Here is a 179,331-nt window from a genome sequence, read left to right as displayed (position 1 = left end):
AAGTCTGGCCCAATATGGTGGCGCAATGCGTACGCTATCGGGTGCCGGTGGTGCTGGCCAACGCCCGCTTGTCGGCGCGCTCGCTGCGACGCGGACAACGCTTCGGTGCCATCTTGCTGGAAGCTGCGGCCGCGATTGATTGTGTCGCGGCGCAGTCGGAAGCGGATGCCGATCGCCTGCGGCAATTCGGTGCACGAAAGGTGCACGTTACCGGCAGTCTCAAGTTTGACGTCGTGCCGCCGGCGCAGTTGGTGCAACGCGGTGTGCAATGGCGTGCCGGCATCGGCGAACGCCCGGTGCTGTTGTGTGCCAGCACCCGTGACGGCGAAGAAAAGCTGATTGTCGAAGCGTTGGCCGGTTTGCCGCAGCAGGACTGGCTGGTCGTGATTGTCCCGCGTCATCCGCAGCGGTTTGACGAGGTTGCCGCACTGATTGCGGCAAATGGGTTTGCCATGCAGCGGCGTTCCGTATTGGGTGATGCCGGGGTCGCAGCGGATACCCGGATTTTGCTGGGCGACACCATGGGTGAAATGTTTGCCTATTACGCCGCCTGCGATCTCGCTTTCATCGGCGGCAGCTTGTTGCCGCTGGGTGGACAAAATCTGATCGAGGCTTGTGCGGTAGGCAAGCCGGTCTTGTTTGGTCCGCACATGTTCAATTTCCAGATTGTCAGTGACGATGCGCTGGCGGCCGGCGCCGCCTTGCGTGTCAGCGATGCAGCATCAATGTTGACGACTGCAGCTGAGCTGCTTGGCAATCAGGCGGCGCTGCAAGGCATGGCGCACAAGGCGCAGGCATTTGCCTTGCAACATCAGGGCGCAACGGCGCGCACCATGGCATTGATTGCGCCTCTGTTGTCCTGAGTGGCAGGTCGGCGCACGGCTTCCCAGATGTATGCGTTCTTTGTCAGCCATTGTTCTGCCAATTCCCGGTTGTCATCATCATTGGGATGAAACCCTGGTTTGAAATAACGCAACAATGGCAAGGTGCAGCGCCAGAACATGCCATTTTTCCCCAATGCGAGGGTGCTCATCGACCACCATGTACGCAGCTTGAACAGGCTGCGGTCATGCCACAGGTTCAGCAGCGTCTGGGCGTTGCTTTCAACCACGAATAATAAAAACGCATACGCAAAACACAGGGCGCGTCTGGTGTAGCCACCGCCCAGTGTCTGGTACAGATCAAACGCCACCGCCTTGTGTTCGGTTTCTTCCGCCGCGTGCCAGCGCCACAGCATTTGCATTTTGGGTTCGGCATGGTCGAGCCAGTTGTCATAGCGCAACGTGCAGTCGGCGAATACTGCGGTGCAGTGTTCGTAGGCAGCGGTGAGGGCGATCATGGTGAGCGGGTGCATATTGTTGGCGCGCGCGGCATCGACGCGTTTTGTGGCCCAGTGCTGCCAGCGATTATCCAGCCCCTGCTTTTCCAGATGCACGTTGTACAGGCCGTGAATATGGCGATGCGTGGCTTCCTGCGCAATGAACTGCTGCACCGTGACTCTCAGCGAATTGTGTTCTGGGTTGTCGGGCAGCAACTCGAGGCCGGCGCGCACGGCATCAATGAAGGCTTGCTCGCCGACCGGAAAGCTCATCGACAAGGCATTGAAATACATGCTGCGGAAAGCATCGCCCCGATGCCAGTGACGCGGGAAGCCTTGCTTGAGGTCGATGCAGAGTTTGCGTGCGCACAAGTCGGATGGGGAAGTATTCATTTGCTGCTCACAGATTTGCCAGTAATATGAGCATTATTCATTTTCCATCCGCGTCCAACAACTCGCTTCAGGCTCAGGTTTTGACCATGCCCCCATCCAATCACAAAAATCGGCCGGACAGCGCAGCGAGCATGCGCAAGCAGCCCACGCAAGAGCGCGCACAGCGCACCATCGAGACCATTTTCGAGGCCACTGCTCAGATTATTGATGAAGCCGGTGAAACCGCGCTGACGACCAACAAGATCGCCCACAAGGCCGGTTTTTCAATCGGCACGCTGTATCAGTACTTCCCGACCAAGGAAGCGATCCTGATGGCGATGATCAATCGCAGCCGGCGCCAGGTGATGGACGATATGCACGAAATGCTGGCGCGGGCAGTGCGCGAGCAGAGCGATCCGCAACAAGTGATCCGTGAGCGTTTGCATGTGCTGGTGCAATCTTTTGGTTCCGGCGGCATGTTCAAGCGCTCGATGATTCGGATCGGATGGCGCATGGATCATCATGAAAACGTCATGCAAGCCCTGCGCGAGGGCGCCGAGCATATCGCCATGGCCCTGAGCCAGTTGAATTCGCCGCATATGCGCACGCCCGGTGCGGCAACCGTGTTTGTGCTGACGCGCGCGGTGATGGGGGTGATTCGCAGTGCGTCACTGGAAGAATCGCCCTTGCTGGGCACGCAGGAGCTCGAAGATGAGTTGTTTTTGCTGACGTGGGGTTTGTTGCGGGCTTGAGTGATGCCGGTCCGCTCACCAAGGGCGGGGCAGGGCTCGTCGCATTATCGTTGATAAATAGAAATATAATGCGTGTTTTGATTTTTGAGCCAGATTGATGTCATCCAGTATCAGCAGTACTTCCAGCCAGCCGTTGCCGGGTCATGCCGTCTACCGCCCCGACATTGACGGCATACGGGCGCTGGCGGTGCTTTCCGTGGTGGCATTTCACGCCTTTCCCGACCTGATCCGTGGCGGCTTCATCGGCGTCGACATTTTCTTTGTCATTTCCGGCTTCCTGATCAGCGGCATCTTGTTCAACGATCTGGCGCAGGGGCGCTTCAGCATTACCGATTTCTATATCCGTCGCGTCAAGCGCATTTTCCCGGCGCTGATTCTGGTGTTGCTTGCCTGTTTCGTGTTTGGCTGGTTCGCCCTGCTGGCCGATGAGTTCAAGCAATTGGGCAAGCACATGGCGGGCGGCGCCGGTTTCGTTTCCAATATCGTGTTGTGGAGCGAGGCCGGCTATTTCGATACCTCCGCCGAGACCAAACCCTTGCTGCATTTGTGGTCGTTGGGTGTGGAAGAACAGTTCTATTTCGTCTGGCCCCTGCTGTTGTGGCTGACCTGGAAATTGCGCATCAATCAGTTGTGGATGCTGGCAGCGATTGCATTGATCTCGTTCGTGATCAATGTGGCAACAGTGCATACGCATGGCGTTGCCGCATTCTATTTGCCGTTTTCGCGCTTCTGGGAATTGCTGTGCGGCGCATTGCTGGCCTATCTGACTTTCCATCAATCAAAACGCCTGCAACGATTTCGCCAGTCGCCGTTAGCCAATCTCGGTTCGATCATTGGACTGTTGCTGATCGTTGTCGCCATTTGCATCGTGACCAAAGAGGATGCCTTTCCCGGCTGGTGGGCCTTGTTGCCTGAGGTGGGTGCCATTCTCATGTTGGCCGCTGGTCCCACTGCCGTTTTCAACCGCAGGATATTGTCGAGCCGGGTGCTGGTCTGGTTCGGTTTGATCAGCTATCCGCTGTATTTGTGGCACTGGCCGTTGCTGGCGTTTGCCCGCGTCGTGGCGGGGCAGACCCCGCCGGCGGCAATCCGGATCGCCGCCGTGTTGATCAGTATCGTCTTGGCCTGGCTGACCTGGCGTCTGGTGGAGCGGCCGATACGCTTTGGCAGCAAGGGACGCCGCAGCGCGCTGGTGCTTTCGGTCGTCATGCTGTTCGTCGGCTATCTGGGTTACTACACGTATCAGCGCAATGGCATGGAGTTTCGCGACATGGGGCGGGTGGCCATGTTGTTCAATCCGGATGTCGCTCAGGTATCGGTGCTGAACAGCTTCGAATTGCCGCGCCCGTCATGTGCCGCGCTGACCGGTGTTGAGCATGAGCGGGATTGGTGCACGGCACCGGTTGCGCCGGTAATGGATCCGGCCTTGCTGTTGATCGGCGACAGTTTTTCGGGGGCTTATGCACCGATGTTCGCCAGGCTGCATCAGATGCACCCGGGTGCTGAGTATGCATTCCGACAGTTCGCCCGTGGTGCTTGTCCTTCCCTGCTGGAGTATGGCGCTCCTTACTGCCGCGAAATCAGCAGCAAGATCGCAGCCTATGTCGAACGGACGCCATCGATCAAGACAGTCGTGCTGGCAGCCAATTGGCCCGGTTACTACGTAGCGGACGGCGTCGCCATGGAGCAGGCACTGGTGCGTACCGTGGCGTTCTATCGCAAGCTCGGCAAGCGTGTTGTCGTCCTGCTGTCGCCACCCAATGGCGCCAATCCGAAAGCCTGCATCATGCGTGCGATCCGATTTTCAGATGCCGATTTTTGCAATCTTCCACTGGAGCGTGCCGACAAGTTTGATGACCACTACCGCGATCATTTGCTGCCGCAATTGCAGCGCCTCGGGGTTCCTGCATTCGATCCGTTTCCCTACCTGTGCGGCAAAGGCGGTTGCAAGGTGATTGATGGCCCGCGCATTTTGTATTTCGATGCCGGACATCTGAGCGTGTATGGCGCCGAGTTTGTGGCCGATCATGCTGACCGCGAGCTCAGCGATTTGCTGCTCGGAACGAAGTGAATTTGATCGTTGCGAATTGAAAGCAGCAGACACAAAAAAAGCGGACCACAATGTGGTCCGCTTTTTGATTGCAGAGACAGCACTTATTTCGTCGCTGGTTCTACGGTAGTTTCATTCAAGCCGCCACCCAATGAACGATACAGATCGATCGCATTATTGAGCCGCAATTGCCGTGCCTGAATCAGTGCCTGTTGCGCCGAGAACAGATCGCGCTGGGCATCGAGTTGATCAAGTGAACTGGAGATGCCGTTCTTGTAGCGCAGGTCGGTCAGGTTCAACCGCTCTTGTTGCGCCTTCAGAAATGCTTCCTGCGCTTCGATCTGCTCGTCCAGACTGCCACGTGCCACCAGTGCGTCCGCAACTTCACGGAACGCGGTCTGGATGGTTTTCTCGTAAGTCACGATGGCCATGTTCTTGCGCACTTCGGCCAGATCCAGATTGGCGCTGTTGCGACCGAAGTCGAAGATCGGCAGCGACAATTGCGGACCGAAAGACCAGGCGCCCGAACCGGATTCGAACAAGCCGGACAAGGTGCTGCTGGCAGTACCAAAGGTACCGGTCAGTGAGATGCGCGGGAAGAACGCTGCACGCGCCGCACCGATATTGGCATTGGAAGCCAGCAATTTCTGTTCGGCCGCACGGATGTCCGGACGACGGGTCAGCAGATCGGATGGCAAGCCGGCCGGAATATCAGTGACGATATTTTCTGCCGACAGATCTTGCGCCGGCGGCAGGTCGTTGATCTTCTTGCCGACCAGCAGCGTCAGTGCATTTTCAGCTTGCGCGCGCTGGCGGGCCAGCGTCGCTGCCGAAGTGCGGGCAGATTGAATCAGAGTTTCCGACAACCGCAGATCCAAGGCCGATGAGGCGCCGACATCAAAGCGTTTCTGCGCCAGACCAAGATTGGTTTGACGGCTTTCCACGGTTTGTTGTGCCAGCTTCAGTTGTTCAGCATACGAACGTTCGGCCAGATACGCCTGCGCCACTTGTGACACCAGACTGATCTGGGCCGACTGACGCGCTTCTTCCGTCGCCAGATAACTGGCCAGTGCCGCATCTTTCAGACTGCGGACACGACCGAAGAAATCCAGTTCAAACGCCGGAATCGACAGCCCGACCTGATAGGCATTGCTGACATACGGCGCGCCGGTAGCCGACTGGTTGGCCGGTATCCGGCTGCGCGACGCGCTGCCGGTTGCATTCAGATTCGGCAGCATGTCGGCACGCGTGATGTTGTACTGCGCGCGTGCTTCTTCGATATTCAGCGCTGCAGTACGCAAGTCACGATTGTTTTCCAATGCGGCAGAAATCAGACTTTGCAAACGCTGGTCCGGGAAGAACTGGCGCCAGCCCAGCGTGGCGGCATCCAGAGCTGCCTGGCCGCGGGCATCGGCCGGATAGCTGGATTCGACCGGCGCCTGCGGGCGCTCATAGGTCGGTGCCAGCGAACAACCGGACAACACACCCGCCACCAGCAAGGTTGCGCTCAACTGTTTCAAGCGCAGTGGTGAGAACTTAAACATTCTGATCCTCCACAACAATTTTTTGACCGGCAGCGTGCAACTTGCGTTGGCGCTCGCTGCCCTTGAACAACTTGCGCACCACGACGAAGAACACAGGCACCAGGAACACGGCCAGCACGGTTGCGGTAATCATCCCGCCCATGACGCCGGTACCGATCGCGCGTTGGCTGGCAGAGCCGGCGCCACTGGCGATGACCAGCGGCAACACACCCAGAATGAACGCCAGCGAGGTCATGATGATCGGCCGGAACCGCAAGTGCACCGCTTCCAGCGTCGCTTCAATCAAGCCCATGCCTTGTGCCTGCAAGTCTTTGGCAAACTCGATAATCAGAATCGCGTTTTTCGCTGACAAACCGACCACCGCAATCATCCCGACCTTGAAGTACACGTCGTTGGGCATGCCGCGCAAGGTCACACCGAGCAGCGCGCCGAGAATACCGAGCGGCACCACCAGCATCACTGACAGCGGAATCGAAGTGCTTTCATACAATGCCGCCAGCACCAGGAACACGGCGATCAGCGACAACGCATACAGGGCAGGTGCTTGCGAACCCGAGGTCTTTTCTTCCAGCGACTGGCCAGTCCATTCGAAACCGAAGCCAGGTGGCAGCTTGGCGACGAAACTTTCCATTTCGGCCATGGCTTCACCCGTACTGCGGCCCGGGGCTGCGCCACCGGCGAGTTTCATTGCCGGATAGCCGTTGTAGCGAATCAATTGCACCGGACCGGTATTCCACTTTGACGTCGTGAAGGCCGAGAACGGAACCATGGTGCCTTGCGTATTGCGCACATACAAACGGGCCAGATCTTCCGGTTGCAGACGGCGGTCGGCATCAGCCTGGACGATCACACGTTGCTGACGACCCTGATTCGGGAAGTCATTGACGTACGATGAGCCCAGCGCTGTCGACAACACGCTGTTGATGCCGGCAAATGTCAGGCCGAGTGCATTGGCCTTGTCGCGGTCGATATTGAGCACCAGTTGTGGCGCATCTTCCAGACCTTCCGGACGAACACCAGCCAGCACCTTGCTTTGTGCCGCCATGCCGAGGATCTGATTACGTGCCTGGACCAGCGCATCATGTCCGACACCGGCACGATCTTGCAGACGGAAGGTAAAGCCGGTGGCGTTACCCAGTTCCGGAATCGGCGGCGGATTCAGCGGGAAGACAATCGCATCCTTGATCTGCGAGAAGGCACCGAAGGCTTTACCGGCCACGGCATCTGCTGACTGATCCTTGCTGCGTTCTTTCCAGTCCTTCAGCGGCGTAAATACCAGACCGGCATTTTGACCGTTACCGGAGAAGCTGAAACCGGCAATCGACACCACGTGTTCCACGGCAGGATTGTTCAGGTAATAGTCTTCTACCTTCTTGATCACTTCCATGGTGCGGCTGGTGCTGGCACCGGCCGGCAACTGGATGTTGGTGATGATGTAACCCTGATCTTCGTTCGGCAAGAACGACGCTGGCAAGCGGACATACAACAAGCCGACGCAGGCCACGATCAATGCGTACACGATCATGTAGCGACCAGTCTTGGTCAGCATCTTGGCGATAAAGCCTTGATAGCCAGCGGCAGTCTTGTTGAAGCGACGGTTGAACCAACCGAAGAAACCGGTTTTTTCGTGATGATGCCCAGCTTCTACCGGCTTCAGAATGGTGGCGCACAGCGCTGGCGTCAGCGTGAAAGCCATCAATACCGAGAACACCATCGAGGCCACCATCGACAGCGAGAACTGACGATAGATCGCACCTACGGCACCGCCGAAGAACGCCATTGGAATAAACACCGCGATCAGCACCAGCGTGATACCGATCAGCGCGCCGGTGATCTGGCCCATCGCCTTGCGGGTAGCGTCACGTGGCGACAAACCTTCTTCGCTCATGATGCGTTCGACGTTTTCCACCACCACGATCGCATCATCGACCAGAATACCGATCGCCAGCACCATACCGAACATGGTCAGCACGTTGATCGAGAAACCGAACAGCAGCAAGGTGGCAAAGGTACCCATCAGCGCGACCGGAACCACAACGGTAGGGATCAGGGTATAGCGGATGTTTTGCAGGAACAGATACATCACCAGGAACACCAGCACGATCGCTTCGATCAGGGTCTTGACCACTTCTTCGATCGAGATCTTGACGAACTTGGAGGTATCGTAAGGGATGGTGTATTTGACGCCGGCCGGGAAGTACCTGGACAGTTCTTCCATCTTCTTGTGCACGGCGGTTGCTGTGCCGAGCGCATTTGCGGTTGGCGACAACTGCACACCGACGAACGAAGTCGGGCTGCCGTCGAGACGACCGGAAGTGGAGTACGACTGGCCGCCGACTTCAATCCGGGCGACGTCGCGCAGACGCACCGAGGAACCATCCTGATTGGCGCGCAGTACGATATTGCCGAACTGCTCGGTGCTGGTCAGCTGACCATTCACCACCACGGTAGCCGAAATCTGTTGCGTGCCCGGTGCTGGCAGATCGCCCAGCGTGCCACCGGCAACCAGCGCATTTTGGGCGCTGATGGCAGCGGTGACGTCCGCCGGAGTCAGATTCAGACCAACCAGTTTCAGCGGGTCGATCCAGATCCGCATGGCACGTTCGGTACCGAACAATTGCGCCTGGCCGACGCCGGGAACGCGCTTGATTTCATTGAGAACGTTACGCGACAGATAATCACCCAGCGCCACCGGATCCAGCTTGCCATCAGTTGAAGACAAGCCGATGAACATCAGGAAGTTGCTGCGTGATTTGGTGACCTGCACACCTTGTTGCGTCACCGCGGCCGGCAAACGTGCTTCCACCCGCTTGAGGCGGTTTTGCACATCGACGGCAGCGAGGTCGGCATTGGTTTCAGGCGAGAATGTAACAGTAATCTGAACCTGGCCGTTGGCCTGGCTTTGCGATTCGATGTATTGCAAACCATCGGCGCCGTTCATTTCCTGTTCGATCAGACTGGTGACGCTGTCGTCCAGCGTCTGTGCAGTCGCACCCGGATAAGTCGCCGTGACCACAATGGTCGGCGGCGCAATGCTTGGATATTGCGAAACGGGGAGGCTGATAATCGCCAGCGCCCCCGCCAGTATGATAAAGATTGCTAGCACCCACGCAAAAACGGGGCGATCAATAAAGAACTTTCCCATCTGACAGCCTCTTAGTTAGCTTTGTTGGCAGCGTCTTGCTTGGCATCCGCTTTTGGCGGAGTTGCTGCTGGCGCTTCCGTGCCGACTGGTCCCTTCCACTGGACCGGTTTGACAGGCGCACCTGGCTTGACCTTCTGCAGGCCTTCGACGATCACGCGGTCACCGCTCTTGAGGCCATCAGTGATGACCCAGCTGTTGCCTTGAGCAGCACCGGTCTTGACCGGGCGGATTGCAACTTTGTCGCCTTCGCCGACGACCATGACGGTGGAACCGTTGAGGTCACGGATGACTGCTTGTTGCGGCACGACGATGGCAGCATCGTTGATTGCCTGTTCCAGATGCGTGCGTACATACATGCCTGGCAACAAGGTGCGGTCCGGATTCGGGAACTCGGCGCGGATGCTGACGCTGCCAGTGGTTTCATCCACCGTGACATCCGAGAACAGCAGCTTGCCCGGTGTCGGGTAAGCGCGACCATCTTCGGTGACCAGCGTGATCTTGGCTTTGCCCTGACCGACACTCTTGAGCTGACCGCTGGACATGGCTTGCTGCAACTTCATCAGGTCCGCTGCCGATTGCGTCAGATTGACGTAGATCGGATCGAGTTGCTGAACGGTTGCCAGCGGCGTGGCGTCGCCCTGACCGACCAATGCACCTTCAGTGACCAACGCCCGTCCGATACGACCGGAAATCGGCGAGGTAACGGTGGCATAGCCGAGATTGAGGCTGGCAGTCTCACGCGCAGCTTTGGCAGAAGCCACATCGGCTTCCGCTTGCTTTTGTGTCGAGACGGCGTCGTCATACTCTTGCTTGCTGACGGCGTTGACTTCCACCAGCGGTTTGTAACGCTGTGCTTTCAGGGAGGCTTGCGTCAGATTGGCTTCAGCCTTGGCCAAAGCTGCCTGAGCGCTGTCGTAGGAGGCCTTGAACGGCGCCGGGTCTATGCGGAACAATACTTCCCCTGCCTTGACATCGCCGCCTTCGCGGAAGGTCCGCTTCAATACAATACCGGCCACGCGCGCACGCACTTGTGCAACGCGGGTCGCTTCGAGCCGGCCTGGCAATTCGCTGGTAACGGCGATGCGTTCAGGTGCGATGGTGACGATGGATACTTCGCTTGGGGGGGCTCCTGCTGCGCCTGCCTGGGCATTTGGTTTTTGACCGCAAGCGGCGAGGGCCGCCAGAACTGCAACGGTCAGGGTAAGGCGCGTGAAACGACTAACTGAGCTCATAAATATCTCGCACGGTAATTAAAGTTGATGCTGCAGAAGCAGCGGGTGATTCGCATTCAGTGAAGCGGACAAAGCAAGACGATAACGCAATTTTTGTTGCAGTGCAGAAGGTGGTACTGCTTAGGTTTTTTGAAGCGAAGACTTGAAACTGGTGCTATTATACATACATCCATGCATGTATGTATATGGAGTCGATATTCCAATAATTTAACTTACTTCTGGCGAAAATTCTGTTTTCAATATGTAATCCGCGACGCCGAGTGCTAACCAGACACAAATCCGGGGCGGGGCAATAGAAACGGCAGGTATATGGCAAGGTCAACCAAAGAAGAAGCTCTCGAAACCCGCGCACGCATTCTCGATGCTGCGGAGCGGGTGTTTCATGCACAAGGGGTGTCGCACACTTCACTCGCCGATGTCGCCAAAGCGGCAGATGTGACGCGTGGCGCCATTTATTGGCATTTCAAAAACAAGAGTGATTTGTTTGATGCCATGTGCGAGCGCGTGCGTTTGCCAATGGAAGCGATGATGGAGGAGTCGGCCGATGAACGCAATATCGACCCGCTTGGCCAGTTCATGCAGGTGGGTGTGTTTGTATTGAAGCGGGTGGCAACTGACCCGCAATGCCGCACCATCTTTGACATCATTTTCAATAAGTGCGAATTCGTCGATCACAACGATCCGATTCTGGTGCGTCAGCGTGAATGTCACATGCAAGGCATGATTTCCCTGCAGCAAACATTGGAAAACGCCATTGTCAGAGGGCAACTCCCGGCCACGCTCGATACCCGCATGGCATGTCTGCTGGTGCATGCAACCGTATCGGGCCTGATGAACGACTGGTTGTTTGCGCCCGACAGTTTCGATCTGGCGCAGGTCGCCGAGAAGATGTTGCAGGCCTGCATCCATTCGCTCAAAACGGCACCATCGCTACAAAAATAAATGCAGTATTTGCGCCAGCCGTGAAGGCTGACCGCAATCATGGCGCAAGCGAATCACAGCAAACCGCTGCGTCATGACGAGATTACGGCGTTGGCGGCACCAGCAGTTGATTGACCAGCGCCAGATCTTCTTCCTTCAGCGTCCCTGCTGCCGATTTCAGTTTCAATCCATTCATCAGCGTGTCATAGCGTGCCTTGGCCAGATCGCGGCGCGTCGAGAACAATTGTTGCTGCGCATTGAGTACATCGATGTTGATGCGCACCCCAACCTGATAGCCGAGGCGGTTCGATTCCAGTGACGACAAGCTGGAGATTTCCGCTGCTTCGTATGCCTTCACCTGCGACAAACCATTGCTCACGCCCAGATAGGCCTGGCGCGCATTGAGAATCGCCGTGCGCCGTGCACTCTCCAGATCGGAGCGCGCTTTGTCGGCCAGCGAGATGGATTCATTGACCTTGCTGTCGACGGCAAATCCCGAGAACAACGGAATATTCCATTGCACGCCAATCGAGTTGCTGGCCACAGAGTAGGTTTGCGTCGGACTTGCCGGGAAATTCTGATTATTGTAGTTGCGGCCCGCCACCAGATCCACCGTCGGATAGTGGCCGGCGCGGTTGCGCTTGATGTCGCGCTTGGCAATTTCCAGCGCAATCTGCTGCGCCACCACGCCGTAATTCTGTTGCTCGGCGCTGCTGACCCAGGTATCGATCTGCGCCGGTTGCGGCAAGCTCAGTTGTACATCCTTGCGCAATATCGAAAGTGCCGCCGGGGTCTGGCCGACAATTTGCTGCAATCTGTTTTGCGCCAGTTCGAGATCATTTTGCGCGGCGATTTCCTGTGCATTGGCCAGATCGTAACGCGCCTGCGCTTCATTGGTATCGGTAATGGTGGCCGTGCCGACTTCGAAATTGCGTTTGGCCGACGCCAGTTGCTCGGCAATCGCGACCTTGTTGGCGCGCACAAACGTCAGTACATCCTGCGTCGCCAGCACATCAAAATACGCCTGGCCGACGCGCAAGATCAAATCCTGCCGGGCCTGTTCAAACTGCACTTCGCTGCCGGCGACCTGCAGCTTGCTCTGTTGATAGGCTTCCCAGTTGGCGACCCGGAATAACGGCTGCGTCAGTTGCAGGCCATAAGTATGAGTCGAGTTGTTCATGCTGTCGCCGAGACGGCTGTAGGTACCGCCGACGTTGACTGACGGCAGCAAGCCGGCACGCCCCTGAATGCTTTTTTCTTCGCCTGCGGTCAGGGCATATCGTGCGCTGGCATAGACCGGGTCGTTTGCCAGCGCTTGCTGATACACCTGTATCAGATCGGCGGCATTGACCTGCGACGACAGGGCGCCGTACAGCGTACCTGCAATCAGCGTGACGAAAATGGCTTGACGCATAAAGCGGATTCTCCGGGAAGGGGACAACAGGGTGAGCAGTTCAGGCAAGCTGCGCCCGCATCGGCGCGGGTTTGGCTGGTCTGAAAAATGGCGGCGGCACAGCGCCGCCGTGGTTCAATAGGTCGGCATGCCGGGATCGACTTGCTGGGCCCAGGCATGCATGCCGCCAGTCAGATTGGTCACGTTGGAAAAGCCCTGGCGTTCGAGAAACGCGGCAACCTGCATGCTGCGCGCGCCGTGATGGCAGATACAGACCACCGGTTGCTCTTCGTCGAGTTCGGCGAAGCGGCCGGGGATCGTATTCATCGGCATCAGCTGTGCCGCTTCCAGCTTGCAGGTATCGTGTTCCCACGGCTCACGCACGTCCAGCAGCAAGGGCGACGGCCGTTCCGGGTCGGCAATCCAGGCTGCAAGTTCAGGGGCGGTGATGTGCTCCATGGGAATCCTTCTAGAATGTAAAGTGCGATGGTTCGGTGGCGGCGTGCAGCGGCGATGCCATCAGTTCGAATACCTTGACCGTGTCATAAACTTTATCGGCAGTGCGGGTGATCACCTGCAACGACATGACCGGCGCGGCGCCGATGATGGCCAGAATACGGCCGCCAATCTTGATTTGCGACAGGAACGAATCCGGCAGGAACGGCAGCGCGCCCGAGATCACGATGACGTCGTATTCCTGGTCGCCTTTCCAGCCCTGGGCGCCATTGCCGAGTACCACGTCAACATTGCTGATGCCGTAGGCCGACAGATTCTGTTCCGCCAGCGCCTTCAGTTCCGGATCGATTTCGACGGTCGTCACGTGACGCGCCTTGTGCGCCAGCAACGCCGCCATATAACCGGAGCCGGCGCCGATCTCGAGGACGTGTTCATGTTTCTTGACGGCAGCTTCCTGCAGGATGCGCGCTTCCACCTTCGGCGCCAGCATGTTTTCGCCACCGGGCAGCGGAATTTCGGTATCGAAGAATGCCAGGCCGCGGTGGGCGGCGGGCACGAACTCTTCGCGTCTGACCAGCGACAGCAGGTCCAGAACATCCTGGTCCAGCACATTCCAGGGACGGATTTGCTGTTCGATCATGTTGAAACGGGCTTGTTCGATATTCATGGCTTGGGCTCAATAACGACGGGAAAACAGCATTTTATCAAACGCAGCAGCTGCCAGGCGGGGCGAATCATGGCGCGTTGGCAATGCAGGCGTAACTTTTGCGCAAATGATGACATATTGTCAATCGTCATCATGTGGCATCCGGCTCATTTTGGTGGCCAAACCATTTTCGTTTGGCCCATGCAGCAAGATCATCCAGATAGGTATAGGCCACCGGCACCACGACCAGCGTCAGCAGCGAGGAGGTGATGATGCCGCCGATCACCGCTTGTCCCATCGGCGCGCGTTGTTCGGAACCTTCGGCGACGCCGAACGCCAGCGGCACCATCCCGAACACCATCGCCAGCGTCGTCATCAGGATCGGCCGCAAGCGCACATGTGCTGCTTCCAGCAGCGCCGCGCCGCGCTCCATGCCTTCCCTGCGGGCCTGATTGGCAAAGTCCACCAGCAGAATCGCATTCTTGGTCACCAGTCCCATCAGCATGATGAAGCCGATGATGGAAAACATGTTGAGCGTGGAGCGGAAAAACATCAGCGCCAGAAACACGCCGATCAGCGTCAGCGGCAGCGACGACATGATCGCAATCGGTTGCAGGAAGCTGGCGAACTGCGACGCCAGAATCATGTAGATGAAGACAATCGCCAGTCCCAGCGCGCCGAGGGCATAGCCGAAGGATTCATTCATGCTCTTGGTCGAACCGCCGATCTGATAACGATAGCCGGGCGGCCAGTTGATGCTGTCGAGCATGACCCGGATATCGGCATTGATCTGTCCCGCCGAGCGGCCGGCGGCGTTAGCTGACAGTTCGACTTCACGATTCAGGTCGCGGCGGTTGATCTGGTTGGCGCCGATGGTGGCCTTGATGTCCGCTACCTGGCGCAGCGGCACCATGCGTGGCGTACCGTCACTGTTGGTGATGGTGCTGGCCAGCATCAGGCGCGATAAATCTTCGGTGGTGTTGCGATCACTCGGCGCCAGCCGGACGTTGACATCATAGTTTTCATCATCCGGTGCGCGCCAGCTGCTGGCAGCTTCACCCGCCAGCAATGGCCGCAAGGCGCCGCCGATTTGCGCCACGCCAATACCCAAATCCGAACCGATGTCGCGCTTGGGCTCAATCGAAATGGTTGGTTTTTGCGCCTTGAGACTGGAATCCAGATCGACCACACCCAGAATCTTGCGCATTCTTGCCTGCACCTCGGCCGACAGGCGCGCCAGTTGATCCAGATCCGGTCCGAGCAGGCTGAAGCGCACTTGCTTGCTGTCGCCGCCGACGCCATCAAGCGAACCGACCTGCGTCACCGTAATGCCCGCCACCTGCTGCAATTTGGCCCGCAGTTGCGGTGCCAGTTCTGAAGTGCTCATCTTGCGCTGGTGGCGCGGTTTGAGGCGGATGAATACCGTTGCGTAATTCTTGCCTTGCGAATTGCCGGTATTGACGGTGCTGTAGGTATCCACGATTTCCGGGAATTGACGCAGGACGCCTTCCACCTGATGCACCTTGGTTTCCGTCAGTTCGAGCGAGGAGCCGACCGGGGTATAAAACGTCACGCCGGTTTCGGAGTAGTCGGCCTGCGGCACAAATTCAGAACCGATCAGGCCGCTGGCCGGCAATGCCAGCCCGCCGAAGAAGGTCAGCAGCGCAATGATCAGGGTCGCCACGCGGTGCTTCAGAGACCACTTCAACAGCACCTGATAACCATCCGACAGCCACTGCACCAGTTGTTCGAAATAATCCAGCACGCGGCCGATGCTGCGGGCGTACCAGCCGGTTTTCTTGCGCTGCTCGCCATGGATGTCCGGATCCGGCCAGATCGACGACAGCATCGGGTCCAGCGTGAACGAGACGAACATCGAAATCAATACCGCGGCGGTGACCGTAATGCCGAACTGATGGAAGAAGCGGCCGATGATGCCGCCCATGAAGCCGACCGGCAAGAACACCGCGACGATCGAGAAGGTCGTGGCCAGCACCGCCAGACCGATTTCTGCCGTGCCTTCCAGCGCCGCAACCTTGTGTGTCTTGAAGCGGCCGTTCACTTTCATACCGGCGTGCCGCACAATGTTTTCCCGCACCACGATGGCATCGTCGATCAGCAAGCCGACGCACAGCGACAGCGCCATCAGCGTAATCATGTTGATGGTGAAGCCGAAGATGTACATGAACAGGAAAGTGCCGATCAGCGCCACCGGCAAGGTCAGGCCGGTGATCACGGTCGAACGCCACGAATTGAGGAACAGGAACACGATCAGAATCGTCAGCGCCGCGCCTTCAATCAGCGTCTGGCGCACGTTTTCAACGCCGGTGCGGATTTGGCGCGAACCATCCTTGATCACTTGCAGACGCACACCCGGATACAGTTTTTGCAGGCTCGGCTCCATCTCCTTGATGGCTTGCCGCAAACCGTCCACCACATCAATCGTGTTCTGTCCTTGCGCTTTCAGAATGTCCAGTGCCAGCGTGCGCTGGCCGTTATACAGCGCCAGCGTTTCCTGTTCTTCCTGACCGTCCACCACGTTGGCGATCTGTCCCAGGGTTACCGGCTGGCCGCCGCGCCGCGCCACGATGATGCGTTTGAAGTCTTCCGGATTCTTGACGCGGCCCTGCACCTGCACCACTTTTTCGGTGTCGCTCATGCGAATGGCGCCGGTCGGCAATTCCTGATTTTCGTTCCTGATGGCGTTGATGACCTGATCAACACCGACTGCCAGGGCTTCCATCTCGCTCGGCTTGACGTAGATGTTGATCTCGCGCTTGACGCCGCCGACCAGGGTGACCGAACCCACGCCGCGCACATTTTCCAGGCGCTTCTTGATCACCTGATCGGCAATCGTGGTCAGCTCTCGCAATGAACGTGGCCGCGCATCCGGCGCATTGGTCACCGACAGGGAAAAGATCGGCATGTCGGCCGGATCGTAGCGCGTGATGCTGGGCTCCTTGACCTCCTTGCGGAACACCGATTTCACCAGCGCCACTTTTTCGCGCACGTCCTGCGCGCCTTGCGACGGATCGACCGTCAGGTTGAATTCCACGATCACCACCGACAAGCCTTCGTAGGAATGCGAAGTCAGGCTGTTGATGCCGTTGATGGTATTGACCGCTTCTTCAATCTTGCGCGTCACATCCGATTCAACGTTTTCGGGCGAAGCGCCGGGGTAACTGGTTTGCACCACCACCACCGGAAAGGTGATGTCGGGGAACTGGTCAACGCGCAGGCGCTGATACGAGAACAGGCCCAGCACTACGAAAGCCAGCATCATCATGGTGGCCAGGACCGGATTGCCGATACTGATACGGGTGAACCACATGGCTTACCCCTTGCTGGCTGGTTGTGCCGGCGGTGCTGCTGCCGGCGCACTTGTCGGCGCAGTAGCGGGAGATTTTGCCGCTGCGTTCACCGGTAATATGCGCACCGTGACGCCAGCGTTGAGCATACCCAGATTGGCTTTGACGATGCGCGCACCACTTTGCAAGCCGGCCACCACTTCCACCGCATTGCCATTCGCATTCATGCCACGCATGCCGGGTTGTATCTTGCGTCGTTGCAGCTTGCCGTTGTCGATGGCGTACACATAAGCACCATCGGCGTCGTTCTGGACCGCACTTTGGGGAACGCTGAGCACATCGCTTTTCCGTTGCAACGTCAGGCTGGCTTCGGCAAACATGCCGGCGCGCAGCAAGCCTTGCGGATTGGCGATGCGCACGTACACCATGATCGAGCGCGACCCGGACTGCGTGGCCGGGTTGATGCGCACCACTTGACCGTGCACGGCTTGCGGCAAACCTTCTGCATTGACTTCAACATCCTGACCCAGCTGCACTTTCAAAATGTCGGCGGTCGGTACCGGCGCTTCCAGTTCCATCTGGCGCAAATCAACCACTTCCAGCAACTTGTTGTCGGTAGAAATCTTTTCGCCGGGTTCAATCGTGCGGCTGCTGATCATGCCGTCAATCGGCGCTTTGATGACGGTATCGTTCAAGGCCTTTTGCGCCACATCGAGCGCGCCCTTGGCGCTGTCGACATTGGCTTTGGCGATGTCGAACTGGCTGGCGGCGTTGTCGAACGCATTGCGCGAGATGAAGCCCTTGTCCATCAGGACCTGATTGTTATTGCGCGTCTTGGTGGCGATGTCGAGCTGCCCCCGGGCGGCGACCAGGGCCCCCTTGGCCTGATCCAGCTTGGCCTGATATTCGCTGACATCCATCTTGATCAAGACCTGGCCGGCCTGCACGGTTTCACCGGCGCGCACCAGCACTGCGCGCACTTCACCATTGACCTTGGCCTTGACCGATACCTGATTCAACGCCCGCAGCGCGCCCGACATCGGCAGCACCTGACGCAATTCGCCCGGTTGCACTTCAATGATGTCGCTTGGCAGGAACTCCAATACCGACACCGGTGCAGTCACCACCGCCGGCGCGGCCGGCGCACGTCGTTTGGCTACCACGACCACCACGATGATGAGCAGCAACAGCAGTACCAGCGTGATGCGGGTGGAACGACGTTTCAGAAAAGGAGGCTTCATGGCGGTTGAGATAGTCTGCTCTTTATAAATTTTATTTGGATACCAGCAAGCCGTTCAGGCACAGGTCAATGAAGTTGCGTAAAAAATCCTGCGGCGAAATCAGGTCGATGCTGCAGGGCCCGAAGGACTCGCTCCACAGCATCAGCATCAATACCGGGGCGACGATCACTTTCTTCATCTGTTCCGGATTGATGCCGCGGAATTCTCCGCGCTGTATGCCGCGCTCCAGCATGCGCACGATCACGGCATCGCAACGGGTAATGACTTCTGCATGATAAAACTGCGCCAGTTCCGGGAAGTTACCGGATTCTGCCATCATCAATTTGGAAATACCGTTTAATTTTGTATCTGCCACCGCCGCCCACCAACCGAGGATCACATCGCGAAACAGATCGGCGCTGTTGCCCTGAAACTGATCTACCACGCCTTCGGCTTCTTCCAGCAGGGGCAACATATTGGTACGCACCACCGACTTGAACAGGCTTTCCTTGTTTTCGAAATACAAATACAGCGTGCCCTTGGAGACGCCGGCATGCCTGGCCACGTCTTCCAGCCGGGTAGCGGCAAAGCCGCGCTCGACAAACAAATCCAGCGCCGCCGCCAGCAATTCTTGCGGCCGCGCGTCTTTGCGGCGTTCCCATCGTGGTTCTTTGGCAGACTGTGACATGGGCGGGGCAGTACCGGAGCTGGCCGCAATCACTGGCAGGCCGCCGATAACGGGTTAATAACCGAGGAGTCAGCAATGTAAGTGGCAATTTGCAAGCCGTCAAGGATCAAAGAGAGGATGCACCGGCGTCTTGAGGCGTCTGATATCTCCGGTAGCTGGCGATGCAGGTAAAATGCGAGCCGTGCAGCAGGGCATTGATATGTCATGTTGCTTAACCGACATCACATATCCCCCATCTCATTTATGGATTGCCGCCCCCAATGCGGCGCATGCTGTACCGCGCCTTCGATTTCCAGTCCGATTCCGGGCATGCCGCACGGCAAGCCGGCGGGCGTGCCTTGTATACAGTTGATGGATGACTTGCGCTGCGCCATCTTTGGCCAGCCTGAGCGGCCGGCCTGTTGCTCGGGTTTGCAGGCGTCGGCGGAAATGTGCGGCAGTTCACGGCCGCAGGCGATTCAGTGGCTGGCGCAACTGGAATTGCTGACCGCGCCGCACTGACACCGCCGCAACTGACGGCGGGCGGCCGGTTTGGCGCCATATATTGCAAAAAGCTACATGGGAAACGCCGGCCCGGTAAAATACCGGCTTCGCTCGGCAATCACGTCGACTTTTGTTGAACCTCATCCCCTCCCCGGCATGGATACAATACTCGCTCTCAAAGCCCTGATCATGGGCATCGTCGAAGGTCTGACCGAATTCCTTCCGATTTCCTCGACCGGCCACCTGATTCTGGCCGGCAGCCTGCTCAATTTTGCCGGACCGGGTTTCTCCAAGGAAAAAGTCGATGTCTTTGAAATCGTGATCCAGGCCGGTGCCATTCTGGCGGTGTGCTGGGAATACCGGGTCCGCATCGCCGGCGTGCTCGGCGGTTTGTTTACCGACCGCAAGGCGCAGCGCCTGGTGATCAACCTGATCATCGCGTTCCTGCCGGCTGCCATTCTCGGCCTGTTGTTCAGCAAAAAGATCAAGGCCGTGCTGTTTGCACCGGTGCCGGTGGCCATCGCCTTCATCGTCGGCGGTCTGATCATTCTGTGGGTGGAACGTCGCAACAAAGGCCGCGTTGGTTTTACGCGCATCGATTCGGTAGATGACATGACCCCGCTGGACGCGCTCAAGGTTGGCTGCGCCCAGGCCTTTGCCCTGATTCCCGGCACCAGCCGTTCCGGCGCCACCATCATCGGCGGCATGATGTTCGGTCTGTCGCGCAAAGCAGCGACCGAGTTTTCCTTCTTTCTGGCGATTCCGACGCTGTTCGCGGCCACCATCTATTCGCTCTATAAAGAACGCGCATTGCTGACTGCCGCCGATGCGCCACTGTTCACCATCGGTACCGTCGCCGCCTTCGTTTCTGCGTTCCTGTGCGTGCGCTGGTTGCTGCGTTACATCAGCTCGCATGACTTCACCATCTTTGCCTGGTATCGCATCGTGTTCGGTCTGGTGATTCTGGCGACCGCCTATACCGGCACCGTGGCCTGGGTGGAATAAAACGGTCGCCACTGCAGCACGGCGGCAAGTGCTGCAGCAGTAATCGAAACGGTATCGAAGCAGGAATGACGTAGTAATGAAGTAGTTAAGCGGAGTGATCCATGGCAAATGTTTGCAGCGCCGGTCTCGATATCGGTTTCGCATCGCTCGATTATGTGCAGATCGGCATACTCGGCATCATTCAGGGCATCACCGAGTTGCTGCCGATTTCATCCACTGCGCATATGCGCATTGTGCCGGCGGTGCTGGGCTGGCATGATCCGGGTTCAGCGTTTTCCGCTGCGATGCAACTGGCGGCACTGGCCGCAGTGGTCAGTTACTTCTGGCGCGATGTCAGCGCCGTCACTACCGGCAGCATCGGTGCCTGGCAGCGACGTGACTTCCAGCATCCGATGTTCAGGCTGGCAGTAGCGATCGTGCTGGCGACGATACCGATCGGCATTGCCGGGCTGGCACTGTCGCATGTGCTCAACAGTTGCGGCTCGCCGTTGCGCAGTCTGTCGGTGATCGGTTATTCGTGCATCGCCATGGCGGTCTTGCTGGCGATTGCCGAGCTGGTGTGCAAGCACAAACGCACAGTGGGTGAAATGCGTTTGCGCGATGCCCTGATCGTCGGCATCGCTCAGGTGGGGGCGTTGATTCCGGGCGTATCGCGTTCCGGCTCCACGCTCACCGCGGCCTTGTTCCTGAATTTCAAGCGTGAAGAAGCAGCGCGCTTTTCCTTCTTGTTGGGTTTGCCGGCGATTGCCTTGGCCGGACTCAAGGAAATCTGGGTATTGCTGCACGCGCAGATTCCGGCGCATGCGTGGTCGTTGCTGCTGTTCGGCCTGGTGGTCGCCAGCGTATCGGCATTTTGTGCGATCTGGGGCTTGATGAAATTCCTGGAACGCTTCTCGACCTGGCCCTTCATTGTGTATCGGGCGCTGTTGGGTGTATTTCTTTTGGTTGCCGTCGGCAACGGATTCCTGCAATAAATGACAGTTACTGAACACAAGTCGCAAGACCAGCAAGCGCAGGCGCTGCACATTCTCGAAACGGTATTCGGCTATTCATCGTTTCGCGGGCAGCAGGCCGATATCGTGCATCACGTCGTACAGGGCGGCGACGCCCTGGTACTGATGCCGACTGGTGGCGGCAAGTCCCTGTGTTATCAGATTCCGGCACTGGTGCGCGACGGTCTCGGCGTGGTGGTGTCGCCGCTGATCGCGCTGATGCAGGATCAGGTCGACGCGCTGGCCGAAGTCGGCGTGCGCGCCGCCTTCCTCAATTCGACCCAGACCTTCGATGAATCGATGCAGATCGAGCGCCGTGTGCGCAGCGGCGATATCGATGTGTTGTATGTCGCGCCCGAACGCCTGATGACGCCGCGTTGCCTGGAACTGCTGCAAGCGGCGCGCATTTCGCTGTTCGCGATTGACGAGGCGCACTGCGTATCGCAATGGGGCCACGACTTCCGGCCTGAATACATCAAGCTGTCGGTGCTGCATGAACGCTTTCCCGATGTGCCGCGCATCGCGCTCACCGCCACCGCCGACCAGCAGACCCGCGAAGAAATCATTCATCGCCTGCAACTGGAGCAGGCGCGTCAATTCGTCTCCTCGTTCGACCGCCCCAACATCCGCTACCAGATCGTGGAAAAGGCCAACGGCCGCAAGCAATTGCTGGACTTCATCGAAAGCGAACACGCGGATGACGCTGGCATCGTGTATTGCCTGTCGCGCAAGAAGGTCGAAGAAATCGCCGACTTTCTCAATCAGAACGGCCTCAATGCCTTGCCGTATCACGCCGGCATGGAATACGCGAAACGCACGGCCAATCAGGCGCGCTTTCTGCGTGAAGAAAAAATCGTGATGGTGGCGACGATTGCATTCGGCATGGGGATCGATAAACCGGACGTGCGCTTCGTCGCCCATCTGGATTTGCCCAAGAGTATCGAAGGCTACTATCAGGAAACCGGCCGGGCCGGTCGCGACGGCGCCCCGGCCAATGCCTGGATGGCGTATGGCCTGCAAGACGTGGTGCAGCAGCGGCGCATGATTGCCGAATCGGAAGCCGACGATACCTTCAAGCGGGTGCTCGGCACCAAGCTCGATGCCATGCTCGGCCTGTGCGAAACCTTGCATTGCCGGCGCATGCGGTTGCTGGAATATTTCGGCGAACAAGCCAAGCCCTGCGGCAACTGCGATATCTGCATGACGCCGCCGGTGTCGTTCGACGCCACGGTCATGGTGCAAAAACTGTTGTCGGCGGTGTACCGGGTCGAGCAACGTTTTGCGCCGGGCCACGTGGTGGAAGTCTTGCGCGGCATCGATTCCGACAAGATCAAGCAATGGCGGCATGACCAGTTATCCGTATTCGGTATCGGCAGCGACCGCAGCGAAGCCGAATGGCGCGCCATCTTGCGCCAGACCATCGCACTCGGTTTGCTGACGGTTGATCATGAATCCTACAGCGCGCTGAAACTCACCGATGAAGCGCGGCCGGTATTGCGCGGCGAACAGAAAGTGCAGTTGCGGCAATACCAGAAACCGGTCAAGCAAAAACGCAGCTCATCCAGGAGCGGCTATGTGGAAACCGATTTGTCTGCCGCCGAACAGGTGTTGTTCGAAAAGCTGCGCTGGTGGCGCATGGAAACCGCGCGCAAACACAATGTGCCGGCCTACGTCATCTTCCACGACAGCACCATGCGCGAAATCGCCAAAGCCAACCCCGGCTCGCTCGACGACCTGCGCGGCGTGACCGGTGTCGGCGAAAAGAAACTGGAAACTTACGGTGCGGAAATCATTGCGCTGATGGCAGAATTGTCGGGCTGACAGTGCCTGTAGCGGACCGGGGCGCCTGAACTATATCAGTGCCCGGTCCCGCGTCGAACCTGAGATGCGCCTCAGGCTTGCTTGCTGAATACCAGATCCCACACGCCATGTCCCAGGCGCAGACCACGGTTTTCAAACTTGGTCACCGGCCGGTAATCGGGACGCGGCGCGTAACCCTCGGCAGTATTCTTGAGCGTCGGCTCGGCGCTCAACACTTCCAGCATTTGCTCGGCGTATTCCTGCCAGTCGGTAGCGCAATGCAGATAACCACCCGGTGCGATACGCGACGCCAGCAGACTGACCAGCGGTCCCTGAATCAGCCGGCGCTTGTTGTGCCGCGCCTTGTGCCACGGATCAGGGAAAAACACATGCGCGCCCGCCAGCGAATTCGGTGCAATCATGTGCGTCAGCACTTCCACGGCATCATGCTGGATGATGCGCTGGTTGGACAACTCCAGCTCACCGATCAGCTTGAGCAGACTGCCGACACCGGGCGTATGCACTTCCACGCCGATGAAATTCTTGTCCGGCATGCCCGCCGAAATTTTGGCGCTGGTCTCGCCCATGCCGAAACCGATTTCAAAAATGGTCGGCGCCGCACGGCCGAACGCCTGATCGAGATCCAGTGTTTCCTTGGCATAAGGAATCATGAACTTCGGCCCCAACTCTTCAATCGACCGCGCCTGCGCCCCCGACAAGCGACCGGCGCGCGTCACGAAACTGCGGATGCGATGCTCAGTCGGATCGTAAAAAAGCGGTTTGCCGGATTTGTTTTCTGACATGCAATGACTCGTGAAACGGTTGATTCGAAGGGCGCGCAATGAAATATGGGAATATTGACCAGATGCAGCCGCCGCCAAAGTGGAGCGGGTGAAGGGAATCGAACCCTCGTCGTAAGCTTGGGAAGCTTCTGCTCTGCCATTGAGCTACACCCGCGTTGGGTAGGGATTATACCGGGTTACGGGTGGTTATTTCTGACGTTGGAAATTGCTGGGGACATTACTGGTATGGTTGGAGTGAGATTTTTAACGTCAGCATTAACTAACTTAGCAGATGGGACAATCGAGATTGGATTTGAACCGCATAAGGGTAAAAAGTAAATTAGCCACATCTCAGTTTATGTTGAGTGAGATAAAAGACGAAGGAAATTTTGTCCATTCCCAATTCCAACAATTATCACCGAAGCCAATCCTAATTCAATAATTACCATAGTGACGACAATCTCCAAAAGAAGTCGCATATGGTGGTTCGACGCGTATTTAATTTTTTCATAGAGCGTCATGTTTTTGAAATTAGGATCCAAATTTTTCTTCCTTTTTTCAATATCGTTAAGAGCAGTCGCTAAAAATTCTGCGCTGTTCGCCCATGCTGCGGTTATGAAAATAGCGAGTAGGCCCCAGAATAAAAAATTCCCTACTGCATTGGAGAAGGAAATATGACTCCAATCTAATTTGCTCCCTGAGATGATGAGCATTGTTATGATCAAAATTTGAGGCGTCAAATTGCGTAAAAACTCCAAGTATTGCTTGCGCCCGTCAGTGAGAATATAGATTTTCATCGTTTCTTTCTTGTGAAATAGTAGTGCCACATATCATCGGAAAACCAAGAGAAAATTAACCATCCCTAAGAACAACGGAATAAGAGAAGGAAACTTTAGATTGTCCCAACCAATCGACTATCTCAAATGACCAGCACCAAAAAAATCGTTGGAATCGTATTGTCGAAGTCTAAATTAAACGTGAACTTGCTTCCCAATACAAAAGCGATTGCAAGTATGAAGGCTTGAGGAGTTAAATTCCTGATAAATTCGAGATAATACAGACGGTTAGCCTGTGAACTTATTGCACTGCGTTTGTTAGTATTTTTTTGATAGAAGTTTGCACTCTCCCATTCACTTTCACTTTACGTTTTCAGATTTCTGCTTGAGCTGGTGCACATAAATGGCGTCAGTCTCTGCTTTCGCATCAAGACGACCGCTCGGAAAAGCGTGCCACGTCCCGCTCCAGGTCTTCGTATTGAGCCGCACAAAATAACCGGCAAAGCTGATCAAGTTCCTGACGGAGTTCGATGTCGATCGTGGCTGTTTCTTGCACCATTTTTTCCTTGCCGAGGCCGAACATGCCTTTGTGGGGACGCATCCAAACGGCAGTGACCTGGAAACTGTTACCGAGATCGCTGCCGATCACCATGACCCACAACGCGCGTTCATCCTTTTCGTTCTGCAGCACCAGCGAGGGTAAAGGACCGTCCTGCGTCTCATCCCATGCACGCAATTGCTCCGCCCATGGGAAGGTATTGATGGCGTGCATGAAGCCGTCGAAATCGATCGCACCTTGCTGATCAAGTTGATCGTAGTCGTAGCCGGCTTTTTGTATGGCGTAGGTCAGCATGATGTCCGAAGGTAGTGGGTTGTATGGAATCAAATCGTTCTGTACCGGCAACATAACATATTCCCGGAGAGCGGCTTCTCGCTCATCCTTGCAAGCAAATTAGTTGAATGGAATGAGCTCTTACCGCTGCTGCCATACACATGTATCGCCTGAAACATGAAATCCGGCCGGACATTCAGGTGAGGGCAGCACGCCCACTTTGCCGTTACAGCCAAGCCGGTCGACGCCGGCCGGACAGTTGATAGGAGCTGCAGGTAAAGTGGGCAAAGTCCTGATTTGCGCTCGAGGCTCCCTTTCGGAGGTATTGCTGCCAGCCGGCCGGTCTGTCACTGGTGGTTTCCGTTCTGCGCGAGCGACAGGACGATCAGTTGTCTGTTGCGGCGCCGATTTGATAGAAGTCGGTGAAGGTGTTGCGGTGAGTGGCTCGGCAGTTTTTGCTGGTGTCCGGTACAGGGTCGCGGCAACGGCGAGAAGAAGCAGGCCGACGATGGCAGCCTGCCTTATTCGGCGCCTCCGCTTTGGTGGAGGTGAAAATGTGGATGAGCGGCCATGGTTCAGAGGGGAGCGGTATCTGAGAGTGCTCGTCTCATGTGCGGTCGGGGCCACAGGTTGTGAAATCGCCGGGCCTATCGTAATTACCTCACCGCGTTGAACTTGTGTGCTGCGCGGCACGAACTCTGGCAATGCCTGTACCGGCTCCGAGAGTGTCTTGGCGTCAGGTGATTTATCGGTTTCCCATGGCAAAGGACAGACAATCAATCCCTTTTTCTGCGCGAAAATTCGCATCCACGCTAACGGCCAACTGCCATGATTCGATATTGGCATTGACAACATCTCTGACAGTTTGTCGAGGTCGCAGATTCTGACGCGCTTGTCGCCATAGATTTTTGATTTGTGCGCGATATTTCCTTCAAATACGACGATGCCATTTGGATAGGCGACTTTTTCATCTTGACCGACAATCCGGCGCATGTGATCCCGTAGCACCTGATTTGCCGTAAGCGCCTGTCGATAACCGTTTGGTTGTGAGGTGGCGACGTTGTTCTTGTCGATGCGCGTCCAATCGCCGTTTTGCTGACCGGTTATTATCCCGCGATGGCCTTTGACTTCCAGCTGAAATGTTTTCCCTTCCATGCCGAGCAAGATATCGATCTGCGTAGAGTCCAGGCAGAAGTTCGTGAAAATTACGGCCGACATGCCACCTTCGTTCAGCCATTTGAGCAGGTATTCCAATACGACTTCTTCAGATGGCTCAAGATTCTTACTATCTCCCGAATACAATTCGATGGTGGGCATTTTGAATTTTTTCAAAATTGGTAGTTGATGAGATGTCGATAGCAAATACAAGTAAAGTTGGCATTTTAAAATATTGTGTTACTCGCTGCCACCTGTTTGGAATGCGTCTGGTGCCGGAGAAGTGTATTCGAAGGGATTTTCAGCGAGTGCCACGTTCTCGCTCCACTCAATTGTTGCGCCATTGTCCGACAAGAAATTCGGTTCTTCCTTGACTGATAACTCTGCCAGCACTCCCTCCAAAATTTGGTTTAAGATCCCATCAATAACAAAGACAGGATCAAACAACATGCCCATCCCCCAAACCATGCTTTCGGTAGTCGCCCGTGATGAGGTGCATTTACAGTTTGCGTTGAAAGACAATGTCGATCTTCCGCAATTCTTCAAGGTGCTTGGCAAGATCTGGGAAGCGGAAATCACCGGCATTGCCGATCCCACGCTCAATCAGCATCACCAGCTGACCGGCGGCAGCGCCAATGTTGTCCTGGGATTCAAGCCGGAGCTGTGGCGCCGGGTGTATCCCGCCGACGTGCCGGACAATCTGGCGTCTTTCGATGAAGATATCGTCGGTAGCAATGGCATGATCTCGCCGGCGACGCAGCAGGATTTCTGGATCTGGATTACGCAATCCAATGCGGCCACCCTGTACGACAGCATGAGCAAGACGGTGTTGTTGCTGCGGCCGTTTGCCGAGCTGGTCAGCGAACAGATTTGTTTTCCGTATCACAACAACGTGACCTTCGACGGTTTTGCCGATGGCGTTGCCAATCCGAATCCGTTTCGCGCCAACAGCGTGGCCATCATTGCTGATGGTGAAAAAGGCGCTGGCGGTTCTACCGTGCTGATCCAGAAATGGAAAATGGAAGTGGAAAAGCTGCGCGGCCTGTCAGTGCATGCGGCTGAAAACGTGTGGGGCCGGACCAAGGGCGGCAGCCATGAACTGTCGCCGTTGCCGGAGGACTCTCATGTCGGTCGCAACCAGTTCAGAAGGAATGGCGAAGAAATCGATATCGTGCGCAGGAATGCCAATTACGGCAGCGCGCAAGAAGCCGGCATCATGTTTGTCGGCTTTTGCAACGACATTACGGTGACAAAAGGGATGCTGGAACAGATGTACGGCGTCGGCGCCGATGGCGTCAAGAAAACTGATCGCTTGCTGGATTTCGCTACCGCACTTTCCTCGGCGATCTATTTTGTGCCGAGCCTCGATGCCTTGTCCAGGATGGGGATTTCACCGGAAGACCCTGAATAAACATACCTGCTGGCGCAGTGAATTGCGCCGTGCGCATTCGCCGATACCCCACCGCTACTTTTCACAAAGAGAAAAAATGAAACTCCCCATCTATCAGATTGATGCATTTACGAACGAAGCATTCAAAGGCAATTCTGCCGCAGTCGTGCCGCTCGACAGCTGGCTGCCGGATGCGGTGATGCAATCCATTGCGCTTGAAAACAATCTCTCTGAAACCGTATTTTTTGTCCCGGCGGCGGATGGTGCTGCAGATACGTTCGATATCCGCTGGTTTTCACCGATCAAGGAAATTGATTTTTGCGGCCATGCGACGCTCGCGAGTGCGTATGTGATATTCGGGAAAAACCCCGGCATCTCCGTCATCAAGTTTGTGGCCAAGGCGGTCGGCACGCTGTCTGCCGTCAAATTGCCGGATGGCTTGATAGAAATGAGTTTTCCCAAGCGCAGCCCGGAACCCTTGTCATCCATACCTGCAAGCCTGCTGGAAGGATTGTCGATCCCGCCGCAGGAAGCGCTCAAAAATCAACAGGCCTACTTCGCGGTGTATGACACCGAAGAAGAGGTAAGGGCGGTGGTGCCCGATCTGCGCAAGCTCGTTGCATTGGGTCCGCTGGATGTGGTCGTGACCGCGCCGGGCGTCCATCATGATTTCGTCTCGCGCTATTTCTGGCCGGCCAACGGTGGCGATGAAGATCCGGTGACTGGTTCGATTCATGCCGGGCTGGCACCATTCTGGGCTGGACGCCTCGGCAAGACTGATCTGCTGGCGTTGCAGGTATCACAGCGTACCGGATTGCTCAAATGCCGGGTCGAGGCGGATCGCGTGCATGTCGCCGGGGCGGCAGTGCAATATCTGGAGGGGACGATTGAGGTGCCGTCGGTCTGAGGCCGCAGCCGCAATCATGCATGCACCACCGCGTCGTCACAGACTTCCGGGTCTGACCGGCGCATCAATATAAGCCTGCAATGCTTCCATCAGAGGCGTTGCCAGTTCCACGTGGTCTGACGCTTTTCCCCGGCCCGGTATATGTATGCCTTTTTCATGCAGGCGCAGCAGTTGTGCCGCCAGTCGCGAGGCAAAATGGGTGTCGATAAAGCCGGGCTGGATGGCAAAAATGAATAATCCGACGCCCGGCGACTGCTCGCCTTCTGCAAAGGAGGGCGCATCGAGTGACCAGTTGGCGCCGGTGAGGCCGGCAGCGAGGGTTTCTATCATCAGCGCGATATTGGCGCCGCGTGCGCCGCCGAATGCCAGCAATGCGCCCCTGATCGCTTCACGCGCATTGGTGGTGGCTTGTCCTTCTGCATTGATGGCCCAGCCTGCGGGAATCTCTTGGTCTTGCTCGGCACAGGCTCTGATGTTGACGAATGCCGTGGCGCTGCTGGCCTGATCAATGACCAGCGGCGGCGTGCCTGCAGCCGGCGCGGCAAAGGCAAACGGGTTGGTACCGAACACCGCTTCCCTGCCGCTGCCGGAGGTCATCAGGGCCGGACCATTGGCGGCGACCAATGCAACCAGGCCGGCCTGTGCCAGACGTCGGGCGTAGTAACCCAGTTCGCCGGCGGTATAGCTGTTGTGCTGACTCAAGGCGGCGAGTCCGAACGCATTGGCGCGTTTGATCAGTTCCCCGGCTGCCAGATCGAAACCATGCTGGGCAATGCCGCCTTTGGCATCGACTTGCATCAGCGCCGGCGCTGGAAAGGAAATCTCCGGCACGGCTGCGCCATTGATGCGTCCCGCTGCATAGGCGGCCAGGTAATCAAGCAGGTGCGCGAAGCCGACCGCGCTGCGCCCGGCGCATTCTGCCGCCACGGTGGCCGTAGCCAACGCCTCTGCTGCTGCCGGATTGGCGCCGGCGGCGATGCATGCGCGGCGTGCCAGTGCTGTTGCGTTTTGAATATCGTAAATCATGGGTGGGGAACCTGAAATCAACGAGATCGGACGAGTGTAGCCAGAGGACCGCCGGAATGCAACGCCGGCCAGAGCGTCAAAACGCGGCGTCGGCGGCAACGGCCATCTAGTCTGATTGAGCGATGCCGGCCTGACGCTTTTTGGCAACCATCTGCACAGCTGTTTCAGAATGCAGCCAACAATAACCAGGAGAGCGTCAGCATGCCCGCATTATTGACCGCAAAACTTGCTGTACTGACGGCACCGCAATCCGGGTGCAAAGCATGAATGCAACGGTGGCTTTCGTGTTGACGCCGGATCACTGCATGATCCGCGACAGCGCTGCGCAATTTCTGGCGCAGGCCAGTTCATCTGCCGACGTCCGGCGTGCGATGGTCTCTGCCGACGGTATCGACCATGTGTTGTGGCAGCGTATTTCCGCAGAACTGGGCTGGTGCGCCACGTCTGTTCCGGAACAAAACGGCGGCCTGGGACTGGGAACCGTGGAGCTGGCTTTGCTGATGGAACAGATGGGCCGCCGGCTCATGTGCGCGCCGTTCTTGTCGACGGTGTGTCTGGCTGCCAGCGTACTGACAGCGGTGGTGCAATCCGATATCACCGCTCATTATCTGACGCAAATTGCCGCCGGTGATCTGACCGCCAGCTTGCCGCTGGGATCGGATAGCGCCGACTGGCTGACGCGTCCCGATTGCCTGACCGCCGTCGCCGATGGCAGTGATTACATTCTCCACGGCAGCGTTCGGCATGTTCCGGATGGCGCCTCGGCGCAATTGCTGTTGCTGCCGGTCCGGCTCAACGGCAATGCCTTGCCTGGTCTGTTCGCGGTGGCGCAAGGCGTGGCGGGCATGACAGCGCACGCGCACGTCACGCTCGACGCGACCCGGCGTCTGGCCGAAGTACGGCTGGATGGGGTACGCGTGCCCTCTGCGGCGCTGATCGCCGTCGGTGAAAAGGCGACCAAAGCCATCACTCATGCGACGACCCAGGCCATGATCTTGCTGGCGGCAGAGCAGTTGGGCGGCGCTCAGCAGTGTCTCGACATGACGGTGGACTATGTCAGTCAGCGCGTGCAATTCGGCCGCAGTATTGCTTCATTCCAGGCGGTCAAGCATCGTTGTGCCGACATGATGGTCAAGGTCGAGGCGGCGCGTTCCGCTGTCTATGGCGCGGCACACGCAATGACAAATGCCCGCCGCTTATCGGACGCACAGTTGTTGCTGGAAGCGGCATGTGCGAAGACCTTTGCGTCGGACGCCTTCTTTTTTTGCGCACAGGAAGCGATTCAGTTGCATGGCGGTGCCGGGTTTACCTGGGAATACGATCCGCACCTGTATTTCAAACGCGCACAGGCTGGCAGTCACTGGCTTGGTCATCCCGACCAGTTGCGCGAACGGGTCGCTGCGGTATTGCTGGATTGAGGATAAACATGGAAACGGATCTGGAGACAGGCAATGATCAATTCCACGCAGAAGTTGCAGACTGGATGCAGGCGCACTTGTGCGGCCGCTTTGAGCCACTGCGCTATCGCGGCGGCCCCGGCGACGAAGATGCCTTTCCGGCGCTGCGCAAGGAGTGGGAGCGCGAGCTGGCCCAAGGCGGCTGGACGGGTGTTGGCTGGCCGCAGGAATATGGCGGACGCGGATTGGATATTGCGCAACAAGTGATTTTTCATGAGGAGTATGCACGCGCCGGCGGCCCGGGACGCATGGGACATCTGGGTGAAACACTGCTGGGGCCAACCCTGATTGCACTCGGCACGCCGCAGCAACGGCAGCAATTCTTGCCGGGCATACTGGCGGGGACCGATTACTGGTGTCAGGGATATTCCGAGCCGGGCGCCGGATCGGATCTGGCCAATATCCACACCAAAGCCAGACGCGACGCCGGCGGCGGCGAGTGGATTATCGACGGCCAAAAAGTATGGACTTCGCTGGCGCACGAGTCGCAATGGATTTTCGTGATTGCGCGCTGCGATCCCGAATCGCAAGGGCATCGCGGTCTGGTGTTCCTGCTGGTGCCGATGCAGCAAGCCGGAGTCGAATGCCGGCCGATCCGGCAAATGACCGGCACTGCCGAATTCAATGAAGTCTTTTTCGACGGTGCACGCACTGCCGGCGGCAACATCCTCGGCAATCCCGGTGACGGCTGGCAGATTGCCATGACCCTGCTGGGCTTCGAGCGCGGCATATCGACGGTAGGGCAGCAGATGCATTTCGAACACCAGTTGCAAATGATCTGCAGCGTTGCCAGAAAGAACGGTGCAGCAGGCAATCCGTTGATTCGCAATCGGATTGCCCAGGCCTGGATGGGATTGAAAGTCATGTATCACAACAATATGCGCATGCTGTCCGGTCCGGTCAATGGCGAGTTGATGCGCGAAGCCATGATCACCAAGTATTACTGGTCGAACTGGCACCGCGATCTCGGCAAGCTGGCCGCAGATGTCTACGGCATGGAGGGCGACATCGTGGTCGATGACGACATCCGCACGCGTTTGCAACAACTGTTCTTGTTTAGCCGCTCCGACACCATCTATGCAGGCACCAATGAAATTCAACTCAATATCATTGCCGAGCGGGCATTGGGTATGCCACGGGAGAGGCGTGGCTGACAAGTTTCGAGAGCCGATGCAGGCGCATTCAGCCAGACCATTTATCCGGGGCAGATGAGGACCTGATAAAACATGGTGGACTGTATATACGTGAACGCGTATATATTTTAAGAGGCTATCAATATTTTTCTGTAAATTGCGTGTATTTCTTGGATGTTTTTCGCAATTTTTAAAGCCGCGGGGGCTAGTGCATATTTCGGGAATATGGCGGTGATACCCTTCACTTGAATACCAAGAATGAATGTCATTTCAGTGAGGGGGGTGGGTAAATGGTAAAAAAATCTCGACGGCTTTTTCTGATTTTTCTCTTGTCCCTGGCAGTCATGCCGGGGCACGCAGCGGAAGTCAAAAAGGTCGATGTACTGCTGATCGGTGGCGGCATCATGAGCGCCACACTGGGTGTCTGGCTCAGTGAACTCGAACCCGGCTGGTCGATGCAAATGGTCGAGCGGCTTGATGGTGTGGCACAAGAAAGTTCGAACGGCTGGAACAACGCCGGCACCGGACATTCGGCGCTGGCCGAGCTGAACTACACGCCGGAAGGCAAGGACGGCAAGATCGCGATTGCCAAGGCGATCGCGATCAATGAAGCATTTCAGATTTCCCGGCAGTTCTGGGCCTGGCAAGTCAGGAGCGGGGTCTTGAAGAATCCGCGCTCCTTCATCAACACCACGCCGCACATGAGTTTCGTCTGGGGCGAGGACAATATCCGGTTTCTGAAGAAGCGCTATGAAGCGCTGCAGGGCAGCCCCTTGTTTCGCGGTATGCAGTACTCGGAAGATCCGCAACAGATCAGGAAATGGGCGCCGCTCATGATGGAGGGGCGGGCCGCCACACAACAGATCGCCGCGACCTGGTCAGCGCTCGGTACCGATGTCAATTTTGGCGAGATTACCCGCCAGTTCACGGATCACCTGCAGGCGCAGCCGAATTTCTCCCTGAAGCTTTCCAGCGAAGTGCAAGATATCACGCGCAATGCCGACGGCAGCTGGCGTATCGGCTATCGGAATCTCAAGGATGGCACCACCACGCAAACGGATGCCCGCTTCGTGTTTATCGGCGCCGGCGGCGGCGCCTTGCGCCTGCTGCAAAAATCCGGCATCCCGGAAGCCAGAGAATATGCCGGCTTCCCGGTGGGAGGATCATTTCTCGTCACCCATAACACCGCCGTCGCCGAACGGCATTGGGCCAAGGCCTACGGCAAGGCCTCGGTCGGCGCGCCGCCGATGTCGGTGCCGCATCTCGATACCCGGGTTCTGGATGGCAAGCGGGTCATCTTGTTTGGGCCGTTTGCCACGTTCTCCACCAAATTTCTCAAGCAAGGTTCGTATTGGGATCTGCTCAAGAGCACGACCTCGCACAACCTCTGGCCGATGCTCAAAGTCGGGGTGGAACAGTATCCGCTGGTGGAATATCTGGCCGGTCAGCTCATGCTGTCCGATGATGATCGCTTCAAGGCCTTGCAGGAATATTTCCCGGAGGCCAAACGGGAAGACTGGCGGCTGTGGCAAGCCGGTCAGCGGGTGCAGATCATCAGGCGCGACAGTGAAAAGGGCGGGGTATTGAAACTGGGTACCGAGATCGTGACCGCCGGCGACGGCAGCATCGCCGGCTTGCTCGGCGCTTCGCCGGGCGCGTCGACGGCCGCTCCCATCATGCTGAATGTGCTGGAAAAGGTATTCAAGGACAAGCTGGCGACAGCGGCATGGCAAGACAAGATTCGTCAGATCGTGCCAAGTTATGGCATCAGGCTCAACGACGATGCGGAGCGGACCTATCAGCAGTGGGTATATACCAGCGAACTGCTGCAATTGCGGCCACCGCCGCTGATTGATCAGGCGCCGGCCTCCCGGACTGCGGCGGAGGCAAGTATGCAACCAGCCAAGAGCGAGCCGTCAGCCGATATGGCGCTGTGAAGCCATCCTTGCTTGCGTGCAATCGCCTTCTGAATCACGACACGGCTGGAGAGGTTATCTCCGGGGTGGGGATGAGTTCACAGGACCTCAATTTCAAAGGAATTTTGACTTTCTCGCCGGCACCTACTGCCTCCTTCCTTAGCGATGTGCACAGTGTTTGCCATTTTTGTTCTTCAGTTAACGAGTGCTGCGAACGAGTTCGTGTTACGCATCCACAGCAGGATCAGTTATGTCAGGCACTTCGTGAGTCCCTAGGAATTGGATATGATGGATTAAGCACAAACCATGAAAATCATAGTACAAATAAAAGCATCGATTCTTCCGACCATTAGGATAGTGCAATATGGTAACAATCCTGCATCGCCACTGTGAGTTGCCCGTTCCCCGAATTAAGACACTTCAGTTACGGTTGTAAGTTGCGGCGCAGTTCAGATGACCATTTGTGCAGGTATGGTGAAGAAGAGCTATACGAAAAGTTTGCCGGCCTCGTGCAGCTTGATGCAATCCCGAAGAATGGAAATGAACTGCTCGCTGGTGCGCGAGGGAACGGTGAATTTGGGATAGACCAAATTCACATTGAACTGGATCAAGACCGGGAGCGGTTTGACAATCAGGCCTGACCACAGCTCATTGGCAACAGAGAATTCGTCCACGATAGCGATACCCAGAGATCGCGTCGCGAGTGCGCAAGCCAATTCAGCACGCGGGACATCAATGGTGGGCGTCAGATCTATTCCATGTGCTTCTAGCGAGGAGCGAATAAGCCAACCGGTGGGAATGCTGGGGGACAGAAAAATGGTTTTGTGGGCTTGCAGGTCCTCGACAGAGATTGTCGTCTTTTTTGCCAACGGGTGATCTGCCGTCAATGCGCACACCATCCGTCCGGAGCCCAGCTTCTCGACGACCAAATTGGGATGGTTGAGGGGCAGCACCGTCACTGCCAGGTCAATTTTTTTGCTGAGCAATTCGTTGGGCAAGTCCTGGGTCAATGTCGTATGGAAGTGAATTCTGATCTTCGGGCTTTTTTTATGAAATAGTTCGATGATGCGCGGCATCAAGCTCAGGCCCAGACTGGGACTACAACTCACGCTGATTTCAGCCGGCGTGCGATTCGCGAGATTCTCGACAAAACGATCTACGCTCAGTGCAGCGTCGTACACATGCTTCACCTCTTCAAATAGAGATGCGGCGGCCGCCGTCGGCAGCAACTTCCCTCCCGTCCGCTCAAACAGTTTGATGCCAAGGCTGGTTTCGGTATGCGTCAATAACCGGCTGATCGCAGGCTGGGACACGTACAGCATGCGGGCTGCCCCGCTCACTGTTCCGGTCAGCATCACCGCGCGAAACACCTCCATCTGACGCAGCTTGAATTTCATCTTGTCTCCTCAATTGCATAGTAGATATGCGAATACTGTAGCGTAACAAGGTGCCAGGGTAAATACGGAAATGACTAGTGCCGATTTTTTCGAAGAAAAGGCTGCCAACCCCGCTGCTGGCGGGCTCCAGCATCCATAACCTTTGGTCATGGGTGCATTCATATCGGTATAAGTGCGCGGCTCGGGCGCTGCTAATATCCATTTCATCTAAAGCGCGCAACAAGCGTTCGAGTTGTACCGGATCGTTAAAACCCTATGGAGACATCTATGAGCAACACACACATCTTTCTTGTCGATAACGTACCCACCATCAATCGCGGTGGCGGTGTTCAGACAACCCCTCTGGCTACCCACTTCAGCGCTCCCGAGTCGCGCTTCACCACTGGCATGAGCATCTATCCCGTCGGCAAGGGCGCGCCGCTGCACATCCATAATTGCGACGAACAGGTCACATTGCTGGAAGGCGTAGGCGAGGTGGAGATCAACGGGGAGATCACCCCCTTGAAGCAGTACGACAGCACCTATATCGCCGGCGGCGTGACCCATGCCTTCCGCAACAAAGGCGATGTTCCGATGCGCATCCTCTGGATCTATGCCTCGTCACGCGTCACACGCACGTTCGACGGCAGCGAAGAAGAAGTGGAGCATCTGTCGGCCAAAGACATGATGGTGAAATCCTGAAGCGCAGGTTTCCATGTACGAGTTCTGTGCGAATGTGTCGACGCTGTTCCTCGATATCCCGCTTGAAAAAAAGTTGTCACTGGCGGCCTCATGCGGATTCAAGTCCATCGAGGTTCAGTATCCATACGAACTGAAAGCCAAGGATCTGTCTGCGCAGCTGGCGGCGAATGGCCAGTCCTTGGTGTTGATGAACGCACCGCTCGGGCCTCGGCCGTACACCCGTGGTTTGGCGGTGTCACCTGAGGATGCAGGGCAGTTCAAGGCTTCTGTGAACGCAGCCCTGACGTATGCAGCGCAGGTCGAGTGCAAGGCACTGCACGTCCTTTCGGGGACTTGCGACCCACGAACAGCGAGAGACCGCGCCGAAGCCCAGTGGGAAGAGAACTTCAGTTGGGCCGCAGCCCAGGCCGATGACGCTGGCGTGACCTTGCTGATCGAGGCATTGAATCCCGGTGACGTTCCAGGTTACTTCATTCGTTCCATTGACGATGCGCTCTGGCTAATTCGACGGGTCAATCATCCGCGACTAAAGCTGCTTTATGACACGTATCACTGCGAAATGTCGGGGACCGATTGCGCAGATAAGTTATCGGATTGCATCGAACACATCGGGCATGTCCAGATTGCCGATTGCCCTGGGCGCGCGGAGCCTGGAACCGGCCAAATCGCTTGGCGCCGGTTCTTCGATCAACTGCAACAGTCCGGATATGCAGGGAAGGTGGGCTGCGAATTTCGGAATCGGCAACCAGCGCCTGGTTGCTTCGACTGGATGCGCATTCTTAACGATTAAAGCGGGGTGGATGTCGCAATCTGGCGCATGCACCTCACATTCCTGAACAAAGGAGAATAACAAGTGACTTTTATCTTCAACACGGCAGAGAAACGCCAAATCGCATCACGCCCCGTGCGGGTAGGTTTGATCGGGGCCGGCAAGTTCGGCTCCATGTTTCTGTCGCAGGTGCCCACGACTGAAGGCATCAAAGTGTCCGTGATTGCCGACTTGTCGGCGGAACGCGCAAAAGACTCCTGCCGCAACGTAGGCTGGAACGAAGAGCAAATTGCAGAAGTCCGCTTCACCACAAATGCCATCGACCTGATCGATACAGACGATGTCGATGTGGTCGTGGAGGCGACCGGGCATCCATCGGCCGGTATTTATCACGCAAGGGCATCGATTGCAAAGCGCAAACATATCGTGATGGTCAACGTGGAAGCCGACGTGCTGGCCGGACCATTGCTGGCCAAAGAGGCACGAGCAGCTGGTGTCGTGTATTCCCTGGCGTATGGCGACCAGCCTGCGCTGGTGTGCGAAATGGTTGAGTGGGCCCGAAATTGCGGTTTCGAGGTGGTCGCGGCAGGCAAAGGAACACGATACCTGCCGTCGTTTCATGCATCAACTCCCGATGACGTCTGGAAGAACCGGGGAGTCAATCCCGAAGATGCAAAAAAAGGTGGCATGAACGCCCAGATGTTCAATTCTTTTATCGATGGCACGAAGGCGGCGATTGAAATGGCCGCAGTCGCGAATGCGACCGGATTGACGCCGGCGCCTGCAGGCCTGGCATTCCCCCCCGCTGCGGCAGATGCCTTGGTGGACGTGCTCAATGAGAAGACGTTGCATCACCGTGGCCAAGTCGAGGTGGTATCGAGCGTGGAACGGGATGGCAGCGTTATTCCGGGGAATCTGCGCTGGGGCGTGTATGTGGTGTTTTCCGCCCCCAACGAATACGCCATGCGTTGCTTCCGAGAATATGGCGTAAAAACAGACGAGACCGGAACACTTGCGGCCCTGTATCGGCCGTTCCACTTGATTGGCCTGGAGTTGAACGTGTCGATCTTCTCGGCCGCATTGCGCAATGAAGCCACGGGATCGTCCAAGGTTTTCGTCGCCGATGTTGTCGCCACGGCGAAACGTGATCTGGCAGCGGGCGAACGCCTGGACGGCGAAGGCGGATATCTGGTGTGGGGCAAGCTCATGCCGGCCAGCGACAGCTTGAAGATTGGCGCCCTGCCTATTGGCCTGGCGTCGCGCTGGAAACTGACACGACCGGTGCCGCTGGGGCAGGTGGTGACTTGGGCGGATGTCGAGATCGATGAAGACGACGAGGCGTATCAATATCGTCGCGCAATGGAAAGGGAGTTCGGGAGCGCACTGTAACAAGGTTGATGTCAGCCGTGAGGAAGGATCCTGATGGGTCTTCCCCACGAAGTTGGCACGTATAAATAAGATTAAGGAGATAACCGTGCATACACATTCTCGCCTGTTTATTAACGGCGACTGGGTCGGAGCAACAGGAAACCGCTATACCGACAATCATGACCCTGCAAGCGGCGACATATCGGGCCGCCTGATGCATGCAAGCAAAGCCGATCTTGCCGCTGCAGTGGCCGCGAGCCAGGCCGGTTTCAACGTCTGGCGTGCGACGTCCGCCTTCGAGCGCTGCAAAATCATTCGCAAGGCCGCAGCCCTGCTCCGCGAGCGCTCGGAAGCAATCGCGGCGCTGATGACCCGCGAACAAGGAAAGCCTCTGCGGGAAGCTGCCGTTGAGATCGCGCTTTCAGCCGATCTGCTCGACTGGTTCGCAGAAGAGGGCCGGCGCGCCTACGGCCGTGTCATTCCTTCGCGCAGTGTCCAGGTCAGCCAGTCGGTGATACGCGAGCCGGTTGGCCCCGTTGCCGCATTTACGCCATGGAATTTCCCGATATCGCAGGCTGTGCGAAAGATCGGGCCGGCGCTCGCGGCAGGATGTTCGATGGTGATCAAACCGCCGGAGGAAACGCCTGCCACGACCGCTGTGCTGGCGGAAGTATTCCATGACGCCGGTTTGCCAGAAGGCGTGCTCAACCTGGTGTGGGGCGATCCTTCGGAGATTTCAGAATACCTCATCTCCCATCCAGTCATCCGCAAGGTCTCATTCACCGGCTCGGTGCGTGTGGGTAAGCATATCGCCGCCCTCGCGGGTATTTACATGAAGCGCTGCACGATGGAACTGGGCGGCCACGCGCCGGCGATCGTCTGCGACGATGCTGACATCGATACGACCGTGCGCTTGCTGGCGTTCTCGAAATACCGCAATTGCGGACAGGTGTGCGTGTCTCCGACCCGCTTCCTGATCCAGTCGGGCGTCTACGAGATATTTCGCCAGAAATTCGTTGCCGAAGCAAGCCGTTTGCAGGTCGGCCCCGGTGATGCGCCGCAAACGACCATGGGACCGTTGATCAGTGCCAGACGCATGCATGCGGTGGATGAACTGATTGCAGACGCGGTTGAACATGGTGCATCACTCGATCTGGGCGGCAAGAGGATCGGTAACGCGGGCAATTTCCTTACACCAACGGTCCTGTCTGATGTGACGCCGGCCATGCGCATCATGAACGAAGAACCGTTTGGCCCGGTTGCGCTACTGGCCAGGTTCGACACGATTGACCAGGTTATTGAGGAAGGAAACAGGTTGCCTTACGGATTGGCCTCCTACGCGTTCACACGATCGTCGGCTTCTGCTGCGCGATTGGCTGCAGAACTGGAGGTTGGGATGCTTTCGATTAACCATCTTGGACTTGGCTTGCCGGAAACGCCGTTTGGCGGTGTGAAGGATAGCGGCTATGGCTCTGAAGGTGGTACGGAAGCAATCGAGAGCTATCTCGTCACCAAATTTATCTCGCACGCCAGCGTGTGAGCAACGTGATCCACCCAGGAGATACCACCATGATTTCTCAATCTCGCCGTGGCTTTGTCAAAGCCGCTATCGCCGCTCCTGTCGCCCTCTGCGCATCTATCCCGGGGGGCGTGCTTGCCGCACCGGTTTATAGCCTAAAGCTCGGCACGGACGCACCCGTCGGCCATCCCGTCAACAACGCAATGAATGCGGCGGCGGCGGCCATCAAGAAGGCCACCAATGGCCAGGTACAGTTGCAGGTATTTGCCAACAACCAGCTTGGCAGCTCGACCGATATGCTGGGGCAGGTACGCGCCGGCGGCATCCAGCTGCTGTCGATTCCCACGTCCATCTTGTCTGCGCTGGTGCCGGCAGCCGGCATCTGCGGCATCGGTTTTGCCTTCCATGACTATGACACGGTCTGGAAAGCCATGGATGGTGACCTGGGTGCCTATATTCGTTCACAGATCGCAAAGTCGAATCTCTACACGATTGATCGGATCATGGATAACGGCTTCCGCCAGATATCCACCAGCACCAGGCCCGTCAAGGAAGTGGCGGATATGAAGGGGCTCAAGATCCGCGTCCCGGTCAGTCCGCTGTGGACGTCACTTTTTTCGGCACTGCAGGCAGCGCCGACCAGCATCAACTTTTCGGAACTGTATTCGGCCCTGCAAACACGCATTGTCGACGGGCAGGAGAATGCGCTTCCCATCATCAATGCCGGCCGACTGTATGAAGTGCAGAAATACATCTCGGTCACGAATCACATGTGGGATGGCTACTGGATTGTGGGTAATGCGACGGCATTGAGTGCGCTGCCGGCTGATCTGCGCGCCACGGTCGAGCAACAACTGCGCAATGCGGCGGTGTCGCAGCGCACTGAAATCGCCAGCCTGAACAGCTCCCTGCAAGCGCAATTGCAGTCGAGCGGCATGGTCTTCAACAATGTGAATACGGGGCCATTCCGGGAAAGCCTGGTCAAAGCAGGGTTCTATGACACATGGAAGTCGAAGTTCGGCAAAGAGGCGTGGGGGACGTTGGAACGGTACTCGGGGACATTGAGCTGATCAAGGATATGCCAGCAAGGCGGTTGCTATGAGTCTGTGCGCGCATGGCCGCCGCATTTCCTATGCCCACGTTACTTTTCCATATCGAGGAATCTCATGGATCAAACCATTCCGGCCCCCTATCTTGGCCTGCCTTCTGTGGCAGTTCGCTTCGACGCTGCCATCGAAAAGCTGCTGTACGCCATCACCGGCGTGTTGCTCATCATTGAAATCGTGTTGCTGGCTACCGGCGTAGTCAGCCGCTATGTATTTGACAAGCCCATTGTCTGGTCTGATGAACTGTCGTCCATCATCTTCTTATGGCTGGCAATATTTGGCGCTTGCATCGCCTTGCGCCGCGGCGACCATATGCGTATGACCTCCATTACCGTGCGCGCCACGGGAACAACTGCGCAGGTCTTGAGTATCCTGGCCATTGTCTTGCCGATGCTGTGGCTCAGCTTTGTCATGCAGTCAGCCTATGCGTATGCCGATGCCCAGTCGTTCATGACCATTCCGGCTCTGGACATTTCCGGCGCATGGCGAGCTGCGGCCTTGCCGGTTGGCCTGGCGATCATGTGGTTCTTTGGTCTGATTGAGCTGCTGCGCCATAAGCACTTCGGCATGGTGTGCATGGTGGTTGCAGTGTCCGCCGCCATTGTTGTCAGCTTGAGCTTCAGCGGGCCGATATTCGAAGGCCTTGGTAAATGGAACCTGGCCATTTTCTTCGTCGGGTTTGTCTTTGCCGGCGTGTTGAGCGGAATCCCGATTGCTTTCTGTTTCGGCTTGGCCACTGTCGCCTATTTGCAACTCACTACCCCGGTGCCACTGCAAGTACTCATCGGGCGGCTCGATGAAGGCATGTCGCATCAGATCCTGCTGGCCATTCCGTTGTTCATTTTCCTGGGTTTCCTGATGGAAGCTACGGGAATGGCCAGACGCATTCTGGAATTTTTCGCATCGCTGGTGGGGCATCGCAAGGGCGGCCTGTCTTACGTTCTGATCGGCGCCATGTACACCGTTTCTGGAATTTCGGGATCAAAAAGCGCTGACATTGCTGCTATTGCCCCAGCGTTGGTACCCGAAATGCGCCGCCGGGGCGAAAAGGATGGCGAAGTTGCGGCGCTGCTGGCCGCAACCGGTGCGCAAACCGAGACAATTCCGCCTAGCCTGGCGTTGATTGCGATCAGTTCGGCCGCAGGCGTGTCAACCGCTGCGCTATTTACCGGCGGCATGTTGCCGGGTGCCGTGATGGGCCTGATACTGTGTGCCTATGTTTGGTGGCGCAAGAAGGGATCGGCAGTAGTGGTGCATCAGAAACCGGCGTCGCGGGACATCATGCGCAAGCTGGCGATTGCTTCGCCCGCGCTGATCTTGCCGTTCCTGATCAAATCGGCCGTGGTTGAGGGCGTTGCGACCGCAACGGAAGTGTCCACAGTCGGTATCTTTTACGCGATTCTGTTCAGCTTTACCGTGGGCGGGCGCGTGGCATGGCAGGATATCAAGAAGATGATCATTCGCACGTCTTCGCTGGCGGGTGCCATTTTGTTCATCGTCGGTACCGCGACGTCGATGGCCTGGGCGCTGACGCAATCCGGTTTCTCCGAGGATCTGGCAACGGCGTTTCGCAATTTGCCGGGCGGCGCCGCCACGTTCATGGCCGTCAGTATCTTGGTCTTTGTGGTGATTGGCAGCGTGCTAGAGGGAATTCCTGCGATTGCCTTACTGGCCCCGCTGTTGCTGCCAATTGCCAAAGGCTTGTCCATCAATGAAATTCACTATTCGATGGTAATCATCTTGTCGATGGGTATCGGCTATTTTGCGCCACCGTTTGGCATCGGCTACTACACCACCTGCGCCATCGCCGGGGTGGAACCCAACAGCGCGTTGCGCCCGATGATGGGGTTCATTGTGGTACTCGCCATTGGTGTGGCCATCATCGCCGCCGTGCCGTGGATTTCTACTGTATTTTTACACTAACCTGTTCAGCCCTTAGCCGTCTCAGGAAAAAATCACCATGAAAATGAAAAGCTATCAGATCACCCAGTTTGCCCAGCCGCTGGAAAAGCGCACCTATGCCATACCGGAGCCTCATGGCAGCGAAGTGTTGGTCAAGGTCGACGCGTGCGGAGTTTGCCACTCGGATTTGCATTTATGGTCGGGTTATTACGACCTCGGTGGCGGCAAGAAGATCTCCTTGATTGATCGCGGCGCTACGTTACCATTCACCATGGGGCATGAGGTGGCGGGGAAAATCGTGGCCGTCGGGCCGGACGCAGATCAGTCCAGCATCGGGCGCGCCGGCGTCGTCTTTCCTTGGATCGGCTGTGGAAAGTGCAGTTCATGCAAGCGCGGCGAGGAGTTGATGTGCGAGACCTCGCGCACCATTGGGACGCGCAAGGACGGGGGTTATAGTGATTACGTGCTGGTGCCGCATGAACGCTACGTGGTGAGTTATGGCAACCTCGATCCACGTTTGGCCGCAATTGCCGCCTGCTCTGGGCTGACCGCATATAGCGCAATCCAGAAACTTCCCGCATTGACCGGCGATGATCACGTGGTGGTGGTTGGCGCCGGCGGCGTGGGCTTGGCGGCAATCAGCTTGTTGGCGAACCTGACGAGTGCGAAGATCATCGCCGCCGATATTTCGGCGGCCAAGCGGAATGGCGCTATTCGCGCAGGTGCGGCTGCCGCCGTTAGCAATGAGAGTGACGCGCAGTTCATCGAAGACACCAAGCAAATCTGTGGCGGATCGCCGCGCGCCGTGATTGACTTTGTCGGCACGCAAGCCACTGGACAGACGGCATTAGCTCTGCTGGGACGAGGCGGGCACATGATCGTCGTCGGGCTGTTTGGCGGCGAGATCACAGTGTCGATTTCCATGCTGGCCATGCGTAATATCACTATACAGGGGTCCAATGTGGGCACGCTGGAAGAACTGCGTGAGCTGGTCGCCGTGCTGCAAGAAGGCAAGGTGATGCCGATTCCCATTGCGACCCGCGCCATGTCGGAGGTCAACGACGTGCTTGATGAACTGACACGAGGCCAGGTTGCAGGCCGTATCGTGTTGGCGCCCTGAACATAAGGTCCTCACTGACTATGATTTACGACTATTGCGTTATTGGCGGCGGTATCGTCGGCCTGGCGACGGCCATGAAGTTGCTCGAGTCGGAGCCGCAGGCTTCGTTGATCTTGCTGGAAAAGGAGGAGCAGCTCGGCAAGCATCAGACCGGGCATAACAGCGGGGTCATACATGCCGGCGTCTACTATACGCCCGGCAGCCTGAAGGCCGAACTGTGCCGGCGCGGCGCAAAGGAAACCAAGCTTTTTTGCGATACGCATGACGTCGCCTACGACAATTGTGGCAAGTTGATCGTCGCCACCAACCGGCAGGAAGAGGCGCGACTTGAAGCGTTGGCTGAGCGCTCGGCGCGCAACGGGATCTCAGTACAGTCCATCGGTGCCGACGAACTCAAGGAACTCGAGCCGAATGTCGTTGGAATAGGAGCCCTGCTCGTTCACGAGACCGGCATCGTGAGCTATACGGCAGTCTGCCATGCGATGGCCCGCGTCATCCGGGAGCGAGCTGGACAGATTGTGACCGGCGACCGTGTCGAGGCAATCCAGGAGTACCCGGATCACGTTGCCGTCGATACCGCTGGTGCTTCTTGGCGCGCCAAGAAGCTGGTGGTCTGCGGTGGCCTCCAATCCGACCGTCTTGCCCGCCTCGCGGGACTCAAGACATCGCACCAGATTGTGCCGTTCCGTGGCGAGTATTACCGGCTGCCCCAGGAAAAGCGCGATATCGTCAAACATCTGATCTATCCCGTGCCGGATCCGGCGTTGCCGTTTCTGGGCGTGCATCTGACGCGCATGATTGATGGTTCCGTGACCGTGGGGCCTAACGCGGTCCTGGGATTTGCGCGCGAAGGTTATCCGAAATTCTCTTTCAATGCGGCCGATGTGGCAGAGTTCGCCCGCTTCGGCGGCTTCTGGAAGATGTTGCGAGCCAACCTTCGCAGTGGTCTCAAGGAGACCAGCAATTCCCTGCGCAAGAGCGGTTACCTTCAAGAATGCAGAAAGTATTGTCCTTCGTTGCATCTCGATGACCTTATTCCAATGGAGGCCGGTATTCGTGCGCAGGCCGTGGCCGCCGACGGAACACTCATACACGACTTTCTCTTCTTGGAGACCTCTCGCACACTGCATGTCTGTAATGCGCCGTCGCCGGCTGCGACATCGGCAATTCCTATTGGAGAAATGATTGCGCGAAAGGTACAAATCGGTTGAGTTCGCTGCCACTGATAGCAGTTAGTGCTCGGCGGCATCCAAACTTTGAAGATGACGATGCGCCCTTGATGTGCTTCAAATCCAGCCTCCGCATTGAAGCGACCTCACGTTATCGAAAAGTATTTCTTGGAACGACCACTATTCATCTTTTCGGAGAATTGATCGCTCCAGAGCCTGAGGAAGGCTGCGATACGATTGAACGAATTTTCATGAATAAGCGTTCTCAACTCAAAAAGGAGTTGCTTTAGCATACGACGTTGTTCAAAAGATTCGATGGCTTCAGTCTTTTGACCAACCGAGGAGCTTGAGTATTGAATAATGCCTGGACAATGCAACATCGCCCACTACGATCTCCAGCTTACAATCAGAGGCAGAGTTGCATTCTAAGCATGAGGTATTCTCGCCGTAAGACAGTGCCGACTAGTCAATTGGAGCGAAAACGCGTACGTTCCTCAATTTTTGAGATCGCTTTCAGTGAACTGGCCCCATAGCTGTGGTCGTCGCAAAAAGTTCTAAGCAGTTGTAATTGATTGATGTCTCCCAACTCACCCAAGACTTGGATGGAAAAACGGACAATATCTTCTGTGCCTGGCCGCTCATACTCAAAATATGAAACCTGTTCATCACGCCGAATGAGCGCCTCACGACAAATTGCCGCGCATAAGTCCGGATACTTCTGAACTAGTGAGTCTTGATCTCGATTCGCAGAAAAAATACGTAAGGTCGTAAGGAGCAACGCGCCCGCGCTAGCTGTCGACGCATGTTTTAGAAGAACATGTCGTGCAGCATCAATCTGCGTAGATATCTGAGAGTAGGTCACATTGTAGTTGTGGCAAATTGCTTTGATCAGGGGAAACAAAAACGCCAATCAAGAGATTGGCGTTTTTTTGTGCAACATTGCATTGCGGTAGCCTAGTGGCGATCAGACTTCGTCGTCGGGATTACTTCGCCACAAACGGTTCAGTCAAAATCCCGGTCAGACTGCGCACGCCGTCGATGTAATTGCCGACGCGCATATTTTCATTGGCGCTGTGCTGATTGTTGTCGGCATTCACCAACGGCACGATCACGAATGGAATCTTGAGCGGGCCGACCATGGCGCCGGTTGGTACCGTGCCGCCCATCATCCGGATCTGCACCGGTTCTTTGCCATAGGTCTTGGTGAACGAACGCCGCAGCCAGTTGCCGATGGGTGACGACAGTTCGGTTCGCACCGCGAGGCTCGATGAAGAGCCCTGGCTCGCATCGAGCGACGCCAGTTTTGGATAGCGGGCGCGGTCGTCATCGGTCGGCTCGCCCTTGATCAGATGGAAGCCTTGTTTTTCGATATGCGTTTTCAGCAAGCCGAGCAAGACTTGCGGATCGGTTTCCGGCACGGTGCGCAGATCAAGTTCGGCAATCGCCACGCCCGGGACGATGGTGCGTGCCTTGGGGCCGACATCTGCTGCCTGCATGCCGCGTACATTGAGTGACGGATATTGCATCGCTTCCTGATAGTTCTGGCCGACCTTGTCTGCCTGCGCGATACCGAGACGTTTGCGCAGCGCCACTTCATCGTCCGGTACGGCGCGCATGACGCGACGTGATTCGTCATCGAGTTTCACCGCATCGTAATAACCGGCGACAGTGACGCGGCCATCGTCATCTTTCATCGATGCCAGCAGGCGCGCCATGGTTTGCGCCGGGTTGGCGGCGTAGTTGCCGTAGTGACCGCTGTGGCTGTCCTGACGCGGGCCAAATACTTTCAGCGTGGCCTGGGCGACGCCGCGATTGCCGAATACCAGCGTCGGCAAATTGCTGGCATGCATCGGGCCGTCGAGCACGATCAGCAGGTCGGATTTGAGCAGTGCCTGATTGGCGGCGATTACTTTGGACAGCGACGGCGATCCCTTTTCTTCTTCCGAATCGAGAATCACCTTGACGTTGGTGGTCGGCGTCGCGCCGCTGGCCTTGAGTGCATCAAAGGCCGCCAGCAACATCATGATCGGCGCCTTGTCGTCTGCTGCGGCACGACCGAATACGCGCCATTCGGGATTGGGGGCGGCAGTATAGAGTTGCTCCAGCGGCAGCGTTTCCCACTGACCGGCGGCGTTCTTTTGCTTGAGTGTCGGTTGCCACGGGCTGGCTTGCTGCCATTCAGCCGGATTCACTGCCTGGCCATCGAGATGGGCGTAAAACAGAACCGTGGTGCGGCCCGGCTGGTTGCCCGGCAGTTCGGCAAACAACATCGGCTTGCCATTATTGGCCAATTGCTGCGTGCGGAAACCGCGGCGCTGGAACGCCTGTTCAAACCATGCCGTGTTGCGCTGGATGTCGGCGGCGACGATGGAGTCGTTGGGAATGGTCAGTACTTCGGTCCATTCCTTGAACGTAGCCTTGGCGGCAGCGCTGGTTTGTGCGCTGGTCGGGGCATTGCTGCCGGCATCGGCGGCATGCAGCGCGCCGGAAAACAGCATGGCGACCGCAGCACAGGTAATTGACAGGGAATGGCGAGACAACATCTTCATTTTGATTTCCTCATGGCGACAAGTCGGCCCATGATACAGAAATCGGGACGCACTGACATGCGTATGTGGCGCCAGATTGCGGCGCTCGGAAAATGCTGCGGTGCAGCTCGGAAGTCGCGCGCGGCCTGGAACAAGGATCGGTTCCGATTCTTGATGGAAGCCGACATGACAGCCGGTGATTGTCGTCAGATGGCATTGCGTCAGCCGGCAAGGCCGGTGGCAAATACCGGTGTGCCGTCGGTCTAGATATCGCCCTGATCGATCTTGTTGAGAATCAGCTTGATCCGCCCCAGCGCTGTCAGGACTTCGCTGGTGTCGGTGTCGTAGTCATCCTGATCCAGCAGCAGATGCCATTTATCCATTGCCTTGGATAAATCGGCGAAGGCGTCGTTCAGGTCGCACAGCAGATGAAACGCATGTTCCGGCGCCGGCAACATGACGCCGCCGCGGCGCGAGGTTCGGATCGCATTGCTCAGCAATTCCCACCATACCAGGCCCATGCGGGTGTCGGCTTGTACACGATGCGGTTTCATGGCGTGCTCCAGAGAGTGGACCTGGCAGTCAGATTGTCAATACTGGCTGATGGACCGGATTGCCTTGATATTAGGCAATCTGCCGCTGGAGATCACGACAAAACCTTGTCGGTTTGCGCCAGGCCGCATCCGCGTGGCGTAAAGAAACCGGTTGTGCCCCGGCGCCTCAGACCGCGGGCGACTGGCCGCGAGTGGCGTATTCCGACTGGAACATGCACATGCGAATGGCGTTGCGATATTCGCCATTGACGAAGAACTCGCTCTTCAATTCACATTCCAGCGCAAAGCCGCATTTTTCATAGATGTGAATCGCCTTGAGATTGCCGACGTCGACATACAGGTAAAGCTTGTACAGATTGAGTACGCAAAATGCATATTCGATGGCCAGCCGCGTCGCCGATTCTGCATAGCCTTTGCCCTGCGCCTGCGGGGCGACGATGATCTGGAATTCTGCGCGGCGGTGAATGTGATTGATTTCGACCAGTTCCACCAGCCCGACCATCTCGCCGTGATCGTCTTCCAGAATGAAGCGTCGTTCGCTTTGGTCATGCACGTGGCGATCATAAATTTGTACCAGCTCGACATACGCTTCATACGGTTCTTCGAACCAGTAGCGCATGATGTGGCTGTTGTTGTCCAGTTTGTGCACGAAGCGCAGATCTTCGCGTTCGAGGGGGCGCAGCTTGACGCCGAATTTGGTAAGCGTGGTCATTTTTTTCCGTTTCAAGATGGCATGCCGTGATGCCGGCGGCGGACCGCAGTTGAACAGAGAGCCCGGTCAGCCGTGATGAGTTCCTGTGTTGCATTCTGCATGATTCGCGCATAACAAGCCATTCACGTTATGATTCATGTCTCGTTGCCGGCCGTTGCTTGCAACGCCGGCCCGGCCTCATCGCTTTGCTCCATTGACACGCATTCATGAAAACACAACGCAGTACCGACAACGCTGAAACGCTGGATCAGGTGGTCTATGACGCTATCTTCAATGGCGTCATGCATGGTCGTTTGCAGCCGGGCACGCGCTTGCAGGAAGCCAGCTTGTGCGAGCAGTTCGGTGTCAGTCGCACCGTCGTGCGTCAGGCCTTGCGCCGTTTGTCGGAAGTACAGATCGTGGATATCGTCGCCAACAAGGGCGCGGCAATTGCCACGCCCGGTCCCAAGGAGACACGAGACGTTTTCGCGGCCCGGCGCGCCATCGAAGGTGCGATCGTGCGCGAGGTGGCGCGGCGCATTGATCACGGTGACGTCGAGCGCCTCAAGCAGCGCTTGCGGGCCGAGCACGAGGCTTTGCACCAGCAGGATCATCCGCGCTGGGTGGCGCTGGCCGGCGGCTTTCATCTGGCATTGGCCGAGTTGTCCGGCAATCAGGTCTTGCAGCGCATGCTGACTGAACTGATGACGCGCTGCTCGCTGATCGTTGCGCTGTATGAGGCGCCCGGTGAAGCCAGTTGCGAACATGACGAACACGCGCGGCTGGTGGAGTTGCTGTCGCTGCGCGATGGCAATGGCGCGGCGGCGGAAATGGAGCGCCATTTGCTGGCGCTGGAAGCGCGGCTGCAATTGCCGGCGCAGTTGCCCGGGCAATAACCGGCGTCATCCCCGCGCTGCGCGGCAATCTGCTCGCCTGTTCCGGTACCTGTCCCATTCCTTCTTTCCATCGCTTTCCACCTTCAGATGGATTGCCGTCCGGTTGCGCACCAAAACCACGCAATGCGCATACGCCCGGTGCGATTGCCTCGGTTTGCACATTTTTGGAAAATGTATACAATCATGTTTTTGTAAAAATACATATATAAATCAATGTATTGTGAATAAACATGGGCTGGCATTCAAATTGCATGTATACAATACCGGGCGGGTGCCCGGGTATCCATGTGAGGAGCCTTGTTGCCATGAAACGTCGTGAATTTCTGTTAGCGTCGGGCGCTGCCGCCCTGTCATCTCTGTCCGCGCCGGTCATGGCGGCGACCAGTGCGGTACCGCGCCTGAAGATCGGTTTCATCTATTCCGGTCCGGTGGCCGATATTGGCTGGTCGTTCCAGCATGACCTTGGCCGTCGCATGCTGGAGCGCGAATTCGGCGCGCAGATCGAAACCGTATTTGTCGAGCGGGTGCCGGAAACGCCGGAAGCCGAGCGCGTGATGCGGCAATTGATCGACGACGGCTGCAAGATGATCTTTGCCACATCGTTCGGCTTCATGAATCCGGTGATCAAGGTCGCCGCAGAATATCCGGAGGTAATTTTTGAACACTGTTCCGGCTACAAGAGTGCACGCAATGTCGGTATTTATCAGACGCGGTTTTATGAGGGTGCCTACTTGCTTGGCACCATCGCCGGCCGCATGACCAAAACCAATACGCTGGGTTACATCGCGCCGATCCCGATCCCGGAAGTGATCCGCAATCTGAATGCCTTCGTGCTCGGTGCGCGCAGTGTCAATCCCAAGGTGAATGCCAAGGTCGTCTGGATCAATGCCTGGTATGACCCCGGTCTGGAGCGCGACGCCGCGCAGACGCTCGTGGCGCAGGGTGTCGATACGTTCTACCAGAACACCGATTCACCGGCGGCGGTACAGGTGGCGCAAAGCCGCAAGCTGTATGCCTTCGGTCAGGATTCCGACATGCGCCGCTTTGGTCCGGATGCGCATCTGACCGGCAATGTATTGAACTGGGGCGTGTACTACGTGCACAAGGTACGTCAGGTGCTGGAAGGGAAATGGAAATCGGAAGATACCAAGTGGGGCATGAAAGAGGGCATCGTCCAACTGGCGCCGCTCAATCCGGCGCTGCCGAAAGAGGTGGTGACGCAGGTCGAACAGCGGCGCCAGGACATCATCGCCGGCACGCTGCTACCGTTTTCCGGTCCGATCAGGAATCAAGCCGGTCAGTTGCAGGTGGCCGCCGGTAAAAGCGTGCCGGAATCGGAGCTGTGGACATTGAAATGGTATGTCGAAGGGATACAGGGCAAACAACCCTGAAACACGGATGAGTGAAGCATATGACTGAAATCGATTTTTCCGGACTGGGCAGTTATCAGCGTTACAAGCTGATGGCCAGCCTGATCGTGCCACGGCCGATTGCGCTGATCACCACCTTGGGCGAGGACGGCACCATCAATGCCGCTCCCTTCAGCATGTTCAACATGGTGGGGGAGGATCCGCCGATCGTGATGGTCAGTATCAACCGGTTGCAGGACGGCAGCTTGAAAGACACCGCTGCCAACATTCTGCGCAGCGGTGAATTCGTGGTGCATCTGACGGATGAAGCAATGTGCGAACAGATGCATGCCTGCGGTGATCGCCTGCCGTCCAGTGTCAGTGAACTGGCGCACAGCGGTTTGCACGCGGTGCCGTCGCAAAGCATCCGGCCGCCGCGTATCGCGGAAGCGCCGGTCGCATTTGAATGTGTGCTGCACGAGAAACTGGAAACCGCCAGTCGTTATATTTTCATCGGTCGCGTACAGTGGCTGGCGGCGCGCGACGGTCTGGTCGATACCGAGTTGTGGCGGGTACGCCTGCAAGACTATCATCCGGTCGGGCGTTTCGGCGCCAGTTTTTACGTCAAGACCGGCGAGCGGTTTTCACTGGAACAGGCGCAGGCCGGTTCCACCCCCATCGATGAACTGTGAGGAGCAATTGTGAGCGTAGCAATGACATTCAAGGCCAATGAAACCGATGCCATGCGGCTGGCGATTGACGCCTCTGCGCAGGCACTGGCGGCGGGCGACATGCCGTTTGGCGCAACGCTGGTATCGGCGCAGGGCGAGCTGCTGTTGGTGGCCGCCAACAACCAGAACAGCGCCGCCGATTGCACCGGTCATGCCGAGCTGGTGTTGGTGCGCGAGGCACAGAAAAAACTGGGACTGGCGGCACTGCAAGGGGCTACCGTATACGCCAGCGGCGAACCCTGTGCGATGTGCAGCGGGGCCATGTTCTGGGGCGGCATCAGGCGTGTGGTGTACGCCGCATCGCAGGCGCAGATCGCACAGGCATTGGGCGGGCCGTTATTGCCGAAAACCTGTGCCGAGGTATTGACCGGAGCGAGCCCGGCGATGCAGGTCGATGGTCCCCTGCTCGGTGATGAGGCATATGCCGTGTTAAGGAAATTCGCATCAGCTTGATGCTGTGGCGAACCATGCCGGTTGGATCAGATGCCGCTGCAACTAGCACCGTGACACGCTGTAACAGTGATGCCTAGACCTGATCCTTGTTGATCTGGTCCAGCAGTGAGCGAATGGTTTCCAGCACTGTCAAGACCGCAGTATTGTCGGCATCGAAATTGCCTTTTTCCAGTTCGATATGCCATTTATCCATCGCAATCGAAAGATCGGCGAAGGCATCATCGAGGTCGCACAGCAAATAAAACACATGTTCGGATGCGGGTAACATGACGTCCCCTTTCATTGATTTGCGGATGGCATGGCCGAGTCGTTCCCACCATGCAAAGCCCATGCGGATATCACTTCGGGTATTGATGGTTTTCATGATGGCGGCGTGAAAAATGGACAGGGCGACCGGCGGTCGATCTCGCATTTGTGCTGCGGGACGTTTTGATAGTAGGAAAATACCGAATGGCGTTCGCGACAAAAGCTTGTCCGTTTCAGACAAGCGTGTTGGTCGTTTCGGACAGGGTGTCGTGATGTGACGGACCAGTGGTGCAGGCCCGGCGGCCTTGCCGGTGGCCGGTGCTGCGGACGGACAGAATGTGCCGCGGCGCAAGATCACCGGATTTTGTAGAATAGGTGGCGCTTTTTGCCAGTGCTGCAGCCATTATGGGGAAATCATGATCCAGCCACGCCGTATGCCATATCCGTTCTTTTCATCGATAGTGCGCAGCTGTTACCGACATGGCGGAATTGGCCTGTTACTGTCGTTATCGCTGCTGACGGCGCGCGCACATGCCGATGAAAAAATTACCTTCCCCTCTGCCGATTTTTCCGACAAGTATCAAATGGCGCTCGGCAGCGGCAAGCCGCGTGAAATCTTCGGCTATCTGAGCATGCCGACGGTGGCGGTCGCCGGCAAGATACCGGTAATGGTGATTGCCCATGGCAGTGGCGGCGTCGAACCGAAGGAACGCAATTTCTGGGCGCCGTATTTCAATCAGCTCGGTTTCGCCACCTTCGTGGTGGACTCCTTCACGCCGCGCGGCGTGACCCGTACCGTTGATGATCAGACGCTCGTGAGCCGTGCCGCCAATACGGTGGATGCCTTCCATGCGCTGGCATTCCTGGCCGCAGATGCGCGTTTTGATGCGAACCGGATCGGCATCATCGGTTTCAGCCGTGGTGGCAACGCCGCCAATGAAACCGCCACGCTGACCTTCCGCGATAACGTATTGCCGCAACACAAGAATCTGCAATTCGCATTTCACATCCCCATGTATGTCGGCTGTCAGGATGGGCGCTACCGCAAGAACAACAGCTTCGACAAGACCGGTGCGCCGATGCTGTTTTTGCTGGGCGGCAGCGACAACTACACGCCGGCAGCACAATGTGTCGGGCTGATCACTGACATGCAGCAGGAATACCCGGGCGTGATTGACTATCGCGTCTACGATGGCGCCAATCACGGCTTTGACGGCGACTATGGCGTCAAATACGACGGCCTGGGAACCACTTCCCGCGATTGCGCCGTGCTGGAAATCGATCTCAAGACCTGGACGCGGCACATTACCGGCAGCGGCGAATTGTTGCCGGCGGCCAAGGTGGGCGAATTCTATAAGAAATGCGTGAGCCGGGGCGTGACGTTCGGCGCTGCAAATACCCGCTATCGGGAGATGGCGAAGCAGGATATCGAGGCGTTTCTGCGCAAGATCAACATGATCAATTGATGGTCTGTGACAGCAGGTGAACACGAGGATCACGCATGGAAATCGTCAAGACACATCACATCGATGCCAGCGAACCTGATGCAAACGGCTGGCACGATTATTACTATGAATATGACATCTATGCGTTTTCAGAGGGTGAGGTCAGCTATGTCGCACGACGTTATAGCGATGAACCGGAGCATGCGCATTTCCTGAAGATGCGCACCGGGCGGGCTTGGCGCCTGCCGCAACCGTCCGATTTCAACACGGCGATGTTTGCCGAAGCGACCGCCTGTCTGCGTCAGGAAGGCGCAAAGCAGATTCAGGTACTGGGCAAGCAAGGCTATTTCCCGGTATAGCAACAAGCGACCTTGACAGATGCCACGGCCAAAACAATATTCGGGGCGAAAGCGGTGCATACCGGCAATTTCATTTATCCTTTTGTCGATCAAAAAAGCCAAAGGGGAATCGATGAATAATGCTGCGCTTGATACGTTCTGGTTTCGGATCCGGATGTTTTATCCGGTGATCCTGATTACTAGAACTCATTTCATAAATACCGCGCGATGCGTACTTGCCCGAAGCGTCGCTGGCAAGGCGTGCGACGCGTCGCATAGCGGTGTTATGCGTAAGGAGTGCAACGCGGCCAGCGGCACTTCCGGCAAGTACCCGCAGGGAACGGTCTATTTGGGCGTATTGCTGCGTTGCGCCGCTTGCCAAGAGAATCCACTCTTGGCTGCGCGACGACGCCTTGCACTACATCCCAAATAGGCCGTTCGCACTCGCGGCTATTTATGAAATGAGTTCTACACTGATTCTGGGGATCTGGGCCGGTGGCTGGCTGGTCGCTTTTGAACCCGGTTTTTTGCAAGGTCATACAACGCAGCCGCTGTCGGATGTCTTTTCCAGTGTCAATGCCTTGTTTGCCGGTCTGGCATTTTGCGGTCTGATCGCGACCATTTATCTGCAATATCGGGATATGGAAGGTGCCAAGAAGCAGATTCAGGAAACCGCCGAAGCCAACAGCCGCCTGGCGCAGGCCAGCGTCAAGATGGCGGCCCATGCCGATGAACGTGCCGTGCTGGACCTGTTTCAGACGTATTGCAGCGAATATTTTCAGGGCGTCAAAGATTCCTCGATGAGCGTATTGATTCCGTGCGTGGCCAGCAAGGAATATTGCGATTTCGTGGCCAGTCGCTTTTTCGTCGCCGAACAGATGCCGTTTTCCGACGCTTGCTGGGACAAGGTTGCGGCCGCCAGCTACTGCAAGACGCGCGACGAGTTCGTGCTGCAAGAGCAGCGCTATCGTTACAAGCTCGACGAACTGATCAATTTCTTTACCTTGCTGACCGGGCGCAGCGACAACGACAAATTGATCGAGCGCTTCGACTTTTCCTATTCGTGGTGGCGGCCCTTGTTGTGGATGATCGCCACGCAACAGAAAAAGCGTTATGACGCCAATCCCGTGGTGCGCACTTATGCGACGCCGCTGACCTTGCTGGAAGTGGTCAGGAAGCTCGATGCCAGTTATGGCATGGTGCCGTTTGCGTCAGAATCCGAGATGTGGCAATTCTTCGTCAATCACCCCAAGATTCAGAGTTATCGTCTCGATCCGGCCTATCTGCAACTGGCGCAATAAGCGGTTGCCACAGACAGTTCACCCGACGGCTTCTGCAAGGGAGCCGTTTTCATTGGTGCCGCGCATTTATTTTTTGAATCGGAGTGCCATCCGGCGTTAGACTTGCAGTGAGTTGACACCAATCACGGATACGAGACCGGACCATGAAAGACGAGCGTTTGCTGGAAATGACGGTATTCAAAGCCGTGGCCGAACATGGCGGTTTTACTACCGCCGCGCATGCACTTGGCGCCAGCCAGCCGTTCGTGAGCAAGACTCTCAGCAATCTGGAAAAACGCCTGGGCGTGGCGCTGTCGCGACGTTCGACGCGGCAGATGCGGCTGACCGAAGAGGGCGCGCAATTCCTGGCATCCTGCAACCGCATTCTGGCCGAGCTGGACGAAGCCGAAGGACAAATCTCTGCTACCGGTGCCGCGCCCGGCGGCGATATCCGGATCACCACCGCCAGTTCATTCGGCATGGATCAGATCGTGCCGCTGCTGCCGGAATTCCTGGCGACCTATCCCGGCATGCGGGTCCGGCTGGCGATCTCGGATACGCTGGTCGATATCATCGGCAACGGTTTCGACGTCGCCATTCGGATGGGACAGTTGCAGGATTCCATGCTGTTGAGCAGAAAGCTGTGTCACCTGCAGCGTATCGTGGTGGCGGCGCCGTCGTATATTGCCAGGCACGGTACACCGCAAACGCCACAGGATCTGACGGCGCATAACTGCCTGTTGTGGGAAGCGCCGATGGACCATCTCAATCACTGGCCGTTCATGGTCGATGGCAAGCGCATCAGCGTCAACATCCACGGCAATTTTCAATTCAGTACCGGCATGACGTCGGTTGAATTGTGTCTGGCCGGCGTCGGCCTGACGCGCATGGCGGAACACTTTGCAATACCGGCGATCAGGAAGGGATTGCTGGTGCCGTTGCTGAGCGATTTCCAGGCCGCCGACGACACCGCCATCTATGCCGTCTATGCCAAGGAACGGCATATTCATCCGCGCGTGCGGGCCTTCATCAATTTCCTGATCGACAAATTCAAACAACCGCCATGGATCGCCTGACATGAAAACAGCCCGCCCGGCATGAGCGGGGCAGGCTGTGATGTGCTGCGGGACAGCGGTTGCGGTTCTATTTGTCCAGTGTCTTCGGCAAGGCCATCGTGATCAGGGCGCCGCAGACCAGGAATATGCCGATGATATACATGCCGACATCGGTACGTCCGAGCGACACATTGAGCCAGCCGACCAGATACGGCGACACGAAGCCAGCGATATTGCCGAACGAGTTGATGAACGCCAGCGCCGCTGCTACCGATGTGCCGACAAACATGCTGGTCGGCAGCGCCCAGAACAAACCGATGCAGGAATACACGCCGGATGCCGCCAGCGACAGGCAGATGATGGTGATCAGCGGACCGCCGTCAATCAGCATGCTGGCACACAGGCCCACTGCGGCGATGCACATGAACAGCGCAAAATGCAGACGACGCTTGCCGGTCAGGTCGGCGCTCCTGCTGGAAAGGTAAAGCGCAGCGGCCGCGACGATATTGGGAATGGCCGAATACAATCCGATCCACAGCGGATCAGCAATGCCGGAGCGTTTGATCAGCGACGGCATCCAGAAGCCGACCGCGTACAGGCCCATGATCAGACAGAAATAGATCAGCACGAATACCCATAATTTGGTGTTGCCGAGAAATTCCCGCACGCTGCCGTGATCGACCTTGGTGGCGTTGTCGGCGCGCAGATCAGCCGCGATCTGTTCTTTTTCGGTGGCGTTGAGCCAGCGCGCATTGCGGAAATCATCGACCAGATAGAAATACACCACGAAGCCGAGTATCACGGCCGGAATCGCTTCCACCAGAAACAGCCATTGCCATGCCGCCAGCGGCGCCACGCCATGAAAGGCGCTCAGTATCCAGCCCGAAACCGGGCCGCCGATAATGAAGGCCAGCGGTGCCCCCATCACATAGATTGCCATGGCGCGACCGCGACGTTGGGCGGGAAACCACAGTGTCAGCAGGTACATGATGCCCGGTGCGAAGCCGGCTTCCGCCACCCCGAGCAGGAAACGCGCGACATAAAACTGCATCGGCGTTTTCACCAGCAGCATGCAAGCCGAGATCAGTCCCCAGGTAATCATGATGCGGGCAATCCAGACCCGCGCGCCGACCTTGCGCAAGATCATGTTGCTCGGGACTTCGAAGATCAGATAACCGATAAAGAAAATGCCGGAACCGAAACCGTAAATGGCATCGTCGAATTTGAGGGCGTCAAGCATTTGCAGTTTGGCAAAGCCGACATTGACACGGTCGAGATACGCGACCAGATAGCAAATCAGTATCAGCGGCAAGAGTCGCCAATACGCCTTTTTGTACACGTCGCCGCTGTCGTCGGCAGCGACCGCCGTGCTGGTATATGCAGTTGTCATGTTGTCTCCTGACTACTTGTAATTTTTAGAGTACGTCTCCCGGTCATGGATGCCGGGAGTATCGTGGGTGTTGCCGGGGATTGCCTGCCGTGCGCTCAGTCGAACAGATCGGGTTGCTTGTGCGAGACTTCCATGAACAGGGTCTGGAAGTGCAGCCAGCCGATGAATTCATTGCCGAGATGTTGACGCGAGTATGCCGCGTGTTCGGGATCAATGGTTTTGGGCCGGATCGGCGCTGCTTCGGTCAGCAATTGCATGCGGCACACGTGATCGAGTGCAATGAAGTGCCAGCAGGCATCGTCGATGCTATGGCGGCTGGCGGTCAGCAAACCGTGGTTTTGATGAATCACCGCCTTGTTGCTGGCAAAGGCCCGCGCTACCGGATTGCCCGATTCGCCGGCCACGGGCACCTTGCCCGCGCCTTCGGTGAGTACCGCATGGTCGCCGTAAAACATGCAGGCATCCTGCGTGATCGGATCGAGCGCACGGCCCATCGAAGCCCACGCACCGCCATGCACGGTATGCGCATGGCAGGATGCCACCACATCCGGATTCAGTTCATGGATCGCCGAGTGCAAGACATAACCGGCCTGATTGATGGCGTAATCGCCTTGTACAACTTTGCCGCTGTGGTCGACTTGCACCAGCATCGAAACCTTGACCATGGAAAACGGTACGCATACCGGATTGGTCCAGAACAGTTCCGGAAATTCCGGGTCGCGCACCGTCAGATGACCGCCGAAGCCGAAGCTGAAACCATGGATCGCGAACAGGCGGCAAGCTGCTGCCAGACGCTCTTTGCGATGTTGCCGTTCGGCGGCGAAGGACGTAAAGACCGGTTCTTTGGGAAAGATCAACCCTTCTTGGCGTGGTTGATAGACGGATTTTTTTTCGACGGTGTCTGTGACGGATTCGGTGAGCATGCGGGTCTCCTCGTTTGATGGAGAGCCGATTATAGGTCTGCACTTTCGAATCATTATACAGCCCGGCCGAATAGGACTTATGCCGGCGGAGGGGGGAATCGAGGGGGTATCGGTGCCCATCGCGCGGAGCCGGTGACGGCGATACAGGGATGAACCGGTGCCATGTCCGGCGTTCGCAATGTGATCGGTTTGCCATGAAAATGTGCCACCGTTACATGTGCCGTGGCAGCTGGCGCAGGTGAAATAAATCGCATCCCCGAACCATCTCGCTTGAAATATTCTCGCTTGCGAAAGGCATCGTCGCGCTCGCAGAATAGACTGATCAGCAGAAATTTCTGCATTCCTTATGGAGACCCGCAGTGACAACCATCAATCCGGAATCTGCCGCCCGTCAATTGCAACAGGCGCAACAGCAATCGCAGCAAATCGATCCGATCACGGCGCAACTGCCCGGTTTCGATCTGACCGCCGGCTATGCCATGGCCGACTGGCTGCATCGCGAGCGGGTGCAGCAGGGGGCGGTCGCCGCCGGGCGCAAGATCGGCTTTACCAACCCGGCCATGCTGGCGCGCTATGGCGTGGAGCAGCCGGTATGGGGTTACATGTACCAACACACCGTGGTGTACCTCAAGGAGGCGTCGGCCAGCATTCGCATCGGCCATCTGACGCAGCCGAAGATCGAGCCGGAACTGGCGGTGCATTTCCATACGGCGCCGCCGGTCAATGGCGACTTGCTGCAAATTCTGGCGTGCATCGATTGGGTCGCGCACACCTTTGAAATCGTGCAATCGCATTATCCTGACTGGAAATTCACGGCCGCCGATGCGGTTGCCGATTCGGCCTTGCATGGCCTGCTGCTGGTCGGAAAACCGTTGCCGGTGGCCGGTTTGGGCCAGGACCCGCTGGCGGTATTGGCGAATTTTTCGGTGGCGCTGTCGTGCAACGGCGCATTACGCGAAAGCGGTACCGGCGCCAATGTACTGGGCAGTCCCTTGTCCGCCGTGGCGCATCTGATCGCCGCGATTGAGGCGCAGGCCGTGCGGCGGCCACTGCAAGCCAATGAATTGATCACCACCGGCACGCTGACTGCCGCGTTTCCGTTGCAGGCCGGCGAAACATGGCGCACCGAAGTACAAGGCATCGCGTTGCCGGGGCTGGAAGTCAGCTTCACCGCTTGATGCCGCTGCCGGTCTCACGGCAACGACCGGATCAAGCCATTGGCGGCAGATGAAATGCTGCCCGCTCTTGCGGATCGAGTTGCGCCGGCAAGCCGGCTTCCCATTGCAGATACTGGCGCGCGGCATCGTTGTCGCCGTCAAGGCGGTCATGCACGAAGTACAGAAAATCGATGCAGTCCGCATCTGCTGGCAGCGCCGGGGTACTGGCCGTCGGCAATTGCGCTGCGGTCCAGGCATCGAAGCCGCCGATCAGTTGTGACAATGTGATGGCGGCAGCATCGGGATTGCCGGCGCGCCATTCTTGCGCCACCAGCGCCACGACGCCATCGTCATCGCCCGCCAGCACCACATCGCAGCCGTCGGCAAACGCGGCCAGATCGGGCAAATGCGGACGTATGCCCCACACCGTATCGGGAATATGGGCCCGGCGATAAGCCATGCTGTTGCGTACATCCAGCACGCGCAAGCGGCGCTCTGCCAGACCTGCGGCCAGTTCATCGACGCTGGTCAGCGGCAGCACCGTCGTCAGCGCCTTGACCTTGCCGGCTTTGCGCAGCGGCAAGCCGCATTGCAGGCCGCCGCGCAAGACCCAGACCTGATGTCCCGATTGTTGGAGCCAGCTGGCGACCAGCGGCGCCCGGATGCCATCATTGTCGAACAGCACGATCCGGGCGTGACGCACGCCGACATACTGGTCGGTGGCTTGCACCAATTGCCCGCCCGGTGCCGATTGCGCACCGGCCAGGCTGTCGGCGGCAAATTCAGCCGGGGTACGCACATCGCATAAAAATACCGATTGCTGGTTCGCCGCTTGCCAGCCCGAAAGCGTCAGCGCATCGACTTCGCGGATGCCGAAATCCTTTGCGATCTGGCGGCTGCCTTTGCGCGCCGCGCCTTTGGCGGCCTCCGACAGTTGTTCCGGATAACGCCGGCTGCTGCCATGCTCCGGTTCCAACTCTGCCAGATACCAGCCACGGATGCCGTTTTCCAGCGCCATCACCGGATTCGGCAAACCAAGGTTGATCAGCGTCTGGGCGCCAATGATGCCGCCGCTCCGGCCATCGCCACTGACGACGATGGTGGTGGCGGGATTGCGGACAATCTCGTGCACGCGATAACCGAGTTCACCATTGGGACAGCAGACCGCGCCGGGAATCGTGAGCTTGCGATATTCATTCAGCGGCCGGCCATCGAGCACCATTACGTCGTCGCCGCGCTGGAGCATGGCGGCCAGCGTCGGCGCATCAACCGCAGGCGTGTGACAGGTTTGTTGCACCAGTTCGCCAAAGGCCTTGGCGGGCACATTGGTACCGGCAAACACGGGCAGTCCGCCCTCCTGCCATTGCCGGATGCCGCCGGCCAGGACATGCACGTTGGTGTAGCCGAGCGCGAGCAGGCGTTCGGCGGCACGCAAGGCGATGCGTTGATCGTCGTCGCACAGCACCAGACGCACCGTGCGCCGCGGCGCCAGTCTGCTGATATCGAGTTCGAGCCGGCTGTAGGGTAGCGAAATGCCATAGAACAGATGCGCGGCACCGAATTGCCCGGCTTCGCGGACATCGAACAGCGCGATTTCGGCGCCGTCGTGCAACCAGTGCCTGAGGGTAGGAGAGTCGACCAGTTTGGACATCGGACAGTGACAGCTTGAAAGAAAAAGTAGACGACGGCGGATAGCGACGCCAATCCCCGTGAAGAATTGGTGCCATAGCTTAGCAGTTTCGTTGCCGTCTTGCGTGCCTCCTGGTGGCGACCGGTTGCATTTTGGCAATGCTGCCGGCGGTGCGTGGCAAGGCCGTATAATCCCGTTTTGGCACGCATTTCATCCCTCGCCGCACGGTATGGATGAAATGCATTCTGACACTGCCACACCGTTTGTCCGGACCGATTTTCATGACCACTGCCATTTCCCCTCACACCCCCGTCGCTGCTTCGGCGGCTGACTTTGCCGTCACCGCCGTCGGTAGCGCCCAACGTCATTTGCAGGATGTCCTGACGATCGCGATTGAACATACCGGGGAGCACGCGGCACTGGTGGTGTACGACAGCCGCTGTGATCTGGCCGGGATACTGACGCAGGCATACCGGCGCTGTTTGCCGGCGGCGACCTTCATCGATTTCGACAGCACCGGCCCGGAGCAGGTGATGGCAGCGTTTGCGACGCTGGCCGCAGATGATCTGGTGATCCTGATCCAGTCCACCAATTTCCGGCTGGAAGCATTCCGTATCCGGGTCGAATTGTTCAAGCGTGGCCTCAAGGTAATCGAGCATCCGCATCTGTCGCGCATGCCATGGCCGGAGTCGGCGTATTACATCGATGCGCTGGCTTACGATCCGGCGTATTACCGCGCTGTCGGTTATGCATTGAAAGCGCGCATCGACAGTGCGCGCGGTGGCGTGGTCGAGAGCGGCGGCGAGCGGCTGGTGTTTGGTTCACCGTTCGAAGCGGCCAAGCTGAATATCGGCGATTACCGCGACATGAATAATGTCGGCGGCCAGTTTCCCATCGGTGAAGTATTCACTGAAGCGCAAGATCTGGAAGCGGTCAATGGCCGGGTACGGATTTTCATCTTTGGCGATACCGCATTTCACGTCAACCGGCCGCCGCAACCGATTACGCTGGTGATCAGCAAAGGCCGCGTCACCGACGTCATCGATTCCACCGCCGAGTTCGATCAGGTGCTCAACAATATCCGTGCCGATGAAGGCGAGGTCTGGCTGCGCGAACTCGGGTTCGGCATGAACCGCGCCTTCTCGCGCGAGCGGCTGGTCAGCGATATCGGTACTTACGAACGCATGTGCGGCATCCATCTGTCGCTCGGCGCCAAGCACGGCGTCTACAGCAAGCCCAACATCCGCCGCGCCACGGCCCGTTACCACATCGATGTGTTTGCGGTAACGGACGCAGTCTGGCTGGATGAGGCGCAGGTTTATCGCGATGGTGCGTGGCAGGTCTGAGCGCCTGCCCGGCTACGCCGGCTTACATGCTCCATTTCGCGGTCAGCAGGATATTGCGCGGATCGCCGTAGACATTGGCGAAGCTGTTGCTGCCCAGGTTTTGGTAATACCGCTTGTCGAAAAGATTGTTGATGTTCAGACGCAGCTCGGCATTGGCGGTCATCTGATAGCTCAGCATCAGATCGAACAAGGTGTAAGCGCCTTGTTTGACGTGAATGCTGTTGGCGCCGCTGCCGTTGACTTTATAAGTGTCGCTTTGAGCGCTGACCGAGCCGCCGATTCTCCAGCGTTCCAGATTTGCCGGCAGGCGATAACTGGCAGAGAGTTTGAGCAGATGCGCCGGCGTGGCCGGTTCAAACAGCGCCCCGATATTTGAACCCACGGCATCTTGCCGGTAGCGTGCATCGACATAGGTATAGCCGGCCTGCATTTGCCAGTTCGCCGTCAGCGCGCCGGACACTTCCATGTCCAGGCCGACGCTTTCAACTTCGCCGCTGGCTTCAAAACATGGCTTCAGGGGATTAGGGCATACCGTCAGATCCATTCTTTTGGCGCGATTATTCTGATTTATCTGAAACAGCGCCAGACTGGCGTTGAGCGTACCATCGAAATACTGCCCCTTGATGCCGATTTCCTTGTTGCTGCCCACAATTGGTTTGAGTATCTTGTCATTGCGGTCGCGCAGACCTTGCGGTTTGAAAATATCGGTATAACTGGCGTAGACCGCGTATGTATCGTTGAGGTCGTACATCAGGCCAGCGTAGCGGGTCAGGTGCTGCGTAATCTTGTACCCCGACGAATTGCTGATGCCACGCGACACCGACTGGCTGGAAAAATCGTAGCGATCAAGTCGTGTTCCCAGAATCAGTTTGAGCGGGTTGCTCAGGTTGAAGCGGGCGCTGGCATAAGCACCTTGCTGTTTGGCATCCGAAGCGGAATGCCAGTTGGCGTAATTGAGCGCGGGAGGTGGAACGAGGCTGGAATTCCAGTCGTGAACATTGACCAGCGTGCCGTTGCTGCCGAAGTCCCCGGTACCGTTGAATTTTTCGCGCCGGTCACTGGCGCCGACCACCAGTTCATGTTGGCGGCCCAGCAGCTGGAATGGGCCGGTGGCATATATATCCAGGCTGTTTTGATCGTCGGTGTACCTGAACCCGCCATGGTTCTGGGCGAATCCGCTGCTGCCGGCAGGCGTCAGGTAAGTGCCGAGCAAGTCCAGATTGGCCAGCACCCGGTTGGCAGTCAGCCGCAGCTTCCAGCCATTGTCGAAGCGCTGTTCGAGTTCGCCGAACAGGAAGGTGTTTTGCTTGTTCCATTTCGCCCAGTCGTTGCTCAGAAACGTGGCGCGTGGCAGGTGCAGATCGTTGCCATTGCGTGCTGTCGGCAGGCCGCCCCAATCGGCGCGGTTACGGTCATTTTGTATCGAGGCACCGACGCTGAGGGTGGTGCTGCTGGTCAGATCGGCTTCCAGCATGCCATACAACACGGATTGCTTTTTGAACACCTTGTCTTGAAAACTGCCCTTGTCCTGATAGGCCGCGACACCGCGTCCGCGCAAGCTGCCGGATGCGTTCAGGCGATTGGAGGCATCCACTTCGGCACGATAGTTGTCCCAACTGCCGAGGCTGCCCGACAGCGACAACTGCGGGGTCATGGCCGGACGCTTGCGTACCAGATTGATGGCCGCCGCAGGATTGCCGGCCCCTTGCATCAGGCCGGTCGCTCCGCGCACTATTTCCACCCGGTCATACATGGCGGTATCGGCGGAAGAAATCACGTCTTGCGTGTAGGTGGAAATGCTGGTCGGCAAGCCGTCGTACATGATGTTGTCGATCTGGAAGCCGCGCGCGAAAAAACGTTGCCGTTCACTACCGTATTTTTGCAAGATCAGCCCGGGCGTGTATTTGACGACGTCGTTGAGATTGGTCATGCCCTGATCGTCCATGCGCTGGCGCGTGATCACGCTGACGCTCTGAGGCGTGTCGCGGATCGGAAGCGCCAGCTTGCTTGCGGTATTCATGCTGTTGGTGGTGTAGGACGCAGTGCCTTCGGTGTTTGCATTCTTGTGACCGGCGTTGACGTGAACCGGCGGCAAACCTGGCGATGCCACTGTTGCTTCGGGAGCCTGGGCTTGCACATTGCATGCCAGCGCCACGGTGACGCCGGCGACGGCGCACGCCATGGTTGTGCGCCGGGCGATCACATGCTGACGGTGACGAGGGGGGGGAGTGAAAACTGCGGGACGATGTAATGCCATGATGCCTCTCTTTCTCGATCCGGATGCAATAAAGCGGAACGTGAGTACGCCTGCCGTGGGTGGCATGTCTGGTAGTCACGAGTGAAGGTGATGCGGACAGGACCAGCCATATAGCTGATGCGACCGCGCAATGACGCAGGAGGGCTGGGAAGGGAACCGGGCAGAAACGTGAGACGTGATTACAGGTGCAGAGCTCGCCGGAAAATCAAACCGGACTGACGCCGGCGTGCTCCGGCATCAGCCTGCCCGGCAGGAAAAGTCCGGTAGCGATACAGATGAATACTTGAATGGCTGCGTTTCGGGTTTGAATTCTAGGGGCAGCTTTTTCGTGTCGCAAGCGTTTTGAAGCGTGCTTTTGATTTATGTAATTTATCTGGACGAAGTACGAAACTTGAATGGTCTGAATGCTAAATTCAAATGCATCAATTGCTATTGACGGTGACGACGGATGTCGAGGGAAGTTTCTCGATGGTGCATGGCGTCTGGCTTTTCGCCACGAACGGAGGTCACATGGCAGACGCGTGGTGAGGCGCAACGGATGTTGGCCTCATCACGATACTTTCAACGATAGTTGGCAATGCCGAGCAAGGCTTCATACTCGGCGATGCTGACTGCGCCACCTGGTGAACCGAAGGCGTTGCCGGTGTGTTTGATGTGTTCGGCAAAGCGCAGCATCATGTGGGCGTAGGCGAGGGTGGATGAGATCGGGAAGCTGAGCAGGCGAAAGCCCAGGGTTTCCAGTTGCATCGCTGTCAGCGGCGGCGTCTTGCCATCGACGGCGTTGAACATCAGCGGCGCGTCAATACTGGCGATGGCGCGCTGCATTTCTTCTTCCGATTGCAGCATTTCCAGCAACACCAGATCGGCGCCGGCTTCGGCATAGGCCTGACCGCGTGCAATTGCTTCATCGAGACCGAGCGGGATGCGGGCATCGCTGCGGCCGATGATCAGGAAGTCGGCATGCTTGCGGGTCTGTACCGCTACCCGGATTTTGTCGGCGTGTTCTTCTTTCGAAATCAGCGCCAGTCCTTTCATCGCACCGCATTTTTTGGGCGTGACCTGATCTTCCAGATGAATCGCCTGTACCCCGGCGGCTTCGTAATCGCGTACGGTGCGTTCGACATTGTTGAGATTGCCGTAGCCGGTATCGGCGTCCGCGATGACCGGGACCTTGACCGTCGCGGCAAAGGCGCGGCCGCGTTCGGTCATTTCCGACATGCCGAGCAAACCGATGTCGGGGGCGCCGAGCAGGCTGGCGGATAAACCGTTGCCGGTCATGTAGACCGCTTCGAAGCCGGCCTGTTCAAAGATGCGCGCGCCCAGCGCATCGTGGCAACCGGGGGCAACAACGATTCCCGGTTGGCGCAATCGTGCTGCCAGCGATAGCGTTTGTGTCATGCGGTTATATCCCGATAAATGAAAAGGTGTGTGCGGGTCGCCGCGTTGCAGCGACAACCCGCATGCCGTCAGTCGGCGGCGCGGTCGTTCTTGATTTTCAGCGACATGCACAAGAAGAAGCCGATGATCGGACTGATCGCCAGCGCCAGCAATGCCAGGGAAAAACTCTGGGTGGTTTCGCGAATCCAGCCCACCAGATAGGGGCCGATGAAGCCGCCGATCTGGGCGAAACCGTTGATCATGGCAATGCCGCCGGCAGCCGCAGCGCCGGTCAGGAACTGGGTCGGCAATGTCCAGAACACGCCCAGCGTGGCCCACAATCCCATGGCGGCGATGCAGATCAGAATCAGGCCGACGACTGGCGATGGCACCAGGGCGCTGGCAGCCAGAAACACACCGCCGAACAAACCGGCGCAGGCGGTATGCATCTTGCGTTCGCCAGTCCGGTCGGAACTGCGTGCCACCAGTACCAGGCCAACCGCCGCGCACAGGAATGGCAATGCCGATACCAGCCCGGTCTGGAAGTTGTTCAGGCCGCCGAGACTCTTGACGATTTGCGGCAGCCACAACACCACGCCATAAATCGCCACCGCGTTGAACATGTACACCAGCGTCAGAATCCACATGCGTTTGTCGCGGAAGATGGCGCCGAACTCATGTTCCGAATGCGCTGCGCTTTGCTGGCGTTCTGCCGCCAGCACCGAAGTCAGCCAGCTGCGTTCATCGTCCTTGAGCCACTTGCCTTGTTCGGGACGGTCGACCAGATAGAAGAAGGTGACGATGCCCATGATGATCGCCGGCAATCCTTCGATGATGAACATCCACTGCCAGCCGGACAGGTTGAACCAGCCGTGGGTTGAACTGAGCAGGTAACCCGACAGCGGAGCGCCGACCACCGACGACAGCACGGTGGCGAGCATGAATCCGGCCACTGCTTTGCCGCGTTCCTTCTTGGGAAACCAGTAAGTCAGATACAGCAGGATGCCGGGCGCGAATCCGGCTTCGGCCAGACCGAGCAGGAAGCGCAAGGCATAGAAACTCCATGGACCCTCGATGGCGGCCATGGCACAACCGACGATGCCCCAGGTGACCATGATGCGGGCGATCCAGATGCGCGGACCGACCTTGTGCAAGATCATGTTGCTGGGAATTTCAAAGGCGATGTAGCCCAGAAAAAAGATGCCGGCGCCGAGGCCGTATACCTTGGCGCTCAGGCCCAGGTCCTGGTTCATGGTGAGCGCGGCAAAGCCGACGTTGACCCGATCCAGATAATTGATCATGAACAGAAAGAAGCAATACCAGACGATCTTGCGATGCAGTTTGCTGATGACGCGTTTGCCGATATCGCTATCGGCATCACTAAGTGTTGCCACACTGGCGTTAGCCATGTTGTCTCCTTTGGCGGAATTATTTTATTGCAGCATTGTTGATTGCTGCTGTCACCCGTGGCCCTGAGTCGATGCTCAGGATTGCCGTGCAGTACGGGGGAGTTGATTATACGAGTTTGTCGCGGCGGTTGCCGGAGGGGGAAGCGGACGGCGGTGCTGGCTGAAAACGCCAGTCATCGCCGCCGTCAATGTCTGCTGCATAGGTCTTGCGTAACCGCTTTTGCTGGCGGTCAGAATTGGCGTGATTCAGGCCTTGGTGTTGATGTTCGTGCCGACCTTGGTATTGCTGCCGGTGACTTCATTCTGTACCGCCGTGGCAGCTGATTTGACGGCGTCGACGGTGGCGCTGGCGGCACTGCTGATGTCACTGCCAACCTTGCTGGCAGCATTTTTGATTGGTTGGTAAATGTTGGTGTTCGGCGTATTCGAATGCGACGAAGCAGATGATGTGATCATGATGAACCCTCGTGATTGTTGTGAATGCAGGTGATGAAATACGGCAATGCTGTGGTCGCGAATGGCGAAAACGGCGACCCGTTGATCATAGCAATGGCAGGCGCGGCCGCTGTTCAGCGCGGCGTAAAACCGGGTAAACCTTTGTAAAGCAGAATCCGGTGAGATATTCGCCGCCACCGGCGAGCACGGTCGGGGCTGCCGGCTGCTGCATCAATTCGGGGCGTTTTTTGGAAAAACGAGTTGAGGCAGCGGCGATGATGCCTGCATGGCAATATTTTTCCCCGTCTGCCGCTCCCTGGGCAGGGATATCAGGGAAGTCGTTTTGATCGGCTGCATTCTGGTTTTCAATTTGTTACCGGTATTTTTGTACGGTGGCCGCGCAGGCAGCAGCGCGGCGAGCGTATCGGGATAATTGCGAGTACTAGCCAAATTTCTATAAAAAATGAAGGAAATGACGATAAATTTCCATTCAATCGCCCTATTTTGGGGAGAATTGCTTTATATTACTTTCCCTAAATTCAGCCAGTGGCCTGGCATAAAAATAAAACCCATTGGCCGCTGTCTGGCATCCGCCTGACATTCAGCGCTCGCCGCCCGTTGCCTGGCGCTGCCGTTTCGATATCGTTACCTGAGGAGAGATTTTGACTTACGCCACTGTGGAAGACTTTCTTGCCATGGTCGCTAAACGCGACCCGCACCAGCCTGAATTTTTGCAAGCCGTGAAGGAGGTCATGATCAGCTTGTGGCCTTTCATCAAAAAGCATCCCAAGTATGCCGAGCACGGTTTGCTGGAACGTCTGGTGGAAGCCGAGCGCGTGATTCAATTCCGGGTGTCGTGGGTCGATGATCGCGGTCAGACGCAAATCAACCGTGCCTTCCGCATTCAACACAGTTCGGCAATCGGTCCGTTCAAGGGCGGCATGCGTTTTCACCCGTCGGTCAATCTGTCGATCCTGAAATTCCTGGCCTTCGAACAATCTTTCAAGAATGCGCTGACGACGTTGCCTATGGGCGGCGGCAAGGGTGGTTCCGATTTCGATCCGAAGGGCAAGAGCGACGGCGAAGTGATGCGCTTCTGCCAGGCGCTGATGTTTGAACTGTATCGTCATCTGGGTGCCAATACGGACGTCCCGGCCGGTGATATCGGCGTCGGCGCGCGCGAAGTCGGTTTCATGGCCGGCATGATGAAGAAACTGTCGAACGATACCGCTTGTACTTTTACCGGCAAGGGCCTGGCCTATGGCGGCAGTCTGATGCGGCCGGAAGCGACCGGTTACGGCACGGTCTATTTTGCCGAAGAAATGTTGCGTCGCGCCGGCAAGTCATTCGATGGCATGACGGTGTCGGTTTCGGGTTCCGGCAACGTCGCCCAGTACGCGGTGGAAAAAGCGCTGGAACTCAACGCCAAAGTGGTGGCGGTATCCGATTCCGGCGGCACCGTGTACGACAAGAACGGTTTCAATGAAGAAAAGCTGGAAGCGCTGAAAGAATTGAAGAACGTGCAACGCGGCCGCCTCGAAGATTTCGCCCGTCAGTTCGATTTGCAATTCGACGCCGGCAAACGGCCATGGCATATCCCGGTGCAGATTGCCTTGCCGTGTGCAACCCAGAATGAACTGGATGCCGACGATGCCGCCACGCTGGTGCGCAACGGCGTCATCTGCGTGGCCGAAGGCGCGAACATGCCGTCGACATTGGAAGCGGTGGATGTGTTCCTGAAAGCCGGCACCCTGTATGCACCGGGCAAAGCCAGCAACGCCGGCGGCGTGGCTACCTCGGGTCTGGAAATGTCGCAGAATTCGCTGCGTCTGTCCTGGCACCATGCCGAAGTGGACGAGCGTCTGCACGGCATCATGAAGGAAATCCACGCCAATTGCGTCCACCACGGCAAGCGTGCCGACGGTACCGTCAATTACGTCGATGGCGCCAATATCGCCGGTTTCGTCAAGCTGGCCGATGCCATGCTGGCGCAAGGCATTTACTGATCGTCAACTGAGCGTTGGTTGTCCGCTCCGGGCCCCGCAACAAGGGATTGTTGCGGGGCCCGGTCGTTTCTGCGCTTAGTTGCCGTATTCGGTGTATTTGCGGGCGCTGCCGTGCGCCAGCCCGACCGGATATTTCAGGCGGTTCAATTCCATCTTTTCGAGTGCCGCGCGATACAGGTCAACGCCGCTCTTGTCGGCCAGTCGCACCAGATACAGCAAGACATCGGCCAGTTCATGGCGGATCCCGGTGCGCTGCCGGTCATCGAGTTCGGCATCTTCGCCGCTGCGCAGCCATTGATAATGTTCCAGCAATTCCGAGGCTTCCACCGATAAGGCCATGGCCAGATTCTTGGGCGTGTGAAACTGGTTCCAGTCACGTTCGTCGGCAAACTGGCGCATCACGTCGCGCAGGCGCAGCAGGTCGGAGTCGGGGGCGGGGATGTGGTCGGGCATGGCGCAGGGTTCCGTAGTCAATCAACAGGTGGACTATAGCGCGGTCCGCCGCCGGCGTGCAGACGGCGTCGGGAATTTCTGCGACACTGCCGGCTTGCGGGTGAGCCTTGCCTGATACTGACTAGAGAACATATGAACTGGACCGACGGCTATGTGACCGATATCGGCTATACCTATGGTTATTACCCGGAACTGAATCCGGCCCGCATCCGCATGGCGTTTGCCAATGCCGGACTGGCTTGCCCCGGGATCGGCACGGCCTGCGAACTGGGTTTCGGTCAGGGTGTCAGCACCAATCTGCATGCGGCAGCGTCGACGGTGCGCTGGCATGGCAATGATTTCAATCCGGAGCAGGCGCGCTTTGCACGCACGCTGGCCAATGCCAGTGGCGCCGGTGCGCAACTGGAGCAGGACGCCTTTGCCAGCTTTTGTACGCGCGACGATCTGCCGCAATTCGATTTCATCGCCATGCACGGCATCTGGAGTTGGGTCTCGGCCGCCAACCGCAGCATCATTGCCGACTTTGTCCGCCGCAAGCTGAACCCCGGCGGCGTCTTGTACATCAGCTACAACACCCAGCCCGGTTGGGCTGCACTGATGCCCTTGCGCGATTTGCTGGTGCAGTACACCGAGCGCTTCAGCACCGCGCAGCAGGGCAGCGCCGAGCGTATCGACGCCGCGCTGGCATTTGCCGAACAGATGTTTGCCACCAATCCGGTATATGCCCAGGCCAATCCATTCATGGGGCAACGGCTGGAGGCGCTCAAGCGGCAGAGCCGCAATTACCTGGCGCATGAGTATTTCAATCGGGACTGGCAGCCGCTGTCGTTTGCCGACATGCGTGCATGCTGGACGGATGCAGGCCTAAGCTTCGCCTGTTCGGCCGATTTTCGCGATCATCTCGATGCCGCCAACCTGACACCGGCGCAAAGTGAATTTACCCGCAGTATTCCCGATGCCGGTTTCCGCCAAAGCGTGCGCGATTTCATGGTAAATCAGCAATTTCGGCGCGATTACTGGGTGCGCGGGGCGCAGGCGCTGACGCCGCCGCAGTGCGCAGATGTGCTGGAACAGCAAGCCGTGGTATTGCTGACTGCGGCCGAACAGGTGCCATTGACGGTGGAACACGTGGCTTCCGAAATCACGCTCAATCGCCTGATCTACGGCCCGATCCTGGAGGTGCTGGCCGACTTCCGGCCGCATACGCTGGCGCAGATCGCAGCCGCGGTCAGTGCCAGGAACCTGACGTTCGGGCAGGTGCGGGAATCGCTGCTGATGCTGATCGGCACCGGCCATGCAGCGCCGGTGCAAGACCCGGCGGTCACGCTGGCGGCCGGCGGCACCAGCGCTGCACTGAATCGCTATCTGCTGGAACACGGCGGCGAAGTCGAACATTTGGCCAGTCCGGTCAGCGGTGGCGGGGTCGCGGTGGATCGGATACAACAGTTGTTTTTGCAGGCGGAACTGGCGCAGCAGCACACGCCGGAAGAGGTCGCGGCCTGGGTCTGGAAACAGATCAGTGCGCACGGCAAGAAGCTGGTGACCGGTGGCGTGCGGCTGGAGCAGGAGGCCGACAATCTGGCGGAACTGACGCGCCAGGCGACGCGTTTTGCGGCGACCCGGCTGCCGTTGCTGAAAGCGCTGCAACTGCTGTAAAAAAAAGCGAATGCGACCCTGCGGCAGTCAACGCGGGGCCGGAAAACTGGAGTAATATCGGCGGGTCATCGCTACGATGACGCCGCGTAATTGCTGTGGGGGCAAGTGGCCGCAAACGTTGTAAAAAAATAAAATGCGAGTCAATTTCACGCTGAAAACCAAAGTCATCGTTGTCGTTGTGGCGGCGGTCCTGATCACGACCGCCGTGATCTCTGCCGTGTCGCTGTTGATGATGCGGCGTGACATGAAAGCGCTGATCGGCGATCAGCAATTCACGATGATGAAAACCATCGCGATTGCCCTCGATGAAGGTTTCACCAATCGTCGCATGGCGCTGCGCTCGCTGACCCAGGGCATTCCGCCGCAGGCCTGGCATGATCGCGCCGCGATGCAGAAGTATCTTGATCGCCATGTCGGCCTGACACCATTGTTTTTCAACTTTTCCGTATTTGATGCCGACGGCGAGTTGCAGGCCAATTTCATCGATCCGACGCTGGCCGGCCGGTTCAATGTCGCCGGCCGCGAATACATGATGCGCACCCTGAAAACCGGCAAAGGCGTGATTTCGGAGCCGCTGCGCAGTCAATTGTCGGGACGTGCCATCGTCTTGATGACGGAGCCGCTGTACGATGCCAAAGGCAAGATCGCCATGGTATTTGTGGGCAGCATCGATTTGCAGCAGGATAATTTCCTCGGCCAGTTCACCGATACCCGGGTCGGCAAGAGCGGGTATGTATTCGTGCTGACGACCAACGGCATCATCATCGAACATCCGCAAAAATCCAGAATCCTCAAGCACGCCAATCTGATCGGCGGCAAAAGTGATGGCACAGACCGCGCGCTGGCCGGCTTTGAAGGCAGCATGGCGGGCTTCAACCGCACCAATCAACCGGCCTTGTTTTCTTACAAGCGGATGAAAACCACCAACTGGATCATCGGCTCGATCTATTTGCAGGAGGAGGCCTTCTTATCGATATCGGAGATGCAAAACAAGGTTTTGCTGGTGTCGGCCACGCTGGCGTTGCTGGCGGGGTGGCTGGCCTGGCTGGTGATGTCGCGCCTGATGGATCCCTTGCATCGCCTGCACGGGCACATTCAGCAAATCCGTGCTGACAAAACCTATTCGGCGTTGCCGCAAAACTATCGCAATGATGAAATCGGTGATCTCGGTGTCGCCTTCAATTCGCTGATGCAGGAGCGGCGTGATGCCGAAACGGCGTTGGACCAGGCCCGGCAGCATCTGGAAAACATGAACCAGACGCTGGAGCGGCTGGCGCTGGAAGATGAACTCACCGGGCTGGCCAACCGGCGCCGGCTGGAACTGGCGTTGCAGGACGAATTCAATCGTGCCACGCGCCACGCCAGTTGGCTGGCGCTGGTGATGATCGATGTCGACCGTTTCAAACAATACAACGATCAGTACGGTCACATCGCCGGCGATGAATGTCTGCGCCGCATCAGTCATGCGATCTTGCAGCACAAATACCGGCCGGGCGATCTGGTGGCGCGCTATGGCGGTGAAGAAATCGTGGTGCTGCTGCCGGCTGCCGATGAAGCCGGCGCCCGTGCGGTGGCCGAGCGTATCCGTCAAACGGTGCGGCAGTTGCAGATTCCGCATGACGGCAATGAATCCGGGGTCGTCACCATCAGCGCCGGCGTCAGCGCCGTGATTCCGCTGCGCAATCGCAATACTGCCGAGGAGTTGTTGCGGCAGGCCGATCAGGCGCTGTATCTGGCCAAATCGGATGGTCGTGATTGCGTGCGCGGCAGCAGTGAATCAGCGCCAGGCGCCTAGCTTGCGGCTGGCTATTTTCGCAGCCGGTCCAGACGCAGCCGGTCGCGCTCGTCGCTCAGCCTTGATACCGCCAGGTAGACCGCACCGATGGTCGCCAGAAAACCACCGCCGGCCAGCAGGAACATCAACAGAATCTGATACTTGGCGGCGGCCAGCGGGTCCATGCCGGCCAAGACCTGACCGGTCATGATGCCGGGCATGGTGATGATGCCGGCCGCCGCCATCTGGTTCATCAGCGGCAGCAGGCCGGCGCGCACGGCACGCCGGATGATGTCGCGAAAGGCGCTGAAGCGGTCGGCGCCGAGCGCCAGTTGTGCTTCGATGGCATTGCGTTCACGGCTGACGGTGGCGAACACATGGTTGAGTCCGACGCTGGCCGAATTCATGACGGTGCCGAGAATGATGCCGGTCAGGGGAATCGCATGCCGCGCGTCATACCACGGCGTCGGCTGCAGCGCGGTCGTCAGCGCCAGCAGTGCGACGGACAAGGTTGCCATGCACACCGGCGCGCCGCTGACCACGTAATGCCAGAAGCCGACCAGCCGTTTTTCCTGGCGGGCGCCGGTTTCGATGGCCGCCGCCGCCAGCATCAGCGCCACCACGGCAGCGGTCAGCCACAGCGACGACAAGGCGAATATCTGACGCAGGAACAGACCCACAATCAACAGTTGCAGCACCATGCGTACCGCGGCGATCAGCAATTGACGTTGAATCCCCAGCGCCAGCAACAATGACAAGGCGGCGCTGCCCAGCACCAGCAGCGCGGTGGTTATCAGTTCGGTGGTGGTGAGGACGACCGGCGTCACAGGTGCTGCTCCGTCAGGCCGCTGTGGCTCATCTGGAATACACGGTCGGCCAGACGGCCGATCTGGGCCGGATCATGCGATACCAGCAGCAAGCCGCAGCCCTCCCGTTTGAGTTGCTGCAATAGTGTTTCCACTTGCGCCATGCTGTGTTTGTCGAGTGCCGAGGTGGGTTCGTCGAGCAACAGAAATTGCGGTTGTTGCGAGATCGCCCGCAGCAAGGCCAGACGCTGGCGCTCGCCGCTCGACAACTGCGCCACCGGTGCGGCCAGAATATCGGCACGCAAGCCGACGGCAGCCAGCAATTCGCTTACCCGTTGCGGCTGGCGCAGATGTTCTGCGACATGCTCGCCCCACCAGCCGGATTCCGCCGCAACATAAGTGACACGCCGGCGCCATGCCGGCGCCGGCATCCCCGCGCGCGTTTGCTGGCCGATGCCGACTTCACCATGATTGACATCGAGATCGGCAATCATGCGCAGCAACAGGCTCTTGCCGATGCCGGAGGGGCCGGCGATGGCCACGCATTGACCACTGTTGACTTGCAGATCGAAGGGGCCGCTGACCAGACCGCTCAAATTGCTGATGTGCAGCGTTGCATTGCGTGCATGGGCGGTGGCGGCGGCTGGAGGCATGCTGAGAATCAGGGTTTGCCGGGTACCAGGAATTTGGACTTGGCGCAGTAAATCTTGGCTTTGGTATCGGCATAGGCGATTTTGCTGCCGGCCTGTGATTCGCGCAGAGAATAGGTAGTGGCATCAGTCAGCGTGAAGCGGATGCCGATGGAGGAGGAAATCGCTTCAGCCACCTTTTGCGGCGTGGCATTGACGACCGCCCCGATGAAATCGGCCGGGCTGCTCGGATCGTTGACCATGACGTCAGTGATCTGGAGGCCCCAGATACTGCTGTCGGCCTTGAACCAGTAGGCGCCGCCCTCGGTTTTGTAGGGCGGGCCGAATGCGGCTTGCAGATAATCGAAGAAATACTTGCTGTTGAGCTGATTCAGGCACAGCAGCGCATTACCTACTTCAATCCCGAACGTTGGCGGTGCGACGGCGCCGGCGGCTGTACAGAACGATAGCGTACAGGCAAGAACGGCACGGTGAAAATTCTTCAAGCAGACTCCCAGACACTCATTTGATCAATGGCCGCGGTTGCGAACGGACCTATTTTAAATGAGCCGGGGCGGGAGCGCCATTGCCGTTGCCGTTTAGCCTGCGCGGCCGGTCTTGAGCAGGGTTTCGCCGCGTTGCGAAATGTCGAGCTGGCCGCTCAGGCTGCTCAAGCCGTCGAGAAAGGAAGCAATCCCGGTGCCTTTGACCATCACACAGGGTTTGCCCATCTTTTTGCACAGTTGCTTGACCAGATGATAGGCGTTATGACTGATGTTGCCGGAAGCACACACCACCATGTCGGCGGCGCTGAGCATCGGTTGCAGGCGGTGCAGGCTGTCTTCGCGGCCGCCGTCGTGGTGGGTGAAGCGGCCATGCCGGGTTTCAATTGCCAGCCGGTAGTGATTGCGGGCCCCGGTCAGGCCGCCGACGCACAAGACATAGCGGTCATGCAGCGAAAAACGTTCAGGATCAGGAACCGCCGGCAGACCCGGCTGGATCAGATTGCTGCGGACGACGTCATGTGCGGCACGTGATGTGGTGACCAACTTATTGCTTGCGCGATGCATGGTTTCCCCTTGATGGCAGCATGGAGAGCATGGATGTTGCTCTCACGGTATCTGATTCTGTCTGTCGCCAGACTAAACCGATAAGCGCTGCGCACGAACGAAGAAATTGGCATTTGAATATACGTAATTCCAGCGCTGCCCGGTCAGGCGCTCAGCACTGCTTTTGCACCGCGCGCACGAAGTCGGCCAGGCGGCGTCCGCTTTGATCCGGATAACTGTCGCTGGCGGTCATGCCGACGATACGGTCGAGCCGGAATGAACGAAACGCGCTGCGGGTTTCGCACCAGGCCGCAATCGACCACGTGCCGCCCCAGAAATACAGGGCCAGCGGCCAGATGATGCGCCGGGTCTGGCTTTTCCTGACATCGCTGTAATCGAGCAAGAGCTTTTGCCGGCGACTGATGTTTTGCCGGATATGTTCCAGTCGTTTGCCATGCTCGGGGTCGATGTGGAAGGTGGGCGCGAACAAGGTCGTGGCTTCGACGAAGTCGCGCTTGTCTTGCGGCAGCGCCAGCACGATCTTGGCCAGGGCGGCGGCGCCCGAGGCTGCCAGTTGCGGGCCACCCCAGGCTTGCACCATGCGCATGCCGATCACCAGCGCATCGATTTCATCGGGGGAAAACATCAGCGGCGGCAGGTCGAAGCCGGATTTGTTGAGGCGGTAGCCGACTCCGGCTTCGCCTTCCACCGGCACGCCGGACAGCGACAGATCGCGGATATCGCGGTAAACGGTGCGTTCGGAAATCGACAGCCACTCTGCCAGTTGCTTTGCCGTCGTGAGCCGGCGTCCGCGCAGGTACTGCGTGATTTGAAACAGGCGGTCAGCTCGGCGCATGGCAGTAGAAGGCAGGTTGGACAGTGAGCGTGATTCTGGCATGTCTGCCGCCGCCGGTCAGTTTTTTTCACTGGATCGGGCCCCATGAAATTTGCCATGCCGGGCATGCCACGCATCGACGCGCCCGGCATGCCGGCGGCCTGCTTATTGCATGGCGTGCAAGGCGATGCGATTGCCTTCGCTATCGGTGAAATGCGCGATGTAACCGAGTTGTTTTGGCAGCGCGAATTTATCCATGATGACCTTGCCGCCGGCACCGGCGATGCGGTCGATCACGGTCTGGATGGATGGACCGGCATCCAGATACACCAGCGTGCCGCCATGACCCGGTTCACAGAAGTCGGCCTTGGTCAGCGCGCCGAGGGAATTGCCGTCGCTGTCGGTGAAAATCGCCATCGGTGCGAACTCGGAAGTTTCGGTGCGCAGTGTGGTATCGAAGATGGTTTCGTAAAATTTGCTGGCGCGGGACAGGTCGTCGGCCGGGATTTCAAACCAGTTGATTTTTGTTTGCATGATGTTGTCCTTGTAAGGTGTGAATGCCGGTTGGCATGTCACGCATCATGCGGCAGCACTCCTGACAGCGTAGTGTCAGGAGTGTCAGCAGAGGTCAGCAGCGATGTGTCGCCGGGTCATGCATCAGCGGGCTGCATCGGCGACCGGCAAGGCCGCGTCTTCGCGGTCGGCGCGTTCGGCATAACGACGTGCCAGTACCGCGCACAACATCAATTGCATCTGATGGAAGATCATGATCGGCAGCAGCACTGCGCCGACGGTGCCACCGCTGAACAACACCGATGCCATCGGGATGCCGGAGGCCAGCGACTTTTTCGAACCGCAAAACACCAGCACGATTTCATCAGGACGCGAGAAACCGAGTGCGCGGCTGCCATAGGTTGTCACCAGCAATACCGCCCCCAGCAGGAAGGCATTGACCAGAATCAGCAGCGCCAGTTGTGAGGGCGGAAACAGGTGCCACACCCCTTGTGCTACGGCCGCGCTGAACGCTGCATACACCGCCAGCAAGATGCTGCCGCGATCCACCACGGTCAGGATGCTGCGATGGGCTTCGACCCATTTGCCGATCCATGGCCGCAGCACATTGCCGAGCACGAATGGCAACAGCAATTGCAACAGGATGCTGAGCACATCGTGCCAGCCGCCGCCGGCATGTTGACGATGCAACAGCAGCGCTACCAGCAATGGCGTGATGACAATGCCCAGCAGATTCGAGGCGGTGGCGCCGCAAATCGCGGCCGGCACGTTGCCGCGCGCAATCGAGGTGAAGGCAATCGACGACTGCACGGTCGATGGCAGGGTACAGACGAACAGAATGCCGAGCCACAGTTGCGGCGTCAGCATGTCCGGAAACAGTGCCTTGAGCGTCAGGCCCAGCACCGGGAACAGCACGAAGGTGCAAGCCAGCGTCAGCAGATGCAGACGCGGTTGGCGGAAACCGGCCAGCGCTGCCGCACGCGACAGGCGGGCGCCATGCAGAAAGAACAACAAGGCAATCGCGACATTGCTGGCGACGCGCATCCAGTCTTCAAATTGTCCGCGTGCCGGCAGCAGCGTGGCCAGCAACACGGTGGCCAGCAGCATTTGGGTAAAGCGGTCGGGCAGGTAGCGTTTCATGATGATTTCCTTGTGAGGGCGTGGCGCCAGCGCCTCCGGCATGGGCTTGCCGGCCGGCAACGGCGTGGCGTAACACCCGATACCAGCATCATAGGAAAAGCCACGGCCATAGGGAACCCCGTTAATCACGTTGACTGTAATCGGATTTTCCGATGACAATGGCCAGATGTTTAATCCTGTCTGGCTCAAAACCTTTGTCACGGTGGCGGCATCGCGCAGTTTTACCGATGCCGGGCGTCGTCTCGGCCTGACGCAGTCCAGCGTCAGCGACCACATTCGCCGTCTCGAAGAAAGCAGCGGCCGGCGCCTGTTCGTCCGCGATACCCATTCGCTGGCACTGACCGTGGATGGCGAAAGCCTGTTGATTCATGCGCGCCTGATCCTGGAAGCGCATGCCCGCGCCGAGGCGCAATTCAATGCGCCGCGCCTGCGCGGCCGGGTCCGCTTCGGCACCTCGGACGATTTGTCGCTGGGGCCGCTGCCCGATATGCTGGCGGCGTTTCGCCGTGAGCATCCCGAAGTTGAGCTGGAAATCACGATTGGTCTGAGCAACGAGCTGTATCAGCGCATGGATCGCGGTGAACTCGATTTGCTGGTGGGCAAGCGCCGTCCCGGCGAACAGCGCGGTCACTTCATGTTTCGCGAACCGCTGGCGTGGTTGGCGCGGCCGCAAACGCTGGTCGATTTGCGCCTGCCGTTGCCGCTGATCCTGTTGCCGGAACCGAGCGTGACGCGGGCAGCGATTCTGGAACGGCTCGGCAGCAGCGGCTGTCACTGGCGCATCGTCTGCACCAGCGGCAGTCATGCCGGTTGCATGGCGGCGGCGCGTGGCGGTTTGGGGTTGACGGTGTTGCCGCTGCATCTGGCATCGCGCGATCTGACCTTGCCGCTCAATCACGCCAGCTTGCCGCAGTTGCCGGATGTTGAATATGTGGCCGTGACCGCGAAGCGACTGAGCCGGCCCGCTGAAACGCTGTTCCAGATTTTGATGGCGAGCGAACTGCATGCCGCCGAGAATTGACTGACGTTCATCAGATTGAAAACAGGAGACTTGCATGACAACGACGACCACGACGCCAACTGTTGATGATCAATATGAAGAACGCGTGCGCGCCAGTTTTGGCCGGCAGGCGGTAATGCAAACCATCGGTGCCGAAATGACCACGGTGACGCCGGGACTGGTCGAGATCAGCCTGCCGTATCGTGCCGATCTGGCGCAGCAGAACGGATTCCTGCATGCCGGCATCACCACCACGATTGCCGACAGTGCCGGCGGCTATGCGGCCTTGAGTGTGTTTGGCCCGGGCCAGGATGTGCTGACCACGGAAATCAAATTGAATTTGCTGGCGCCCGCCGACGGCAGCCATTTTCTGGCGCGCGGCCGGGTCATCAAAAGCGGCAAGACGCTGACGATTTGCCAGATTGAAGTGCATGCGCACAAAGACGGAAAAACGAGCCTGTGCGCCTATGGCCTGATGACCACCATGCGCATGCAGGTGCGCTGATCAAATCGCGCTGATCAGCCTTCGATAATCAGATCGGGACGGTTGAGAGCGCGGAGGCGTTGCTCGACAAAGTAACCGCCGGCTTCGGTGTAGCGCAGATAGTAGCGGCCGCAGTGGTTGCACGCGGCAACGGTGCAGCGGTTGTAGGGGAAGTACTTCAATGCGATGGGCGCCAGCGGTGATTCGTAACGCGTGCCGTGCGGATGGTACTCGGTGAAGCCGGGTTCATCGAACGGATTTTCGCGCAGGCTGGCAATGTCGCGCAGACCGGATTCGGGAAACGACAGCGACATGCTGCCCCAGGCAGAGGTGTCAGCCAGTTGGCAGGGACAGTCAGTAGCAATGGCGGCGCTGTGTTGCGCCAGCGCCCGCAAGCTTGCCGGGTCGGGGTAAGGTAAGTCAGTCATGCGTGCAGTATCGCCTATTTGCCGCCGAACGCAATTTTTCCGCCATGCAGTTGCGCGGTACCGCCGCCGAGATTGCTCAGTACCGGCCACACCTGTTTGCCGATGCGGATTTCAACCCCTTCGTACACCGCCTTGGTGGCGATGACTTGCGCTGACTCGGTGGCAACCAGATCTTCTTTCATGTCGTTCTGTTCGGCGATCAGGTCTTTGACTTCCTGCGCCAGGATCTTGCGCTTTTGTTCGGTCTCTTCAATCTGTCCTTCGACCACCTTTTGCGGATTCTGTTTGTAATAGGCAATGGTCTTGATGGTCAGCTCAAGTTCGCTGAGTTTCTTCTTGAATTCCTGTTCCTTGGCGTTGAGCTTTTCTTCCAGATACGGATCGAGGCCGACCTGAATCCGGGTCTTGTTACCGGTGGGGGCGCCGAGCCCGGTCGCCTTGATCAGCATCGTGGCCTGCGCGCGGCCGCCGATGATCTGGCCCAGTTTGGGATTGGTCTTGCCGACGATGATTTCATTGCCGGCCTGCAGTTCACACTGGCGGGCATTGCCGGCAATCAGGATCGAGTCGCGCGCTTCGATGTGAGCATTTTCGGCAAACAGCGCCTGCATCGAACCTTCACATTTGATCCGGGCTGCAATCGGCACGATGCCGGTTTGCGCTTCGGCATGACCGATTACGCCACCCTTGATCGTGACACTGCCGCCGGCCGTGATTTCCGCCGCTTCCACGGTGCCATTGACGAAGACATCGCCCGAGACGCGCAAGCGCATGCCGGCCTTGACGTCGCCACTGATGCGCACGGTTCCTTCAAAATCGATATTGCCGGTACTGAGATCGACATCTTCTATTTCGACGATGGGATTGACCTTGACGCCGGCCTTGATCACCGACGGCTGACCGGCGATAATCGCCACCAGCAGGTCGGGGTTGTCAGGATCGGGTTCGGCACCCGAGCAATCCTTGCTGAATGGAATGTCGGCAATCGGCCGCGCCGGCACCGGCTGGCCCTTGATGTCGATGCCGTTGACGCCGGGCACGGTCGGCGTGCGCTGCATCAGGCGATCACCGACATTGACCAGCAACAGGTATCCCAGATCACTGTATTGCACCACGGCGTCTTCATCGACTTCCGACAGTTCGTCTTCCTTTTCTTCCAGCAAACTCTGGAACTCTGCCGGTTTGCCATCGCGTGGCCAATCGCCTTGCGCGATCACCAGCTTTTCACATTGACCCGCGCTCAGCGCGTTGCGCAGTTGTTCATGCAAGATGCCGTAAGTGATGCCCTGGGCGCGAATGGCCTGCACCACTTCGACACTTTTGGCGCGGCCACCTTGCGGCGGCACCAGCGTCAGCGCCGCACTCATCAGATCATCGGCCACTTCCAGCAGGAATTCACCATCGCGGCGCTCGGCGATGATGTGCGAATACGGTTCTTTGGCATCGGCGGCCTTGGCCACGAAATCACCGAGTGCGGTTTCGTCGATATGCAATTTGGTGTAACCACCATCGGTCAATGCCTGCTTCAATAACACCATGTTGACCACCGGCACTCCGGCTTGCGGGGTCATCGTTGCGGTCAGTTCACCGCTGATCCGGTCAAATTGCAGCGAGAGCGATTGCGGACTTGATTGTTCCATGATAATTGTCAGCCAGTCATTGTGGTGTATGTTGATGTCGGCACAATGACCCACTCCTTTAATAATTAAGAAAACTTGTTATGTGGCAAGATCATCTAGCAATTCGCCGGCAAGTACAAGGGTTGTTTCGGCTACATCAAAAGGGATTGTTGTTATGGCAAGCATGAAGCAGGAAACCGCAGGCATGGAGCAGGAGCGGTTCGAGGCTGGCCGCCGCAGCACCGTGGTCAGCGTGATCGTCAATATCGGTCTGACGACAGTGCAGATCATCGCCGGGATATTCTCGGGTTCGCAGGCCTTGATTGCCGATGGCGTGCATTCGCTGTCGGATCTGATTTCCGATTTCGTGGTGCTGTTTGCGGCGCATCACAGTCGCAAGCAAGCCGATGCCGATCATCAATATGGTCATCAGCGTTATGAGAATGCAGCATCGCTGGCAATCGGCGGCATTTTGCTGGCGGTCGGCATCGGCATGTTGTGGTCGGCATTTCACAAGATCGCCGATCCTTCCAGTGTGCAGCAGGTCCACGTACTGGCATTGTGGGTCGCGCTGGCGGCACTGGTCAGCAAGGAATTGCTGTTCCGTTACATGCTGGGCGTGGCGCAGCGCGTGCGGTCCAGCATGCTGGCAGCAAATGCCTGGCATGCGCGATCCGATGCTGCTTCATCGCTGGTGGTGGCACTCGGCATCATCGGCAATCTGTCCGGCCTGCCGGTGCTGGATCCGATTGCGGCCTTGATCGTTGGTCTGATGGTGTCGCGCATGGGGGGCAGTTTTTTCTGGCGGGCCCTGAACGACTTGATGGACCGTGCGGTATCCGAAGAAGAGTTGACGGCGATCCGCAGCACCCTGCTGCAAACGCCCGGCGTATTCGGCATCCACGATTTGCGCACACGCAAGATGGGCGACATGACGATAGTCGATGTTCATCTCGAAATTGACGGCAGCCAGACCGTCACCCAAGGCCATGCGATTGCCGTCAATGCGCGTCAGCGCGTGCTGGATCAGCATCGGGTGCTGGATGTGATGACGCATGTTGATCCGGTGCAGCCCGGTTGAGTCAGCGCGCTGGCCGCGGTCACCTCACATGACATCAGACACGGAAGAGTCCGGGTGCAGCATCCGCGGTTGCATTGTGTGACAGCAATACCTCTTCAAAGCCGGCAATCGGCAACGGCGGGCTGAGCAAATATCCCTGAAATGAATAGCAACCGATGGCGGCCAGAAACTGTCGCTGACCTTCGGTTTCCACGCCTTCTGCGATCACATGCAGGTTCAGACTTTGCGCCAGTGTCATGACGGTACGCGCAATGGCGGCATCGTTGGCGTCGGTCAGCAGATCACGCACGAAGATCTGATCGATCTTGATCTGGTCGAGCGGCAATCTTTTCAGATAGCCGAGTGAAGAGTAGCCGGTGCCGAAGTCATCCAGTGACAATCCGACACCCTTGGTCTTGAGCGCATGCATTTTGCTGATGATGTCATCGACGTCATTGACCAGCATGCTTTCGGTCAGCTCCAGTTTGAGCAAGGCCGGATTGACGTTGGAACGGTCCAGCACGGAAATCACCTGGCTGACGTAATCGGCCTGTTTGAATTGCAGCGCGCTGACGTTGACTGCCACGCTCAGGTGCGCGGTAGCCGGATTTTTTGCCCATGCCATCAGTTGCGCGCACGCCATGCCGAGCACCCAATGCCCGATGGGCAAGATCAGTCCGGTTTGCTCTGCCAGCGGGATGAAGTCGGCCGGCGAGATCATGCCTTTGACCGGATGCCGCCAGCGCAACAAGGCTTCGGCGCCGGTAATCCGGCCGTCGTCGCCGATCTGGGGTTGATAGTGCAGGGTCAGCTGATTGTCCGGCAGCGCCCGCAGCAGGTCGGACTCCATCACGCTGCGTTGGGCCAGATTGGCTTGCATTACCCACAGCAACACGCACAGAAAGCCGGTCGCGACTGTGTTGTGGACCCAAGTGCCGATCACCCGCACCTCTGGTCCCAACTGATAGCCGGTGTTCAGGCCCCAGGAATTGCTGGCAAAGAAAATGAAGGCCAGCAAAGCGGCCGCACTCAAGCCATGTCGCAGCCATGGATGATCGTTTCGAAACACCAGCGAAGCGAACAGGGCGATGACCAGAAAGTAGTTGTGAGTGGAGCGGGGGGCCTGGGGTGTCGGCACATCCATCAGTACACTGACGATGCACAGTACGATATAGACCGCGCAAAAGATGACGACCGCCGCCGCACGGGTATGGCCGCGCAAGGTCAGCAGGGCAGTGGTGGCGGCAATCGTGGTGGATACCAGGTTCATGAAGCAAATCGCCCGGTTGCCGTGCAGCGCAAAATACACTGCCCAGAACAGCGACACCGCAGCGAGCACAACCGAACTCAGCAGCAATGCGCGACGCATGCGTAATGACTGCTTCCAGGTGGAACTCGCCTGCATATCCATAGATATCGCCGCCAATCAGTGTCGGGGGCCAAGCATGCAGACCCGGTGCGAAAAATTGTACGCTTCGGTTTACGTCGCATCAAGGTAAAGCAGAAGCCCGCGTGCAGTCAACTCGATGTTCCCGGCACTGGTGCGCCGGGAAAAACTGACGGTTGGCGGGTCAATCATTGTCAGGGAATCGGCAACTCGTTGAAACCCTTGAATTCCTGCACCGAGAAACTGGTTTGTACTTGCCTGACGCCGGGCAGCCGGTGCAGGCTGTGTTGCAACAGATCGGAATATGCGTCGAGGTCTTTGGCCACCACCATCAACAGGAAATCTGCAGTGCCGGTGACGCCGTGAAACATGACCACTTGCGGAATGGCGCGCACCGCTTCGGCGAATTCGATGGAGCGCGCTTCGTTCTGCAGATCAATGCTGATACTCACGAATGCCACCACGCCATAGCCCAGCGCCCGGCGGCTGAGTCTGGCATGATAACCATCAATCAGACCGGCTTCTTCCAGCCGCCGGATGCGGCGCCAGCAAGGCGATTGCGATAACCCGGTCATCTCGGCCAGTTCGCCGCTGGTCAGGCGGGCGTTATCTTGCAGCGCGGCTAACAGCTGGCGGTCGATCTCATCGAATTCATTTTGCATAATTTATTCAACAGGATGATGGAATGTGAATTTATTATACTCATCGAAAAAATATATTGGATTAATAATTTTTGGATACTACTATCGGGGGATAGACAAATAACCAATGAAGAGGCTAGCCATGCGTTCCCCTGCGTCAACACTGTTTGGACATATTCCGCCGTATCCGGGTGACCCGATCTTGTCCCTGATGGAAGCGTTTTCCCGCGACCAGCGCACCGACAAGGTCAGCCTCAGTATTGGCGTGTATTTCGACAATGCCGGCCGCTTGCCGATGCTGGATTCGGTACGTCAGGCTGAAACCGCATTGCTGCAACAGCTCGGTCCGCGTCCCTACCTGCCGATGGAAGGACTGGAAAGTTTCCGTACTGCCGTGCAGCATCTGTTGTTTGGCGCTGCGAGCGAAGTCGTCACCAGCGGTCGTGCCGCGACCTTGCAAACCTTGGGCGGCTCCGGCGGACTGAAGGTCGGCGCCGACTTCCTGCGTCGCTATTTCCCGGCCGCAGAGATCTGGGTCAGCGATCCGACCTGGGATAACCATCGCGCCATCTTCGAGGGCGCCGGCCTGCAAGTGCATACCTACCCCTATTACGACCCCGCCACCGGCGGCTTGCTGTTTGACCAGATGCTGGCGACATTGCATACCTTGCCGCGCCAAAGTATCGTGTTGTTGCACGCCAGTTGCCACAACCCGACCGGCGTCGATCTGTCGCACGACCAATGGCGGACATTGATCCCGGTACTCAAGGAACGTGAACTGATTCCATTCATCGATATCGCCTATCAGGGTTTCGGTGACGGTCTCGATGAAGATGCATTTGCATTGCACGCATTGGCCGAAGCCGGCATGCAATTCTTTGTCGCCAATTCCTTTTCCAAGAATTTCTCGCTGTATGGCGAACGCTGCGGCGGCTTGAGTGTTGTCTGTGCGGACCGGCGCGATGCAGAAACCGTACTCGGCCAACTCAAGGCCACGGTACGGCGCAACTATTCAACGCCGCCGACACATGGCGCGCGCATCGTTGCCAGCATCTTGCAGGATCCGAAATTATTTGCCCAATGGGTGCAGGAAACCGGCGCGATGCGCCAGCGGATTCGTGCCATGCGCGAATCCCTGCATGCGGCGCTCAATGAAAAATTCGACGGCCGGCGCAACTTTGACTATCTGCTCACGCAGCGCGGCATGTTCAGCTACACCGGCCTGAGCGCGGCGCAGGTAGATCGCTTGCGTGAAGAGCACGCGGTGTATCTGGTGGGTTCCGGCCGCTTGTGTCTGTCCGGGCTGACTACCGGCAATGTCGGGCATGTGGCAGACGCCATTGCCGCCGTACTGGAGTGAACCGTATGCAAAAACCATCCGCGCCCGTATCCGCTGTTGAAACCATTGTCTCCGAGGAAAAGGCACAACTCGATTTCAGTGCCTCGATGAGCTATGGCGACTATCTGCAACTGGACAAGGTACTCAGCGCGCAACAGCCGCTGTCGTCGACGCATGATGAAATGCTGTTTATCGTGCAGCATCAGACCAGTGAACTGTGGATGAAGCTGGCGCTGCATGAACTCGGCGCCGCCATGCGCTGCATCGCCAGCGATAAACTGGACAACGCCTTCAAGATGCTGGCGCGGGTCTCCCGCATTCTGGAGCAACTGGTGCACGCCTGGGATGTGCTGGCGACCATGACGCCGTCGGAATATACCGCCATGCGCACGTATCTCGGCGCGTCGAGCGGATTTCAGAGTTATCAGTACCGCAGCATCGAATTCTGTCTCGGCAATAAAAGCGCCGTCATGCTCAAGCCGCATGAACATCGCGCCGACATTCTGGAACAGGTACGTCATGTGTATGAATCGCCATCACTGTATGACGAAGCATTGCGTCTGATGGCGCGCCGTGGTTTTGCGATTCCCGCCAGCCATGTCGAACGCGACTGGACCCGGCCCTACGACGCCAGCGAAGAAGTGGTGCAGGCGTGGTTGCAGGTATACCAGCAACCTGAAGCGCATTGGGATCTGTACCAGTTGGCCGAGGAACTGGTGGACCTGGAAGACGCCTTCCGCCTGTGGCGTTTTCGCCATGTCACCACGGTTGAGCGCATCATCGGTTTCAAGCGCGGCACCGGAGGCACCGGCGGTGTCAGTTATCTGCGCAAGATGCTGGACGTGGTGTTGTTTCCCGAGCTGTGGCGGGTACGCACCGAACTCTGATGCCGACCACTTTTTCTCTTGCTGAACGGGAGCGCGAATATTCGCCCTCATCGTGCATCGGCGGCAATTATCAACCCTGTCTGCAGGAATACGCGGATCGCAGTGCTGCGACGCCGGCGGCCTGTACCGTGCATCGCGATCTCGCCTATGGCGAGAAACTGTCCGAACGGCTGGATCTGTTTTTGCCGACGTCCACGGCGGCAGCATCGCAGCCGGTCGCATTGCTGGTGTTCATTCATGGCGGGTACTGGCAAGAGTTGTCCAAGGCCAGCTCCTTGTTTGCTGCCGCCGGCTGTATCGAAGCCGGCGTTGCCTTTGCCGCGATTGATTACACGCTGGCGCCGGCCGCCGGCATTGCAGAGATGGTGCAGGAATGCCGGCGCGCCTTGCGTTGGTTGCATGGCAATGCGGCGTCCTTCGGCATCGATGGGCAGCGTATCGTGGTGGCCGGCAGCTCGGCCGGCGCACATCTCGCCGCCATGACATGCCTGCGCGACCGGGATGATGATTTGCCTGCGGGGTTGCCGGCCGGTGCGGTACTGGTATCCGGCATCTATGACCTGGCACCCCTGATCGGCACCAGCATCGCCGCGCCGCTGGCATTGACGGCAGCGACGGCCGGTACCGTCAGTCCGTGTCGCATGAAGCTGGATGATTTTCCACCGGCGATCATTTGCTGGGGCGAGGTCGAAACCAGCGAATTCAAACGCCAGAGCCGCGACTTTGCGGCGCTGCTGGCCGCCACCGATATTGCCGGCTTGTCGTGCTTCGAAGAACCGGCCCGCAATCACTTCGACGTCATTCTCGATCTGAGCCGATCCGACACCATGCTGGGCGCGGCCACGCTGGCCATGTTGCATCACACCGCTGCGCGCAGCAGCAACCAGGACTTGTCATGAAGCAAATTATCGATACCGGTTTGCCGGCGCTGAAACAACCATTTTCCTGGGCGGTCAAGGCTACCGGCATCTTGTTCACGGCGCATGGTCCGGTGCGCAGCGATGGCAGTATCGATACCGGACCAATCGGGCAGCAAGCGCGCCTGACATTTTCCAATCTGCAAAATGCGGTACAGGCTGCCGGCGGGGATCTCGACGATGTCACGCAAGTCTTGATCTACATGACCGACGTTGCCGACATGGCCGAGATCGATGCGGTCTACCGTGAATTTTTCAAGGCGCCGTATCCGAACCGTTCCAGCATGGGTGTAGTGGCACTGGTGGTGCCGGGCATGAAGATGGAAATCGTGGCCTATGCGGCAATTGCCTGAGTGATGCCGGCGGCCGGATAGCACCGGCGGCAGGCGCGACCCTCATCTCACATCCGGTTCAGCCTTTTTCAAGCAAGGCTACCAGTGAGCCATTCTGTTTCAATGTCGCCAGCACGATGCTGGAACTGATCGACATCACGCCCGGCGATTTGTGCAATTTGTTGATGACGAAATCGGAGTAGTGATCGAGGCTGCTGGTGCGCACCGTCAACACATAATTGTATTGTCCTGAGACGATGCGCGCTTCAATCACTTCGGGCCAGTCGTCGAGCGCCTTGACAAAGTTTTCATGCCAGCGGTCGCTGTCGGTACGCATCGATACATTGACCAGCGTTTCAAATCCCAGACCCACTTCCCTGGTGCCGATAATGCAGCGATAGCCGGCAATGACACCGGAATCCTCCAGCAACTTTACCCTGCGAAAACATGCCGAAACCGAGAGCGCGGCAGCGTCGGCCAATTCCTGATTCGTGATTTTTCCGTTCTGTTCCAGGTGGCGCAGGATACGCAAATCGGTGCGGTCAATATTCATCATGAAAATTTCACCAGGAAGTAAGTTGTTTCTGAATTTTTTATATCATTTATACGCGAATTAGACCAAAGAACAAAAGAATTTTTTGATTCAATATTGATACCATTTTTTGTATTGATTGGTTGGCGATGGTGGTATTTTCAGGGTGGCGGAAGTCCTGTGGCACGTGCCTTCCGGCAATTTTTCAGCGTGCTGGAAGATGGAAAAAACCGCTCCGGATAGACACTCTCCTGACCGTCAATGATGCAAGTCCCCACCGTTGCGGCACGGCCGGATACAACACTTCGCCGGCGCCGCAGCGCACTTGCAATCTGCTGTGAAAGCGCTCGCCTGCGAGCGCTTTTTTCGGAAAAATAAAAAAGGAGATATGTTGAAAAAATCAGGATTTTATCTTGCCGCCACGCTGCTCGCCGCCGGCCATGCCCATGCGCAAAGTGCCGTCACCTTATACGGTATCGTTGATCAAAGTATTCGTTTCACCAACAACGCCAATGCCCAGAACGGCAGCAACGTGGTGCTGACCAATGGCGCCGTCACCAACAGCCGGTTCGGTTTCAAGGGCGAAGAAGATCTCGGCGCCGGGATGAAGGCAATTTTCCGGCTGGAAAATGGTTTCGATCCGCAAACCGGGCAAGCCAATCAAAACGGCCGCCTGTTTGGCCGCTATTCTTATGTCGGACTGGACAGTGCCTACGGTACCGTCAAACTCGGTCGTCAGAATACCGAAGGATTCAATCTGTTCGGCGAATTTGATCCGCTCACGGTCGGCAATTACACGGCCAACTCCTGGGCCTACTTCATCACCGGCGGGCGCATTGACAATGCGGTCAGTTACGACGGCAAATTCGGCGGCCTCAATCTGGGTGCCACTTACGGTTTTGGCGAACAGGCCGGCAGTGCCAGCCGCAACGCGTATGCCGGTGGCCGGGCGGTATATACCCAAGGCAACGCCAGCATTGGTGCGGTCTATCAGGTGCAACGCGATGCCGCCAACAACATGGCGAAAATGTGGGGGCTGGCGGGCAGCTACGGAATCGGCGCAGCGCGACTGTTCCTCGGTTATGTCGGCGGCAGCGATGCCACCGGCGGTGTCGATCAGGCCTTGAATGACAGCAGCGTCAATGTCAGCTACGGTGCATTTGCAGCCAATCCGCACAAGGACCGCACGTTGTATACCGGCATCACGTATCAGGCCAGCCCGGTGCTGGCGCTGACCGGTGCGCTGTATTACAGCGCCATGAAAAACGTCAACGGCATTGCCGATAACGACGGCCGGCGCTACACGGGAGTGCTGCTGGCCGAGTATTCGCTGTCGAAGCGGACGCAGTTGTACGCCACGCTGGATTACAACAAGGTCAGGGATGGTGCTGCCACGGAACTGCCGGGCAGCAATAGCCAGACCGGCGCCGCGCTCGGTATACGCCACAGCTTCTGAAGCATGCAAGGCGCCGCAGAGCGCCGGACATGCCCGCACCACGCATAACTGATAATTCATTGGAGACAAACATGCATGATCCAACCCAGCAGTTCCAGAAAATCATCGAACGGGAGCGGGGCTTGCAGCGCTCACTGACGCCCGGTCAGATGTCCATGATCGCCATTGGCGGCGCCATCGGCACCGGCCTGTTTCTGGGCAGCGGTTTCGCCATCGGCTTTGCCGGTCCCAGCGTATTGCTCAGTTACGCCATCGGCGCCGTGATCGCCATCGTGCTGATGGGCTGTCTGGCAGAAATGACGGTGGCCCATCCTACCTCCGGTTCATTCGGCGCTTATGCCGAGCACTACATCAGCCCCTGGGCCGGCTTCATGGTGCGTTATGCCTACTGGGCCTGCATCGTGCTGGCAGTCGGCACCGAAGTGACCGCCATCGCGCTGTATATGAAATACTGGTTCCCGGCGGTACCGGGCTGGTTCTGGATTGCGTCGTTTTCTGCGGCACTGGTATTGATCAATGCCTTCAGCGTGAAAGTATTCGGCGCGGTCGAATACTGGTTTTCGCTGATCAAGATTGCCGCGATTGTCGGCTTTATCCTGCTCGGGGCTTACATCGTGTTTGTGGCGCCGGCCTCGCTGGCCAACGTCGGTGGCACGGCACAACTGGCCGGCTTTCATCACTACGTTGAGCACGGCGGCTTTTTCCCGCACGGCGCGTGGGGCATGTGGGTAGCAGTCATCATTGCCATCTTCAGTTACCTGAGCATCGAGATGATTGCGGTCGCCGCCGGTGAAGCCAAAGATCCGGAAACCGCAGTGACCAGTGCATTTCGTTCTACGGTGGTGCGGCTGGTGTTGTTTTATCTGCTGACGCTGGCGCTGATGCTGGCGATTGTGCCATGGACCGCCGCCAGCCATGACCGCAGTCCGTTCGTGATGGTGATGGAAGCGATCAACACTCCGGGTGCTGCCGGCGTGATCAATTTCGTCGTGCTGGTGGCGGCGTTGTCGTCGATGAATAGTCAGCTCTACATCACTACCCGCATGATGTTCAGCTTGTCGCGCGGCGGCTATGCACCGCAACGGTTGGGACAGGTCAACCGGCGTGGCGTGCCGCTGGCGGCCTTGCTGTTGTCGACGGTCGGCATTGCCCTGGCGGTGTTGCTGAGCGTGGTGTATCCCGATGCTTCATTCACCATCATGATGGCCATCGCCATGTTTGGCGCCTTGTTTACCTGGATGATGATTTTTGTGACGCACTATTTCTTCCGTCGCCACTGGAACCGGCACGGCAAGATACCGCTGCGGTTTCGCATGATCGGCTTTCCGGTACTGACGCTGCTCGGCGCCGGCCTGATGCTGGCGATCATGACCACGACCCTGTTCGTGGCGGAATTCCGCATGACGCTGATCTTTGGTGTGCCATTCCTCATCCTGCTCAGCCTTGCCTATTTCTTTTGGTACGGCCGGCGCGCATCGGCGCCAGTGCGTGATACGGCGAGCAAGCTGTCTTCATGACGCGTGCGACTGGCGACGGGTCTGCCGCCGCCAGCGCTGTGTCAGAGGATTGCCGGGCTTGTCATGCTGCGCCCGGTTTGCCGCTGTGACGCCGGGAACGCGCCGCGAACGGCGCTGCTGCGGCGAACGTTGCCTGCGCCCCCAGTGCGCGCTCGATGCGAATCAATTGATTGTATTTGGCGGTGCGGTCGGAGCGCGACAACGCCCCGGTCTTGATTTGACCACTGCTGGTCGCCACCGCGATATCGGCAATGCTGGCATCCTCGGTCTCTCCCGAGCGATGTGAGATCACCATAGCGTAACCGGCTGCCTGCGCCGCCCTGACAGTGGCCAGCGTTTCACTGAGGGTGCCGATCTGGTGCATTTTGATGAGGATCGCGTTGCCCATCGCGGCATCGATGCCATCCTGCAACAAGCGTTCGTTGGTGCAAAAGAGATCGTCGCCGACCAACTGGCATTGATCGCCAGGCCGGGATGTCAGCAATTGCCTGCGCGCTGCATTATGAATATAACTAATGATTTTATGAGATCAATTCACTTTTATTCATCGATGGCGCAGCATAGAATCCGTCTCAAATACCGGCAATGTCCAGACTGTTGAAATAAAAAACCAGAAAAGAACATTGGGAAGTACGGACAACGCGAGAAATAAACGCAGGTTTTATCTCAGAAATCAGGGTGCCAGATCACAATGAGTAAAGAATTTACATTTGCCATCAAGAGCATTTGTTTCGATGAAGACTATCACCCTTCAGAGACGACGCGGATCACGACCAACTTTGCCAATTTGGCCAGGGGGAAGAGTCGCCAGGAGAACCTGCGCAACACCTTCAGCATGATCGACAATCGTTTCAATGCCCTGGCGCATTGGGATAATCCCAACGGCGATCGTTATGCCGTCAAGCTCGAGATCATTTCCGTTGAGATGAATATCGCCGGTGAAAGCAGTGGTGCTGCGCTCCCGTTGATTGAGATATTGAAGACGAATATTGTTGATCGAAAAACCAATCAACGCATTGACGGCATTGCAGGGAATAATTTTTCCTCTTACGTGCGCGATTACGATTTCAGCGTACTGCTGCCGGAGCACACCAAGGGGCGGCCTGAGTTCAGCACGCCGGACAATTTCGGCGAGTTGCATGGAAAGCTGTTCAAGTGTTTCGTGAATTCAAGCGCGTACAAGGCGCATTTCAGTAAACCGCCGGTGATATGTCTGAGTGTGTCGAGCAGCAAGGCCTATCATCGGACTGAAAATCAGCATCCTGTATTGGGCATCGAATACCAGCAAGATGAATATTCGCTGACTGATGAATATTTCAAGAAAATGGGCTTGAAGGTGCGCTATTTCATGCCGCCGAACAGCGTTGCGCCGTTGGCTTTTTATTTTTCCGGCGATTTGCTTGGCGATTACACCAGTCTTGAACTCATCAGCACCATCAGCACGATGGATACCTTCCAAAAGATTTACCGGCCTGAGATTTACAACGCGAATTCTCCGGCAGGAAAGTCCTATCAGCCAAGTTTGAAACATCAGGATTATTCATTAACCCGAATTGTTTATGACCGGGAAGAACGTAGCCAGCTGGCTGTCGGGCAGGGACGGTTTGTCGAGGAAAACTTTATCAAACCATACCAGGCCATTCTTGAGCAGTGGTCCGCTAATTACGCCGTTTGACTAATCAAAAACATAAGGTCATGTATTGTGAAAAAATTGTTACCCACTTCAACTGCCGGCAGCTTGCCTAAACCATCTTGGCTGGCGCAACCCGAAAAACTCTGGTCCCCCTGGAAATTGCAAGATGAGGAATTGACCGAGGGCAAACAGGATGCGTTGCGTTTGTCACTGCAAGAACAACAGCACGCAGGGATTGATATCGTCAGTGATGGTGAACAGACACGCCAGCATTTTGTTACTACGTTTATCGAGCATCTCAGCGGCGTTGATTTTGAGAATCGCAAGACGGTGAGAATTCGTGATCGCTATGATGCGAGCGTACCGACGGTCGTTGGTGCTGTCGCTCGTCAAAAGCCGGTCTTTGTTGAAGATGCCAGATTTTTACGTCAGCAGACCACGCAACCCATCAAATGGGCTTTGCCAGGTCCCATGACGATGATCGATACGCTTTATGACAACCACTATAAAAGTCGTGAAAAACTGGCTTGGGAATTCGCCAGGATCCTCAACCAGGAAGCCAGGGAATTGGAAGCTGCCGGGGTCGATATCATCCAATTTGATGAACCCGCATTCAATGTCTTCTTTGATGAGGTGAATGATTGGGGCGTTGCCACGCTGGAAAGAGCAATTGAAGGATTGAAGTGTGAAACTGCGGTCCATATTTGCTATGGCTATGGCATCAAAGCCAATACGGATTGGAAAAAGACGCTCGGATCAGAGTGGCGGCAATATGAGGAAGCTTTTCCCAAGCTGCAAAAATCCAATATCGATATCGTCTCGCTGGAATGTCACAACTCTCATGTTCCAATGGATCTGATTGAACTCATCCGAGGCAAAAAAGTGATGGTAGGGGCCATTGATGTGGCAAGCGATACCATTGAAACACCCGAGGAAGTCGCCGATACCCTGCGCAAGGCACTTCAGTTCGTCGATGCCGACAAGCTCTATCCTTGCACCAACTGTGGCATGGCACCGCTATCCCGTCGGGTAGCAAGAGGCAAGCTCAATGCGTTGAGTGCAGGCGCAGAAATCGTCCGCAGAGAACTCGCGAAATAATTTTGCGGCGGAACATGACTGTCGTGAGCAGTTCGCGACGGTCACCCACGGAGAATGGCGCGCGATGTGGCCGGTGTTGATCGCCGGGGCGTTTTCAACATTGGCAAAAGCGGAAGTCAGCCCACCTTGCCAGACCACTTCAGGCCTTCCTTGATACTGTCGCGCTGCATCCAACATTTAGTACCTGCCATGTCATTTTCCAGTACTGCCATCGAACCATTGCGCTTTCGCGAAGCGCTTGGGTACTACGCATCCGGTATCGCGGTAATTACCTCACACATCGATGGCGAGCCGGTTGGTTTCACTTGCCAGTCGTTCTATAGCGTGTCGATGAGCCCGCCGCTGGTGTCATTCAGCGTGATGTCGGGCTCGGCCAGCTATCCCAAAATTCGTCAGGCCGGCCGGTTCGCAGTCAATATCCTGTCAGATGAACAGGTCAGGATTTCCAACCAATTCGCCCGGCGAGGCACGGACAAGTGGCACGAAATCGAATGGCAGGAATCGCCGCTGGGCAATCCGATCATTGCCGGCAGCCTGCACTGGCTGGATTGCGAAATTTACGCCGAACACGCCGCCGGTGATCACCTGATCGTGATTGGTGAAGTGAAAGCGCTGAACCTGCAAGAAGCGGCGGCTACACAGCCATTACTGTACTTCAAAGGGCAATATCGCAATATCGCCGCGCATGGCGTGGTGTGAGCGTTTGCCACCGCTGCCTGAATCCATCCGATGACGGGGCGGGGTGGCGATCACCTTGGTATTCCGCCGACCGTGGTGATCAGCCCGGGCTGCCCGGTGGAATTCATGAGCGCCGCGTTGCGCGATTTGCTCAGGCTCGGTCAAGCGTGAAGGGGACTGTCGAGGAACGAGTTCCCGTGCGCAGATCAGGCGTCTTCTGAGGGCGTGACCGATACTCAGTCCTCGGCCGCTGCATCTTCATCGCCGTAAAACTTCACCCCCAACTGGATACGTTCACGGCCGCTTTCCAGACGGTGCCGGTTAGTATCGCGCAAAGAGTAGACGCAACCGCAATACTCTTGTTGATAGAAGGTCTCGCGCTTGCTGATCTCGATCATGCGCGCCGACCCGCCGCCTTTGCGCCAGTTGTATTCCCAATACAGCATGTGCGGATAGTGCGACGCTGCACGCAGACCGCAATCGTTGATCTGTTGCATGTTCTTCCAGCGCGAGATGCCCAGCGAGCTGGTGATGACCGGGAAACCATGTTCATGGGCATACAGCGCCGTGCGCTCGAACCGCATGTCGAAGCACATGGTGCAGCGGATGCCACGCTCCGGTTCATCTTCCATGCCTTGGGCGCGTTCAAACCAGTTGTCGCGATCATAATCGGCGTCAATGAAGGGGATGCCGGATTTTTCAGCAAAGCGGATGTTCTCCTGCTTGCGCAGTTCGTATTCCTTCAGCGGATGGATGTTGGGATTGTAGAAAAAGATCGTGAAGTCGATGCCGGAGGCCTGCATGGCTTCCATTACCTCGCCCGAGCATGGCGCGCAGCAGGAATGCAGCAGCACTTTCTTGTGCCCGCCCGGCAAGGCCAGCGGCTTGCGTTCGGTTGTGGATGCCATGAGACGTCTCCATGAGTTACGTCCGGGCTCGCCGGACTGGGTAACCCGGGATTATCGTCCGCGGTTTGGCTTCATGAAAATGGATATGTTTTCATGGTTTCATGAGCAATATTCATAGCGCCTGTCGTCAGGACCGATCACGCGACCACGGGCCTCTTGGCCTGCTCGATGAACGCCCGCAGATAATCGATGCCGACATCCGCCTCGCGCGTGCCGAGGTAGATGTTCTTGGCAATGCCGTGCTTGCCGAGCCGCACCGGAACCACATCCATCTTGTCCGCATATTCCTGCACCAGCCAGCGCGGCAGCGCCGCCACGCCACGTCCGCTGGCGACCATCTGCAACATGATGTCGGTGGTCTCGATAGCTTTATGGCGCTTGGGCGTGATGCCGGCCGGCGTGAGGAACATGGTGTAGATGTCCAGACGATCCACCGGTACCGGGTAAGTCACCAGTACTTCGTTGGTCAACTGTTTGGGCTTGACGTATTCTTCCTTGGCGAGTTTGTGGCTGCCGGCCACGACCAGCACTTGCTCGTAGTCGAACACCGGCTCGAACACCAGACCTGGCTTGTCCAGCGGATCGGGCGTGACCAGCAAATCGATTTCATAGCCGAACAAGGCACCGATGCCGCCAAACTGGAATTTCTGCTTCACGTCCACGTCCACATCCGGCCACGCCGCCAGGTAAGGCGACACTACCTTCAGCAACCACTGGTAACAAGGATGGCACTCCATGCCAATGCGCAACGCGCCACGCTCGCCCTGGGCGAACTGGCGCAGGCGTTCTTCCGCCAACGCCAGTTGCGGCAGCACCCGGTTGGCCACGGCCAGCAGGTATTGCCCGGCCTGAGTCAGGCGCAGGCTGCGGCCTTCGCGCAGCCAGATGTCGGTGCCCAGTTGCTGCTCCAGCTTCTTCATGCTGTGGCTTAAGGCCGACTGCGTCACGTGGAGCACGCCGGCCGCTGCAGTCAGCGAGCCCTGCTTTTCCACCTCTTGCACGATGGACAAATGGATGCGATCAATCATAATCAATGATTTAAATTCATGGTTTTTAGAGACAGGGCGATTTTACTTCATAATTTCGCGCCCTTGCGATCCGCTGAGTCAAGGCTTTTTGGGGAGAGAGTCGTGGTCACCATCCACCGCCTCCGCTTGCCCGCCGCCTGCATCAGGCCAGTGCGCCGCAACGCTGTCTGGCAGCGGCTGCTTAAGGAAGAGCTGCCTCTGGCCGGTTACGGACGTCAGCAGTCATGTTTTTCTGGTTTGACGCACATACAAAAACCACCTCGAAAGGTGGTTTTTGTTTTTGGGAAATTTGTCTTGGGACCAAAGCATCCGTCCGGTATCAAGCCCTTTTACAGACTTGCGTGTTAACTACCAGCTGGTAGCCCGCTCCGCCGTTGATGAAATCTTGTGGATGGCCAGATCGGCACCTTCGAATTCTTGTTCCGGGTCGAGTCGGATTCCCATCCATTTCTTGAGTGCGCCATATACCAGCCAGCCGCCGGCAATGGCGATGACGATGCCGAGCAGGGTGCCGCCCAGTTGCGACCAGAACGACACGCCGCCGAGACCGCCGAGCGCCTTGAGGCCGAAGATACCGGCCGCCAGTCCGCCCCAGGTGCCGCACAAACCGTGCAACGGCCAGACCCCGAGCACGTCATCGACTTTCCATTTGTTTTGCGTCAGCGTAAACATCCAGACGAAGATGGCGCCGGCGATGCCGCCGGTGGCCAGTGCACCGAGCGGATGCATCAGGTCGGAACCGGCGCAGATCGCCACCAGTCCGGCCAGCGGTCCGTTATAGACAAAGCCGGGATCGTTCTTGCCCAGCAGCAGCGCTACCAGTGTGCCGCCGGCCATGGCCATCAGCGAGTTGAGCGCCACCAGGCCATTCATCTTGTCGAGCGTTTGCGCACTCATGACATTGAAGCCAAACCAGCCGACCGTCAAAATCCATGCCCCCAGCGCGAGGAACGGAATGTTCGACGGCGGGTGGGCGGCGATGGCGCCATCCTTGGCATAGCGGCCACGACGGGCACCGAGCAGCAACACCGCCGGCAAGGCGATCCAGCCGCCGACCGCATGGACTACGATGGAGCCGGCGAAGTCGTGGAACGGCGCGCCGAAGGCCCGGGTGAACCAGGCTTGAATGCCGAAGTGGCCATTCCAGGCAATGCCTTCGAAGAACGGATAGATCAGGCCCACCAGAATCGCGGTGGCCAGCAGTTGCGGATGAAACTTGGAGCGCTCGGCAATGCCGCCGGAAATGATGGCGGGGATGGCGGCGGCAAAGGTCAGCAAGAAGAAAAACTTGACCAGTTCGAAACCGCTGCGCGCCGACAACACTTCGGCGCTGCCGAAAAAGCTGATGCCATAGGCGACGTAATAGCCGACGAAGAAATAGGCAATCGTTGACACAGCAAAGTCAGCCAGAATCTTGACCAATGCATTGACCTGGTTTTTCTTGCGCACCGTGCCGAGCTCCAGAAAGGCAAAGCCGGCATGCATCGCCAGAATCATGATGGCGCCGAGCAAGATGAATAAGGCATCGGCACCGTTTTTGTGATCATCCACGGAAAAATCTCCCAATATTTGTGCGAGAAAAAATAATTGCCCAGTTCCAAAGCAAATTTCATTCCATTTCGGTGCGATTTTTTAAGTGCTTGAATTAGAACGGGAAGTCAGCAAGTTGCTATGTGGCATCTGTGATTTGCGCGTTTAGTGTGCAACTGCGTGCCTTGATATGGTGCGGCACCAGGGCGGTATTGCCGCGATGGAAGAAGGACGGGGCGGGGCTGACTCGTAAAACGGCGGCTTGTTTCTCGCGAAAATTTGTTCATGGCAATGTCACATTGGATCGGTAAATTGAAGCCGGTCGAGCGCTGCAATGCGCTCGCCACGCTGCCACTTTTCTGACTTTTTGATTGCCTGCCATGTCTTCAGACCAATTCGACAACCCCACGCGCCGTACCTTTTTACGCCGTGCCGCCGCCGGGGCCGGCACCTTGCTCGGGGCCGGAAAAACCATTGCCGCCCAAGCGCAGGCGCCGGCCATCGTGACGGCGGAACGTTTGCGGCCGCAGATAACCTCGGGTGTGATGAGCGGCGATATCACGCGTGACAGCGCCATGCTGTGGAGTCGTACCGACCGCGCGGCACGCATGCTGGTCGACTATGCGCTGACGCCGGATTTCAAGGATGCACGCAAGATCGCCGGGCCGTTGGCGCTGGAACGCCATGACTACACGGCGCGCATCGACCTGCGCGGTTTGCCGGTCAATCGCAGGATCTACTATCGGGTCAGGTTTCAGGATCTGGTGCATGAGACGGCGATCAGTGCCCCGGTCAGCGGCAGCCTGATCATTCCGGGCGGGACTGCACGCGATATCAGTTTTGCTTTTTCCGGCGACGAAGCCGGGCAGGGCTGGGGTATCAATGAAGCCTGGGGCGGCTATCGGGTGTATGAAGCGATGCGCCGTTTTCAACCGGATTTTTTCATTCATTCCGGCGACCAGATTTATGCCGACGGACCGATACAAGCGGAGGTCAAGCTTGATGATGGCAGTATCTGGCGCAATCTGGTGACGCCCGCCAAATCCAACGTGGCGCAAACGCTGGACGACTATCGCGGCAATTTTTCCTACAACCTGCTCGATGCCAACAAGCTGCGATTCATGGCGGAAGTGCCGTTTCTGGTGCAATGGGATGATCACGAAGTGCGCAACAACTGGTATCCGGGGCAAGTGATCGGCGCTGCCGAAAAGCGCTATCAGGAGCGCGCGTTGTCGGTGCTGGCAGCGCGGGCGCGGCAGGCGATGTTCGAATACAACGCGTTCCGGATTGACGCCAATGACCCGCAACGCATTTATCGTGCATTCAACTATGGTCCTTTGCTGGAGGTGTTCATGCTGGATGAGCGCAGCTACCGTGGTGCCAACTCACCCAACCGGCAAACGGCAAACACGCCGGATGCAGCGTTTCTCGGCGCAGAGCAAATGCGCTGGATCAAGCAATCCTTGCTGCGTTCGCGCTCAACCTGGAAAGTGATTGCCAGCGACATGCCGATTTCCATCGTGGTGCCTGACCTGAATCCGGATGTGCCGCCGGGAACATTCGAAGCCTGGGCCAATGCCGACAACGGCATGCCGTCCGGACGCGAACTGGAAGTGGCGGAGTTGCTGCGCTTCATCAAGCGTCACGACATCAAGAATGTGGTATGGGTCACCGCCGACGTGCATTACGCCTCGGCCACGTACTACTCGCCGGAGCGGGCCCGGTTCACCGACTTCAAGCCGTTCTGGGAATTCGTCGGCGGGCCGCTGCATGCAGGCACCTTTGGTCCCGGCGAGATTGATCGGACGTTCGGCCCCGACGTGCGCTATGTCAGCATTCCCAAAGACATGCCGCAAAACCGGCCGCCGAGCGATCTGTTTCAATTCTTTGGCATCGGCAAGATCGACGCCAACACCAAAGTGATGACGGTATCGCTGCATAACGTTGACGGCAAGAATCTGTATCAGGTCGAGATCGCGCCGGAGGTGTAATGCGGAGCTGGTCCGGCCCGCTCAGAACTGGGTCGGACCGCTGCCCATGCCGCCACCCATGCCATGGCTGCCGCGCTGACGGCCGCTGCTGCTGTCGCTTTTACCCGCACTTTTGCCGGCACTGCCATGACTTTCTTCGCGCATCATGCGATCCGCAATGAAGGCGCGCGCGGTTTGTCGTTGCGTATCGTCCAGCGCATCATTGACGGTCAGCCACAATTCGCGCAACTGATGGTTTTCACTGTCGCTCAATGTTGCTTCGGCTTCGACCGCACTGCCCAGTGTGCGCAAATCAAAATCGGGTTTGGCCAGATTGTCGAACGTGGCACCTTGCAATTGCTCGCGCCGGCGTTGCCGCTGATTGACGATCACGCGGGTCTTTTGCTCGGTTTGCTGCCACAGGATTTGCTGATTCGGATTCAGATGCAGATCCCCCTTGAGCTGCCCGGCCATCGGCAAGATGTCTTGCGCCAGCAAATCCATCAATGGCGCGGCCTGTGCCGAACCCAGCAAAGTCAGGCTGAGCAGCGCTGTCAGCAACGGGCGGGAGAGGAATTTCATGGCATGCCTGCATCATCTGAAAGCATGGATTAGAGCACCTTTGCCAGCGCCCGGGGCGGGCGGAAGCATTTGGTAACAATGTACTGCGTAGCTGTACATTGGAAGGTGTTTCAGGCGCAGCCAGCGGCACTTGCTGGTCGCCGTTGCCGAATTCTTTCCTCAGACTGCCGCCAGAGGAAGAACCTTTGGGATTTGCCGATGCTGCGCAATGCAAGCGTCGCGGTGTGCCGTGTGTGCGGGCGCGTTAAATGCAGGAAGTTGCATCGGTATGGTCTAAAACGACCACAGCAGATTGAAGCCGGCAGCGACGGCGGCGGTGCGGAAATTGTCAGGACGCAACAATGGCGTGCCGGCGAAAATGTCCCAGGACAGCGCGCGCCAGCCGCCGCGCAGGCCGATGACGGCACCCATCAGACGGCGACCTAGCAACAGATCGGCGGTCGGCCCGTCGACTTCGCCGTAGTCGACGCCGAGATACAATTCCTGGTCGCTGGTGCCGAGTGCGATACCGAGCTCATTGCGAACCAGCAGCCCGCGTTCGGCCGCCAGAATCAGTTCGCCGTCGAAGCCGCGCACCGTATACCGGCCGCCGATGGCGAAGCGGTCTTGCGGTGTCAGCGCAGTATTGTTCCGTTGCGCGCGGATGTCGCTCTGATAGCGCAGTGATTGTTTACCCCACGGCATTTGCAAGTGGAATGGCAACTGCAGATTGAGATCGGTGATGATGATTTGAAAGCGTGCATCGCCTTCACCGAATTTTTCTTCCGGCGCCGGCATGGCACCGAATGCGCCGATACCACGGCGATAGGCCAGCGTAGCATGCAGTGTGGCATTGCCAATGCTGGTGCGATGCTGAAGTGCAAGTTCCCACGCAGTGGTGCGACGACGCTGAGCGAGAATTTCAGTATCGTCAATGTAGTTGGCTGAACTGCGCAACAAGCCTTTGAGAATGACTGTAGTTTTGTTGACGGTATCGCGATACATCAGACGCGATAGTTTGATTTCTGTATTGTCGCTGGTGCCGCGATAGCAGTAGGACTGCCGGTACCCGGCGACTTCCTGTTGATAGCGGCTGCTGCTGAGGGTCGCGCCCAGATTCCAGTACGCAAACGGTAATGAATAATGCACGGTATAGCCGCTGCTGCCGTGGTCGCCCGTTTTGCTGCCTCCGAGGTCGTGATTGGCACTGACGTAGAACAAGTCATTGAGGGTCCACCAGTTGTCGTAAGACAGTGTCAGGTTGCTTTGATATTTTCCAGTGTTGACGCTGCCGCCATCATCGAAGCCGGTAGTCAGGCGAAATGGAAATGCTTGCTGATAACTGATCACCAGGTCACTGTCGCCGGGTGAGGCATCGGTGGCGATGCCCGGTTCGATCCGGATATCGGCATCGGCGGTGGGTACGCGTTTAAAATTTTCCATCGCTTGCTCGATGTCGCGCAGGTTCAGCAGGCCGTAGGCATGGCGCGGGACAGCATTCCATTGCGTCGCACGGATATCGGCGTCAGGCGCAAATCGTATCTGGCGCACCCGGCCCGGTATCAGGCTTAATACCAGTACGCCGTGGTGTAAATTCTGTGGTGCCAACATGACGCGAGTGGTGATGTAGCCGGCCCCAAACAAGGCGTTCTGTACCCGTTTCAAGACAATATTGACGCCTTGCGTGCCAAGGCAGAGGCCACCCGCAGAAGTCTCCGCAGTGGACCCGTTTTCCAGCGCATTCTGTAATGCAAAACCAAAATGCTGTGATAGTTCCGTACCAAGTTCGTCACCGAATGTCACGCGTGTGATTGCAACACAAGGCATTTCGCCAGTCGGAAACGATTGCGCCAAACCATGCTCTGCAGGCGCCTGCAAATGAACATCGGTGGCGCGTTCCTGCTGCTGACGGAGAGCGCGTTCGCGCTCTTGTTGCAGCAACCGACTGCGTTCAGCGTCACGGCGAATATTGTCAGGTGCCGCGCTGCTTTGCGCCTGGACGTAGCCGACGGTGGACGCAAGTATTGCGGCGAACACCAATCTCATCGTCATTGCCGGCCAAAATATGTCGTTCAAAAACTATCTCCTCGCAAGGGAGGAATGGTAAAAAAATATGCGTTATTTTTATATAGGAGAATCCTTAAAATATCGTTGGCAAACAATAAAATTACTATTCATCGTTGATTTTCATACTAAAGAATTAAATTTATTCGATTCCGATTTGATTGTCGCTTCAGGGTATTGGCAATGCGCCCGCAGCTCTGGAGCAGTGAGTGCATCTTGCTTTGCCTCGCATCTTGAGATCTGTGGGACGATTGTGCCGGGGATTGAAGGGCTGCGTGTTGTCGCCAGTTGTTATAGGCCCAAACAATTTGAATTTTCAGAAATATAGCTCCACCAATACTTTTCCCAAAGGCGAAGGAAGCTCCCGGCGTAGCTTCATTTTTTAATGTCTTCATTGGTGGAGGTGTATGTCTTTTTTGCTTTGCGCCATGGCGCCTCCCTTTCAAATGGTGTTAAACCCCACACTTGAGCTTTCGATGCATAACCGGATATGCTTCCTATCAGTAGACCAGCAATGACGAAAGTTATTTTTAACCAATAAGTATCTATGAAAAAATAGGATCCGATCATAGCTGAAATACCAGCTATAGCTAGTATGTCTAAAGCTAAATTAGTCAATTTACCTTCTCTTATAAATTTCATTTTCTATTTACCTTATTTTTTAAATTAGTTACTGAAGGCATTGCCTTGATTGCTTCGCCAAATTCATTGAGCGCGGAGCCAAAATCGGGATATGTCCGGTTAACCGGTCCACAGCGATAGCAATACCACCGTCAAAGGCCGTCTACCTCACATCAGGCCGTAACAACTGCTCCATAGCCCCGGCCCCGAATCCCACCGCTGTCGCAGTACCCGCCATCCCGAACTGTATCGCCACCAATTGCCATCAAGACTAATCCTATAAGCATTAATGCAATCCCCCATCCTGATGGGGGGGTAATAAATTGAACGGCACTTCTCCAATTTCATTAACTACTGCTGATGCAAATGGAATGCGATTACGTCACTGTCAAACGTCTCACGATTCAACTCACCGCTTAACGCCACCATGGACCGAATATCCAAATTGAAAAGATGAAAAAAAATACAGAAATAACAATTGTCCAGTAAATTATTTTTTGAGCTTTAGAGAGTTTTTTATATTCGCCAGGGCGAAAAGCAGGTCCCGCCATTTTTATTTCCTGCTCCCATTCGTTTTGATCTGTTGGTGAACTCATTTATTGTTTATCCATGCCAGAAAAGTAAATACCAATGCCAGTAAGGCTCCCTTTATCAGAGCACTTTTTATATTGATAGCTCCTAATAATTCTATGGCTCCGAAAGTTTGATAGCAGCCACTAACGAAAATACAATTTAAATAAATTCCAGCTATCCAGATTAGCGTCATCCCAGAAATGGATATAAGCAGCGAAATACAAAATATCAAGAGTAGCTTTTTAATCATTTTTCACCTCCGGATCGAGATGACATTTGCTGCTGGATACCAGTAACCATTTCCTGAGAGGACGCCCCTGCCACGGAGCCGCCAATAGGTGGATAATTATTCGGTCTGAACAGATTCCAGCTTCCACTCGTCGCCCAATTCGGAGTATTTATTGTTGGTCGCATCACGGAGTTCATCGCAGATCCGCTTAATTTCCCTATACCATCGCCAAGGCTGGACAATGTTCCACTCGAAATAGCGCTGCCAATGACACTATCGTTTTTCCCATACAAATAATTATTGATTGCCGTACCTCCGGCACCGCCTGCGGCATTGACACCCATATTCCATAGCAGTCCACCGTGAGCGCCCGCACCACCAGTCGCTGCCGCGACCGCCATATCTACGGGGTTAATTGTTCCATTTTGCAAATACTGTGCACCAGCATTAATTCCTGCGCTGATGGCCGCGATCCCTGCCGGTGAGGCCCACATGCCGAACCCAAGGCACCGCCTGCGCTAAACTCGGTGTGCCGGGAATGGCAAGCAATGCCGCTGCTCCGACACCACCTGTGATTGCTGCGGCGACGCCCAAACATACTCAAGATTCGTCTTTTTCTTTTTCGTAGCTTTTCCTTGCTTTTTTGTAGGTGTTGTCGAAGGGCTTGATTCTTAAAGTGGATGCGCGAGCAGAATATCCCCCTATCGAAGCGATTGCCAATCCTAGCGACATACCAATAATTCGTAAATGATAGTGATCGAAAAAATAGAGCGAAAGACCCATCAAAGTGAAGCCGGCAACAACCAAAAAAAATACGAACAAGCCGGTTAATTGACCATCGGAAATCAGATAAGAGAATAGTTTTCTATGTTTTTCGATCATTTCTATTTGCTTCCATTAATCCAATTCTGCGTTTTCCCGGCGATCTCACTGTTTTTTATTTTTTCGATCATTTCATTTGTGAGAGGTGTGTAGATTGGGCCATACGGTAATTTGTCAGCAGCGATGATCACCGCAGTAGCAGTTCCATCAATCAATGTTTTCCCCACATCAGGCCGTAACAACTGCTCTATAGCCCCAGCCCCGAATCCCACCGCTGTCGCGGTACCCGCCATCCCGAACTGTATCGCGGCACCCGTTTGCGAAACCGCATTCGGTTGCGATGCCAGATAAGCGCCATACGCAGTCGCCGCAGATCCAAACCTGGTCGACTGGGTAGCAATCCAGCTGGCGAAGTCGGCTGCGTTGTTTTGTCTGCTGGCGAGCATTTCAGGCGTTACCGTGCCTGGCATGATTGAAGGCAGCGGGGACAATGGCGTCGCAGGCAGTTGCGGTGCTGAGACGTTCCAGCTATACGTATTGCCGGTGTGTAGTTTGATGAAGGCCTGTAGATCTGCAGGCGGGACAGCGAGCATTGTCGGATTTTGCATCAGTAGCGGCGAGCCGTCTGGTGCCCGGCCCGATATCATTCCTGTACTGTCATGGATACGCAAAGCCGTCTTGGCATCATGGGGAACGACTGCGCCGGTAAGCACCGTTTCGCCAAGCTGGTTATTGTTCGCTCCACGCAGTGCATTTTCGATTACCTCGGACGAGTATTGTCCATTGCTTTTGCCTGCGAGGTTTCTGGCAAGCGTTTTCTCTTTGGCTTTATTGTCTTCGTGAATCTGCCGGTTATTGACATCCGTATTGAAAGCACCGGCCGCACCGCTGGCCCCTCCGGCAATCGCGCCGACACCGGCTGCCGCAGCCGTTGCAAGCGCTAGCCTGACCGGTTCCGGCAAGTCCAGCTTGTTGATTTCACCGGCGATAGTTGGCATCAGTGCTGCACTGGCGGTGGCACCCAATGCGCCGGCCAGTCCGCCGCCGAGTGCGCCTGCTGCTGCGTGGGCAGCGATGCGATAGGTTCCTCCTTCAGCCCAGTTCTTTGCTTCGGCATGGAGTTGTGCCGCTTGCGCGGTATCGCCGTTCAGTTCTGCGGCTTTGGCCGCTTTCTCCAATGATTCCAGCTCCCTGCCCGCATAGTCGCCGATCGCCTTGGCTGCCTGCTGCCCGAACGCCTGCGTGATCTGCGCTTGCGCCTGTACGTCCTGATTCAGTTCTTCGCCGTCCCAGTTCTTGTTGAGACTGTTGCTGGTGTCCTTGCCGGTACGAACGGTTTTGTCGAGACCGGCGATGGTTTGTGCAGTGGTCTGGCCGGTTTTTTCCTGTTGTGCGGCATCGTTGATGGTGATCCTGGCATCACTGATGCCGGAATGCGTGGTACTGCTCTCGCTGCCGCTGTCGAAACCAAGGCCGCCCCCGGCTCCGGGAAGTCCTCCGCCCATGCCGGACCAGTCGCCACCGCCGCCGCCAACGCTGATACTCTCGGCGCTGAACTGGCTCTTGTTGGCGATGCTGCTGGTGGTCAGCGTGTCGGTCGTGAGCGTATTTTTACTATCCCGAACGGCTTTGTCGGTACTGGCAATCTTGCCACCCTTGAGATCGGTGTTGCCGTTGACGTTGAGCTGGAAGCCGTCATCGCCGGCTTCGATGCCCGATTGCTGGTCGACGCTGGCGAAGTCGGCCTTGACTCTGCTGTAGCTGGCATTGGCACTGCCGGAGAAGCCGAGACCGACGGTCACGCTGCCGCCGAGGCTTTGGTCTTTGCTGTTGTAGGTGCTGGTGTCTTGCCGGCTGGCGATGTTGAGGTTGTTGCCGACATTGGCGATGACTTGTTTGCCGGTTACCCGGGCACCGGCGATGGTACTGTCATTGCCCGAATTGAACTGTACCTGCTGTCCGCCGGACACATGGCTCATGACTTGGGCCACATCACGGCCATCGGACTTGCCGCGACTGCCGGCAGCGTTGGCAGTGACACCAAAGGCGGCGCCGTTCTTGCCGAATTCGATTGCCACTCCGGCACCGTAGGATGCTGATGAGCGCTTGCTGCGTTGTTCGTCGGTATGTTCACCGCCGAGCATGTTGAGGTCGTGTTCGGCATCGAACGCCAGTGTGTTGCCGGCGCTGACTTTGCTGGCCTGTATCGTGATGTCGCTGTTATCTTTGTCGCCGAAGGCAGCGATGCTGGCGTTGCCACCCGCAGCAATGGTTGATCCTTGCTGGAAGCTGCTGCGTTGTTCGGTGGTGGTCTTGTTTTCGCTGCCACCTGCGGTAATGGCCAAACCGATACCGGAAGAACCCTCGTCGCTGGCGGCTGCGGCTGCCTGGGATGCCGCAGCATTGGCCACCGCCAGTCCGGCGGTGGCGGCGGCCAGCGCTTTCATGCGCGGGTCTTTGGTTTTGCCGGATGCTTCATCCATTTGCTGCACTGCTTGCAGCGCAGCAATCACGGCGCCGGTGGCAGCCACCGTCACGCCGCTTTGCTGATAGCGGTGTTCGGTGATGGTGTCGCTGGTGTTTCGCGCAGCGAGGATGTCGGCTTGCCTGCCACTGATGGCGATATCACCTTTGGGCGCCAGTACATTGCTGCCGGTTTGCGTATACCTGTTGCCGGCGCTGATGCTGACCTTGCCATCGATACTCCCGACCGTCGCTGCGGCTGCAATGCTGCGCTTGTTGTCCTCCAGGCGGCCCTGTTCCTTGGTACCGACGGTCACGCCAAAGCCGCTGTCGAACATGCCATCAGTGGTTTCGGTGCGGTCATTGCGGCTGCTGCGGATATCGGTGGCGGCATTGATGTTGACATTGCCTTGTGCCACGACTTGCGTGCCGTGGCTGGAGACGACGTCACTGCCGGTAATGTCAAGATTGCCGCCGGCGCCGAGTGCTACCGTATCGCCGGACAAGGTACTGCCCTGATGCAGGGTGCGGCTGCTGGCATCGTCGGTGCTGATGGTTTTATCGGCGAACCAGCCGCCCGATCCGGTATGACTGTGTCGGTCGCGTGCCGACGCGCTGCTGGTATCAGTGGATATCGCAAGATGGTTGCCGGCGCTGGCGTCAAGCGCCTGCCCGGCGTTCACTGTGGCGGCGCGGCTGGTGAGGTTGCGACCGGCGAGGGCGCTGATGTGCTGGCCGGTGATGAAGCTGCCGATGGCGTTGTCGTGGCTTACTTCGGTATGGTTGCGGACGATGCCAAGCAGTTGTGCGAAGCGGCTGCCCTGATCGTTTTTATCCCACTGGATTTGTTCGTGGCTCTTTTCGCGTACGGTGCCCAGCCTGAGGTCGCGTCTGGCAACCAGCGCAATGGTATCGCCGCTGATGTTGGCAGCATCGGCGCTGAAGTCGCGGCCAGCTGTTTGCGTGACCATGCCGCCGGCACCGGTGGCGTTGACTTGCGCGACGCTGTCGATGTTGGTGCCGCTGGTAGTGGCATTGGCGGTGTCGACCGTGGTGCTGCGATGCAGGATGTCACGCCCGGCGCTGGCGCGGACACTGTTGACGGCGTCGAGCGTGCCACCCGGGTTGTTGATGTCGTTGCGGGCATGCAACAAAGTATCGGTGCCGCTGATGCGTCCACCGGGATTGTTGATGTTGTTGCCACTGAGGGCGACGGTATGTTTGGCGGCAATCGTGCCGCTGTTGAGGATGTCACCGGCAGTCTGGAATTGCAGGTTGTTGGCGGCCATCAGCGTGCCTTCGCCGGTAACTTGCATGCGGTTGGCGAGCAGGTAGACTTGTGGCACCAGCACCTCTTCTTGCGTGCCGTCAGTCAGCACAATGGTTTGTTTGACCAGCCATACCATGTCACTGGTCAACCTTGCCATCTGCTCTGCGGAAAGTGCGACACCCAGCTGGAACTCAAAGGTCTGCGCCATTTGTACGCCAGCGTTCATCAAGGCCTGGAATTGCGCTTCGTTATTGGTGTGGTTGCCCGCATAGCGCTGGCCGATGGCTTTTTGGATCTGTTGCTGCACCAGTTGCTGTTCATGAAAACCATCGCCAATGCGTTTCAGCGATTGCCCGGGGTCCTGGCCCAGGCGGGTCAGCATATAGTCGGCGCTGAGCCAGTCGCGGTAGTTGGCGAACTGCGGATCGGTGGCGATCAGGTAGCGTTGATTGCCGGGGCGGTGCAGTGCGCTGTCAGACTGGCTGGTGTCAGGAGTGCTGGTGCGCACCACCATGTCCGGAGCCGCCGCCGGCGAACTGCTCAGGGTCTTGTCTGCCTGTGCAGGGTTGACGTCCTTGGGCGTGATATCCAGCATGAAACGGGTGTGTACCGATTGGCCTTCATAGGGGCGGCTGTCGTAGCGGCGGTCGTCGGCTCTGGTGCGGTGGCTTTTGATGTAGGTGTATAACGCCCGCCCCGTGGTGGTGACGATATGGCTGCCGGCAAGGCCGGTGTTGGCCGGTCTGGTACCCGTTACGTGGTTGCCGCTGGCGTCGCCGCCAGCGATGATCTGGCTGTTGGCGTTGTTGACGGCTTCGCTGTTGAAGTGCACGTTGCCGCCAATGTTGATCATGGCCGGGTCGCTGCGCAATACCTTGGTGCGGGCGATCTGTTCGGTGCCGTCATAAATGGTCCATTCACCAACCATGCGCCCCATCAGATTGCGGTTGAAGGCATTGATGGCGCTGTTAAGCGCTTCGTAGCTGGCTTGTTGCTGGTCGTAGGCGGTTTTCCAGGCGCGATATTCCTGTAGTGTGCCGGTGAGCTGAAGATAACAGCGTCCTTCCGCGCATCGTTCTTCGGCTGGCGCCGGGCCAAGCAGCGTGTCGGATGCCGGTGCCGTCACGCCCATGCGTTGCCAGATCGGATCGGTGGGCTGATAGCCGTAGACTTCGGGATAGAAAACCTCAACGCCGCCGTAGTCGTTGCCGCCGGCGCTGTAGCTGGCGGTATAGGCCAGCCGCTGGAAGGTCGCGCCGAAGCGCGCAAACGGATAGGCAGATGATGGCAGCACCAGCCGGAAATTGTCTTCATCGCCCATCCGTTCCCAGTCGGTCACGGCCAGCGTCTGGCCGCTGCCACGGTTGACCAGGCGCACATTGCTGCCGTCGATTTTGTCGGGAGAACCGTTGAGGCGGAACTGCACGATGCGGCGACCGGGGTAATGTTCGGTGGTCGTTTGCAAATGGATATTGCGGTTATTGACGATCTTGTGATTGAGGGTGCCGTTGCCATCCGCAGCAATGGTGGCACTGTCGTTGTTGATCACCGCCCCCATGCCGGTGGCCTGATGATCGCTGTCGAGCGCATTGCCGGTGAACAGGTCGCCGGCGCTGTAGAGCAGCGCATGGTCGCGGTTGTTGATGGCAGCGACACCGAGGTCCATGCGCTCGCGTGCTGCAATGACCGGCGCTTTCGTAACACCGTTGATGGTCTCGGCCATGTTGTTGAGCGTATTGCCGGTCGCGGCCAGATGGTCGCCATAGATGCGGCCGCTGCCGAGGTTATTGATGACCGGGCTCTCGATCAAGGTCGTGGCGCCATCGATCAGGCCGCGATTGGTCAGGCCGGGGCTGTCGGTGGCACGCAACTTGTTGTTGGCCGCGAGGATCTGAGCGCCGGCCTGGTTGTCGATCGATGTCGCTGTAGCATCCAGTGTCTTGTCAGCCAGCAGTTTGCCTTTGTTTTCCAGATGACCGTCGCCGGTGATGATCAGGTCGCCGCCGACGGCGCCGATGGTGCCGGCATTGCGCATGCCGACGCCATGCTCGGTGCCGACCAGAAAGATCTTGCCGGCATACATGCCACCCAGTTGAGCGACATCAATGGCAAAGCCCGGTGCCGGATCTGCGGTTTCCTTCGCGCCGGCGGGCGGCGTCACGACACTGTGGTCGGCAGAGACGTCATTGACCCCGGTAGTGACTTTCAGGTGTTTGGCCCAGATTGACGCATTGACGCGCACAGCGCGCGCCATGATGGCGGCGTAATCGGTAGAGGTGAGATCAAGACCGTTTTTATCGATGGTGACGACACCGCCGCTGACACGATAGGCATCGAGGTTGCCTCCTCCCGGTACCGGATTCGCGGTAGTCAAGGCCGCGCAGGCGGCATTGAAGAAACCGGCATTGCCGACGAACAGACCTGAAGGATTGGCGATCACGACATCGGCACGCTTGCCGGCGACCTCCACATAACCGCGCAGATAACTGGGGTTGCTGGAATTGATTTCGTTGACGATCACGCGCGCAGCGCCGGTGGCGAGCCATGGATTGCCTGCCACCCAACCACCAAGCCGGGTGAGCGCGCTGTTGCGGGCATTGTTGAGGATCACGCCTTTGCTGTCGACGTCGAACTGGCTGTAGACGTTGCGCGATACGCCTTGGGCATTCGGTGTTTGAATATTGACCAGCGGCACGCCGTTGCCGGTTTGCAGAATTGTGGCTTGCTGATTGCCGGGAGCCTGGCGATAGGCGACGATTTGCGCGTTGGCACTGGTCAGGTTGCCGCACAGCGCAACAATGCCAAGGGCGAGACCGGCGCGACGCAGCGTGAATGCCGGCCGGACCATCGCGAGTACCGGCTGGATGTTACTGCACATGCAGGCGGATGCGCTTTTGCCGTGCACGCTGGTGAGTTCGGCAACGGCGGTGTATGCCCCGGTTTTCTTGTTGAAAACGATGCGATACAAATATCTGTTCATACGGTGGCGCCAACGAAATGATTGATCAGGCGCAACTATATAAATTCAGAGAAATTGAATATATAGGGGTATTCCGAAAAACAAAAATTCTCCAAATATATTCATTTAATTCGAATGAACTTCATGGATTTATTTTGCTTTTAATTCAAAATTTTTTCTGTGATCAGTTTCAGAACGGCCCGCTCAGCTTGCGTGATATTTCCTGGCAAGTTGCCAGCAACGGCGTGATGTAGGTTTCCTGCATTTTCTTTTGCTTGCGGAACAGCGGAATGCTGATGCTGATGCAGCCGACCGGTTCGCCGTCGCGGTCGAGGATGGCGCTGCCGACGCAGAATATCTGCGGTTCGTTTTCTTCGCGGTCTTCGGCATAGCCGCGCTTGCGGGTGGCTTCTATTTCTGCGCGCAAGACGTCGGGGTCGGTGATGGTGTGTTCGGTGAAACGCTGCATCTTGATGGAGCGCATCAGTTTGCTGCAGCGGGTGTCGTCGAGTGCCGCCAGATAAGCCTTGCCGACGGCGCTGGAATACAAGGTTACGCGCGTGCCGATGCGTGAGGTCATGCGCACCGCTTGCGGGCTTTCCAGTTTTTCGATGTAGACCATGCCGGTATCGCTGGGTACTGCCAGGTGGACCGTTTCGCGGGTAATGTCGCGCAGGCCTTTCAGGGCATCGATGGCGGCGCTGCGGATATCGGATTTTTCCCACGACTTGCTGGCCAGATTGATCAGCCGTGGTCCCAGTTCGAAATTCTTGGTGCGCGGATTTTCCAGCACCATGCCTTCCGCCATCAGCGCCGCCAGAATCCGGTACACGGTGGAGCGCGGGTAGCCGCTCAGCGTGCTCAGCTGGGCAATGTTCAGCGGTTGCTGCTGATCGGCGATCAATTGCAGCACGGCGATGAATTTCGAGAACGCGGCGGTGCCGGCTATTTTCGGATTGTCGTCGGCAGCGGCGTGGGTATCGGTTTTCGGCATGGTGGGCCGCATTATAGCGTGTCGCCCCGGCCGCTTTGCAGTTGCCGGGGCAGGGGTTTCAGGTGATCACGCAGGTGACCATTCAGGTAACCATATAGCCGCCGTCGACCGGCACGATGGTGCCGGTCATGAACGATGCGGCCGGGGTACAGAGAAAGGCGGCCACATTGGCGATATCCTGCGGCAAGCCCCAGCGTCCCAGTGGTGTGCGTTGCAGGATTGGCCCGGCGCGGCTGGCGTCATCTTGCAACGCTTGCGTCAGCGGTGTGGCAATCCAGCCCGGGGCGACGGCATTGACGCGAATGCCGTCGGCGGCATAGGCAATCGCCAGCGATTTGGTCAGTTGCGCAATCCCGCCTTTGCTGGCGCTGTAACCCGGTACCAGGCCACCGCCGAAGAAGCTCAGCATCGACGCCAGATTGACGATGCTGCCGCCATTGGCTTTGAGCAGCGGCCGGGCGGCGCTGCAAATGCGCATGGTGCCGGTCAGGTTGACGGCGATCACTTGTTCGAACACATCGACTTCGTGTTCGGCACCGCGCTTGATGATACCGGCGCAGTTGACCACGATGTCGAGCGTCTTGAAGCCGGCCATCAGGGCATTGACGCTGTCTTGCGAGGCGACGTTGAGTTCGGCCAGCGCGACGTTGGTGCCGGCGAATTCGTCATCGGCAAACGGACGCATGCCGGCAGCGGTGACGGTAGCGCCCATGCTTGCCAGCTGCCGCGCTACGGCGCCGCCGATGCCTTGGGTGCCGCCGGTGACCAGCGCGGTCTTGCCTGTGAAAATAGTTGCGGAAAATGTCATCTTGAATCCTTGTCGGTGGCGACGGCACGCGATGCATGCCGTCGCATTGATGCTGCAACAGCGTCAGTTTATGAAGTCTTGGCTTCGATTGGTTTGTCCACCACGAACATGTAAATCAGTGCAGCGGCAAATGCGACCGCGGCACTGATCAGCAGCGCGTTGATGAACGAATGGGTTTTATCCACCACCACACCGGTAATCACTGGTGCCAGCGAACCGCCGAGATAGCCGCCGAAGTTCTGCAAGCTGCCCAGTGATGCCACCAGACGTCGCGGAATGGCGACACTGACCAGTGCCCAGGCACCACCGCTGGCCATGTTGACGAAGGCCATCGCCAGCGAGATGTAGACCACTGCCATCACGGTGCTGGGAGTGTAAGCCGCCGGCACGGTAAAGCAGGCGGCGCCGATCAGGCCGACGCAGATGGGCCATTTGCGGCTGAGGATCGGGGCCATGCCGCGCTTCATCAGACCATCGGCGATATAGCCGCTGCTGAGCATGCCCAGCGTGCCGAAGATGTACGGAATGGTAACCACCCAGCCGGTGCGGGCGATGCTCAGGTGACGTTCATGCTCCAGATAGGCCGGCAACCAGGTCAGATACAGCCACACCATGTAGATCACGCCCATGAAGCCGAACAGCATGCCCCAGGTGGTGCGATAGGTGAACAGGCTTTTCCATTCGGCCAGCGTCAGCTTGGCGTTGGCGTTCGGATCGTTGTCATTGCCATCGGCCAGATACAGCACTTCGGATGGCGTCAGTTCCACTTCATTGCGGTTACGGTAGAAAATGTACCAGCCGACCGCCACGGCAATACCGAGCGCACCCATGATCACGAACATCATGCGCCAGCCGAACGACAGCATCAGCACGGTCAGGATCGGTGGCGCCAGCGCCGGGCCGATGGTCGAGGAGGCGACGAAAATGCCGGTCGGCCCGCCGCGTTCACGCACCGCGAACCATTCACTGACGACCTTGGCGCCGGCCGGAAATTGCGGCGCTTCACCGAGGCCGAGGAACACGCGCGCTACCAGGAATTGGTGCAACGTAGTCACGAAGCCACCGGCCAGTTGCGCCACCGACCAGACCAGCATGCCGACGCCGAGCATGGCGCGGGCCCCGAATTTGTCGAGCAAGGCGCCGATTGGCAATTGCGAGAAGGCGTAGGCGAGTGAGAAGGCCGACAACAGCAAGCCCATCTCCGAGGCGCTCAAGCCGAGTTCCTGACTGACCGAATGATTGGCGATCGACAGCGTGCTGCGATCGAGGTAATTGACGATGCCGGCGAGCATCAGGAATGTCAGTGCAATCCACTGAATCCGTTTTATCTTGTTGCTTTTGGGGGCTTCCATGTTGTCTCCGATGAGTGGCGCAGCGGCGGCTGACAGGGCATCAGGTCAGTCGTCGCCGTAGTACTAGAAATATGCTGAGCCGCCGTTACTGTGACGGCAGGCAGGATTGCTTAATAAGTGGCGCGGCCTCCGGACAGGTCGAATACTGCGCCGGTGTTGAAGGTGCACGAACCGGAACACAGCCACAGCACCATGCGCGCCACTTCTTCGACATCGCCGAGGCGTTTCATCGGGCTCTTGGCGATCATGGTGGCGACGTGTTCCGGCGTCATCTGTTCCAGCAATGTAGTGTTGACGGCGGCCGGTGCCAGTGCATTGACCAGAATGCCGGTATCGGCCAGTTCCTTGCCGAGCGATTTGGTCAGTGCCAGTACGCCGGCCTTGGACGCGCTGTATGCCGAAGCGTTGGGCGTACCTTCCTTGCCGGCCAGCGAAGCGACATTGATGATCCGGCCCTGGCCGGCGGCGCGCATGGCAGGTACCACGCTGCGACAGGTATGGAACACGCCCGTCAGATTGACGTCGACGATGCGCTGCCATTGCGCCGGATCGTATGCATCGAGTGCCACGGTAGGGCCGGAAAAGCCGGCGTTGTTGATCAGAAAATCGATATGGCCGTCGCTGGCCAGCAATCTGCCGGTGGCAGCTTCGACCGATTGCAGATCGGTGACGTCGACACTGTCTTGACGATAAGGCGAGTCGGCGGCGGTTTGCAGATCCCAGCACACCACGGTGGCGCCGGCTTGCGTCAGCATGGCGCTGATCGCGGCACCGATGCCGCCATTGCCGCCGGTGACGACCGCCACACAATCGGTGAAATCGTAATTGGCTTGCGCGTAAGGCATTGCTTATCTCACGAACTGTTGGACGAAGTCTGCGCCGAGTCCGATTTTTTCGTAATGCGCCTTGCACATCTCGAGCTTGGTAAATACATCTTCGTAGCCTTCGAACTTGCCGTAAGGATCGCAGTAGTACATGACACCGGTGATGTGGAAATAGGTAATCATTTCTTCCACGTCTTCCGGCACATACAGGGTGTGCGTTTCGCCCGGCGGTTCGAATACGTAGCTGCCTTGTTCGGCAATCCAGTCATGTTCGAGATAACGCCAGCGACCCTTGAGCACCATGCCATGCACCGGCGCCGGATGCTTGTGGCGGCTCAGCACGCCGGACTTGCGCACGCGCAGCAGGTTGGTCCAGTAGCCTTGCGACACATTCAGGCACAGCGGCCGGAACCAGACATTTTCTGCCTGCGGCACCCACACCCGTTCGTCGTCGGGGATGGCGCTGCCGACCACGATTTCCTTGGGGGCTTCTTTGGGGTTGGGATATTGATACGGCATCATTTTTGACGCGGCGGAATTGACTGGCTCGACAGGCTGCATGCTGGCTCCTTTTTGTCCACTATATGGACGAGTTATCTGTAATGTGGTCACTTGCCGTCACTTTGCGGCAAGCGTCCCATGCTGTCAAGTAGCCTTGCTGACGTTGCGCTGACGTCATATGCGAGTCTGCGCCACTGTTGGTGACGCCGATGACTCGCCGTATACATTGATTGCCTGTGGAAGATATTCGAGAGCGCAGGCGGGCGTTAAGCGAGCAGTGGAAATACGAATGAAAAAAATCCATGCTGCCCTCGAAGTTTTCACGTGTTTGCGGATTAATTGCGGCCGCGCCGGCAAAACCACATTAATGAGAATTATTCCTATCTATAATCCGCAGCCGTTGATAGCCGATGCCATTGCGAACCGGTTGTCGCACACCTTTATCGATGCATTCATCCAGGCCGCGCGGCGGATTTGAATCGCCGCAGTCAGCCACCCGCCAGCGCTTTCCGGCGCGGTCGCCAGCCAGACATCAGCGATAGCAAACGACGCGAGCAGCCGGAGTAACCGAAAGACATTCATGAGCAAGAAACTGACGCCGATTGCCGCGACCATGCTGGTCGCGTTTTCCTCACCCTGGTCTGCTCCGGCACAGGCGCAAGCGACGCCCTCCGGTACGCAACGCAGTCTGCCGCAGGTCACCGTGAAAGAGCGTGCCGGCGACAGTGAGATCAAGATTGATCAGTCGGCATCGATCAAGATGACCGCGCCGATTCTGGATACACCGAAATCGATTACGGTGATTCCGGCGCAGGTTATCAATCAGACTGGAGCAACCTCCTTGTCGGAAGCATTGCGCACCACGCCGGGCATTACGTTTGCCGCTGGTGAAGGCGGCACGCCGATTGGCGACCGGCCATTGATTCGGGGCTTTGATGCGCAAAGCAGCACCTTGGTTGATGGCGTGCGCGATGTCGGTTCGCAATCACGCGACATGTTCAATCTGGAGGCGATTGAGGTGACACGCGGCGCTGACAGTACGACCTCGGGACGCGGCGGCGCCGGCGGCAGTATCAATCTGATCAGCAAGACACCGAAAAAGGAAAATGTTACCGAGGGCAGCATTGGCTTCGGATCGGCCAATGACAAACGCCTGGTTGCGGATGGCAATTATCTGTTCGGCGATAACGCTGCGGTGCGTCTCAACGGCATGTTTGCAGACACCAGCGTGGCGGGACGCCCGAGTGTTGCCAGCAAGAGCTGGGGCTTTGCGCCGTCGGTCAGATTCGGACTGACCGGACCGACCGCGGTAACGCTGTCTTACTATCACTTGCAGGCAGACGACATGCCTGATTACAGCACGCCGTATCGCAACAGTCTGACCCGCAGCAAGGCCAATCCGGATGGTCCGGTGAGCGTGGGCCGGCAATTTTATGGTTTGAACGGACGTGACTTCCGGCGCACGCAAGCTGACATCGGCACCCTGCAAGTGCAGCATGATTTCGATAATGCCCTGACGGTTCGCAATACCACGCGCTACGGCAAGACCGGCAACGATTACATCGTGACCAACCCGGATGACAGCGTCGGCAATGTCAGGAATGGACTGGTGTATCGCTCACCCAAGAGCCGCATTGCCAGCACCACCACGTTCGTCAATCAGACCGACCTCAGCGGCGAGTTCCTGAGTGGCGACATCCGGCACAAATTCGTGACCGGACTGGAGCTGGGCCAGGAACAGACCCGGGCCGGCAGTTATACGGTGTTCCCGAATGCGGCATTCAGCAGTCGCGTCTGTGGCGCAGCCGGCGGTCCGACATTGGGTTCTTATCATTGCACCAGCCTGTTCAATCCGAATCCGGATGATGCGTGGCGCGGACGTATTGCAGAGTCGCCCAATGTCACCCACACCAAAGTCAATACCAAGGCCGTCTATGTGTTTGATACCGTGACGCTGAATCAGCAGTGGCTGCTGAATCTGGGATTGCGTTACGACAGCTATGATGCCAGTGCCCGCACCCCGGCCTTTACCCGTATTGCGCCGACCGGCAATGGGCTGGGGCCGAATGCAACGGGCGCACGCGTGGCGGCAACTTCGTATTCCAATCAAAGCAGCTTCTGGAATTATCAGGCCGGACTGGTTTATAAAGTGGTGCCGGAAGCCAGCCTGTATGTGTCCTATGCCACGGCATCGTCGCCACCGGGTGCGGTGGCCGGTGATGGCGGCGACAATCTCAGTGCCGGCAATCAAGCCTTGTCGCCCGAGCGCACACGTACGGTTGAACTGGGCGCCAAATGGGAAGTGCTGAACAAGGCACTGTTGCTGACCGCCGCCATCTTCCGCAGCGAAAAAAACAATGCCCGTATCAATCTGGATGCCAATACCCAGATCGTCGCCGGCAAGCAAAAAGTCGATGGTCTGGAACTCGGCGTCAGCGGCAATCTGAGCAAGAAATGGACGGTGTTCGGCGGCTATTCGTACATGCACAGCACATTGGTCGATAACGGTTCTTACAATGGCGCGGCAGCCAATAACGGCAATCAGTTTCCGAATACGCCAACCCATAGTTTCAGTCTCTGGAGTACGTATGAAGTGTTGCCGAAGCTGACTGCGGGCGGCGGCATGTTTTACCTGTCGCGCATCTACGGCAATGCTGCCAATTCGGTATTCGCGCCGGCCTACACACGCTTTGACGCGATGGCCAGTTATGCGGTCAGCAAGAATGTCGCGCTGCGGCTGAACATACAAAATCTGACCGACAAGATCTACTATGACAAGGCGCTCGGCGGCCACTATGCCCACATGGGGCCGGGGCGTTCCGTCATGTTGACTGCCGATCTGCGTTATTGATGACGCTGCAATACTGATGCGCCAGGATCCCGTCGCGTGGTACATGGGCGGGACCACACCGGAAAGCGGATCAGAGAAAGCTCGTGAAAAAATTCGATATTTCAATCGAAATTTGCACGAGCTTTTCGCATTAAATGCAGGGTGGTCAACCAAATTGTATGAATGACAATAAATAGTATTTACAATTTGTTGCTGTTGATCATGTTCTCTGACCTGAGTGCATGGTCACGTTCAACCACCTCTGTACACCTCCATGTTACGCGGCTGATATAAATCGCCGCCGCCAGCCAGCAAGCGGACAGCGCCTTTCGGTGCGGTCGCCAGTCAGACACGAGCAAACAGGAATCTGTGCGCCTATCTGGAGCAACCGAAAGGAAATCATGAGCAAGAAACTGACTCCCATTGCCGCGACGATGCTGGTCGCGCTGTCCTCGCCGCTGATGGCGCAGCCGGCGCAGGCGCCGTCACCGGCAGCAAGCCTGCCGCCGATGACGGTCAGAGACCGCAGCGCACAAGCCGAGGTCAAGACCGAACAATCCGCCTCGGTCAAACACACCGCACCGTTGCTGGATACCCCCAAATCTCTCAAGGTGATCCCGGCGACAGTGATTCGTCAAACGGGCTCGACCTCGCTGGCCGATGCGTTGCGCACCACGCCCGGCATTACCTTTGCGGCCGGTGAAGGCGGCACCCCGCTGGGCGACTGGCCGCTGATTCGCGGCTTCGACGCGCTGGGCAGCATCTTCATCGATGGCGTGCGGGATGCCGGTTCGCAGAGTCGCGATCTGTTCAATGCCGATTCCATCGAAGTAAGTTATGGTGCCGACAGCGCCATGGCCGGACGCGGCAGCGCCGGTGGCAGCATCAATATCATCAGCAAGCAGCCGGGCAAGGAAAATTTCAGTGAAGGCACGGTCAGCCTGGGATCGGATCAATACAAACGGCTGGTTGCGGACGGCAATTATGTGCTCGGCCCGAATGCGGCGTTGCGCCTCAATGGCATGTTCACCGATACGAACGTGCCGGGACGGGCCGCCGTGAATACCCGCAGCTGGGGTTTTGCACCGTCATTGAAATTGGGGCTGGACGGTCCGACTTCAGTGACGCTGGCTTACTATCACAGACAAGCCGATGAAATGCCGGACTACAGCACGCCCTATCAGGACAGCCCGGCGCGCAGCAAAGCCAACCCCGATGCGCCGGTCGGCGGTCGCCATTTTTACGGGTTGAAGAATCGCGATTTCCGCAAAACACAGGCCAACATCGGCACGGTGCGCGTGCAGCATGATTTTGGCAATGCGCTGACACTGCACAATACGACGCGCTATGGCCGCAGCAGCAATGACTATATCGTGACCAATCCCGATAACAGTGCCGGCAACGTCAGGAGCGGACTGGCGTACCGCGCTCCCAAGAGTCGCATTGCCAACACCGCGACCTTCGTCAACCAGACTGACCTGAGCGGCGAATTCATGACCGGCGGCATCAGGCACACGTTCGTGACCGGACTGGAACTGGGTCAGGAAAAGAGCGACGTGCGCCGCTATGCCGTGTTTCCCGATGCGAATTATCCGCGCAATGGGCGAGTCTGCGGGATGCCCGGTGGACCGTCGCTGGCAGCATATAACTGCACCAGCCTGTTTGCTCCGAATCCGGACGACCCGTGGCAGGGACGTATTGCGGTCGATCCTGCCGTGACGCATACCACGGTCAATACCAAGGCGGTGTATGCGTTTGATACGGTGCGGCTGAGTCAGCAGTGGTTGTTGAATCTGGGACTGCGTTACGACCACTATGATGCCAAGGTGGACTGGCCGGCATTTACGCGGATCGCGCCGCATGGCAATGGACGCGGATCGAATGCTGCCGGTGCACAGGTTGTGTCGGCGGCTTATTCCAACCGCAGCCGTTTCTGGAATTATCAGGCCGGGCTGGTTTACAAGATCGTGCCGGAAGCCAGTCTGTATGTTTCCTATACGACGGCGTCATCGCCGCCGGGTATGGTGGTGGGCGAGGGCAGCGACAATCTCGACGGCAGCAACCAGGCGCTGTCGCCGGAGCGCACCCGGACGGTTGAACTCGGCGCCAAATGGGATGTGCTGAACAAGGCGCTGGCACTGACTGCAGCAATTTTCCGCAATGAAAAAAACAACGCCCGCATCTATCTCGATGCCGATACCCAGATCGTCGCCGGCAAGCAAAAGGTCAGTGGCATTGAGCTCGGCATCAGCGGCAAGCTGAGCAAAAAATGGAGCGTGTTCGGCGGCTATTCGTATCTGGCCAGCAAGCTTGTGGAGAACGGTACCTACAAGGGGGCGGCAGCCAATAACGGCAATCGCTTTCCCAACACGCCGAGCCATAGTCTGAGTCTGTGGAGCACTTATAAGGTGTTGCCGAAACTGACTGCCGGGGGCGGCGTCTTCCATATGTCGCGGGTCTACGGCAATGCGGCGAATTCAGTCTACGCGCCGGCCTATACCCGCTTCGATGCGATGGCGGGTTATGTCGTCAACAAACATGTGTCGTTGCAGCTGAATGTGCAGAATCTGACCAACAAGACTTACTTTGACAAGGCGCAGGGCCGGCACTATGCACACATGGCGCCGGCACGGTCGGTGATGCTGAGCGCCGGCATGACGTATTGACGGCATTGCTCAGTCAGGCACTGCGGGATTCACTGATTCCAGTCGACGCCCTTGAACGCCGTCACCAGAAAATCGATGGCGGCGCGCACTTTGGCCGGCAGATGCGTACGGCTCGGATAGACGGCGTAGATGCCGAGCTCGGCGGACGGATATTCAGGAAACAGCGGCACCAGTGCACCGCTGCGGATATGTTGCTGCACCATGAAGGTCGGCTGCCGCGTGATGCCGATACCGGCCAGTGCCGCCGCCACGCAAGTGTCGCCATTATTGGCATGCAGGCGGGCGTGGGTCTTGACGCCGAATGCACCTTCGGGGCCATCGAAATGCCATTCGTCCTTGTCCGGTGAATAGGTGTAACCGATGGTGGTATGGCCGGCCAGTTCGCGCGGATGCGTCGGCGTGCCGTGTTGTTGCAGATAGGACGGTGCCGCGCAGACCTGAATGTTGGTGGCGGCCAGTTGCCGGTGAATCAGCGATGAATTGGGCAGGCGTGCAATCCGGATGGCGAGGTCGTAACCGTCTTCCACAATATCGACGATATGGTCGGCGAGCGTGATGTCGAGCCGGATTCCCGGTTGCTGTTGCAGGAAGGCCGGCCACAATGGCGCCAGATGCAGGACGCCGAAAGTATGCGGCGCATTGATGCGCAACAGACCGGTGGGATTGCTGGCGCCGACGCTGAGCATGTGATCGGCATCTTCCAGCGCGGCGACGATATGCTTGCAGCGCTCCAGATACAGCACGCCGGCTTCCGTCAGTGACAGCCGGCGGGTGGTGCGTTGTATCAGGCGCGAGCCGAGACGCGCTTCAAGTTCGAGAACAGTGCGTGAAATCGCGGCTTTGGAGACATTGAGCGCATCCGCCGCCTTGACGAAACTGCCGAGGTCGGCGACCGCGATGAAGCATTCGATTTCACGCAATTTATTCACAACGCATCCATCCCGAAAAGGTCATGCATTCGACAGTGCCGGCGGCAAATCTGCCAGCAGTGCAGCCTGAGTGCCAAAGGCGAAGGCATCCATGCGCAACGTATGATACGTCGAACCGCTGTCCAGGTGCACGAAGCGGGTCCAGTCGTCGCTGGCGCCCATGGCGAAGAACAGGCTCAGCAAGTGTTCGTCGGTCGGATGCGTGCGCACCGCATGCGGCGCGCTGTGGCGGTAATCGAGCAAGGCATCGAGGGCACCGGCCTGCATCTGTTGCAGGAACCAGTGCAGAAATTCCATGGTGTGCGGTGCATCGCCGCCATCGATCTCGTTGCGGCGCAGATCGCGCAGGTTATGGGTAAAGCTGCCGGAGCCGATCAGCAGCACGTTGTCTTGCGCCAGCGCCGCCAGCAGGCGACCGATCTGGTAATGGTAAGACGGTGGCTGGTGGGGTTGCAGCGACAGTTGTACTACCGGAATGTCCGCCTGCGGATACAGATAGCGCAGCGGCACCCAGGCGCCATGATCAATGCCCCAGCTATCATCGGGGCGGGCTGCGATGCCGCCGGCGCCCAGCAGTTCGACTACCTGATCGGCCAGCGCCGGCAAACCGGCGGCCGGGTAATCGAGTTCATACAAGGCCTGCGGAAAACCGCCGAAGTCATGGATCACGCGTTGCGCGGTCAGATTGCCGACGCGCGGTGTCTGCGTTTCCCAGTGCGGCGAAACGATCAGGATGGCGCGCGGACGTGGCAGCTTGTTGCCGATGCTGCTCAGCAGCGGACCGGTCTTGCCCGGTTCCAGCGCCAGCATGGGCGAACCGTGAGAAACGAACAGTGAGGGAAAACTGAACATGGATGCTCCATAAAAAAGGGGCCTGCCGGCCCCTGTCAGGTGGCGAGGGGCTGCCGGCTTAATTGCGGTTGTTGCTGCGCTTGAGCGCAAAGGCACCATCGCCGAGCAGGAATACCGCAATCAGCGCGACGATCCACAAGGCCAGATATTCCCAGCCGCCCTTGGGGTTGGTAAACGAAAAACCGGCTTTGCCATGGACGGTGGCAATTGCGCCTGCCAAATCGAGTGCCAGCAGAATCGCGAAATAATTGCCATAGTAGCCGACGATCAGGGCAATGCCACCGACCACTTCCAGCAGGATCACGGCATAGGCCAGAAAGCCGGGCAAGCCGATCGATTCGAAGAAGCCGACCGTTCCCGGCAACGTGAAGACAAAAATCTTGATACCGGCGTGGACCAGAAACAGAATGCCCAGGCTGACGCGCAGCAGTAATGCGGCGTAGTCGGCTCTGGTGTAGATGGTGGTGCTGGACATGAAAACTCCCGATTGGTGGTGGCGGCCAGGCTGGCAGCCTTGGGAGTACTTTAGGCAAAACCGGTGTCGTGATAAAGAGCATCCGGCAGGATAGATTGTTCCGTTTTTATTGACAATGATGCGGTGAATGCCAGTTGCCGGCGCGCGCCGGTGTATGCGGATGGAACCTGAGCGTGCTTTTCAACACTGCCGCCGGCCCGCAGCAGGTGCAATCTGCGGGCCGTGTTCAGTGTGTGCGGGGGGTATCAGAAAGGGGCGGGGGCGAAGCGCTGCATGAACCCGATCAGTGCTTTGTATGCTTCAACCAGCGGGTTTTGATTCAGCCTCTTGAGTGCCGGACCATGTGCGGCAGCAGACTGCATATGGAAATGAATGGAGGCATGTGCTGCCGGTAATGACTGCAGCGTGCCGGCGCACAGCAATGCGGTGATGCACAGATGACGGAATGGTTTGCGTAACAGCTTCATAGGCTTCTCCTGTTGAGGGTATGGATCAGATGCCACGATTTTCATGAGCAAACGGTACTGGTGATTTATCAAGAATAAATTTGCCTGAGCCGTCGTTCCATTGTCAGAAAAAAATCGATGGAAAAGCGAGTTTCAACTAGCCAAAGCAGTCTGGGAATAGCTGGATCACCGTTGTTTTGTGAAACTTATACTGGTTTTTTTCGGTGTCGGTCTGATGACGAATCGCAACGCGAGGCCGGCCGGCAGCAACGCGCAGCCGCTTGTTGCGCAGGTATTCAGTCAAGACAGGGAGAGTGGGATGCCAGCGGGAGGTCGTGGCAATCCGGCCTGACGGTCAGCAGGACAGATGACAATCAGACCGGATTCAATCGAGGTGCAAGCCCGGGGACTATTCTTGTGCCGGCTTCGGCTTGGCTTCTTCGCGACGGTTGTAACCGGCGACCATGTCGAAACGGAACAGGCGGCATTCCAGTGCGCCATTGTAGAAAGGTGTCTTGCGCGCTTCTTTGAGACGCAACAGTTTCGGCAAGCCGAGATCGGCTGAGAACAGGAACACGCTCCAGCCCGAGAAACGCTGTTTGAGCGTGGTGCTGAAGGCGCTGAAGAAGGCGGTCAGCAATTCATCGGTCGGCAATGCGCTGTCGCCGCGCACGCTGATCCGCTCGCCGTACGGCGGGTTGGTCAGCATGATGCCGGTGGCCGGATTGCCGTCGGCGTCGAGTGGCGGTTTGATTTCTTGCGCTTCGATCTGTTTCAGCGGCACGTCGAACTGGATGCCGGCCTGGCGCAGGTTGTGGCGGGTGATGGCAATCATGTCGCCGGAAATGTCGCTGCCGAAAATGGTCGGGACGGTTGGCAGCGGATTCGGTTTGATGTTGCCCTTGATTGCCTGCCATGCGGCGGCATCGAAGTTGTGGAATTTTTCAAATGCAAAACGACGGCGCGCACCGGCCGGGATGCCGGCCAGCATTTGTGCCGCTTCGGCCAGAATGGTGCCGGAGCCGCACATCGGATCGAACAGCACCATGCCCGGTTTCCAGCCGCTGGTACGCAACAGGCCGGCCGCCAGATTTTCGCGCAGCGGTGCTTCGCCGGTTTCATCGCGCCAGCCACGCTTGAACAGGGCGTCGCCGGAAGTGTCCAGATACAGCGTGTAAGTATGGGCATCGACAAAGCCGGAAATACGCATGTCCGGATTTTTGGTATCAATCGAAGGACGCTCATCGAAACGCTCGCGGAAACGGTCGCAGATCGCATCCTTGATTTTCAGCGTGGTGAACTCAAGGCTGCGCAGCGGCGATTTGATGGCGGTGACATCGACGCGGATGGTGTGCGATACCTGAAACCAGTTTTCCCATTCCTGTTCCAGCGTCAGGTCATAGATGTCGTTTTCATTCTTGTACGAACCATGCGCCATGCGCAGCAGCACGCGGCTGGCGATGCGCGAGTGCAGATTGATCAGGTAGGCATCGGTCAGTTCGCCCGAGCAATGCACGCCGCCCGGGACATGTTTGTGGACCTTGAGGGTCGGCGTCGGCTGTCCGAGCAGGGCAATTTCGTTGAGCTCGTCGGCGAGCACGTTTTCCAGCCCGCGCGGGCAGGGGCAAAAATAGGAATATGACATGGGGGGTACCTTTTATCCGTAGTGAAACTGGTGAGTCTGATGCCTCTGTTGCCAGCAAACAGCAGGGTGGAACACCATCCGTTCACCGGTGCACAAACACCGGTGAACGGATGGCAGTGAATCATTTTGATGCCAGGGCGCGGCCGACGAAGTCGAGGCGATCCTGACCCCAGTAGCCTTCGCCATCGACCACGTACCACGGCGCGCCGAATACATTGGCGGCGGCAGCTTCGTCCGTGAAACGATCAAACTCGGCCTGCACACTGGCGGTTTCTGATGACTTCAACAGATTCTGGCCGTCGTGATCGAGTTCGTTGGCAATCGCGATCAGGGTATCGGCATCGGCGATATTGCGTTCATCGGCCCAGACGCCGCGCATGATGGCACCGGTCAGCGTCAGCGCTGCCGCAGTGCCATGCGCCAGTTGCGTAGCGATGATCAGTTTGGCGGCGGCATCGCTCTGGACCGGAAAGTAAGTCGGGTGCAGATTGAGCGGCACCTTCAGGTATTCGCTCCAGCGTGTCAGTTCCTTGAGCCGGTATGCCTGACGCTGCGGTGCGCGCTTTGCCAGCGGCAGGCCGCCCGACAAACCGAATACCTTGCTCAGGTCAAAGGGTTTGACCACGATCTGGGCGTCATGCCCGGCGGCCAGTTCCAGCAACCGGGCATGACCCAGATAGGCAAAAGGGGAATGCGGTGCGAAATAGTATTCACAAATTTTGCCCATGGTCGGCTCCTTGAAAGATGATCTGATTGTAATTTTATTTCGGTGTCGCTGCGCGGCGCGGGTCAGAAAGGCTTGACCACGACCAGCACCACGATGGCCAGCAGCAACAGTACCGGTACTTCATTGAACCAGCGGTACCAGGTATGGCTGCGGGTGTTGGCGCCGCGTTCGAATTTTTTGAGCAGGGAGCCGCAGGCATGGTGATAACCGATCACCAGCACCACCAGACCCAGCTTGGCGTGCATCCAGCCATTGCCGGGACCTTTGCCGATGCCGTAGCCGAGATACAGCCAGAGTCCCAGCAGCACTGCCGGTACCGACAGGATGGTGGTGAAGCGATACAGGCGGCGCGCCATGCCCAGCAAGCGGGTATGCACCAGCGTTTCCGACTCCTGCGCCAGATTGACGAAGATGCGCGGCAGATAAAACAGGCCGGCGAACCAGGAGACGACAAACACGATGTGCAACGATTTGATCCAGAGCATGCGGCTTCCTTTGGCGATTGGCTGGCGGTGGCAGGGGAATGCTTATTGGCGGACCTGGCCTTGGCCAAGCACGACGTATTTCAGCGACGTCAATCCATCGAGTCCGACCGGGCCGCGTGCGTGCAGCTTGTCGTTGGAAATACCGATTTCCGCACCCAATCCGTATTCGAAACCATCGGCAAAACGGGTCGAGGCATTGACCATGACCGAGGCCGAATCGACTTCGCGCAGGAAGCGCATGGCACGGCTGTAGTCTTCGGTCACGATGCTGTCGGTGTGTTGCGAGGAATAGGTATTGATATGCTCGATCGCCTGATCCAGACCGTCCACCAGTTTGACCGCCAGGATCGGCGCCAGGTATTCGGTGCTCCAGTCTTCCTCGGTGGCTTCAGCCAGATGCGGGTAGCCGGCCAGGATGCGGTACGCTTCGGGGTCGGCGCGCAGTTCGACTTTTTCGGTCAGATACAGTTGGGCCAGTGGCGGCAAAACCTGTGCTGCAATGGTACGCTCCACCAGCAGCGTTTCCATGGTGTTGCAGGTGCCGTAGCGATGGCATTTGGCATTGAAGGCAATCCGGAGTGCCTGTTCCTGATCAGCCTTGTCGTCGATGTAGACGTGGCAGATGCCATCCAGATGCTTGATCATCGGTACCGTGGCTTCGCGCATCAGACGCTCGATCAGGCCCTTGCCGCCGCGCGGCACGATGACGTCGACATATTGCTGCATGGTAATCAGGGCACCGACGGCAGCCCGGTCCGTGGTTTCCACGACCTGTACCGCATCGGCCGGCAAACCGGCCTCGTGCAACCCTTGTTTGACCAGTACTGCCAGCGCCTGATTGCAATGGATCGCTTCTGAACCGCCGCGCAAAATGGTGGCGTTGCCGCTCTTGATGCATAAACCCGCAGCATCCACGGTGACATTCGGCCGCGCCTCGTAAATGATGCCGATCACGCCCAGCGGTACGCGCATCTGGCCGACCTGAATCCCGGTAGGGCGGAATTTCATGTTGGAAATTTCACCGATCGGGTCCGGCAGCGCGACGATTTGCTCCAGGCCTTCGGCCATGGTGGCGATGGCTTTGTCGGACAGCGTCAGACGGTCCAGCATGGCGTCGCTGAGACCGTTGGCGCGGGCTGCCGCCAGATCTTTCTGATTGGCGGCACGCAGAATGTCGGCGTCGCGCCGGATGGCGGCCGCAATCAGTGTCAGCGCCCGGTTCTTGAGCGCGGTATCGGCTTTGGCCATGGCGCGCGACGCCTGGCGTGCGCGCTGACCGACTTCATTCATGTATTGTTCGATGTTCGTCATGAGACTCTTTGCAGTTCTGTAACGTGTGCTAAATCAATGGCCGCGGGCCAGTTTCAGGCCCAGTTGCGACAGTGCATCCCAGGCATCGCCGGAAAATGCCCTGGCGCGCAGGCCTTTGACCATTTTGTCGATCTGCGCGGCTTCTTGCAGTGCGGTTTGCAGCGCCGCCAGACTGATGCGGCGCAGCGCCGGCTCCATCAGGCGTTCGCGCGGACCCCAGATCCGATATTCCTTGAGCAGTACGCCGAGCGGCTTGCCCTGGCTGACACCGGCTTTCAGCTTGAGCAGCGTGCGCACTTCTTCGGCCACCGCCCACAACACCAGCGGCAGCGCTTCGCCTTCGCCCTTGAGGCCGTTCATCATGCGCATCAGCCGTGCCACATCGCCGGACAGCATGGCTTCGTTGAGCTTGAATACATCATAGCGCGCAACATTGAGCACGGCATCGTGCACCTGTTCAAAACTCAGTTTGCCGGGCGGATGCAACAGCGCCAGCTTTTGAATTTCCTGATGCGCCGCCAGCAGATTGCCTTCTACCCGTTCGGCAATGAAGTCCACGCATTGGCGGTCGGCGCTTTGTTGCTGCGCTGCCAGCCGGTTGCTGATCCAGCCCGGCAGATGCGCGCGTTCTACCAGCGGAATGTCGATATACACGCTGGCTTGCTGCAGGGTTGCCACCCAGGCTGCCTTTTGCGTGGCCCAGTCGAGCTTGGGCAAACTGATGATGGTCAGGTTGTCGGGGTTCAGATTGGCCGCATATTCCTGCAAGGCCTGACCGCCGTCCTTGCCGGGTTTGCCGGTCGGAATCCGCAATTCGACCAGTTTCTTGTCGCCGAACAGCGATTGCGACTGATTCGCCGCCAGCAATTCGCCCCATTTGAAACTGCGTTCGACCACCAGCACGTCGCGTTCGCTGAAACCATTGTTGCGTGCCGTCTTGCGAATCTTGTCGGCCGCCTCCAGCGCCAGCAAATGCTCATCGCTGGTGATCACATAAAGCGACGCCAGCGACTTCGTCAAATGCGTATCGAGCGCGTCAAGCTTCAGTTGCATGGGGTATTCCTGATGTCTTATTCCTGATCGTTCTGATCATCGGGACCGGTTTTGGTGGCCGACAGGCGGCGCAGAATCTGCTGCACCAGATCAGTCTGCATATCGCGGTACAGCAAGCCTTCTTCAGCCTGCTTGGCCAGTTCCTGATTTTCATTGTAGGTGACGTCGCGCTTGAGGCGGATTTCCACCGGTGCGATCAAGACCTTGCCGGCATTATCCTTGACCGCGAACTTGAAGCGCTGATACAGCGCATATTCGCGTACCCGGCCGTCGGTATTGAGCGTCAGGATCTTCTTTTCGCGGGTATCGGCGATCACTTGCAGCACCGCTTCCGCCAGTTTCGGATCGCTCACCACTTCCACGCCGCTGGCGCGAATGTTGCGCGTCAGCTCGGTACCCAATGAGGAGTTGCCGCTGAAGCCGAGGTAAATGGTCTTGAACGGCAGATTGGCCGGGCCGCGCAGGTGGAAGCCGCAGGCCGTGAGCATGCTCACCGCCAGCAGCGTCAGCAGCCAGCGGATCAGAAGAGGCGAAGTACGGTAAGGCATGCGCATGTGTGGTTCCGTTAGCCGTGTCGCGTCAGGCGACGATGTTGATCAATTTGCCGGGCACCACGATCACTTTCTTCGGTGGACCAGCCAGGAATTTTTGCACATTTTCATTTGCCAGCGCTGCCGCTTCGATACTGGCCTTGTCAGCATCCTTGGCGACGGTGATGCTGCCGCGCAGTTTGCCGTTGACCTGAATCATCAGTTCGATTTCGCTTTGCTCCAGCGCCGCCGCATCGACCTGCGGCCATTCCGCATCAAGAATGTCGCCGCTGGCATTGGCATAACCCAGTTCGCGCCACAGCGCATGGGTGATATGCGGGGTGATCGGATTGAGGATGCGCAGGAAAATCGAGGTGCACTCCGCCAGCACTGCATTGGATGTCGCGCTGTCGTCGAGCTTGGCTGCTTCCAGCGTGTTGAGCATCTTCATGCAAGCCGACACCACCGTGTTGTACTGGATGCGCTTGAGGTCGTGATCAGCCTGTTGCAGGATCTTGTGCACTTCGCGGCGCAGGGTCTTGTGGGTGTCGCTCAGGCTGGCGCTGTCGGCTTTGCCGGCGCTGCCGATACGGGCGGCGTTGGCGAACGCGAAAGCCCACACCCGGCGCAGGAAGCGGTTGGCGCCTTCGACGCCGGTGCCGGACCATTCCAGCGTCTGTTCCGGTGGCGAGGCAAACATCGTGAACAGACGGGCGGTATCGGCACCGTACTGGTCGATCTGTGCTTGCGGGTCGATGCCGTTGTTTTTCGACTTCGACATCTTTTCAGTGCCGCCGATGGCGACCGGCTGGCCATCTTCCTTGAGCACTGCCGAAACCGGACGCCCCTTGTCGTCATGCGTCAGATCGACATCGGCCGGATTGAACCAGACCTTCTTGCCGCTGGCTTCTTCGCGATAGTAGGTTTCATTGAGCACCATGCCTTGGGTGAGCAGGTTGGTGAACGGCTCATCGAACTTGACCAGTCCGAAGTCGCGCATCACCTTGGTCCAGAAGCGGGCGTACAGCAAGTGCAACACGGCATGTTCGATACCGCCGATGTACTGGTCCATCGGCATCCAGTAATCATTGCGGCTGTCGACCATCGATGTCGTACTTTGCGGCGAGGTGTAACGCATGTAATACCACGACGAATCGACGAAGGTATCCATGGTGTCGGTTTCGCGCCGTGCCGCCTTGCCGCATTGCGGGCAATCGACATGCAGGAATTTTTCATGCTTGTTGAGCGGATTGCCGCTGCCGTCCGGCACGCAATCTTCCGGCAACACGACCGGCAAATCTTTTTCCGGCACCGGCACGTCGCCGCAATCGGCGCAGTGGATGATAGGAATCGGGGTGCCCCAGTAGCGCTGGCGTGAAATGCCCCAGTCGCGCAGGCGATAGGTGATTTTCTTTTCGCCGATGTTTTTGGCATTCAGGTCGGCGGCAACTGCGTCGATGGCGTCGGCATAGGCCAGACCGTCGTATTTGCCGGAATTGATGGTGCGACCGTTTTCCTTGTCGCCGTACCATTCTTCCCAGCCATCGGTGGAGTAGGTCTTGCCTTCCACTGCGATCACTTGCGTGATCGGCAGTGCGTATTTTTTGGCGAAAGCGAAGTCGCGTTCGTCATGTGCCGGCACACCCATCACGGCGCCATCGCCGTAAGTGATCAATACATAATTGCCGACCCAGACTTCAACCTGGGCACCGGTCAGCGGATGGGTGACGAACAGGCCGGTCGGCATGCCCTTCTTTTCCATCGTCGCCATATCGGCTTCGATGACGCTGCCCTTTTTGCATTCGGCGATGAACGCGGCCAATGCCGGATTCGATTTCGCCGCAAACGTTGCCAGTGCATGTTCCGGCGCCACGGCGCAGAAGGTTACGCCCATGACGGTATCGGCGCGGGTGGTGAAGACCCACAGCTTGCCGTCCTGAATCAGTTGACCGTCATCCTTGATGTCATGCGGGAAGGCGAAGCGCACACCGGTCGATTTGCCGATCCAGTTGGCTTGCATCAGGCGCACCCGTTCAGGCCAGCCCGGCAGTTTGGTTTCGACGTGTTCCAGCAATTCTTCGGCGTAGTCGGTGATCTTGGCGTAATACATCGGGATTTCACGCTTTTCGATCAGCGCCCCGGAACGCCAGCCGCGGCCATCGATGACTTGCTCATTGGCCAGCACGGTCTGATCGACCGGATCCCAGTTCACGGTGCCGGTCTTTTTGTAGATGATGCCTTGTTCCAGCATCTTCAGGAACATCCACTGGTTCCACTTGTAATACTCCGGCGAACAGGCTGTCATTTCGCGCGACCAGTCGATTGCCAGACCCATCGCCTGCATCTGCTTCTTCATGTAAGCGATGTTGGCGTAGGTCCATTGCGCCGGCGGCACGCCATTGGCCATGGCAGCGTTTTCCGCCGGCATGCCGAAAGCATCCCAGCCCATCGGCATGAGCACGTTATAGCCGCTCATGCGCAGATAGCGATACATCACGTCGTTGATGGTGTAGTTGCGCACGTGGCCCATGTGCAGCTTGCCGGATGGATAGGGCAACATCGAGCAGGCGTAGAACTTTTGCTTGTCCTTGCCGTTTTTGTCTTTGGCGTGTTCGACCGACTTGTACGCGTCGATGGCGATCCAGTGCTGTTGCGCGGATTGTTCTACTTCTGCTGGGCTGTATTTATCTTGCATGACGGATGGGGCAAAGAGAAGATCTAAACCCGACATTATACTGGCTCGCTCCGTACGCAACCTAGTTTGACGTTGATGTCAGTTTGACCATGAAAAACGGTGGCCGGGGCCAGCGGCACATATTGCCCGGCGGATATGTTGCCACTGACCGGAATCCGGCCCTGGCCGTGGCGTTTGACGTCATCCGCCGGCTGCAAGGCGCAGCCGCATGACAACCGGTCAGCGCAATACCAGTTTCAGGCCGGCGGCTTCGCCGTAATCTTCGTAGCGTTCATTGATGGCGGCGATACAGAATTCCAGTTCTTCGATGATCTCCGGCAGGTGCTGGCGCAACTTGTCGCTGTGCTGGACTTCGATATTCAGGATCTCATTGTCCTTGAGCCGGAATTTGCTCATGCCGTCATCATCGCGCAGATAGCTGAGGCAATCTACCCAGGCATTCATGTTGCGGCCATAGAATTCGGGGAAGCCGAACGCAACTGTGCATTCGGTATGAAAGCTGTCCCAGTCGGTGATACGTTCGCCATTCAGGTGTGCGGTGGGCATGATTATTTTTTCTCCGGGCCGGGTTTGGGATCGGTAACAAAACCGATCTTGCCGAGGCCGTTGGTTTGGGCTGCCGACATGACGTCGGCAATGATTTCGTAACGCGTCGATTTGTCGGCGCGCAACTGGACTTCCGGTTGCGGCTGACGACTGGCCGCTTCGGCCAGACGCAGGTTGAGCGTGGTTTTGTCGACCGGCTGATCTTGCCAGTACAACTTGCCGGCAGCATCGATGGCGACGCTGACCGTTGTGGGTTTTTCCGGAGCCGGTGCCGATGCGGCGGTCGGCAAGTCCAGTTTCAGCGCATGCGTAAACAGCGGCGCCGAAATGATGAAGATCACCAGCAATACCAGCATCACGTCCACCATCGGCGTGACGTTGATGTCGGCCATCGGTGCCGGGTGCTGATTATCGTTGAAGCCGCCGAAACTCATCATGCCCCCTTGCCGACGCGTTCGCCGGTGGTCAGATAGGCATGCAAGTCATGGGCGAAACCATCGAGCTCGGCCAGCGTGACACGATTGACGCGGGTAAAGGCGTTGTAGGCCAGCACCGCCGGAATCGCCACCACCAGTCCGAGTGCAGTCATGATCAGCGCTTCGCCGACCGGGCCGGCCACCTTGTCGATCTGCACCGTACCGCTGGCCGATACTGCTGCCAGCGCATGATAAATACCCCAGACCGTACCGAACAGGCCGACGAACGGTGCGGTCGATCCGACCGATGCCAGCAACGTCAGGCCGCGTTCCAGTCGCGCCGAGACGCGATTGATTTCGCGTCGCAAGGTGCGCGTGATCAGTTCGCCGGGATCGGTGGCGGCATTCAGTGACGGGGTTGTTTGTTGTTTGGAGGAAATGCTGGCGGCTTCGACCGATTGGCGTGCCAGCGGGGTATAGACTTGTTCGCTGTCGAAGCGTTGCATGATGGCGATGGCGTCCTGTACGGTCGGCGCTTTCCAGAAGCCGTCGAGGGCGTTGCTGCTGCGGCGGATGCGCCACGAGCTCCAGGTCTTGGACAGGATGTAATACCAGCTGGCCACCGACATCAGCAGCAGGGTATAGGCGACGGTGTGGGAAACGGCATCGCTTTGCGCCCAATAGTGCGCTATTCCAACGGTTTGATCCATGCTCGATTTTCTTTGCGAAAGGATGGGGGGAACGGCGCGGCAGCGATTGCAGCAGCAAATCAACTGTTGCCAGGCCCGTTGACAAGTGTAATCGGAATGGGTTGGAGTGACTATCGGGCAAAAGATTCGTCCGCTGCGCACAAAACGTCGTGGCGCAGCGGAGGTACTTGCAATGGCAGGGTTGCCTGCCGTGGTTGCGGTATTACTTCAGGCCGAGTACGTCCTGCATGTCGAACAGGCCGGTTTGCTTATCCTGCAGGAAACGCGCGGCGCGCAGGCTGCCCTGAACGTAAGGGGCGCGGCTGGAGGATTTGTGCGTAATTTCAATGCGCTCGCCAATGCCGGCAAACAGCACCGTATGGTCGCCGATGATATCGCCGCCACGGATTGCCGAAAAGCCGATCGACGACGGATCGCGTTCGCCGGTGACGCCTTCGCGGGCGTAGACCGCGACATCATCGAGCTTGCGGTCCAGCGCGGTGGCGATCACTTCACCCATTTTCAGCGCGGTGCCGGACGGGGCATCGACCTTGTGGCGATGGTGGGCTTCAATGATTTCGATATCGTAGCCGTGCGAAAAACTCTTCGCGGCCAGTTCCAGCAATTTCATGGTGACGTTGACGCCGACACTCATGTTGGGCGCGAACATGACCGCCGTTTTTTTACCGGCGGCGGCGATGATTTCCTTGCCTTCGGCGTCGAAGCCGGTGGTGCCGATGATCATCTTGATGCCGTGCGCTGCGCAGTATTCCAGATGCCTGAGCGTGCCTTCAGGGCGCGTGAAGTCGATCAGGATGTCGGCGTTGGCCAGGCCTTTGGCGAAATCGGACTCAATGACGACATTGGCCGGTTTGCCCAGAAACGCGGCGGCATCGGTGCCGAGAAAAGGCGAACCCGGCACATCCAGAGCGCCGGCCAGAACCGCATCGTCAGCCAGTTGAATGGCTTCGATCAGCATGCGTCCCATGCGGCCGGACGCGCCGGCCACTGCGATTTTCAATTGCGTCATGTGTTATTTGTTGTTGATCAACGGCGCGACCGGCGCGGTAGTTGAAGTTTCTGGAATGGAGCCGCCGCGGGTGCCGGCGATCAGTGACAGGTATTCCTGTTCCGTCGGCAGATCGCTGCCGCCTTCATAGCGTTCCAGCAGGTTATCCTTGAAGAAGGCAGAAACCCGGCTGGTCATGATCTGGCCGTTGCCCTTGGCCAGGCGGAATTCATAATCCCAGCGGTCCGCGTGGAACACATCGGTCAGCAATGGTGTGCCGAGTACAAAGCGCACCTGCTCGCGCGTCATGCCGGGCTTCAATTGCGCAACCATTTCGCGGGAAACGAAGTTTCCTTGCTGAATATCGATACGGTACGGTTTGAGGAAACCGAACAGGTTGCTGCTATTGCCAGTTACCTGTACCCCGCTCGGTTCTGCCGCGTTATCATTTTTGGCAAGTTTGTTGGACGCGCAGCCGGACAGGGCAGCGGTCAGTGCAAGCAGTATCAACGCAGAGCTACGGTAGAAAGGCATCATTCTGGGCAACATTCGCATAAAGATTTCAATTGGTTGAGCAATTGTGCTAAAACGCTATATGATAAAGCAGATAACCTGAATTTTACTGAAACATGCCTAATAATCCATCTGAACTCAAAGCCAGCGGTCTGAAAGCAACTCTGCCGCGTCTGAAAATCCTTGAAATCTTCCAGAACACCGAGGTACGTCACCTCAGCGCCGAAGATGTCTACAAGATTTTGCTCGGCGACAATCTTGATGTCGGTCTGGCAACGGTATATCGCGTACTGACCCAATTCGAGCAGGCTGGCTTGCTGCAGCGCAATCATTTCGAAACCGGCAAAGCGGTATTCGAATTGAATGAAGGCTCGCACCATGACCATCTGGTCTGCCTGGATTGCGGCAAGGTCGAAGAATTCTTCGATGCTGAAATCGAGAAGCGTCAGGTCAAGATCGCGCAAGAACACGGTTTTGAAATCGCCGACCATGCACTGGCCCTGTACGGCCATTGCAAGACTTGCCAGAAACTGAACAAGTAACAGGTCACTGAATTTGCATGGCTGACCTTGTCACTGCACGGTGACATGGACTGGCGATACCGGTCAGTCAATCGCCCGCACGCAATTTGCGTCCGGGCGATTTTCTTTGGGTGATGAAGTTTGCCGGCCGCAGCCGCAGTGCCGTGATGCGCCGGGAATGGTGGCGTTGCTGCCGGCTGTTGTGTCAGGAATTGCTGAGGGCGCTCGACAGCAGCTTGGCAGTGATGTCGACGATAGGGATCACGCGTTCGTAGGCCATGCGGGTCGGGCCGATGACGCCGAGAGTGCCGACGATCTTGCCGTTGACTTCATACGGCGCAGTGACAATGCTCATGTCATCCATCGGCACCAGTTGCGATTCGCCGCCGATGAAAATCTGTACTCCGCTGGCTTTGCTGGACACATCGAGCAATTGCATCAGGCTGGTTTTTTGTTCGAACATTTCAAACAGCTTGCGCAGCGAGGTCATGTTGGACGACAAGTCCGACACGCTCAGCAGATTGCGTTCGCCCGAGATGACGACGCTATCGTTGTCTTCGGTCATGGCGTCGCTGCCGGCTTCGACCGCCGCTTGCATCAGGCTGGTCATGTCATCGCGCAATTGCCGCAATTCGCTTTGCAGGCGGATGCGGACCTCGTCGAAGCCGAGGCCGCCGTAATGCTGGTTGATATAGTTGGCAGCCTGCACCAGTTGCGACGGCGTGTAATCGACATCGGTCAGCAACAGACGATTCTGGACATCGCCGCCGGGGCCGACGATCACCAGCAGGATGCGTTTTTCAGACAGGCGCAGGAATTCGATTTGCTGGAAGATCGATTCCCGGCGCGGGCTCATGACGACGCCGGCAAAGTGCGACAGTGACGACAGCACTTGCGCCGCATTGGTGATGATCTTTTGTTGCGAGTTGGCCGGGAAGCGCGATTGCAGGCTGCTTTCCAGTGCGGCTTCGTCAATCGGATCAACCGTCAGCAGCGTATCGACAAAAACGCGGTAGCCCCGTGGCGTCGGTACCCGTCCGGCGGAAGTATGGGGACTGGCGACGAATCCCATTTCTTCCAGATCCGCCATGATGTTGCGAATCGTGGCCGGTGACAGCTCCAGGCCCGAAATTTTCGACAGCGCGCGCGAGCCTACCGGTTGCCCATCGGCGATGTACCGTTCGACCAAAGCTTTGAGCAGAGTTTGTGCGCGACTATCCATGTGGCTATTCTAACGACCGCAGCCCCTGCCTGCCAGCGTCTTCTTCAGTTTCCTGGTGATTTATCGGATGCTGCACGCAGCCATGCATCCAGTTCGTACAGATTGGTGCAGATAGCGTCGGGTTTGACATGCGGCGGCAGCGGCCGGTTGAAGCGATTCATCCAGACCGCTTGCAACCCGGCTTGCTGGGCGCCGAGCACATCCAGCGTCAGGTCGTCGCCGACATACACGGTCTCGGCCGGGGTCAGTTGCAGCGCGTCGCAGGCGGCGTGGAAAATGGCGGGATCGGGTTTGGCCGAGCCAAACTGATGGGCCGCAAGCGAGGTGCGGAAATGGTCGGCCAGGCCGATGTGCTTCAGATCGGCAAAGCCGTTGGAAATGGTGCCCAGCACCAGCCGTTGCGCCAATCGCTGCAATCCGGGGACGACGTCGTCGAACGGTTCGACGCTGTTGCGGGCGGTGGTGAAGATGACCATGGCCGGGTCGGCCAGTTGCAGATCTTCCTCGCTTTCGCGCAGGGCCTGCGTCAGGACCGCATGGCGCAGGGCCCACAAATTGATCTGATAGGCAGGTTCGGCCGCCAGCAGCGCTTGCCGGCGTTCGCGCAGACTGCCGACCGAGTGCTGACTTGCCAGTCGCGGCGCATGCTGGCGCAGCCAGTCGAATAATTGCGCTTCGGCGCGCTGCAATACCGGCTCAATTGCCCATAGGGTGTCGTCCAGATCAAACAGGACTGCTTTGACGCTTTGTTTCATCAACAACTCTCTGAAATTATGTTCTAATCCGCTGCATGTGGCCCATCAAATTACCTGTACAGGCGGCAACGCCGAAAACCATTGCTATCGTCGGCAAATATCTTGCCGCCGGTATTGCCCAGTCATTGTCGGAGATCGCCGAGTTCCTGGAGGCCCACGGCCATACCGTCGTGTTTGAATCCGAGACCGCGCAAAACATCGCGCTGGAAGGTTACGACGCTGTATCGCCGGCGCAGATCGGGCAATATGCCGATATCGCCATTGTCGTCGGCGGCGACGGCACCATGCTTGGCATCGCCCGCCAGCTGGCGCCCTACAATGTGCCGCTGATCGGGATCAATCAGGGGCGTCTGGGCTTCATGACTGACATTTCCCAAGACCGCATGATACCGGTATTGGCCGAAATGCTCGACGGAAAGGTGGAGGCGGAGTCGCGTTCGCTGCTGGAAGCCACGGTACTGCGCGATGGCGAGCGGATTTTTCAGGCCCAGGCGTTCAATGATGTGGTGGTGTCGCGCGGCGCCTCGTCCGGCATGGTGGAATTGCGGGTCGAGGTGGATGGCCGCTTCATGTATAACCAGCGTTCGGACGGCCTGATCGTCGCCACGCCGACCGGTTCTACTGCTTATGCGTTGTCGGCCGGCGGCCCGATACTGCATCCGAGTCTGCACGGCATCGTGCTGGTGCCGATTGCACCGCATGCCTTGTCGAACCGGCCAATCGTGATTCCCGACTCCTGCGAAATCGTGATTCAGGTCGTCAATGGCCGCGACATGAGCGCCAATTTCGACATGCAATCACTGACCAGCCTGCTGCATGGCGATCGCATCGTGATCCGGCGTTCGGCGCATCAGATTACTTTCCTGCATCCCGAGGGCTGGAGTTATTACGATACCCTGCGGCAAAAATTGCACTGGAATGAATACCCTTCGGTAGAAGGCCGACTACAATAAGCGGCAAGCGCGGGGGCGCAGGTCGCGGCAGGCATGCGGATACCTGCTTGCGCTGTGACCGGCCCGTTATGCCGGTTTTCTGCCGCCTTTGCCTTTCCTTAACCACTCTGATCTGACTTCTCATGCTGCGTACCTTGTCGATTCGTGATTTTGTCATCGTCGATGCGATTGAACTTGAGTTCGCGCCCGGATTTTCGGTATTCACCGGAGAAACCGGTGCCGGCAAATCGATCCTGATCGATGCCCTGGCGCTGGCGCTGGGCGGTCGCGGCGATGCCAGCGTGGTGCGTGAAGGCGCATCCAAGGCGGATATCTCGGCCGATTTCAGCGCCGGCGAGGCGGCCATGGCCTGGCTTGCCGCCAATGAATTCGCGGAAGAAGATCCGTCCGTGCTGGTGCGCCGTGTCATCGACAACGCCGGCCGCTCCAAGGCATTCATCAACGGCATCGCGGCCACTGCCACGCAACTGCGCGAGCTGGGTGAATTGCTGGTGGATATCCACGGCCAGCATGCCCATCAATCCTTGCTCAAACCGGATGCGCAAAGGTTGCTGCTGGACAGTCAGAGCGGTTTGCAGGAGCAGGCCAAAGCCGTGGCTGCTGCCTATAAGGTCTGGCGCGCACTGGCGCGGCAGCGCGAAGAATTTGAAGTCAACGCCAAGAATGTGCTGCTGGAACGCGAGCGGCTGGAGTGGCAAGTCAACGAACTCGAAAAGCTGGCGGTCAAGCCCGGCGAGTGGTCGGAGATCACCAATGAGCACAGCCGTCTGTCGCACGCTGCCAGCCTGATCGAAGGTGCGCAGGAAGCGCTGTCGGCGATTTCCGATTCGGATACGCCCATCCTGTCGCAAATTTCCGGACTGACGCTGAAGTTATCCAAACTGACGGATGTCGATGCCGCGCTCAAGCCGGTGCTGGATGCGCTGGAACCGGCCCGGATCCAGTTACAGGAGGCGGTGTACGCCCTCAATGATTATCTGGGTCGGGTCGAACTGGATCCGGCGCGACTGGTGGAAGTTGAGCGGCGGCTGGAAGCAATTCACTCTACCGCGCGCAAGTTCCGCGTGATGCCGGACGATTTGCCGCAGGAATTCATCACACTGTCCGAACAACTGCGGCAACTGGCCGATGCCAGCGACCTCGATGCCTTGCGGGTACAGGAAGAAAAACTGAAAGCGGCTTATGTCAGTCTCGCCCAAAAATTATCGAAGGCCCGCACCAAGGGCGCTGCGGCGTTGAGCGAGGCGGTCAGCAACGCCATGCAAGACTTGAGCATGGCGGGCGGACGCTTCTCCATCGCGCTGCAACCGGCGGAACCGGCGGCGTATGGTCTGGAACAGATTGAATTTCTGGTGGCCGGCCACGCCGGCGTGGCCTTGCGGCCGCTGGCCAAAGTCGCCTCGGGCGGTGAGCTGGCGCGGATTGCGCTGGCCATCTCGGTGATCGCTTCCAGTGCGACGGCCACCCCGACCCTGATTTTTGACGAAGTCGACAGCGGCATCGGCGGCGCCGTGGCGGAAGTGGTGGGTCGCTTGCTCAAGCGTCTGGGCCAAGACCGTCAGGTATTATGCGTGACGCATTTGCCGCAAGTCGCGAGTCAGGCCAACCAGCATTTTCAGGTCAGCAAGCGCAGCCAGGATGGCAAGACGGTATCGCAGATCGATCCGCTTGACGCCAAGTTGCGTGTCGAAGAAATCGCCCGCATGCTGGGTGGACTGGAAATTACGGCAACCACGCGCAAGCATGCGCGCGAGTTGCTCGCCCTGTAAGAGCTCAACGCCGATTGTTACGGCCCTTTTTTCAATCGGATTCCGATGTCATTTCGCAAAGAACCGCCTTATATTCATGGCAGCCAGAGCAAGACTGCTGTCGTCCTGGTCAATCTCGGCACGCCTGATGCGCCGACGCCGCGCGCGGTGCGGCGCTACCTGAAACAATTCCTGTCCGATCCGCGCGTGGTGGAAATTCCGCGCGCGATCTGGTGGTTCATTCTCAACGGCATCATTCTGCCGTTTCGCTCGCGCAAGTCGGCCGAGAAATACGACTCCATCTGGACCCGCGACGGCTCGCCGCTGAAAGTGCATACCGAACGGCAGACCGCCATGTTGCATGGCCAGCTGGAAGCGCGCGGTCATGAGGTTACCGTGGTGTGTGCCATGCGCTACGGCCAGCCGGCCTTGCCCGATGTGTTGCAGCAGCTCAAGCAAGAAGGCTGCGACCGGATCCTGATCCTGCCGGCTTATCCGCAATATTCAGCGACCACCACCGCCTCCATTTTCGACGCCTTGTTCCGCCATTACACAGAGGTACGCAACGTACCCGAGCTGCGTCTGGTGCGTGGGTATCACGATCATGAAAGCTATATTCAGGCGCTGCGCCAATCGGTGCTGGCGCATTGGGATTTGCACGGCCAGCCGGATAAGCTGGTGATGAGTTTTCATGGCGTACCCAAACGCACCTTGCTGCTTGGCGATCCCTATCATTGCGAGTGTCTCAAGACTGCGCGCCTGCTGGCGCAAGCGCTCGATCTGCGTGACAGCGAATATGTCGTGACCTTCCAGTCGCGCTTCGGCAAAGCCGAATGGCTGCAACCTTACACGGCCCCCACATTGCAAAAGCTGGCGCAGGAAGGCGTGCAGCGGGTGGATGTGATGTGTCCCGGATTCATCAGCGATTGCCTCGAAACGCTGGAAGAAATCGCCATGGAAGCCAAGGCCGAATTTCTGCATGCGGGCGGCAAGGAGTTTCACTTCATTCCTTGTCTCAATGAATCGGCGGCCTGGGGCAAGGGTTTGATGGAAATCGCCGAACAGCATATGATCGGTTGGCCGACCATGAGCAACATGGTCGCGCGGGAAGAACAAAAAAAGCAGAGCGAGATATCCGCGCAGCGCGCCAAGACACTGGGCGCGCCGGAGTAGGCCGATTTGGCAAGTGCTAAACGCGGCACTGTTAAAATAGCCGGCTGCGCCGATGTTTCTTTTTGTTAATATTTGGCGCGAGCTGGTCGTCGCAATCAGGGCGGCAAGCAACCACTTTATTGGACAGATACTGTTTAAAGACCCTTGAATATGTAAGGGATAGCCCCATTTGTGGTTCCATACACATTGGTGCATTTGATTGTAGGAGGTTAGTCAGGTATGCAAGATACGGAAAAACAAATGGAAAACGAACAGCCGATTCACGTTGACGGCGAGACCGCCGCAGTAGCGACGGAACCGACGCCGGAAGACAAACTGGCCGCTGCCGAGCTCAAGGCTGCCGAATTGCAGGACGCGTTCCTGCGCGCCAAGGCTGATGCCGAGAACGTTCGTCGCCGGGCCCAGGAAGATATCGGCCGCGCGCACAAGTTTGCGATTGAAGGCTTTGCCGAATCGTTGCTGGCGGTCAAGGATAGTCTGGAAATGGCGCTCAAGATCGAGACGCCGTCGGTGGAAGCGCTGAAAGAAGGCGTCGACATGACACTCAAGCAATTGTCGTCGGCGTTCGAAAAGAACAAATTGCTGGAAATCAACCCGCAAGCCGGTGACAAGCTCGATCCGATGAAGCATCAGGCGATTTCCACCGTGCCGGCTGAACAAGAAGCCAACACCGTGGTTGCCGTACTGCAAAAGGGATACACGATTTCGGACCGTTTGCTGCGTCCGGCACTGGTAACGGTGGCGCAAGCGAAGTAATTCGGTATGAAAATTGCTTTTCAATGCGTCTGAGCGCTTGAAAGTGACACTTTTCCCCACATATTAAAAACATCAAAACTACTGTCGTCCCGTATTTCAGGGACTTAAGGATCAAAGGAAAAAATCATGGGCAAAATCATTGGCATTGACTTGGGTACAACGAATTCCTGCGTTTCCGTCATGGAAGGCGGACAACCAAAGGTCATCGAAAACTCCGAAGGCGCGCGTACCACGCCATCGATCATCGCTTATCAGGAAGATGGCGAAATTCTGGTTGGCGCACCTGCCAAACGTCAGGCAGTTACCAATCCGAAGAATACGATTTACGCATCGAAGCGCCTGATCGGCCGCAAGTTCGATGAAAAGGAAGTACAAAAAGACATCGGTCTGATGCCATATCAGATCGTCAAGGCTGACAACGGCGACGCATGGATCGCGGTGCGCGACAGCAAGCTGGCACCGCCACAGATTTCGGCCGAAGTGCTGCGCAAGATGAAAAAGACTGCGGAAGACTATCTGGGCGAAGAAGTGACCGAAGCGGTCATTACCGTGCCGGCTTACTTCAATGACGCGCAACGTCAGGCAACCAAGGATGCCGGCCGTATCGCCGGTCTGGAAGTCAAGCGCATCATCAACGAACCGACTGCTGCGGCACTGGCGTTCGGTCTCGACAAGACTGAAAAGGGCGACCGCAAGATCGCCGTGTATGACCTGGGCGGCGGTACATTCGACGTCTCGATCATTGAAATCGCCGATGTCGATGGCGAAAAGCAATTCGAAGTGTTGTCCACCAACGGCGATACTTTCCTCGGTGGCGAAGACTTCGACCAGCGCATCATCGATTACATCATCGAAGAATTCAAGAAGATCAACGGTCTCGACCTGTCCAAGGACGCGATTGCACTGCAACGCATCAAGGCATCGGCCGAGCGCGCGAAGATCGAATTGTCGTCGTCGCAGCAAACTGAGATCAACGAGCCGTACATTGCAATGGCAAACGGCGCGCCGGTTCACTTGAACCTGAAGATCACCCGCGCCAAGCTGGAATCGCTGGTGGAAGAACTGATCGCCAAGACGATTGAACCATGCCGTATCGCGATCAAGGATGCCGGCGTCAAGGTTTCCGATATCGACGACATCATTCTGGTTGGCGGCATGACCCGTATGCCGAAGGTGCAGGAAAAGGTCAAAGAATTCTTCGGCAAGGATCCGCGCAAGGACGTCAATCCGGATGAAGCAGTTGCCGTTGGCGCTGCGATTCAGGGTTCGGTGTTGTCGGGCGATCGCAAGGACTTGCTGTTGCTGGACGTGACACCGCTGTCGCTGGGTATCGAAACCATGGGCGGCGTGATGACCAAGATGATCAAGAAGAACACCACGATCCCGACCAAGTTCAGTCAGGTGTTCTCGACGGCCGACGACAATCAGCCGGCCGTAACCATCAAGGTATATCAGGGCGAACGTGAAATTGCTACCGGCAACAAGGCCTTGGGCGAATTCAATCTGGAAGGTATTCCGCCAGCAGCACGCGGTACCCCGCAGATCGAAGTGACTTTCGATATCGACGCCAATGGTATTTTGCATGTCGGCGCGAAAGACAAGGCGACCGGCAAGGAAAACAAGATCACCATCAAGGCCAACTCCGGTTTGACCGAAGAAGAGATCGAAAAGATGGTGCGCGATGCTGAAGCCAACGCTGAAGATGACAAGCGCCTGAAGGAACTGGCCGAAGCCCGCAATCAGGGTGACGCGCTGGTGCACTCGACCCGCAAGGCGCTGACCGAATACGGCGACAAGCTGGAAGCCGGTGAGAAAGAGGCGATCGAAGCCAGCCTGAAAGAGTTGGAAGAAGTATTGAAGGCAAACGACAAGGCCGCAATCGATGCCAAGTCGGCAGCCTTGTCGGTGGCAGCGCAAAAGCTCGGCGAAAAGATGTACGCCGACCAGCAGGCACAGCAGGCAGCAGCCGGCGGTGCAGCAGGCGCAGCAGGTGCAGCAGCAGGTGGTGCGGAAGCGCGTCCGAAGGATGACGACGTAGTGGATGCCGACTTCAAGGAAGTGAAGTAACCCAGTCTGATGCCGGGCCGCGCAGTTGCGCTGGCCCGCAGCAGGCCGGTTCAAAGCAAGACGTCGTCCGGCCTGGCCGTTCGACACGCCGAGTCAGGCGGTCGCGAGGCCGCCTCTCGGCTTTTTCGTATTGGTTGTTTTGAGGTTTGATCGATGCTGATCGGGCCGCAGCGGTACGCTACAGTTCGCCAGTCTGGCTGGACGGAAGTCGCAGGGACCACTTGGGAACGCAATAACAAGGTGCTTATAAAACATGGCAAAACGTGATTTTTACGAAATACTGGGCCTGGCCAAAAATGCCTCCGACGAGGACATAAAAAAGGCTTATCGCAAGTTGGCGATGAAGTACCATCCTGACCGCAATCCGGACAGCAAAGGTGCGGAAGAGAAGTTCAAGGAAGCCAAAGAAGCCTACGAAATGCTGTCCGATCCGCAAAAGCGCGAGGCGTATGACCGCTATGGTCACGCCGGCGTGGATCCGAATATGGGTGGCGGCGGTGGCGGCGGTGCCGGCGGATTCGCCGATGCCTTCGGCGATATCTTCGGCGACATTTTCGGCGGCGGCGGCGGTGGTGGCCGTGGTCGCAATGCCGGCCCGCAAGTGTATCGCGGCGCTGATCTGCGCTATAACCTGGAAATCACGCTGGAACAGGCGGCGCACGGATTTGATACCACCATCCGGGTACCGTCCTGGGATGAGTGCGATACCTGCCACGGTTCCGGTGCCAAGCCGGGTACTTCGCCGATCACCTGCACTACCTGCGGTGGTCATGGTCAGGTGCGCATGCAGCAAGGTTTTTTCAGTATTCAACAGACCTGCCCGAAATGTCACGGCAGCGGCAAGATTACGCCGGAACCGTGCGTTACCTGCGCCGGCGCTGGTCGCATCAAGCGCAACAAGACCCTCGAAGTCAAGATTCCGGAAGGAATTGACGACGGCATGCGGATCCGCTCTTCCGGCAACGGTGAGCCGGGCATGAACGGCGGTCCTCCGGGCGACTTGTATGTGGAAATCCATATCAAGGCGCACGAAGTATTCCAGCGCGATGGCGATGATCTGCATTGCGAGATGCCGATTTCATTTGCCAAGGCAGCACTGGGCGGTGAGATTGAAGCGCCGACGCTCAATGGCAAGGCATCCTTCACGATTCCCGAAGGCACGCAGTCGGGCAAGACCTTCCGTTTGCGCAGCAAGGGTATCAAGGGTGTGCGTTCCGGTTATGCCGGCGATCTGTTCTGCCACGTCGTGGTAGAGACGCCGGTGAAGCTGACCGAACGTCAAAAGGATTTGCTGCGTGAATTCGAAACGCTGACCGCTGAAGGCGGCGCCAAGCACAGCCCGCAAACCAAGACCTGGAAAGATAAGGTCAAAGAGTTTTTCGAGTAAAGCTGAAGCTGCTTCGCACTCTCCGCAAAAACGCCGGCGTTCAACTGAACGCCGGCGTTTTTGTTTATTGGTCAGTCAACGGGCAGTGAATGGCAACGATCAGAAGCAATGTTCCGTGGCCGGGAATGACTGATCCCGGACGGCGGTCACATAGGTGTGCACAGCGCCGTCAATGCTGCTGGCACCATCCATGAAGTTGCGCACGAAACGCGCCTTGTGGCCGGGGAATGCGCCCAGCATGTCGTGCATCACCAGTACCTGGCCGGAACAGTCCGGGCCGGCGCCGATACCGATGGTCGGAATGCGCAATTGTGCAGTGACATCTTTACCGAGCGCTGCCGGAATCGCTTCCAGCACCAGCAATGAAGCGCCGGCGGCTTGCAGGGCGAGTGCGTCGGCAACCAGCAATTCGGCGCCAGCCAGCGTCTTGCCCTGTACCTTGTAGCCGCCCATCTGATGTACGGACTGCGGTGTCAGGCCGAGATGTGCGCACACCGGAATGCTGCGTTCGGTCAGGAATCTGACGGTATCTGCCAGCCAGGCGCCGCCTTCCAGCTTGACCATGTGCGCGCCGGCCTGTATCAGTCGTACCGCATGCTCGAAGGCAGCCGTTGGCGTTGCATAACTGCCGAACGGCATGTCTGCCACGAGCAACATGTTTTGATTGCCGCGCACCACACAGGCAGTGTGATACGCGATATGGTCGACCGTCACCGGCAGCGTCGACGTGTGGCCCTGACAGACCATGCCGAGCGAATCGCCAATCAGCACCACTTCGACGCCGTTGCGATCCATCAGTGCTGCAAAGCTGGCGTCGTAACAGGTCAGCATGCTGATCTTTTCGCCCTTGTCGCGCATCGCTTGCAACGTCGGAATGGTGACTGGCTTGCTGCGCCCCTTGCCGGCGGTTTCTTGCAGATACCCTGACATCTTTCTATTCTCCTCGATTCAAAAACGCACGTTTGCCCCGCATCTCGGCGATATGCGACAACAACAATTCAAAATCTTCCTCGTGTTCAGACAGGTTCAGATGTTCATTGTTGACGATGAGAATCGGGGCCGCGTCGTAGTGATAAAAAAAGTGACTGTAGCTGTCGCACAGACGTTGCAGATATTCAGTGGAAATCAATGCTTCCATCGGATTGCCACGCTTGCGGATGCGTTCGACCAGTGTCTCCGGACCGGCTTGCAGATAAATTACCAGATCCGGTTGCAAGGCTTGCGGACGCAGATGGCGATAGAGCTGTTCGTACAGTTTCAACTCCTCTTCGGCCAGCGTCAGACGGGCAAACAGCGGATCTTTTTCCAGCAGGTAATCGGCTACGAAACGGGTGTTGAACAAATCCGGCTGGGCCAGACTTTGCAGTTGCTGGATGCGCTGGAACAAAAAGAACATCTGGGTTTGCAGAGCGTAGCGACTGGCATCCCGATAAAATTTTTCCAGAAACGGATTTTCCTGGGCTTGCTCGAGTATCGGCTGGGCCCCGAGCCGTTCGGCAAGTTTGTTGGTCAGCGTGGTTTTGCCCGCGCCAATGGGGCCTTCTACGACAATATATTTACAGGTGTCTAAATCCATATTTGTTTTTTTGCAACGACGAAAGCGAATAATGAAGTCGCATTGTAGGAGATTGACAGACCCGTGTCAGTTTATTGCTCCATGGCACTCGGCAATGAAAAAGGGCGGCTTTGTGACACATAATTTCCACGTGGAAATTTTTATTTCGAAATCAAACCGAATTCACCCTCTGTTCTGCCGACAGAGCCAGCCATTGGATGGTCACAATACAAAATTGCATGTGAAAAAGATTCGATACTGTAAATTGACTTATTTCCGGGCATTAACATATTATTTATTCATGTCAGATCAGTAAACAATGGCGCCAGCCTGCCGTTACCTACAGGGAGCAGCAGGACAGGGGACCGGCAAAACGGCGCCTTACATGAAAAAAAATTTCTGATGGGATTCCACGTGAAGTCGATACATCACCCCTTAGTGGCGATATGCGGCCTGAATACGTTGTTACTGATCGCCTTTGCTCCCGTCTGGTGGCAAGGTCTGGTTGCCGGTGGCGTGGCCGCGGCGGCGATCTGGCTGGCCGTACAAAAAAGCGAGAAGGCGTTGCTGGCGCCATCGGCGGTCGCCGCTGAAGTCGCCATCATCATGCCGGAAGTGCCGCCCGAGCTGAGCACGCCATCGCCATTGCCGCAACTGATGCTGGGTGTCTTGCCGGCGTGGAGCAACAACGTCGAGCTGGCGCGCACTCAGACCCAGGAAGCGATTGATAATCTGACGCAGCGGTTTGTCGGCATTCATCAGCGCTTGGGTGGCGCCGTCAGTCTGGCCGCAGGCGGCAAGAATGGCGATGTGTTGCTGGTCATTCAAAACGCGGCGCAGCAACTCGGCGGCGTGGCGACGGCGCTGGAAGAAGTGTTGGCGACGCGTGACGCATTGCTGACCAAAATCGAGACACTCGGTCAGTTCAATGATGAAATCCGGGAACTGGCAAATCGGGCTGCGCAACTGACCGGGCTCAAGACTGTGCCCGATCTGTTGACCGCGCAGCAGAGTGAAGGCGAGGCCGCAGAACAGACGGCGGCACAGGCCGCAGACATCGGCCGGCAAATTGCGGCCAAAACAAAAATCGTGAAGCAACAGATTCAGACTGCGCTGGTGGCCGCCAATCAGCTCAACAGCGATGCCGGCCGCATGATCGACAATTCACGCGCGGTGATCGCCCATGTGATTGCCGATTTCCGTCAATCGGCGCTCAAGCTCAGCGGCACTGTGGGGCAACTGGAAGAAGAAAACCGCGAAGTCGATCAGGAAGTCTGCGACATTCTGGTCAACCTGCAGTTCCAGGATCGGATCAGCCAGATATTGGGTCATGTCCGCAGCGATATTCAGAAACTGGTCACCGCCATCGAAACCAATGCCGCCTTGCCCGAGCGCCAGCAATGGATGGATGCGCTGGAACAAACCTATACCACGCTGGAACAACGGCAGGTTCATGGCGGCCAACAGGCCGGCAACGCGCAGCATTCACAAGTTGATTTCTTTTGACAGGATGAGTGGAATGGACAAGACAATATTGATTGTGGACGATTCATTCAGCTTGCGGCAAACCATCAGCATGGCGCTCAAGAGCGTCGGCTATCAGGTGGTGGAAGCCAGCGACGGACAAGATGCGCTGAGCAAGCTTGATGGCCGCAAATACAATCTGATCATTTCCGACGTCAACATGCCGAATCTGGATGGCCTGAGCTTCGTGCGCGCGGTCAAGCAAAACCCGAATTACAAATTTACGCCGGTGATCATGCTGACCACCGAAAGCGGCGATTCTCGCAAACAGGAAGGCAAGAGTGCCGGCGTGCGGGCATGGGTACACAAGCCGTTCCTGCCGCCCGTCTTGCTGGATGCGGTTGCCAAGCTGGTTTTACCCTGAGGTCGCCGTATGCCGCTGACAGAAAGTACGCGTGACGGACATGCACTGCTATTGATCAGCGGCGGCTTCACCATTTTTCAGGCGGCCGAATCGAAGCCGCAACTGATCCATACCATCGGCCAGGCCGACGCCATGCTGGAACTTGATTTGCAAGGCGTCGACGAATTCGATACCGCCGGCCTGCAATTGCTGTTGTCGCTCAGGCGCGAGGCAGCGCAGCAAGACAAGTTGCTGATTTTTTCCGGCTTCAGTGCGGCAGTGATGTCGGTCATCGGCTTGCTGCATTTGCATGAAACGTTCGGTTTGCCGTTGCCTTCAGCATCAAGGAGTCATGCATGAAAAAAGATGCAGCCCGTGATGCGCTGGTATTGGAGGCCCGGGAGCTGCTGGTCGCGATGGAAGCGGCGCTGCTGCAGATCGAAAGCGACGGCCCCAGCAAGGAATCCATCAATGCGATTTTCCGCGCCGCGCATACGATCAAGGGCTCGGCCGGCCTGTTTGCGTTTGACAGCATCGTCAACTTTACCCACGTGCTGGAAAACGTCCTCGACAAGGTGCGCAATGGTGTACTGGCGCTGGATGACGGCATGATGTCATTGCTGCTGGATTGCGGTGACTACATCGGCAGCCTGGTCGATGCGATTGAACAGTTGACGGAAAGCGACGACCCCGATCCGGTGCGTCGCGCTGAACTGGAAGCCGCATTGAACAAGCATTTGTCGGCGCCGGTCGATCCGTTGATGGTGGCGGCAGTGCAGCCGGCAGCCGCAGCGGCGATCCCGGCCGAGGATGAGACCACGGTTGCCAATCCGTGCTGGCATTTGTCGTTGCGCTTCAGTCCCGATGTATTGAAAGACGGTCTCGACCCGCTGTCGTTTCTGCGCTACCTCACCACGCTCGGGGATATGGTGTATTGCCAGATCATCGACAGCGATATTCCGGGCCTCGAAGTGATGGATCCCGAAACCTGTTATCTCGGTTTCGAAATTGGCCTGGCCACCGAAAGCACCCGGGAAAATATCGAAAGCGTATTCGAGTTCGTGCGTGAAGGCAGCCAGATCGTATTGCTGGCACCGCACTGCGGCTTGTCGGCCTATCGTCAGGTATTGGCCGGGTTCAGCGACCCGGCGGCGATTGCCGGCGTATGGCTGGCGTCGGGCGCACTGACCGTACACGAGTGGCGTCAGCTTGAGCAAGCAGTGGCCGCTGCCGGTCCGTCGCGGGCGCATGCGGCGGTGGCGGCAATGGACGCCGGACCACATGCAGCAGCCACCGCGCGCATCAAGCCGGTCGATGAAAAGAAGGCGCAGGAGCAAAAGTTCATCAAGATTGAAGTGTCCAAACTCGACCAGTTGATCGATCTGGTCGGTGAGCTGGTGATTGCCGGCGCCGGTGCCAGCCTGATTGCGAAACATCGCAAGGATGCCAAGCTGGAAGAATCGACCCAGCTCATTTCCGGACTGGTGGAACAGATTCGCGATGCGGCCCTGACGTTGCGCATGGTGCAGATCAACGAAGTCTTTCAGCGCTTCCCGCGTGTGGTGCGGGATATCTCGCGGGAAATGGGCAAGGATATCGAGCTGATCGTGACCGGTGCCGAGACCGAACTCGACAAATCCATGGTGGAAAAAATATCCGATCCGCTCATGCATATCGTGCGCAACGCCATGGATCACGGCATCGAGTCGGCCGCGCAGCGGGCCGTAGCCGGCAAGCCCGCCACCGGCGTCTTGCGGCTGAACGCCACCCATGAATCCGGCAGCGTCGTGATTGAAGTGTTCGACGATGGTCGTGGCCTCGACAAGAAAGTCATTTTGCAGAAAGCGGTAGAGCAAGGGCTGGTGTCGGCCGATGCCGGCTTGAGCGAGGGCGACATATTTCGCCTGATTTTCGAACCGGGATTTTCTACCGCGACCGAAATTACCGCGCTGTCGGGACGCGGCGTCGGCATGGATGTGGTCAAGCGCAACATCGATTCATTGCATGGCGATGTCGATATTTTCAGCGCCGTCGGCCGCGGCACCATGGTGCGCATACGCCTGCCGCTGACGCTGGCGATCATCTCCGGCTTTCAGGTCATGGTCGGCGGAGCGGTGTTTGTGATTCCGCTCGATCTGGTGATCGAGTGCATCAACTTGTCGGTACATCCGGTACATAACAATATCGTGACCTTGCGCGGCGAGCCGTTGCCGTTCGTGCCGTTGCGGGAATTGTTCGAATTGCCGCAGAAGGACAGCGTGCGCAAAAGTCTGGTCATCGTGCAGTACGGCCAGCAGCGCGCGGGCTTGCTGGTAGATGGCTTGTTGGGAGAGTGCCAGGCGGTGATCAAGCCGTTGGGCAGTCTGTTCAGTCAGGTCAAGGGATTGAGCGGTTCCACCATTCTCGGCGATGGCCGGGTGGCATTGATCCTCGATATTCCGCATCTGATCCAATACACCCGCCAGCTGGAACAGACGGACGTCACCCGGGCAGACATGCGCGCTGGTGAACAGATATAGCAGCAGTAGTGGCGAGCAGGTTATTTCAGTTTTGGAAGTGAAGCAAAACCAGGGGATTTTCATGCAAAACAAGTTGACGCAGCGGATCAGCATCAGACAGCTTTTCATTTGGCTGGTGGTGGTACTCGCGGTATTGATGGGGAGTATCGTCAGCGTAACGCGTGCCCTCAAGGAAGCCAACAGCAATTTGAATCATGCGCATGAATCCCGCTACTATTCGCTGGCGCTGGCAAACGAAATGCGCCGCAGTTCCGATGATCTGACCAAGTTCGCACGCGCTTACGTGACCACCGGCGACCCCAATGATGAAGAGCGCTATTACGTGGTGCTCGATATTCGCAACGGCAAGCGGCCCCGCCCCAAGAATTATTCCCGTTTCAACTGGGATCTGGTGACCGTGAAGCAGGCCACCACTGCGCCATCCGATCCGCCGGTGCCGCTGATCGAGCTGATGAAGCAGGCCGGCTTTACCGCTCCGGAACTGGCCAAGATGCAAGAAGCCAAGACCATGTCGGACAACCTGAGCAAGATTGAGATCACCGCATTCAATGCAGTCAAAGGCCAGTTCGACGACGGCACTGGTAATTTCACGGTGACTGGCGCACCCAATCAGGCCATGGCGCAAGAATTGATGTTCGACCAGAATTATCGTGGCATGGTGGGGCGCATCATGGCGCCGATCAGCGATTTTCTGCGCATGGTGGATGAACGCACGCAAGCTTCTGTGGTTGCGGCACAAACGCGCTATTCGCAACTGGAGATCGTGATCTTCTCGCTGCTCGGCGCTTCCATGCTGTTGTTGCTGGTCTGCCTGTTCTTTGCGTATCGGGTGATCCGTTCGCAACTGGGCGGTGAACCACGGGATGCGATGATGGTGTTGCGCAAGGTGGCCGAAGGCGATCTGACCGTCAAGGTGCCGGTGTCGCGGCGCGATACCGGCAGCGTCTTGCACAGTACGCAGCAAATGATCGCCAAATGGACCAATGTCATCGGTGATGTCAGCGGTACCGCCAGTTCACTGGCATCGGCCTCGGAACAGATTTCCGCATCGTCGCAGGCGCTCAGTCAAAACGCCTCGCAACAGGCGTCGAACGTCGAAGTCACGAGTGCGTCGGTAGAAGAAATTACCGCTACCATCGCGCAGAATGCAGAGAATGCACGCATCACGGATGGCATTGCCAGCAAATCTGCCAGTGCCGCTGCCGAGGGTGGCGAAGTGGTGCGTGAAACGGTGCTGGCCATGAAGCAGATCGCCGGCAAGATCGGCATCATCGATGACATCGCTTATCAGACCAATTTGCTGGCATTGAATGCGGCGATTGAAGCGGCGCGGGCCGGTGAGCACGGCAAGGGATTCGCGGTGGTGGCTGCAGAAGTGCGCAAGCTGGCGGAGCGCTCACAGACAGCGGCGCAGGAAATTATTGCGGTCGCGGAAAACAGCGTTATTCTGGCTGAAAAAGCCGGCGGACTGCTGGATCAGATGGTGCCGTCGATTCGCAAAACGGCAGATCTGGTACAGGAAATTTCGGCGGCATCGCGCGAACAGTCAACCGGGCTTGAGCAAATCAACAATGCCGTGCATCAAATGGCGCAGACCACACAAATGACCGCTTCGGCGTCGGAAGAGTTGTCGTCGACCTCGGAAGAGATGAGTGCCCAGGCAATGCAGTTGCAGGAATTGATGTTGTTTTTTCAGGTCGGAGATGAAAAACGGAATGTATCGCATCGATCAGGGGTAGTGCTGAAAGAACCGACGGCAATGAAATCGAAACTGGTGCAAACCAGACGGATGTCGTTGCTCGATGCTGATGATGAACCGGTCGACGAGACCTCGTTCAAACGTTTCTAGCACGGGGGTGCAAAGAAGCGTCGGTCAGTTGCTTGCAGGGTGACGGCAGTTACAGAGGGGACAAAATGAAACTGGCAAACAAGCTTGTGTTGAGTTTTGCGGTAGGTGCGCTGTTGACGATTGCAGTCGGTGCGGACGGCGTACTGAATTTGTTTCGCGTCAATAGCATGCTGCAGGAAATATATCGCACCAATTTGCTGACCATTGTCAATCTCAACCTGACCGAGCGCACCACGCAGAGCATCTATTCGTCGCTGCGATCAATGGCGGGCAGCGCCGACCGCGAAATCAAAAAGCGCGACGCAGAACCCATTCAGAAGCAATTGGCACAGTTGCGCCATGCTTATGACCGCTACAAATCGACCACTGATCTGACGGCTGAAGAATTGCGCCTGCAACAGGGAATGGATGCGCTCGTCACTGATTTCATCCGGCAGGTGGTCAGCAGCCAGGAGCGCATGCTGCGTAGCGATGCGGCGACGCCGGTAACGCTTGGCCTGATTCAAAGCTATGAAAAGATACAAACGCAGACGCAATTGCTGATTGATGAAAACGTCCGTCAGGCCAATGACAATCTGGCGCGGGCCAATGCGCTGGAAAAAAGAAATCTGACTGAGATTGCCGGCGTCACGCTGTTGGCGGTACTGATGGCGATCATGCTCGGTGTCTATGTCAAATGGTTGTTTGCCAGGCAGATTGGCGGGGATCTGAAGGAGGTCATGCTGACCATGAAGAAGATTGCCGATGGCGATCTCGGCATCCATCTTGAGGTAGGGAAAAAAGATCATGGCAGCGTCTTGCACAGTGCGCAGAAAATGTTGCAAAAACTGACCACGATCATCGGCGACGTCAATACCGCGACGGTGGCACTGGCCTCTGCATCCCATCAGTTGTCGGAGGCGGCACAGCAGTTGAGCAAGAATTCCTCGCAACAGGCAGCCGACGCTGAAGAAACCAATGCCGTGGTCGATCAGATTACCTACACGGTGAAACACAATACCGAAAATGCCAACAAGACCAACCTGATTGCGACCGAGTCTGCCAACGCCGTCGCTGATGGCAGTACCGCCGCCAACGAAACATTGATAGCGATGCGACAGATCGCGAGCAAGATCGGTGTCATCGATGAAATTGCTTATCAGACCAATCTGCTGGCGTTGAATGCGGCAATCGAAGCGGCCCGGGCGGGTGAGAACGGCCGAGGATTTGCGGTGGTGGCAAGTGAAGTGCGACGGCTGGCAGAACGTTCGCAATCGGCGGCGCAGGAAATTGTCGAAGTGGCGCGTCATGGGGTAGAAGTGGCGGAGAAAGCAGGTTCCTTGCTGGATCACATGTTTCCATCGATACGGACTACCGCTGAACTGGTCTCTGAAATATCGTTCTCGGCACGCGAGCAAACCAATGGCCTGATAGAAATCAATACCGCCATCCGACAGATCAGTCAGGCGGTGCAACTCAATGCCGTGGCATCGGAAGAATTGTCGGCAACCGCTGAAGAAATGAATACGCAGGCTGCACAGTTGAAGGAAATGATGGGGTATTTCCAGTTCCACGGCGAGCCGGAGAGAAACAGGACGGGGCGTATTGCAGCCAGATTGGCCGGGACTCCGGCCGGATCCTCTGCCGCAAAATCCGGACCGGAAATGCCGGTCCTGTCAGATGTTTGAGGAGTATGTAAATGCCTAGTTTGTCGCTCACCAATGAGCATTCCTTTTCACGATCACCGCAACGCGAGGTCATCGAGCAGCGTCAGTTTTTGACTTTCGTGCTGGCGGATGACGTATTTGCGATGCCGATTGAGAATATCCGTGAAATCATCGAATTTGTCGGACTCACGGAAGTGCCGCTGATGCCGAATTTTTTGCGCGGCGTGATCAACTTGCGTGGCGCCGTGGTGCCCGTCATCGATTTGTCGGTGCGCTTCGGCCGTCCGCTGTCGGTGGTCGGCAAGCGCACCTGCATCGTCATCATGGAAGTGATGCAGGATGAAAAACTGCTGTTGCTTGGCGTCATGGTGGATGCCGTCAGTGCGGTGTTGACGATTGATCTCGACAAGATAGAAGGACGGCCTTCCTTCGGGGCGCGGATTCGCTCGGATTTCATTGAAGGCATGATCAATATCAAAGACCGCTTCGTGGTGGCGCTGGATATCAAGGCGGTCTTGTCGGTGGATGAGATGGCGACCTTGATAGGCATGGCGGTAGCCGATGGTTTTGATGCCTCGGCCAACGAGTGAGTCTGTATTCTCTGCAACTGCCGGAACCCTTTGCCGAACGGCGGCAATAGCGTGTCATCAACGAGGCCCATCAGATGAATTTCAGCATTGACTCAATGTCAGTGGATGTAAGCGATGAGGATATGCTGCTGTTTCAGCAGCTGTTCCAGCAATATATCGGGTTGCATCTGCCGCTGTCGAAAAAGGCATTGTTGTGCAGCCGCTTTTCGCGTCGTCTGGGCGAGCTGAATTTGTCGTGCCTGCGCGAATATTACAACCTGATCGCCTTGCCGCAGCAGCAAGAAGAGCGGCAACGCGCGATTGATCTGATCACCACCAACGAAACTTATTTTTTCCGTGAACGGCGCCATTTCGACGTACTGCGCGAGGAGATCCTGCCGCTCATCCCTGCCCGCCAGCTGATGCGGGTGTGGAGTGCCGCCAGTTCTACCGGTGAAGAAGCTTACTCGCTGGCGATGCTGCTCAATGATTGCCGCCCTGACGGACCATGGCGGATTTTTGCTTCGGATATCAGCCAGCGCGTGTTGACGTTTGCGCGGCGCGGGCTGTATCCGATGGTGCGTGGTCAAAACATACCGGATGCCTATCTGACCCGTTTTTGCCTGTGTGGCACCGGTGACTACGACGGTCACTTTCTGGTGAATCAGAAACTGCGCGCGCAGGTGCAATTCGACCAACGCAATTTGTTGCGATTGCCGGATGACATGGATGAACAGTTTGATGTCATTTTCTTGCGTAATGTGATTATTTATTTCGACTTTCAAACCAAGGTCGAAGTGATCCGTTCCGTGGCCAGGAAATTGAAGCCGGGAGGCTGGTTGATTGTGGGGCACTCGGAATCGTTGCACGGTATGCCGACCGGGTTGCAAATGCACACGCCCTCGATCTACAGGCGATTGCCATGAGTGAGCGCATTTTCATCAACCCCGGCGGCATTTATTTCGGACGCGGGGATCTGAATATCGAAACCTTGCTGGGTTCTTGTGTAGCGATTGTCTTTTGGCATCCGCAACAACGACTTGGCGGTCTGTGTCACTTCGTGTTGCCGGCCCGGTTACGGGCGCCGCTGGCGGGACAGCCGCCGCTGGACGGCCGCTACGGCGAAGAGGCGGTGCGTCAGATCTTGCGTGACATCAAACGTCACGGCACCGATGTGCGTGACTATACGGTGAAGGTGTTCGGCGGCGGCCGGGTGCTGGACTTGCCGGAGTCCGATGAGCGCGTGGGCCAGATCAACGCGCGCTTTGCGCTGGAAATATTGAAACGCCAGAATATCGAGGTGAAAGCAAGAGATATAGCGGGAGAGGGGTATCGTTATCTGCGGTTCGATCTCAGTACCGGCGACGTTTGGGTACGGCGCGGCCATGGGGTGATGAAGGAGACGCAGATCATGCATGATGCTGTCGCTACCAGGGACATCTTATGAGTACCAAGGTCATAATCGTGGATGATTCATCCGTCGTCAGGCAGGTCATGCAGGATTTGCTGGAGCCCTGCCCGGACATCGAGGTGATCGGGACTGCCCCCGATCCGATTTTCGCGATGCGCAAAATGCGCGCCAACTGGCCGGATGTGGTGGTGCTGGATATCGAGATGCCGCGCATGGATGGCATTACTTTTCTGAAACAGATCATGGCTATCCGGCCGACTCCGGTGGTGATCTGTTCGTCGCTGGCGGAAAGAAGTGCCGCTATCACCATGGAGGCGCTGGCGGCAGGCGCGGTCGGGGTGATCGCCAAACCGTCGCTGGGAATTCGTGATTTTTTGCTGGACAGCACTGCCGAGCTGATCGCGGCCATTCGTGTTGCAGCGCATGCAAGGCTGGAAAAGATGCCGCTCTCCGTGACACCGGACAATCGCCATGCAACCAAGCTGGCGGTGGCGCCGGCGATCAGTCCGCGCCTGAGCGCCGATGTCATTCTGGGAGCTGCCGTTCCGCTGCCGCGGATGTCACCGACAACCGCCCGGATCATTGCCATTGGCGCTTCAACCGGCGGGCCTCAGGCGCTGGAGCGGGTGTTGGCGAAGGTGGCCAGAAACTGTGCCGGCATCGTGATCGTGCAACATATGCCGGAGCTGTTCACCGGCAGTTTTGCCAAGCGTCTTAACACCTTGTCTACTATTGAAGTCAAGGAGGCCGAGCATCTGGATCTGGTGTTGCCGGGGCGGGCGTTAATCGCACGCGGCGGCGAGCATCTTGTGGTCAAGCGGGAAGGTCTACAGTACTATGTAGAAATAGTCAGTGGTCCGCTGGTCAATCGTCACAAGCCGTCGGTGGATGTCTTGTTCCGTTCGGTTGCAGTAGCGGCAGGGAAGAATGCAGTCGGCATCATCATGACGGGAATGGGGGATGATGGTGCACGTGGCATGAAAGAGCTTTTCGATTGCGGCGCAGCGACCTATGCACAAGATGAAAGCAGTTGCGTCGTGTTTGGCATGCCGAAGGAAGCGATATTGTTCGGCGGCGTCTGCGACGTTGTCTCCCTCGAAAACATCTCATCTGTTATAGATCGATATGGCTATTGAAAAGACACTTTATCAAATCGAGTCTTTGCTGGTCGTTGACGACAGTACCGTGCAACGCGAGCACACGGTAGGCTTGATGCGCGATATGGGCGTGGACCTGATTTACGAAGCCGGTAACGGGCATGAAGCACTGGAGTTGCTGGCCATGCTGAAGCTGCCGCCGAGCCTGGCCATCATCGATCTGGAAATGCCGGGCATGGATGGCGTCGAACTGATCCAGCAGTTGCAGCAGAGTCAGGCGACATTTCCGCTGATCGTTGCATCGAGCCGGGAAACCTCATTGCTGTCGTCGGTGGAAACCATGATTCAGGCGCTCGGCATGCGCGTTCTGGGCGCGCTGCAAAAACCGCTGAACCGGGAAAAAATCGTGGCGGCGATGAAGTCATTCGATGTCGCTGCTTCCACGCCGCAAAAAAACGACAGCCTGCCATCGATCTGCGAATCCGAACTGGCTGCTGCCATGCGCAACGGCGAACTGACGGCGTATTATCAGCCCAAGGTTGATATGCGTACCGGCATGCTCAAGGGCGTTGAAGCGCTGGCACGCTGGATTCATCCGACCATGGGTTTCATTCCACCGGATCGTTTCATCCCGCTGGCCGAGCAAGGCGGTCTGATTCATGAGCTGACCCTGAACATGCTGGCCAAGGCCATGGCGCAAGCGGCGCTGTGGAACGAGCGCGGTCTGCCGCTCAAGGTGGCGGTCAATCTGTCACCGTTATCGCTGGATATGCCGGACTTCGTGCAAAAGATGTCGGACCTGCTGGCGCAGCATGCCCTGCTGGCGGATCAGATCGTGCTGGAAATTACCGAGAGTTCGGTGGTGGCCAATCTCGGCAGTGCACTGGGTACGCTGGCGCGTCTGCGGCTCAAGGGTTTCGGCTTGTCGATTGACGATTACGGTACCGGCTTTTCATCGATGCAGCAGTTGGCGCGCATTCCCTTTACCGAATTGAAGATCGACCGTTCCTTTGTCCATGGCGCGCATCAGCGGCAGAATTTGCGCGTGATCCTGCAGTCGGCGCTGGATATGGCGCGCCGGCTCGAACTGGTGACCGTGGCGGAAGGTGTCGAGACCATGGAAGACTGGCGTTTGCTGCAAGAATCGGGATGTCTGCTGGGACAGGGATATCTGATCGCCAAGCCGATGGATGCCAAGGATTTTCCGATCTGGCTCAAAGGGCACCATCGCCGTCTGCCGGAATTGCGGATGCCGGTCAGCCACGATAAATAGCGCGATCCCGGCTCAGATTACTTTATCTATGCGCTGATCTGCCACTGCCGCCAGATAGTCACGCGCGGCAGCACCGCCGGGTATGGCAATGTCCGGCGCGATCTGCAGCAGCGGCAATAAAACGAATGCCCGTTGTGTCATGCGCGGATGTGGAATGTTCAGTACCGCGTCCGTGATCGATTGATCCCCATGCAGCAAGATATCCAGATCCAGCGTACGCGGCGCGTTACGATACGGACGCTGGCGTCCGTGCGCCAGTTCGATGGCTTGCAACGCCTCCAGCAAGGCATGTGGCGCCAGCATGGTGTCGACTGCGGCGACGGCGTTGATGTAGTCGTCACCACCGGCATCAACCGGCGCCGTGCGATACAAATCGGAGTGGACCCGCAGCCGGGTATCCGGCAAGCGGGCGATTTCCTGCAATGCTTCTTTCACGCTGCGTATTGCATCACCGAGATTGGCACCGATGCCAATATAGGCGATGACTGGCCGGGCTGTCATGATTCGGCGTCGGGCGCAGCGGCATCAGGTTTGCGGCGACCACCGCGGCGTTTGCGTTTTTTAGCCGGTGCAGCGGCGGAACTGCTCTCGGTCGGCTTGCGCGCCAGCAGCGCTTCACGTCCCGCGCCATCGGCTTGCATGAAGTCAGTCCACCATTGGCCGAGTTCGGCATCAATCTCGCCCGAAGCGCAACGCAGCAACAGGAAATCGTAACCGGCGCGCAGGCGCAAATGTTCCAGCAATTTGTAGGGCGCTTTGCCGACGCGGCGTTCGAAGCGTGGCTGCATGGCCCAGATATCGCGCATGTCGGAGGCGATCTTGCGTTGCAAGGCCAGTTTTTCGGTCTGGGCGTTGAGCACGTCATCCGCCGCCAGATGCAGCGCCGGGATCGGATACTCGCCGGCGGCCTGATAGGCATGCCATTTTTCCAGCACCTGATGCCACAGCAAGGACGCAAACAGGAACCCGGGCGAAACCGGTTTGCCTTGCTTGATGCGGGCATCGGTATTGGCCAGCGCCAGCGTGACGAATTTTTCGCCGAGCGGCTGCTCCAGCACCACATCCAGCAGTGGCAGCAAACCGTGATGCAAACCTTCTTTGCGCAATTGCTGCAAGCACGCCAGTGCGTGTCCACTCATCAGCAGCTTGAGCATTTCATCGAATACGCGGGCTGCCGGCACATTGTTGATGAGCGGCGCCATGACGGCAATCGGGGCGCTGGTGGCAGCGTCGATGGTAAATGACAGCTTGGCGGCAAAGCGCACCACGCGCAGCATGCGCACCGGATCTTCGCGATAGCGCGCCTCCGGCACGCCGATGATGCGCAGCGTCTTGGCACGAATGTCAGCGATGCCGCCGTGATAGTCGAGTACCGATTGCGTGGCCGGATCGTAGTACATGGCGTTGATGGTGAAGTCGCGCCGCACGGCGTCTTCGTGCTGTTCGCCGAAGGTATTGTCGCGCAGCACGCGGCCGTGTTCATCCTTGGGGGCACTGTCGGCAGAAGCGCCGCGGAAGGTGGTGACTTCGATCAGTTCCTGGCCGAACATGACATGCACGATCTGGAACCGGCGGCCGATGATGAAGGCGCGCCGGAACAATTGCTTGACCTGTTCCGGCGTGGCATTGGTGGCGACGTCAAAATCTTTGGGTTTGACTGCCAGTAACAGATCGCGCACGGCGCCGCCGACAATGAATGCCTTGAAGCCGGCTTCCTGCAGCGTCTGCGTCACCCGGATGGCATTGGGTGACACCAGTTGCGGATCGATGCCGTGCTGTTTGGGGCCCAGTACGGTCGGTTCGGTAGACGACGCGCTCTTTTTATTTTTGCCCAGAATGGAGCGGATCAGCTTTTTAATCATTGCGCGTGCGCGTCGAAGAGATTCAGAATCGGCCAGCCGTTGGCAATTGCATGTGCCTTCAGCCGCTCGTTGGGGTTGGTCGCGACCGGATGCGTCACGCAGGACAGCAGCGGAATATCGTTTTGTGAATCACTGTAAAAATAGCTGGCATCGAAGTCGTTGAGCGTTTTGCCGAGACCTGCCAGCCAGTCATTGGTATGTGTCACCTTGCCCGGACCATAGGTCGGCGAGTCCAGCAATTTGCCGGTGATGCGGCCATCGGCATCGACTTCGGGACGGGAGGCAATCAAATGCTCGACCTTGAACAACTCGGCAATCGGCGCCGTCACGAAACTGTTGGTGGCGGTCACGATGGCGACCAGATCGCCGGCATCCAGATGTTTCTGGACCACGGCCTGTGCGGCTGGCACCATCGACGGCCTGATGACTTCTGCCATGAATTGCGCATGCCAGTCATCGAGTTGTTGCCGTGGAAATTGGGCCATGGTGCCAAAGGCAAATTCCAGATACTTCACCGGATCCAGCGTGCCGGCCTGGTACTGGGCATACCATTCGTCATTGCTTTTCTGGAAGGCGACGGCATCGATGGCGCCGGTGCGGGCCAGAAACTCTCCCCACTCATGATCGGAGTCGAGTGGTATCAGGGTGTGGTCCAGATCAAATAGAGCAAGATTCATGGTATCGGGTCTTCAGCTTCCTGTTGTAATAACTCGCGCAGCAGCGGCAAGGTAATCGGACGTTTGGTTTCCAGCGAATAGCTGTCCAGTGCGTCCAGCATCTGTGACAGCGAACTCATGTCACGTCGGTAATGGGTCAGCAAATACGACAGCACGCCGGATGATACCGTGATGCCGCGCGCCTGTGCCGATTGCGTCAGTGCAGCGATTTTTTCATCGTCAGTCAATCCGTGCAACTGATAGATCAGACCCCAGCCGAGGCGGGTGCGCAAATCTTCGCGCAATTGCAATTGCGCCGGCGGCAACGAACCGGTGCTGACCAGATAGCCGCCGAGTTCGCGGATTTGGTTGAACAGGTTGAAGGCGGCAATTTGCGACGCCGGCGGCAATCGGTCACAGTCATCCAGCAGGTAACAGTTGACCTCCGGGCTGTAATCGAACGCCGTTTCAGCGGCCTCGGGAGTGATCAGGCGCACGCCTTCAGTGGCATTGGCGACCGCGTGCAACAGATGTGACTTGCCGGCGCCGGCGTTGGCCCAGACGTAAATGAAGCGGTCGCTGAGCGTATTTTGCGCGCGCTCGGAAGAGACGTCGCGCAAACGTTGCAGCAGTTCGAGATTTTGACCCGTGACGAAAGTATCAAAGGTCTGCGGGTTTTCCGCGCTGATGTCCAGCAGTAGTTGTCTCATGTCTGGGTATTGTAAAAACTGCTTGCCAGATAGTGACTGCGCAGATGACGTACCACGACTGAAATGATGGCGGAAGTCGGCAAGGCGATCAGCACGCCGACAAAACCGAACAATTGTCCGAAAGCCATCAAGGCAAAAATAACGACCAGCGGATGCAGGCCGATGCGTTCGCCAACCAGTCGCGGCGTAAGAATGAAGCTTTCCAGAACCTGGCCGATGCCATAAATCACGGCCACCGCAACCAGTCCGTAGAAACCGGAAAATTGCAGTATGGCTGCGATCAGCGCCAATACCAGGCCAAGGCCGAAGCCGACGTAGGGAATAAACACCAGCAAGCCGGTAATGATGCCCACCGGCAAGGCGATGTCGAATCCGGCAATTGCCAGCGCAACCGAATAATAAACCGCCAGGATCAGCATGACCAGCAATTGACCGCGCAGGTACTGCGCCAGCAAATCGTCGACTTCGGTCGCCATGCCCAGGGTTTTGTTGAGCCAGCCGCGCGGAATCATGTTTTCCAGGCGTTTGATGAAGGGATGCCAGTCTTGCAACAAATAAAACAACACCATCGGAATGAACAGCAGATTGGCCAGCCAGGTCAGCAAGACACCGCTGCCGGCTCTGGCCGAGGCCAGCACCGAGGCCCAGATCTCATCGCCGCTGGTCGCCAGTTGCTGGGTCAGCAGCTTTTTGAGGCCGACGCCATCGAGCCGTACATCAATGCCGAATTCTCGCAGACGCGGTGATACGAAGTGGTTGAGTTTGTCGAGAAAACTCGGAATCTGCTGCTGCAACAGCGGCAATTCCTTCATCAGGACCGGGACCACCACCAGAATCAGCGCCAGAATGACCAGAATAAACAACAGGATGACCAGCGTCACTGCCAGCAGGCGCGGGCAGGGAAACGGACCGATGCGACGCCGGGCCAGCCAGTCGACGCCCGGATTCAGGGCGTAAGCGAGGATGGCAGCCGTAATGAACGGTGTCAGCATGGGGCCAAGCAGTACCAGCAAGCCCAGCAGCAGAAGCCCTAAAGTGAGCCACAGCAAGCTCTGTTTTCGCTCATTCGATAAAGAAAATGGCATGTAATCGGGCTTTAGATGGATCGGTTTGATAAAATCACGGTTTGACGGAGCATTCTCGCTCCAGGTTAACTTCTCTATTTTACCGCCTCCAGTGCCAATATCATCATGACTTCATCATCCAATGTTTCCCTTTCCTACCGCGACGCCGGTGTCGATATTGATGCAGGAGACGCTTTAGTTGAAGCGATCAAGCCTTTTGCCAAGCGCACGACACGCGAAGGCGTGCTCGGCGGTATCGGTGGTTTCGGCGCCCTGTTCGAGATCAGCAAGAAGTTCAAGGAGCCGGTTCTGGTGTCCGGTACCGACGGCGTCGGCACCAAGCTGAAGCTGGCCTTCATGCTCAAACGGCATGACACCGTGGGCATCGATCTGGTCGCCATGAGCGTCAACGACATTCTGGTGCAAGGCGCAGAACCGCTGTTTTTCCTGGATTACTTCGCCTGCGGCAAGCTCGACGTCCCGAGCGCCACCGATGTCATCAAAGGCATCGCCAAGGGCTGCGAACAGGCCGGCTGTGCCCTGATCGGCGGCGAAACGGCCGAAATGCCGAGCATGTACCCGGACGGCGAGTACGATCTGGCCGGTTTTGCGGTCGGCGCCGTGGAGAAATCCAGGCTGATCGACGGCACCAAGATCATTCCGGGCGACGTCGTGCTGGGTCTGGCATCTTCGGGCGCGCATTCCAACGGTTACTCGCTGGTGCGCAAGATTCTGGAAGTCGCCAAGCCGGATCTGGATTCCGACTTCCACGGCCGCAAGCTGGCCGATGTCCTGATGGAGCCGACCCGCATCTACGTCAAGCCATTGCTGGCGCTGATGGCATCGATGGAAGTCAAGGGCCTGGTGCACATCACCGGCGGCGGTCTGGTGGAAAACGTGCCGCGCGTATTGCAAAAGCATCTGACGGCAGTGCTGGACAGCAAGGCATGGACCATGCCGCCACTGTTCACGTGGCTGCAACAGCATGGCGGCGTGGCAGATGCCGAAATGCACCGCGTATTCAACTGCGGTATCGGTATGACCGTGATCGTGTCGAAAGAAAATGCCGACGCGGCGATTGCACAGTTGCAAGCGGCCGGTGAGACGGTCAGCCGCATCGGTGAAATTCGTGCGCGCGCTGAAGGCGAAGCGCAAACCATCGTGGTCTGATCCCGACTGCACGCCGGCGCTGCCGGCAAGAAAAAACGGCTGCAAGATGATGATCTTGCAGCCGTTTTTTTATGGCCCGCAGCAACCGTCAATGCGGTTCAGCCGGCCTGTTTTTTGTCGCAATCCTGCTCTGCCAGTGTCTGCCGCGGTACCGGATGCTGTTCGCGTACCAGGCTGGCAGGTGGTGCTACACGGACCGGTTCGCTGTGGATGTCGCGCGTTGACAGCACATTGGCGGTGGTTTCCGGTGCCGCATCCCAGACCGGATCGTCAATCGTCTCGAACACCCGCTTGAGTTGTGCACCCCAGCTTGAGCGAATCATCTGGAAGTATTGATTGCTTTCATCGACCGTGACGAAGCGCGTCACCGCCAACTGATCTGTGTCATACAGCAGCAGATCGAGCGGCAGACCGACCGAAATGTTCGAGCGCAGCGTTGAATCCATCGAAATCAACGCGCACTTTGCCGCTTCATCCAGTGTCGAGTCCGGTGTCACCACGCGGTCGATGATGGGTTTGCCGTATTTGGCTTCGCCGATCTGAAAATAGGTGTTTTCATCGTGCGATTCGATAAAGTTGCCGGCCGAATACATCTGGAACAGACGACAGCGTTCGCCCTTGATCTGGCCGCCGAACAGAATGCTGACATTGAAGTCGATACCGAATTTCTTGAGTTCTTCGGCGTCGCGATCATGGACGCTGCGAATCGCATCGCCCAGAATCTGGGCTGCTTCATACATCGAGGTCGCGGTCCAGATGGTATGCCCGGCCGCATTGGTGCGCTCGGCCACGATCTGGCGTATCGATTGCGAAATGGAAAGATTGCCTGCCGTCATCAATACCATGACGCGTTCGCCGGGATTCTCGTAGACATTCATCTTGCGGAATGTGCCGACATGATCGACGCCCGCATTGGTGCGGGAATCGGATAAGAAGACCAGCCCTGAGTTCAGGCGCATGGCAACGCAGTAAGTCATGATGTAAAGAAAGGATGTAAAACCCGAATTTTACAGGAAGCCCCGCACGCTCTTGGCGCGGGCGGGGACAAAATGTCGCTGCACCGAGACATTTGCACCCGGTTTCAGATGAATCTGAATGCCGGGTGGCAATTTGTCGGGTTCCTAGGCCGCCAGCGGCACCAGGAAATCCTTGCTGATGCGGTTGCCGAGTTCAAAGATGCGCTCCAGAAAGACGGTCAGGTAATCATGCAGACCGGCTTCCAGCACTTCTTCGATGGAGCTGAACTTGAGGTCGGCGTGCAGTTTGCCGGCAAACCGTTCGGTATCGGATGACACATCGTTGTGCACGTTTTTCAGATTGCTCAGCACGTGACTCATGCAGGCCGCCAGCGAACGGGGCATATCGGCACGCAGGATCAGCAACTCGGCCACGCGTTCCGGGGTAATGACGTCGCGATACACCTTGCGGTAGATTTCGAAGCCGGAGACCGAACGCAGAATCGCAGCCCAGTAATAGAAATCAATCGGCGTGCTGCCATCCTTTGCCGTCAGGCTTTGGCTCTGACTTTGTCCGGACTGGCTTTGCTTGCTCTCCTTGGCGCCGTGAAACTTGACGTCAATGATGCGGGCGGTGTTGTCGGCGCGTTCCAGAAAGGTGCCGAGGCGAATGAAGTGGAAGGCTTCATCCTTGAGCATGGTGCCGATTGTCACGCCGCGCGACAGATGCGAGCGGTGCTTTACCCATTCGAAAAAATCACTGGGATTCTGTTCCAGGGCACTGGTTTGCAGATAGCCCTGCATCTTGATCCAGGTGGCGTTCTGGATTTCCCAGGCTTCGGTCGTCAGTGCGCCGCGTACGGCGCGTGCATTTTCGCGCGCCTGCTTCAGGCACGAGGCAATCGAGGATGGATTGCCGGGATCGCGCACCATGAAATCGATCACGTCTTTTTGTGTCAGTGCATCGTATTTCTGGTCGTAGCTATGCAGCAATTCGGAAATGCCGAGGACGGCGCGCCAGCCTTGTTCGGCATCTTCCACCGATTGCGGCAACAGTGAGGTCTGGACATTGACATCCAGCATGCGGGCAGTATTTTCGGCGCGCTCGGTGTAGCGGGCCATCCAGAACAGGTGATCAGCGGTGCGGCTCAACATGTCATTTCTCCAGAATCCAAGTGTCTTTGGTACCGCCGCCCTGCGACGAATTGACGACCAGCGAACCGTCTTTGAGGGCGACCCGGGTCAGGCCGCCTTTCACCATGGAGACAGTTTTTCCCGACAGCACGAATGGCCGCAGATCGAGATGGCGCGGTGCAATACCGGCATCGACATAGGTCGGACAGACTGACAATGCCAGCGTCGGTTGCGCGATATAGCCGTCCGGCTTGGCGAGGATACGCAGGCGGAAATCTTCGATTTCCTGTTTGGTGGATGCTGGTCCGACCAGCATGCCGTAGCCGCCGGCACCATGGACTTCCTTGACCACCAGTTTTTCCAGATTGGCCAGGGTATAGGACAAGTCGTCTTTCTTGCGACACTGATACGTTGGAACGTTGTTGAGGATGGGTTCTTCCGACAGATAGAAACGGATCATGTCGGGCACATACGGGTAAATCGATTTGTCGTCGGCGACGCCGGTGCCGATGGCATTGGCCAGCGTCACCTTGCCGGCGCGATAGGCGGACAGCAGACCGGGTACGCCGAGTGAAGAGTCGGGGCGGAATGCCAGCGGGTCCAGATAGTCGTCATCGATCCGGCGATAGATCACATCGACGCGCTTCGGTCCGCGCGTGGTACGCATGTAGACCGTGTTGTCCTTGACGAACAGATCCTGTCCTTCGACCAGCTCGACGCCCATTTGCTGCGCCAGGAATGCGTGTTCGAAGTAAGCCGAGTTATACATGCCGGGCGTCATCACCACCACGCTCGGATCGGTGACGCCGGTCGGCGCCACCGAGCGCAGATTGTCGAGCAGCATGTCGGGATAATGATCGACCGGCGCAATCTTGTGGCGGATAAACAATTCCGGAAACAGGCGCATCATCATCTTGCGGTTTTCCAGCATGTACGACACACCGGACGGCACCCGCAGATTATCTTCGAGCACGTAGAACTCGCCTTCACCGGCGCGCACGATATCGACACCGGCGATGTGCGCGTAGATGTCGGAAGCGACCGTGACGTCCTGCATTTCCGGTCGGTATTGTGCGTTCTGGAAAATCTGCTCGGCGGGAATGACGCCGGCCTTGATGATGTTCTTGGCGTGGTAGATGTCATGAATGAACATGTTCAGCGCCTTGACGCGCTGCACCAGACCAGCTTCGAGCCTGGCCCATTCCGCGGCATGGATGATGCGCGGAATGATGTCGAACGGAATCAGTCTTTCGGTGCCGGCATCGTTGCCGTAGACGGCGAACGTGATACCTACCCGGCGGAATATCAGATCCGATTCGGCGCGTTTGCGGGAGATGGTTTCTGCAGTCTGCGCCGACAGCCACGCTGCAAATTCATCATAGTGTTTACGTACCGAGGATGAACCGTCGGAATACATTTCATCGAAAAAATTTGCCATAAGTTTGTTTGGTTCTCTATCACTTGTACGGTAGATTTTTTGATGATCTAACGAATTGATATTTGCTCAAAAACATTCACGTAAAGGCATCATCACCGCTGGTACATCTGATGACAGACTATCATGGCATCTCTGTTTTTGGACAGCGAAAAATGCACCATATCCGGGCTGCGGAGCGCGGTGTTGAATGCCGTACATCAATTATTTACTTCGTTGCATTGCTGTGTTATTCGTCTCAGCTCCAGGGCGTTGGGGGCGGCACCGGACACGGCGCCGGCATATCGATGGTGGTGAAATCGGCGGGGCCGACAATTTCCAGATATTCCATATCGGGGGAATAGTCGAACAGAAAATGCACGATGCCGGGGCGCTGATGCACGCAATCGCCGGTTTTCACCAGCGTCACCTGATCCTCATACATGAAGCGGGCCCAGCCTTTGAGCATGATGACGATGTGAAATTCGGCTTCATGCCGGTGCCAGCCGGTGCCGGTTTCCGGTGCCATGTTGGCCTTCACCAGCTGAGCGATGACCTTGCCGCCGGTGGCGGCGGCAATGCCGAGGTCGCGATACAGGAAAAAGTCGCGCAATCCTCCCGAGACGAACTCGGTATCGGTTGTGCCGACATGAGAAAAAACATTGCCAGTCGGGTATGTTTCGGCTGTCGTACTCATCACATCCACCCTTTCTGCGGTATGTCCCGCATTGCTCAAGAAATCAAAGAATCCACTGTCTTTCTGTCATCGCTGGTTACCATGCGCCGGGCCGATTGCAAGGGAATCAGAACTCGACATCCAGTTCATTGATATCGTCCGGTTCCTTCTTCGCCGCCTTGATCCATTCCTGCATTTCCGGCAGCGCCATGATGCGTTTGCAATAGGCGCTGCAGATCGGATCGAGTTTGACGTCATAGGTCATGAAGCGCGTGACGACCGGCGCGTACATGGCATCGGCAACGCTGCGTTCGCCGAACAGGAACGGACCGCCATAGGTCGCCAGGCATTCTTTCCAGATGGTGGTGATGCGCTGGATGTCGGCTTCCGCCCGCGACCACACCTTGAACTTGGGGAAGTGCGCTTTCAGGTTCATCGGCAGCGCGGAACGCAAGGCGCTGAAACCGGAATGCATTTCGCCGCAGATGGCGCGGCAGTGCGCACGCGCCGACTGGTTTTCCGGCAGCAGTTTGGCCAGCGGCCGGATTTCATTGAGATATTCGGCGATGGCCAGGGTGTCCCATACCAGCGTTTCGCCATGGCGCAGACTGGGAACCAGAATGGACGAAGACAGCAACAGAATTTCGGCGCGCGCATCAGGATCGTCGGGGGAAACGATTTCTTCCTGAAACGGCAGGCCGGCAAATTTTGTCAGCAGCCATCCGCGCAAGGACCATGATGAATAGTTTTTGCTGGTGATTCGCAAAGTCGTTTTAGGCATGTCAGTCCTTTATGGTTGGAAAGTGACTTTGAGCGCGTCAACGCGTGTCGTCGCATGCATCGGCAGTCCGCTGTTTCATTGCGGATTGGCAATGCTGGTGTCGCCCTGGTGTGCTTGCAAAGGTTGTGCCAGCCACACCTCGCAGATAATTGATGACGGGCAATTGCCTCTGTGCGTGGCATGCATATTGCATCGAACGGGGTACTGGTTTGAACTCAAGGGGCGTGCGTGCAGTCGCGCCAAGCGGTGGATTGAGTTCTGTTGAGCAGTTTTCTTCGGGGATAGGCTGTTCCATGAAAAATATTTACCAGGCTTACGAGCAATATTCGGACGCAACCGACCCATGGCGCACCATGGCCAAAGCGATGGTGCCGCTGTTTGCCAGCAATTGGCCGGAGGGGACTGCCAATCCGTTTTTGCGCCGGCTGGCAGCCGGTTACGAAGTGTTTTCCCGGACTCAGCTGACCCATACCCGACCCGAATTCAAGATCGACCACGTGCAAGATGGCGCGCACACGACGGCAGTGCAGGAAGATGTTGTCGACCGCACACCGTTTTGTTCATTGTTGCGATTCCGCAAACAGGGAGCGACCGATCAGCCACGGGTATTGCTGGTAGCACCGATGTCCGGTCACTTCGCTACCTTGCTGCGCGGTACTGTCAAAACGCTGCTGCGCGATCACGATGTCTACGTTACCGACTGGCATAACGCGCGCGATATCCCCTTGGCAGACGGTCGCTTTGGGCTGGATGAGTATGTCGGTCATGTGGTGCGGTTTTTGCAGAAAATCGGACCCGGCGCGCATATCGTGGCGGTATGTCAGCCCACGGTGGCGGCGCTGACGGCAGTGGCGGTGATGGCCGCTGAGGACGATCCGGCACAGCCGGCCAGTATGACCCTGATGGCCGGGCCGATCGATACCCGCATCAATCCCACTGCGGTCAATGAACTGGCCAAAAGCAAACCGATCGAATGGTTCGAAAGCAATCTGGTCGGCGTGGTGCCGGCGCGCCACGCGGGCAGCGGCCGTCATGTTTACCCGGGTTTCATGCAGTTAACGGCGTTCATGAATATGAATCTGCAACGCCATGTCGATGCATTTCGGAATCTGTATTGCTATCTGGCGGAGGGCGAGATAGAAAAAGCGGAAGCAATCAAGACTTTTTACGAAGAATATTTCGCCATGTCGGATTTGCCGGCAGAGTTCTATCTGGAAACGGTGCGCGTGGTTTTCCAGGAGCACGCCTTGCCGCTGGGATTGTTGCAATTCCGCGGACGTCCGGTTGATCTCACTGCGATCCGGCGTACCGCCCTGTTTACCGTGGAAGGAGAGAAGGATGATATTTGTGCCGTAGGGCAAACAGTGGCTGCACAAGAACTGTGCAGCACCATCTGGCCGTACATGCGTTTGCACCATGTGCAGACGGCGGTGGGCCATTATGGTGTGTTCAACGGACGTCGCTGGGAAAACGAAATCTATCCACGCCTCAGAGATTTCATTAATATGCACCAGAGATGATCATTGATTCGCAGCGTGCCACCGCCTCAGGTGGCAGTGCTTGCGGTGGCAGCAATCTTGCCGGATCTCGCAGGCTGGCTGCGTTATCCATTTAACCTGTTTGCAGCAAAGGATCTTCATGTCAATTCATGTGGCGCTGAACCATGTCACGTCGTACCGCTATGATCGTCCAATCAATATCGGGCCGCAAATCATTCGCCTGCGTCCCGCACCGCATTGCCGGACCCGGATTCTGAGTTACTCGCTGCGGGTGTTGCCGCAGCCCCACTTCATCAATTGGCAGCAAGATCCCGAAGCCAACTACATGGCCCGTCTGGTGTTTCCCGAAAAGACGCGGGAATTCCGGATCGAGGTCGATCTGGTCGCCGAGATGTCGGTGATCAATCCTTTCGATTTTTTCCTTGAACCGTATGCGGAACAGATTCCGTTCGAATATGCCGATGAATTGCATAACGAACTGGCGCCGTATCGCAAGACCTTGCCGCTGACGCCGCTGTTCAGGAAGTTTCTGGAAAACGTCCCCAACGAAAAAACCGGCAGCGCCAATTTCCTGGTGGCATTGAACCAGCAACTGGCCGATCACATCGATTACACGATTCGCATGGAGCCCGGTGTACAAACACCGGAACAGACGCTGCAACTGGGTTCCGGTTCATGTCGCGACTCGTCCTGGCTGCTGGTGCAACTGCTGCGCCATCTGGGATTGGCGGCGCGCTTCGTGTCGGGTTATCTGATTCAACTGACGGCTGACCAAAAATCACTCGATGGTCCTTCCGGACCGGAAGCTGATTTCACCGATCTGCATGCCTGGTGCGAAGTGTATTTGCCCGGCGCCGGCTGGGTCGGACTGGATCCGACCTCGGGCTTGTTTGCCGGCGAAGGCCATATTCCCTTGTCGTGCACGCCGGAACCGGCATCGGCGGCGCCGGTCAGCGGCATGGTCGATCCGTGCGAAGTCGAGTTCGAGCATCTGATGAGCGTGCAGCGCATCTGGGAAGCGCCACGCGTGACCAAGCCGTACAGCGAAGAACAATGGCGCGCGATTGAAACGCTGGGACACGACATCGATGCCGCATTGAAAGCACAAGATGTGCGCCTGACGATGGGGGGCGAACCGACCTTTGTCGCGCTCGATCATCCGGATGAGCCAGAGTGGAATACCGCGGCGCTCGGCGACACCAAAAAGCCGCTGGCGGCTGAACTGTATCACCGCATGCGGCAAAAATATGCGGTCAAGGGCTTGCCACATTTCGGTCAGGGAAAATGGTATCCCGGCGAGCAATTGCCGCGCTGGTCGCTCAACTGCTACTGGCGTGTGGATGGTGAACCGATCTGGCTCAATCCGGAATTGATTGCCGATGAACTGGTGCCCGGCGCGGCCGGCACAGACATCACCAGTCGTTTTCTGGAAGGCGTGGCCGAACGTTTGCGTCTCAATGGCAAGCATGTGTTCGCCGCTTATGAAGACGTGTTCTATTACCTGTGGCGCGAGCGGCGTCTGCCGGGCAATGTCGATCCTTTCGATTCGCGTCTCGACGACAAGCAGGAGCGCGCGCGTCTGTTGCGGGTATTCAGTCAGGGGCTGGAAAAAACCGCCGGCCATGTATTGCCGCTGGCACGTCGCGCAGACGACCGGGGCTGGCAAAGCGGTGACTGGTTTTTGCGCGATGAACGTTGCTACCTCTACCCCGGCGATTCGCCGCTCGGTTATCGTTTGCCGCTCGATTCGCAGCCGTGGGTCAGCAAGTCGGATTATCCGTTTGTGTATGCGGCCGACCCGTCACAACAGTTTCCGGCTTTGCCGGCGGCTACCGAAATCCGCCAGCAGTTTGCCGGCCGTTCGACGATTGGCACGCCGGCGGCGTTGTTACGGGTACCGCCATCCACCGCGCACAGCACAGTCAGCAAACCTGTCGCTGGCAGCGCTTCGGTGACTGCTGCTGCGCTGAAGTCGGATATCGCGCCGGCAGCGGCGCCGGCGTCATTCAAGTCGGCGGCTGACGTGACCCGTACTGCCTTGTGCGCCGAAATTCGCAATGGCGTGTTGTACCTGTTCATGCCGCCGCTGGAAAAGCTGGAAAACTATCTCGAACTGGTGGCGGCGATTGAAGCCACCGCCGAGGCGATGCAACGGCCGGTACTGCTGGAAGGCTATGAGCCGCCACATGATCCGCGTGTGCGCAAGTTCAGCGTCACGCCCGATCCCGGCGTGATCGAAGTCAATATTCAGCCGGCCGCCAACTGGGCCGATCTGGTCGAGCAAACCACGCATCTGTACGAAGCTGCGCGGGCGTCACGTCTGACCACCGAAAAGTTCATGCTCGATGGTCATCATTCCGGCACCGGCGGCGGCAATCATATGGTGATGGGCGGCGCGACTACTGCCGATTCGCCATTCCTGCGCCGGCCCGATCTGTTGCGCAGCCTGATCAGTTATTGGAATAATCATCCGGCGCTGTCTTATCTGTTTTCCGGCATGTTTATCGGACCGACGTCGCAAGCGCCGCGCATTGATGAAGCACGCAATGATTCGGTGGCGGAAGTCGAACTGGCATTCGTTGAAATGGAAAAGCAGATGGCGGCCGGCGGTTGTGCGCCGTGGCTGGTGGACCGGCTGTTGCGCAATTTGCTGATTGACGTCACCGGCAATACGCACCGCGCAGAATTCTGCATCGACAAATTGTATTCGCCCGACAGCGCTACCGGCCGTCTCGGACTGCTGGAATTGCGGGCCTTTGAAATGCCGCCGCATGCGCGCATGAGCCTGACCCAGCAATTGCTGTTGCGGGCATTGGTCGCGCGTTTCTGGAAAACGCCGTATAAGCCGTCGCGACTGGTGCGCTGGGGCACGGAATTGCATGACCGGTTTTTGCTGCCGCATTTCATCTGGCAGGATTTCACCGATGTCATTGAAGACATGCAGCAAGCCGGTTACGCCATGCAGGCTGAATGGTTTGCGCCGCATTTCGAATTCCGCTTTCCCAAGATCGGCGATTACGCGGTCAATGGCATTGCGCTGGAATTGCGCACCGCGCTGGAGCCGTGGCACGTGCTGGGCGAAGAGGGCTCTTCCGGCGGCACTGCGCGTTATGTCGATTCGTCGCTGGAACGCTTGCAGGTCAAAGTCAGCGGTATGGCCAAGGATCGTTATGTGCTGACCTGCAATGGCGTTGCCGTGCCATTGCAACCGACCGGCACCGTCGGCGAATTTGTCACCGGAGTTCGCTACCGCGCCTGGCAACCGCCATCGGCGCTGCATCCGACCATCGGCATCGATTCGCCGCTGACCTTCGATCTGGTGGATACCTGGAATGGCCGCAGTCTGGGCGGTTGCCAGTATCACGTGGTGCATCCGGGCGGACGCAGTTATGAAACCTTCCCGGTCAATGCCTTTGAAGCGGAAAGCCGCAGACTGGCGCGCTATTTCCGCCTCAATCACACGCCCGGACGAATGCAGGTTACTGCAATGCGGCCCTCAATTGAGTTCCCTTTTACGTTAGACTTGAGACACTTTTAACTTGGGGATTTGCTTGCCGCGCGACAAGTGGCAGGCAAGCGTGCCTTATCTGACTTATGTATCAGCGTTTACTGGATAGCTATCCTGCCGAAGCCGGGCGTTATGACGAGATGCTGGCTCCCGACGGCAGCTTGCGTCCGCATTGGCGCACGCTGATCGATCAGTTGGAAAGTCTGTCGCCGGAAATGCTGCGGCGACGCGCCGATGAAGTGCGCGACGCCATCGCGTCGGACGGCATGACGTACAACGTGTATGCCGATCCGCAAGGCGTCAATCGGCCGTGGGAACTGGATCTGCTGCCGCAGATCGTGGCCGCCGATGAGTGGCAGTCGCTGGCGGCCGGTGTCAGCCAGCGCGCACGTCTGCTCAATGCGGTGCTGGGTGATCTGTACGGCCCGCAACAATTGCTGGCAGAAGGCTTGTTGCCGCCGGCGCTGGTATTCGGCCAGCACGGTTATTTGTGGCCGTGTCGCGATATCATGCCGCCGGGCGGCGTGCATCTGCATCTGTATGCAATCGATCTGGCGCGCTCGGCCGACGGTCACTGGTGGGTCGTTGCGGATCGTACCCAAGGGCCGTCAGGCGCCGGCTATGCCTTGCAAAACCGGCAAATGATGGCGCGTGCCATGCCGGAAGCCTTGCGCGATATGCACGTGCAATCCTTGCTCAACTATTTTCACAGCCTGCATGCCTGCATGACCCGGCTGGCGCCATCCGACGGTACGCCGCCGCTGGTGGTGCTGCTGACGCCCGGCCCATACAACGAAACCTATTCCGAACACGCCTTTCTGGCCCATACGCTGGGCTTCCCGCTGGTCGAGGGCGTTGACCTGACGGTGCGCGGCGATCAGGTATTCCTGAAAACCCTGACCGGTTTGCGACGCGTGCACGCAATCATGCGGCGCATGGATGATGACTATTGCGATCCGCTCGAATTGCGTTCCGATTCCGCACTCGGCATTCCCGGGCTGACCCAGGCAGCGCGTCTCGGCAATGTGTTGATTGCCAATGCTCTGGGCAGCGGCGTGATGGAGTCGACCGCATTGCATGGATTTTTACCGGCCATCAGCCAGCGTTTGCTGGGCGAAGAACTGGCCTTGCCGGCGGTTGCTTCCTGGTG

General features: G+C 57.6%; 160 protein-coding genes, 1 tRNA gene and 1 pseudogene (1 of these 162 cut by a window edge). 73 read left to right on the top strand and 89 right to left on the bottom strand.

The window, feature by feature from the left end:
- A partial coding sequence (locus AKL27_RS06280) for a glycosyltransferase N-terminal domain-containing protein (RefSeq protein WP_050461949.1) occupies positions 1–863 on the top strand: 863 nt, incomplete at its 5' end.
- On the opposite strand, the gene AKL27_RS06275 is transcribed toward AKL27_RS06280, so the two are convergent.
- Complete coding sequence (locus AKL27_RS06275; protein ID WP_050461923.1) at positions 812–1,711, bottom strand: metal-dependent hydrolase; 900 nt, start codon at positions 1,709–1,711, stop codon at positions 812–814. The two genes, AKL27_RS06280 and AKL27_RS06275, sit on opposite strands and share 52 nt — an antisense overlap.
- A 131-nt stretch (positions 1,712–1,842) precedes the next feature.
- On the opposite strand from AKL27_RS06275, the gene AKL27_RS06270 reads away from it, so the two are divergent.
- Positions 1,843–2,442, top strand: a complete 600-nt coding sequence (locus AKL27_RS06270; RefSeq protein ID WP_050461948.1) for a TetR/AcrR family transcriptional regulator — start codon at positions 1,843–1,845, stop codon at positions 2,440–2,442.
- A 97-nt stretch (positions 2,443–2,539) separates the two neighbouring features.
- On the top strand, positions 2,540–4,513 hold the full coding sequence (locus tag AKL27_RS06265; protein WP_083438895.1) for an acyltransferase family protein: 1,974 nt from the start codon (positions 2,540–2,542) through the stop codon (positions 4,511–4,513).
- A gap of 83 nt (positions 4,514–4,596) precedes the next feature.
- On the opposite strand, the gene AKL27_RS06260 is transcribed toward AKL27_RS06265, so the two are convergent.
- The 3 genes from AKL27_RS06260 to AKL27_RS06250 are packed head-to-tail and all read right to left on the bottom strand — an operon-like array spanning position 4,597 to position 10,413.
- Positions 4,597–6,036 (bottom strand): efflux transporter outer membrane subunit, encoded by a 1,440-nt coding sequence (locus AKL27_RS06260; RefSeq protein WP_050461922.1) that lies wholly within the window; start codon positions 6,034–6,036, stop codon positions 4,597–4,599.
- Positions 6,029–9,181, bottom strand: coding sequence for an efflux RND transporter permease subunit (locus tag AKL27_RS06255; protein ID WP_050461921.1), 3,153 nt, complete (start codon positions 9,179–9,181; stop codon positions 6,029–6,031). The genes AKL27_RS06260 and AKL27_RS06255 overlap by 8 nt, the downstream gene beginning before the upstream one ends.
- 11 nt (positions 9,182–9,192) lie before the next feature.
- Positions 9,193–10,413 (bottom strand): efflux RND transporter periplasmic adaptor subunit, encoded by a 1,221-nt coding sequence (locus AKL27_RS06250; RefSeq protein WP_050461920.1) that lies wholly within the window; start codon positions 10,411–10,413, stop codon positions 9,193–9,195.
- 309 nt (positions 10,414–10,722) lie between these two features.
- On the opposite strand from AKL27_RS06250, the gene AKL27_RS06245 reads away from it, so the two are divergent.
- Positions 10,723–11,355 carry a TetR family transcriptional regulator gene (locus AKL27_RS06245; protein WP_050461919.1) on the top strand — a complete coding sequence of 211 codons (633 nt, stop codon included), beginning with the start codon at positions 10,723–10,725 and terminating at the stop codon, positions 11,353–11,355.
- A gap of 82 nt (positions 11,356–11,437) precedes the next feature.
- Here the strand turns inward: AKL27_RS06245 and AKL27_RS06240 are convergent, their stop codons facing one another.
- The 6 genes from AKL27_RS06240 to AKL27_RS06215 form a co-directional block, all read right to left on the bottom strand.
- Positions 11,438–12,748, bottom strand: coding sequence for a TolC family outer membrane protein (locus tag AKL27_RS06240; RefSeq protein WP_050461918.1), 1,311 nt, complete (start codon positions 12,746–12,748; stop codon positions 11,438–11,440).
- A 114-nt stretch (positions 12,749–12,862) separates the two neighbouring features.
- Positions 12,863–13,186, bottom strand: a complete 324-nt coding sequence (locus AKL27_RS06235; protein ID WP_050461917.1) for a rhodanese-like domain-containing protein — start codon at positions 13,184–13,186, stop codon at positions 12,863–12,865.
- 10 nt (positions 13,187–13,196) lie between these two features.
- On the bottom strand, positions 13,197–13,850 hold the full coding sequence (locus tag AKL27_RS06230; RefSeq protein WP_050461916.1) for a protein-L-isoaspartate O-methyltransferase family protein: 654 nt from the start codon (positions 13,848–13,850) through the stop codon (positions 13,197–13,199).
- Between the two features lie 130 nt (positions 13,851–13,980).
- On the bottom strand, positions 13,981–17,160 hold the full coding sequence (locus AKL27_RS06225) for an efflux RND transporter permease subunit (protein WP_050461915.1): 3,180 nt from the start codon (positions 17,158–17,160) through the stop codon (positions 13,981–13,983).
- A gap of 3 nt (positions 17,161–17,163) precedes the next feature.
- Positions 17,164–18,378 (bottom strand): efflux RND transporter periplasmic adaptor subunit, encoded by a 1,215-nt coding sequence (locus AKL27_RS06220; protein ID WP_050461914.1) that lies wholly within the window; start codon positions 18,376–18,378, stop codon positions 17,164–17,166.
- Positions 18,379–18,409: 31 nt separating this feature from the next.
- The gene (locus tag AKL27_RS06215) at positions 18,410–19,045 is read right to left on the bottom strand and encodes a TetR/AcrR family transcriptional regulator (RefSeq protein WP_050461946.1); all 636 of its coding nucleotides are present in this window, start codon (positions 19,043–19,045) and stop codon (positions 18,410–18,412) included.
- A 243-nt stretch (positions 19,046–19,288) separates the two neighbouring features.
- Here AKL27_RS06215 and AKL27_RS06210 point away from each other — a divergent pair, with 243 nt between their 5' ends.
- From AKL27_RS06210 to recQ, 4 genes are all read left to right on the top strand, one after another.
- Complete coding sequence (locus AKL27_RS06210) at positions 19,289–19,546, top strand: YkgJ family cysteine cluster protein (RefSeq protein WP_083438894.1); 258 nt, start codon at positions 19,289–19,291, stop codon at positions 19,544–19,546.
- 138 nt (positions 19,547–19,684) lie between these two features.
- Entirely contained in the window at positions 19,685–20,533 is an 849-nt protein-coding gene (locus AKL27_RS06205) for an undecaprenyl-diphosphate phosphatase (RefSeq protein ID WP_050461912.1), read from the top strand.
- A gap of 101 nt (positions 20,534–20,634) precedes the next feature.
- Positions 20,635–21,507: an undecaprenyl-diphosphate phosphatase gene (locus tag AKL27_RS06200; RefSeq protein WP_050461911.1), complete on the top strand. Its 873-nt coding sequence runs from the start codon at positions 20,635–20,637 to the stop codon at positions 21,505–21,507.
- Positions 21,508–23,346: a DNA helicase RecQ gene (gene recQ / locus AKL27_RS06195; protein ID WP_050461910.1), complete on the top strand. Its 1,839-nt coding sequence runs from the start codon at positions 21,508–21,510 to the stop codon at positions 23,344–23,346. It begins immediately after the preceding gene.
- 71 nt (positions 23,347–23,417) lie between these two features.
- Here the strand turns inward: recQ and trmB are convergent, their stop codons facing one another.
- From trmB to AKL27_RS06165, 6 genes are all read right to left on the bottom strand, one after another.
- The gene (gene trmB, locus AKL27_RS06190) at positions 23,418–24,128 is read right to left on the bottom strand and encodes a tRNA (guanosine(46)-N7)-methyltransferase TrmB (RefSeq protein WP_050461909.1); all 711 of its coding nucleotides are present in this window, start codon (positions 24,126–24,128) and stop codon (positions 23,418–23,420) included.
- An 80-nt stretch (positions 24,129–24,208) separates the two neighbouring features.
- Positions 24,209–24,282 (bottom strand) — tRNA-Gly (locus AKL27_RS06185).
- Positions 24,283–24,463: 181 nt separating this feature from the next.
- Positions 24,464–24,904 carry a hypothetical protein gene (locus AKL27_RS06180; RefSeq protein WP_050461908.1) on the bottom strand — a complete coding sequence of 147 codons (441 nt, stop codon included), beginning with the start codon at positions 24,902–24,904 and terminating at the stop codon, positions 24,464–24,466.
- Between the two features lie 406 nt (positions 24,905–25,310).
- On the bottom strand, positions 25,311–25,790 hold the full coding sequence (locus AKL27_RS06175; RefSeq protein ID WP_332308330.1) for a hypothetical protein: 480 nt from the start codon (positions 25,788–25,790) through the stop codon (positions 25,311–25,313).
- Positions 25,791–25,856: 66 nt separating this feature from the next.
- The gene (locus AKL27_RS27055; RefSeq protein WP_083438893.1) at positions 25,857–27,032 is read right to left on the bottom strand and encodes an NERD domain-containing protein; all 1,176 of its coding nucleotides are present in this window, start codon (positions 27,030–27,032) and stop codon (positions 25,857–25,859) included.
- Positions 27,033–27,110: 78 nt separating this feature from the next.
- Positions 27,111–27,320, bottom strand: coding sequence for a hypothetical protein (locus tag AKL27_RS06165; RefSeq protein WP_157056815.1), 210 nt, complete (start codon positions 27,318–27,320; stop codon positions 27,111–27,113).
- Between AKL27_RS06165 and AKL27_RS06160 the strand changes: the two genes are divergently transcribed.
- Both AKL27_RS06160 and AKL27_RS06155 read left to right on the top strand, forming a co-directional pair.
- Complete coding sequence (locus AKL27_RS06160) at positions 27,319–28,281, top strand: Dyp-type peroxidase (protein ID WP_083438891.1); 963 nt, start codon at positions 27,319–27,321, stop codon at positions 28,279–28,281. The two genes, AKL27_RS06165 and AKL27_RS06160, sit on opposite strands and share 2 nt — an antisense overlap.
- Positions 28,282–28,357: 76 nt before the next feature.
- A complete protein-coding gene (locus tag AKL27_RS06155) occupies positions 28,358–29,167 on the top strand; it encodes a PhzF family phenazine biosynthesis protein (RefSeq protein WP_050461904.1) in 810 nt (269 codons plus the stop codon).
- Positions 29,168–29,203: 36 nt separating this feature from the next.
- Here the strand turns inward: AKL27_RS06155 and AKL27_RS06150 are convergent, their stop codons facing one another.
- Positions 29,204–30,193, bottom strand: coding sequence for an Ldh family oxidoreductase (locus tag AKL27_RS06150; RefSeq protein ID WP_050461903.1), 990 nt, complete (start codon positions 30,191–30,193; stop codon positions 29,204–29,206).
- A gap of 263 nt (positions 30,194–30,456) precedes the next feature.
- Here AKL27_RS06150 and AKL27_RS06145 point away from each other — a divergent pair, with 263 nt between their 5' ends.
- The 3 genes from AKL27_RS06145 (at position 30,457) to mqo (ending at position 34,720) form a co-directional block, all read left to right on the top strand.
- Positions 30,457–31,611 (top strand): acyl-CoA dehydrogenase family protein, encoded by a 1,155-nt coding sequence (locus tag AKL27_RS06145; protein WP_198155896.1) that lies wholly within the window; start codon positions 30,457–30,459, stop codon positions 31,609–31,611.
- A gap of 8 nt (positions 31,612–31,619) precedes the next feature.
- Complete coding sequence (locus AKL27_RS06140) at positions 31,620–32,804, top strand: acyl-CoA dehydrogenase family protein (RefSeq protein ID WP_050461902.1); 1,185 nt, start codon at positions 31,620–31,622, stop codon at positions 32,802–32,804.
- A 269-nt stretch (positions 32,805–33,073) separates the two neighbouring features.
- Positions 33,074–34,720 (top strand): malate dehydrogenase (quinone), encoded by a 1,647-nt coding sequence (gene mqo, locus AKL27_RS06135; protein ID WP_050461901.1) that lies wholly within the window; start codon positions 33,074–33,076, stop codon positions 34,718–34,720.
- Positions 34,721–35,184: 464 nt separating this feature from the next.
- Here the strand turns inward: mqo and AKL27_RS06130 are convergent, their stop codons facing one another.
- Positions 35,185–36,096, bottom strand: coding sequence for a LysR family transcriptional regulator (locus AKL27_RS06130; protein ID WP_050461900.1), 912 nt, complete (start codon positions 36,094–36,096; stop codon positions 35,185–35,187).
- Between the two features lie 267 nt (positions 36,097–36,363).
- On the opposite strand from AKL27_RS06130, the gene AKL27_RS06125 reads away from it, so the two are divergent.
- From AKL27_RS06125 to lhgO, 8 genes are all read left to right on the top strand, one after another.
- Positions 36,364–36,777, top strand: coding sequence for a cupin domain-containing protein (locus AKL27_RS06125; RefSeq protein WP_050461899.1), 414 nt, complete (start codon positions 36,364–36,366; stop codon positions 36,775–36,777).
- A 13-nt stretch (positions 36,778–36,790) separates the two neighbouring features.
- The gene (locus tag AKL27_RS06120) at positions 36,791–37,567 is read left to right on the top strand and encodes a hydroxypyruvate isomerase family protein (protein WP_050461898.1); all 777 of its coding nucleotides are present in this window, start codon (positions 36,791–36,793) and stop codon (positions 37,565–37,567) included.
- 63 nt (positions 37,568–37,630) lie between these two features.
- Positions 37,631–38,935: an NAD(P)H-dependent oxidoreductase gene (locus AKL27_RS06115; protein ID WP_232310914.1), complete on the top strand. Its 1,305-nt coding sequence runs from the start codon at positions 37,631–37,633 to the stop codon at positions 38,933–38,935.
- A gap of 85 nt (positions 38,936–39,020) precedes the next feature.
- The gene (locus tag AKL27_RS06110; RefSeq protein WP_050461897.1) at positions 39,021–40,454 is read left to right on the top strand and encodes an NAD-dependent succinate-semialdehyde dehydrogenase; all 1,434 of its coding nucleotides are present in this window, start codon (positions 39,021–39,023) and stop codon (positions 40,452–40,454) included.
- On the top strand, positions 40,451–41,503 hold the full coding sequence (locus AKL27_RS06105; RefSeq protein ID WP_232310913.1) for a TRAP transporter substrate-binding protein: 1,053 nt from the start codon (positions 40,451–40,453) through the stop codon (positions 41,501–41,503). The genes AKL27_RS06110 and AKL27_RS06105 overlap by 4 nt, the downstream gene beginning before the upstream one ends.
- Before the next feature lie 96 nt (positions 41,504–41,599).
- Entirely contained in the window at positions 41,600–43,462 is a 1,863-nt protein-coding gene (locus tag AKL27_RS06100) for a TRAP transporter large permease (RefSeq protein ID WP_050461896.1), read from the top strand.
- A 37-nt stretch (positions 43,463–43,499) separates the two neighbouring features.
- Positions 43,500–44,561 (top strand): alcohol dehydrogenase, encoded by a 1,062-nt coding sequence (locus AKL27_RS06095; RefSeq protein WP_050461895.1) that lies wholly within the window; start codon positions 43,500–43,502, stop codon positions 44,559–44,561.
- 20 nt (positions 44,562–44,581) lie between these two features.
- Positions 44,582–45,772, top strand: coding sequence for an L-2-hydroxyglutarate oxidase (gene lhgO, locus AKL27_RS06090; protein ID WP_050461894.1), 1,191 nt, complete (start codon positions 44,582–44,584; stop codon positions 45,770–45,772).
- Between the two features lie 941 nt (positions 45,773–46,713).
- Here lhgO and AKL27_RS06085 read toward each other — a convergent pair.
- The 3 genes from AKL27_RS06085 to speG form a co-directional block, all read right to left on the bottom strand.
- Complete coding sequence (locus AKL27_RS06085) at positions 46,714–48,279, bottom strand: M20/M25/M40 family metallo-hydrolase (protein ID WP_083438890.1); 1,566 nt, start codon at positions 48,277–48,279, stop codon at positions 46,714–46,716.
- A 242-nt stretch (positions 48,280–48,521) separates the two neighbouring features.
- The gene (locus AKL27_RS06075; RefSeq protein WP_050461892.1) at positions 48,522–48,812 is read right to left on the bottom strand and encodes a hypothetical protein; all 291 of its coding nucleotides are present in this window, start codon (positions 48,810–48,812) and stop codon (positions 48,522–48,524) included.
- Positions 48,813–48,978: 166 nt separating this feature from the next.
- Positions 48,979–49,524 carry a spermidine N1-acetyltransferase gene (gene speG / locus AKL27_RS06070; RefSeq protein WP_050461891.1) on the bottom strand — a complete coding sequence of 182 codons (546 nt, stop codon included), beginning with the start codon at positions 49,522–49,524 and terminating at the stop codon, positions 48,979–48,981.
- A 206-nt stretch (positions 49,525–49,730) separates the two neighbouring features.
- On the opposite strand from speG, the gene AKL27_RS06065 reads away from it, so the two are divergent.
- The 4 genes from AKL27_RS06065 to AKL27_RS06050 all read left to right on the top strand — a co-directional run bounded on the left by AKL27_RS06065 (position 49,731) and on the right by AKL27_RS06050 (position 52,932).
- Positions 49,731–50,399: a GntR family transcriptional regulator gene (locus AKL27_RS06065; protein ID WP_050461890.1), complete on the top strand. Its 669-nt coding sequence runs from the start codon at positions 49,731–49,733 to the stop codon at positions 50,397–50,399.
- A 305-nt stretch (positions 50,400–50,704) separates the two neighbouring features.
- The gene (locus AKL27_RS06060) at positions 50,705–51,790 is read left to right on the top strand and encodes a BMP family ABC transporter substrate-binding protein (protein ID WP_050461889.1); all 1,086 of its coding nucleotides are present in this window, start codon (positions 50,705–50,707) and stop codon (positions 51,788–51,790) included.
- A 20-nt stretch (positions 51,791–51,810) separates the two neighbouring features.
- Positions 51,811–52,440, top strand: a complete 630-nt coding sequence (locus AKL27_RS06055; protein WP_050461888.1) for a flavin reductase family protein — start codon at positions 51,811–51,813, stop codon at positions 52,438–52,440.
- A gap of 9 nt (positions 52,441–52,449) precedes the next feature.
- Positions 52,450–52,932, top strand: coding sequence for a nucleoside deaminase (locus AKL27_RS06050; RefSeq protein WP_232310912.1), 483 nt, complete (start codon positions 52,450–52,452; stop codon positions 52,930–52,932).
- 73 nt (positions 52,933–53,005) lie between these two features.
- Here AKL27_RS06050 and AKL27_RS06045 read toward each other — a convergent pair whose 3' ends face one another.
- Entirely contained in the window at positions 53,006–53,344 is a 339-nt protein-coding gene (locus AKL27_RS06045; protein WP_050461886.1) for a hypothetical protein, read from the bottom strand.
- Between the two features lie 250 nt (positions 53,345–53,594).
- On the opposite strand from AKL27_RS06045, the gene AKL27_RS06040 reads away from it, so the two are divergent.
- Positions 53,595–54,644 (top strand): dienelactone hydrolase family protein, encoded by a 1,050-nt coding sequence (locus AKL27_RS06040; RefSeq protein WP_232310911.1) that lies wholly within the window; start codon positions 53,595–53,597, stop codon positions 54,642–54,644.
- 35 nt (positions 54,645–54,679) lie between these two features.
- On the top strand, positions 54,680–54,982 hold the full coding sequence (locus tag AKL27_RS06035) for a hypothetical protein (RefSeq protein WP_050461885.1): 303 nt from the start codon (positions 54,680–54,682) through the stop codon (positions 54,980–54,982).
- Between the two features lie 70 nt (positions 54,983–55,052).
- Here AKL27_RS06035 and AKL27_RS27605 read toward each other — a convergent pair whose 3' ends face one another.
- Positions 55,053–55,343, bottom strand: a complete 291-nt coding sequence (locus tag AKL27_RS27605; protein WP_157056814.1) for a hypothetical protein — start codon at positions 55,341–55,343, stop codon at positions 55,053–55,055.
- A 79-nt stretch (positions 55,344–55,422) separates the two neighbouring features.
- On the opposite strand from AKL27_RS27605, the gene AKL27_RS06030 reads away from it, so the two are divergent.
- Both AKL27_RS06030 and AKL27_RS06025 read left to right on the top strand, forming a co-directional pair.
- Positions 55,423–56,262 (top strand): hypothetical protein, encoded by an 840-nt coding sequence (locus AKL27_RS06030; RefSeq protein ID WP_050461884.1) that lies wholly within the window; start codon positions 55,423–55,425, stop codon positions 56,260–56,262.
- Between the two features lie 143 nt (positions 56,263–56,405).
- A complete protein-coding gene (locus AKL27_RS06025) occupies positions 56,406–57,317 on the top strand; it encodes a LysR family transcriptional regulator (RefSeq protein WP_050461883.1) in 912 nt (303 codons plus the stop codon).
- Positions 57,318–57,384: 67 nt separating this feature from the next.
- On the opposite strand, the gene AKL27_RS06020 is transcribed toward AKL27_RS06025, so the two are convergent.
- Both AKL27_RS06020 and AKL27_RS06015 read right to left on the bottom strand, forming a co-directional pair.
- A complete protein-coding gene (locus AKL27_RS06020; protein WP_050461882.1) occupies positions 57,385–58,686 on the bottom strand; it encodes an MFS transporter in 1,302 nt (433 codons plus the stop codon).
- Positions 58,687–58,781: 95 nt separating this feature from the next.
- Positions 58,782–59,609: a class II aldolase/adducin family protein gene (locus AKL27_RS06015; protein WP_050461881.1), complete on the bottom strand. Its 828-nt coding sequence runs from the start codon at positions 59,607–59,609 to the stop codon at positions 58,782–58,784.
- 359 nt (positions 59,610–59,968) lie between these two features.
- Here AKL27_RS06015 and AKL27_RS06010 point away from each other — a divergent pair, with 359 nt between their 5' ends.
- On the top strand, positions 59,969–60,787 hold the full coding sequence (locus AKL27_RS06010) for a 2-keto-4-pentenoate hydratase (protein ID WP_050461880.1): 819 nt from the start codon (positions 59,969–59,971) through the stop codon (positions 60,785–60,787).
- Between the two features lie 31 nt (positions 60,788–60,818).
- On the opposite strand, the gene AKL27_RS06005 is transcribed toward AKL27_RS06010, so the two are convergent.
- On the bottom strand, positions 60,819–62,417 hold the full coding sequence (locus tag AKL27_RS06005; RefSeq protein ID WP_050461879.1) for a rhodanese-like domain-containing protein: 1,599 nt from the start codon (positions 62,415–62,417) through the stop codon (positions 60,819–60,821).
- A gap of 260 nt (positions 62,418–62,677) precedes the next feature.
- Between AKL27_RS06005 and AKL27_RS06000 the strand changes: the two genes are divergently transcribed.
- A complete protein-coding gene (locus AKL27_RS06000) occupies positions 62,678–63,742 on the top strand; it encodes a M29 family metallopeptidase (RefSeq protein WP_050461939.1) in 1,065 nt (354 codons plus the stop codon).
- Positions 63,743–63,764: 22 nt separating this feature from the next.
- Here AKL27_RS06000 and AKL27_RS05995 read toward each other — a convergent pair whose 3' ends face one another.
- The 4 genes from AKL27_RS05995 to AKL27_RS27050 all read right to left on the bottom strand — a co-directional run bounded on the left by AKL27_RS05995 (position 63,765) and on the right by AKL27_RS27050 (position 69,241).
- The gene (locus tag AKL27_RS05995; RefSeq protein WP_198155895.1) at positions 63,765–65,999 is read right to left on the bottom strand and encodes a TonB-dependent siderophore receptor; all 2,235 of its coding nucleotides are present in this window, start codon (positions 65,997–65,999) and stop codon (positions 63,765–63,767) included.
- A 561-nt stretch (positions 66,000–66,560) separates the two neighbouring features.
- Positions 66,561–67,397 carry an isocitrate lyase/PEP mutase family protein gene (locus AKL27_RS05990; RefSeq protein ID WP_050461878.1) on the bottom strand — a complete coding sequence of 279 codons (837 nt, stop codon included), beginning with the start codon at positions 67,395–67,397 and terminating at the stop codon, positions 66,561–66,563.
- A gap of 68 nt (positions 67,398–67,465) precedes the next feature.
- Complete coding sequence (locus AKL27_RS05985; RefSeq protein ID WP_050461877.1) at positions 67,466–68,785, bottom strand: MFS transporter; 1,320 nt, start codon at positions 68,783–68,785, stop codon at positions 67,466–67,468.
- A 246-nt stretch (positions 68,786–69,031) separates the two neighbouring features.
- Complete coding sequence (locus tag AKL27_RS27050) at positions 69,032–69,241, bottom strand: protamine P1 domain containing protein (protein ID WP_232310910.1); 210 nt, start codon at positions 69,239–69,241, stop codon at positions 69,032–69,034.
- Positions 69,242–69,882: 641 nt separating this feature from the next.
- Here AKL27_RS27050 and gdhA point away from each other — a divergent pair.
- A complete protein-coding gene (gene gdhA / locus AKL27_RS05975; protein WP_050461875.1) occupies positions 69,883–71,226 on the top strand; it encodes an NADP-specific glutamate dehydrogenase in 1,344 nt (447 codons plus the stop codon).
- Between the two features lie 75 nt (positions 71,227–71,301).
- Here the strand turns inward: gdhA and AKL27_RS05970 are convergent, their stop codons facing one another.
- Positions 71,302–71,679 (bottom strand): nucleotide pyrophosphohydrolase, encoded by a 378-nt coding sequence (locus AKL27_RS05970; RefSeq protein WP_050461874.1) that lies wholly within the window; start codon positions 71,677–71,679, stop codon positions 71,302–71,304.
- Between the two features lie 132 nt (positions 71,680–71,811).
- Here AKL27_RS05970 and AKL27_RS05965 point away from each other — a divergent pair, with 132 nt between their 5' ends.
- Both AKL27_RS05965 and AKL27_RS05960 read left to right on the top strand, forming a co-directional pair.
- Positions 71,812–73,335, top strand: a complete 1,524-nt coding sequence (locus tag AKL27_RS05965; protein WP_050461873.1) for a class I SAM-dependent methyltransferase — start codon at positions 71,812–71,814, stop codon at positions 73,333–73,335.
- Positions 73,336–73,468: 133 nt separating this feature from the next.
- Positions 73,469–75,130 (top strand): sensor domain-containing diguanylate cyclase, encoded by a 1,662-nt coding sequence (locus AKL27_RS05960; protein ID WP_050461872.1) that lies wholly within the window; start codon positions 73,469–73,471, stop codon positions 75,128–75,130.
- A gap of 11 nt (positions 75,131–75,141) precedes the next feature.
- Here the strand turns inward: AKL27_RS05960 and AKL27_RS05955 are convergent, their stop codons facing one another.
- From AKL27_RS05955 to AKL27_RS05925, 7 genes are all read right to left on the bottom strand, one after another.
- A complete protein-coding gene (locus tag AKL27_RS05955) occupies positions 75,142–75,936 on the bottom strand; it encodes an ABC transporter permease (protein ID WP_050461871.1) in 795 nt (264 codons plus the stop codon).
- Positions 75,933–76,568 carry an ABC transporter ATP-binding protein gene (locus AKL27_RS05950; protein ID WP_050461870.1) on the bottom strand — a complete coding sequence of 212 codons (636 nt, stop codon included), beginning with the start codon at positions 76,566–76,568 and terminating at the stop codon, positions 75,933–75,935. The genes AKL27_RS05955 and AKL27_RS05950 overlap by 4 nt, the downstream gene beginning before the upstream one ends.
- Before the next feature lie 8 nt (positions 76,569–76,576).
- Positions 76,577–77,050, bottom strand: a complete 474-nt coding sequence (locus AKL27_RS05945; protein ID WP_332308329.1) for a hypothetical protein — start codon at positions 77,048–77,050, stop codon at positions 76,577–76,579.
- A gap of 93 nt (positions 77,051–77,143) precedes the next feature.
- Positions 77,144–77,614 (bottom strand): DUF2325 domain-containing protein, encoded by a 471-nt coding sequence (locus tag AKL27_RS05940; protein WP_083438888.1) that lies wholly within the window; start codon positions 77,612–77,614, stop codon positions 77,144–77,146.
- A 151-nt stretch (positions 77,615–77,765) separates the two neighbouring features.
- Positions 77,766–78,449 carry a helix-turn-helix transcriptional regulator gene (locus AKL27_RS05935; protein WP_050461936.1) on the bottom strand — a complete coding sequence of 228 codons (684 nt, stop codon included), beginning with the start codon at positions 78,447–78,449 and terminating at the stop codon, positions 77,766–77,768.
- Between the two features lie 144 nt (positions 78,450–78,593).
- Positions 78,594–78,962, bottom strand: coding sequence for a VOC family protein (locus tag AKL27_RS05930; RefSeq protein WP_050461868.1), 369 nt, complete (start codon positions 78,960–78,962; stop codon positions 78,594–78,596).
- Positions 78,963–79,085: 123 nt separating this feature from the next.
- The gene (locus tag AKL27_RS05925; protein WP_050461935.1) at positions 79,086–80,081 is read right to left on the bottom strand and encodes a bile acid:sodium symporter family protein; all 996 of its coding nucleotides are present in this window, start codon (positions 80,079–80,081) and stop codon (positions 79,086–79,088) included.
- 166 nt (positions 80,082–80,247) lie between these two features.
- Here AKL27_RS05925 and AKL27_RS05920 point away from each other — a divergent pair, with 166 nt between their 5' ends.
- Both AKL27_RS05920 and AKL27_RS05915 read left to right on the top strand, forming a co-directional pair.
- Entirely contained in the window at positions 80,248–81,102 is an 855-nt protein-coding gene (locus AKL27_RS05920) for a LysR family transcriptional regulator (RefSeq protein WP_050461934.1), read from the top strand.
- 34 nt (positions 81,103–81,136) lie between these two features.
- Positions 81,137–81,586, top strand: a complete 450-nt coding sequence (locus tag AKL27_RS05915; RefSeq protein ID WP_050461867.1) for a PaaI family thioesterase — start codon at positions 81,137–81,139, stop codon at positions 81,584–81,586.
- Positions 81,587–81,600: 14 nt separating this feature from the next.
- On the opposite strand, the gene AKL27_RS05910 is transcribed toward AKL27_RS05915, so the two are convergent.
- Together AKL27_RS05910 and AKL27_RS05905 are read right to left on the bottom strand one after the other, a co-directional pair.
- Positions 81,601–81,993, bottom strand: a complete 393-nt coding sequence (locus AKL27_RS05910) for a hypothetical protein (protein ID WP_050461866.1) — start codon at positions 81,991–81,993, stop codon at positions 81,601–81,603.
- Between the two features lie 14 nt (positions 81,994–82,007).
- The gene (locus AKL27_RS05905; RefSeq protein WP_050461865.1) at positions 82,008–83,633 is read right to left on the bottom strand and encodes a FapA family protein; all 1,626 of its coding nucleotides are present in this window, start codon (positions 83,631–83,633) and stop codon (positions 82,008–82,010) included.
- A 154-nt stretch (positions 83,634–83,787) separates the two neighbouring features.
- Between AKL27_RS05905 and AKL27_RS05900 the strand changes: the two genes are divergently transcribed.
- The gene (locus AKL27_RS05900) at positions 83,788–84,693 is read left to right on the top strand and encodes a cation diffusion facilitator family transporter (RefSeq protein ID WP_050461864.1); all 906 of its coding nucleotides are present in this window, start codon (positions 83,788–83,790) and stop codon (positions 84,691–84,693) included.
- 34 nt (positions 84,694–84,727) lie between these two features.
- On the opposite strand, the gene AKL27_RS28750 is transcribed toward AKL27_RS05900, so the two are convergent.
- Both AKL27_RS28750 and AKL27_RS05890 read right to left on the bottom strand, forming a co-directional pair.
- Entirely contained in the window at positions 84,728–86,041 is a 1,314-nt protein-coding gene (locus AKL27_RS28750) for a putative bifunctional diguanylate cyclase/phosphodiesterase (RefSeq protein WP_050461933.1), read from the bottom strand.
- Positions 86,042–86,253: 212 nt separating this feature from the next.
- Positions 86,254–86,721 carry an Lrp/AsnC family transcriptional regulator gene (locus AKL27_RS05890; protein WP_050461863.1) on the bottom strand — a complete coding sequence of 156 codons (468 nt, stop codon included), beginning with the start codon at positions 86,719–86,721 and terminating at the stop codon, positions 86,254–86,256.
- A 142-nt stretch (positions 86,722–86,863) separates the two neighbouring features.
- Between AKL27_RS05890 and AKL27_RS05885 the strand changes: the two genes are divergently transcribed.
- The 4 genes from AKL27_RS05885 to AKL27_RS05870 are packed head-to-tail and all read left to right on the top strand — an operon-like array spanning position 86,864 to position 90,196.
- Positions 86,864–88,060, top strand: a complete 1,197-nt coding sequence (locus AKL27_RS05885) for an amino acid aminotransferase (RefSeq protein WP_269749191.1) — start codon at positions 86,864–86,866, stop codon at positions 88,058–88,060.
- A gap of 5 nt (positions 88,061–88,065) precedes the next feature.
- Positions 88,066–88,926 (top strand): tryptophan 2,3-dioxygenase, encoded by an 861-nt coding sequence (gene kynA / locus AKL27_RS05880; RefSeq protein WP_050461861.1) that lies wholly within the window; start codon positions 88,066–88,068, stop codon positions 88,924–88,926.
- Positions 88,926–89,825, top strand: a complete 900-nt coding sequence (locus tag AKL27_RS05875; protein ID WP_050461860.1) for an alpha/beta hydrolase — start codon at positions 88,926–88,928, stop codon at positions 89,823–89,825. Before kynA ends, AKL27_RS05875 begins: the two co-directional genes overlap by 1 nt.
- Positions 89,822–90,196, top strand: coding sequence for a RidA family protein (locus tag AKL27_RS05870; protein WP_050461859.1), 375 nt, complete (start codon positions 89,822–89,824; stop codon positions 90,194–90,196). Before AKL27_RS05875 ends, AKL27_RS05870 begins: the two co-directional genes overlap by 4 nt.
- A gap of 58 nt (positions 90,197–90,254) precedes the next feature.
- Here AKL27_RS05870 and AKL27_RS05865 read toward each other — a convergent pair whose 3' ends face one another.
- Positions 90,255–90,728, bottom strand: coding sequence for an Lrp/AsnC family transcriptional regulator (locus AKL27_RS05865; RefSeq protein ID WP_050461932.1), 474 nt, complete (start codon positions 90,726–90,728; stop codon positions 90,255–90,257).
- Between the two features lie 370 nt (positions 90,729–91,098).
- Between AKL27_RS05865 and AKL27_RS05860 the strand changes: the two genes are divergently transcribed.
- Both AKL27_RS05860 and AKL27_RS05855 read left to right on the top strand, forming a co-directional pair.
- Positions 91,099–92,163 carry a porin gene (locus tag AKL27_RS05860; protein WP_050461931.1) on the top strand — a complete coding sequence of 355 codons (1,065 nt, stop codon included), beginning with the start codon at positions 91,099–91,101 and terminating at the stop codon, positions 92,161–92,163.
- A gap of 71 nt (positions 92,164–92,234) precedes the next feature.
- Positions 92,235–93,680, top strand: a complete 1,446-nt coding sequence (locus AKL27_RS05855) for an amino acid permease (protein WP_050461858.1) — start codon at positions 92,235–92,237, stop codon at positions 93,678–93,680.
- 61 nt (positions 93,681–93,741) lie between these two features.
- On the opposite strand, the pseudogene eno reads toward AKL27_RS05855, so the two are convergent.
- Positions 93,742–94,167 (bottom strand): annotated as a pseudogene (gene eno / locus AKL27_RS05850) (phosphopyruvate hydratase); the annotation flags it as partial.
- A 204-nt stretch (positions 94,168–94,371) separates the two neighbouring features.
- On the opposite strand from eno, the gene AKL27_RS05845 reads away from it, so the two are divergent.
- The 3 genes from AKL27_RS05845 to AKL27_RS05835 all read left to right on the top strand — a co-directional run bounded on the left by AKL27_RS05845 (position 94,372) and on the right by AKL27_RS05835 (position 97,110).
- A complete protein-coding gene (locus AKL27_RS05845; RefSeq protein WP_050461856.1) occupies positions 94,372–95,355 on the top strand; it encodes a DUF1852 domain-containing protein in 984 nt (327 codons plus the stop codon).
- A 27-nt stretch (positions 95,356–95,382) separates the two neighbouring features.
- The gene (locus AKL27_RS05840) at positions 95,383–96,411 is read left to right on the top strand and encodes a methionine synthase (protein WP_050461855.1); all 1,029 of its coding nucleotides are present in this window, start codon (positions 95,383–95,385) and stop codon (positions 96,409–96,411) included.
- A 189-nt stretch (positions 96,412–96,600) separates the two neighbouring features.
- Positions 96,601–97,110: a flavin reductase family protein gene (locus tag AKL27_RS05835; protein WP_050461930.1), complete on the top strand. Its 510-nt coding sequence runs from the start codon at positions 96,601–96,603 to the stop codon at positions 97,108–97,110.
- 215 nt (positions 97,111–97,325) lie between these two features.
- On the opposite strand, the gene AKL27_RS05830 is transcribed toward AKL27_RS05835, so the two are convergent.
- The 3 genes from AKL27_RS05830 to AKL27_RS05820 all read right to left on the bottom strand — a co-directional run bounded on the left by AKL27_RS05830 (position 97,326) and on the right by AKL27_RS05820 (position 100,576).
- A complete protein-coding gene (locus tag AKL27_RS05830; protein ID WP_050461854.1) occupies positions 97,326–97,997 on the bottom strand; it encodes an epoxyqueuosine reductase QueH in 672 nt (223 codons plus the stop codon).
- A 137-nt stretch (positions 97,998–98,134) separates the two neighbouring features.
- On the bottom strand, positions 98,135–99,025 hold the full coding sequence (locus AKL27_RS05825; protein WP_050461853.1) for a LysR family transcriptional regulator: 891 nt from the start codon (positions 99,023–99,025) through the stop codon (positions 98,135–98,137).
- A gap of 348 nt (positions 99,026–99,373) precedes the next feature.
- Positions 99,374–100,576 carry an ammonium transporter gene (locus AKL27_RS05820; RefSeq protein ID WP_050461852.1) on the bottom strand — a complete coding sequence of 401 codons (1,203 nt, stop codon included), beginning with the start codon at positions 100,574–100,576 and terminating at the stop codon, positions 99,374–99,376.
- Between the two features lie 359 nt (positions 100,577–100,935).
- Here AKL27_RS05820 and AKL27_RS05815 point away from each other — a divergent pair, with 359 nt between their 5' ends.
- Positions 100,936–102,546, top strand: coding sequence for an alkaline phosphatase D family protein (locus tag AKL27_RS05815; protein ID WP_050461851.1), 1,611 nt, complete (start codon positions 100,936–100,938; stop codon positions 102,544–102,546).
- 21 nt (positions 102,547–102,567) lie between these two features.
- On the opposite strand, the gene AKL27_RS05810 is transcribed toward AKL27_RS05815, so the two are convergent.
- On the bottom strand, positions 102,568–103,107 hold the full coding sequence (locus tag AKL27_RS05810) for a hypothetical protein (RefSeq protein WP_050461850.1): 540 nt from the start codon (positions 103,105–103,107) through the stop codon (positions 102,568–102,570).
- 273 nt (positions 103,108–103,380) lie between these two features.
- Positions 103,381–105,138: a ShlB/FhaC/HecB family hemolysin secretion/activation protein gene (locus AKL27_RS05805; RefSeq protein WP_232310918.1), complete on the bottom strand. Its 1,758-nt coding sequence runs from the start codon at positions 105,136–105,138 to the stop codon at positions 103,381–103,383.
- A 61-nt stretch (positions 105,139–105,199) separates the two neighbouring features.
- Between AKL27_RS05805 and AKL27_RS27600 the strand changes: the two genes are divergently transcribed.
- Positions 105,200–105,478 (top strand): hypothetical protein, encoded by a 279-nt coding sequence (locus tag AKL27_RS27600; protein WP_157056811.1) that lies wholly within the window; start codon positions 105,200–105,202, stop codon positions 105,476–105,478.
- 47 nt (positions 105,479–105,525) lie between these two features.
- Here the strand turns inward: AKL27_RS27600 and AKL27_RS27595 are convergent, their stop codons facing one another.
- The 10 genes from AKL27_RS27595 to AKL27_RS05765 all read right to left on the bottom strand — a co-directional run bounded on the left by AKL27_RS27595 (position 105,526) and on the right by AKL27_RS05765 (position 118,626).
- On the bottom strand, positions 105,526–105,792 hold the full coding sequence (locus tag AKL27_RS27595; RefSeq protein ID WP_157056810.1) for a hypothetical protein: 267 nt from the start codon (positions 105,790–105,792) through the stop codon (positions 105,526–105,528).
- Between the two features lie 395 nt (positions 105,793–106,187).
- Positions 106,188–106,367, bottom strand: a complete 180-nt coding sequence (locus AKL27_RS27590; protein WP_157056809.1) for a hypothetical protein — start codon at positions 106,365–106,367, stop codon at positions 106,188–106,190.
- Positions 106,368–106,590: 223 nt separating this feature from the next.
- Complete coding sequence (locus AKL27_RS27585) at positions 106,591–107,067, bottom strand: hypothetical protein (protein ID WP_157056808.1); 477 nt, start codon at positions 107,065–107,067, stop codon at positions 106,591–106,593.
- 106 nt (positions 107,068–107,173) lie between these two features.
- Entirely contained in the window at positions 107,174–107,455 is a 282-nt protein-coding gene (locus tag AKL27_RS05795; protein ID WP_050461848.1) for a hypothetical protein, read from the bottom strand.
- Positions 107,456–107,457: 2 nt separating this feature from the next.
- On the bottom strand, positions 107,458–114,108 hold the full coding sequence (locus AKL27_RS05790) for a two-partner secretion domain-containing protein (protein WP_050461847.1): 6,651 nt from the start codon (positions 114,106–114,108) through the stop codon (positions 107,458–107,460).
- 169 nt (positions 114,109–114,277) lie between these two features.
- Entirely contained in the window at positions 114,278–115,081 is an 804-nt protein-coding gene (locus AKL27_RS05785; RefSeq protein ID WP_050461928.1) for an IclR family transcriptional regulator, read from the bottom strand.
- Between the two features lie 82 nt (positions 115,082–115,163).
- On the bottom strand, positions 115,164–115,889 hold the full coding sequence (locus AKL27_RS05780) for an SDR family NAD(P)-dependent oxidoreductase (RefSeq protein ID WP_050461846.1): 726 nt from the start codon (positions 115,887–115,889) through the stop codon (positions 115,164–115,166).
- A 68-nt stretch (positions 115,890–115,957) separates the two neighbouring features.
- A complete protein-coding gene (locus AKL27_RS05775) occupies positions 115,958–117,241 on the bottom strand; it encodes an MFS transporter (RefSeq protein ID WP_083438885.1) in 1,284 nt (427 codons plus the stop codon).
- A 110-nt stretch (positions 117,242–117,351) separates the two neighbouring features.
- Positions 117,352–118,086 carry an SDR family NAD(P)-dependent oxidoreductase gene (locus tag AKL27_RS05770; protein ID WP_050461844.1) on the bottom strand — a complete coding sequence of 245 codons (735 nt, stop codon included), beginning with the start codon at positions 118,084–118,086 and terminating at the stop codon, positions 117,352–117,354.
- A 3-nt stretch (positions 118,087–118,089) separates the two neighbouring features.
- Positions 118,090–118,626: a 2,4'-dihydroxyacetophenone dioxygenase family protein gene (locus AKL27_RS05765; protein WP_050461843.1), complete on the bottom strand. Its 537-nt coding sequence runs from the start codon at positions 118,624–118,626 to the stop codon at positions 118,090–118,092.
- A 229-nt stretch (positions 118,627–118,855) separates the two neighbouring features.
- Between AKL27_RS05765 and AKL27_RS05760 the strand changes: the two genes are divergently transcribed.
- From AKL27_RS05760 to AKL27_RS05750, 3 genes are all read left to right on the top strand, one after another.
- Positions 118,856–119,044, top strand: a complete 189-nt coding sequence (locus tag AKL27_RS05760) for a hypothetical protein (protein ID WP_050461842.1) — start codon at positions 118,856–118,858, stop codon at positions 119,042–119,044.
- Positions 119,045–119,146: 102 nt separating this feature from the next.
- A complete protein-coding gene (locus AKL27_RS05755) occupies positions 119,147–121,417 on the top strand; it encodes a TonB-dependent receptor (protein ID WP_157056807.1) in 2,271 nt (756 codons plus the stop codon).
- Between the two features lie 380 nt (positions 121,418–121,797).
- The gene (locus AKL27_RS05750) at positions 121,798–124,062 is read left to right on the top strand and encodes a TonB-dependent receptor (RefSeq protein ID WP_050461841.1); all 2,265 of its coding nucleotides are present in this window, start codon (positions 121,798–121,800) and stop codon (positions 124,060–124,062) included.
- 29 nt (positions 124,063–124,091) lie between these two features.
- On the opposite strand, the gene AKL27_RS05745 is transcribed toward AKL27_RS05750, so the two are convergent.
- The 16 genes from AKL27_RS05745 to AKL27_RS05670 form a co-directional block, all read right to left on the bottom strand.
- Positions 124,092–124,991 carry a LysR family transcriptional regulator gene (locus tag AKL27_RS05745; protein WP_050461840.1) on the bottom strand — a complete coding sequence of 300 codons (900 nt, stop codon included), beginning with the start codon at positions 124,989–124,991 and terminating at the stop codon, positions 124,092–124,094.
- Between the two features lie 21 nt (positions 124,992–125,012).
- Entirely contained in the window at positions 125,013–125,843 is an 831-nt protein-coding gene (locus tag AKL27_RS05740; RefSeq protein WP_050461839.1) for a dioxygenase family protein, read from the bottom strand.
- A gap of 58 nt (positions 125,844–125,901) precedes the next feature.
- Positions 125,902–126,318 (bottom strand): DoxX family protein, encoded by a 417-nt coding sequence (locus tag AKL27_RS05735; protein WP_050461838.1) that lies wholly within the window; start codon positions 126,316–126,318, stop codon positions 125,902–125,904.
- 245 nt (positions 126,319–126,563) lie between these two features.
- Positions 126,564–126,830: a hypothetical protein gene (locus tag AKL27_RS05730; protein WP_157056806.1), complete on the bottom strand. Its 267-nt coding sequence runs from the start codon at positions 126,828–126,830 to the stop codon at positions 126,564–126,566.
- A gap of 343 nt (positions 126,831–127,173) precedes the next feature.
- Entirely contained in the window at positions 127,174–128,409 is a 1,236-nt protein-coding gene (locus AKL27_RS05725; RefSeq protein WP_050461836.1) for a THUMP domain-containing class I SAM-dependent RNA methyltransferase, read from the bottom strand.
- A gap of 121 nt (positions 128,410–128,530) precedes the next feature.
- Entirely contained in the window at positions 128,531–129,136 is a 606-nt protein-coding gene (locus tag AKL27_RS05720) for a 2-hydroxychromene-2-carboxylate isomerase (protein ID WP_050461835.1), read from the bottom strand.
- Positions 129,137–129,198: 62 nt separating this feature from the next.
- On the bottom strand, positions 129,199–129,621 hold the full coding sequence (locus AKL27_RS05715; RefSeq protein WP_050461834.1) for a CopD family protein: 423 nt from the start codon (positions 129,619–129,621) through the stop codon (positions 129,199–129,201).
- 42 nt (positions 129,622–129,663) lie between these two features.
- A complete protein-coding gene (locus tag AKL27_RS05710) occupies positions 129,664–130,932 on the bottom strand; it encodes a glutamate-5-semialdehyde dehydrogenase (RefSeq protein WP_050461833.1) in 1,269 nt (422 codons plus the stop codon).
- 33 nt (positions 130,933–130,965) lie between these two features.
- Complete coding sequence (holA, locus tag AKL27_RS05705; protein WP_050461832.1) at positions 130,966–131,985, bottom strand: DNA polymerase III subunit delta; 1,020 nt, start codon at positions 131,983–131,985, stop codon at positions 130,966–130,968.
- A gap of 17 nt (positions 131,986–132,002) precedes the next feature.
- Positions 132,003–132,533 carry an LPS-assembly lipoprotein LptE gene (locus tag AKL27_RS05700; protein WP_050461926.1) on the bottom strand — a complete coding sequence of 177 codons (531 nt, stop codon included), beginning with the start codon at positions 132,531–132,533 and terminating at the stop codon, positions 132,003–132,005.
- Between the two features lie 31 nt (positions 132,534–132,564).
- Positions 132,565–135,210, bottom strand: a complete 2,646-nt coding sequence (leuS, locus tag AKL27_RS05695; protein ID WP_050461831.1) for a leucine--tRNA ligase — start codon at positions 135,208–135,210, stop codon at positions 132,565–132,567.
- A 219-nt stretch (positions 135,211–135,429) separates the two neighbouring features.
- The gene (locus AKL27_RS05690; protein WP_050461830.1) at positions 135,430–135,756 is read right to left on the bottom strand and encodes a barstar family protein; all 327 of its coding nucleotides are present in this window, start codon (positions 135,754–135,756) and stop codon (positions 135,430–135,432) included.
- A 2-nt stretch (positions 135,757–135,758) separates the two neighbouring features.
- On the bottom strand, positions 135,759–136,190 hold the full coding sequence (locus AKL27_RS05685) for an ExbD/TolR family protein (RefSeq protein WP_050461829.1): 432 nt from the start codon (positions 136,188–136,190) through the stop codon (positions 135,759–135,761).
- The gene (locus AKL27_RS05680) at positions 136,190–136,882 is read right to left on the bottom strand and encodes a MotA/TolQ/ExbB proton channel family protein (protein WP_050461828.1); all 693 of its coding nucleotides are present in this window, start codon (positions 136,880–136,882) and stop codon (positions 136,190–136,192) included. Before AKL27_RS05680 ends, AKL27_RS05685 begins: the two co-directional genes overlap by 1 nt.
- 202 nt (positions 136,883–137,084) lie before the next feature.
- Positions 137,085–137,891, bottom strand: a complete 807-nt coding sequence (dapB, locus tag AKL27_RS05675; protein ID WP_050461827.1) for a 4-hydroxy-tetrahydrodipicolinate reductase — start codon at positions 137,889–137,891, stop codon at positions 137,085–137,087.
- A gap of 3 nt (positions 137,892–137,894) precedes the next feature.
- Positions 137,895–138,407, bottom strand: a complete 513-nt coding sequence (locus AKL27_RS05670) for an outer membrane protein assembly factor BamE (RefSeq protein WP_050461826.1) — start codon at positions 138,405–138,407, stop codon at positions 137,895–137,897.
- A 92-nt stretch (positions 138,408–138,499) separates the two neighbouring features.
- Between AKL27_RS05670 and fur the strand changes: the two genes are divergently transcribed.
- The gene (gene fur, locus AKL27_RS05665) at positions 138,500–138,925 is read left to right on the top strand and encodes a ferric iron uptake transcriptional regulator (protein WP_050461825.1); all 426 of its coding nucleotides are present in this window, start codon (positions 138,500–138,502) and stop codon (positions 138,923–138,925) included.
- Between the two features lie 184 nt (positions 138,926–139,109).
- On the opposite strand, the gene hrcA is transcribed toward fur, so the two are convergent.
- Together hrcA and AKL27_RS05655 are read right to left on the bottom strand one after the other, a co-directional pair.
- A complete protein-coding gene (gene hrcA, locus AKL27_RS05660; protein ID WP_050461824.1) occupies positions 139,110–140,126 on the bottom strand; it encodes a heat-inducible transcriptional repressor HrcA in 1,017 nt (338 codons plus the stop codon).
- A 44-nt stretch (positions 140,127–140,170) separates the two neighbouring features.
- Positions 140,171–140,881 carry an HAD family hydrolase gene (locus AKL27_RS05655; protein ID WP_050461823.1) on the bottom strand — a complete coding sequence of 237 codons (711 nt, stop codon included), beginning with the start codon at positions 140,879–140,881 and terminating at the stop codon, positions 140,171–140,173.
- A gap of 35 nt (positions 140,882–140,916) precedes the next feature.
- Between AKL27_RS05655 and AKL27_RS05650 the strand changes: the two genes are divergently transcribed.
- The 6 genes from AKL27_RS05650 (at position 140,917) to dnaJ (ending at position 148,965) form a co-directional block, all read left to right on the top strand.
- Positions 140,917–141,834 (top strand): NAD kinase, encoded by a 918-nt coding sequence (locus tag AKL27_RS05650; RefSeq protein WP_050461822.1) that lies wholly within the window; start codon positions 140,917–140,919, stop codon positions 141,832–141,834.
- 122 nt (positions 141,835–141,956) lie between these two features.
- Positions 141,957–143,603, top strand: coding sequence for a DNA repair protein RecN (recN, locus tag AKL27_RS05645; RefSeq protein WP_050461821.1), 1,647 nt, complete (start codon positions 141,957–141,959; stop codon positions 143,601–143,603).
- A 45-nt stretch (positions 143,604–143,648) separates the two neighbouring features.
- Entirely contained in the window at positions 143,649–144,755 is a 1,107-nt protein-coding gene (gene hemH, locus AKL27_RS05640) for a ferrochelatase (protein WP_050461820.1), read from the top strand.
- Between the two features lie 219 nt (positions 144,756–144,974).
- The gene (gene grpE / locus AKL27_RS05635) at positions 144,975–145,511 is read left to right on the top strand and encodes a nucleotide exchange factor GrpE (RefSeq protein ID WP_050461819.1); all 537 of its coding nucleotides are present in this window, start codon (positions 144,975–144,977) and stop codon (positions 145,509–145,511) included.
- Positions 145,512–145,637: 126 nt separating this feature from the next.
- Positions 145,638–147,578 carry a molecular chaperone DnaK gene (dnaK, locus tag AKL27_RS05630; RefSeq protein ID WP_050461818.1) on the top strand — a complete coding sequence of 647 codons (1,941 nt, stop codon included), beginning with the start codon at positions 145,638–145,640 and terminating at the stop codon, positions 147,576–147,578.
- Positions 147,579–147,831: 253 nt separating this feature from the next.
- The gene (gene dnaJ, locus AKL27_RS05625; protein WP_050461817.1) at positions 147,832–148,965 is read left to right on the top strand and encodes a molecular chaperone DnaJ; all 1,134 of its coding nucleotides are present in this window, start codon (positions 147,832–147,834) and stop codon (positions 148,963–148,965) included.
- 99 nt (positions 148,966–149,064) lie between these two features.
- Here dnaJ and panB read toward each other — a convergent pair whose 3' ends face one another.
- A complete protein-coding gene (gene panB, locus AKL27_RS05620; protein ID WP_050461816.1) occupies positions 149,065–149,895 on the bottom strand; it encodes a 3-methyl-2-oxobutanoate hydroxymethyltransferase in 831 nt (276 codons plus the stop codon).
- Between the two features lie 4 nt (positions 149,896–149,899).
- Positions 149,900–150,541, bottom strand: a complete 642-nt coding sequence (locus tag AKL27_RS05615; protein ID WP_050461815.1) for a deoxynucleoside kinase — start codon at positions 150,539–150,541, stop codon at positions 149,900–149,902.
- 393 nt (positions 150,542–150,934) lie between these two features.
- Here AKL27_RS05615 and AKL27_RS05610 point away from each other — a divergent pair, with 393 nt between their 5' ends.
- From AKL27_RS05610 to AKL27_RS05560, 11 genes are all read left to right on the top strand, one after another.
- Positions 150,935–152,026: a chemotaxis protein gene (locus AKL27_RS05610; RefSeq protein WP_232310908.1), complete on the top strand. Its 1,092-nt coding sequence runs from the start codon at positions 150,935–150,937 to the stop codon at positions 152,024–152,026.
- 13 nt (positions 152,027–152,039) lie between these two features.
- Positions 152,040–152,408: a response regulator gene (locus AKL27_RS05605; protein WP_050461813.1), complete on the top strand. Its 369-nt coding sequence runs from the start codon at positions 152,040–152,042 to the stop codon at positions 152,406–152,408.
- A gap of 9 nt (positions 152,409–152,417) precedes the next feature.
- Positions 152,418–152,747: an STAS domain-containing protein gene (locus AKL27_RS05600; RefSeq protein ID WP_050461812.1), complete on the top strand. Its 330-nt coding sequence runs from the start codon at positions 152,418–152,420 to the stop codon at positions 152,745–152,747.
- Positions 152,744–154,906: a chemotaxis protein CheA gene (locus AKL27_RS05595; protein WP_050461811.1), complete on the top strand. Its 2,163-nt coding sequence runs from the start codon at positions 152,744–152,746 to the stop codon at positions 154,904–154,906. The genes AKL27_RS05600 and AKL27_RS05595 overlap by 4 nt, the downstream gene beginning before the upstream one ends.
- Before the next feature lie 61 nt (positions 154,907–154,967).
- On the top strand, positions 154,968–156,755 hold the full coding sequence (locus tag AKL27_RS05590; protein ID WP_050461925.1) for a methyl-accepting chemotaxis protein: 1,788 nt from the start codon (positions 154,968–154,970) through the stop codon (positions 156,753–156,755).
- 65 nt (positions 156,756–156,820) lie between these two features.
- Complete coding sequence (locus tag AKL27_RS05585; protein WP_050461810.1) at positions 156,821–158,422, top strand: methyl-accepting chemotaxis protein; 1,602 nt, start codon at positions 156,821–156,823, stop codon at positions 158,420–158,422.
- Between the two features lie 11 nt (positions 158,423–158,433).
- Positions 158,434–158,991, top strand: coding sequence for a chemotaxis protein CheW (locus AKL27_RS05580; protein ID WP_050461809.1), 558 nt, complete (start codon positions 158,434–158,436; stop codon positions 158,989–158,991).
- Between the two features lie 95 nt (positions 158,992–159,086).
- Positions 159,087–159,896 carry a CheR family methyltransferase gene (locus tag AKL27_RS05575; protein WP_232310907.1) on the top strand — a complete coding sequence of 270 codons (810 nt, stop codon included), beginning with the start codon at positions 159,087–159,089 and terminating at the stop codon, positions 159,894–159,896.
- Entirely contained in the window at positions 159,893–160,417 is a 525-nt protein-coding gene (locus AKL27_RS05570) for a chemotaxis protein CheD (RefSeq protein ID WP_050461807.1), read from the top strand. The genes AKL27_RS05575 and AKL27_RS05570 overlap by 4 nt, the downstream gene beginning before the upstream one ends.
- Complete coding sequence (locus AKL27_RS05565) at positions 160,414–161,517, top strand: protein-glutamate methylesterase/protein-glutamine glutaminase (protein WP_050461806.1); 1,104 nt, start codon at positions 160,414–160,416, stop codon at positions 161,515–161,517. Before AKL27_RS05570 ends, AKL27_RS05565 begins: the two co-directional genes overlap by 4 nt.
- Complete coding sequence (locus AKL27_RS05560) at positions 161,507–162,751, top strand: EAL domain-containing response regulator (protein WP_050461805.1); 1,245 nt, start codon at positions 161,507–161,509, stop codon at positions 162,749–162,751. The genes AKL27_RS05565 and AKL27_RS05560 overlap by 11 nt, the downstream gene beginning before the upstream one ends.
- 12 nt (positions 162,752–162,763) lie before the next feature.
- Here AKL27_RS05560 and folK read toward each other — a convergent pair whose 3' ends face one another.
- From folK to AKL27_RS05535, 5 genes are read right to left on the bottom strand one after another with little or no spacing between them, the layout of a single operon-like run.
- Positions 162,764–163,252, bottom strand: a complete 489-nt coding sequence (folK, locus tag AKL27_RS05555; protein WP_050461804.1) for a 2-amino-4-hydroxy-6-hydroxymethyldihydropteridine diphosphokinase — start codon at positions 163,250–163,252, stop codon at positions 162,764–162,766.
- Complete coding sequence (gene pcnB / locus AKL27_RS05550) at positions 163,249–164,613, bottom strand: polynucleotide adenylyltransferase PcnB (RefSeq protein WP_050461803.1); 1,365 nt, start codon at positions 164,611–164,613, stop codon at positions 163,249–163,251. Before pcnB ends, folK begins: the two co-directional genes overlap by 4 nt.
- Complete coding sequence (locus AKL27_RS05545) at positions 164,610–165,290, bottom strand: histidinol-phosphatase (RefSeq protein ID WP_050461802.1); 681 nt, start codon at positions 165,288–165,290, stop codon at positions 164,610–164,612. Before AKL27_RS05545 ends, pcnB begins: the two co-directional genes overlap by 4 nt.
- A complete protein-coding gene (gene hda, locus AKL27_RS05540; protein ID WP_050461801.1) occupies positions 165,287–165,979 on the bottom strand; it encodes a DnaA regulatory inactivator Hda in 693 nt (230 codons plus the stop codon). The genes AKL27_RS05545 and hda overlap by 4 nt, the downstream gene beginning before the upstream one ends.
- Positions 165,976–167,064, bottom strand: a complete 1,089-nt coding sequence (locus tag AKL27_RS05535) for an AI-2E family transporter (protein WP_050461800.1) — start codon at positions 167,062–167,064, stop codon at positions 165,976–165,978. The genes hda and AKL27_RS05535 overlap by 4 nt, the downstream gene beginning before the upstream one ends.
- Positions 167,065–167,169: 105 nt before the next feature.
- Between AKL27_RS05535 and purM the strand changes: the two genes are divergently transcribed.
- Positions 167,170–168,213: a phosphoribosylformylglycinamidine cyclo-ligase gene (gene purM, locus AKL27_RS05530; RefSeq protein ID WP_050461799.1), complete on the top strand. Its 1,044-nt coding sequence runs from the start codon at positions 167,170–167,172 to the stop codon at positions 168,211–168,213.
- A 98-nt stretch (positions 168,214–168,311) separates the two neighbouring features.
- Here purM and AKL27_RS05525 read toward each other — a convergent pair whose 3' ends face one another.
- The 5 genes from AKL27_RS05525 to AKL27_RS05505 form a co-directional block, all read right to left on the bottom strand.
- The gene (locus AKL27_RS05525) at positions 168,312–169,190 is read right to left on the bottom strand and encodes a peptidase (RefSeq protein ID WP_050461798.1); all 879 of its coding nucleotides are present in this window, start codon (positions 169,188–169,190) and stop codon (positions 168,312–168,314) included.
- Positions 169,191–169,334: 144 nt separating this feature from the next.
- Positions 169,335–170,324: an alpha-E domain-containing protein gene (locus AKL27_RS05520; RefSeq protein WP_050461797.1), complete on the bottom strand. Its 990-nt coding sequence runs from the start codon at positions 170,322–170,324 to the stop codon at positions 169,335–169,337.
- A 1-nt stretch (position 170,325) separates the two neighbouring features.
- Complete coding sequence (locus AKL27_RS05515) at positions 170,326–171,741, bottom strand: circularly permuted type 2 ATP-grasp protein (protein ID WP_050461796.1); 1,416 nt, start codon at positions 171,739–171,741, stop codon at positions 170,326–170,328.
- 235 nt (positions 171,742–171,976) lie between these two features.
- On the bottom strand, positions 171,977–172,414 hold the full coding sequence (locus AKL27_RS05510) for a cupin domain-containing protein (protein WP_050461795.1): 438 nt from the start codon (positions 172,412–172,414) through the stop codon (positions 171,977–171,979).
- A gap of 106 nt (positions 172,415–172,520) precedes the next feature.
- Positions 172,521–173,174: a glutathione S-transferase family protein gene (locus tag AKL27_RS05505; protein ID WP_050461794.1), complete on the bottom strand. Its 654-nt coding sequence runs from the start codon at positions 173,172–173,174 to the stop codon at positions 172,521–172,523.
- A 293-nt stretch (positions 173,175–173,467) separates the two neighbouring features.
- Between AKL27_RS05505 and AKL27_RS05500 the strand changes: the two genes are divergently transcribed.
- From AKL27_RS05500 to AKL27_RS05490, 3 genes are all read left to right on the top strand, one after another.
- Positions 173,468–174,694 (top strand): polyhydroxyalkanoate depolymerase, encoded by a 1,227-nt coding sequence (locus AKL27_RS05500; RefSeq protein ID WP_050461793.1) that lies wholly within the window; start codon positions 173,468–173,470, stop codon positions 174,692–174,694.
- Between the two features lie 118 nt (positions 174,695–174,812).
- Positions 174,813–178,211: a transglutaminase family protein gene (locus tag AKL27_RS05495; protein ID WP_050461792.1), complete on the top strand. Its 3,399-nt coding sequence runs from the start codon at positions 174,813–174,815 to the stop codon at positions 178,209–178,211.
- Between the two features lie 56 nt (positions 178,212–178,267).
- Positions 178,268–179,331, top strand: the start of a protein-coding gene (locus tag AKL27_RS05490) for a circularly permuted type 2 ATP-grasp protein (protein ID WP_050461791.1). It continues 1,438 nt past the right edge of the window; the window shows 1,064 of its 2,502 coding nt (coding positions 1–1,064); it begins with the start codon at positions 178,268–178,270; its stop codon lies beyond the right edge, outside the window.

This window comes from Herbaspirillum autotrophicum, from assembly GCF_001189915.1.
GTDB lineage: Bacteria > Pseudomonadota > Gammaproteobacteria > Burkholderiales > Burkholderiaceae_D > Herbaspirillum > Herbaspirillum autotrophicum.
Note: the sequence above shows the minus strand (reverse complement) of the source record. Positions and strands in the feature narration are given on the sequence as shown.

What these genes read in the sequence shown, in the direction of transcription:
- AKL27_RS06275 (WP_050461923.1), bottom strand. Translation starts at nt 1,711, where the DNA reads ATGAATACTTCCCCATCCGACTTGTGCGCACGCAAACTCTGCATCGAC.
- AKL27_RS06270 (WP_050461948.1), top strand. Translation starts at nt 1,843, where the DNA reads ATGCGCAAGCAGCCCACGCAAGAGCGCGCACAGCGCACCATCGAGACC.
- AKL27_RS06265 (WP_083438895.1), top strand. Translation starts at nt 2,540, where the DNA reads ATGTCATCCAGTATCAGCAGTACTTCCAGCCAGCCGTTGCCGGGTCAT.
- AKL27_RS06260 (WP_050461922.1), bottom strand. Translation starts at nt 6,036, where the DNA reads ATGTTTAAGTTCTCACCACTGCGCTTGAAACAGTTGAGCGCAACCTTG.
- AKL27_RS06255 (WP_050461921.1), bottom strand. Translation starts at nt 9,181, where the DNA reads ATGGGAAAGTTCTTTATTGATCGCCCCGTTTTTGCGTGGGTGCTAGCA.
- AKL27_RS06250 (WP_050461920.1), bottom strand. Translation starts at nt 10,413, where the DNA reads ATGAGCTCAGTTAGTCGTTTCACGCGCCTTACCCTGACCGTTGCAGTT.
- AKL27_RS06245 (WP_050461919.1), top strand. Translation starts at nt 10,723, where the DNA reads ATGGCAAGGTCAACCAAAGAAGAAGCTCTCGAAACCCGCGCACGCATT.
- AKL27_RS06240 (WP_050461918.1), bottom strand. Translation starts at nt 12,748, where the DNA reads ATGCGTCAAGCCATTTTCGTCACGCTGATTGCAGGTACGCTGTACGGC.
- AKL27_RS06235 (WP_050461917.1), bottom strand. Translation starts at nt 13,186, where the DNA reads ATGGAGCACATCACCGCCCCTGAACTTGCAGCCTGGATTGCCGACCCG.
- AKL27_RS06230 (WP_050461916.1), bottom strand. Translation starts at nt 13,850, where the DNA reads ATGAATATCGAACAAGCCCGTTTCAACATGATCGAACAGCAAATCCGT.
- AKL27_RS06225 (WP_050461915.1), bottom strand. Translation starts at nt 17,160, where the DNA reads ATGTGGTTCACCCGTATCAGTATCGGCAATCCGGTCCTGGCCACCATG.
- AKL27_RS06220 (WP_050461914.1), bottom strand. Translation starts at nt 18,378, where the DNA reads ATGAAGCCTCCTTTTCTGAAACGTCGTTCCACCCGCATCACGCTGGTA.
- AKL27_RS06215 (WP_050461946.1), bottom strand. Translation starts at nt 19,045, where the DNA reads ATGTCACAGTCTGCCAAAGAACCACGATGGGAACGCCGCAAAGACGCG.
- AKL27_RS06210 (WP_083438894.1), top strand. Translation starts at nt 19,289, where the DNA reads ATGGATTGCCGCCCCCAATGCGGCGCATGCTGTACCGCGCCTTCGATT.
- AKL27_RS06205 (WP_050461912.1), top strand. Translation starts at nt 19,685, where the DNA reads ATGGATACAATACTCGCTCTCAAAGCCCTGATCATGGGCATCGTCGAA.
- AKL27_RS06200 (WP_050461911.1), top strand. Translation starts at nt 20,635, where the DNA reads ATGGCAAATGTTTGCAGCGCCGGTCTCGATATCGGTTTCGCATCGCTC.
- recQ (WP_050461910.1), top strand. Translation starts at nt 21,508, where the DNA reads ATGACAGTTACTGAACACAAGTCGCAAGACCAGCAAGCGCAGGCGCTG.
- trmB (WP_050461909.1), bottom strand. Translation starts at nt 24,128, where the DNA reads ATGTCAGAAAACAAATCCGGCAAACCGCTTTTTTACGATCCGACTGAG.
- AKL27_RS06180 (WP_050461908.1), bottom strand. Translation starts at nt 24,904, where the DNA reads ATGAAAATCTATATTCTCACTGACGGGCGCAAGCAATACTTGGAGTTT.
- AKL27_RS06175 (WP_332308330.1), bottom strand. Translation starts at nt 25,790, where the DNA reads ATGTTGCCGGTACAGAACGATTTGATTCCATACAACCCACTACCTTCG.
- AKL27_RS27055 (WP_083438893.1), bottom strand. Translation starts at nt 27,032, where the DNA reads ATGCCCACCATCGAATTGTATTCGGGAGATAGTAAGAATCTTGAGCCA.
- AKL27_RS06160 (WP_083438891.1), top strand. Translation starts at nt 27,319, where the DNA reads ATGCCCATCCCCCAAACCATGCTTTCGGTAGTCGCCCGTGATGAGGTG.
- AKL27_RS06165 (WP_157056815.1), bottom strand. Translation starts at nt 27,320, where the DNA reads ATGTTGTTTGATCCTGTCTTTGTTATTGATGGGATCTTAAACCAAATT.
- AKL27_RS06155 (WP_050461904.1), top strand. Translation starts at nt 28,358, where the DNA reads ATGAAACTCCCCATCTATCAGATTGATGCATTTACGAACGAAGCATTC.
- AKL27_RS06150 (WP_050461903.1), bottom strand. Translation starts at nt 30,193, where the DNA reads ATGATTTACGATATTCAAAACGCAACAGCACTGGCACGCCGCGCATGC.
- AKL27_RS06145 (WP_198155896.1), top strand. Translation starts at nt 30,457, where the DNA reads ATGAATGCAACGGTGGCTTTCGTGTTGACGCCGGATCACTGCATGATC.
- AKL27_RS06140 (WP_050461902.1), top strand. Translation starts at nt 31,620, where the DNA reads ATGGAAACGGATCTGGAGACAGGCAATGATCAATTCCACGCAGAAGTT.
- mqo (WP_050461901.1), top strand. Translation starts at nt 33,074, where the DNA reads ATGGTAAAAAAATCTCGACGGCTTTTTCTGATTTTTCTCTTGTCCCTG.
- AKL27_RS06130 (WP_050461900.1), bottom strand. Translation starts at nt 36,096, where the DNA reads ATGAAATTCAAGCTGCGTCAGATGGAGGTGTTTCGCGCGGTGATGCTG.
- AKL27_RS06125 (WP_050461899.1), top strand. Translation starts at nt 36,364, where the DNA reads ATGAGCAACACACACATCTTTCTTGTCGATAACGTACCCACCATCAAT.
- AKL27_RS06120 (WP_050461898.1), top strand. Translation starts at nt 36,791, where the DNA reads ATGTACGAGTTCTGTGCGAATGTGTCGACGCTGTTCCTCGATATCCCG.
- AKL27_RS06100 (WP_050461896.1), top strand. Translation starts at nt 41,600, where the DNA reads ATGGATCAAACCATTCCGGCCCCCTATCTTGGCCTGCCTTCTGTGGCA.
- AKL27_RS06095 (WP_050461895.1), top strand. Translation starts at nt 43,500, where the DNA reads ATGAAAATGAAAAGCTATCAGATCACCCAGTTTGCCCAGCCGCTGGAA.
- lhgO (WP_050461894.1), top strand. Translation starts at nt 44,582, where the DNA reads ATGATTTACGACTATTGCGTTATTGGCGGCGGTATCGTCGGCCTGGCG.
- AKL27_RS06085 (WP_083438890.1), bottom strand. Translation starts at nt 48,279, where the DNA reads ATGAAGATGTTGTCTCGCCATTCCCTGTCAATTACCTGTGCTGCGGTC.
- AKL27_RS06075 (WP_050461892.1), bottom strand. Translation starts at nt 48,812, where the DNA reads ATGAAACCGCATCGTGTACAAGCCGACACCCGCATGGGCCTGGTATGG.
- speG (WP_050461891.1), bottom strand. Translation starts at nt 49,524, where the DNA reads ATGACCACGCTTACCAAATTCGGCGTCAAGCTGCGCCCCCTCGAACGC.
- AKL27_RS06065 (WP_050461890.1), top strand. Translation starts at nt 49,731, where the DNA reads ATGAAAACACAACGCAGTACCGACAACGCTGAAACGCTGGATCAGGTG.
- AKL27_RS06060 (WP_050461889.1), top strand. Translation starts at nt 50,705, where the DNA reads ATGAAACGTCGTGAATTTCTGTTAGCGTCGGGCGCTGCCGCCCTGTCA.
- AKL27_RS06055 (WP_050461888.1), top strand. Translation starts at nt 51,811, where the DNA reads ATGACTGAAATCGATTTTTCCGGACTGGGCAGTTATCAGCGTTACAAG.
- AKL27_RS06045 (WP_050461886.1), bottom strand. Translation starts at nt 53,344, where the DNA reads ATGCGAGATCGACCGCCGGTCGCCCTGTCCATTTTTCACGCCGCCATC.
- AKL27_RS06040 (WP_232310911.1), top strand. Translation starts at nt 53,595, where the DNA reads ATGATCCAGCCACGCCGTATGCCATATCCGTTCTTTTCATCGATAGTG.
- AKL27_RS06035 (WP_050461885.1), top strand. Translation starts at nt 54,680, where the DNA reads ATGGAAATCGTCAAGACACATCACATCGATGCCAGCGAACCTGATGCA.
- AKL27_RS06030 (WP_050461884.1), top strand. Translation starts at nt 55,423, where the DNA reads ATGAGTTCTACACTGATTCTGGGGATCTGGGCCGGTGGCTGGCTGGTC.
- AKL27_RS06025 (WP_050461883.1), top strand. Translation starts at nt 56,406, where the DNA reads ATGAAAGACGAGCGTTTGCTGGAAATGACGGTATTCAAAGCCGTGGCC.
- AKL27_RS06020 (WP_050461882.1), bottom strand. Translation starts at nt 58,686, where the DNA reads ATGACAACTGCATATACCAGCACGGCGGTCGCTGCCGACGACAGCGGC.
- AKL27_RS06015 (WP_050461881.1), bottom strand. Translation starts at nt 59,609, where the DNA reads ATGCTCACCGAATCCGTCACAGACACCGTCGAAAAAAAATCCGTCTAT.
- AKL27_RS06005 (WP_050461879.1), bottom strand. Translation starts at nt 62,417, where the DNA reads ATGTCCAAACTGGTCGACTCTCCTACCCTCAGGCACTGGTTGCACGAC.
- AKL27_RS06000 (WP_050461939.1), top strand. Translation starts at nt 62,678, where the DNA reads ATGACCACTGCCATTTCCCCTCACACCCCCGTCGCTGCTTCGGCGGCT.
- AKL27_RS05995 (WP_198155895.1), bottom strand. Translation starts at nt 65,999, where the DNA reads ATGGCATTACATCGTCCCGCAGTTTTCACTCCCCCCCCTCGTCACCGT.
- AKL27_RS05990 (WP_050461878.1), bottom strand. Translation starts at nt 67,397, where the DNA reads ATGACACAAACGCTATCGCTGGCAGCACGATTGCGCCAACCGGGAATC.
- AKL27_RS05985 (WP_050461877.1), bottom strand. Translation starts at nt 68,785, where the DNA reads ATGGCTAACGCCAGTGTGGCAACACTTAGTGATGCCGATAGCGATATC.
- AKL27_RS27050 (WP_232310910.1), bottom strand. Translation starts at nt 69,241, where the DNA reads ATGATCACATCATCTGCTTCGTCGCATTCGAATACGCCGAACACCAAC.
- AKL27_RS05970 (WP_050461874.1), bottom strand. Translation starts at nt 71,679, where the DNA reads ATGCCCGACCACATCCCCGCCCCCGACTCCGACCTGCTGCGCCTGCGC.
- AKL27_RS05965 (WP_050461873.1), top strand. Translation starts at nt 71,812, where the DNA reads ATGAACTGGACCGACGGCTATGTGACCGATATCGGCTATACCTATGGT.
- AKL27_RS05960 (WP_050461872.1), top strand. Translation starts at nt 73,469, where the DNA reads ATGCGAGTCAATTTCACGCTGAAAACCAAAGTCATCGTTGTCGTTGTG.
- AKL27_RS05950 (WP_050461870.1), bottom strand. Translation starts at nt 76,568, where the DNA reads ATGCCTCCAGCCGCCGCCACCGCCCATGCACGCAATGCAACGCTGCAC.
- AKL27_RS05940 (WP_083438888.1), bottom strand. Translation starts at nt 77,614, where the DNA reads ATGCATCGCGCAAGCAATAAGTTGGTCACCACATCACGTGCCGCACAT.
- AKL27_RS05935 (WP_050461936.1), bottom strand. Translation starts at nt 78,449, where the DNA reads ATGCGCCGAGCTGACCGCCTGTTTCAAATCACGCAGTACCTGCGCGGA.
- AKL27_RS05930 (WP_050461868.1), bottom strand. Translation starts at nt 78,962, where the DNA reads ATGCAAACAAAAATCAACTGGTTTGAAATCCCGGCCGACGACCTGTCC.
- AKL27_RS05925 (WP_050461935.1), bottom strand. Translation starts at nt 80,081, where the DNA reads ATGAAACGCTACCTGCCCGACCGCTTTACCCAAATGCTGCTGGCCACC.
- AKL27_RS05920 (WP_050461934.1), top strand. Translation starts at nt 80,248, where the DNA reads ATGTTTAATCCTGTCTGGCTCAAAACCTTTGTCACGGTGGCGGCATCG.
- AKL27_RS05915 (WP_050461867.1), top strand. Translation starts at nt 81,137, where the DNA reads ATGACAACGACGACCACGACGCCAACTGTTGATGATCAATATGAAGAA.
- AKL27_RS05910 (WP_050461866.1), bottom strand. Translation starts at nt 81,993, where the DNA reads ATGACTGACTTACCTTACCCCGACCCGGCAAGCTTGCGGGCGCTGGCG.
- AKL27_RS05905 (WP_050461865.1), bottom strand. Translation starts at nt 83,633, where the DNA reads ATGGAACAATCAAGTCCGCAATCGCTCTCGCTGCAATTTGACCGGATC.
- AKL27_RS05900 (WP_050461864.1), top strand. Translation starts at nt 83,788, where the DNA reads ATGGCAAGCATGAAGCAGGAAACCGCAGGCATGGAGCAGGAGCGGTTC.
- AKL27_RS28750 (WP_050461933.1), bottom strand. Translation starts at nt 86,041, where the DNA reads ATGCGTCGCGCATTGCTGCTGAGTTCGGTTGTGCTCGCTGCGGTGTCG.
- AKL27_RS05890 (WP_050461863.1), bottom strand. Translation starts at nt 86,721, where the DNA reads ATGCAAAATGAATTCGATGAGATCGACCGCCAGCTGTTAGCCGCGCTG.
- kynA (WP_050461861.1), top strand. Translation starts at nt 88,066, where the DNA reads ATGCAAAAACCATCCGCGCCCGTATCCGCTGTTGAAACCATTGTCTCC.
- AKL27_RS05875 (WP_050461860.1), top strand. Translation starts at nt 88,926, where the DNA reads ATGCCGACCACTTTTTCTCTTGCTGAACGGGAGCGCGAATATTCGCCC.
- AKL27_RS05870 (WP_050461859.1), top strand. Translation starts at nt 89,822, where the DNA reads ATGAAGCAAATTATCGATACCGGTTTGCCGGCGCTGAAACAACCATTT.
- AKL27_RS05865 (WP_050461932.1), bottom strand. Translation starts at nt 90,728, where the DNA reads ATGAATATTGACCGCACCGATTTGCGTATCCTGCGCCACCTGGAACAG.
- AKL27_RS05855 (WP_050461858.1), top strand. Translation starts at nt 92,235, where the DNA reads ATGCATGATCCAACCCAGCAGTTCCAGAAAATCATCGAACGGGAGCGG.
- AKL27_RS05845 (WP_050461856.1), top strand. Translation starts at nt 94,372, where the DNA reads ATGAGTAAAGAATTTACATTTGCCATCAAGAGCATTTGTTTCGATGAA.
- AKL27_RS05835 (WP_050461930.1), top strand. Translation starts at nt 96,601, where the DNA reads ATGTCATTTTCCAGTACTGCCATCGAACCATTGCGCTTTCGCGAAGCG.
- AKL27_RS05830 (WP_050461854.1), bottom strand. Translation starts at nt 97,997, where the DNA reads ATGGCATCCACAACCGAACGCAAGCCGCTGGCCTTGCCGGGCGGGCAC.
- AKL27_RS05825 (WP_050461853.1), bottom strand. Translation starts at nt 99,025, where the DNA reads ATGATTGATCGCATCCATTTGTCCATCGTGCAAGAGGTGGAAAAGCAG.
- AKL27_RS05815 (WP_050461851.1), top strand. Translation starts at nt 100,936, where the DNA reads ATGTCTTCAGACCAATTCGACAACCCCACGCGCCGTACCTTTTTACGC.
- AKL27_RS05810 (WP_050461850.1), bottom strand. Translation starts at nt 103,107, where the DNA reads ATGAAATTCCTCTCCCGCCCGTTGCTGACAGCGCTGCTCAGCCTGACT.
- AKL27_RS05805 (WP_232310918.1), bottom strand. Translation starts at nt 105,138, where the DNA reads ATGACGATGAGATTGGTGTTCGCCGCAATACTTGCGTCCACCGTCGGC.
- AKL27_RS27600 (WP_157056811.1), top strand. Translation starts at nt 105,200, where the DNA reads ATGCGTTATTTTTATATAGGAGAATCCTTAAAATATCGTTGGCAAACA.
- AKL27_RS27595 (WP_157056810.1), bottom strand. Translation starts at nt 105,792, where the DNA reads ATGAAATTTATAAGAGAAGGTAAATTGACTAATTTAGCTTTAGACATA.
- AKL27_RS27590 (WP_157056809.1), bottom strand. Translation starts at nt 106,367, where the DNA reads ATGAGTTCACCAACAGATCAAAACGAATGGGAGCAGGAAATAAAAATG.
- AKL27_RS27585 (WP_157056808.1), bottom strand. Translation starts at nt 107,067, where the DNA reads ATGTGGGCCTCACCGGCAGGGATCGCGGCCATCAGCGCAGGAATTAAT.
- AKL27_RS05795 (WP_050461848.1), bottom strand. Translation starts at nt 107,455, where the DNA reads ATGATCGAAAAACATAGAAAACTATTCTCTTATCTGATTTCCGATGGT.
- AKL27_RS05790 (WP_050461847.1), bottom strand. Translation starts at nt 114,108, where the DNA reads ATGAACAGATATTTGTATCGCATCGTTTTCAACAAGAAAACCGGGGCA.
- AKL27_RS05785 (WP_050461928.1), bottom strand. Translation starts at nt 115,081, where the DNA reads ATGCCGAAAACCGATACCCACGCCGCTGCCGACGACAATCCGAAAATA.
- AKL27_RS05780 (WP_050461846.1), bottom strand. Translation starts at nt 115,889, where the DNA reads ATGACATTTTCCGCAACTATTTTCACAGGCAAGACCGCGCTGGTCACC.
- AKL27_RS05775 (WP_083438885.1), bottom strand. Translation starts at nt 117,241, where the DNA reads ATGGAAGCCCCCAAAAGCAACAAGATAAAACGGATTCAGTGGATTGCA.
- AKL27_RS05770 (WP_050461844.1), bottom strand. Translation starts at nt 118,086, where the DNA reads ATGCCTTACGCGCAAGCCAATTACGATTTCACCGATTGTGTGGCGGTC.
- AKL27_RS05765 (WP_050461843.1), bottom strand. Translation starts at nt 118,626, where the DNA reads ATGCAGCCTGTCGAGCCAGTCAATTCCGCCGCGTCAAAAATGATGCCG.
- AKL27_RS05760 (WP_050461842.1), top strand. Translation starts at nt 118,856, where the DNA reads ATGAAAAAAATCCATGCTGCCCTCGAAGTTTTCACGTGTTTGCGGATT.
- AKL27_RS05755 (WP_157056807.1), top strand. Translation starts at nt 119,147, where the DNA reads ATGAGCAAGAAACTGACGCCGATTGCCGCGACCATGCTGGTCGCGTTT.
- AKL27_RS05750 (WP_050461841.1), top strand. Translation starts at nt 121,798, where the DNA reads ATGAGCAAGAAACTGACTCCCATTGCCGCGACGATGCTGGTCGCGCTG.
- AKL27_RS05740 (WP_050461839.1), bottom strand. Translation starts at nt 125,843, where the DNA reads ATGTTCAGTTTTCCCTCACTGTTCGTTTCTCACGGTTCGCCCATGCTG.
- AKL27_RS05735 (WP_050461838.1), bottom strand. Translation starts at nt 126,318, where the DNA reads ATGTCCAGCACCACCATCTACACCAGAGCCGACTACGCCGCATTACTG.
- AKL27_RS05730 (WP_157056806.1), bottom strand. Translation starts at nt 126,830, where the DNA reads ATGAAAATCGTGGCATCTGATCCATACCCTCAACAGGAGAAGCCTATG.
- AKL27_RS05725 (WP_050461836.1), bottom strand. Translation starts at nt 128,409, where the DNA reads ATGTCATATTCCTATTTTTGCCCCTGCCCGCGCGGGCTGGAAAACGTG.
- AKL27_RS05720 (WP_050461835.1), bottom strand. Translation starts at nt 129,136, where the DNA reads ATGGGCAAAATTTGTGAATACTATTTCGCACCGCATTCCCCTTTTGCC.
- AKL27_RS05715 (WP_050461834.1), bottom strand. Translation starts at nt 129,621, where the DNA reads ATGCTCTGGATCAAATCGTTGCACATCGTGTTTGTCGTCTCCTGGTTC.
- AKL27_RS05710 (WP_050461833.1), bottom strand. Translation starts at nt 130,932, where the DNA reads ATGACGAACATCGAACAATACATGAATGAAGTCGGTCAGCGCGCACGC.
- holA (WP_050461832.1), bottom strand. Translation starts at nt 131,985, where the DNA reads ATGCAACTGAAGCTTGACGCGCTCGATACGCATTTGACGAAGTCGCTG.
- AKL27_RS05700 (WP_050461926.1), bottom strand. Translation starts at nt 132,533, where the DNA reads ATGCCTTACCGTACTTCGCCTCTTCTGATCCGCTGGCTGCTGACGCTG.
- leuS (WP_050461831.1), bottom strand. Translation starts at nt 135,210, where the DNA reads ATGCAAGATAAATACAGCCCAGCAGAAGTAGAACAATCCGCGCAACAG.
- AKL27_RS05690 (WP_050461830.1), bottom strand. Translation starts at nt 135,756, where the DNA reads ATGCCCACCGCACACCTGAATGGCGAACGTATCACCGACTGGGACAGC.
- AKL27_RS05685 (WP_050461829.1), bottom strand. Translation starts at nt 136,190, where the DNA reads ATGAGTTTCGGCGGCTTCAACGATAATCAGCACCCGGCACCGATGGCC.
- AKL27_RS05680 (WP_050461828.1), bottom strand. Translation starts at nt 136,882, where the DNA reads ATGGATCAAACCGTTGGAATAGCGCACTATTGGGCGCAAAGCGATGCC.
- dapB (WP_050461827.1), bottom strand. Translation starts at nt 137,891, where the DNA reads ATGACGCAATTGAAAATCGCAGTGGCCGGCGCGTCCGGCCGCATGGGA.
- AKL27_RS05670 (WP_050461826.1), bottom strand. Translation starts at nt 138,407, where the DNA reads ATGATGCCTTTCTACCGTAGCTCTGCGTTGATACTGCTTGCACTGACC.
- fur (WP_050461825.1), top strand. Translation starts at nt 138,500, where the DNA reads ATGCCTAATAATCCATCTGAACTCAAAGCCAGCGGTCTGAAAGCAACT.
- hrcA (WP_050461824.1), bottom strand. Translation starts at nt 140,126, where the DNA reads ATGGATAGTCGCGCACAAACTCTGCTCAAAGCTTTGGTCGAACGGTAC.
- AKL27_RS05655 (WP_050461823.1), bottom strand. Translation starts at nt 140,881, where the DNA reads ATGAAACAAAGCGTCAAAGCAGTCCTGTTTGATCTGGACGACACCCTA.
- AKL27_RS05650 (WP_050461822.1), top strand. Translation starts at nt 140,917, where the DNA reads ATGTGGCCCATCAAATTACCTGTACAGGCGGCAACGCCGAAAACCATT.
- recN (WP_050461821.1), top strand. Translation starts at nt 141,957, where the DNA reads ATGCTGCGTACCTTGTCGATTCGTGATTTTGTCATCGTCGATGCGATT.
- hemH (WP_050461820.1), top strand. Translation starts at nt 143,649, where the DNA reads ATGTCATTTCGCAAAGAACCGCCTTATATTCATGGCAGCCAGAGCAAG.
- grpE (WP_050461819.1), top strand. Translation starts at nt 144,975, where the DNA reads ATGCAAGATACGGAAAAACAAATGGAAAACGAACAGCCGATTCACGTT.
- dnaK (WP_050461818.1), top strand. Translation starts at nt 145,638, where the DNA reads ATGGGCAAAATCATTGGCATTGACTTGGGTACAACGAATTCCTGCGTT.
- dnaJ (WP_050461817.1), top strand. Translation starts at nt 147,832, where the DNA reads ATGGCAAAACGTGATTTTTACGAAATACTGGGCCTGGCCAAAAATGCC.
- panB (WP_050461816.1), bottom strand. Translation starts at nt 149,895, where the DNA reads ATGTCAGGGTATCTGCAAGAAACCGCCGGCAAGGGGCGCAGCAAGCCA.
- AKL27_RS05615 (WP_050461815.1), bottom strand. Translation starts at nt 150,541, where the DNA reads ATGGATTTAGACACCTGTAAATATATTGTCGTAGAAGGCCCCATTGGC.
- AKL27_RS05605 (WP_050461813.1), top strand. Translation starts at nt 152,040, where the DNA reads ATGGACAAGACAATATTGATTGTGGACGATTCATTCAGCTTGCGGCAA.
- AKL27_RS05600 (WP_050461812.1), top strand. Translation starts at nt 152,418, where the DNA reads ATGCCGCTGACAGAAAGTACGCGTGACGGACATGCACTGCTATTGATC.
- AKL27_RS05595 (WP_050461811.1), top strand. Translation starts at nt 152,744, where the DNA reads ATGAAAAAAGATGCAGCCCGTGATGCGCTGGTATTGGAGGCCCGGGAG.
- AKL27_RS05590 (WP_050461925.1), top strand. Translation starts at nt 154,968, where the DNA reads ATGCAAAACAAGTTGACGCAGCGGATCAGCATCAGACAGCTTTTCATT.
- AKL27_RS05585 (WP_050461810.1), top strand. Translation starts at nt 156,821, where the DNA reads ATGAAACTGGCAAACAAGCTTGTGTTGAGTTTTGCGGTAGGTGCGCTG.
- AKL27_RS05580 (WP_050461809.1), top strand. Translation starts at nt 158,434, where the DNA reads ATGCCTAGTTTGTCGCTCACCAATGAGCATTCCTTTTCACGATCACCG.
- AKL27_RS05575 (WP_232310907.1), top strand. Translation starts at nt 159,087, where the DNA reads ATGTCAGTGGATGTAAGCGATGAGGATATGCTGCTGTTTCAGCAGCTG.
- AKL27_RS05570 (WP_050461807.1), top strand. Translation starts at nt 159,893, where the DNA reads ATGAGTGAGCGCATTTTCATCAACCCCGGCGGCATTTATTTCGGACGC.
- AKL27_RS05565 (WP_050461806.1), top strand. Translation starts at nt 160,414, where the DNA reads ATGAGTACCAAGGTCATAATCGTGGATGATTCATCCGTCGTCAGGCAG.
- AKL27_RS05560 (WP_050461805.1), top strand. Translation starts at nt 161,507, where the DNA reads ATGGCTATTGAAAAGACACTTTATCAAATCGAGTCTTTGCTGGTCGTT.
- folK (WP_050461804.1), bottom strand. Translation starts at nt 163,252, where the DNA reads ATGACAGCCCGGCCAGTCATCGCCTATATTGGCATCGGTGCCAATCTC.
- pcnB (WP_050461803.1), bottom strand. Translation starts at nt 164,613, where the DNA reads ATGATTAAAAAGCTGATCCGCTCCATTCTGGGCAAAAATAAAAAGAGC.
- AKL27_RS05545 (WP_050461802.1), bottom strand. Translation starts at nt 165,290, where the DNA reads ATGAATCTTGCTCTATTTGATCTGGACCACACCCTGATACCACTCGAC.
- hda (WP_050461801.1), bottom strand. Translation starts at nt 165,979, where the DNA reads ATGAGACAACTACTGCTGGACATCAGCGCGGAAAACCCGCAGACCTTT.
- AKL27_RS05535 (WP_050461800.1), bottom strand. Translation starts at nt 167,064, where the DNA reads ATGCCATTTTCTTTATCGAATGAGCGAAAACAGAGCTTGCTGTGGCTC.
- purM (WP_050461799.1), top strand. Translation starts at nt 167,170, where the DNA reads ATGACTTCATCATCCAATGTTTCCCTTTCCTACCGCGACGCCGGTGTC.
- AKL27_RS05525 (WP_050461798.1), bottom strand. Translation starts at nt 169,190, where the DNA reads ATGACTTACTGCGTTGCCATGCGCCTGAACTCAGGGCTGGTCTTCTTA.
- AKL27_RS05520 (WP_050461797.1), bottom strand. Translation starts at nt 170,324, where the DNA reads ATGTTGAGCCGCACCGCTGATCACCTGTTCTGGATGGCCCGCTACACC.
- AKL27_RS05515 (WP_050461796.1), bottom strand. Translation starts at nt 171,741, where the DNA reads ATGGCAAATTTTTTCGATGAAATGTATTCCGACGGTTCATCCTCGGTA.
- AKL27_RS05510 (WP_050461795.1), bottom strand. Translation starts at nt 172,414, where the DNA reads ATGAGTACGACAGCCGAAACATACCCGACTGGCAATGTTTTTTCTCAT.
- AKL27_RS05505 (WP_050461794.1), bottom strand. Translation starts at nt 173,174, where the DNA reads ATGCCTAAAACGACTTTGCGAATCACCAGCAAAAACTATTCATCATGG.
- AKL27_RS05500 (WP_050461793.1), top strand. Translation starts at nt 173,468, where the DNA reads ATGAAAAATATTTACCAGGCTTACGAGCAATATTCGGACGCAACCGAC.
- AKL27_RS05495 (WP_050461792.1), top strand. Translation starts at nt 174,813, where the DNA reads ATGTCAATTCATGTGGCGCTGAACCATGTCACGTCGTACCGCTATGAT.